We start from the raw sequence: 230,686 nt of genomic DNA, 5'->3' as shown, positions 1-230,686 counted from the left end.
GGACTTATGCCGGCCTTTTTCAGTAGAAGATTTCCCTTAAACAGTTTTAATTAAGCCTAATTGAATTAAGGCTGTAAGACCATCGTCGAGGCCGCGTTCTTCTACTACTTTGCCATCAACAACTTTCAACACTGATGTACCAGTGAAGTGCATTTGTTTTCCGGTAGCGGCAGGTAGGTTACCAATTGAAAAGCCATCATAAGCTTCGCCGGTATGGGTACCGCCGCCTTCCCATTGTCCAACTACATAATCGCCTTCAGCGATCAGGTCGGTTACAGCCCAGAAGCCGAGGTCTGGAAATGCTTTGCGAAAATCAATAATGAAGGATTTGATGTCTTCGCGACCTTGAAGTGGATTATGCAGCGAATACGCGAATGTCATATCAGGCGCAGCGATTTCATCGATGACTGCAAGGTCTGGATTTTTACCCCAATACCCAGCGAACCAGCGGGCAACTACTTCCTTGTTCAGCTCTTCTTTTGTTTTTTGCTTGTCCATTTTTTCAGGTTTTAAATTGTTAGCAATTTTTACTCGTTTGATGAAACAAAAGTAGTCTGCGTTATATCGCTATAAAATCCGATCCTTGCGGTTTAGATTTATTTTATTTTTGTGTTGTGTTTAAAACTGGATGTTGACCTTAATAGAAAAGTTATTGCCTCTGAATTTTGGAGTTCAAAAAGCAAATGTTTCCAGGGAACTATCTATATAAGTGTTAATTTAAAGGAAACCGCAATTTTCGGATTGAATATAGTTTATACCCAAAGTAGTTTTGCGATAAGAAATATTAAAAGCTATGAAAAATAGAACAACTAATTCTCAGCACGCTTTCATTCAAACGGTGATGTTTCCGGAAGATTATAAAACAAATGTCAAGGATAAAAATGAAATGCGCCATCGGCTGCATAACACTCAGCTGACCAAGCCCGATAATATTAAGATTGAGGCCTGGATGCCGGGTGATGAAGATCAGACAATTACCTACGAGCGCGCTGTGTCTTTGTTTGGCGACATTCTTGTTGCGAGTACTTCCAAAGGACTTTGTTATTTAGGATTTGATTTTAGCGATCGCATATCGGCACTCGAGGATCTTAAAAGAAGATTTCCACGAAATCCGCTGATAGAAAAGGCGGCTCCATTTCACGAAGCTGCCTTACAATCAATGAACAATCCTCAGTTACAATTGCCGCTTCAGTTGCATTTAAAAGGAACTAAATTCCAATTGGAGATCTGGGAAAAACTGAGTCACATTCCATTCGGAGGATTCACTACTTATGGCCAAATAGGTGGTTCAAACAAAAATGCGAGAGCTACTGGTACAGCAGTTGGTAGCAATCCCATCAGCTACTTGCTGCCATGCCACAGAGTGATTCATACTGATGGAGGCTTTAACGGATATTTTTGGGGAACGGAGGTGAAAGAGAAAATTCTTGCATGGGAAACCAGTAAAATTACTTTATAGACAAAATAATCGCATTTAAAATGTTGCAGAATCGTGTTTCTCCCAATGGCAGTATTATCAAAACTAAAGCGCGCGGCGCCTGGCTTGGCAATCGTGGCGTTATACATATTGGAACTGAAATAGTAAGAGCATTTAAAATTAAAGCTTGGATTACATGCATGCTTTCGTTCAGGGGCAGGCATCGGGAGATCATGCAACCCAATCGCTGGACAGAACTTTTTTTTCTTGACGAAGCAACGGCGTTTTCTGCAGGGCACAGGCCTTGTTTTCAATGCAGATATAAAGACTATATCCGCTTTAAAGAATATTGGCTAAAAGGTAACCCTCAATACGGTTTTGATATGAAAACATCTGTTAAAGCAATTGATGACATTATTCATATGGAACGAATAGATATGAGCGGTAAGAAAGTAACTTATACGGATCAGATTGGGAAGCTACCTGACGGCGTGATTATTATTGAGGAAGAAGAATGCTATCTCCTCTCTTATGGCAGACTTTACCACTGGACACCATATGGTTATGACAGCAATGAAGAGGCTGTGCCTGGCCGGACTGTTGAGGTGCTTACGCCCCGTTCTGTTGTCAATACATTCATGGCAGGATATAAGCCACAGATCGACAAAAGCGCCGATTGATATAGTTGGCGGAAAAAGGCGCTCGGAAGAGGACCATTTTATTTTCAATTATCTCCACTTTTATTTGAACCCCATTGCTTATTAATTGTTATGGTGGATATCCTACTGGGATTTTTAAAAGATTCATGCTAAAAACAAAAACCACCATAATGGAATCCCCGATTTTGATTGCAATTATTACATCTTTTACCTCTTGTATTGTAGGAGTTGTCAGTTTAATTTCTGCCAGAAGCGCTAGTAAAAACAATGGTAATATGGCGCTTGAATTGGAAAAACTGAAATTTGAGCTGGAACAAAAAAGGAAAATCAGTTCGATTAAATTTGAGTTACAAACAAGGCAGATTGGTATTGTTGAGAAGGTGATTACCAACATTCAGCAAATCAAAGAACTTATTCATCAGGCTGTATCCAGCAAGGCTGACAGAAGCGTGCAAAAGGATCTTCGAATCCGAACATTAGTATTGTCAGAACAAATATTGGAAACGTATAGTAACGAGAGTATTTACCTGGATATGGATACCAGGTGTTTGTTTCACGACCTGAAAGAAAGCATAATTGTTTTTAAAGCCTGTTTTGTAGCGTTCCTGGAAGAAGTAGTTTTTTTATCTGAGGAAGATAAGGAGCTAATTATATTTAATCGGAATAGATTGACTGAATTTCAGAATGGTCTGATTAAAGTGAGGGAAAGGTTGCTGGCGGCAAATATTGAAGCGTAAGGAACTAAATGTCGCATTACTGTATGCAGGCTCAAGTTAGCATTGCGTAGGTGATGTAATGAGACACGTTGCAAAATGGGCGCAAATACATTATTTTAGCCTCGCGTAATTTCTTACAATGACAAAGCGGGAAGATATTTCAGGCTTTTATGAGCGTATCCATTATCTGGCTTCGGAGAAAATAGGGCTAGACAAGCCGCATATTAATGTCTTTGAACGGGCTGCCTGTATTGGAGCTACTCCCTTTTCCAGGAGAGATTATTATAAAGTGATTTTGATATTAGGAACAGGAAAGCTCGATTATGCCAATCAGTCTATTTACATTGATAGGCCGGCGCTGGTCTTCTCCAATCCAATGATTCCTTATAACTGGAATCCAGATTCCTCTGCACAGGGAGGATGGTTTTGTATTTTCAACCAGGCATTTATTCAGCAAAGGGAAGGCTTGCTTACCCATCTACCGATGTTTCAGATTGATACCGACAAGGTTTTTTTCCCTGATGCCAATAGTGTGGAAGAAATAGCGACTTTCTTTAAAGCAATGATGAGAGAGAATTCGGAGGACTATGTCTACAAATCGGATGTTTTACGGAATTACCTTCACCTGATCATTCACCATGCATTGAAGATGCAGCCGGCGCGGGACTATGACCGCGATTTAAATGCGGCTGCCAGGATAACCAGTTTATTCCTGGAGCTTTTAAACAGGCAGTTTCCTGTTGATTCACGGGAGCGTGAACTGAAACTGCGGTCTGCGAAAGACTTTGCCAAACAGCTATCGCTACATACCAACCATTTGAACAGAGTAGTGAAAGACTTTACCGGTAAAACCACGACCGAGCATATCGCCGGAAGGATATTGCTGGAAGCCAATGACCTGCTGCTAAATACAGACTGGCCTATTTCGGAGATTGGGTACCGACTCGGATTCCAGTATCCTGGTTACTTTAACAGCTTCTATAAGAAGCATGCAGGAACAACTCCCAATGAAGTAAGAAAGCAGGTTGTTTGAATTTTAGAAGTATCTGCTTGAATAGTTTTATTTTGATACGGGTCGCCTGGCTATTTTTGTTTCATCATTGTAAATACAAGATTTATGGAAACTACAGGTAACATGACCCAGACAGCAGAGAAACAGTTGATCCTTCTTCCCCTAAACGATTATCTGGAAGGTCGTCCTGTCAAAGACATTGAGAGGCTTCGGCGCGCCTTCCACCCAGAGGCCCTTATCAGGATGGTGGTAGATGGAAAACTGGCCCAGTGGACTGTACCACAATACCTTGATGCAGTTGAAAAAGCGGCCTTAATGGAGTGCCAGACGGAGATCCTTTCCTATACATGGGATGGGGATACCGCATCAGCCCTTGTACAATTGATTTTCCCTACTTTTAAGTTTATTGACCGGTTTAACCTGGTAAAGTTAGAAGGGAAATGGCTGATCATGGATAAAATCTCATATCGTCAAGTGTTGTAAACAATCACATTGGTCATATTTTCCCTGCCGGAGAGCATTCTCCGGCATTTTTGTTAGTATCATTTTACTACTTTACTTAGATTGTAAAAGTATTTGAACTGTAATACAAAAGAGAACCTAACTGAAAAACCTATACGAAATTATAAACCTATGAAAAGAATTACCGCCGCACAATTAAATGACTTTTTATTTGATCAGGAGAGTGGTTTCCTGATAAAGTATCATTTTAATGTCGGATTAGATGTAGCCCAATTGGATCAGTTATATGGAATATTAGTAAGACTGCAATCGGGTTGGAATGCCAGAGAGGATGTGCCCAAGGATATACTTTTTTATCTTATTATCATAGTTCCCACACTTTACAATGATTTACACCTGTATCAAAAGACTGACAAATATTCCCTATATAAAACGCTTATCTATGATTTAAATAAAGAGGTCGGTAATTGCTTGGCTCCTGCACCAGGTAACAGGCCATTACGTGATAGTGCATCACAACTGGAAGACTTTTTGTTCCATCCGGCATCCGGTTTTCTGACTAAATACCATCTGAAGGAAGGGTTGGATTTTACTTTGTTGGATCAGTTATATGAGATATTAGAAGACCAGAAATTAAATTGGAAAGACAAAAAGGAAGTACCCAAAGACCTTGTCTACTACCTGATTACCCTCGTACCTGCACTTTATCTTGACTTAACAATGTATGAAGAGACGGATAATTATGAACTATATCTGGAGCTTATCGGTGATCTTGCAACTGCCACAGAGATGTGTCTAAATCCGGATACCAACAGCAAACATTTTCAAAAACCTTTGAGAAATCCTGGATGAAATGCTCAGGATCTCCTTTCTATTTAGCATGAAACCATCACTTCTTACCATATTTGTTAACTCCCGCAAAAATAATTTATATGCTTTTTTAGTGTATTAAAGCCCCGACTCCTGAATATGTAAATCAATGTTTTTCAACGGTTACGGTTATACGTAACATGTGCATTAAGTGAATTGTATTTTGTTATTATGTATTGAAAATCAGTTGTTTGTGTGAATTTTTACTTGTTTTTTTGATTTTTATTTTAATAAATTTGATCAGACAGAAGATAAGAATAACCGTTGATTGACTTTACCCGACGAATGAATGAGCTGTAAGTAGATTTTCACTGAAAGATGATAATGAAGCACTATTTGTAATTAATAACCATCAGCACTGATCCCTATGATTTAGCAAACCTGGGTTGAAACGCAGACCCTGATCTACCAATAGATAACCAGTTAAAAATCCACATTATGAAGAAAATTTATCACCGGCTAATTGCCGTGGGCATGCTTTCTATTGCATTGTATGCATGTAAAAAGAACTTGTATTCGCCTGATGAAGCCAAAGGTAGCACTACCGCCAGAGCCAATGAGTCGGTCAGCATCTGGATGACCAACGGCGACCAGAGTAAGCTGCTGCAACAACAGAGCAATGTTACCTTCGCAGCAGATGCCGGCACTTCCGGAACAACCATCACAGTTAATGACGGCACTACCTATCAAAGTATCGATGGGTTTGGGTTTACACTTACCCAGGGAAGTGCTAAGCTGATCAGTAACCTGTCTGCAACAGCACAGAATTCATTATTGAACGAATTGTTTAGTCCTTCCAGTGGGATTGGCCTTTCTGTAGTGCGAATCGGGGTAGGCGCTACAGACTTGAGCGATTATTCATTTACTTACCGCGATGGGGCCTCTTTCAGTTTGTCGGGCCCGGATCTCACCTATACTATTCCGATAATTAAGAAAATCCTGGCGATTAATCCGGCAATCAAAATATTGGCAACGCCATGGACTGCGCCGGTATGGATGAAATCGAACGGGTCTTTTGTTGGGGGAACACTGAAGGCTGAAAATTATGAGAGCTATGGCCAATACTGGCTGGATTACATGAATGCCATGAGGGCTCAGGGCATTGAGATATGGGCAGTAACCCCGCAGAATGAGCCGCTGAACCCTTACAATGAGCCTAGCATGACGTTAACCAAGGAAAATGAACTAGGACTGATAAACAGCTATATGGGGCCTAAATTGAGAGGGGCCGGTTTTAATTGTAAGATCATTTGCTATGATCATAATTGTGATAATACAGACTTCCCTATTTATGTAGCCAATAACAGCAGTTATGTGGATGGATCTGCGTTTCACCTGTATGGCGGTAATATCTCCGCTATGACAACAGTGAAGAATGCTACTAATAAAAACGTCTACTTTACAGAGCAGTATACTTCCACAAGCGGCAGCTTCTCCGGCGATCTGTCCTGGCATATTCAAAATGTTGTGATCGGATCTGTCAACAACTGGTCTAAAACAGTGTTGGAATGGAACCTTGCCAGCGATTCCCAGGGAGGCCCTCACACGCCTGGAGGCAGTACTGTATCTATGGGCGCCGTAACTATCGATGGTAGCACCATTACAAGAAGGGTAGGCTACTATATCATTGCACATGTATCGAAGTTTGTGCAGCCAGGAGCGGTACGCATCTCCTCAAATAGTTCTGGAAACATACAAACAACCGCTTTTAAAAACAGCGATGGGTCCAAAGTATTACTAGCATTTAACAACAGTTCTTCCAGTGTTTCATTTAAAGTAAAATGGGGTAATCAATCGTTTACTTATACGATGCCTGGCGGGGCTGCGGCTACCTTTAAATGGTCCGGATCAGGAAGTGGCGGAACAACTGCGCCTATAGGACAAAATATTACACTGAAAGGGTTTAATAATCTTTATGTGAGCAGCGAGAATGGTACCCAGGCAATGAATTGTAACCGGGCAACCGCATCCGGATGGGAGACTTTCACTGTAGTAGACGCAGGTGGCGGAAAAATTGCGCTGCAGGCCATGGGAAAATATGTCTCCTCGGAGAATGGCACACAGGCCATTACTTGCAATCGTACTACAATTGGGGACTGGGAGAAATTTGACTGGGTAGTAAACGCTGATGGCAAAATATCCCTGAAAGGCAGCAATGGGTTATATGTAAGCAGTGAAAATGGAACGCAGCCAATGACATGTAACCGAACCTCCATTTCTGGGTGGGAAGCATTTGGCGTGAATCAGTAATCTTATCATAAATTTCGTTTACCCACTACCGGTATACTATCGTAGTGGGTAAACACAATTATACGCAATGAGGTGTTTGCTTGTCCTTGTTTTATTATTCAGTTATAGTATGCTCTGCGCACAGGATAGCTCGCAAGTAGTAGCGGTGGATTTGGCAGGTGGATACCAGGTGACCAACTTACGATGGTCGATTGCCGGAAGAACAAATGAGCGCGCCATCAATGTATTATCGGAAGTGAAATGGCAAGGTTTAACCGGCCCTTTGGTAAGCGGAAAAATAAGGCTTGAGCCCATCAAACGGATATTTGTAGGAGGAGAGGTATCAAAATGCTTTATCAAAACGGGGAATGCAACAGATACCGACTATGGAGAGAATGATCGCCAGTTGCCGACGTACCATGCCCAATTGGATAGCGATGAAGGTACCACAACCGCCTTTCAGGTTTTTGGAGGCTATACTTTTTTACAACGTAAAAGGGTGAAGATAGCTGCTTTTGCTGGGTATGGAGAGAATACTGCATTTTTATTCCTGTTTAACCGGGCCACTGAGGTGGCGGGGCAGAAGAACCTCCGCTGTACCTATAATGCTACCTGGAAAGGCTTGTTGGGCGGACTCACGGGCATTTACAAGCCTACTTACTGGTGGTGCATAAACGGAGAGTTGAGTTACTGTCAGATGAATTATAATGCAGTGGCAGACTGGAATCTGATCGATGCGTTCCAACATCCGGTCAGTTTTAAGCAGCGTGCCAAAGGGTTTGCTGTGAGGCTGTCATTGAGTAGCGCTTTCCGATTAAACAGGCATTTATCATTATTTATTGCAGGAGCCTACCAGCAGGCAGAAACAGGAACAGGTACAGATGAATTGTTCCTGGAATCAGGAGTTGTTCAGATTTCGCAATTCAATGGCATTTTAACACATGGCGGGAATCTGGCTCTGGGTACCAGGTTTCAATTTTAGCATGAAGAGAAAAGTCCTTTGTCAGACCTTCATGATGAGATCAACCCAGCTGTTCTTTTTATTTCTTTTAGACGAATTTTCCACGGTGTCGAGCAGGTTTTTGATGCGAACGGCATATGCCCAGCAAGTACCTTGTCGCATGCCTGTTTTTTCAGCTATTTGATAAGAGGAGATATTTCCTTTAGTAGTGAACACCAGGTATACGATGTAAAAGGCTTTGTTGATGGGTATCCGGTTGTTTTCAAAAATGGTGTTGTGCATGGGAGATTCCTCGTAAGCACATTTGTTACAGCGCCTGCTGAATGGTCTTCGGCCTTTACTGAAGTTGTTATAATTACATTTTTCGCAGGAGAATCCATTGTTCCATTTTAAATCGGCCAAAAATCGATAACAGTTTTCCTGGTCGGGGTATTTTTGGCTGAATTCTTCGAATGTAAGTTCGGCGGACTTAATCCGGGCATCTGTCATTTTTTCAATATTGGTTTTAAGCTCGGCATTATCCTTTTCCAGTAACTTATTCATACGTTCAATCTCCTGTGCTTGCTGGTATATTTCCAGCGATTGTGCCTCCAGTTGTTTGGTGCGTGCGGCTACTTGTTCTTCTAATTGCTGATTAACGGAGGCTTGCAGCTTCAGATGATGTTGCATATGAAAATAAGCGTCATCCTGTGCCTGTTTCTTTTCCTTCCTGAATAGTCTCACCTGATCGCCGATGGAAAAAGACAGTAATATCATTTCCATGGTGAAACCAAATACCATGCTGTAATGCCCGGCTACTACCAAAGGGCCCGTAATCCATCCAAGCACTGTGATAAGCTTGATGATAGCGCCAATAAAAAGCAAGGCATTCCCCAATACAAAAAAACGAGCCGGCTTAAAGCCCTTATACCAAATAATGATACCAGAAATAAATGCTGTAAAGAGCGGAATGAAGTCAATAAATTTATAGATAAACCATTCTTTCTTCACTAACAGACAAACGATAAAATATAGAGTACGTAAAACGATAATCCAGTTTATCAACTTATAAAGTGTGGGGCTCAGTCTTTTTATACGCAATAAGGACCTGGCAAAAATAAGTGCGAAAATGCTCATACAGTATAAGGAAATGCCGTACATGTATACGTTCAGTCCTGGCGTTTCTGGCCATAAGAACTGGAAGGCAATACCGTCTGTACTCATCTCATAAATCCCGACGCTAACAATGTAGAGCACATAGTAAAGGTAGTGACGCAGGCCAGTGGCGAGCAACATCAGCAGATTGTAAAAACAGAAAACGAGTATCATACCATAGAACAGGCCATAGGAGATGTACTCTACCAGTGCATAATTAATAAATCGCTCTAAGGTGCGATATACCATGATGAAATTGATCTCATTCAAAGACTTTATTCTTACATAATAGAGGTATGATCCCTTTGACATACTGGGAATAAGAAATTCGAAGTTCTTATGCCGGTAAAGTCGGTCTTGAAAGTTCTCTTTTGCACCGGAATGCAATACGGTATATTCGCCGTTTTTGTTAGGTAAATAAACCGTTATATCGTCGATGGTCTGATCAAAGAATTCAATAATACTTTGGTGCTCCTGCAGGGAATCGGAAAGCATCACATTTACCTTGAACCAGTATACAGAGGGCTGGTGAACGTTTTTGGGATAGTAGCTGGTATTGGACTGAAATTTTCCGGCTGCGTCAAGCACTTGGATTTCTTTAAATGATTTTGTGCCGGCTGCATCTTCTAACCAGTTTATCTCATTATTGGTAAAAATATATTCCGCGGTGGTGGGATGGATATACACTTGTTTTTGTGCTTTCAGGGAGGTCGGCAGACAACAACTTAAGATAGTTGTTAAGCAGCATTTGGTGAGGTATTTAAGAAGATTCCTGTTGTGGAAAGACAATGTTTTGGTTGAATGTATCATAAATGGAATATTATGATGCCTTTGAGTGGCATCTCATACGTGGAATAACGGTGACTGGCGTGTTTTAGGGAGAAGATAGTTTACCAGCCTGGCGACTTTCTTTTAGGGAAATTACGATATAAAATGAAAACGCCGGAGGGAGGCTCCGGCGTTTTCATTTTATGCTTCGGCCAATTGCCTTAGTGCATATGCCTCATGAGGTAAATTATAAGCCCTGAATATTTCAATAAGATTGACCAATCCGGGATTTTTAGCTGTTGCATCTGCCGCTGCCAACAAGGCTTTTTTTCTAATCGGCGTTATGTCGTCTAACGAAGTTTCATCGTTAAACAATAAATCCAGAATTGTTCGCAGGTAACTCACCTGTTTCAATGCGTACATATTGGGCAGTTCATCGATGATAGGCGCTATCATCTTTTCCAATATATCTGGTCTGGATTTGCCTAGCACGACTAAAATATATTCGTGTATGTTATCGATGTTGCCAATAAAAGGTGTCATATTAATATAGTCCTCATCCAGGGCTTCCTGATTGGCTAAGGCATGCAAGAGTTCTGCCAGCCATTCCTCCCGGGCAGCTGTATGGGTGAGCAGCACCAACTGTGCGGCCATTACAAAACGTACAAATGGGTCTGTCTCTTGCATGAAGGTGGGAGGAAAAATGGAAAGTATTTGATGACTTTGGTCTCTGATGGCGTAGAAGTCGGCCAATGAAAAAAGAGCATATCCTCTCCTGGTACTGCTGTAATCTGTATTATGCCACTCCTGCAGCAGGTATTGTTCTGTTGCCTCGGTGCCTGTGTATATCAGAATATATTGCGCCATATGGGCAATGTCTATATCCTCGTTGATACCCCATTGCAGTAGTGTAGGTTCCAGCGGTGTAATCGCTTCCGTCAGTTCCTTGTATAAGTGCTCATGATCCCTGATTTCGTATTGGTCAAGGATGGAATACAGGAATCTGCCCAGTCGGATTTGCACTGTAGATAAATGTGAATAATGCGGAACCATGTGCGCCAGAATAACGGCTGTTTTGTAGGTGGATTCAAACACGCTGCCTTGTTGTGTGATCTCTGCCCAGAGCATTTTGAAAGCAATGTTGGCTACAGTGTTGTCCTCCGACAGCATGCCATTGATACCAATGGGTAGCTCGGCGCCGCCGCCGCTGTGGTAGGCATCGATGGTCTCCCAGTCAATACTATCCAATTCCTTCTGCAGATAGGAGGGGATTTCCAGGGAATAGAGTTGCTGTTTCGCATTTAACTCGTCATACTCCTGGTTGAAAAATTTCACTACAGTTTCCCAATCTGTGCTAGTCGTCTTTGCATCATAGCTCCCCCAGGATGGTAGAAAAGCATCCCATCTAATCAATTCATAGTGATCGTCCTCATTTTCGTGAACGGTGAATTGGCGAAGTACATGTCCTTCGGCATTGTATAACCGCCAGGTGCCGGTACCATCGTTGTTATTGGTGAGGTCAATGCATTTGTAGCCTCCAGGGGAATAGTATACAACACTTTCTGGAAACTGGTCATCATCTGCGGAGAGATGTGCTTCGCAAAGGAGTTTGCCGTTATAGTATCTACGTTTATGGACTGGAGACAATTCTTCCCGGCGTACAGCATAAAGCTGCTGGCCCGTTTTATCAAAATAGATGTTGGTTACATCTTTCTTTTTGTGGCGGTATACCATTCGGGTTTTTGGAACAGGCGTGGGCATACCACTGTAGTAGTAAGTATTCTCATAGTCTGTAGGATCATCTTTATCATACAAATAAGAGCTGGTTAGAGCGCCGCTGTCGTAGCGATAATCCTCCAGGACCTTACCAGTATTACTGTAAAGTCTTTTTACTACTGGATTTCCATCCAGGTCCCATTCAAAATATTCGTCTATATAATCTCCTGTACGCGTATCTACAGTGCCCATTATCCAGTTGGTAGCTGAATAGGGTAATCGAACGAAATGTGCGCGCGCAGGTACCTTTTCTGGTCTTGTGGGCAACGGGTCTCCATCTGAACTCACCGCTGTATTATCTATGTCGAAGTAACGTTGTGCGATAAAGGTGAATTCATCCGTATAGTCAAATTCTGCGATCCATACATTATCAGCGTTGTTGGGAGGGAAGTATTCTGGCGTGGGATGAACACTTCGTATTAGTCGCAGTGGCCCAAGATATTTATCGCCGCCATACCATTCGCCTTTCTGGGAAATAGTGCCATCGGGGTGAAAGCGTAGGGTAGGGTAAGGGGGAGTGCCGTCGCCATATTCGATGGTTCCCCAGAGGTAGCCTTCTATATGCCATACTTTCCAGGGGCCAATGCGTTGGTTGTTTTCATTGGTTGCGCCAAACAGCCATTCTTTGTCAGTTTCATTATAGATGGCATTTTCGGGTACAGAAACAGGTCTTTTCATTGCTTTGAGGAGTGGGATTTTGCACCTAAGATATTATATTTTTAATCATTTGGGAGAATGATGCATATAGTCATCTGCGTTAGGGAATTTGATGACAGGCGACTTTACCTATTTTAATTTCAGAAAGTAGCGTATCTCTTCCTCGCTATTATCGGCCAAAGTAATATTACAATATATGATTTCAGGATCAGGCGTATAGAATGTTAATTTGAATTTGTGGTTGTAATCGTTTGCCAACTCCCAGTCGGTATTTTCATCCATGACAATATCTGGGTGTATATAATAAGTTACATCGATAATCTCTTCTAATCCAGTACCATCCAGCCAGATATTGACTTTATACCATTGTTGCTCGGCTATGAATTCATCTTTGGATACGCTAGAGCGTATCTTAAACCTGGAGGTATTGTCAATGGATTTGATCAGTCGGAGTAGCTCAGTAGTATAATTGGAGGAATGATACAGATCGCATATTTGTACTCCTTCTGCGCTCCATAATGGTGCTTTATCATCGATTCTGCAATAGATTAATTTCTTTTCCCCTGCAAGCGATTTGGCTAATGCTTTTTCTCTGTCTACTGCGGGGGAGTGATTGGAGGACTCAGAAAGCATTAGTAAAACATGGTCACAGTCTGACATCCCTTTTTCTTCGCTTTCTACTATGAAATCGCCTGGTAGAATTGACTTAGGATATATCCAGATATCATAATTCCATTGCTGTAAATCTTCGACAATTTTTGCAACGGTATCCTTATCGTTTACTGCGTAGGAGATAAAAAGGCTCTTTTTTTTCATAAAATAATTATTGTATTATTTGAGGTTAGTGGTAATTATTGGTGTGGAATAGGATGAATACTATAACTCTTCGTGAATATAAAACTTATCATGTGGATGTTCTTCGTGCCTAGGGGGAAGATTTAAAGATATATCATATAATAATTCGATGTATATTTATGTTAACCAATAATTATCCCCATGCCTTCAGACCTTATTCTGCAGATGCAGCAAGCATCTGGTGATTTTTCTTGTGAGCAGTTTTCAGGAGTCCCCAGTCCCCAGGCTACTTATATTGCTATTGCATACGCGGATTCCCCGGGCTCGGCGAATATGGCAAATGATTTAAAGAAGGCGCTGATTGGAGCATTATTTCAGTTCGATGCGCATATCCAGCAATCGTTGCCGCCATGTAATCGTAGTTGTGAACCATTTAATCAATGTGCTGCTTTGCGCCAGCAGAACACTCAGAAAATCTTGTTTGTTGTTACGGATGGCGCCTCCAATGTATTTAATGTCCCTGGGTTGTATGGATGGAATTATACTGTTATCCCTGTAATGAAAGATAATCATTTTATTTCACTGTCGAAGCCATTTTCAGGCCCCCAGGTTGCTTTCTGGAAGGTGAGTATAAACGAAGTACTGCCAGTTTTATGGCAGCGGATAAACATGACCCATCGCCGCTCTCGGATTTTTATTAGTTATAAGAAGACAGATTCACAGGAATTGGCTGACCAACTATTTGAAGAGTTAACAAAAGAGCGTTTTGATGTTTTTTTAGACAGGTATTCCATTGATCCGGGAGTGGAGTTTCAGAATCGTCTATTTCAGGAACTGTCAGATAAGGCGATGGTAATAATGTTAGAATCGAAGCATTACCTGGATTCAGATTGGGTGAGACAAGAAATAGCCTTTGCCAAGAAGTACAGGTTAGGAATTATGGCGCTGAATATTGACAATGCTCCTATAGTATTTTCAATAGATGATGAATACCGAGAGCGATTGGATACTTCCACTGATATGGACGCTGGTGGCAGATTGCGGACAACTGTAATGAAAAGGATGATTGCAAGAATTAAACAGGAACATGAGAAGGCAATTTTCCGTAAAAGGAATGTACTTCAGTCGAGTATTTATTCTTGTCTCAAACGAAAGAAACTGCCATTCAAACTGGATGCAAATGGATTTATAGAGACGAGTGATTCGAAGAATCAGAAGGTTTATAAGATCTGGGCGGTACCGAGGCCGCCGGAAGCGGATGATTTCCATTATACGGATAGTAATAATGCAAGGGGCGCAGTTAAAATGATTGTTGGCCCTAAGTTTATTGAAGAACGTCGGGGAATGCTGAATGATTGGATGGCGGTTAAAACGGCGATTCAATATTTTAGAGAAGCGGAGATGATTAAGATGGTGGAATATATTCATAAAAGTAAACCATAATGTATGATGGGACATCCGGAATTTACTGTATTACTTTCAGCAAGTGTACCAACTGTTGAAAGAGCTGAGAAATATGCTCGTATTAAAGATGCTCAGATTAATATTGAAGAAGCCGTGATCAGTATAGCGCGTGCGGTTTTTTCCAATAATGGTCAGCTTATTTTTGGGGGCCATCCATCCATAACGCCCCTTGTAGCGATGGTTGCCACTGAGTTTGAGAAGAGTCGTGGTGCAGAGCAATTGGAAAATTTGTATCCGCTAGTGCGTATATACCAGTCGGAGGCATTTAGGGCTGTCTTGCCAACAGACACGATGAGTTTATTGAAGTTGGATATTGTTGAGGTCATTTGGACGCAGGCTATAGCGGGAGAATCGTTCGAGGTAAATATACCAGGGCTACCGCAATGCGGAAAAAGTTTGAGAAGCTTGCGGGATAAGATGATTCATAAGAGCAATCCTATCCATGCACAAATCTGTATTGGGGGGATGGAAGGAGTAGAAGAGGAGGTGGACTTATTCCAGGAAAGGTTCCCTAATCACCCGGTTTATCTTTTACCTCAGACGGGAGGGGCCACTGATATTTTGAGAAAGCGAAAATTGGATTGGGAGACCAGAAGGGATCTTCCGAAAGGTCCTAATTTTAAAATTATGGAGGTGGACGATTTGGAGATGAAACGAGCATTGGGATTGGAGGATTCTCCGTTTGAGCATTTAGCATATCCGTATGGTTACATTGCTAATTGGATTGTTTCTGAATTGATCGATCGACCTTTCTAAAATTAGTAGAAAAACAATTTAACACTCCTCTTATCCTTGTAGGGGGATTCAATCACTTAATCAATAAAGTAAATGGGATTAGAAGCAAAATTGAAACATCTTGAATTTATACAGGCGATTATTACCAGAATGAATACCAATTCCTTTCTGTTGAAAGGTTGGGCGGTAACATTGGTATCTGCTTTATTTGCACTAGCAGCTAAAGATACAAATGGTAAATATGTAATTGTTACCTATATACCAATTTTGATATTTTGGATTCTTGATGGGTATTATTTATCACAGGAGAGAAAGTTTAGAGCGCTATATAATACCGTAAAAGATCTTCAGGAAGAGAAGATAAAATTTGATTTGGATGTGAGTACTGATAACGAAAAGGAGAATACCTGGAATACATGTATTAGCTCAAAATCCTTACTGTTTTTTTATGGAGCTCTTGTAGTTGTTACTCTTTTGGTGATGTTTCTAATTCAGCCGGGAAGACATTGTTAATTCACTGATTAATTTACTTGTAATGTATAGAGGATTTAATATTAAAGGGTTGCATGAGGGCATTAAAGTGAATCACGTTGATTATTATCATAAGATAGGTATTCAACAGTATGATGGGCAAAAAAAACAAATTGAGAAAACACTCAAATCATTCGTTTCAAAGGAAGGGTTTTTAGATGGATCGAAAATGCAGGATCATTGGTTTCCGCAGGTGGATGCTGATGTTTTTATTTCTCACTCACATAAGAATCTGAAAATGGCCATAGTACTAGCTGGGTGGCTTCATAAAGTATTTAAACTAAAATCATTTATAGACTCTTGTATATGGCAATATGCAGATAATCTACTCAAAATAATTGATAATGAGCAATGTAGGAATGATCATGGCAACAAATATGATTATAAAAAACGTAATGCTTCAACAAGCCATGTTCACATGATGCTATCCTCTGCATTGGGAATGATGATGCATAAGACAGAGTGTATATTCTTTCTGAATACACCTGAGGCTGTTAGCTCGTTTGATAATTTAGAAATGACTTCATCGCCATGGATTTATATGGAAATTGGAATGACGCAGCTCATTGAGAAAAAATCCAAGAATTGGCATCGTAGGATAAAAGATAGAAATTTTTCTGGCACAGAGGATTTGAATGAGAGCATACTCCATAATCTGGATTTATCGCATTTGACGACTATAAATTTGGATAGATTAAATGATTGGAGGTCTAAGTATGAGAGGGGTGGTTATTCTGGGAATGCATTGGATGCGCTCTACGATTTATATCCTCCGAAGGGAAAAACCACGTTACATTCATGATGCCAGGAGGAATCCCTTTAGTAATTAGATATTATATTGTGTCAGACACGTTATAATCATGCCTGCCTCATCTAACTAAATATTCGATTTGATAAAGTGACCTGGTTTATTGCAGGTTTTAGATATAACAAGGGCTTGAAAGTATTACACTTTCAAGCCCTTACTGTTGGGATTAAACTAAAGCATTTAATTCGTGAAGTTCCAACTGACACCCAGGAACCAGGAGCGTACCCAGCTTTTTACGACTGGTACTACACTTACGCCTACAGGAATGAAGGAAGGTCTCATTGTCCCGCTGGCAGCAGGGGTTTCGTGGTAGCCCTCCTGTACCGAGTTACTGAGTCGGTTTACCTTACCCCAGATACATCCGCCGCTCAATACTAGTCTTCTTCTGGAACCAAGCAACAGGCTTCCTCCTGTGGCAAAGTTTATGTCCAGATTGGTGTTGGTACTGATACCAACGGTGATGCCTATATTATAATTGGAACTTAATCTGGGATATACATGCATGTAGATACCGAAATTAACATTCGTGTTGCCATCATTTTCTCTGCGCACGATCTTTCCCGTAGTATCTCTGGGGAGCGTAGTACTGGCGGTATCTGTTTTATATGAAACGGTCGTGTCTTTCAGTATATATGTAAAATCTTTCAGACCATTTATAGAGATACCGGTACTAAAATCAATTTTCATACCTCCGGATAACCGAATTTCTTCGTCCTTCACTATATTCCCTGCCTTGTCCTTGAATTGCAGATCCAGGTAATCTCTGTTTTTAAGCCTAAAGGCGCGGAAACTCTGTATGCGTAGAGAGATGATTTTATTATAATTGTCACGTATGCTTTTCATCGCAAGGTTGAGGTCATCATCCTTGTCCATATTTGTCAGGTATTGGGTCAGTAAGCCGTTTATATTGGTGTTGAATGTTCTTTGAATGCGATCATTTATCTCGAGGATATTGCGTCTATGCAAATCGGAAGTAGCGCTATTAACATAGAATTTTTCGGCGTAGTACAGGAGATCATTGCGGAGCGCAAGGATATTTGCTGCAGTTTCGACTGCCTTATTTGATTGTAGTTCTTTCTGAGGCTCGGCGGTAGCGGACTTGCTCGTATCGGCGACTGGCGTATTGGTTTTATTGCTAAATGCCAGGAATGTTGATTTGAATGTAGCCTCCTCTTCCAGGAAGTTATCCCTGTAACTCGCGGTCATGTTCCAATTGTCCTGTGCATTAAGGTTCATTAATTGAACCTTAAACTGGCTACCCACTGGTGGGGAGAAGAATATAGACTTACGCTGTTTGTAGTATTCAACGTAACTGGTGTTTGAAGGACAATTATCGCTGGCTTTCTTTTTCCTGCGTACTTTTTTTAGCATGTAGTAATCGCCGCCATTATCGCTCATGTCGTATAGAATCATGTATTCCCCCGGCAGTTTGTGGTCTCTTTTGGAGACGCATTGTTGCTGTGCTGAGAAACCCCAACTGGTGGCGGTAGTAAACATATTTTGGTCTATGAATTTATACCTGACAGTAGTATCGCCTACATTCAATTTCTCCAATTCTTCCAGCACATCTTCCCGGTTAGGTAGTTTGGATATTTGCGGATCAGTGGAGGAAGGTGTGTGGGTACCAGTTTCTTGTGGAGGCTTAGCACCTTCTGGATTTTTAAGAGAATCCAGTGTCACTACTATATTTTTGTTTTGCGGCGCATAATAGAAAGACAGGGTTAGAGGAGGAAGCAATTTCATGGAATCTTTAACAGTATTCCAATTAACGGTAACTATGTGATTATCTTTAAATTGTTTTTTTACCTCAGATCCGAGCTTATTCAGATAAGAATCAAGGGGGATGGCCGTTTTCCCCTGGGAGGCAAGGGTGGATTTTTCTATCAGACCGTCATATGCATCCGGAGGAATATTTTCGATCTTAAAATAAGTGCTATTAATAGTTTTGTTATTTACATTAATGAGTGTGTCGTATTTCACACGATCCTCCTGTGCATACAGCATTATCCACGGACATGCGAACAGTAGACAGAAAATAAAAAGCGATTTCATAAATGATATTATATTGGGATGAAAATTTTTGGAACAAATTTATAGGCAGGCATAATGTAGGAATGACTGACATTGTCACCTGCGAATACGAAGCCTACCAGTTTATTATTATTGGTCACCACTACAGCGCCGGAGTCGCCATTGATAGATAGTTTATCTGTATGGATGACATTTTTGAAGTTATGACCTTCAATCTGAATATCGCGCATGGTGTAATTGATGATGGCTTTTCCATCCGGGGTATATGCGCCGCAAGCATAAACCATTTCAGTCCAGAGTGCATCTATTTCTGCTGGAGAGCAGTAGCCAATAATTGGTTTTTCATTGAACTTATTGTCAAATGAAATATTACCGGGAAGTTCTGCTACTGCGTATTCTATCGTGTCATTGAATTCTCCGCCAATAACTGGTAACGTCACTGTTTCCTGCCCATTTTTTAGGGTTACTGAAAGATGGTTCTCTGGGGTAATAGTGGGAGGGTTTGCAGACATTAGCGAAGAGGCCATTACATGATAGCAACTGAGCAAGCATTCTGATCCTTTGTAATATCCCTTTATACAGGCAGTTCCTCCTGCAACTTTATTGCCTGGAAAGAAATGTCCCTGCTGAAATTTAGGAGGATTACTGGTTATCATCTCTATGGGAATCGAAAATCCTTTATGCAGGATATGGTCTGGAGTTACAGTGGTAGCTGCCTGGGGCCGGTCTATGAAAATGGCGATCACGGGTGATTGGATGGTATCGTTTTTGCTTTTTCCAATGCCGCATCCAAGGTAGCCGTCGAATTTATTTCTGTAATAACTGCTATAGTTGTGCAGTATGTCTTCTGTCACCGCTCTTAGTATTGCGTCTGTGACTGTTAAACCAGGAATTTCAAATTCCTGTTCGGTCACGCCGCCGCTCCAATAGTAATAACCAGATTTACTACGATACCAGATAGCATTGCCATCCAATGTTTCTCCCAGTACTACGGCTTCCAAATCAATGTTATCTCCGGGTGAAAGATAGCCGGGATTAGCAGCGCTGGCAGAGGGTTGGCCAGTGCGTATATTGAGGTATTTATTGACAGTAAGTAACATGTTAACCGACTCTTTTTATCGAATTAATGTCTTTTTGAGGTTCTGTCGTATTGGGCGTAGGTGCAGTTGCTGGTTTGGGACCAGTGCTGCGCAATTGTATCAGTTTGTTTAGTAAGTCGAACCAGAAAGGTGCCCCTAGGGAAATCGCTAATGCAGTTAGTAGTCGACCTAACCATTTATTTACATCACTGGATTGATATTTTTCACTTACACTAAACAAGTTTTGCGCTCTGTCTGCGGCCGTTTTCAGGCTATCCAATGTTTGCTTGCGTAAGGAATCGCTGTCGGCCGCCAATTTTCGGGCATTGGCACTGTCTTTCGGCGACATACTCTCTACCATCTGTTTATATTTTCCTGCATCAGCTATAGCTAGTTGCACCATTTGCTCCCGAACAGTTTTATCCCTAGACAAGAGCTTATAGATAGCAATAGTGTCTATATTAAAAGATATTGCTAAAGCTAATCCGATGATGAGCAACATGAGTTGAACCGATCTTTTGTACCATCCGGCTGCGCGATCCATTGTCTCGTTGAACCAGTTTTCCAGTAATATTCTAAACCGTTCAATATCCCGCTGTGAATCCAGGAAAATATGGCGAAGATGTCTTAATGTCTCACTGTCGATCGGAATGATGACGGAACGACCATTTTGGTAAGTCTCGAAGCCGTTTTTGCGGAACAGGACATCTTCAATACGATTGATTTGAGGTTCTGTAGCATCATAGCTTTCCCCTCTCAAGATTTGTATCAGTGTTTGAGAAAACGTTTCTGGATGAATATAGGCGGGCTTTCTTTTCCACTGGCTCTCTCCCAGGTATTTGATGGTGGGATGTTTGTAAAAAGCGTTTGCTAGCGTATTATCGGGAAAGGGTACAAAAAAATGAGTGATCGTATCTTTCTGTGTTTTAAGAAACCTTCCAATAGGCGCCAAGGCAGGATTTTTGAATACAAGTTCTTTACGATCTTCCAGCATTACACGAATGGCGTAGGTTAAGTTATGTGTTCTTAACGACAGCCATCTGGAAAACATTTCCTGTAAAATAGTGGCCAGTAGACTATAGAGCAGATAAATAAAAATGAGGCCGATAAATACATCTAAGACAGTATTATTAAACATTTTGGGGAATTATAATGTCAGTAAATATCAGAAAACTAGGTATAGCAAAAGTAGTTATATAAACTATCGACGAAACATACTATGAATATATTCATATTTTAATAAATCGCATAATTTATTTTTGTTAATTCTCTTGCAGGTTGCGGATCGCTTGGTATGTACTACTTTTGGGGTAATCTGAGAATGTAATGGAGGGGAGGACAGAAAATGAACGTCATATAGGTACTACAACTGTTTATCTGATGCCGCAAACCTTTATCTGTACTTGCAAAGGATGGGTCGTGTTTTTTTGTTTGCTATTATCTGCTAAACAGATCTGGGCCCAACGTATTCCTACTACCAATGGAAGGGTCGTGAACAAATTCACAGAAGAGCCATTACCATTTGCCACTGTTTACTGGAAAATCGCCGGCTACGGCGTAATGACTGATAGTGTGGGCGGTTTTCAACTGGCCAGCAGTTCCCGGAAAGACGATTCATTAATCATTCGTTATGTGGGCTATGAAGTGAAAGCATTATCCTTGGAAGCAACTCGTGTGTCGCCATTGGTAATACAGCTGGAAGCCGCTGTAAAACTAGGGGTGGAAGTAAAGGCCAAGATGGATAAGGGTTTGGTATGGTGGCGGCAAATAGTGGCCCATAAAGAGGAGAATTCCCCGGCACATTATCGTAGTTATTATGCGGAATTATATAATAAACTGGAGATAGATTTATCCAATATCAACCAACAAAGGTGGGAGAAATCCAGACTGATGAAGCCCTATGCCTTTGTAGCTAAGCAGATAGATACTGTATCAGAGCAGCAACCTTTCCTGCCGGTGTTTCTCAGTGAATCGGTTTCCGATTACTATTCCGCTGGCACGCCTCCCAATATCAGGGAAGAGATTCGAGCGCTGAATACCAGCGGTATAAAGAACGAGTCCGTTATGCAATACCTGGGTGGCATCAATCAAAAGATCAATAGTTACCAAAACTCCCTGTTTATCTTTGGCCGCGAGTTTATTAGTCCGATAGGAAGCGTAGGAGATCATTATTATCATTATAAAGGATTGGATACTGTAGTGATGCATGGGGAACAGTATTACCATCTTGCATTTACGCCTAAACGGGAAGGAGAGAACTTATTTGCAGGCGACTGTTGGATACAGGCTTCCACCTGGGCTATTCAGAAAATCAGCATGGCGGTGGCCGGCGCTGTAGATATCAATTTCGTAAAGCGGCTGAGCATTATCCAGGAGTTCAGTAAGTATAAAGAGAAAGAATGGGTGGTGACTAAAGACCGTTTTATTGTGGAACTGGCGCCACTGGGCAAAGACAGGACTACTTTTATTGGGCGGAAAACCACGTTGTATAATCATATTGTTACGGATGAAGATTTTATCACGGAAAAGCTCAATGCCAATCGCAGAAAAGAGGAAGTGGTAATACCTGACAGCGCGCTGGTAATAGGAAAGGAATATCTGGATGGTCATCGCCCCGAAACATTGACGGGAAATGAGATGCGCGCACTAACGTTGGTGGATACACTAAAATCGATGCCTGCGTTTAAGCGGTTGAATAATACGGTTACCTTTTTGTTAGACGGACACATAAAACTGGGGAAATTAGAGATTGGCCCATGGTATAAATGGATTAGTCGTAACAGGGTAGAAGGGCCGAGACTGCGATTTGATTTGGGGACAACGGCCGCTTTCAGTCGCAACTGGCGCCTGAATGGATATCTTGCTTATGGGCTGAAGGACCAGTCGCTCAAAGGTAGTATGGCAGTGACCCATATCTGGCCCGGAGACAACGGCTGGCAGGTGACCGCTCTCTATAAAGATGATCTGGATAATAATCAGCGGGGTTTTAACGGGGAAGAAGTATCCCTGGATAATATCTTCGGACAGCTGGTGCGCCGGCATGGTATTCCGCAGAAGTTTATCCGGGAGGCAGATGCAAGTATTTCAGTGCTTAAACAGTTTCCACAACAGTTCTCATTACAGAGTACAATCGTGCGTAGTTGCTATACTACCTTTGATCCGCTTCCGCCGCATAAATTATTCCTCTCGGAAGAAAAGGGAAAGGTGGTAAACACAGAATTGCAGTTGAAATTCCGTTATGCGCCAGGAGAGAAGGAAGTACGTACTTTCCGGAAGGTCAGGAGGGTGCGTAGCAATTTACCGGTGGCAGAGGTGGCCTATGCATTTGCGCCGACGGCAGTATTCGATAGTAAATACCACTATCAGAAAGTAAGTGTCAGCGTGCGGCAGCAGTTTCCATTACCGGGATGGGGAAAGGTGAACTATATGGTATATGCGGGCCGGATTTTCACGGATCGTTTACCTTTCATGCTATTGCAGATGCATCCGGGAAATGAAACTTATTACTACAATAAGGAGGCTTTCAGCCTGATGAAAAAATATGAATTTTTTAGTGACCGTTATGCAGGTCTGAATATAGAGCACAATTTTAATGGAAAATTATTGAACCTGTTGCCATTCATGCGAAGAACAGGCGTGCGCCAGTTCTGGAATGTAAAATCAGTAATAGGTGATCTGTCCAACAACAACCGCATGTTCAACCATATGGAATTCAGCGGATATGGCATGCGCTCCCTTAAAGGGAATATATATACTGAAGTAGGCACTGGCTTTGATAATATCTTCCGGTTCTTCCGTATAGATGCTGTGTGGAGAATTTATCCGCAGCAGACTAATACCTCCCAGACCGGCGATTTTGGATTGTTTGGTAGTTTCCGATTACAGTTTTGATGAGACACCTTCTTGTCTGACTACAGTTGTCACACTACGATCCAAACTAAATTGATACTGTCAAATTCCCTGTCTCCATAGACGGTAAATTTGACAGTATCAATTTTATGTACTATTATAGCAGCGTGAATATTTTAATCATCACAGCCCCAGAAAATAGAGCATAATAATATACTGTCCTGAAGCTGTTGTAAACATAAAGAGTAGTAAGGTAGCAGGTGTTCTTCCAGCATAGGCTGCACATTAATTCCACTCGATGCAACATTTTTTAATCCCTATATACCTGTATTTATGCAAACAACACGCCCCTTGCTATTTCCGCTACTGCTGGTAGTGGTTGGTATCATTACTTTTAAGTTAGCATTCGATTTTATCCTTAATGGTAAAGATGTAAAGAAACAATTTCATGAGCTGCGCTGGGAGCCACGGGAAGTGCTCTTCACTGTGATCGACAGTGCTCTTCGGGATAAGACAGCCATTCCTGCATTGGTAGCGCAGCGGCAGGATGTAGGACTAATGTCTCCCAATATAAAATCTACAGATAGTCTGTTCGATTTACAGAAAAAGGTATTGATACGTACCCGCGACCATGTAGCTGCCATGAGCAATAGCGAGGTAGAGACATTTGCAGTCAAGTCGATACGACTGGACCCTGCCTTTAGTTTTCGCAGTTTGCCTGAGATTGGAGATAATGATAGTAATTACGCTTATCCACTCAAGGTCATTTATGCTGATTCAGCACTACCTACGAAAACTGTGAGTCACAATATCTTTCTGAGGGTTAAAAACATGGACTCAGACCAGTTCATGCTGAAATATCCCAACTTCGGATTTTGGGCGTTGTTGCTGGTAATTCAGGTAATTCTATATGTATTGCTGATACTGTTTCTATTAACCAAGCTGTTTACCCCGATGAATAATTTTCCACTAAAATGGAAAGTTATTTATGTGGGATTAATCGTGCTGGTATGTATTGCTTTCTATATTTGGTTATTGTCTTCCAATGATGATACTGTGATTGTAAAACCAGTATTATTTATGCGGAGTATGAATAGCGTGTTTGATGTGGTAAATGTACTTGGCTACATTACAGCAGCACTGTGTCTTGCAGGGATGATGTTCTCTTCCAGTGCGGCGGCAAGTATTGGTAAAAGTACTGATATAACAGCGCATAGAGATGAGTTGGTGAATATCAATACTTCCTTCAAAACCTATTTTCTCATCGCGGCCCTTACTATGACGTTGGCGGTGATTACTTCTGGCCAGTTTTATACGGCCCTGAATACATTGGATCTGGTAAAGGCGTATAATGCCAATATCGGGCATGATTATTTCCGAATAGAATTAATATACTTCTATGGTATTCTGCACACTTTTATTCTGATGATATTCTTTATACCCACCCAGTTAAGGCTGAACGATATCAACCAAAAGATGTTGGTGGCCTATCCATCTGATGGCGCTCAGCTCAAAGTTTTGGAGCCGGTACCTATGGTCAAAAAAGTAATGGATCTACTGGTGATGGGAGCTCCTTTGCTGGCTGCTTTTGTGAAGTCTTTGCTGGATATTGTGGCTGGATGAGGATTATAAAACCTCTATTATGCAAGAAGGCCGCTTCATATGTTGAAGCGGCCTTCTTGTATAATAGAATGTGTTACGTTATTTTATCACCTTTACTTCATAGTGTTTATCTCTGTTCGCTATTCTGATCACATACATTCCAGGCAATAAGCTTCCCAGATTATCCAGCTGTATAACATTGTCTCCTTTGTTAACGCTGGCCGTGAGTTGCTTGACTATATTACCTCGCAAGTCGTACATACGTACCAGTACTTTGGCTTCCATGGCAGAATGGTAGTTGACCTTGATTCTGTCTGTAAACGGATTGGTAGCGGTGACGGAATTGTCGCTGGCCGTAGCGGCAGTGAGTGCAAGCGTGCCACTACTGATATTGATATTGTAGTCTTCCACTTCTCCCTGATAGGTATCTACGCCACATGGCACCATATTCTGGCCATATCCCATGCGTACGCGCATCCTGGTGGTACCGCTGATTGCATTGGAAGGTACGGTGATGCTTTGTGTGAATGGTCCTGCACTACGGGTTACATAAACTTTTTCAGTTGTATCATTGAATCGTTTGTCGCCGTTCCAGTCTATCCATACCGCTACTGAAATATCCGGCCAGTATTCTACGCCGCAATTTACGGTAAGGGTATAGGTTTGTCCTTTCGTAACATTGGCGGAGAGGGAAGTGTAATCGCTGTAGCTGGTCCATCCGGAGGAATTATCCAGGTTGGCAAGGCGTACTCTTGTGATACTGTTATAATTGAGCAGGGTACTTGCTGTGCAATAGCTGGAAGGCGTCACAGTAGTATCCGATGGTAATGATTGCTGTCCTGCTTTAATAGCCGTTGACGGCTTGGTATTATAGGCGTAGTCAATCAGCGTATAACCAGTACCGTTAGGTTTTACTTTAAATCTGAACCAACCGTAGTAGGTATCGCCCTGACTGGTGAAGCTGAATCCTGCATAACCGGTTTGACCATTCCAGGTTGTATAGGAAGAGGTACTTAGCATATGCTCGTTAGGGTATGCACCACCTGCCACCCAGCTGGAAGTGTCGCTGATATTGGTGTTGAGCGGCAGCCGTGATATGTTTTTGGTACCTGGCACACAAACCATTGGCTGGGTGTAGGTTTCAAAACGCAATCTGGCACTGTCTATCCAAAGACCATAAGCGGCATCGTTGTTATTATCCATGAGGAAGTAATACCAGTTATTGCTACCGCTAACGGTATAGGTAGTAGTATCTGTCTGGATATAGCGAATGGTGTATGGATTCCTGAAGCTGATACCCAGTTGTTGTGAAGTGGTATCAGGTCTGGGGCTGAAGGCTGCTCCAAGGAAGCTGATCGTAATATTAGTATTATTGGCCACTGCGTGGCTGGCGGCTTTACCGGTGAAAGTAAGTCGGGCAGTGGTGTTGCTGAGCGCGGTGATTTTTACGCTTAATCCGGCTGGCAGCGAAGAAACTTTATACTGAACATTATTGGTGAAATCTCCGGAGCTGATAGCAAATGTATTTCCCAGTAAATCAATATTTACAGTATCGCTGATACCGCCATCGTTTGCCAGCGCTTCGCGTACTGTTGTTTTGGAGAATACGGGCAGGGTACCACCGGGATCTCCCGCTTTGATGCTACCATAAGGGGCCTGACTGTAAGCATAGTCTTTCAGCGTCAGTGTGCTGCCATCGGCGGAAACGTTCATGCGTATCCAGCCATAGCGCGGTTTTCCACCGATAGTGAATTGAATACCTGCGTATGCGGTTTTGCCGGCCCATTTGGTGAAGGAGGTAGTCCAGATGTTATGTTCATTTGGATAGGCGCCTCCTGGTACAAAGGCAGATGCAGTTGAGATCAGGGTATTGACAGCCAGTGGAGAAATATTAAGGGAGCCACTGTCGCATATCGCAGATTTCTGATAGGTTTCCAGGCGTAGTTTTCCGCCATCATACCAGCCACCATAGGCTGCATCACCCGCATTATTGAAAGTAAAATAGTTCCATGTATTGGAGGCATTGATGACAGTATTAGATAAACTGCCGTAAATGATTTTATATGGATCAATGAAATGTATACCCAGTAGGAGGTCTGGCCGGTTCAATACACTCGCGCCTCCCTGTATGGCCGCGCTGAGGAACGTTACCCGAACGCTGTCAGTACTATTGGAAGCGTTATTCTGTGTAGCATTTCCGTTATATGATAATACGGCGGTAGAATCGTTTACAAGCTGTATAACGGCGGTAAGTCCTGCTGGGAGGTTCTGTACTGTATAGTGGGTACCCAGTACCATATTACCGCTGCTCAAGGTGAATTTAGCGCCTCCTGCAAGTCGCAGTGTATCCTTCAACGTTATACTACCATTGTTAGTATCGCTTTCCAGGAAGGTAACATAAGATGGAATGATGCGCTTAACGGAATCAGCAATGAGTGTGGCTGCCAGGTTGGCGTTGGTCCAGAGGTTATTGCGGGAAGCCACGGAGCTGTTCAGCGCCGCCAGCATACGATCTTTCTGGCCGAGGGTAAACATTTTCACGCAGGAAGAATAGTCCATATAATTTTCCACGTTGGCGACCGCGCCGCACCAGTTTGCGTTGAGGTTACATCCGCCGTAGTTGGACTGAGTAGGAGGGGTGTCGTCCACATAATCGCCGGGGGCGTTGCAGCCGTTATCGAAGGTATGCCATAGATTGAGGAAGTGGCCTACTTCGTGGGTGAGTACCCGTTTCATGTTCGGATAGCCATTTTCAGAGGAGCCGATACCAGGCGCTCCCAGATAACGCCAGTTGTATACAACGCCATCCAGATGTGCAGCAGCTACGCCGTCATCTGGGAGGTAAGTCCATCCGGAGTTGTTATAAACGCCTTTCTGTTCTACTTCGCTTACGATCCATATATTCAGGTATTTTTCTCCGGGCCAGTAGGAAACGCTTTTTACGGCGCTACCGGAACCGTCCGGGGAGCGGCCATCCAGATCATTGACGTGATAGGTAACGCCAGTAGTTGGGTTGCCATTAGGGTCGATGTTGGCCAGTTTAAACGTAATATGGAGATTAGCGGCTAGTCCTATGAATCTGGAATCTATTTGAGAATAGTCCTGGTTCAGTAGGTTGTAATCCTGGTTAAGGATATCAATGGCAGAGCGGATTTGCTCCATTGTAACCTTGTATGGATTTACCGGATCATTGATGTGGAATACAACGGGGATAGTGTATTGCACGGGTTGTGTGGCTTGCGCTGATGCACGCATTTGATGGGCATTGGCGATAAATGATTTGGTGAAGGCCTCCATTTTTTCTGCTCTTTTTTTAGCGGCAGGCTGTTTTTTGTACAGTTCCTGCATGGCCTGCGAGGCCGTACAGTGGTCGGCCAGAGGAGGCATAGGCGCGGTTTTCTGTGCCATTGCCGGGAAGGCAATAATAAGGCAAAGGAAAGCCCCTATTATCATTTTTGATAATTGTGACATAACATTTGTTTAAGGTAATTACATGAGGGTGACAATTGGCAGTGATGGACTGCCAGCAAAAATGTGTACAGGTTTTCTAAATCATAAAATTGATTTTGGGTTGATAATAGATATCCTTACGATGGAATTTATATGTCTTCCGGTCTTGATCTTGGTGTTTGCTCTCTCTTTGGTTGATTAGGGCCTGGTATTAAGCAACTGGCATATGTATAGGCAATGCTGCTTAATCTACTCAATAGTCTTTACGTATAACGAATTTACCATACAACCTGTAAAAGTGGTAGGCTGATTTTGATTACTTGTATGCGGATATTAACCTTCCTTGAAAAGTATATTCTTTTGCAGGAAGGAATATAAACCTTACCTATATTATGATGTAGGCTAGCGCTTCTGGGTTATAAGAAGCAGCCTTATTTCGTGAAGTGTGGAATGAACGCCTTTTTTGTTATATTACTTTCTTTCTCAGACCATTTTCCAATTCAAAGAACATGATTTCCGCTATACAATTTTTGGAACCCGATAAGGTCCTGGATGATTATTATTTAGGCGATGAGCCACTGAAAACGCTTCCCTCACTTTCAAAAATCAATTTCTTTGTTGGTGCTAATAATAGCGGTAAAAGCAGGCTATTACGGCGGTTACTATTAAAATTGAAGGACTATCGGAATGGGAACAGTCATTTTTCTACTATAAGCTCCGGCGAATATGATATTATAGCTTTAAATCAGATGAAAAGAGCTGACTTTATCAAAGCTGTAAAAACGGACTTTCAAGAATTAAAATTATGGGGTAAACGTAATAGTTCTGTTGAATTAACAACATTTCTGCCTGAAGATGAAGTCCTACATGAATACCAAATATGGAATTGGTTGAAGATGCAATGTGAAAAATTAGATTTATCTACATCGATGATAATAAGAGGAGAAGAAGTTGAAAGAATGTGTAGAAGGATTAATGATTTAATGGAGGTACCATTAGATGGTAAGATTTGGACCACCTACATTCCGGTGCATCGTAGTGTGAAGCGTTTTATGTCCCCGAAATCAGACGCTAAAAAAAGTACTACTTCTTATAATCCACAGGATTTTGAAGCGATCCCCTATGGGCTCCTACAGGATCGTTGTATTTTGGATTATTTTGTGAGATCTATTGAGAGTTATGATCAACAAGGTTCATCTCATAAAGAGAAAGCGCAAATGCTCTATTACAGTCTTTACCCTAAAGAGAATATCTTTACCGGAGAGCAACTGTTTACACTCATTCAGGAGCTTCGTAACAGTGGAGAGGCCAGGCGGAAAATTCTCCTCGATTATGAGACATTTTTAAGCGTTAATTTCTTTAATGGAGAGCCTGTTGAGATCAATGCTATTAAAACCGGTTACTTTGAAGAATTGCACGTAAAGATTGGAACGCAGCCGGAATTTCCTATCCATGAGCTGGGAGATGGTATTAAGGCCATCATTGTCCTAACTTTCCCCCTTTTTTATTACAGAGGGGAAAGCAGGCATGTAATCGTGTATGAGGAGCCAGAATTGAATTTACATCCTGGATTAGAGCGACTTTTCATCAAAACATTATTGATGTTTGATAATGTCCAGGTATTTATCTCCACGCATAGTAACCACTTATTGGATATTTCTTCAGAAATGCCGGAAGATATATCCATATTTTCTGTGGAAAGAAAGCAGACCGCAGCAGGGACGTCCCGCTTTGAATTGACGAATCTTTCTTCTCCGGATGCGCCATTACTGGATCTGCTTGGGATTCGGAATTCTTCCATCTTTCTGTCTAATTGCAGTATATGGATAGAAGGAATTTCAGACAGGATTTATTTGAGAAAGTTCTTGGAGGTATATGCTAAGTCGTTGCCGGCAGGCTCGCGGAATTTCCTGGAAGATCTCCATTTTTCCTATTTTGAGTTTGGAGGAAATAACATTACGCATTTTACCTTTGATGCCAATTGTATCGATGACCAACGTATCAAGGCTACCAAGCTATCTAATAGAATTTTGCTGGTGCATGATCTAGATATTGGAAAAGAATCCCGCCATCAACTGTTGGCAAAAGAACTGGGTGACAATTACTATTGTTTGGATGTGACAGAGATGGAAAATCTAATATCGCCTATAATTCTACAAGAAGTACTTCAGGATTGCAGAAAGAGTAGAACCAAAGATTTAGATGTTGCAGATCTGAAGCATGCAGACTATTACCAGCAACCATTCTGTCACTACGTTTCCGACCTGCTAAAAGGAGATGTGTCAAATTTGAAAAAGATCTTTTCCAAGCCCTCCAAATCCAGGACTAGCGTACTTTACAATAAAGCAGATTTCGCCAGGATTGTTGTGAGCAAGATTAAATGCTATGATGACTTATCTCAGCCTGCGAAGGCATTAACGGAGAGCATACACGCTTTTATATTGAAGCACAACTCCAATTGATTTGGATTCTACTGAAAACGAAGAATAGCGGATGGAAATTATTATGTAGAGACATGTCTCTACATATAATGTCTGTGTGTCAATGCAATTTTGAAATAAAACCTTTGTTGGCAGATTTATACAATTTTGTTGTGTAGACACGATCTAGTTTTGTCTCAGCAATCAAAATTAATCTGCTATGTTAATTTCAAATTTTACGCGTATGCTTGTATGGCAACTGGCTTGTGTAGTAACCTCGCTGTCAGACGTCAACAGTCATTTAACCGAATGCAATGTGAATGACAGGGCAAATAACAGTGCAGCTGTTACTTGCCGGGAAGTTCCTCCGCCAAAGGATACGATTACTGCAACCGAGAAATTCGTCATTGCGAAACTGTTTATCCGACCTGAATCCATGGCTGCATTTCGGGCGGCGATGGATGAATTGGTAATAGTGACCAGAAAGGAACCCGGTTGTATTGGATATACCTATTATGCGGATTCTTCGGAGAAAGGAGCTTTTACAGTGATTGAACATTATCGTGATGGAGCCGGGCTCCGATATCATTTTCAACAGGACTATCTGGCGGATTTTGTGAAAAAGGTGGAAACCTGGAAATCTAAGGATCCGGAGGTTCATTTCCTGTCGGTAGAGGTGGATGCACTGAAGGATGATAAGTAAAAGTGTAGTTCCTGGCTTGCAGGGGATAAGATCCTGCCTGGTTTGTCGCCAAAGTATCTCCTGCAGGCCCTGATAAAATGGGACTGATCATAGTATCCATAATCAAAGGCTACAGACATATAATCCTTGATCTGGTGAGTAAGAAGGTGCTTTAATGTATTATTGAGGCGGGCAGTTTGTTGGAAAGCTTTAGGTGTGATTCCCATGTGGTTTAGGAAGAGTCGCTCGAACTGGCGGTAGCTGCTTCCCAGACTGGCGCTAAACGCTTTTAGATCCGGAATTTCCTTGTTATAGTATAATTGGCGGACGGCTTCATCTACCAGTATCTGTGGCTGATAATGTTTTTTCAGCAGTCCGATGAGGAAGTCGCTGATATGTTTTACCTGTTGTGATAAGTTTGCAGCTTGGTGCAATTGTGTTGTTAGTTTTTGACTTTCGTCTTCATACAATACATTTAAGTCCCAAAAATGCTCTATCACATCCGCCACTGGGATGGGGCAAAAATGCCGTATCGCCCCAGCTTTGAACCGAATCGCAATAAAACGATGTTCATGATTGATATTAGCCTTGTAATGCCGGGTGCGAATGCAATACAGGGCTTGAGCAGGAGGTGTTAGTATTAGGTTATCTTCAGCAATGATTGTCATAGGAGCTTTCAGCTGAAAAATCATTTCTGCGCCGGTTCCAGCCGCAAATATGGGAGAGGAACAGGAAGCGCTGGCGCCTTCGCAGGTCCAGAAACGGTCTATGAATGGGCGAAGGATTTCCGGTGGCTGGTAGGAGATTTTGATTAATCGTGTTCCCATGCGTTAAAGGTAGAAAATATTTGTAGTTTTTTTTGTCGATGCTTGCCAAATGAGGTATTGACGCATTGCATAATTGACGAATCAACGGAATAAAAGTATATTTATAGACCGGTTCTTTATACGGCCCAACCCATGAGTATTAATTTGTCGCCCGGCCATTATTTTGGAAAGGAGCAACAGGTAAATGAGGATGCCTTCTTCAAGCTGAATATTACGGCTTACCAGCCGAATATGACTATTCATGCGCATTACCATGAAAATGCTTATTTGAGTTTGCTGATAAATGGCAGTTATCGTGAGGAGGGGCGTCATGGGGAGAATATCATTCAGCCAGGTGAAGTATTGTTTCGGCCAGCGGGGTATACACATGCGAACCATTTTCATGAAGCGGCTGGCAGATGTCTGAACATTGAACTTAAGCAGCCAGCACTGGAAGCTGTATTGACAGACGGTCGTCTCCCTAACACATTGGTAAAATATAATACAGGTACCTTTAAATACCTATACCAGTTGTTGTATGCTTTCATACAAGATCCCTCCACTGCTGTTTCGGAAGAATATATACTCAACTGGTTATCGGAAGTGACGGAGGTGAAAATGCCGACACGTTTGCCTTGGTTTTCGGCTGCCAAAGAGATATTGGAACAGGAGTTTGATACCCATCATACCATCAAATCCATTGCAGAAAGAGTATTTGTACATCCGATTTATCTGGCGCGCGCCTTCAAAGAAAGAGAAGGGATGACCATTGGCCGTTATCAGCTGGAGATGCGGATACGGAAAGCGGTTTTGTTGCTTTTCACTACCCAGTTACCCATCACGGACATTGCATTTACGGCGGGATTTACGGATAGTGCCCATCTGGTAAAGGTTTTCCGGTCATATTACCACTGTACGCCCTATCAGTTCAGACGTTGGCTGAATAGTTAATCTGGTACAATTTTTTTCATGGCCCTAGTCGTTACTTTGTAGAAAAGATGCGCCGAGTTATTGCTCTTCTATATTTCCTATCGCCGATATTTCTATATGGACAGCAAAAGCTGGACTATCAACTACATGTACAGGCAGATCCTGCCCGGCAGATCTTTGCAGTGCAGGGGAGTTTGTCTTTTAAATCCGATAAAGCCACTGCAGATGCTGTGACGATTATTCTCAGCAAGGGGAAAGGTCCTGCTAAGTTTCAGCTCCAAGGCGCCAGTGGAACGTTGGATACCAGTGTAAATGCATCAGGAGATATCGCTTACCATTGGCGGTTTAAGCATTCCCTGGCAGTTGGAACACATTTGGCGTTTACCTTTTCATATGACAGAGGCACTGCGCCTGCTTTTCAATTCTACATGGACAGCAGTTTCTGTATGGCAGGCGGATATGGTTCCGCATGGTATCCGCAGGTGATGACCCGCAACGAGCATGGGGAAAATGATAATACAAGAGGTACGGCAACCCTCTGGGTGACCACTCCGCTACAGCAAATGGCTGTTATGGCTGCCAGTACGGTTAAGCTATCAGCGACCGCAACTACCCAAACTTTTGAATTCCATTATGCGCAACCGGATATTTTTTCCGTGTATATCGGAAAGTATTCCCGACAGGAATACCAGGGGCGTTTTCCGTTCTATACTTATAGTTTGAGTAAGGAGGTGCATGGAGATGACATCTCTCGTAAAGCTGCGGCAGTACTGGATTACCTGACATCCGCATTTGGGCGGCTGACAATTCCCAATTTTTCTATTATTGAATTTCCGGATGAGGTGTCTGAGCAGACAGGTATTGGTGGTGCTAGTATTCAGGGTGGGGTGGTGATGCCTACATCGGCACTACGGGAATTTAACTATGCGCTCTTTGGGCATGAGATCGGGCATCAGTGGTGGGGAAACAGGATATTGGCGAAAGGTCGTGCCGGTGCGGATATGCTATCTGAAGGGATGGCGCAATATGGCTCATTACAGGTGGTGGAACATTTTGACAGCGCACATGCCATAGATTACCGTAAGATGGGCTACCCCGGATATCTTCGTGATCAAAGTGGATTGGGGTATCTCAAAAATGCAGCAGCTGGAAACGATGAGCCATTGGTATCTCTAACGGGAGGTAATGGTCATATCCTGGGAGATAGTAAGGGGTTTCTGTCCCTGGAATTATTATCTAATGTTGTTGGGAAAGAGAAGTTTCACCTGACTTTACAGTGGATCGTAGAAAAATATGGGCAGACAGGATTATCCTGGAATGATTTTTTAAATGAAATTTCAACGGCTAATGGAAGTAGTCTACAATGGTTCTATAGTCAATGGTTTGAGCGTACCGGAGCGCCTGCATGGGAAAGTACCTGGCATCAGGCGCAGAATACGCTGGAGTTGAATATGCAGCAAAAGGATAGCATCTACCAACTGCCATTGGAAGTGATGATTACTTATCAGAATGGAACTACCTCTTTGCAGTATATCGCGATTCGTGAACGCAATAGTCATTTTCAGTTACCGGTGAATAGTACCGTGGCAAAGGTGGACATAGATCCCTCTTTTAAGGTACTTCACTGGGAGGATGTATTAACGCCTATTGCTATGGCACAGTCGAAAGTAGTGAAGGTATTGAATCTACGTATACAGCAAAAACCGGAGGAAGCTGCGTCACTCGCGAAATCTTATTTAGCGGAAGGTATAAAGGATGATAATTATGGGGTGGAGTTTACCTTGTATTATCAGTTGGGCCGAATCGCGGCAGCACAACAAAAATCAGAAGAAGCGCTGGGGTATTATCAGCATGCGTTGCAGTGTGCTTCCAGGGCATCTGATTTGTTGGCGTATACCTATTACCGTATTGCGCAATTAGCGTCAGCTAAGAAAGATAAGAGCTTACTAGAATGGGCTTGCAGGAATGCTGTTGCTGCGGATACTGCGAATCAGAAAGCGGACAGTATGGAGGCGAGGGTGAAAGTATTCATGTAATAGTCTCGATTGGGAATATGTTTCTCCTTAAGGATGATCCTTATTTAAGATACTTTAGAACATGATCAAAAGACTCCCTTAAGAAGAACCTTTCTATTTTCTCATTATCCATATTTGCTTTCCACTTAGGTGTATCATATGGCACAAATGGATGCTCCCGAGATCGAAAATTGAAATCGTCATTAACGTATAAATCGATTGTATGGCAACTAATTTTCAATTCAATTTCAGTGCTATCTCTCCAACTATTGATTATTACGTACTCGTTCAATAATAATGGATTCACGGATGCAGATGGCTTGCCTTGAAAATAGATTGAATTACCTTTCTCTCCTTCCTGCATCTCTTGTACCTCTCTAAATACCAAATAGCTAAAATCTATTACACAGGTATTGGATGAGATGGGGTTGTTTTCCATCAATTCTAAATTAATATATGGAATTATCAGGTCATGACCTGAGCGAAAAGTGCCTTTGGAATGAGCATCCCAAGTATTAATATGATCAGTTATGTTTTTGAATATTATCATGTTTTTGTTTCAATAATAGCTTTAATAATTCAAGTTTCTTAATGGAGTAGCAGACCGTGATTAATAAAACAGCTGGAAGACAAAGACAGCAAGCGCTGTGTCGGGACTCATCTACTGTCACATCCGCATTGAATGGGAGCATACCTATTTCAAGTTTCTGTCACACTAGTAACTGCTGGTGTTGCCCTTTCTCCGGATAATGTCCATTGTTTGTTGTAAGGCCCTGTTTGCGGGTACTGCTATATCGGGAACCACGCCATGCCAATCGTTTTCTTCTGCGCCAATATTATCATATAGTGCACTGGAGATCGTCATATCTAAACGAGTATGTGGCAGTTGTACTGGTACTATGTCTCCATAGCTTTTAATCAAGCCTCCTGTTTCTTCGCCAATGATCATTCCTCTGTGATAATGTTTGAAACACTGAGCGAAATCTGCGGCGGAAGAATAAGTTTGTAAATTAACCAGTAGATATACATCCCCATCAAAGCGAAGAGAATTGGGTTTGATGGGGATATCGGCGTACTGTATTGTATCTATGATTCCGTTGGGCTTATTTAATATTGCCAAATCTGCGCTATCCAATGGTTTATCTTTTCTATGTACTTTCAGACGTTCCTTTAAAAGAATACTGTTTTTAACATAAACTTTCTCGTATTGTTTGAAGGGCTGGTTTAAGAGATATTGGAGTAAATCGTCGCCTACATCCGAATCGCCGCCTCCATTATCGATTAGATTAATCACCAGATGTTGTATACCTTTTTGCTTAATTAGGGTAAATGCGGAATCAGCGAAGGTTGTATATCCCTCCCAATCGAAGTTTTTGAAAGCAATGATGGCAGTTTTTTCTTTATCTAAAATTGTCAGGGAATAATTGTTAACAGTATTGACTGAAGAGGTTGTCTTGCCTTTTTCAACATCCTGTTGCCTTACTCCTTTTACGGTTACTGTTTTAGTGGTAGATTGATGAGCATATTTGATTTTATAGGTTCCATTGGCTTTATAAAGGGCCTCCAGATAGAAGTAAAAGCGGCTGCTCCCGTAATCGGCTCTGAAGGCTCGGTTTTCGCCGGTATTTAGGTTGATTACATCATTTACAATTTTCTGAGCAGGAATATCATTTATACTAATTATTGCTGCATCCCTGGGGATTTTTGTTTTGAAAGATGCATAGGGACCTTGGCAGATAAGATAAGGCGCTTTATCAGAAAGCTTAAAGGTATAGGGGAGTACTATTGGATTTATTTCGTCGTAGTCTTCCACAATGTGAAAATCTGTATGTCCGTCATCTAGTTTAGCCAGTAGCTGTTCTGCTAGAAAATAAAAATCTAGAAGTGTTAAATCTTGATGGATGTTGTTTTTAACCGACTGAACATCTTTGTGAAATTGTGCTTTGGAATAGCGGTAGTATGGATTGGGATGCGTGTCTTCAAGAAATTTGACCATGGTATCAAGGTCTTCCTGCATTTGCTGTGGCGTGAATTTTTTGTAAATGCTTTGCGCGAAGGCTACTTGATAAATTGAAATAATGAAGAACAGGATTAGTAATCGTTTCAGCATGGTGGTGAGACTGGGTTATGAATGGAAGTTAGGTGTTTAGATTTGGATAATACGATAATACGTCCGTAATCGGCTATCCCACTGAAACTGAATGCTCAAAAAAGATCCTGCAAGATATATAGGATACTTTGGCAAAGCGGCGCACCATTATGCGCCACTTGTATACTTTACTACTGCACCAGTAACTGCTGATGTTGCAGATCGAATGAAATCTTACTCCCCAGCCAATTTATCCAGATAATACCATCGTAGATTAATCCATCCACAAACTGAGCGCGTACGTTTGCGCGTTGAATAGCTGGCGCTTTCTCGCTGGCGATCTTCTTTACAGCAGCCAGGTAGATATGCGATTTGAATTGTTCATTGAATTCACTCTTCCGTTCAATAGTACGCACATGGGCTGTGTCGCTCGGGTCAATCTGAAGGGCTTTCATATACTTGGAATTCAATCGGTATACGTCCTTTCCAGCGCCGCTATCAAATGAAACCTGTAATGTCAGGGTATCATTAACACGGAAATAAGAGAACAATGCCAGCGATTTGTTACGGGACTGTTCCAGTTGCACCGGAATACTGGTGGCCTTCTCCCTGATTTGTGCAAGCGTTTTAGGCGTTTCCAGGCGCAATACTTTCTTTTCAAAATCAATAGTGAAAGGCTGCGACTCCATATATTTCAATGAAATGATGCCATCTATTCCACCCAAATTGGCATCTACATAACTGATCTCTTCTTCTTCATGAATAAGACTGCCCAACTGAAATTGCTTTACCTTATAGAGATCCAGATCCATTCTTTCGCCAGTAGCTCTGAAGCCAGTGTAGCCGCCATCTTCCCGAACTACATGTTTTAATTTATCAAAAAAAGTCTTGGTAAATGCGGTCAAACCAGCTCCGGTGTCAAAAATGAAATTACCTTCCACTCCATCTACCTTTGCTTTCACCAGTATATGTCCGGACTCCATCAATTGAAAAGGGATCTCGTTGGCCGACTGTGCAAATAGAATAAAGGGAAAACACATCGCCAGGAACAGGGAAAATACAATTCTCATACTACGTACTTATTTCCTACAAATGTAACATTTGTCAGCTTAACAATTAATCGAATCGAATAAACATCTTGTCGAAGTTCATCGTCATTTTCGAAAACTGCCGGATTACATCCTGACCAATATTACCATATACTTTTTCCTGGTTGATATTATTCTGTAACAGATTTACATTTTTTACAGTCACCTTTTTATCCATAATATTGAAGGTCACCTTCACTTTGAAACCCGCTGTTTCTACCTTTCCGCCAGCGCCCCCGAAAGCAATCATCTGCGGACTATAATTCCCATCAATAATACTGCGATTACGTTGATAGAAAGGCGCATACAAGATGCTGTTGCCTGCGCCAGTGTCGAAGGTAAAGTGCATACCGTCAATGCAGATGAGTGGAGTAAGTCCGTCGATGGCCATGTTAGAAGGACCACTGATCTCCGTTTCTGTCTCCGGAACAATGAAATAATTGTCCCTCGTGATCTGAATCTCCCGTAGCGCCGCTATGACAGCATATCCCAGGATGCCATGGATATAATAGTTGATGCTCGGGAAAGAAAGACCCTCATCTTCCAATACCAGAAATACCACATTTTCCAATTGCAAATCTCCCAACATCATTTTATCACACACCGCCAACTGAGCAGTGACGGTCTTCCCAGTAATCGCATTGACAGCGATTTCAGATGGAATGATCCGGAAATGTAATTGCTTGGCAGTGGAGGCTGATACCGTAGATATATTGGCGCCAGTATCAAAAATGAAATCCGCAGTATCCATGCCTACAGTCATTTTCAGATTATTCAACCCGGCGTTATCCTTAAACATTTTTAACTTAACTGCGCCGCGACTAACCCGCTGTGGAGGCACATTTTCCAATGCGGTCCATATTTTCAGATTATTGGAAAGATCATCTCTCTCCTCATCAGAAAGCATCGCTGCGAATTTTTTCAGCATCGTAATAACCTCCACCTTCGCCTCTTTGTATTTATATTGTTTAACTGCGTTGTCTTCTTTCAGCCGATGGAGTTTTAGCAAGAGAGAATCGGGGAGACCCGTTGCTGTCTGTAGTAGTACCGTTACTTTCTGGTCAGAAATAGCAGGCTTGTTGAATGCATTATCCAGTATCGCCTCTGTCAGTTGCTGATGCTGCTGATCCAGATTCGACTTATTCAGGGCATACCAATCTTTTGCCTTAAAAAAGTTCCTGTTAAGAATCAACTGATATACTTCAGGAAATTTATCATTGACAGACTGTGCATGTAAAGGAAAATAACATGCCATCAGTACAGAAACCACGGATATATAGTAAATGCGTAGCACCGGTCGATACTTTTAAATAGTATTATATCAAAGATCAGGCAAAATTTCTTAAGAAGATCACAAAAGGGAATGCCAGCTATTATTTTATCATGTTAAAAAATTAATTGAAATAAGTATTTGCGTTTTTAATAATATTAATATTTGCATATCATTCAAATAGAACGACCATGGGTACAGATTTAGGAATTCACGGAATAAGGCAGGCACAGTTATTGGCAAGGCTGCCTGAATCCTTTAAGGACATAAAGGAAAAGTATACAGAAGGGGCATTACATCTGACTGCAAAAGAATTGGCTAATATATACTATGCTTATTTATGTGAAGTCGCGGACGAACCTGATGGTGGCATAGTAGAGCTATTCCATCAACGGGGTAGTAAATATGGCTATCTGATGATGAATGCAAAAGATTATTTCTTTAGCAATTTTGACTGGCATAACGAGGAAAGTGAGGATAAGTATGAATCTAAGGCTGATTTTGATCAGGATATGGTTTTTACGAAGCAACAACTGTTGGATCTCCTAGATTGGTTTATCTCCCTGTGTTATATTTATACCGCCATTAAGGGGGAGGATACTGAATTCCCAGAGGACTTTAAACCCCGCTATCCGGTGCCAGCCAGGTCATTGATAGACGTGTTTTTGGAGGAAGCAGATTATTTGGGTGACAGTCTTGACCTTTGGTATTGGTTTTCGTACCGATTTTTGACTTTACGGGATACGGTGAAGAATGCAGGGTATGATTATTTTTTCCTTTCTTACTCCTTTTAATTGTTTTCCCAGCTTCACATTAAGCCATGTGGTACAAGTTTTTTTAATCTTAATTACACTTGATTTTTATCTTTCGGGAGACAAAATTCGCTCTGCTCAATTTTCGTTTGTATATTATCATACCATTAGAAAGCCTCATGATATGAAAATTACGTGCACGTATAAACGAATAGGAATTATTTTTTGCGGCTTGCTGTCAGCCATCACACTGCATGCGCAGCAATGGTTGCCACTATACCCTGATACGGTCGTCAATAGCAGGCATACCCCGAATCTGGAAATAGAAACGGCTAAAAATAACAGCGTTTCCTTTGAGAAGGTCACCGTTCCTATGGTGCAATTGTTCCTGCCATCGCCGGAAAAAGCCAATGGCGCCGCCATGGTGATCTGTCCGGGTGGCGGATACGCAAACCTGGCCTATTCCAAAGAGGGGAGCGACTTCGCCCAAAAACTCAACAGCTTTGGTATCACTTGCATCGTCCTCAAATACCGGCTCCCCAATGATACCACCATGTGGAACCGAAATATCGGCCCGTTACAGGATGTACAACAAGCCATCAAACTGGCACGACTACACGCTGCTGACTGGAAATTGGATACCAACCGTATCGGACTAATGGGATCCTCTGCCGGCGGCCACCTCGCAGCCACCGCTGCCACTCATGCGCAGCATAGCTATATTCCCAATCCGGAAGGTGTCCGGCTCCGCCCGGATTTCCTCGTACTGGTATATCCCGTTATCAGCATGGAAGACGGCCTCACGCATCCCGGCTCCAAAAATAAATTGATAGGCGCCGATGCCTCCCCAGCGAAAGTGAAGGAATTCAGTAATGAATGGCAAGTATCAGCTAATACGCCGCCTACTTTCCTCGTGCATGCCACTGATGATAACCTGGTGCCGGTAGCCAACAGCATTGCATTTTATTCCGCCCTCGTAAAGCAACATGTTCCCGCTGAAATCCATATCTATCAAAGAGGCGGGCATGGCTTTGGCATGCGTAATTCCAACCCGGAAGAACACTGGATGGACCGACTCGAACATTGGCTGAAAGATAATAAGTGGCTGGATAAGTAACCCGGATGGCCGGAGCAGCACGCATCTCCCGAAATACTTATTTCAAATTTTCCCGGCAATAATTTGATACCTTGCCTATTAAATCGTGTAGCCGTCCCCTTTACCTGTACTTATGAACAATTATTATCAGGTGCTTGGCGTGAGCCAGCAGGCTTCCCCACAGGAAATCAAAGCCGCATATAGAAGTCTCTCGAAAAAATACCATCCGGACAAAAACGGAGGTGAGCCATACTTTGAAGAAAAATTCAAAGAACTGCAACGGGCATACGAAGTGCTGTCTGATCCCGGTACCCGACAAATATTCGATAACTATTTAAATGAAATGGAGCATCCCGGCTCTCAGGAATGGGCGCCAGCAAGTGTTTTAGCAAAGAAAAGTAGTCGTGTAAAAACAATCTTCATCATCTTGCTCTTTTCCATTATTCCCGGAATCCTGATATGGAGCCAGTTGCATGAGGCACAGGAAAAAGAAGCCATTGAACTGAGGAGAATAAACAAGGCGCTGCTGGAAAGAAAGGAAACCAAAACAGATACCCTGAATCAAGATGTGTTACCCTTCTTACAGAAAGTGGCATCCATGCACCGTAATCAAGAAATGGAGGATACTTCTCCAGCTATTCGACAACTATTATCGGAACAAAGAAGGTTGGATTCAGCGGCCAACCCTGCCGCATTTGCCCAACGTGAACGAACATTAATGCAAAGCTTTTTTAAGATCGGGACTGCTCAGGAGGATGTGCTAAAACTCCAGGGTAGGCCCACTGCTGTTGACCGTAATATGAGTACTGGTGAGCAAACCTGGCATTACGGAGAAGATAACGTTACATTTAAGGATGGCCGGGTAACAAGTTATGATAATGTAGACGGACGCCTAAAAGTAAAATAAAATCCACTCCTCATGGATCCATGAGAAGTGGACTTCTGATCAGAATAGTTTGAACCGTTGGATGGGTAATACCACCCAAATAGAATAACGTAGCAGGTTGTAAAGATTCTTTTTAAGATAACCAGACTGCCGCCCGAGGAAAGCAAAACGCTGATATAACATTTGTAATACGGAAGACGCGAGTACATGCGCACAGATCATATTCTCCTGTTTGGCGTATTCAGGCCGGATAACATCAATAATCAGGATCAGTCTTCTGGTATTGGAATGATTCCAGGCAGTATGTGTATGGGCATCACAAAAAGGGAGCGCTTTCCCATTTTCCCAGGGCCGTATTTCCTTAGATACCTGGAATCCGCAATCAGGCAGTGCTGCGGGTACGGATAATCCCAAATGACAGCGAATAATGGCATCTGTGTCTCCCTGATGGGGATTAATATTAGATCCTGGCTCCAGTACGCTCAGTGAACAGGAGGTCAGGTTGGGGATCTGTTTCATCAACTTCACTGTTTCCGGGCATTTCCGGCAATTATCATGCATGGTGAATTTCCAGAAATACAATCCCATTGTCTTCCACTTTTTAGGAGGGAAGGACATGGATTTGTTGATGAAATAAGGACGAAGTCGGGCAGGCTTTTCCTGCATGAGTTCTGTCACTTCATCCCTGATAGTTTCCCAGTTATTTTCCAGCACCTGTACCCAGGGAAGTTCTTCTCTGTCGTAAAACGGGGGCTGTTCGCCAGTGTAACGGCCTCCAAATACATTATACCAGGGTTTTACTGTATTGCTCATAGTATTTACTTGATGGCTGAAGAAATGATTTTAATGAGATCCTGACTGCGTTGCTGGACGAGGTCGTGGCCGGCTTTCAGGAAGCAGATGGAAAAGTTGTTGGTGGCCAGCTCCATCCAACGGCGTACTTCTTCCGGAGGGGCCAGTTGATCCTCCAATCCGGTTACTACTGTTAGTGGAACGGTAATCGCTGTGCCTTGCGGCTGATAACATTCGAGTACCTGCAAATCCGCCCGTAGCAGTTCGCTGCTATGTTGCAATGCCTGTCGTCTTTCGGCAGCAATACTGGGATCGCCATAGCTTTTCAATACCTCTTCTATAAAAGCTGCTTCATTTAACTGATGTAGAGTGCCGTTGCCTGCTTCCAATGGCGCGCCGCAACCCGATAAGATCATACCTGCCGGCAATTTCCTTCCAGCCAGTTTTAAGGCGGTATAAAATTCATAGGCCATCAAAGCGCCCATACTATGCCCGAAGAAGAAAAACTCTTCTTCTGGATCTGTGTAGTCTTGTAACAAATCCTCAATGAGGGCCGGCAGATCGGTGAAGGCTGGTTCGTGACTACGTTCTTCCCGTCCTCGGGGTTGCACGGCGATTACTTCCAACTGCGCGCCAAAAGCGGCGGCCCATCGGCCATAGGCAGAAGCGCCTGAACCGGCGTAAGGGAAACAGTATAAACGTTGTTTGACAGGATGCTGCTTTTCTTGTAATACCACAAAGGCTTTGGCGGCAGGAATTTCAGGCGTCGGGGATACTGCCGGCGCCGTGACTGTTATTGCCTGTTCTTTGTATACCAATGAGAAAATGAAATCGCTTACGGCCGCTATGGTAGGGTAGTTGTATGCCATGGTGGCCGGCAGCTTGCAATGGAAATATTGTTCCAGTCGCGCTACAAAAGAAATAGCCATGAGGGAATCCATGCCCAGGAAATTGAAGCGCTGCTGGGCATCGATGGTATCCATAGATTCTATTAGCATCACCATCCGTAATTCTGTTCTTACTACTTCTTCAATCTGCGCTCTTGCTGCTTCTGGTGGGCTACTGAGAATGTGATCCAGGTTGCTGGCCACTGTAGATTGGGCAAGATTACCTTTTACTACCTGACTGAATAATGATGGTTGTAATGAAAAGTCAGTAAACAACCGGAATTTCTCCCAATCAATATCAGCAATGAGCAGCAATGGGTCTTTTTTCGCTATAGCGGTTTCCATGCAGGTCAATGCACTGGAAGTGGGGAGTAGTCGGAATCCCAGCTGTTGGAGTACATGTGTTTCATGTTCGCCGGCACTCATGCCTGCCTCTGCCCACGGTCCCCAGTCGATACATGTAGCCGGAAGTCCCATGGCTGCGCGGTATTTGCTCAGCATATCCATATAATAGTTGGCTGCAGTATAATGACTCAGGTCAACAGAGCCCCATAATGCAGATACGGAAGAGAAGAGCAGGAAGCAATCCAGATCCCGGTCTTTTGTCAGTTGATGTAATTGCCAGGAGGCGTCTGTCTTGATTTGCAGGGTATCTGCCAATTGATGGTTGTCCAGCTCCATTACTTTGGCGAACCAGTTTACTCCTGCAGCGTGTAATACGCCACGGATGGGTATTTCCTGTTCGTCCAAATGTGTAAACACCTCTGAGAGTGCGGCACTATCTCTTACGTCTACACGATGCGTTTCTACGTGTACGCCTTCCCGTTGTAAGCGGAGCAACTGTTGGATGGTGGCGTATTCCGGATGGGTGTCTGTAATACTTTCCCAGCTAGTTGAATCAGGCATCGCTCTACGTCCGAGTAATACCAGGCGATTGACGCCTTTGCTTGCCAGCCAGGATGCGCAGGCTAGTCCTAGTCCGCCGAAGCCGCCGGTAATGATATAGGCGCCATCGTTGCGGAGCGTGGCATTGGCAGTACCTACTTCCTTTACTGGTTGCAGCTGTGTGATGTACTGTTGTCCATCCCGCAACACAATGCAATGCTCTTTACCAGGCTGTAATATTTTGTGTAGCAACGTTGGTACGTCTTCTGGTCCGGCAATATCTATCATGCCACCCCGCCATTCCGGATGTTCCAGGAATAATGTTTTCCCAAATCCCCAAAGTGGGGCGGCCGTCAGCTGAAGCGCTGCTGTCACTGCAGGCACGGGTTGTGCATGCCTGGTGAGCAGCCATAGCGGCATCACCAATGCACTCTCTTTAACGGCCTGAAGGAAGGGTATGAGCGTACTAACGCTATCGGATATACGGTGATCAGGGGTGGAGGTTTGGTGGTCCGACAGACTACCATCTCCATAAATAATTTTCCACTCGCGTTCATTTTCTTTGCGTTGTAAGGTTACTACCTTATCCAATGCCCGTCGGAAATCGGCCTTTGCGGCATGAATCGTGAATTGGAAATCCGGCTTATATTTTCCAACGGAAGTATCGCCGCCTGTACAGAACCAGTAAACGCTTTTCTGTACCGCTTTTAAACGCTGTAATAGTTGTGTTGTAACAGTTCCTGCCGGTGCGGCAATAATCCAGTTTGTTTTCTTCCGTAATACCTCATCAGGTATATCCGTGGCAATTGTTCCGGCAGGATTCCAATGAATCTGATAGAAACAATCGCGTAATACCTTCTCATGCCTGGGTGCCTGCTGTGCATGATCGGCGAAAGCTGTTAGTTGTTCCGGACTCAATCCGGCCAGCCAGTAACGTTTATGTTGAAATGCCTGACCAGGAATCATGGTGGGGAAGACATTGCCTTGTAATACCTGCTCCCAGTGGATGTTAGCGCCGGCACAGTACATACGGCATAAAGCTTCCAACAGGAAATAGGCCTCTGTTCTGTCGCCTTTACGGAAATTAAGGGTGCGCAGCAGTTGTGCATTACTACAGTCGATAGTTTCGCTGACAGCCAGCAAGGTATTGCCACCAGGGCCTATCTCCACGAATTCACGGATTTTTTCTGATGACAGTAACGTTAACGCCTGTCTGAAATTCACTGGCTGCCGGGTTTGCCTGATCCAGTAATCGGCGTCCGGAGCCATGGTCATTTCAGTGCCATGCAAAGAGGAAATCCATCTCCTGGCAGGCGGCCGGAAGGTGAACTGTTGCAGGAATTCCCGATACGGCTCCAGGATAGGGTCCATATAGTGACTGTGAAATGCCTGCGCCACTTTTAAAGAGTAGATACCAATTTTTTGCTGGCTGAAGAAAGTGGTGATGGCGTTGATTGCTTCAGGACTGCCGGATACCACTGTTTTAGCAGGACTATTCAACGCTGCGATACAGATCTCTGGTTGTCCTGCGATGGCTGCTGCCACAGTGTCTTTATCCGCGAAAACGGTTAGCATACTGCCTTCGCGGGGAAGTCCTGCTAATAATGCCGCTCTTTTCTTCAGCATAGCAATACCCGTTTCCGGATCGAAACATCCGGCCAGACAAGCTGCCGCATATTCGCCAATACTATGTCCCAGCAATAGTTCAGGAATACAGCCGCTTTCTTCCAGTAATATGCCCAGCGCATATTGTACAGCAAAAAGAACGGGCTGGTAATCATGTCCCAGCAGAAAAGTACCTTCTTCCTTTCCGTTAATCATGCCCACTAATGAGTAACCGGTTTCCGGATCATCTGCGGCAGCAGCGCAGCGATCAAAGGCCCGACGGAATGCAGGAAAATGGAAATACAGTTCCCTGCCCATACTTTTGTATTGATCGCCCTGCCCGGAGAAAATGAAGCATCGTTGTCCTTCAGCACTGGCATCTGCCGATTGCATAACCCCTCCTGTGAAGGCTTTCAGCTTCTGCAATAAAACAGATTTACTATCGGTAAGAAATGCTTGTCTGTATCGTAGGTCCGTGCGCGTTATAGCCTGGCTATAGCACAAATCATGAATACTGATGGCAGGTTCTTTAGAAAGAAAATCGATCCAGTTGGCGGCTTGTTGATGTAAGCCTTCTGGAGTATGGGCAGAAAATATAAAAGGCGTTTGTGTAAACAGCGCATGGTCGGGAGTTTGTGGGGCGGTTACCGGCATTGCCTCCTCCAGTATCGCATGTGCCAGTGCTCCGCCGAAGCCGAAGGAGCTGATGGCTGCTCTCCGCGGCCCATCAGCGCTCCATTCCCGCAGCGTAGTAGGTATTTTCAGCCTGCTGCCTTCCAGGTGTATGCGGGGATTTAATTCCTGTAAATGCGGTTGGGGTGGAATTTTACCATGTTGCAGCATCAGGATGGCCTTCATTAATCCCGCGATGCCTGCGCCGGCTTCCAGATGTCCGATATTCGCTTTTACGGCGCCTACATGGCAATCGTTTGAAGTTCCTTGTCCATATATTTTTACCAGTTGCTCCAGCTCAACGGGGTCTCCTAATGCGGTTCCTGTTCCATGAGCTTCCACAAAAGAAATTGTTTCCGGAGAGATGCCAGCTTCTGCGAGCGTCCGTGAGATCAAGCGGTATTGTGCCGGACCATCCGGAGATGTGATCCCGTTACTTTTACCATCCTGACCCGCTGCGCTGGCAAGTACGGTGGCCAGTATCGGATCTCCATCCCGCAAGGCGGCAGATCTCCGTTTCAGCATTACCATTCCGCAACCTTCCGCCCGTACGTAGCCATCTGCGCTTGCATCGAAGGTTTTACATCTCCCAACCGGCGACATCATCCCAAACTGCGATAAGGTAATAGTAGGGCCAGGAGATAACAATGCATTTACGCCGCCAGCGATCGCCTGTGTACACTCGCCATTACGAATCGCTTTTACTGCCAGGTGAAAGGCTGTGAGCGAAGAGGAACAGGCCGTATCTACGGCCATACTGGGGCCTTTCAAATCGTAGGTATAAGAGATCCTGTTGGCGGTGAGTGAATTCGCATTTCCCAAACCGGAGTAAGCATTGAAGCTTTCCATTCCCGGAATGAGCTTTATTTTCATATATAGATAATCGTTAGTAGACACTCCCAGGAAAACGCCGGTATCAGTGCCTGCCAGCTGCTCTTTTTTCCAGCCGGCATTTTCCAGCAAGCGCCAGGATGTTTCCATTAACAAGCGTTGCTGCGGATCAATTTCCGGGGCTTCATGGGGAGAGATACCAAATAATGCTGGATCGAACTGGTCTATATCCGCTACAAATCCGCCCCAGCGAGTATTTACCTTCCCTGGCATAGCTGGCCGCTCGTCATAGAAAACATCATTGTCCCAACGGGATGCGGGTACTTCTGAAATGGCATCTGTGCCTTGCTGCAGCAGCTCCCAAAAGGCTTCGGGAGAATCGGCGCCCGGAAAACGACAGGCCATGGCCACAATCACCACACCATCTTCTGCTGATATGCCGTCGGTATTTTCATTATTGAGAACAGGCAGCTTTCCTTGTAAATAGCGTGTCAGACAGGCTTTCCGGGAAACCTTATAGCTGGTGGTTCTGGGAATACACCCGGAAGGCACCAGGATAATATTATCCGGCGTAATGCCGTAGCCTTCAGCGAGACTTCCTTTGATACTATTGCAAATACGTTCCTGTGTGGCGATATCTGTATGCCGGTGTACTTCCTGGAATACAAAGAGTTGTTCCCCACCCGCAATATGGGCAATACAAACGGTTCTGTCGTTGGTCTGTATATCCGGCTGATGGTAACGAATGGCGTTCTCCAGGTCGTCAGCAGCATAGTTCACGCCACGAACGATGATAATGTCTTTTGATCTGCCGGTAATATAAAGGCGACCTTCCTGCAAATATCCGGTATCGCCGGTTTTGATAGGTGTGCCTTCGGGAATGGGCACTAGTCCTTTATCTTCCAGGTATCCGCTGGCGTTGCCCGCACCCAGGATATATATTTCTCCTTCTTCGCCATCATGAAGCAGGTTACCCGTTTCCGGTTGCCGGATAAATACCTGTACTTCAGGGTCTGTATAATAGGGGAGAAGCAGGCGTAAAGATTTTCCTGATGGTCGTTTATGCGTATACGTTAATATTTCATCCAGCCCTTTACCGCCTCCTGCAACGAGTAAAGTTGCTTCTGCCAGGCCATACACTGGTTTGAAGGTATGCAGATTAAATCCGGCAGATTCGAATTTTTTGGCAAAGCGTTGTAATATTTCGGGAGATATTGTTTCTGCTCCCACATAGGCATATTTCCAGGAGGAAAGCTGGAAGCCATCTGGAGTATTGATTTTATTGCAGCAGTGATCAAAGGCAAATGGTGGCGCGGCAGCGGCATTAGCCTGGTATTGCCCGATGATCTTCAGCCAGAGGGAGGGGGTCGACATAAAGGATTGCGGACTGATGAAAACGCCGAAACCATGCTCGAAGAGGACGGTGAGCAGATGTCCGATCAATCCCATATCATGATGAAAGGGCAGCCAGCCGGCTACTCTGACTGTTTCCGTGCGTTGAAACATCCGGTACATGAAAGCCAGGTTACGCATGGCATGCTGATGCCGTATTTGTACGCCTTTGGGCGTACCCGTAGAACCGGATGTATACTGGATATAGGCAACATCGGTTTCATGAATTTCTGGGAGTGAGACGGCGGTAATACCTTGATGTTGCAGGCGTTCCATGGGAATCAGCCGAACCTGGGAAAGGTTGGTCTTTTGCAATGTTTCCTGAAATAAGGATACCTGATCATCCGGTAATATGATGGATTGTATATGTTGTTGTTGAAGGATACGTATTATCCGTTCCAGTCCGTTCTTATCGTTGTTGTTTCGCACAGGCGCCATGGGAGCGGGAATAATACCCGCCATCATGCAGCCGAAAAAGATAGTGGTGAAATCTGATTGTTCCGGCGTACATAGCAACGCTATTTCTCCTGGAGGCAGGTGTGCATGCAGGTTTTCGGCAATCGTAATACATTGCTGTTTCAGGGTGCGGTAAGTGAAAACTTGTGACTCATTACCGTTGTGATCCAGGAAAACAAGCGCCTTGTCGTTCGCTTTGCCGATAGGGAACCTGGAGATAAGATCGACGATGGTGGTGTGCTCCATGAAAGAAGATTTGATGATAATTGCTGAAGAAGCTGCGGGTACTTAACCCTGTAAGTGTCCGCAGCGAATACTATTTACCAGGGTTGCTTTCCGAAAGTGGCACATATGCTGTTGGTTTTGTGATCTACACACCAGTAGACCCGGTTAGCTCCTTCAAAACCAAAGAATACATCATACGTGCTGCCATTGGCATCGCAGACGATGGTATCCTTCAGGATATTATTGGCAAATCCCATTGCAGGCCCTAGCTCGCCAGCATTATTCACCTTCCTGCCATTGATGACAAGATTTTTGGTTTCATCCAGCATAGACCAGTTACCATTCCAAGTACCAATGTCTCCCACTATAATCAAAGTATTGCTAGTTCCTTTATTGGCGATGAGGTAATCACAAATCTGTTTCAGATTGAGTTGAGGAGCCGCCGGAAACATGACTGCGTGTCCGCCCACTCTCTTGTTATCAGCGAAGACAGCGGTTAATGACAGGCAACTGTTGATATCAGGATATTTTAATGTATTTGTGCCTGTAACCTGATTTACTTCGCCTTCTTTGATGGATGTTTCTGCCATATGAAATAATTTTTAGTATTTACTAACGGTTTCGGTTATACGAATATCTGAACGAACGATCATCGCTGTTCCGGATAAATATTATTTACAAGGTCCGTACACCTCGTTTACCTTTTTGCCAAACAGGCTGTCTTCCAATGCCCTGTGTACCATGCGCAACACATAGTCTCGCCTGGCGGAATTAGAAGCAGTAGCCAGATTGCCTTGTACACTTACAATCGCAATGGTGGAGTTCCCACTGGTGTTATTGAGTATGATCCGCCAGGTACGGCCTCCACCAGGAAGCACCCCTTGTATAAATAAAGTAATACTGCCGTATGTAATGCTATATTGTGGCTCGTTCCAGAGATCGTTAAATGTCAGTTGACTAATAGCATGCTGGCCATCCACAATACTTTGGCTACCCACTTCAGGAGGGTAATTGGGAATGTCTTCTCCAGGAGTAACGGTAACGGTGCAATTCGGATCGAACGATACTTCTGTTTCCTGGGGTTGGGTTCTCTCTTGCATAGCATGAATTTTTAAGGTGAACGATGAACGACGCTTGAAGGGGTTTACTAACGGTATGGGGTAAACGAAAATCCGGGTCAACGATCGTCGTCAACCCGGATAGATGTTTATTTGCAAGGTCCATTTACGTCGGTAATTTTTTTGGTAGACAAACTGTCTTCCAGTGCTTTGCGTACCATGCGTTGCACATATTGCTGTCTTTCAGTGGTAGAAGCAGTTGCCAGATTGCCTTGCACGAGGGTAGCAGAAATGGTGGAGTTACCGCTCATACCATTGATTTGTACCTGCCAGTTGCGGCCACCGCCAGCAATAGCGCCCTGTACATCCAGGCGTATAGTACCTTCTTCAATTCTCCATGGTGGCATTCTCCATATATCTGCAAATGTCAGTCGGCCAATTGCATTCTGCGCATCTGTGATATTCTTGTTGGACACCGCAGAAGGGTAATTCGGAATATTATTTCCAACTGTAACGGTAATGGTACAATTCGGGTCCACCAGTATTTCTGGTTCAACGGCTTGGGTTTTCTCTGTCATAGCATGTTTTTTAAAAGGTTAAAAATGGATTGTTATTCAAGATTCTACTTACTTGTGTAAGGAACATTCAGAATACTATCAATGGTACTGCCATCCGATGCTTTACCCGTCAGTTTATATTGGGCCGCTTCCAGCTTCAGTGTCTGAGATCCTTTCTGAATCTGGTCTGCCGTGATATTGATGTTGCCAGGATTGAGAATAAGACTGGTGAGATTCGCAGTAATCCAGCTGAGTTTGTACTGATCGCCGCTGTCTTTGGCGTAATCGAAATATTGAATTTGCGGATGCGTATCATTGCTTCCCAGATAGTATACGTCTGACTTACCACCAGGCTGATAGATTGTAAATGTATATGGCTGCTGGGAAGGCATTTTAACGTCAATTGCCGGCCAGTTCTCAGGATTGGTGGCCCATACTACCTGTGTCAGCGCTACATCTTTGAATTTGAAGTAGCCGACGCCCACCGGTTTAAGTTTAAAACTGATGGTTTGGGTAGGGTTCTTATCTTCAAATCCAAATGCAGTGAGCTTGTAATCTGATGTTGCCAGCATCCCGCCGTAATTACCCTGATAGGCCTGTACCAGATCCATACCTGGGGTAACCTGTCGTGGGGTAATCGGATTATTCAGCGGCTTACCAGGAGGCTTCAGCTGCCAGCGGGAAGCATATGTCAGGTACCAGTAGAGCGTGACGGATTGATCTACTGCCAGTGGTTCTGATCCTACTTCATTATGCTGACTCAGATCATCTGTCTTATAAGCCACAAAGGAATTGATCTTGGCATATCCATGATACAATACCACATATGTTTGTACGCTCGGGTCCGAGTTACCGTTGCCGTTATACGCGATCAAAGTGTAAGTGGTGCTGTCTTTGTCGGACGCGATATCTACCACACAGGTTCCTTTATACGGCGGTCTGTCGCCCTGTACGGGGAATGTCCGCTGCTTGTCGCCGGTAGCGAATCCAGTTACAACCACCCTGGTGGCTCCGGTGGAATACCAGGTGAGAGTGGTGGTCTGATCCAGTCCCACTACCTGTTGTTGCAGGTATGCCATGATACTTAAAGACGCCGGTTGCGTTTTCGTGATTTCTTTGCTGCCGGTTGCAGGATCCGCAGATCCGAGATATTCTGTTAGTGCGATAGTTGCTGTACCGGGTGTCGCATTGATAGGTACCTGCAGAAAGATGACATGAATCTGTCCTCCTTTAGGAATAGGTACATTCATGGTTGCGGTAATGACATAATCATCATTACTGGCACTTTTAGCGCAGCTAAAGTATTTTGTTTCAGAATTACTGGTGAAGCCAACATTCACTACCAGGTCTGTAGCGCCAGAACCTGCCGGGAAATTGATATGTATTTCATCACTATCTGGCCCTCCTTCATACTCAATAGTATCATCTGTATTATTGGTAACATAGAGATTCAGGTCCACTACTGAGTTAGTGAAAATTTCGGATGGCTGGAACGAATAGTCAAATGTCAAATTTGCCATAATCCTGATTTAGTTATTTTCTGGTAGTTGATTGTTTGCACCGGACAAGGTGATCCAACCTTCTGTGAGGCGGAGGTTATCCTGGTCTGAGGTGGCGATCGGAGTATACGGTTCGATCGGTTCTTCCGGATTCCAGGTAGTCACATCCTTTCGGGCTACCCATCCCCATCTGCCATGCACTTCTGCAGGCGTAGGCATCTTGATCTTATCCGGATCTAACAGCAGTGGGCCTGTCCGGAATGTGGATTTCAGATTGGACAGCGCATTGGAAACAGGGCCGGTAGGCAGGCTGACACTGAAGGTTGGCTGACTGCCAGGAATAACAGGAATGCCGCCAGAGGTATCTACCAGCATGGTGAGCTTAACGGCGTTTCGTTCAGGCGTCAGCGTTACTGTATGTCCCTGTTGTACATATTTGGAGGCAAATCCCGCTTCAGGAGATTTTTGTGCCGCAAATTCTGCCAGGTTGATCTTACCCCTTGCGTTGCGGGAGAACATCTTCAGGAGCTGGTTGGTCTGGCCATTGGCGCCATATACGGCGTAGAAGGTATCGTAGTTATCCGCTTCAAAATAACCTATAGCGCCATTTCCCGTAAGATAGGAATCCCCGATTCTTACAGAGAAAGGAGTGCCCATATACGGTGGATCTGTAGGTTTGTAATTCTGATTGTTGTCGTAATAAATTCCTGTATCGATCCAGCTTTGATTATACACTGCGGTACCTGCCAGTTCCATATGTATTTCGCCACGTACCACAGCCAGCGGTCTGCCTAACAATACGGACAGGTTGCCCGACTGGCTTTGGAAATTAGTCATTGGCCATAGAGTGACATCAATGACGCTCATCAGGTCATCGTATGCAACAGAACCGTCAAATCCTGTTTTTAGGAGATTGGTGATAAATGCCTGTAAGTGCTCATTTTCCAGTGCTGGTGGCGCTCCTAAAGTGGTATTACTTCCAGGTACCGCATCCCAACGAACCGTGTATTGAAAATCGGCTTCTTCATTGCCATCCTCAATCTGCCTTTGCACTTTAATAATGGCCCCCTGGTTGATGCCATTGGCATCAAATACCATCAGGGAATTATCGATGTGATTAGGCATCACCCATCCGCAGATAGGACTGGTCAGGTCGGAGGAATTGGTACGAATAGTGTCATTATTCTGTTGTAGCAGATTTAAATGTACACTCGCCGGTTGTGTTACTCTCGGTGAAAGCTGCCCGTAATATTTAGTGTCCGGATTTTTATAGTTAGGACTGCTGGTGGTTAAGTTTTCAGACCAGTAGACATTCGGTAATGGGTCCAGTGGTCCGGCAAATCTGTCTTTGGTCGTTAATACCTGTCCGAAAGCATCTACTACCCAGAGGTTTACCAGTTGGAAATGTCCGGAACGAATAGGGAAGAAGGGTTGCGAGTCAACATAATTGACCAGCTTCGGTCTGAAGTTAATTTCGCTGTCGCCCAACAGTTTCACCACATTGGCATCTGTTGGCGCTGTATTAATAGAGATCAGGGAAGTGATCAGTTGTTTGGTAAAGCCACTCATCGACTGAGTCAGTAAATCCAGGTGTCCAACCATACCGGCTACTCTTTGCAAGTCCTCCAGTACATAGGGTGGTAGGTCATCGTATATGGGGTCCTGATGAAAGGATGCCATCTTATTTTTGACCACCTGGGATGATTTCGCATTCATTACAGCACGTCCCAACAGAACAATGTTATTGGAAGGGGGAGTAAGACTATCGCCTTGCCAGTCGAAGTCTATATCTCCCAGTTTCCAATTATTCAGAGAGTTGATGACATCCATGGAAGAAGGAATGTATTGGATTTTCCAATCCATGTAAATAGGAGTCCATGGTTGTTGGGTGATGAATGCCACGGCGAATGGGGAAGGAATCACGCCTTCAATACCGGAAACGGCTTTCAGTGCCTGCGGATGGAATCCCAGCGTGGCGGAATCATTCCATACAGCTGTTTGCTGGGCCTGAATTTGCTGAGTGAGTTGTTGCATCTGGCTGTTGGTAGGGGAGACGCCAGTCTTGCTGAACCAAATCGAAGCAATCAAAGCGGCGCAGGAAGTATCCAGTATCATGGTTTCTACCCAGAGGTCCATGGCCTCTTTCGGGAAGATATTCCAGGTGGGTATTGTCACCTTGTTCAGCAGATCTTCGGCTGCTATCAGCTGGGTAGTTGGATTATTGTTAACGGTGAAGGTAATGTTAATACCAGTGACTGTTTGTCCGGTGAAGCGTACAAACAGCTCTGTAGTATCTGTGTATTGCTCAGGAGAGGTAAGTTTGGTATCCATGTATGCGCCGCCTACCATGATTACCGGATCTACAGGCGCTGCGGCCGGTAACAGATCAACTGCTTTCAGTACAAAGTCGGTCCCCAGTTTGGTAGCAAATGCAGCTGCATCTGTGCTGATTTCTGCCTGTTTCTGATCCCTGGCAGTTGTTTGATCTTGCAATGCCTGGGTGATAGCAGCCATACTGTTATTGACCTGCGTTTTGGTAGCTGCAGGTGTGGATTTTACAAACAATGTCTGTTTTACATGCAGCTGAAACATTTCCTGTCGCAGCGTGAATAAATCCAGGTTCAGCTTATTCAGCTCCTGTTGTTTGTTATTCAGTTGGGTGAGCGTTTCTGTATCTGCGGCGCTGAGGGGGATGGATTGTTGTCCACCGGTACCGAGAATGTCCTCATTGGTACTTTCCGGCCTTACTACTATCCATTCCTGCCCGTTGGTATGTTGTTCGAAGCGATCTGCATGAATCGCCATTTCAACGGCGGTAGGATCGTCGTTTAACTGTGCGAGCATGTCTTTCTGAAAGGCTTCCAGTGCTCTTTCCACAATGGGAATATTGGCCGGATTTTGTTGCTGACCTTCAACGACCATGGTCGCCATATATGCGGAAATCGCTTCCATGGCGTTATTCCCTACAGATATGCTCACACCGCCTTCCGGAGTGGGAACGCCTGTGCCATAAGCAATCGTGTCTCCCTGCCATGCCACAGTAGCCATAGAATGACAAATGCATTGTGTGGGTAGCGGAGGCTGGTCTTCCTTTACGCCATATTGCTGACGCCAGTTGTTCCAGGCAATCATCGCATTTTTAATCTGCGGTGGGAGCTGCAGTTTATTAGGATCAAACGGGCCATCGAGTCCGTGCGATTTTTGCCATGCCAGCCAGTCATCCACAGCTTCCTGTACTTCGGCAGATCCGCCTACAGACCAGCCAAATTGACTCTGCAACATATCCATCCACTCTTCATTGGTGCTGGTGGAGATGTCCTTCATCAAATCATCTCCTGGTTCGTCGTACCAGCCTAGCAAGGAATAAGTATACTGTGCCGCAGTGCTCTCCGCTGCATCATGCAAGGTGAATACATTTTTTACATTATCATAGGCAACAGACCAGGATACATCGCCCGGGCCTACTGCTTTGATCAGCGCTTCGCCTGTTCGTGCTTCTCCTTTCCAACTAGCCAGTGGCATGGGCTGACCAATACCTTTAATGGGAAAGGCGGGATCATCTGGATATGGGTACTGACTGGCCCCGGCAGTGCCGCCATTGTTCGTGGCATCCCGTATATCAAACAGCATATCGCTGCACACGATCGTTGCCTGTAATTGCGGAGGGGTTGGATTAGGGTTGTTTTTATCCTGAACCGGATATCTGAACCGGGTAATCAGCCAGCGATTGGGTACAAATGGAAAGTTCACATTTATATCGGCGCTGTCGTCAGATTGTTGTCCCTGACGCATACTATAAGGGAGCGTCCACATCAGATGTACGCCTACATCCGGGCAGGTACCCTGTCCAAATGGGGTAGGATCAGGGATTTGCTTCATCCACAGGTTGTAATAATTATTTTTATTGGTGGCCCAGATAGTAGTGGAGTTTACATCGGGCTTGCCTATACGAAGTATGTCGATTGGTACCGGCACCATTACAACGGGGCCGGGCCAAACAGGAATATATTGAGCGTTTGCCATGATGAAGGGTTTAAGATTGAGGAATGGAAGGATCACATGCAGGTGAATTCATATCATATGGCTGTTTGCCTGCTCCACGCACCATTTGAATGGCCATGGCGCCTGGCGACAACTTACCATCCGGCAAAGCGCCGGCAGGCATCGCTTTGGTGATATTGGCTTTCAGCCCGGTGATATCAATCACTCCTTTTACGCCACTCCGAAATCCACCGGATGCAGCTACCGGGTCAGGCCCGTTAAAGATTTGCTCACCAGCGGGAAATGGATTGCTGGTAGGGTATCCGAGTCCGCGCAGGTATACTTTAAACGTATCTGCGCCGGGGTCCATGATCACGCCGAAATGTAGTCCTTCAGAAGGTTCAATAAAATTGACCGTATCTGGCATATCTTCCCAGATGCAGAGCATGGTGTTATCAGACAAGCGATCCATCCGCAGAATCTTCAACGGAACGGTGGCTTTAAACGCCTCTATTTCCAGTCCCGGCCATCCGGATACTACTATTGAACGAAAGATAACGCCTGTCATACCGCCACCAGCAGCCGTTACTGCGGGAGGTGTTTCGTTTCGCAGACTGGCGCGAAGTTGCATTTGCCGTATATCTATCTGAGCATAAATTTCTTCATAGAAAGTTTCGTTGAACACCTGCTCCTTGGAAGAAAGGACGCCTACACTGAGCGCTCCGTCTACCAGCCGATCCAGCCAGTTCCGGTCGATGTAAAAGAACCGCATCGACTCCAATGGCAGCATACGATTATCTGCTACCATGTATTCTACCGGTACGCCATACAGCAATGTGAGCTGGGCCAGCCAGTTCGTCAGATTGTCTGGTAAATCCGGAGGCGGATAGTTTCCTTCCTTAGCGGCTAACAACTGCTTGGTTACATTCGCGCAGATGGTTGCTCTGTTTCCCCATGATTTCATAGCTGTTCTCCTTTTATTTTTTTAACAAGCATTAAAAGTGGATCTGCATCGTTTTCCACGATTGCAATTTTCTCTTCCTGACTGAATACGCCTGGTAGCCCTTCCTGCAACACTCTTTCCGTCCTGCTGGTGATTTGTGGCCATTTCACTTTGCTGAAGCCGCCAGCTAGCAGCATCCCTACTGCTGCACGGGCATGGGCAGTCGGCATCAGACGGTGCGATTCTCCGGCAATGACATTGAGCTTTTCTGTGTCCAGTTGTTTGGTCGTACTGACGATGCTGTTGAGATAATTATTTCTCCAGTTGAACATGGCAGCAGAAAAATTGGAATCGGATAATGCCAGCAAACGACCAGTCTGCCATGCGCTACTGTAGGCATGATTAAACAATCCGTTTTCAGGATCATAATGAATGGCATGGTCACTGTAATGATACGGACCATACGAGAAGTCGCGCTTGGTAGGAGATGGCACAAATGGACCCCGATACCAGGAGGTACTTTCCTCTCCCTGCCGCATGTTGTTTTGCATGGGTACAAATCCCATCTGAATAGCTTTCTGCGCATCTTCAGAAATCGTTCCCGTTTCGTCGGAAAGAGGCATCTGGAGCAGTTTCACCCCACCTCTGCCTGGCAGGCAAAGATTTGCCATCAACTGGATGAAACTGCCTTGTGCATCCAGTGCCTTAAATTGCCAGGTACCTAACAGTACCAGTCGTATTTTCGTATAGTCGCCACTGATAGTACTGCCATGAAGATGATCTTGATGTCCTTCATAGGAGACGAGATACATGGTATTTTGCCCAGGCGCCATAGGGAGCCTGTTACTGAATACAAGGGAGAAACAGCCATCATCGTCCATACCCAAGAGCACTTTCCCATCTGTATTTACTTCCCGTGCATGTGCCAGGAAGGGGAGTTCATCAATAGTGGGACAGATAGATTGGAAATAAGGGAGATCCAGATCCACAACTGATACCTGTGTGTCCTCGGCGCCAAACAAATCGCCCAGCACAGGTGGAAGTATCTTACTGTCTTTAGGATGAACCAGTTCAGACACGGTTATTGTTTGAGGCTCTCCTGCTTTTGCAGTACCGTTTGTGGCCACGAGTTCATCGGGATAGATGGTGAGTAGTCCGATCCATGGAATCGGGTTACCATCTTTATCTGTTGCCTTTAGATTACTATTGGTTTTGACAGCAGGGTCAATATCTCTTGCCCAGGGAAGTGCAAAATTGGTGAATACCATATTCGGCATCACGGTATCATAGAGACCTTCCTGGTTAGCAGGCGGGTATACCATGTGAATGTCGGCAGGACTGATATTATACCTGGGGCCATCCACAATGATTTGCTGCGTGGCAATATATGGGGGCGGCGTTTCTCCCGGCAGGTCTTTGACCTGGTGCTCTGCTTTAAGGGTATACTCGCCGGCTTCCAGCGGATTGAGAATAGCGTCGTAGAAGCGTATCATACCCGGGCCGATGGTGCCGGGAGTGGTATCAAAACTGGATGTCATAGCGCCTGTTTTTGGGAGTGAATACTAACAACGGCAGATTTTACAGCGGAGGCGGTAAGATCCAGTCCGGCGTTGCGTAGCTGCATGAAATTGCTGACCGTTTGTTTGTCTGTCGGTAATGATGGCAGGCCATACATACCAAGTACTTTTACTTTATTGTCTTTTGGTATGGCCAGAATCGCATTGTAGCTGTCTGATGGCGTACATGGATAAATCAGCAGGGTGCCTTTTTCTGTTTCGTATACTTGTGCCGGCGCCAGATTGCTGCCCTGCATTGGTATACTGCCTGCCGCAATGGCGACATCGAGTCTCTCTGCACCTGTCTGTTCTTCCAGTAATACGCCGATGTAGTGGATACCGGCAGGGAAGACGGATTGTATCCAACCGCTACGGGTATTTTTGTTTACATCTGTTACCAGGTTGTGTGAGAGCAGGTCGGCGGCATCGATCAGCCCAGTATTGGCGTTGGTACCGCGAACGCGTATACGTTGACTGTTCTGTACCCGTATCATTGCGGCATCGCCGAGTGCCCACACGGTGTTGGTTTTAAACAGCTGTGAATTGATTTCCCAACCGCTGAATCCTTCACCACCGTTTTCATAACCCTGAACGGCTACCTGTGCTGTACCTTCGGCCAAGGTCACATTTTGATCGCCTGCTGCTACGCGAATGCCTGTGAGTCGGCCATGACGGTCGAAACTGACAACCCGCAGCGGGAGATCTCCTTTCAGATGCAGTGTAGTGACTGCCTGATGATCCACTGCCCACAGTATAGACGAACCATCATAGACCATTTTGGTATTGCCTAGTTCATCTGAACCCAATCTGTTAAGGGCCAGTGGTTTCGTTTTCCTGGTGATGTTGTTGATTTCCTGATACTGACTCTTGACAGATTTTTGCTGTTTACCTGATTTGGTGGTATTGTTACGGTTCACTTTATATCGTTTCACCATACCTACCAGTTGCGGCGCTTTCAGTTTATCTCCCGCACTTGCTTTAGCAGCAGGGATGGTAGGTGGCTGGATTGCTTTAGCAGCTTCCAGTACGCCATTATTTTGGAAGACAGCCAGTCGCGCAATAACAGGTAGCGCTTGCAGAATCATGTCTGCGGAAGATGCCATCACACTCAAGTCCGGATTGAGCGGCGCCAGAATATTGCTGGCAGCGATGCCTTCCAGGATGATATTCCGCTGAACGATTACGGGTTCGTTCATGATAGAATGCATGATAACGTGATAGGCATTATTCTGATCGCTTGCAGGATACCTTGCGGCCGGAGGGAATTTGATCACCTGCTTATAAGGCAACATCCGATACGCGCCGATATCATATTTGAGATTTTCTATGTTGAATGCCGGTACATTGCCCAGGTAATTGTATTCATCGCCATCCAGCAGGATACCGAAAGAAGCGCCAGGGATGAGCATTTCATTACTCTGTGGCGGCTTGTTACGATCCAGTGGATCTTGTGACCACATGGCGGAAGGCGCCCCGTTGGTATCGATGACCATTTTAATTTTACGGGCAGACAGGTCCACAGGATTTCCTTTGCTGTCTGTCAGCGTAATAGTCAGCGGCGCATTCAGGTTGTCGATATAGCCCATTGGTCGTACGCCAACGCTCACGCCTTTCTGACTGAAGTTGCTCGCTGTGACAGTGATGTTGGAAGCAGGAATGGACGACTTGGCACTGAGACTGAATGGATACGGTTGAATAGTCCATTGATTATCGTTATCACTCAGCAGACCATAATCCGGATTCAGTTTCAGCACCTGTTGAACGGGCGTTTCATTTGCCACGCTCACTTTACGTTTGGCATTGCCCATAGTGCTGCCTGGTACTGCCGGAGGAGGGAGGAAGGCCTCTGCAAATGCAGCCCAGGTGATATTTTGGTCTTTGGTCGCTGTTTCGCCGGAGCCTACAGGGATAGTGAAGGATATCACGAACCAGTCCACTTTCACATAGCCATGCGTAGGAGGTCCTTGCAGTCGGAGAGTGGCGCCCAGTTCTGCACGCAGGGTGATAGAAACGCCGAGGATAGTAGTTCCGAAAGATGCGCCTACGGTGATACTAATGCCTACGTTGAAATAGAACGGATTCCATTCAATGAGGAAATCTGCGGATGCATTCAGCCATGCTTTCAATGGTCCCAGTTGATAGGCAACATTGAGATAGCCTCCTGCCATGACTGCCGTAGGACATAACGCAAAGTATGCGCCGCCGGAAATACTGATACTGCCTACAGAGATATCCATCTTCCATTGCATACCGAGTCGCGGTACAGAAGGATACCATGCCGGCTTATTGAAGTCAGGATGGTAGCCACCCAATGAGATCACGAAATCACCGGCAGGTATGGTGTAGGTGGATGTTTTGATATTTTTAAACCATAGGTAGAAGGCAAACCCTCCGGTCACTTTCACGTCTTTCGATAATACGAAGGAGTTAGGTGTCAGTTGTGCTTCTGCGGAGATTACTCCTTCTGTTGGTCGGAAGGATATTTTGATGGCCAGCTCAAAGTAGGCCAATGCCATATTTCTAGGAATCTTGGGCGGCAGAGAAGTAAAGCTGAGTCCCAGCAGATTGACTTCCCATTCCTTTCCAAAGCTGAGGAATAAAAGCGCGGAAGTGGTCAGCAGTTCAAAGGAAGTGAATTTCACCCCTGCTGCCAGCCAATACTGTCCTACTTCCGGATATACCACTGAACTTAATTGTTCCAGCGCTTTGCCTGGATCTTCTCCTTCGGCGAAGGTACCATCTACCAGTCCTTTCAACAGTGGAAAATCCTGTACCTGGGAAATATCAGGGATCACCAATCCGCGGTTGAAACTAAATCCAGCCGCAATACCAGTGATGAAGAGGAAAGGAGGGCCTCCCAACGGGGAGTTCAACACAGCGAAAATGAACAGCGACGGCATTTTGGCCGCATCTGGCGCCGGAGACACCGGCACTTCCGCATAGGAGCCCAATGCCATCAGGGAGAAGGTGCCCGCTTTGATCACCGCCACACCATTGTACATGATCACCTTCGCATTGTTGACAATGGATTCCGTTTTTAAGAATCCGCCATTGATGGCAACGGCCCCTCCATTGAAACTGATATCCAATCCCTGAAGGTCTGCCTTATATTGACTGAAATCTGTAGGGTTAGTAACGGGAACGCCTACTGTTAAACCTACTACAGATGCTTTAAGACCAGCCATCGCCACATTACCGGAGAAGAGGAAGTCTAACAGTTTGTTGGTGTCTTCCCAACCTAAGCCCAGACTATCTATGTACAATGGGCCGAAAGAGCGCTCTATTGGTACAATAACCTGTGAGCCATTGCCCGTATTAGATTTTAAGTTCACCCACAATTTATCGGTGTAAGCAGTGCTAACAGAAAATTCGGGGTTTACTGGCGGGTTGCCGGAAGTGCTGCCAGAGCCCAGAATGTTATTGGCAATAGGATTGGTGCCTCCTGAACCGGCCAGTTTATCTGGCGCAAGCGATAAACCAATTTTCGCCAAAGTGACGCCTGCACCGAATTGTAATCCTGGTTTGGCATTACCTTTAAAATCCAGTTCAAAAACAGTTCTTGGCTGTACCGCGCCAATCTTGAACCGAGGCTGATCTACAATAGGTTTACCATTAGTGCCAACGATATCAAAGCCGAGATTATACAGCAATAGATTGAATAGAGAGAAATCTACATTCAGTTCATTGTTGCCTGACTTAGTGATCGGCAGGTAAAAACCTATACCCGGGTCTCCCGTAATCTTATTCGTACTGGATTTATCTATCCATTCGGTATCATCGGCGCCCAGTTGTATGACGAGATTAGGCAGGGCTGTTATTTTAAGGTTGGGGGCAGCCACTCTTACGCCATAATAATCCTGCTTACCCGTCCGCGGACCAACCGTAATTTTACCGCTGTTCTTATCGCCGAATTGCAATAATGTCAATTCTGTTTGCATCAGCGTATAGAACAAGTTGCCGAAGAATCCGGAAGGGGTCAGCTTCGTGAGATTGTCGATGCTGTTCAGTTCATATTTGCCATTGTTCTTCAGTATCAGGGAAGTGGCTTCTAACAGTGTAGCAGGTGTAGGTGCGCCAGCTACGGAAGATACAATAGGAGCTTCCAGCCAGCCTTTAACTTTTTCGATGTTGAGCACCAGGAGGGACACGTATCGCGGTAGCACTACTTTTACTACCTGCAATAACCAATCTGTCACGCTTTCCTGCATTGCGCCAGCCTCCGCAGTTGGTTTGCTGAAGAAATTCGGTAGCAGCTCAATGGCCAGATCTGAATGTTTGGAGAAATCGGTACTATCGCTGGTAGGGTCAAATACCAGATTGAATCCTTTATTCAAATCATATGCAAACGTTAAACCCGGGCCACTGCTGTCATCTACAGGAATCAGTACATCCAGTGCAAAAGAGAAATCAAGGGTGCCATCCAGCTTAACGCCAACGCCTGTCTCGGCGATTTGTATTTTTAATACCTGCGTATCAGGGAGCGAGAAATCGGCCCATAATCCCAGGAACCCTTTGTCGTTCAGCCCTGCAAGGATAGTGATTGGTATCTTACTGTCTGGTGTGAATGCCAGTCGGCCACCTTGAGCAGATACTCCTGGCATTACATCCTTGAGCAGGGTGATTAATCCCTGTACTGTAACAGGCGCGCCTGATGTCGTGAATTTTTCCTGTAACCATGCCAGTGCTACCTGCTCAATTTTCTCCAGCAGATCTTCTTGCGAAGTGGTCGCAAAGGCAGCAGGCGTCAGTACTTTGATGATATTATCTACCAGTTCAGTGGTATTCACTGCGTCGCCAAATGCAATGAGTTTATCAACGAATGCTTTGGCGCCGGTGTTGGATAATTGTTGTAAAACGGTAGGAACCAGGTTCTTCAAAACCGCCGCAGCTGCGAGTCGGGCTGCTTGCTCCGCCAATGTGCCCCATCCGAGGAAAGGAAGTAATTGTAAAGAGATACCGCTTGGCGTGTCAGGCTTACCCTGTGAAATATTCAGGAAGAAATCCTTATCATATCCGGTATTGACAAAAAAGGCAACGGGTATCTTTGAACCGGATGATATAGTGAGTTCTCCGCCAAAAGATGGCTGATAGTTACTATCAACACTGACATTGAATGATAAGAGATTCAAGGTACCCCAGTTATCACTGATGACGAGATCCTTGGTGTCGAATCCGAAAGTGGCCACTTCATTTTCCCCGCTCATGGCAATTTCAAAGCCATAAGGCATACCGCTGATCTTCATTCCTTTGGCATCCGGCGTTACTTTGATACCATTGGAAGCCTGTACTGCGGGCAGATGACTAAGCATTTGTACCAGTTTGGAAATACTGAACCTGCCATTTGTACCTAGTACATCGTCTGAGAGGAGCCATCCCAGCGGGTTCTCCAGGATGCCCATGAGGGCTGGCATCTGCCATTGCTGATCGGCAACGGATGCAGCAATGGCATGCTTACCATTCACGACTTTCTGTACCGCCAGACTTTCTGTCGGCATTTTTTCTCCCAATCCCAGCCCGATGAAGATTTGCTGAATGAGTGGATATTGTTTCAACAACTGTTCTTCAAAAACAGCATTGAGAAGGATATTGAGGGTAAAGGCAGGAGCCAGGTCCGCGACGTTGTTAAGGAAAACATTTGTATTAAACGGTATCAGCTCAAGGGCCTGGGCGGCTGGTTTGCTGCCGTCTCCCCATATTGCAGCAGCTGTGAAAGCAGGTTTTAATATACCTTCTTCCAGCTTCAGCGTAAAGCCGCTTCTCAGTGTAATACCTATATTCTCACAGTAAATATCCAGTGTTCCTTGTAGCTTTTCGTTGCTGAGATCCAATTGTATGCCGCCACTGACAAGGAGGAAGGAGCCTAATTGAAATGCGTCTGCTGGTAAGATGCCAAAGGAAATGACTCCTGTGGAATCGGTGCTGAAGGTCCAACTGCCGGTTTTGTAAGGCCCCAGATTCCTGGACAGATGGGCTGCCAGTTGTTTCAGGTTGTCTGCATTGGCGATATCAAACAGTTGGGTATATAGTTGCTGGAATGTTTTGTATGGATTACTGATTAAGTCCAGTAACGTATACGGATATACGGTATATCCTTCTTCGGCAGGTCCGCAGATGCCCATTCCTTGTAACAGCTGCAACACCGGAAGCGGGAAGTTCGGAATCTGAATACCGAATATTTCTGACAGGAAGTTGTAGAGGAGACTGCGCTGTTCTTTTATGGCCAGCAGACTGTTGAACTGCGATTGTATGTAGGTGTTGAAATTGGCTAGCAGTCCGGTCCAGCCGGCGGTGTTGATACCGAGTAATCCGTTGGTGAGACTGAAGAGCTGGATGTCCTGGAGATCAGTTTCACCATCAGGCGTCATCGTTAGTCCCAACATGGACAACAGCGTATAGGCCTGTTGGAACAGCGGTTGGGCTTTTACCTGGTCAAATGCCTGTTGCAGACCGGCATTCAGCAATACCATAAAGCCATTTTGCAATGCCGCCGTAAAGCCTGGGTCCAGGAAATCCTGTAAGGTCAGCTGCGCTTGTTGCTGTTGCCCTGGTAAGGTAACATTGAACAGCGTAACGATTGGATCGAATTGAAATGCTTTGTTGGTAGTATCATAAGAAAGATTACAGCCTACCATTATTTTCTCTACGCTGCCAAGGGAAGCTGGTAAATTTACCAGCATGCCATCAGGATTATAGAGTATGCCTGTCAGGCTAAACGAAGGTACCTGTCCATCAAACAAGAGGGTACCGCTGGAGAGGTTATATTTCAGCGCGTTTACACGGGCATGCAGGTCGAATCCGAATTTCGTAGTGCCGTTGCCGTTATTGAGCTGGTATTGCCAGGAGTTGGATCTTCCAGCGCCGAGGCCAATAATTTGTCCGGTGCTTTCATACCATGTAATTCCTTCGAAACCTTTTGGCAACGGGAATGTCCATGGATCGTTGAAAGTGCCGCTGCCGCCGGTGGCAGGAGCAGCTTCAATATTTGTATTGACAACGTAGGATAATAGAGAGAGCAGACTTTTCGCATTGGCGGCTGAAGCGAAGGTGGCAGACAGATAATTACGCAGATCTGGCCATGGGTTACTCAGACTGTTGAGTTTGAGTTGCTGGAAGCCGCTCCAGCTTAATCCTGTAGGGAATACCGGCGATTTGGTAATATCCGGGATTAAGCCCAGTGCGCCAATTGCAAAGAGGGCTGCCCTGTTTTCCACCCGCATGAGTAAAGCGCCCAATGCCCCCACCAGGAAAGGACTGAAAGCCGGTACGGCATTCAGTACCAGGTCCTTCAGATTTGTTTGCTGATCGAAATTCAGGTCCTGGCCAAGAATGATATCCTGTCCGTTGATAACCAGTTTAGGGGTTTGTACAAACATGGACCATCCCCATCCATTCAGGCGGTTCCATTCAGCGGATAGCTGTGACTTACTAACGCTAACGACTACACCGCCAAGACTTGGCGTCATGAATCCTTTTGGCAGCTGCAATTGGGCACTGACAGCCAGGAGCCAGGAGGCTTCAATGTCAACGCCATTGGCAGGGAAATGTAGCCCCAGCGCTTCCAGGTTGAGCGAAGGCGCAATCTCCACGTTTCCAACGGTAATGGTAGGTTGGAGAGACAGGCCCAGTATCAGGTCTATGCTGTTGTCTGTATTTACTTGTTTAAAGGCAGTAAGGAAGGCAGGGAGACTACTGCTGCTTAATGCAATACCAGCCATCCATGGATCGTCTTTGGTGCCGCTTCCCGTAACGGTTACATTTAAACCGGAGACGGTCTGTTGCAGCAGGAGTGCCATTTCCTGGATGATATATGCAAAAGCGGCTTTCCCGTCTACAGCAGTGGAATATTGTAATACAGCAAGATAATAATCTGACCAGGCCTTCACAGGATTCAGAATGGAATGCACCATCTGCGTGCCTGAGAATGGAGCTGGCAGGGTAGTTGGCCAGTTCGTCTTTGCACTGACAGGCGTTATCAATCCGATCAACGCGCCAATGTTATCAGCGAAATCGCTGCTACCGATGCCGATGAGCGTACCTAAAGCAGCGCTTAGCGCAGCGGCGCCAGCTTCTGCCAGTTCTCCCGGAGATAGCAGGTTTACTTTATCAAAAGAAGTAGTAGTGGTTACTACCTGGTTCAGTGAAAAATCAGGAACGATCTTGCCATCAGAGCCGAGGATCAGTCCTGCCGTAAGAGAACCAACACTGTTGCCATCGTAGGCGACCAGCGGTTGTCCGGTTGTTTTATTTTTCAGTGCAAACTGGAACTGGAAATTAATTTCCGGAGCGGCGGTAACTGCCTGCGCGCTTAATCCAAACTGTCCCAGTTCCAGGTTGGCCTGGGCGGTGAATACAGCAGGAGAGCTGCCTAGTGGCACATTGCTGCCGGTGAAAGAGAATCCGGGATAAAAGTAGCGGATGCCGCCTTCATCTACGGTGGTGGCCACCGCGAAATCGAGTTGTCCTATACTGCTTACATTCAGTATACCCAAACGGAATGGATCTATGCGTGTACCCGTTCCTGTTATCTGTAGATTGGTATTGCCGAGGAACCCACTGAGAGCGGTAATCCAGCCTTTCAACGCATCTGTATCTGTACACAGTGCATTGAACCAGTTGAAGAACAGCGTTTTCACGCCGTCGGGATATTTGGCTGGATTGGAGGCGACTTCAAACAAGTTATACCATTCCATTACAGGCAGCTTCACATTCGGCAGGTTGGGTATTTGTGAAGAGAGCCCCAGTAAAGGTGTGATATAGTTGAGATATTGCTGTTGATTGGGGAAGACATAACTGAGTGCCCCCATAAACAGGTTGGTAGCTATTTCCAGCATTTCCTGTCCGCTGATAGCCAGCAGGTCTGCGAGCGATTTATTAGCAGGAGGAGCGCTACCCAGTTTCAGCGACAGTACTTCCAGCGATACGCTGAAAGGATCACTGGCGGCAACATCAATCAAAGCGCTGAATTTCACACCATCGAAGGAGATGCCGTTGATATCTACCAGCGGAAGTTTAGTGTCGCCTCCTTCTGCGGCTACGCCTAAGCTGATAGGATAACCCTGATCCGTAAACGTAATTTTAAAGCTGCCATTACCGATAGCAACAAAAGGCATTAAGCCCCAAACATTTACTGTCAGGAGCGGCGTGCCGGGAGGTGGCGGTACTTTCCAGGTATGGAGGACACCCAGGCCCATCACCGTTTCTTTCAGCCCGTTTGTTTCTTTCAGATAACTTACCAGATAGAACCCGGTGGGGTCGTTGCCGTTTTTTATGGGGTACCAGGTACCCAGGAGAGAGGCGTCCTGGATGGGAATGCCTAGAGCATTGCCTCCGATTTTTCCCAGTATGGAAGTAAGTAATTGCTCGAACTGCTCCGGATTATCAGTAATACCTAGTTGGGTATTTGTGATTGGATTGGAAAACCAGTCAGGGTTTAGCTGATAGACATCCTGTGTAGGATCAGGCTTGGTAAGTAGTCCTATCAGTAGTCCCAGGCTGGCAAGCACAGGGTCCAAACCGGAAAAAGTAATACCATTATCACTGATGCCTGCAACCGCCTGTTTATGTCGGGCAGATTTTGCGGCGCTTATTTCGTTAATCATCTTCAATGGTTTGTGAGTCAGGAAAATCGGAGGCCACCTGGCATTATAAACGGGATGTATCCAATAGCTTCATGTAGTTGAGTAGATTGTGATAATCCGGGTCTTCATATTTCAGTTGTCCTTGCATTACCACACCGGTATTAATCGGTTCATAACCGATGGTCATTAACCCGGTGGCCAGATAGTCGTTCGGTCTTCTGATCTGATAGCTCTTGCTACCTAATACTGCATTGAATTTCTGTGCGAAGTCGTAATTGGCCGACATCATGCTGCCAAACGTATATATCGCTTTTACCGCGCGGGTATTACTCATGGCATAATCTGATGCCGCAATATTGGCAATAGCGCCACCAAGACTATGTCCCGTTAAATAGAGATCTCTGGAGCTAAATTGTTGCAGCTCAGTTTTAATGGCGTCAGACATGCCAGCATAGAGCGTATAGGCGCCTATATTGACTTGTGCAGAACCCACAGGACTCCATGGTGGGCAGATGAAACCAGTATAGGCAGTATAGGTATTGAATTCCTGCCAATTGATTTCTCCACGGAATACAATCACAACGGAATTGTTGGTATCTCCCTTAAAGATATATGCCCAGGTACCGCCATTACTATCTATACTTTTAACAAATTGATAGTTGGCTGGCGCATCGCCCCCAATGCTGTCGGGGTGTTGTGCCCAGTGATAGCAAAGCATGGATAGTTTGGATAATGTAAAGGCCATGTCCCTGGAGAATCCTGGAGGAGTATCAATATTTACAGGCTCAGGGTCGTTGGGAATAGGATTACCGCCTAATGTTTGGGTGTAGAAGACAGTGGCTCTTTCCCACCAAGGATCATCTGCTTCCGGATTCAGACTGGCATTCACCGGATTGTAGGTACCCAGCAGGGAGAAACCGGATGGTGAGAGGGGCCATTTATCCACATCATTTCCAGCAGCACTTGCCCTGGTAACTGTTGCAGGAGCCGTGATGGTATTCTTGTAATAGGTGGCCATTTCGCTATTGCCGAAGTCGGCATTAGAGAAAGTATAGCAGGGAGTAGGAGTAGTGGGAGCATTGGGTTTGATACCTGTATGCGGGTCAGCAGGCCCTTGATTGCCAACACGAAGATCCAGTGCGGCTATTTGTGCCAGCGGCGCACCTAATCCATGTCCGCAGATATACAAGGGACGGGAAGGATCTTCTCTTTTAGTGACAGCGTCCCATATAGGTCTGCGAAGAAACTGATAGGCGATGGAATACATGGAGAGTACCTGTGCCGTTGCTGGGATATTTTTTCCCGCAATGTCGGTGGGTAAGGTCTCCATTTTAAAAGCGCCGTCATATTGATACAGTAAGAATTTCAGCCAGGAGATACCTACTGCCAGGACATCCACCTGCACATTATTGTTGTCGTTATCCTGAACGGTTATTTTGACAATGTATCCCTGTGTGGGAATAGGAACAACTTTATCGGTAGCGGGATCATTTTTGAATGGTTGTTTAATAACATCCCATCCGGGAGGTAAACTGGGACCATCATCGAGGAGGTCATAAATGTTTGCCTGTGCAGCAATCATTTCCAGGCTGGCGAGAGGAACATTGATACTGGTAGCCAGCGCAGTTGCTTCGGGAGCGGAATTTGTTTGTTCCATGGTAGAAGACATTTACGTCTGGAGAACAAATTTCCTGTTGTTCCTCAGACAGGTAATTGAAGAATTGATTAGAAACCGGTCCCGGATTGTAATGCGTCGTGAACGGGACCGGACCATGTTGAATTGCTATTGAACGAAAATATTTGCTGGAGTTATTCCTTGCGGATGATGATACTGGAAGGAGCTCCTGGTGTTCCGGGACCGCCGGGACTTCCAGGGCCAAGATTTCCACTGGTGCTGCTACCTGGTAAGCCGGACGTACCAGGCGTACCTGGAGAGCCGTTAAATTCTTTTGCAATGATTTTGCCGTTGGGTCCAAGGTCTGTGTAGTATACCATAAGGGTATCTCCATTTCCGCCGTCGCCACCGCGTCCGCCATTGCCACCCTGGCCACCTAAGCCTTGCGGGCCGTATTGAGCGGGTGTGCAGGTATTTTTACTATCCTGACTACCTGGATATCCACCAGGACCTCCGTCTCCCCCAGTGCCACCAGCACCGCCTGTTTGTCCTGTTCCGCCACCTGCTTCTACCGTACATTCACCGTTAACAACACCCAGATGGATATCATCCAAAGGCATAGGATTACCTTTGGTACCGCCGGTACCAGCGCCGCCCGTAGAGCCGCTAGAGCCTATGGCACCATTAGTGGGAGCAGATTGACAGTAATAAGTACAGTTGGTACTGTTGTAACCGGATACGCCGGCATTCCCCTGATTGCCTCTGTTGCCGACAACCCCGGTAGCTCCAAATTGCGCCGGGTTAGTATAAGGTGCGCCGATAATCAATATTGAAGACATAATTAGTTGCTGTTTTAAGGTACTTGACGAATATTCACCTGCGATGTGCTGCCTTTGCCGCCAGTAGGGCCGGTGTTACCATTGGTGCCAGTAGGATTTCCCTGGCCGCCAGTACCTAAACTACCGGGTGTACCTGGATCTCCAAGGAATACGTCCGGTGTAATAGAACCGCCGGAAAGTTTGGTGTAATTGACAGTTACAGTAGTGCCGTCGCCACCATCTCCAGCTTTGCCGCCATTACCGCCAGTACCTCCTCTGCCTTGCGCTCCTTTGCTGGCAGGATTACATTTTTGCTTTGGATCGATGGTGCCAGGATTGCCGCCAGGTCCACCGGTACCGCCTTTTCCACCATTCCCGCCAGTCTGGCCTGTACCGCCACCAACGCGAACGATGATATTGTCTGTTACTACGCCAAGGTTTAATGTAGTAGGAGGAGCAGGGCGTCCTTTTGCACCAGCAGATCCGTTTACGCCAGTTGTACCCTGACCGCCCTGACCACCTGTGCCGGGAGCCGTCAAACAGTAGTAAGTGCAATTACCAGTGTTATAGCCACTTTGGCCGGGAGTACCCTGACTGCCTTGCGTGCCGGTACTACCATCGCCACCATTTGGAGCGGCGTTTGCATACGGCTCTCCAGTAACTAAAATCGTAGCCATGATTGAATATTTTTGTTTTAAATAGGGTGAAATAAATTGTTTGGTTGAACCGATGTTATTGTGGGGAGACAACCGCATATGAACCTTCCTGGCGTAAAATAATTTCGGAGGGAGCGCCCGGATTCCCCGGATAGCCGGGATTTCCAGGGCCTTGATTACCATAGGAGCTATTCCCTGGTTGGCCTCCGTTGCCCGGAACGCCTGGTGCTCCGTCAAATTCGATCAGATCAATATTTGCATTCGGACCCAGCTCCGTGTAGTATACCATCAGTGTGCAGCCATCGCCTCCATTACCGGAGTTACCACCATTTCCTCCCTGGCCTCCGAGTCCCTGATGCCCGTTCTGTGCAAGGTGGCAGACGTTGTTCCCATCTTCCTGACCCGCTTGTCCGCCAGCGCCACCATCTCCACCCTGACCGCCATTGCCGCCGTTCTGGCCTGTACCTCCTCCTGCTTTGACGGTAACATTTCCGTTTATATAACCGAGATGGAGATCGTCCTGCGGCATGGGGTTACCAGTATCGCCGCTCCAGCCGGTATTGCCTGTACTGCCATTTGTGCCATTGCCTCCATTTTGTGGAGGCCACATGCAGAAGTAGGAATTGGTCATGTTATTAAATCCGCTGTAGCCAGGAGCGCCATTCGTGCCTTTGGCGCCGGTAGCGCCATTGCTGCCATTGCCTGCGGCAGAAGTATATGGGGCGCCGATAACAAGAATGGATGTCATGCCGATGGTATTTATTTTGATTAGGATTCCGGCCGGATGATAATGCTGGATGCAGTTCCGGGATTGCCAGCTGTTCCTGGATTACCAGGACCCAGATTACTGTTACTGCTACTGCCGCCGTTGCCGCCACCGCCAGGATTTCCAGGAGTGCCGTAGAACGTGATAGGCTGAATATTGCCGCCGTTGAGGGAAGTATAGAAAGCCATTATAGTAGCGCCGTCTCCACCATCGCCAGCTTTACCGCCATTACCTCCTTTACCGCCAGGTCCCTGCGCTCCCGCAACAGCTGCCGTGCAAGGGTATACCGGAGGAATATTAAATGGGGGAGGGAAGGTATATGCAGGATTGTTGCCAGCTTTTCCTCCCTGGCCGCCAGTGCCGCCAGTTCCACCTTTGCCGCCATCCTGACCGGTTCCGCCACCTGCTTGAATAGTAACAGTGCCGCTTACTACACCTAAATGAACGGTGCTTGGAGGAGCAGGACGGCCTTTGGCGCCACCAGATCCTAAAGTGCCGGTAGTACCGGTATTGCCGATCTGACCGTTCCCAGGTTTTCTGGAACAAACGATGTTGCTGTTTTCTACTGCAACAGCGCCATCCACGCCATTTGCACCAGTGGTACCTGTATTGCCGGTAGTACCAGGACTGGCAGCACTCGTATATGGTTCTCCTGTGAATAAGAAGGTTGTCATACGAATAGTTTTTGTAATCAGTGATGTGCTTCTTTCGAAGGATATATTTTGGGGCAGTTATTTCGGGGTTTACGGAAACGCCTATACGCAAATAACTGAATGCGCCGTAAAATCAGATGCTCCCATAGCAGTTGCCTGAACGCAAAGGATATGGTGAATAACGCAAGGACTGTCCGGACTACTTTTGAGTGAAGTATTGTGTATGCAGTGAACAATTGGTAGTGATCATGATTTCTGCGTTCTGGCCTTCTGTAATTTCTTCGAAATTCATTACAACAGGATCTTCTCCTTTAATGGTGTAAGTCTCGCCAGAAGGGATGTCCAGATCCTCGCCAGTGAATACGGCGATTCTGCCAGGGAACATCAGGGAATTGATGAGGGGTTCATATTCCTGTACTTTGCGGGAGTCTCCCATTACATAGGCATAAGCAGCTTTTTGCATTTTGTCAAAAAGTTGATCATCCATTCTGGACAGTAGTTCGGCCTTTGAACCTACTGCAGACATCAGTTGACGGTGGTGATCCGCCAGTGGATCCGGATAAGTAACATGACCGTCGTCATTGCCATCAGGTACGCCTACCATTTTTTTGAATTCAGCAATTGAACCAACACTTACATGAATGGGAGGAACATCAGATTCCAGTGGGTCTGAGGAGAAGACCAGGTTCTTTTTTTGCTGTTGGATGCTTTTAATTTGATTGCTAAGGGTGAGATGGGCGTCTGGCGCAAGACCCAGGCGTTGATTTACAGATGCGTGATTGTCTTTTTGTGCTTGTGTGAGCGTGTTCATAAGAGTATTTCATTTATGGAATAAAGAATAAAGAAATATTGCGGCTAAAAAATGCCCTGCCCGAAATAGCTTCAGGCGGAGTAATCAAAGGATAAATCGTTTGAACAACAGAGGTGTCCTGTTATTCAGGGAATGGAATGTGCGGATTAGAGATACCGATACCACTACATCAGGATTTTTTCCGGCAAAAAAATAGGAAGTGTTACTGAGATGAATGGCGAAGGAAAGTTAACACCGGCCGGCCTTTTGAGGGTAATTTCACAACCTTTTGATCACAGTTTTTGAGGTTTAAAGTGATAAAAATGAAGTACGATAACTTTGATGTGATCGAAAATAAATAAAAAAATCATTTCGCCAAGAGGGGTATGCGGATCGATTTTTTAACATAGTGTAAATTTATATGTGTTTAAAAGCTAATTTGATTGTTGGTGGAGATGGTTAGGTGGGCAAACCTATTTTTTAAAACGTTGATAAGGGCGAAAATTATTAAAAAAAGGGTGAAAACACCTATCGCTTTAACGAGTTTAACAGGAAGGATAAAAAACAGCCTGCAACAGTAACTTACATTTACTGTTGCAGGCTGTTTTGGTGGCATAGGTTATTCCGCGTGCAGCGACTTTACAGGATTGGCAAGGGCCGCACTAATAGTTTGGATACTGATGGTAACCAGTGTAATGAGGATGGCCACCGCGCCTGCTGCGCCGAAGACCCACCATGGGAAGGCTATATGATAATGGTACCCATTCAGCCAGTTGCTGGTATAATACCAGGCAATAGGACTGGCAATCGCGATAGCAATTGTTACCAGTTTCAAGAAACTTTTGGAAAGGATAAAACTGAGATTCATTAAGGTAGCGCCCAGTACTTTTCGTATCGCTATTTCCTTTCTCCGGGCTTTAGCCATATAGGATACCATCCCTAATAATCCAATACAGGAAATGCCAATGGCGAGTCCTGCAAAGAGAGAAGATAAAGTCTTTAATACCTGAAGATCCTTGAACTTCATAGAGTACATATCATCTACAAATTGATAATCGTATGGGAAGTCCGGGTTGAATTTTTTGAAAATACTACTGATAGCAGCCATGTTGGTGGCCTTGTTATGTGCCGGATTTAACCGGTAGTGAATGGTATTGAACCAGGAGTTAGGCCCCTGGATGATCATGGGCGTTATTTTATCAAAAGGCGATTCTATGATAAAATCTCTTATAACGCCTACCACATGCCAGTCTTGACCATTATCATGAACTGTAGCCTCCAACGGATTACGCAGATGCATGGCCTTCACCGCCGTTTCCGTCAGCAACATCGCTGCACTATCTGTGGGATATTTGTATACGTCAATATCCCGACCCATTGTCAGCGTCATTTTCATGGTGTTGATGAAATCGGCATCCGAAGAAAAACGGAGAAAATCAGTTTTGTTGTCATCAGCGGTACTGCCTGTCCAGCTGAGTCCCCAGCCATCACTGGATCTCGAAGTGATGGGTGACATATTCTTTGAAACAGCAGTAACGGCGCCGGATCGCAGTAGCTCATCCCGCAAGAGTGGGTAATTCTTTTGCAGATCTCCGACAATGTTCGTGTATGCGAGACCCGACTGGTCATAGCCTCTTTCTCTGCTCTGAGTATGATTAATCTGCCTGGTAACAATGATGGTAGAGATGATCAGCATAATGGCAAAACTGAATTGCAAAATCACTAGTACGGATCTCGGTTGTATCCTTAACTGGTTAATTTTATAAGTCCCTTTCAAGGAGGCCACCGGACGGAAAGAAGAAAGGATGAATGCCGGATAACTTCCTGCGAGTAGTCCTGCAATCACAACAAACGCTAAGGCAAACAGCCAGGTGTTGGTATGTAATATCCTGATCGAGAGATTGCGTTCTATTAAATTATTTAATGCAGGCAGACAACAAACCACGATAACGGCTGCCACCAGGAAAGCAAAGAAACTAATGATCAGACTCTCCGTAATGAATTGCCAGATTAAGCTAAGTTTGCTGGCGCCCATTACTTTTCGGACTCCAATTTCCCGGGCACGTTTTTCACTTCTCGCGGTACTGAGATTCATAAAATTGATACAAGCGATCAGTAAGATAAAAATTCCGATAATAGTGAATAATCGTACTTGTTCAATTCTGCCGGTGGTGTATTCCCCATCTTTACTACCATTATATAGGTAGTAGTTTTTATAGGGATGCGCAAATACTTCCGTGGTTGGTCTGCTATTAGGATTCCCGTGGCTGATAATAATATCTTTTACTTTCTTATTAAATGCCGTGAGGTCCGCATTTTTATTGAGCAGCATATAAGTCTGCACCGAATTATTGGTCCAGTTTGAATCTACATAATGTAAATTTTTTGCCGCGAAATCCCAGGATAACAGGCATTCAAATTTCATCTGCGTATTCTCCGGCAGATCTTTTAGTACAGCCGTTACCGTTACAGGAAATTCCTTATCAAGCGTAAATACCTTACCGATGGGATCTTCTTTCCCGAACAGCGCATGAGCGAATTTTTCCGTAATGATAACGGAAGATACATTATTGAAAGTGGCGGCAGCGTTCCCGCTTACAAATGGAAAACTGAACATCTGGAAGAAGTCTGGGTCCACAAATGCCGTTTTTCCCATGACTTGCTTATCGCCGGATTTGACCAGGAAATCATTTTCATCATCATACCTGGAAACGCCTTCTACACCAGGATATTCTGATTTCAGTACACTTGCCAGAATTTTAGGAGTATAAGGCCATGCCTGGAGTTTTCCACCAAAAGAATCGCGGTCACTCATCACATATAGTTGGTCTATTTTCTCATGGAAGCGGTCCATGGTTAGCATGTTCTGCAACCAGATGGCTATCAGCAATGCGCCGGCCATACCTATGGCCAGACCAGTGATGTTAATTACAGCAAAAGCTTTATCCCGAATAAGTGTACGCCAAGCGGTTTTTAGGTAGTTTTTAATCATGGGCTACGAAAAGTTACAGATAACGTATATCCGTGATCGTAAAAATATGCCAAAAGAATATAATATTCAATATCAGTGAGTTAGGTGCCAATAAATATGCTTTTCTGTTCGGTATCGGACAGTTGCATGTTCAAAAATGAAGTATCGAAAATATTCTTTATCACTAGAAAAGATAGCCACATTTTTTCCCTATTATCCCAGTTTTTTCTCCCTACTTTCGTTTCTCTGGCCCATACAGCCAGGTCTTATTCTCAATCGAAATTATTTGGTAATGAAAATCCTAAAGTTCCTGCTGCTATGGCTGCTGGCATTGCCTGCGGTTGTAAATTCTCAATCGATCGATAAAGTTTATTTCGATACGCGTGACAGCGCGCATAGCTTTTACTATGCCGTGCCGCCATTGTCTGGAAACATTCAGGCAACGTTGGTGGTCTTCACCGGGTATTATCCATTGAAACGATTACTGGTGGAGTCAGGATTGCATAATGCGGCTTCAGGAAACGATATTCTTACAGTCTATGCTTCGCAGGGAGAAAACCTCGTTGCCACTAAGGAATGTGTAGACCGGATGAATGCAATACTGAAACATGTAGCCGCTCATTATAAAACAGATACCAGTCGCTATGTATTGGCGGGTTACGATATTCCTGGAAACGTAGTATTGCGCTATGCGGAGCTGGCCGCAGAAAAGCCGGCTGAAACATTTATTCATCCCAGGGCAGTGATGGGAGTGGGCACTGTAGTGAGTTTGGAAGGACTGTGGAACTGGACAGGCCGTATGATAGAGAAGAATTATAATGAAGAAGATGTAATGACCGCCAAATTTGTAAAAGAAGTATTGACAAAACAAATTGGAACGCTGGAAGCACAAGCGAGTAGTTATGCGCAGTATACGCCTTTCAACAAGGATTTGAAAGGGCAGGGCAATGAAAAATATTTGCGGAATATACCGCTGCGATTATACTATGATACAGACATCAACTGGTATTTGAAGAACGGCAGAAACAGTTTGTTGGATACGCCTATTCCTGATGCTACCGCCATTATCAGCAGCTTGCTGATGGCGGGTAACCCCAAAGCGGAGTTTATACAAACTAAGCAAGGCCTTAACAGCAGCGGTTTCCGGCATCCGGTTAGTTTTTCTATTGTAGATGAAGTGGAATGTATTCAATGGATAAAAGCCGCTACAGGTATTTTTGATCCGGTCACTTATCAGCCTGTGTATAAAATGATTACACCGGACAAGTGGACAGAAGAGCGGTTCGGTATTCCAGCTGATTTTGCCATGGAGATACCGCTGAAAGGAGTGGAAGATATCCGCTTTGCGTCAGGATGGGGAGAACCCGGCAGTGAAGAGCACTGGACCTATGCGTTCCTCTGGTGGTTGGAAGGCAGGCCGCAACTGAATGCGGCCCTGCTCCAAAATTATCTTACGCAGTATTATAAGGGTCTGGTAGGTAGAAATATAGGTAGAAGAAATATTCCTGCCGATAAAGTGATTCCGGTAACAGCCAGAATCCAGGCGGTGAAAACCCTGGCCGGCGATGAGGCTACCTATGAAGGTAGTATTCATATGCTGAACTATATGCAGCCGGGGCCCATCACATTGAATACGCGTATCCATATAAGGAGTTGCCCTTTGCAGCAGCATACTGCTGTGTATATCGAACTATCTCCTAAGCCTTATAAGCATACGCTGTGGCAGCAAATGGACCGTATCGGAAATGAATTCGACTGCCGTAAATAGTCATTATGATTTTCTTTTCAGCAGATTGGTAAAACCGTCATCATAACTCATGGTGATGGTTTTAGCATCTGTGGAGAATTCTAACCGGATGTAATCATAACCTACCAATCGGAATACATGGTCTGTCAATGGCGCCAGGCGAAGGAATTTGCCGGCGGCATTAGAAAAGTAAAGAGTACCGTTTTCCAGTTTCACCTGACGATCCCCATAAGCGCCTACGTATTGTTGTAGGGTGGCGGTATTCACAACAGGCGATTTCGAAGATGCTGCTGCCAGTTCCCGGGCCCACTGCAGCTTATGTTGTAATGCTGGCGCTGGGTTACTTTTCAACTGCGCATCAAAGAAATGCAATACGGCAGTTTGCAAAGCGTCATCAGGAGTGGTGGCTATATCCGGACGTACGCCGGTTCCTTCCCAGTTTTTACCAGTGACAGGATTGATGGCCCGTGCAAAAGGAATCCTGCCTACAAATCCATTACCTAACTGGAACGGCTCTACGGGATGTGCTCCGCCACCGGTATTTTCACCAATGATTAGGGCGCGTTTTCTGGTCTGTAAGTCATAGCTGCATTCCTCGGCGCCGGAATAGGTACGCTGACTGGTCAGTACATACACCGGGATATGCTGGAAATGCTCGCTGCTATCAACTACATAAGTATAGAAGGAATCCGTTTGATTAGTTCTGCGTTCATACAAATCGTTCAGATGCGTTTTAGGAGGGAAGAGATAGCTGCAGATGTACTGTACCATTTCAGGATCTCCGCCGCCATTGTCCCTCAGATCAAGAATCAGCGCATTCGTATGTTGTAAGAATCCGAATGCCGCTTTTACGGTGGCTTTGGCCGGGTCGGTGGCTTCCACGAACAGATTCAGTTGCAGGTAACCTATATTACCATAGAGCACTTCTGCCTTTTTAACGCCATAGTTGGTGAAACTGTCGTCCAGCCTTGCGGGTGGAGGCGCCGGCTTCGTTGAATCTGCCGGGGCGCTGGTTTCGCGGGGATTATAGATGATGGACATATGACCATCATGGTACACATGATGCAGATCTGTGGTAAGGGCCTGAGAAAATTCCTGTGATCCGGTGATCTTATTGTAAGCGCCTGATTGCAGTCGCTCTCCAATATATTTACTCATCTGTTTGGCAGTATCCAGGTAAATGTAGTTCCCTATGAGTAGCTCCTGCAAACGTTTTACTACTTCCTGCTTCGCTGTTGGTGTAATAAGGGCGGACGATTGGGCAAATGTCTTTCCAGTTAAAAACAGGGAAAAACATACAATGAATAGCCGTTTCATGAATGTGTTATTTATGTAAATACGAAAATCTTCGTACAATGTACGAAGATTTTCGTAAAACAAAATTTTTTCAGAAAAAAGGTCTTATTTTTTCTGCAATAGGGGAGCGAAAGCAGGGAGCTTTACCTTGTACCGGCGCAGGTTATCGTTCATAGTATCTTCTTCCTTCAGGCACTCGTGGTTTTTTCTGCTGATCCAGTAGGTCTGTGTGTATTTACCTCCGGAATAGGTGCCTTCTGTATAAAGTTTCCAACAGTCTACCTGTTGATTATCCAAAGTCTGAATCGTTTCTGTACCGATGACGCGATAGGTTACATAAGCAGGCGGCGTCAGGCCGGCATCATAGAACCGGATAAGGAAGGTTTTATTGGCAGCCAGCGGCAGCATTTCGAATGTTTCCAAATCCAGGTGCCAATTGTAATTGGGCATATCAAAGTCGAGGCGGAAATCTTTCGCCTTATTATCACTGAGGGTATCGCCTTTAATAGCTGTCCTGGACCATACATAGGCTTTGGTCTCTTTCGCGGACTTTGACATATGGTATAACGGCCTGAAATCGTCAATGCTGTTGATACTCATAAATTCGCGGTACTTGGTACTGTCTTCACTGTACCAATGCTGCACGGTTTCAAAAACGGGCGTATTGTCAATGATAACCCGGTTGATCTCTCTGTTCCAGATACTCATCCAGAGTTGTTTGTCGTTTCCTTTAGCCTGGAAATAAACGAGATATTGCCGCATACCGGTTTTGAGGTAGCGGGTGTCCAGCGGAATATGAGCAGGACTGATAGTATCAGTTTGTTGGGCCCTGACCTGCGTGAAAGTCAGCAGGAATAAGCAGGACAGGAATACGAATGGTATACGGGTAAGTTGCATATTAAGATCTTGTTTGTTTTTTGCAAAAGTTCTCATTGCTACGGGCACGAACAAACGAATTCAATGATTTGCGGGATATTTTCAGCAGTCGCGGTTTCCAGGAAGTATTGAAAGAAAGGCTGGTTTCATTGAAGTAAAAGCTGGGCTGGTTGAAAAAACAGGATTTCAGCAAATAGGATAAAATTCCTTCGTAATTTGGAGTATGCAATTTCTCAAGGATATCACCACCAGTGCGCGACTACAATGGATTTCATGGTTGGTCATTTTTATGATGCTACTGTTTTCCATGTTACCGGAAGATGGCTTTGGACAGGCATTTGTATATGCTTTAAGTAATACGGTGTATTATGCGCTGGTGATATACGGCAATATGAGTGTGCTGTATCCTGTACTCTTCAAGAAGAAGCGCTATGTATGGTATGCACTGGCAGCACTGGTTTTCCTGACTGGCGCCGCGCTCACCAGGGCCTATTTCCTTAACTGGGTGTACAATAGCTGGTATGCCGCAACGCCGTCTCCCATCAGCGGTAAAATTATTTTCCGCTATATGGCTGGTGTACCATTGATCTTTATGCTGAGTTTTTTCTTTCGCATTGTGTTGGATTACTTCACCTTGAAACGTACTACTGCTGCGCTGTTGCTACAAAATACGCAGGCAGAATTAAATCTGCTTAAATCGCAGGTGCAACCCCATTTTCTATTTAATACCCTCAATAATATTTATTATGAAGCCTATCTGGAAGCACCTCACACGGCGATGCTGATAGAGCGGCTTTCTGAGATCATGCGCTATTTTGTGGATGAGAGCCCAAAGGATCAGGTACTGTTGTCTACCGAAATCAGTTTTCTGGAAAACTATATTGCTTTGGAAAAAATCAGGATACGGCATGCTATCGATCTGGAATTTACCCAACAAACGGCTGAGGATTGCCATCTGCCACCAATGTTACTTATGACTTTCGTGGAGAATATTTTTAAACATGGCGTAGATAAAACCAGTACGGAAAACAAAATTACTATTCAGTTGCAACAGGCCAACAGCCGTCTCTTATTCCGGACCAGTAATAACCAATGTGGTGAAAAATCTATCAACAGTCAGCGTGGCTCTGGTATTGAGAACCTGAGAAAACGTCTTACCTTGCTATACGGCGATAATTTTGTGTTGGAAACAACCAGATCTGCGCAAACATTCACCTCGTATTTATCTATTCCCGTATGAGCCTCAGATGTATTATAGTTGATGATGAACCGAATGCAGTCAATCTCCTGGAACTGCATATACAACAGGCTACCGATTGGACCCTGTTGGCCAAGTGTTATAATGCGCTGGAGGCATTGGCGGTATTGAAGGAGCACCAGGCAGATATTATTTTCCTGGATATCAATATGCCGCGACTGGATGGGATGGAGCTGGCAGGCTTGCTGCCCACGGGTTTGAAGATTATTTTCACTACCGCCTATACTGAGTATGCAGCTGTCAGCTATAACTATGAAACATTAGATTACCTGCTGAAACCTATTACCCTGAAGCGTTTCTTACAGGCAAAGCAAAAAATAGAAGATAGTTTTGGGAAATCGGCTGCGCAGACAAGCGTTCGTAATGACAGCCAGGATTACTTCTTTGTAAAATCCGGGAAAACTATTCAGCAGATCCGCCTGTCTGAACTATGCTATTTTGAAGGCACGAGAGAATATGTGAAAATCGTCACTGTGAAAGGGGAGATTCTCGTTTATAAAAGATTAAAAGACATTGCCGAACAACTGAAAGCCCCTTTTATACGCATTCACAACTCCTATATTGTGAATACTGGTTTTATTGAAAAGATCCAGGATAACCAGGTATTTATCCATGGGAAAGTATTTCCACTCAGTGAAAAGTTCCGCCCTGCCTTTATGGAGCTCATTCAGCAGCGCTTCCTTTGATACTTTATGGGGATTTAATAGCCGGCGGAAATTGGTTATATTAGCTATTTATTCATCTACTCACCCCTAAATCATCAGTTGATGAAGTACCTGCAACTTGTCATGTTCGCGAGCCTTATCGCGGGAGCGACCTATGGGCAAATCACCCCACATCAATCCAAGGAGATCACGCCGTATGTAGGAAGAGATCTCAGTACTGAGCAAAAGAAGTCAAATGTTACGCCTGCGATGGTACCCGCATCTGCGGCCAAACCAGGCTCTCCGCAAAGCCTCCAGTTTTTTGTGCGAAAATGGACCACTGGCGTATCAGACGCTTTCTATGTCAACAACATAGGTGGCGTAAGAACCTTGGTTGTACAGGCAAATGCCCGCACAAAGCCGCTGCACATCAACAGCAATGGGACCTACTACTGGGAAGCATATGGTGAACAGCGGAGCGGTAAATGGGAGGCCACCGGGGATAAAAATTATCCCATCGTGCTCAAGAATGCCATCCAGAACAAAGATTGGTATGTAGCACAGCACAACAACGGGAAAAACGCCATCTACATCTGGGATCATGATGCGATCAGCTATACCGGCGTACCGATGTAATGTATTAACCTGTTAAAGGTGATAGGAGAAGGCTCGCCTTCTCCTTTTTTATTTAAATTGCCGCTTCGGATTAATATTGTTTGCTATGAAGTTATTCGGACCCAATGCGTTGCTGACGGAACATGCACAATGGATTATGCAGGAAAATATCGCCCAATTGGAAATGCTGCTGGAAGGCGACTTTGATATCAATGCGGTGATGCATGTAACCCAGCATGTGGACGTACCTCCAGTCATCCTTGCCCTGGCGGAAAATAAATTGAAAGTACTGGAATGGCTCCTGGCTCACCAGGTGCAGTTGAATCATCCGGAACATCCGGCTATCGTCATCGCAGCCTCCAATTGTAAATCGAAAACAGTACAGCTGTTATTGGATGCAGGCGCGGATGTAAATATCCGGGATAGGGTTGGAAAGACGGCTTTACACGCTGCATTATATGGCAAAAAATATGATACGATTCCGCTGCTGTTGGCCAATGGTTATAACAAAGCGAAAGATGGTAAGGCATTACGACAGGCTGTCTTCAACAGATTATATCCTGCCATCCAAATACTTTTGGATGCCGGTTTTGATGTGAATTTCCATCAGCCGGATATGGTGTTCCCCTATAATCCTTCTGCGGTATGCGTAGCGGCGCAGAACAACGACTTCTCTACGGTGAAGCTGTTGGTGGCCCATGGGGCTGATGTCTCCCTGAAAGATAATTATGGAGAACGGGCTTTTAATGCCGCTGTTGCTGTTAAGAACGAAGAGATGATAGCGTTTATACGTGCACTGGAGCCAGCACAATGGCATAACGAAGAACAACGATTAACTGATCTGAAAAGCTATAAAATGCCGGAAGCACTGATACAGTTGCTAAGAAGCGAAAACAGAAGAATAACCATTCCGGACAATGACAACCTGCAATTTCTCGAATTCCATTCTATCCTCGATGTAAAGGAAGTGAACTGGAAGAAGCATAAATTCCTGGACCTGGTGGCAGTTACAGATAACTACAGCGCGGAAGGATTTTTGGTATGGTATCCCAAAAAGAAATGCCTGGCTTATGCCGATTATGAACACGAGACATTTACAGAAATATGCACTGTTAAGGAATTTCTGCAAGACCCGGGTACACAGATCAATAAAATTTTCCTCTAATATCCATATTGGGATAAAAAAATGGCAACCCGAAGAGTTGCCATTTTTTGTTGGTGTATCATTATAACTTAATGATGGTAAATTCTGTTCTCCTGTTTTGAAGATGTTCTTCCTCCGTACATTTCACGCCGTTGGCACACTTGTTCAGGAGTTTCGTTTCTCCATATCCTTTGGCTGTCAGTCGGGAGGCCGCAATACCTTTTTGTACCAGGTATGCTACGGTGGCGGCTGCACGACGTTGAGAGAGCGCCAGGTTAAAAGCGTCATTGGCTCTGGAGTCGGTATGCGCGCCCAGCTCAATTTCCCAGGTCGGGTTATCCTGTAATAATGTAACCAGTTTATCCAGTTCTTTAGCAGCATCCGGACGTATATCCGATTTGCCCAAATCGAAATAGATGTTATCCAGTTTGAAAGGTACGCGGAGTTGTGTTTTTTCCATCTCCGTTTTCTTCTGGATGGTTACTCCATTGGGATAACCCTTCAGTGATACTGTATCCCGTTTGATGCAGTTGTAATTGGATTTCACATAACTCAGTTCATATTGACCCGCACTGTCGGCAGGGAAGCTATACTGGCCTTTTTCATTGGTTTGTGCTTCCTGTTTAACGCCTGTAATGAGGTTGGTAATAAGCACTGTTACGGCCGGCATTGGCTGGTCGTTATTTTTCTCCGTCACAATACCCTTGATGATAAATGGTAATTTAGGCGTAGCTGCGATGAAGCGGTATATATCATCACTACCTTGACCACCATCTCTGTTGGAAGAGAAATAGAGCGCATTGTCCAGTACTGCCGGCGCAAAATCGTCATGGCTGCTGTTTACCGGGGTTCCCATATGTTTAATCGCCCAGTGATTGTTTTGTTTGTCGGCCTGGAATATATCCAGCCCGCCGAGTCCGGGATGTCCGTCGCTGGCAAAGTAGAAGTGACCTTCCTTATCAAATGCGGGCGTACGTTCATTACCGGCGGTATTGATTTCTTTACCCAGATTTACCGGCGTGCTCCATTTACCATCTGTACGTACTACATAGTAAATATCGGTTCCGCCCTGATGATTCGGACCTTGTGACGATACAAAATACAGCGTATCGCCGCCTGGATTGATCCATGGATCTCCCACTGAATATTGCAGCATGGCATTGAAGGGCAGTTCCGGAGAGCTGATCCATTTATCCTGGCTGTTGCGGGTAACCTCTTTTACCTCAATATTCATAGTGAGGATAGAATCTTTTCCCAGGGCGGAAGAGGACTTCTTTTTGTAATTGGTAACAGCCAGGTACATCGTATTACCGTTGCCGTTATAGGTGGCGTTGGAGCTATGATAATCTCCGTTTATGCTTTTACGTTCGAGTGAACGAATGGCCGCACTGTCGCCCTCATACAAATGGAGGTAGCTATTACCAGTCCAGGTGTACATTTTCTTATTGATTTGCTCCTTCTCGAAGAAGGATGACTTCCTGGAATAATCATAAGGACGATCAGAAGCAAAAATGAATTTGCCGTTATACTTCGTAATGCTCCAGTCGGAGTATGGAGAGTTTAATTCCTCCATATTTTCCAGTTGGCCTTTTACGGGTTCTTTTATACGGGCGGGCGCTGTGGTGCATCCTTCCCGCATATTGCGGGCCAGAGTGCTACCAGGATTCTCCGACAAATAATGATCGAGCAGTATGGCAGCGGAATCATATTTCGCTACGTTCATCATTATAGCCGCATATCTTAGTTCATCTTCGGAGGTGCCTCCTTTGATTTGCCAGAGTTGTGCGTACCAGATGGCTGCATTTGGATAATCTTTTATCAGGCGATAGCAGTCTGCCGCCCCACGGGCAGCCTTTGGCGTAGGGGTTTTATGAAAAGCCTTGATGAATAAAGGCGTTGCTTTTTCAAAATTATAGAGTCGGTAGGCAGCCATGGCTTCGGTATACGCGTATTGCGCAGTGGCCTGATGGCTAAGGCCTGTTGCGAGAAAACTCAGCAACAGACCTGGAATAAATTTTTTCTTTGGTAGGATGGGCATAACTCAAATACTTTAAACTCCGTTAGAAATAGCGTGGCGACATCATTCTGGCGTTTCTTCTTTTGAAGAAGTAACCAATGGACAGCTCATGGGTAGGGTAGTTGGTGGCTACGGTACCATTCAGCGTCATATCGTAGGCATATCCGAGTCGCAGTTTATCGTTTACAAATACCTCTGCCATGAATACCAATGCTGCCGGCTTTTTGAGATTTTCCTGCAGGTTGGATTTACGCAGATAAGTAGAACGATAGGAAGCGCCCAGCCAAAGTTGTTTGCTGATCAGTACAAACGTATTAAGATCGACGCTGGTAGGACCTGCGAGGTCTTCTTTAATGAGAATACTTGGCTTCAGCAGCAGTTGTTCTGATAACGGCAGCAATCCTCCCATAGTAAAGTACAGATGCGGTTTTAACGGCAGGTACTCTTTCAATGCTTCGGATTTCTGGAATGACTGTGTCAGCAGGTTGCTGGCGGAGATCCCGGCGTAAAACTTCTCCCGGTTGTAAAAGATCCCAAAGCGTGCATCCGGCATGGTGCGTTTGTTTTCGCCGTTGAAAATGGCCGGGTCCAGCTGAGAGGAAGAAGTAGTAAGTAGGGAGACATCCAGTCTTTGTTGCAGAAAGCCTCCGCTAATCCCCACGGAGAGTCTGGAAGAGCCGTCTTCGTTTACCGGAATGCGGTATGCATAGGTAGCATATACGGACGTCGTATTGGACGCGCCCAGTTTATCGCTCATAGCCTGTATACCGAGGCCTACGCGGTCGTTGTTGGCAGTACCATCGGCAGCGATGGAAAATGTTTGTGGCGCGCCGGGATAGTTCGTCCATTGATTTCGGTAGAAGGCATGGATATTCCATTGCTCCCGGTAACCTGCATACGCAGGGTTTACATAGATCCCGTTAAACATGTACTGGCTAAACTGTGCATCCTGCTGTGCGGAGACGGAAACTCCGCACAGGATGAAGATCAGAACAGATAGGATTTTATGCATAGGTAATATTTTCAGCTTTTTTTTCAGCATAGTGTTATTGTATTATCGAACTAACTGTACCCATCCTTTCATGGAGATTTTACCATTGTTGCCTGGGCATACCAGTTCATAGTAGTAGGTGCCGGCATTCAACTGAGCGCCATCCCATTCATTTCTGTAATCATTGGAACGGTATACTACGTTACCCCAACGGTTAAAGACGACAAGGGTAGAACCTGGATATTTGTCTATTCCCAGAATTACAAACTTATCATTGATACCATCGCCGTTTGGTGTGAAGGCGGTTGGTATGAATACATCTGCTCCTTTAGGGGAAGTGCTGGCAGTGGCTGAGTTATTGCTCAGATCCGGATCGCTGTTATCGCCTGTTACAGTAGCTGTATTTTGGATATTTCCACCACTGGTTACTTTGGCGGTAATCAGCATCCGAACGGTTTGTCCAGGTGCAAGGGTATCCAGATTCCAACGCATTGTTTTTGTAGCAGGATCATAGCTTTCCTGGCCCATGTCGTAGCTGGTTTTGATTTCCATATCTCCAACATTGTTGGCCAGGATATCGGTAACGACTACACGACTAGCGCCTTTACTACTATTATTGGTGACGGTCAATTCGAATATTACGTTTTTACCTACTGCAATCTCTGCCGGAGGCGTTACGATCACTTTCTTAATCGCCAGATCTACCAGGCGTTTGGTAACATCAACGGTAACAGTAGATACATTAGATGCGAAGCCGGATTGATCCTGTATATAATAGGTGAAGGTATCCGTACCTCCGAATCCAGGTACCGGCGTATAAGTGACGGTTCCATCTGCATTTACAGTGACTGTACCATGTTGCGGTTTATCCTGGATATGAACATCATGGCCGGTATTGCCATAGATATCGTTTTTCAGGACATCGATCACTACAGGATCAGGTTCTTCTGTGCTGGCGTGATCATCATTGGTACGCAATGGTACCGGAACCGGCGTTTTCTGATCGGAGTTATTGCCGATGACGCGATCCGTTTCATTGCCGCTGATAGTAGCCGTATTGGTATAGTTACCTGTTTTATTCACAGTGGCAACAACCGTCATTTGTACCGATGCGCCATTCGCAAGTTGTCCGATGGTCCATATACCAGTGGTGCTATTGTAGGTTCCCACCTTAGGCGTAGCGGATTTCAGCGTATAGCCGGATGGCAGTATATCCGTTACCGTTACACCGGTAGCGTCGCTTGGTCCGTTGTTGCCTGCCACGATGGTGAATGTCACGTCTGAAGTATGCGGAGGGGCCATATTGGAAATGGCTTTCGTTACATACAGATCGGTGATTGGATCTGGTACAATGGTCACATTGCTGGTATTGTTGGTAGTAACCGGATCTTTTTCCGTAGCGGTTACTGTGGCCGTGTTACTGTAAATACCGGTGGTATTGACTTTTACCGTAATGGTCAGGGTAGCAGATTCATTGGCATTCATAGCGCCAATGTTCCAGATACCGGTCGTGTTATCGTAGGTACCTTTATCCGCAGTAGCCTGCTGGAAGGTAAATCCACTTTGTAATTTATCATTAGCTACTACATTGGTGGCGTTGCTCGCTCCATTATTTTTCACCACGATAGTGAAAGTTACCACATCTCCTGTTCCAGGAACCTGTTGACTAATCGTTTTATTGATAGAGATATCTGCAACTGGAACTGGCACTGGTGGCGTAATAGCATCGGTGTTGTTAGTTGGGTCCGTGTCTTTCTCATTACCATCTATTGTTGCCGAGTTGTTATAATCTCCGGCAGGTAATACGGTAGCAACGATCTGTAAGGTAACCGTTTGACCATTGGCGAGATTGCCAATATTCCAGATACCGGTGGTCTGACTATAGCTACCTACAGTAGCGGTGGCCTGTTTGAACTGGTAACCTGACTGGAGTATATCCTTCACCGTTACACTGGTAGCATCAGAAGGCCCGTCGTTGGTAGCCGTGATCGTGAAGGTTACCTGACTACTTACATCTGGTGTCTGATTGCTGATCGTTTTGGAAATACGCAGTTTAGTTACCGGAACAGGTACAGGTGTCACGGTACGGCTGTTATTGGTCAGGTCCGGATCTTTTTCTGTTCCTGTAACAGTAGCTGTGTTGCTGTAATTACCGGTAGCCAGTACGGTAGCAGTAATGGTAAGCGTAGCGGTTTCGCCATCCTGTAAAGTACCGATGTTCCAGGTACTTCCAGTGAGCGCACCGGCAGAAACAACGCTGTTGGTTACCTGATAACCGGAAGGCATCGCATCGGTTACCGCTACGTTCGTAGCAGGACTTGGCCCATGATTGGTAGCCTTGACAACGAAGGTAACAGTGCTACCTACATCTGGCGTATTGTTATCCACCGTTTTGATTACTTCCAGGTCTGTAACCGGAATCGCTGTTACAGTAGCACTTTGTTGGTTATTGGAAGTATTCGGATCATACTCAGTACCACTGATAGTGGCGGTATTGGTATAGTTGCCGGAAGGATTCACGGTGGCAGTGATGACCAGTGTCTCGCTACTACCGCTATTCATTGTTCCAATATTCCAGGTACCTGTAGTGTGGTCATAACCATTACCAGTAACCGTTACAAATGTAAACCCGGTTGGCAGCAGATCCTGTACGCTCACATTGGTAGCGGTACTCGGACCATTATTGGTTGCCTGTAAGGTGAATACTACTGTGCTGCTTACATCTGCGGTAGTTTTGTCGACCACCTTGGTAATCGCCAGATCTGTAACTGGTCTTACCTGCGGCGTAGCAATTGCAGAGGTATTATTGTTGGTGTTTTTATCTTTTACAGGAGAGCTGATGACAGCAGTGTTATCATATACTCCGGTAGGCAATACTTGGGCATCAATGGTGAGCGTGGCTGTTTGGCCATTGGTCATATTACCAATCGTCCATATGCCGGTGGTTTCATCATAAGATCCCAGTGAAGCGGTTTGTGAGAGGTATTTATATCCGCTCAACAGTTGATCCGTTACCGTTACAGTGGTAGCGGTGCTAGGACCATTGTTGGTAGCTGTAATCGTAAAGGTTACGGTGCTACCGGCATCGGGTGCGGCGTTGCTGATGGATTTAATGACAGCCAGATCCGCCACCGGTACAGGTACCGGGTTCGCTTCGTCGGAGTTGTTGCCAGGATTTCTGTCGACCTCAGTACCACTGATAGTCGCCGTATTCCTATAAGGGCCAGTTGCCTTTACAAGGGCGGTAACAATGAGTTTCACTGATTGTCCGGCATTCAGGCTGCCAATATTCCAGGAAGTGCCATCATAGGCGCCTGCATCTGGCGTATTGGTTTGCATGGCGTATCCCAGTGGGAGTACGTCTGCTACTACCACGCCTGTTGCAGTGCTAGGCCCATGGTTGGTGGCAGTGATCGTGAAGGTCACTATGGTGCCCACATCCGGCGTATTATTATCGACTACTTTTTGTACCTCCAGATCCGTTACTGCTATTCTGTTGACAGTCGCTTTATCGCTGTTGTTGGTAGTAACAGGATCGTATTCATTACCGCTGATATTGGCGATGTTAGCATACACCCCAGTTGGATTTACGGTGGCGGTAATGGTAAGAGTGGTGGTGGCATTTGGACTCATATCACCGATTGTCCAGACACCGGTCTTGTCGTCGTAGTCTGCCTGCGGATTAGCACTCACAAAAGTGAAGCCGGTAGGTAATAAGTCATTCACCACTACGCCGGTGGCATCGCTTACGCCTTTGTTGGTAGCTGTTAATGTGAATACTACATCTGATCCTGCATCTGCGGTAGGATTATTTACCGTTTTGGTGATGGCAAGATCAGTTACCTGTCTTACAGCAGGGGTGATTGTTTTACTGTTATTGGTCGGATCAGGATCTTTTTCAGTAGCCTGAATAGTGGCGGTATTGCTGTAATTGCCGCTGATCTTCACTTTTGCCACCATTGTGAGTGTAGCAGAGGCGCCATTATTCAATGTGCCAATGTTCCAGATGCCAGTGCCGGAGTTGTATGTTCCTACGCTTGGAGTAGATGTCTGGAGGGTATAACCATCGTTTAGGAGGTCAGACACGATTACACTGGTAGCAGGACTTGGGCCTGCATTCGTGGCGGTGATGGTGAAGGTAATAATAGTACCTGCATCTGGCGCCATGTTATCGGCCGTTTTGTTGACAGCAATATTTGCCACAGGTACTGGTACCGGAGTTGCCTTATCGGTATTATTGGTAAGGTTCCTGTCTGTTTCATTACCGGTGATAGTGGCAGTATTGGCATATGGGCCGGTTGCTTTTACAACTGCCTGTACAGTTAATTGTTTGGACTGACCGGCGGTCAGGGTACCAATATTCCATGCCGTACCGTTGTAGTCCGGATTGGCTACCAACGTATAACCGGCAGGGAGTACATCGTTTACGGTGACGCCTGTAGCATCGCTAGGACCGGCATTGGTGGCGGTAATAGTGAAAGTTACAGTGCTGCCTACATCTGGTGTTGTATGGTCGACTGTTTTTGTAATCTGAAGGTCAGTGATTGGGATGATGTTTACGATTGCCTGTCCGCTGTTATTACCTGGGGTAGGATCATACTCAGTGCCGCTGATATTAGCCACATTGGTTACGGAACCTACTTTAGTGGCTTGTGCAACAATGGTCAGTTGCTGCGTAGTGTTGGCGCCCATATTATCAATATTCCAGATGCCTGCATTGAATGCAGGTGAGCTAGCGCTTACAAAGGTCAATCCCTGTGGTAATACATCCGTTACCGTTACACCGTTAGCGTCACTTGGACCGTTATTGGTAGCGGTTAGCGTGAATGTTACATAGGAATTGATGTCGGCAGTAGACTTATCCGCTGTTTTTGTAATACTCAGATCTGTAACAGGTCTTACGTTAGGCGTAATGTTGGAACTGTTGTTGCCTGGTACTTTGTCTTTTTCTGTGGATGTGATAGTGGCAGTATTGATATATGGTCCGGAGCCTTTCACTTTCGCGGTGATCGTTAAGGTTTCCGTTTTACCATTATTCATACTTCCAATTGTCCATTTACCATTGGTATCGACATAGGTACCTTTAGTTGCGGTGTAACTCTGGAATGTATATCCAGCACCTAACAGGTCGGTTACCACTGCATTGGCCGCAGTGCTAGGACCGTTATTGGTAGCGGTGATGGTAAATTTGACAATGGAGCCTGCATCAGGATTGCTATTGTCGACCGTTTTAATTACGGCCAGATCTGCAACGGGCACTGGTACTGGCGTAACAGTTTTGCTATTGTTGGTGGTTGTTCTGTCTGTCTCATTTCCACTGATAGTAGCGGTATTGGCATAAGGGCCGCTAGCTTTCACCGTAGCAGTCACCGTCATACTGGTCGACTGACCGGAAAGCAGGCTACCAATCGTCCAGGTGTTACCTGCATAGGTCCCCATTAAAGGTGCTGCATTGACAAAGGTATATCCTGCTGGCAGCGCATCAATCACTTTCACGCCTGTAGCATCGCTAGGACCATTGTTAGTGGCAGTGATGGTGAAAGTGACGTTGGTACCAACGTCTGGTGTGCTGTTATCTACGGTTTTATTGACAGCGAGGTCTGTTATCGGAATAATAGTTACAATCGCCTGATTGCTGTTATTGCCTGGAATAGGATCATATTCATTGCCGCTGACACTGGCCGTATTGGTTACGGTACCAACCGTGGTAGCCTTCGTAACGATGGTCAGTACCTTAGAGGTATTAGCATTCATAGTACCTGCGTCCCAAGTACCTGCGCCAGAGATATAGGTAGCCGGACTGGCGGAAACAAATGTCAGTCCCGCAGGAAGGACATCTGTTAAGGTGACGCCACTAGCTTTACTTGCACCATTATTAGTAACAGTGATGGTAAAGGTTACATTTCCATTGATGTCTACCGTTGATTTATCGGCCACCTTTTTGACTTGCAGGTCTGTGGTCTGCCTTACTGTAGGTTTGACGGTATAACTATCGTTAGAAGGGTTCTTATCTTTTTCATTTGCCTTGATAGTGGCAGTATTATCATAAGAACTTGCATCACCATTTACCATAGCGGTGATTGTCAGTGTTTCTGATTGTCCGGCGAGTAATTTGGTGATGTTCCATTTACCAGTTACTCCGGAATAGATGCCGGAAGTAGGGCTGGCGGCCTGGAAAGTGTACCCGCTGTTCAGCAGATCATTCACCTCCACATTGTTGGCAGTACTTGGACCGTAGTTAGTAGCCACGATGGTGAATTTAACAACAGTGCCTGCATCAGGCGTCATGTTGTCCATACTTTTGCTAACCCCTACATCTGCCAGTTGAACTGGAACCGGATTAACGGAGGAGGTGTTGTTTGCCGGTACTTTGTCTTTCTCGTCCGCGTAGGCATTCACCGAATTCAGGTAGTTGCCATTAGGTTTGACTACCACAGCAGTGATGGTCATACTTTCCGACTGGCCACTAGGCAGGGTTCCTACGCTCCATACATTACCATTGTAAGTACCAATTGATAACATCACGTTGGTAGGACTATAAGTATAACCGCCGGTATTTATGGTCTCATTTACTTTCACATTATGTGCAGTACTAGGTCCGTTGTTGGTTACCACAATGTTGAACTGCACGGTGCTGCCTACTTCTGGGTTCGGATTATTCACTGTTTTGACAACAGAGATATCCGCTACCTGCGCGACAGTAATGACTGCATTATCGTCGTTGTTAGCGAGTGTGATTTCATCTTCATTGCCGGAAACATGCGCATTGAAATTGTAGTCCGCATTTGGTTTTACAATTCCGGTGAGTGTCAGCTTCACGGTTGATCCGGCGGGCAGACTGCCGATGGTCCATACATTGGCGCCTGCATTAAAGCCAGGGTCGCTGGATGGTTGCAGCGTGTAGCCGTTAGCGATATTCAGCAGATCTACTTTTACGCCTGTTGCAACACTAGGGCCGGCATTCTTCACAATAATATCAAAGGTATATGGATCGCCTACATCGGCAGTACTATTACCTTGAATATCTATGGAAAGATCCGTCCTTGGCGTTACAGGTATAGCTGGCGTACTGGCAGTGTTGTTGGAAGGATCTGTATCTCTGTCGGTTGTAACAATAGTAGCGGTGTTAGCGTAGTTACCGGAAGGTTTGATCTGCGCTGTCAGTACCAGCGTTACTACTTCGTCTTTCAGCAACGCGCCAATGGTCCACAGTCCAGTGGTGAGGTTCATGCTCCCTTTACCTGGAGTGGCTGTCCAGCCATAAAAACCGGATGGCAATACATCCGATACATTGGCATCATAACAGTTATTAGGACCGTTATTTTTCACTGTGATAGTGAAGGTGGCCTGGGCATCGGGATAAATTGGGTTACCGATAGTGGTAACTGTTTTTGTGATGGCCAGATCCACTATCTCTTTCGGCACAATGGTAACGTTGGCGGTATTATTGCCCGGTTGTGGATCATGTTCATTCGCCTTAATAGTGGCGGTATTGGTAAAATTACTTCTGTCTATATCCGCAGATACAGTAGTGGCAATAGTTTGGCTTTGTTGTGTGTTGGCCGCCATATTGCCGATCGTCCAGGTAAACTGACGTAGTGCGGGATCATACACAAGCCCTGCTGGATACGGAGAAACGGGTTCCAGTCCGGCCGGCAGCTTATCTGTTACGACTACGCCTGTTGCATCACTGAGTCCTGCATTGGAAGCGGTCAATGTGAAAGTGACTACATCCAGCACATCTGGCGTCATCTTATCAGCAATTTTGGTAATACGGACATCCGCTGATGGTATAGGCGTTACCGTTACTTTTTTGCTGTTGTTACTTGTAACAATATCTTCCGGATGGTCACAACTGGCGGTATTATCGTATACGCCGGCAGGATTCACCTGTACTGTTACGGTCAAAGTTTTGCTTTCGCCCGCTTTCAGGATGCCTATTGCCCATGTACCCGTGGTACTGTTATAAGTGCCCACAGCAGGGGTGGCAGACAGGAATTTGAAACCGGTTAATATCGGATCTTCTACGTTTACCCCAGCAGCGTCTCCACTACCAACGTTGGTGGCAGTAATAGTAAATGTAATATTGTTACCTACATAAGGGCTGCTCTGGTCAACGGTTTTTTGTATAGCAATATCCGGTCTTTGTATAGTCACCGGAGTAGGAGACTGGTCATCAAAGGCAGATCCATTACCATTTGCATCCGGAACGGTTCCATTCACAGAAAGATCTGTTACAACGGAAGTACCGGCAGTACCGGAAGCCTGGCCTTGTGTATTGAAGGTGCCATACTGGCCGGCATTTTTCAGATTGATAACAATGACCGCTGTAACTGTGGAACCTGCTGCCAGCGTAGCATTGCTACCTAGCAGGTTGGTATTGCCTGATCCTGTAAAGCCACTATTGCCTGCAATACCATTGAAGGTTCTGGAAACAATTGTGTAGCTCATCGGGAGGCCAAAAGTGCTACCCAGGTCTGATACTACCTGGACGCCGGTCAGCGGCAATCCGCCGAGGTTCTGAATGGTATAGGTGTATGCAATATTATAACTGCCATCATTCTGGATAACTGGCTGCGCTGCCGCGATAGCCAGTCCAATGGATGGAAATTGAAAGGTAGTATAAGTAATGTCACTCACCGGAGTGGCTCCTGCGGAAGCAGCGGCGTTACCACTTGCTCCCGCGGTATTTTTAAAAGTACCGGTTTGTGCCTGCGTGCCTGCAAAACAGCAGAGCATCAGGACAGCAGTCAACCAGTATTTTATAGCAAGGAATGTTTTCTTCGTCATAAGTTTATAGTTGAGCTGCTAGAAAAATTTAACGTTAATGCTAAGCGTGACAGTGGCAGATGCTCCTGGCGCGAGTGAAGCAGTATTAGGCAAGAGCAGGTTCGTGTTTGTCTTACCGTCAAATGCCGGGTTATACCCTGTAATACCATTTAAACTATGTCCTGTAATCGTATAGGTGACACCGTTAGGAAGGGCGGCAGGGATATAATCGGTCAGTTGCACATTATCAATCGTTACGGAAGTGGCAGGATTACTTAAAGTGAAGGTGAAATCCATGTTATAAGAACCATCTGCTTGCTGTACAGGCGTGCTGGCAGCCTTTACTACTTTAATCCGGCAGTCATCCACATTGGCATTTACACTGGAGGTACTTACAGGACAAACGCCATTGCTGGTCGTCCATTGGAAGGTATAGGTTCCAGGGGCAAGACCATTCACGGTAGCAGCGGGATCATTATTGTCACTGAACCCTGGCGTAGGTACGCCAACAGGAGCGCTTATCAGCGTCCAGGCTCCTTTACCGATAGCTGGTGCATTGGCATTAAGTTGTAATGGAGTATACAGACAAATACCTTTTGTAGTACCGGCATCTGCAGGCGTTGGTTTGTCATACACCGTAATAGGCAGATCGCTGAAACTGCTGCAACTGCCGGAGTTGATGGTCCAGCGGAAAATATAGGAGCCAGCCGGAACATTGGATACGACCGCATTCGGGTCCGCCTCAGTGAAGGTCAGACTAACAGGATTTCCTGTAGCATCTGTGATGCTCCATTTACCGGTTTCTGTCATCTGTGGCGCATTTCCATGTAAGGAAATGTCTGTGCCAGTGCCGTTCAGTATACAAAGTTCGCCTGGAATAATATTGCCTGGATTAGCCACTGCCGGGTTAGGAGGGGTGGAAGTAACGTTTACGTTGACGAGTGCTGATTTAGAAGCACAAACGCCATTGCTTACTGTCCAACGGAAAGTATACTGACCTACTTTCGTATTCAGCACTTTCGTAGAGGGTGCATTGATACCTTCAATCACGGCTGTACTGCCTGCTGGCACGGATTCAAAGGTCCATGTGCCAATTCCAGTCAAAGGAGTTTGTGCATTCAGCAGGATATTATCGATGCAGGCGTTGGTCTGATCCGCGCCTGGTTGTGGATCTGAAGGCTCGGCAGATACTACTATGCGCATGATATCTGAGTTGCTGGTGCAATAACCGTTGGAAACGGTCCAGGCAAATACATAGATACCTGGAACCAGATTTTTTATAGCCGTATTTGTAGCGCCTGGCGTAACAATCTGCGGATCTGTTGTTCCTGCTGGTTTGGTTTCCAGTGTCCAGGTACCGGTGCCGGCAGTTGGCGTGGTCGCTTGTAAGGTGGTGTTTATAGATGGCGTACCTGCAGGCAGACAGAATTGTTGATCTGGTCCGGCATTAGCAGTGGATGGAAGCGCGCTGGTAATAACCGTTGCTTCATCGCTGGAGCTGCTGCAACCAGGAATGGCAGGTAAGGTATAGGTGAATTTATAAGTATTGCCAGGTATTAAATTAGAGACGATCGCGGAGTTGTCGGAGTTCAGCGTGATTACTGCGCCGGCAGGGCCTCCTGTTTGACTCCAGGTTCCTTTACTGCCTTCATTTCCACTCACCACAGCGGATGTAGCATTACACAACTGTTGCATTGCATTCTGCACTTTGGCGTTTTCCCGCACTGTCAGTACCACTTCATCTTTAGTAACCGGACAATCAGGGCCGCTCATAGCCGTCCATAATAATGTATATACACCTGTTTTTAAGTTAGAGATGGTAGTTGCAGGATTAGTAGGATTGGTAAACTTAGGATTGCTTGGGCCACTTACAATACTCCAGGTGCCTATCCCATTAGAGATAGTATTAGCTGCGAGTACTGCTGAGGTAACGCCACAAACGTTTTGATCCGGGCCTGCATTGGCGGTGCCTGGAGGGGCAGTGATATTGTAGGTGACCTCACTGTAGTTAGATGCGCATGCGCCATTGCTGATGGTCCAGCGGAAGATATAACGTCCGTCCGTCAGATTGCTCACAGTGGCATTATTCAGGGTAGTACTGTTAAAGGTAATACCGCCTGGACCTTGTTGCTGGCTCCAGGTACCAGTTCCGGTTGCTGGCGCATTGCCGGCCAGTTGAATAGAAGTGGCGCCGCAAAGATTGCCGCCGGTTCCTGCATCCGCAGTTGTGGCAGGAGCGGAGATGGTATAACGAACGGTATCGCGCGTTGGAGGACAACCATTGCTGGCCAGTGTCCATTCCAGCAAATAATTTCCATCCGTAGCATTGGTAACATTTGCGTTGTTTTTGGAATCATCGGAGAACTGGATGGTGTTGCCACTCACCAGGTTCCATTTACCTACTTCACTGGCAGAAGGCGCATTACCTGCAAGGGTAAACGAAGTTGTACCGGGAGGCAGACATTGATCCGGTCCGGCGTCTGCTTGTTTAGGGCCTGCATTGGAGGAAGTGGTTACCTGTACGCTGGCAGCATCCTGGCCGCAACTGTTTTTGATAGTCCAGGTAAAAGTATAAGTAGTATTTGCTTTCAGGCCATTCACTACCGCATTAGGATCTGATGCATCAGAAATTGTAACGCCGGTAGTAGGGGTGAATGTCCACTGACCGCTTTCATTTAATTTAGGAGCATTCCCCTGTAACTTGTAAGGAGTGTTATTACAAATAGTCACATTCGGGCCTGCCGCTGCGGCGGTAGGATTCCGGTCAGATACCACTACTTGTACGTCGGCTTGCTGATTAGGGCATCCTACGTTACCAGTGATAATCCAGCGGAAGGTATAAGTGCCATTCAGTAATTGATCGATCAGGGTAGTTGGATCGGTTTTATCCTGAATGTTGGCAATGCCAGGACCACTTATCTGTGACCAGCGTCCGGTACCCACGGCAGGGGTATTTCCAGCCAGATGGGTTTCTGTAACATTACAAGCCAGTACTTGTCTGGTACCCGCATTGGCAGCTGTTGGCGCTAATGATAATTGCATATATACATCGGCGTATGCATCCTGACAACCTCCTAAACCATTATTGGTAGTACGTCTGAGACGAACGAGGTAAGTGCCTGGAGTAGTATATTCCGGGAGAATCAGCGGTTGTCCTGCATCCTGGAAGTCGCTGGTAGGCACGCCAGTAGGAGCGCTGATTAACGCCCATTGCGTTTTGTCGCCCCCCGTGAAAGTAAAATTGATGGTCACCAGGGAAGTACCGCATGGCGGAACCACTGGCGACGGAGCAGAGATAGTAGGAGGAGTGGTATAGTTAATCGTATAACTACCCGTGGTATTACAACCGGTATTTGGATTGCTGATGGTGTAATTGAAAACGCTTTTTACACCGGTCAGGTTTTTAATTTCAGTGGTAACGCTGTTGGGCGACTGAATATCTCCAGTGCCGGAAACGCGCGTCCAGGAAATGATTTCGCCTGCATATGCCGGAGAGAGTCCTGTAATTATGGTAGAAGCGCGACCATCGCAGTAAGTAGCGCTGGCATCTTTAGCGACGGTTACAGACTGTGTACCTACCGGAACGGTGAGGGTAACATCTGCTGAGCCATTGGCGCATGGTCCCTGTACAGTCCATCTTAATTTATAAGTGCCTGCTGTCAGGTTGGAAACGGTAGCTTTATTATCATGAATGTTACTGAACTTAGGAACAGTAGGTCCGCTAAGAACAGACCAGGTTCCCTGTTGGCCATTGATATTAGTACCGCCAAAAGAAGCATTCATGGTGGCTGACTGTGTAACCGTATAACAGTTGCCTAATGCCTGATCTGCGCCGGCGCTGACAGGCATTACTCCGCCTGGGTTGGTGATCGTGATATCATCAGAAGATCGGCAGGAATTGGTACTGCTGATGGTCCATTTAAAGGTGGCAGTGCCCGATTTCGTCGGATCTACAGTGATGTTCAGTGCAGGATTATTCTGGTTGGCCAGATTAAAATCAATGCCCGCATCGTTGCTGATCATGGACCATATGCCTGTTTCACCGGAACCTGGCGTGTTGGCATGTAGGACTGTTCCTGGCGCACATACGCTGATGTCTGGTCCTACATTGGCGAGTGTGGCCGGAAAGGTGTTATAGACCACCTCGTCAAAGATCAAAGAGCCATCTGTACATTTTGATGATAACCTGAATTTGTAAGTATTGCCTGGGGCATACCCGGTTACTTCAGTGGTAAGATTTTGAGGATCCTTAATAGTGACTGCCGGTCCCGATACCTGCGTCCAAACTGGATTTACTGCTACCAGTCCACTGCTGGAACCGGAGAGCGTAAACTTGTTGTTAGGGCAGATAGAAGTCGTAACGCCTGCATTAATAGTGCAGTTTTGTGCAAATAAACTCGCTCCCGGCAAGAATAGGAGTGCCAGTGCGATGCTACGTAGTAGGCCGCTCATTAGGTAAGGGATTTTAGTAAATCATCTAACTTATTAGGATAGGACAAAGATATATATGTAATTAAAGATAAAGTATCAATAGGACATATATATTATATTTTAACTAATCAATATATTGTATCTATATTTCATTGATTAATAGTTAATTGGATAAAAAAATACCTGACATGCGATATGTCAGGTATTTAATCAAAGTATAATATTTTCTAAGTGGAAACTATTTACGGGACTTTCTGATGGTAATATCGTCCAGAACGATATCATTTTTACCGTTATTGATGAAGTGGAGCCGAACGGTTTTCATGTTCTGTCCATATTCTTTTCCGGCATGAAAGGACAGTATCTGCTGTCTGAAATTATTCCCTGCGCTGGTATGGGCTGTTGCGGTTTGTATTAGTTCTCCTGTCACCAGTTTCATATCTGCTATTGTCGTATGTACTTCACCGTTACCTTTCTGCCAATAGGAGAGGGTATAATCGGTGTTGTTATTCAGGTAGACATATTGTTCTATTTCTTGTCCCGGTTTCAGTAACAGCGCATGTTTTCCACTACGTACACCCATTTGCGTGAGTGTCCCTGTACCTTCCCAGGGAAGGAGTTGCTCATTTGCTTCGAAGCCGGGATTAGGTAACTCGTTGCCACCTTCCAGTTCCCATTGGTAGCCACGGATGTAGTCTACTTCCATATGAACAGATCCGCCGCCGCCATAGCTTCCCAGGAACATATTCATAAAGTGATTGGGCGAGTAGATCTGATGTTTGTTGGTATAAGCCTTTATTAGTTTACCATTGATATAATGACTGATACTGGTAGGCGTCCAGAGGATGCCATGCGTAACCCATTCGTTGTTATGCTCCACACCAGTAGCAATATGCGTAGCCAGGTTATGCACGAAATTACCAAGACTGTCCACGTTCCCATGCAATACAAATTGTGCATCGAGGTTTTCGAATACGTCAATTTCAAATACCTGTCCTTTAGGTCGCACACCGGTGGTCCCTTGGCGAGTTGTTCCTTCCTGTAAATAATATTTCAGATCAGGACCCGGAGAATCGAACCAGAAGGCCGTATTCAGTCCTTGTGGCTTTCCTGTAAAACTACGTTTGACACGAACTTCAAAGTAACCGCCGCGACTATTATCCAACAGGTTTTCATTGGTCCGCCAGTCGTAGGTTTGGAGAGACGAGATTTTTCTGCCACTGGCAGGATAATATGCTTTAACGGGTAATGAATCGTTCGTGAAAATATCTATAGAATGGCCGGATAAGTGATAGGCCGCTTGTGGAAGACTATCGCCCAGCATAGCATCCATATTCACTTTATTGAGAAAATCGATATTGGAATAATATACTGTATGCCATTTGTTTTTGTCGAGCAGTTCATCGTTGAATTCATCATGCCAGAAGAGTTTCATGCCGGCAGGTACGGCAGCAGAACTGGGGATGTCCAGTTGACGGACCTCCTGGCTGTCGATCGACCATTTTGTTTCAGTGATGACATTCCCTTGTATCGTTTTGCCTTTCATTTCAGGAAAGCACATTTCCACCCAAACGTAATACTTCGTTCCTGGTTGAACATTTTGGATGTAGTACTTGTCTGTATTTGCAGGCAGTATAATACCGGGAGAACTGGGTTGGTGATGGGAGGTAGACCAGTACACCCCATAATTAGCGGCTGCCTGTTTTTTCCATGAAGCTTTAATCCAGCTGCGGGTACCTTTTAATTGTAGCCTGGATGGGTTTGCTGAAGATTGCGCCAAGACAACTTGGTGAATCATCATAAATGATAACAGTAATAAACCAGTATGCCTGATCATTCGAAGGAGGTTGTGATCGGCGCAGAAGGCCGGGAATAGTCTTTTTTTCATTGTTCAAATCATTGTTCTTGCAGCATCTGCGGCTTCAAAAATGGGGCATTTTTGTGAATACTACAAGAATATATGATATGCGGATAATGGATCAGTTTTGAACGGTATTGTTCAAATGGTTAACTTTATAAGATAAGTAACAATCAAGAAACCATGAAAATCCAACAGTTTCCTCTGATGCTGGTAACGGCATTGCTGTTATGCCTGGGCGTCCATGCACAACAAATTGACTTAGGGGTGAGAGCTGGTGTCAGTATCCCCAAATTGTCTGCTGGTGGAAATTCCACCAATCCGCTGAATGAAGGTTATTCTTCCCGTCAGGGACCTGATTTCGGGATATTTGCGGAGTTCCACATCAGCAAGTTGTTCTCTATTCAGCCAATGCTGGAATACTCTTCACAGGGTGGCCAGAAGAAAGGCTTACAGGCATTTCCCACTCCTCCGGAGCTAGCGCCTTTATTTGCGCCGAATCCAACGCCTACTTACCTCTATGGGAATTTTAAAAGCGAGGCAAAGATTAATTACCTGATGTTGCCGATCCTGGCGAAATTCGGTTGGAATCTGGGACCTAAGTCACCGCTCCGCCTGTACGTAGATGCCGGACCATTCCTTGGTCTGTTGTTGTCTGCAAAACAAGTGACCAGCGGTAACAGCATGGTATACCTTGATCCGGCAGGAACGCAGCCCATACAGCAGGCGGGCGTAAAGTCATTTGATGCTACTAACGACATCAAGAATCAGCTGCACAGCTTTAACGTAGGTATTTCCGGTAATATCGGTCTGGCCTATCATTTTGGTAGAAACCAAATCTTCATTGAAGGTGGTGGAAACTATGGTTTCCTGAACATCCAGAAAGGAGATGCCAATGGTAAGAACAACATTGGTGCGGCTACTGCTATGATAGGTTATGCTTATCGTATCAAGCAGTAAGCAATAGCTGTAAGTAATATTAAAAGCGGTCTCTACTCAGTAGCAGACCGCTTTTAATATTTTAGGGAGACACGCGTCTCTCTGTTATTTTGCGTTACCAGCGGCAAAATGGCCGGCCCTTTCCAGTATCGCCACTGTATGCCGGCAAATACAAATCAGGCGTTGTTCCTCATCAGTGATCCTGATTTCCCAGATATGCGTTTTACCTCCGAGGTGGATAGGAGTGGCTGTACCATACACATAGCCTGAGCGCGCACTGCGTATATGATTGGCATTTATCTCCATACCTACACAAATACTTGTTTCCGGATTTATTACCAACGTAGAAGCAATACTGCCCACTGTTTCCGCCAGCGCCAAAGAGGCCCCTCCATGCAGGATTCCATAGGTTTGAACTGTTCTGTGATCCACGGGCATGCGTATACGAAGAAAATTGGGCCCTACTTCTGTAAATTCCATTCCCAAATGTTCATTCATCGTGGATGTTCCTTTCTCATTCAATGCTGCGGCAGTAGTGGATGTATGCCAGATGCTTTCGTTCGCCATATGATAGTTTTGATGTGAAGTGGAAGATAGGGAATTTGGGGGAAGAGGAGAGAATTCGTATGTTTAGAGGAATAATATACAAACCTCAAAGGAATGGATACTGTAGATACTCAACGATATTTTGCACTCATTGATGTTAATATCCCTTATGAAATTGCAGAATTTTACCTCTTGCCTCTGAACGCAGACAAATCTCCATTCCCTATAACGACCAAAGTATTAAAAGATGTAGGTTTTAAATCGGATCTAAACTTAGATCCAATGGTTGAAAAAGCACAGTACACATTAATTGAAAAGTTCATCTTTGTAATTGTTGGTCAGGGCAATATGGTGGATGAAACCCTATTAAATCAGAATATCAGATCTGCATTGATGGGGTTACAGATATTGATTTATAAAAGAAAGATATGGATACCTGCAATTGGTGTAGGAGAGGGGGTGAAAGAGATAGACTGTTACAATTGGCTGTCCGAAGCTATCTGGGGTGCCGCAAGAATGCCAACACCCAATGAATTTTACTTATCCCTACCATCTATTGAGTCCTCTTACCAGTTTAAAAATGAAATGGAAGAGCAATTAAGAAATAAGGCAGATAGGAGATTTTTTATATATAGCTTAAGTTTTACTGAACCACTTAAACCTTCTGGCCGTCATCAGCGAATTCCTACATTGGATGAGATAAGAATATTGGAAAGTGAGTATTTGAATATAGATGATATTATTTTCTGCAATAAAGCTAATGTAGGTCGTTTAGATGGATACGACCCATTTGATATACCTAGAATAATTATAGATGCAATTGGGGTAGTTTACAAACTAGAGAATAAGGCCGCAACCATCCGCTGGACAACATTGTCAACGGAAATATCATTAGGCCATACGAAAAGCTATAATAGAGGTATTAGCCACCTGTCCGACAATGACCTCCAAGCAATCATGCAGCTTCTTGAAGGAAGGATTGAATTGCGCTTAGTAGGTCTAACTAAGGTAGAAGTATCCGCAATAATTGAGCGTACTTCACTCCCTGATATCTCCCATATTCAACCCATTCAGGGGCCATCTTTCAAATTAACCATTCCTGGCCTACTCAATGATACAGATACATCCACCGATCATCTGAACATCTCCAATGATGTGAAAGCTTTCGCCCGCATCATTGCATCTGGCACTTTTGAACCGCCGTTGGCCATTGCCTTGTTTGGCAAATGGGGAGCGGGAAAGAGTTTCTTTATGCGCCAGCTACAACAGGAAATAAATGCACTGAAGCAGCGTGATAGTATGCATCTGGTGAATGGGAAGACGGAAAGGGCTTATAAAAAAGGGATTGTAGATATTCATTTTAACGCCTGGTCCTACATGGATGCCAACCTATGGGCTAGTTTGATTTCCAGGATATTTGAGGTATTGGATACCTACATTACCCAAGAGCATAAAAATGAGTTGGCCTTACAAAAGGTGAAAGCATTGCTCTCCAGCCAATTGGTGACACTCAGTGATAAAGGGAAACAACTGCAAGACGCCAAAGACGAGCTGGATAACGAACTAGATGCGCTAGGGAAGGAAAAGGATGCTTTGGAAAAGTCACTTAAAGACCAGAAAATAGCTGCCCTTAAAAATACGTTTCAGGAAATTATCAAAAACATAGATGCTCAGTTCGACGTCAAGGCCAGGATAAGAAAAGATCTGGAGAATAATAAAAGCTTCCAGTACTCTGTAAAACAAATTCAATCTATTGTTCCCGAAGAGGATTGGAAGAATCCAGAGGCTGCCTACGAGGAAGCTAAATCGGGTTTTGCCTGGTTACAGGCATTTTTTACTCGAGGTAAAATCTGGAAGAACATGCTGTGGATGATAGGAATTGTAGCACTGATAATAGCCATTCCTATTGGATTGGAATTTTTATCTCGTCAAATATCTAATACACCCTTTTATATTCCCCCCGTTCTGTTGCAACTATTTGCTGTGATCGTTCCTGTTTTATGGAATGCCAGACAAACAATCAGAGAGTGGAAGCCCGTGATTGCTTCTTTCTGGAAGATCAAAGAGGAGTATGAGGCAAAGGTAGACACAGCAAAAGCTGAAGCGGCAGAGAAACAAATCGCATTGGAATTGAAGATTGCAGAAGACAGTGCCAAACTGTTACGGGTAAACGAAGAGATCGCCGGAGTAAATACTAGGATAAAATCGCTGGATGCACAGTTGACACATGCACTCAGCACTACCGCTTTACATAACTTCATCAGCCAAAGATGGGCAAGTGATGATTACTCCAAACATTTGGGTATTATCTCTGTGATTCGTAAAGACCTGGAAACGCTGAATGTACTTTTTGCCGGACATCAAGCAGAAGTGAAGAATGGGCTTGATTTACCCGACCTGTCTGAAAGTCTGAAAACGCCATTGGAAAGAATAATCCTCTACATTGATGACCTGGATCGTTGCCCGGAAGAAACAGTGGTGCAGGTACTGGAAGCAGTAAATCTACTGATGGCATTCCCGCTTTTTGTAGTGGTGGTAGGTGTGGATGCCAGTTGGGTTAAAAGGGCGCTGGAACGTAAACATAAACAAATGCCTGATGGAGGAACATGCCAGGATCCTGCTGCCTATCTGGAGAAGATTTTCCAGATTCCATTCCACCTGAAATCGCCGGATGACACAGTGGTGAAAGATATGATTGCAAAACTGGCAGGCGAACCGCAGCAAGAGAAAGAAAAAGCGAATTTAATTGTAATGTCCCAAGGGCGACATGAGGAATTACATCAACAAACAAGCGTGCGTACTGAATCAACGGAGGAAACGCTTTCATCTTATGTTGATAGCATTCCGGCAGAAGATACCACACCACATCATGAAGAGGAGGTGGCAGTAGCAGTAAAGGAAAGAATTGAAATACTTTCCTTTACTGCAACGGAAATTGAAATTATGCAGCAGATGTCGGTTATTATCGGAAATAACCCTCGTACCATCAAACGGTTCGTGAATATTTTCCGGGTGATAAAAGCGCATGAGGATTATACCTGCCTGGATGGAAAAAGTTGGGATTTGTCGGTTGTAATATTCATGGTGGCACTCTCTGTTGGGCCTTATAGGGACAAGGCCATGGAATTGGAGAACCTATTCAGTCAACCGGAAAGCAATATCAAAAATGTTTTCAGGGTATTTGTCGATTCCTATGAAACATTCCAACAAGTATTGAGCCTGGATGATATTTCATACCTCGAATCTGATATGCTCAAAAAACATTATGCATTTATTCGTCGTTTTTCCTTCAAAGGAATATAACCGATAAAATGGGTAAATTGGTGAAGGTTAAAATGCTTATGAAAATGGAACAAATTATTATTCGTGATGCCAATTTAAAAGACCTGTCCACATTACAGACAGTAGCCAGGCAAGTTTTCTTCGAAACCTTTGCGCCATACAATACGGCGGAGAATATGCAAAAATACCTGGAGGAAAGCTTCAGTGAAGAAAAGCTAGCCGCAGAATTGAATCATCCAGATTCGTTCTTTTACCTGGCCTGGGATGGGGATGCCGCTGTGGGCTACCTGAAACTGAATACCGGAAAAGCGCAAACTGAACCTCAGGAAGCCGCGGCGTTGGAAATAGAACGTATATATGTGAAAAGTGAATATCAGGGCAAAAAAGTAGGTCAGTTGCTCTACAATAAAGCACTGGAAATTGCCAAGGAAAGAAACAATTCCTTTCTTTGGTTAGGCGTTTGGGAAGAAAATCAAAGAGCAATAAATTTTTATACGAAGAACGGATTTGTTCCTTTCGATACGCACCAATTTAAGTTCGGTGATGAAATACAGACAGATATCATGATGAAGAAAAGGTTATAATAGAAAAATGAGCTGTAAGTGGCTGTGAGACCGCTTCTCCCGTTTTTCCGTGATTTTTGTGAACGGTAATAACACTATGAAAGATACTTGGTAATTTGGAGTACAGACATTTTTTTATTACCCTAAAATCACACAAAAATGAAACCTGTAAATTCAAAAAAAATCCAGCTGGGTGTAATCAAAATTGCACAACTGTCTAACGCTCAAAGTGGCAATAACAATGCAGCTGCAAGCAATTCCAGCTGTAATCACATTTGCCCTACCATTTGTTCTCAGAATTGCCCAACAGGAATATTTATTTGTACCCTGTAATTGCAAAGAGGATCAGAAAATTCGAACGCCGCGACCTGCGGCGTTTATTTATTACAAACATCTATTACTTTAAAATCTCACAACGATGAAACCTGCAAGTTCAAAAAAAATTAAACTGGGCGTAATTAAAATTTCCCAATTGTCAAATGTACAAAGTGGTAACAATCTACAGGTAAGCAACTCTACCTGTGGCCACATGTGTCCAACAATTTGTTCTTTTAACTGCGATTTGTAAACCACCCGCTGGTTCAGGAAAATAAAACAGCAAAGGTGTCTCGGAAGAGACACCTTTGCTGTTCTTAGAAACTGAGATTTGTTAGCAATCGATGTGCGAAGGCGCATTTAATCAGCATCGCGGTATTACGGGCATTCAGTTTTCCCATAAGATTACGTCTGTGACTGTCGACCGTATCGGAGCTGATGAATAATTTTTCAGCAATTTCATGATTGGTATGTCCATCTGCGATGAGGGAAAGCACTTCTTTTTCCCTTTTGGTGATATGCAGAGAGGATTTGCCGAATCTGCTGTCGGCAGCAAGTTCTGGAGACAAGAAGGTACGTCCTTCCAGGATGGTGTGAATGGCTGTCAGCAGTTCTTGTTTGTCTGCATTTTTGATCAGGCATCCGCTGGCATGGTTCTCCATCATTCGTTCAATGTTACTGTCATGTTTGCTGTAGCTGAGTGCGAGGATACTGGTGGATGGATACTGTCTTTTGATAGTGGCGCATAATTCTGCCGAATCCATATCGGGTAAGGCAGTATCAAGCATGACGAGGTCCACAGGATTACTGGCCAGGAACTGCAGGCAGGTGCGGCCGGTTCTTGCTTCTCCTTTTATTTCCATACCAGGTTCCTGGTACAACAGCGCTCTTAATCCTTCCAGGATCAATGGATGATCATCTGCAAAAAAGAGTTGGGCCATGGTTTTTCTTATTTGTTGCGTTGAGGGCTGCGGTTTTACGTGGCATAGCCGAGTCCGGGTTATCTTTAAATAGGTTTCATTTGCTGTATTCTCTAAGATAGAAAAAAAATCGTTGCAAGATAAATTTATCCGATGAGCATAGCAGATGCCCAGGTAGGCTTGATATCCGGTTCGAGGAAATGAATGAGGGACAGCCCGATACCACTAATGCCTTCCAACACGTTATGGCTGCTCACATAATTAGGATAATGATAAAATTTATATCCGGCGGGGCCATCTGTCCAGGTATTCTGACTGGCAACAGTCTGATACCAGTAGGCGGCATTCTGCAGCAAGCGGTTATCTTGTAACCGGATACCAGCCTGCTGCATCATTAATGCTATCCCTGCGCTTCCGTGACAGAGACAGGCATCATGTACTGCGCCATTTTTGATGTCGCGGGTGGTGGCAATTTGTGTGAACATTTCTGCAGAATAATGTAGCCAGTCGGATTTTTGCATACGCTCGCCCGCATCCAGTAGCGCCTGCGCTATACCAAGATCTCCATAGCACCATCCCAGCCGACTATTCACATCTCCCGCTGTTTCCCCATTATCATCTATCAATACCGGGAAAAGGGAGGTGCCCGGAGCAGATGTCGCTTTACGGGTAGTGAGCAGCCAGTCTACCGCCGGACCAATCAGCCCCGGAATGATATCTTGCGCAATACCTTTCTCGTATATGCGTGACAGTACGGAAATAATGGCCGGGTTACCATGTGCCAGGCCCAGGTTAAACATGTTCCGGTCCTCGTTTTCCAGGCTCATGGTAGAGAACTGATCTCTCCAGGCAATACCTGCCGGCATTTTATGTGCATGTTGTGCCAAAGCAGCCACCAGTTGTTCCAACTGCTGCCGGGCAGCAGGAGAGGGGAGCCGCGCTAAAAAGTAAAGTGCCACGCCTAATCCCTGATGGAGGAAGTCCATTTTATCAATCTGTATTTCGTCCTGCATAAATTTGGCTAATGTGGTATCCAGGTCGCCAAAGGTTTCATCCAGGTCCACGGGGTCTATGTAGCCCATTTCTGCCAGGTGCAGAAAATGCCAGGCAATGCCGGAAAGTCCGCTGCAGTGCCCACCGCTGAGAGACATGGTGGAAATGGCATCAAGACTGCGTTGGATAACGGTATACGTCAGGTCGAGATGCGATTCCTTTCCGGTCAACTGGTAATAATTGGCAAAGAAGAGGGCGGTACCGGAATAACCTCCCAGTAGGCCCGGATATTCTCCTTCAGCGGCGAACTGGGTCAGTTCTGTGCTGATATCTTCCAATATTGCTGCTGCCAATTTTTTATCATCCATATGTATGTAATTTATGACTAAAAAAGGCAAAACATGTACTGCATGCGTACATGTTTTGCCAATAGATTAATTGCGATTACAGGTGGCAAATGCCAATATAGGTAGATGCCGGTCTGCGAATTCGCCGGCAGCCGTTAAAGCAACCGGATGGGGATTAGAATCTGCAGGAGTCAATGCTGCAAATAGGGGCGCCCATGCTGGTATTAGCAGCAGCGTTACCACCATCTACACACCTGAGTGTGCAGGTTGCAACAGTAATTGCATTAGCAATGGCCTGAGGTTGAGCAGACAAGCTAGCTAATTTAATTCTTCCCAGTTGAAGTTTTTTCTGAGATGGCTGTTTCATAAAACGGAATTTTTATGCGAATGAAAAATCGACGTTTTAGTGTCTGCAGGAATCTACACTACAGATAGGCGCACCCTGGCTTGGGCAAGCAATTTTTATAGAAGAAAAGCCTTCTCCCATATTTGCGATGCTAGGTCTTTGACCCAGATCAGCTACCTTAATTTTGCCTAAGTTCAGTTTTTTAACTACAGCTTTTTTCATACGAGGTGTTGTTTAACGGTTAATTCAGAGTAATTAGAAACAAGTGTCCTTAGATACTGGCGGAGTGCATTTTGCCATCAGGCTGCAGCCAGTGTAAGTAGGCGCTTTTGCATTTACTTCACGACCATTTGTGTCCAGTTTGGCAACTCTGATTTTGTTCAATGTGAGCTTTTTAGCTGTTGTTTTTCTCATAACCAATTTTTATGGATTTAGTGATAAATGTGCAAGCGGTTTATTCGAGGATAATATTTTTGTTTCCTTAGTTTCGTACAGGTTGTTTCATAAAAGTAGGAACAAACTGCATTGCATATCATCACGGAAAAGCGTGATTTTTAATTAGATGTTTAAACTTGAAATATCCCGGTTTTACGTGATGTTCCGCCAAGGCATTAACATTTACCTTCATTCCTATACGTAGAAAAGATAACCATGACCCGCTCCGCCAATTTTTATGCAGTAAGAACGCCTTTACTGCCCGTTGAATACCTGGATCGCCTCAGCCACCTTACGCCGGAAAACCTCGCCGCTGCTATGAAGGAGCTATTCGCTGATCCCATCCTGCAGGATGCCATTTATATCGCCTCCCCAGAACTGTTTCAGGAAATGAAACGCTGGATGGAATCGGATTCCCTCAGCGAAAAAGATACCGCCAAACTGTCCATGTCGCTCTACCGATACCTGCTGCGAATGGTGGCCAGATGTACCCCATACGGACTTTTCGCAGGCTGCGCTACTGGTAACGTGGCCGACTATACGTCGGTACAACTGGGAGCGCCGGAAGAACACCTGCGGCATTGCCGCTTGGATATGAACTATGTGGCGGAACTGGCGGCATCTATTACCGCCATACCGGAAATAAAGGAGCAGCTGCTGTTCTATCCCAATAATTCCATCTACGCTTCGGGTAGCCGCTTCCGTTATGCGGCTTATACCATCCGCAATAAGTACAGAAACTACTTCCTGACGGCCGTAAATAAAAGCGATTACCTGGAAACCATTCTCCGCCAGGCGGCCAATGGCGCCACACTGGAAACCATACGGCAGTCTATCGTCAGCGAAGAAAATGATATCACCTGGTATGATGCAGCCGAGTTTACAGAGGAATTGATGGCCAATCAGCTGCTGGTCAGCGAATTGGAAGCTACCGTAACCGGCCAGGAGTTTTTTACCCGCCTCTGTAACCGCCTGGCCACCATGCCGGAAGCTGCTGAAATAACCCACAAACTATCGGCTATCAGAGACCTACTGCGGCAACCTAACATTCATGCATATACGCAAATAAATCAGATAGTGAAGGAACTGCTGCCCACCACCAGCAACAAGGACCTGTTGCAAACAGATCTCATCCTCCATACCCACCAGAACCAGCTCTCCACGAAAGTGACAGATGAACTGACAGCAGAGGTCTCCTCCCTGCTGCAACTAGCCCGCCCCGGTATTACACCGGATCTGGATCAATTCATTAACGCATTTTCCTCGCGGTATGAAAGCCAGGAAGTACCGCTCCAACTGGCCCTGGATACAGAAGCTGGTATCGGCTACGGAAGCAACAGCGGACCGGGATCGGATCATACGCCGCTGCTGGATGACCTGGTATTACCTGCCTCCGAAAACAATGACCCTATTCAACGTTCCCGCATGCTGTATTTCCAGTTGCAACGACTACAGGAATCAAGGGCTAAAGGAGCACAAAACATCACGCTTACAACAGAAGATATCACCTCCCTCATTGAACCTGGCACCAAGAAATATCCGGCCAGCATGTATACCATGGGTAAACTACTGGCAAAGGATGCCGCAGCAATGGATGCAGGCGATTACCTGTTTGATATGAGCGGTTGCAGCGGCCCCTCCGCAGCCAATCTCCTGGGACGCTTCTGTCATGGCGATGCGGCACTACTGGAACATGTAAGGTCTGTATTGAAACAGGAAGAAGCGCAGCAACCAGATGCCATCTTCGCGGAAATAGCGCATCTGCCGGAATCCAGAACCGGTAATATCCTCATGCGCCCGCAACTGAGAGACTATGAAATTGTATATCTCGCTGCCAGCGAAATGCCCGCAGAGCAGCAGATTCATGTAGACGACCTGCTGGTAAGCATACAGAGCGGAAAGGTTCGGCTGCGCTCCAAACGCTTGAATAAATGGGTAATACCAAGGTTAAGTACTGCCCATAACTACCGCAATGGCCTGCCTGTCTATAAATTCCTCTGCGATATCCAGCACCAGGACTATCACCCCGCCTTCAGTTGGCAATGGCTGGTTCCGGACGACTGGTCCGCACTGCCAAGGGTCACCTATGGCAAGTGTATCCTCAGCAAAAGAATGTGGATGTGGCGCAAAAAAGAAACGACGTATAAGGCTGGCAGTTATATGCCGCTGATCGACCAATTCTGCAAAGAATGGGAGCTGCCCCGTTTTGTGCTGGTGACAGAAGGAGACAATGAACTGGTGATAGACCTGAATTGTATAGCGGCCCGTCATCTCCTGGGTAAAATTATGGATAAATCTACCCAGGTCATGCTCCAGGAATTCCTCCAAACCCCAGATCAATGTTGGGTGACCGGACCAGGCGGCCACTATACAAATGAGATCATCCTGCCGCTGATGAATGAGGAAGGCGCTATTGGACTACCAGTTGTCTCCCCCAATAAACCCGATATACAACGTTCATTCCTGACCGGCGGCGAATGGCTTTATGTTAAACTATACTGTGGTTCCAGAACAGCAGAAGATATGCTGCGGGAAATTCTGCAGCCACTGGTCCAGTCTTTACAGGAAGATGAGATAATTGAAAAATGGTTCTTCATCCGCTACACAGACCCGGATCATCATTTGCGCATCCGGTTTTATAATAGTAGTAGGCCCGACTTCTGGCAGATCGTACTGCAACGGCTATACGCCGCATTGCAGGAAGCAGAAAATGCTCTGCTGATCCACAAAGTACAAACAGATACTTACGTTAGGGAAATTGAACGTTATGGCGTACAAACAATGGATTTCAGCGAATCTGTTTTTCATATAGACAGCGATTTTGTACTAGCCATCACTCAGTTGCTGGATGAAGAAGCAGGAGAAGATTACCGCTGGAAACTTGGAGTAGTAGGAACCGATCAGCTACTGGATATCTTCGGATTCACCATGGAAGAAAAATCCAAATACATGCAGCAATTGCAACAGGGATTTTTTCTGGAATTCAAAGGCAATAAAGCTTTACAACAGCTGTTAAATGATAAATACAGGAAGGAGTCTGCCGAATTGCATACGATGCTCTCGGGAGAACTTCCCGAAGAAGTACTGGCATTGATGGAACAACGGAAAGTACGTATGCAGTCGGCTATTGCGGCACAAGGTAATATAGAAAAATATGAACTGTTGTCCAGTTATATCCATATGTTCCTGAATCGTTTCCTGCTCGCTGGCCAGCGTAAACATGAACTGGTCATTTATCATTTCCTGGACCGGTATTATCAATCCCAACAGGCCAGGATGAAAAAGCAGGAGAAAATAAAAGAGATTTCCTGAACAGGCTTCATTGGATACTAAAATGGCTAATAAAACAGGGGCCTGACTTTCACAAGCCAGGCCCCTGTTATGATTAAAGATATTTATTAAGGATTGGCTTGCACTGCGGCATTCACCAGATCATTTACATACATTCTTAATTTCGTTTGATCTTCAGGATCTAGTTTAGCAGCTGCTTCTTTCTTTTCGAAATCCACTTTTAAGGCGTCTATTTTGTCCATGTATTGTTTAGCCTTTACGCCGCTATTGGTATTGATTAAATCGGCTAAATACTTATGAAATTCCAATGCCAGGGATTTCGCATTTTCTTTTTTAAAGCTGGGTACATTTACCTTAGCCATCGCCGCATCGATATTGGCCTGAACGGCAGCGTCTGCAGCATTGACGGCACTGGCGTCGCTAGCAGCCTGAGACGCAGCGGCATTCTCTGCTGCCTGAGCGGCCTCATTGGATTTCTGTACGGCCTCTCGTTCATCGTGTTTTTGTGGATTCTGACATGCCACCGCAACGGTAGCAGACAGAACCAGTAAATATCCTGCAAATTTCATAATGCATGTTTTTGTTGGTGTACGGAATATTTGTCCATATTCCCAAACACAAATGAGGGATATTTGGTTTAATAGATATGACCGTACAACAACCGCGTGAAACGTCCAACGAAACCAAATTCTGGAGAGCTTTCCGTATTTTCCTGGAACGCAGATTCAGCCTGCAAACAGAGAAAGCAGACGAACAAGAAGTAGTATCCTCCATGCGCAAAAATGCAGAATTCAGAGGCGCTAATCTATGGACATTGATCTTTGCCATTTTCATTGCTTCTATTGGACTGAATGTGAATGCTACTGCCGTTATCATCGGCGCTATGCTGATCTCGCCTTTAATGGGGCCGATTATGGGCATTGGAATGGGCCTCGCCATCATTGACCTGGAACTGCTGAAGAAAGGAGGAAGAAATTTATTGATTGCTACCGCTATCTCTATCGCTACATCTACCGTCTATTTTTGGCTTACGCCCCTGCATGAGGCGCAATCGGAACTCCTGGCCCGCACTACGCCCACTGTTTGGGATGTCTTTATCGCCTTTTTCGGCGGACTCGCAGGTATAGTGGCTTCCACCCGAAAAGAAAAGACAAATGTGATTCCCGGCGTAGCCATTGCTACCGCTTTGATGCCACCACTCTGCACTGCAGGCTATGGCCTCTCTTCCGGTAATTACTATTACTTCTTAGGCGCACTGTATCTCTATTTTATCAATAGCGTTTTTATTTGTCTGAGTACCTATCTGGGACTACGTTTCCTGAGATTTAAACAATTGCGGTATGAGAATAGTAACTACTCCTCCAAAGTACGTCGTTACATGTGGCTCATTATCATCATTACCGTGGTGCCCAGTATTTATCTTACCTACAGAATTGTACAGAAAAGTATTTTTGAAAGCAATGCCCAACGCTTTGTAGACGAGAATTTCAATTTTGCCAATTCTCAGGTCGTGCAACGTTCTTTTGTATTTAATGAGAAAGGCAGTAAAATAAGTCTCCTCCTGGTAGGCGCACATCTGAACGATTCTACGTTGGAGGCTATACGAAATAAATTACCGGTATACCGACTAACAAACGCCACCCTGGCGGTTAGACAAGGATTGAATGCCGAGAATAAGATCGATATTTCGCAGATCAGATCCAGTATTCTCGCGGAAATAGTATCCACTGCAGAAAGGGAGCCGGCGCCAACCGAAGCCACTGTACCAGACATCGGAGCGGAGCTGAAAGCGCTCTATAACGGCGTGCAATATTATTCCGCTGCTGAAATGCCTTTTCATCATGCCGGAACGGCTGCGAAAGATTCCCTGATGGTAGTGATCGTAGGGATGTCCGGTAAAGTGACCAGTACCGATAAAGTCAGAATGTACGCCTGGTTGAAACAGCGGCTGAGAAAGGATTCTATTAGTCTTGTTATACAACCCGTTGCTATAAAGAAATGATAAAAAAAGCCGGTGATGAACCGGCCATTTTTATATAATATTAATTTTAGAGAGACACTTTCCATCCTTGTTTCTTCCAGTAATCGATGATTGGTTGATAAGGACCATACTTATGTTGAGCTACGCTGAATGTATCCGGAAAAGGGCCATGGTCGTAGTCGATCGCCTTTTCCCTGATGTTCGGATAATCAAAGCTTTTAGGGTTTGGACGGGCATGGAGGGCATCGTTGTTCACAAACGCCGCTATATCTAATGCTTCTGCATCTGTGAGTACTACGCCGTTCTGTACTTTATCATGCGGCATATTATTTTTCAGCCATTCCGCTTGTTTTACTACCCGATGCATGCTGGACCCTGGCTGATAGGACTCCGGTCCCCACAGTGGAGGATAAGTATAGGCGGTTTGCTCCGGCGTTAACTGGCCTGCGCCATCTTTTCCGTGACAGCGGGCACAATTCTGTTCAAAGAGTATGCGTCCGTTTTCGGGATTAGCCGCAGTAGTGGGGAGGTCCAGCTTGCGGTTTTTTTCGCCATAATAAGATTTCCCTTTAGGCGCATAAGTGTTAATCCATTTCAGGTAGGAGAGGAAGGCCACCATCTCTTTACTATCCAGCGGCAATGGTTTCCCATTATGCGGCCGTGTGACGCAGTTATTGATACGTTCTGCTAAAGTCAGTACTTTCCCTTCCCTGGCCCGATATTGCGGGTAATGCTCATGTGAGGCGATAAGATTGAAGGAAAATGGTTTGGTACCCGCATCCTGATGGCAGTTGGTACAACTCATCAGGTTACCGGTATACTTTCCTGCACTGCCTTTAGGTCCGATAAATTGCGCGGTATGAAGCATTAGCTCCCGACCGTAACGTACTGACTCCCCAAACTGATCATCAGGGATATTTTTCAGGTCGATAACGATATGCGCCTCTTCTTCTTTTGCAGCAACAGGCTTGTTGTCCGATTTACCTTCGGCTTCCGGACCACAGGAAGATATGGCCATGACGCCTGTTATGCCTAATATAGCTATCACAATGATGATACGTTTCATCGCGCATGTTTTAAAGTTAAAAAATTAGTGTTCATAGCCAGGCCGGTTGATATAAGGCGCAACACTTGCTGCCGGTATGAAAGAGGCCCTGTAGGAAGACATCCCTGTTTTCAGCAACCACTGGAAACGCCCTTCCAGATTGGTGAGTACCACCGTATTGCGCTTGGTAGCACATACCAGCAAAGAATGATCTCCTATGCTAAAACTGCTGCCCATACGCTCGTTGTAATACTCCGGCGGTAATTTGGTGTCTGTAACGGAAACGGCTGTACGTTTATTTTCGTCCAACCTGAATACCAGTGTACGGGATGTTTTCTTACTAACGCCGTTATCAAAGAACATCAGGTTGCCCTGGTGATTGATATGCACAGCATGTGCCTGATCAAAATAGGCCGTATCGGGAATTTGGAAATCGCCGTTTTTGCCGAATGTCCAGATATGCTTGCCACTATGGGCATCAATTTTCCAGATCTGGCCATTGTTGTAGAAAGAGATCATGTAATTTCCGTCCTGATCAATAGCAATACAGTTGGCATGCATCCAGTCGTGCTTGTCTTTCAGTATATTTTTGTCCTGCAATGGATCTATGGCATCAAAGGCCGTCCATTTCCATACCTGGCGTCCATTCCGATCGAGCACAAGAATGCCGTCTCCCTTTACAGTGTCGCTAACGCTACCGCCTATACGACGCAGATCCATTACTTTTTCTTCCACGCAAAGGGTGATTAGCTGACCGGCTTCATTTTCCAGGATTTCATGATGGATGGTTTGTTTGAAATCGTTTTGGCCTTTCTTCAGGTTCAGGAGCGTATCGCCGGTGAGGGAAACTTCCAGGATCTGATCGCCGTAGCTGGTTTCATATCCGGGGCCACCGAGTAATCCTAATACCGTGTGGTTTTTGGTGAAACGTGCCACTTTATACCCTGTTCCCTGTACCTGGTGATACCAGACGATTTCCCCTTTGGCATTGACCATACAAACCATTCCGGGATCATCTCTTTTGGTAAGCATCACATAGCCTTTTTTGAATTCGGCTGGCAAAATGGAGCTATCCGGGCATATCACCTGGAAGATATCTTTCAGCCAGATAGGCATGCTGTTGGTGGTGAAATCATATATTTTACTTTCCCGGAGACGCGTGCCATGGCCGGTCAATATCCTGTATTCATAGGCGGTGGCAGGCGCCAGTCCTGTCATGATGATCTCATGCCGGAGCTGATGGTTGGATAAGGGCGTCTGTGATTTTTTAGCTGCTTGTCCTTTAGGCCAGTATACTACTGCGGCATCTGTGGTATCTGTACATTGTACGGCTACCATTACTTTCAGTGCATTTTCTCCGGCTGGTCGGAGCACAATTTCTGTTACGTCGTTACTGCGCTGTTGGAAGCAAGCGGTCAAAGTCAGCAGCAACGAGGCTGCCACTGAAAAAAGTGGCAGCCTGCGCTGTGTGTTATGCAATAGATTCATGAGCATCGTGTCTCCCTTAGTTACGTCTGTCGCCATTGTTCAGACTATGGTTCATATCTACTTGTGCCTGTGGATAAGAGAAATATTTATCTCTGGGCATACTGATGGTTTGGGTCAGATTCACCGTCTTCAGATATTTATTCACTACCGTTTCATACTTACCCATGCGGATCAGGTCCTGACGGCGTTTGCATTCGAAGAAAAACTCCCAGCCGCGTTCCTGCAGAATGGCATCCCGCAATGCGTCCTTGGTGAACGTAGTGGCATCTCCCAGTAACGGCGCATGTGAGCGGCCTTTCACACGGTTGATCAGGTTGATGGCTTCTGCTGTAGGGCCACTCAGTTCATTGATCATTTCCGCTCTGCTCAACAGGATATCTGCATAACGGAGAATCGGAAATACGTGTCCATCATAGTAAGTAGTGGAGCCGTTAGGATCTGCAAACTTCTTGGTGGCCACATCCGGCATGTAATAGTAGCCGGTAGGCGGTTTTGTGGAACCATCCGGCGACTGCATATAATGTAATCCATCTGTACCGATGTAATCATAGTAGAACATCTGTTTCCGATCATCCTGGTCGCTGAAGGTGTTCCAGAAGTACCAGGTAACCGCGAAATACTGCCATCTGTCTGTTACCTGCGGGTTGTTCAGCGGCCCGAAGTGGTTCATGATTTCCACGGCATCTGTCAATGGATCTGCCAGTGCATAGAAAATACTTTCCTGGCACCATTTGTTTTTTTCTGCAAACAGTCCGGAGTAGGACGGATACAGGTCATACCCCAATGTCATCACTTGTGTGGTCAGGTCCAGTGCTTTCTGATATTCATGTTCCCGCATGTACAGTTTGCAGAGCAGAGCCAGGGCAGCGCCTTTGGACGCGCGTCCGATATCGTTGGTGCTATAAATGGGGTTGCTGACATAATTGACAGGCAGATGTGCTGCTGCATATTCCAGATCGCTGATGATGAGTTTATTGACATCTGCTACCGGACTAGGCGCAATAGATGCAGTATAATCCGGACTGCTTTCATTCTTGGCAACGGTTTCTTCTGTCACCAGTATCACTGGTCCGAAAGCATCGGTCAGATCTACATATCCAAGGGCGCGCAGAAAGCGTAATTCGGCCGTAAATTGTGTCTTCTGATCATCCGTCAGTGCGGTCATTTTAGGAATATGATACAGCGCAATATTAGCGTCTGTTACCAGTTTATACTGATGCTGCCAGGCGAAAGCCAGGTAAGTATTGGCAGGGGCCCACTGGCATTCGGACATCAAACCTACATCGCCACCGGAGCTGGCATGCCCGATATCGGTGGTAAGATCGGAAATAGTGACCTGGAAGCCGGCATAGTACATCCAAGCATCAGAACGGCCGCTTGGCTGTTTCAGACGGGAGTAGACGCCATTGACAGCCGCTTTGGCATCACTCAGCGTGATAAAGGCATTATCGCCGGTCAGGTAACTGTATACCTTGGGTTCTACTGTTTTCTCACAGGCGGTAGCTCCTGCCAGGAGGGCCGCCAGTGCGATATATTTCAATTTCATGTTTCTCATCGTTACAGGTTAAAAATTCACTTTAAGGCCCAGTGTATAAGTGCGATAAGCAGGGAATGCGGTGTAATCCAGACCTGAGTTCATATTGGCATTAGATCCGCTGCTGTTCAGGTTTGTATTCACTTCCGGATCAGATCCCGAATATTTTGTAATAGTGAACAGGTTCTGAACGGAGCCGTATACACGAATTCCTCTGAGCGATTTCAGGAATGATTTGGCCAATGGAATATTGTATCCCAGCGTGATCATCTTACAACGCAGATAAGAAGCATTCTCCACAAAGCGGGAATTCACCATGCCGCCATAAGCGGTGGAGTAACCATCTCTTGGAATGTCTGTATGCTCGTTGGCGGTAGTCCAGCGATTCAACGCATCTGTACCCGGACCGGATTCAAGTACCAGTCTGGTAGCGTTATACAGACTATAATCCAGCGCTCCCTGCAGGAATATGCTGAGATCGAAGTTGCCAAAGGTGAAATCGTTGCTGATACCATAGATGTAATGCGGATTGGCATGACCGAGATAAGTGCGGTCGTTGGCATCAATTTTACCATCTGGTTTACCATCCGGACCACTCAGATCTTTGTATTTAGGATCGCCTGGTTTAGCATTTGGTTGTGCCGGATGCGCTTCGCCGGATTTGATTACGCCATCATAAACGTAGCCGTAGAACGTACTCAGTTCCTGGCCGGGAGCCAGGCGTGTGAAATCCAGGCCACGACCGCCATAGAAATTGGCTGTCTGTGTAATGATGTATGGCAGTCCGCCTAAATCTAAACAGGTTTGTTTGTTATAGGCAATATTCAGCGTGGTATTCCAGGTGAAGTTTTTGGTACGGAAGTTTTCGGTGTTGATAACGAGTTCCACACCTTTATTTTCAATAGCGCCGGCATTCACTGTTTGTGTCTGGAATCCATTCCAGTCGCCGATAGGAATATCGAAGATCAGGTCGTTGGTTTTCTTGCGATAGAAATCGATCGTCGCATTGAGCTTATTGTTGAAGAAGCCCATATCGATACCCAGATCCACTTGTGCGGTGCTTTCCCAATGCAGGTTTGGATTAGGCAAACGGGTAGCCACGGTACCGCCATAGCTGTCGCTGCCCTCTCCAAGAGAAACGTTGGTAGGACCAAACAGTGGGAGGTAGGTATAATAACCGATACGGTCATTACCTGTTTGTCCGTAACCGCCTCTGATCTTCAGGTTGGAAAAGATGTTGAGATCCTTGATGAACTGTTCATCAGAAGCTCTCCATGCTAGCGAGAAGGAAGGGAAGAGGCCATAGCGCTTGTTCAAACCAAATGCACTGGAACCATCGCGACGGAAAGTGGCTGTCAGCAGATACTTATCAAATAGGGAATAGTTCAGACGGCCGTAAGTGGAAGCCATTTTTCCAGGCAGCGTCTGACTGCTGCTGGTAAGTCTTTCCGTACCTGCGTCGAGGTTATGATAGAGGTAGGCGTCTGTACTGAATTTCTGAACAAGTGAATAGTGTTTGTCGTATTGATCATACTGATAAGATGCTCCCAGTACGAAGTTTACCGAATGGATTTTGTTGAAGATTTTCTTGTAAGTGAAATAACCTTCAATCAAACTTCTGGAGGTAGCGAGGTCATTTACGCTCGCTTTACCGCCTACTTTTTCGCCATCTACGAGGTCGCGTGGGAGGTAGGTTCCTTCTTTGGTGGTCGTATTTTCCACACCGCCATTTACGCGGAAGTTCAGTCCTTCTATGATCTGATAATCCAGGTAGGCATTGAAGTTTATTTTGTTTTCAAAACGATCATTAGTAGGGGCCATCAGCCATGCCAGCGGGTTATCTTTACCACGGAAGCGGGCAAATGTACCGTTGTCATTGTATACCGGTAACGCGGGAGATGCGGTTAATACGCCATACATCACGTTTGACGGAACGATATTGCCATCATAGGTTTTAAAGTTCGTATAGGCGTGAGAGAGATAGACGTTTGCACCGGTTTTGAAGCGTTCGCTGAACTGACGGTCGTAGTTGAGTCGCACAGAATAGCGGGTATAGCTGGTATTTTTCAGTGCGCCTTCCTGGTTGAAATAGTTTCCGGAAAGGGATACTCTGTCTGGTCCGCTGCCGCCGCTGATGCTGAGGTTGTGGCTTTGCACCAGGCCCGGACGGGTGGCGAGTTTGAACCAGTCGTTATCTCTGCCGCTGGCCAGATCTGCGGAGGTGTAGAAGTCGGGCAGCCCCTTTTCATTTGCCTTCGCATTCGTCACCTTCATATTATCCAGCCCATTCATTTTGCTGTATTCCTTGGAGATGCGTTGCGTACCCATGTAGCCATCGTACTGGATATTCGCTTTGCCGGATTTACCTCTTTTGGTAGTGATCATTACCACGCCGTTAGCGCCTCTGGAACCGTAAATAGCAGTGGAGGAGGCATCTTTCAGAATCTGGATATCATCAATATCATTCGGGTTGATATCTTTACCGGTTTCGGATGGAAATCCATCAACGATATACAGCGGTTCGTTGGTGGATTTGATAGAGTTACCTCCGCGGATACGTACGATGGTCTGGCCGCCAGGAGCGGAGTTACTCTGACTCACCTGTACGCCTGCAGCGCGTCCCTGAATAGCCTGGGCGGCGTTGCTGACTACCCCGCCGTTGTTCATCTGATCGCTGGAGATGGAGCTGATGGAGCCGGTGAGGTCTTTCTTTTTAGCGGTACCATAACCTACCACCACTACATCGGAGAGATGAGATACATCTGCTTCCAGTACGACTTTCAGCGAAGTGTTTTTTCCTTCGAATTTTATGGAAGATGTTCTGAAGCCCACCATGGAGAGCTCGATGGTTTCGCCTGGTTCTGCGTGGATGACGAAACTACCGTCTGGTTTAGAAATGGTTCCCTGTTTGGTTCCTTTCACGGTAACGGTTACACCGGGAAGCGCTTCTCCTTTGTCGTTCGTCACGACCCCACGGATTTCCGCTGGCGGAGGAGGAGTAGCGGCCGGTTGTGCCAGCGTTTTTGTTTTAACGATAATAGCCCCGTTTTCGATGGAATAAGTCAGTGGTTGATTGCGCATCAGGAGGTTGAGGGCTTCTGATACGGGCATCTTGTTCACAACGAGGTTGGAGCGGTTGCTTTTTTCGAGCAAACTTTCATCTGCCAGGATATTGAGTCCTGTTTGTTTGCTGATTTCCCGGAAAGCCTCTTTAGTAGTGGCATCGTGGAGGGACAGGCTTACCAGCTGCTCCTGGGCGCCGGCATGTGCCTGCATGCCTGTGGCGAGGCATAGCAGGGCCAGTAGCTTGCTGACCCTTGAACGATTCATGAAACGCCGGTCATTTGCATGCCGGGTACTGGCAATAGTGCTTAACTGCATACTTCTGCAAGTTTTGATTTAGATATGTGGTTAGGTTGCAATTCTCTTGTCTGCTGGCTGTTTTGGCTGATATGATTGTTCACTGTTAATCGCCCTGAACTATAAGTCGCTTTCCTTCCAATCTGAATGAAATATCGTTGGCATTGAGCATTTTCAGTACGTTCATCAGGGAGCTGTTGCGGTTGATCATACCGAAAAACTTCCTGGGTTTGATATGGCCTTCATAGACAATCTCCACATTATACCAATGGGCAAATTGTCTTAGAACGGTATGTAGATCTGTGTTTTCAAACTGGAAAAATCCTTCCTTCCATGCAATCACTTCTGCGGTATTGATATGGTCCAGTTTCCGCATTTTGCCATCCATGTCTATCTGCGACTGCTGCCCGGGAGAGAGTAGCATGCTTTCCTGTTCATGGTTCACTTTCACTGCGCCTTGAAGAAGTGTGGTGCGTATGGGTTGTCCGTCTGCATAGGCATTAATATTCAGACTGGTGCCGAGTACGTCTATGGTGGTCTGTTGTACGGTGATACGAAAAGGTTGTTCAGGATGGGGCGCTACTTCGAAGTAGGCTTCTCCTTCGAGGGTAATGGATCGTTCTTTACCGGAGAAGGTGGCAGGGAAACGGATGGAGGATGCGGCATTGAGCCATACGCGGCTACCGTCGGCGAGTGAAAGCGTATAGGTTTCACCGGGAGCAGTGGTCAGCGTATTGTATACAGGAGTAGTATTGCCGGCAGACGCAGTGTACACCAGTTGGCCATTGGCATTGGATATAGCGCTGTTGCCTTGTTGTCCTACTATCTGTTTGCCTGCGCTGTCCAGTATGATTTTTTCTCCATTGGCGAGGGTTAATACAGCCCTGTTTTTACCCGGCGCAATATCCTGGGTGGCTGTAATGACCGGTGGTTGCTGAAGAAAGGAGTGTTGCCGGTAATAGCGTATAGTCGGGATCGTGATCAGGGAGACGACAGCCGCTGCTGCCAGATATTTCCATCTGTAGATACGCCTGGAATTCCCTGGTTGATCGCTGGAGTCGATATGTTGGAGTAATGCCTTTCTGACCCGGTTGCCCGGTTCTCCGGCATCGGCATCGCTGTTGTCGGCCATTTGGCGGAAAGCGGCGTGGATAGCAGCCAGTACCGTACGGTCGGATTCGGGGCGCCGGATGTAGTCCAGCAGCTCCATTGCTTCTGTAGGACTGCATTTCCGTTGTTGCCATCGCTCCAGTAGCAGGTAATAATATTCACTGTTCTTTTCTGTCGGCATATATATACTATCCCAAAAAATGAAAGGAGGGTGGGTCGGGCCGAAAAAAAATTTAGATTAATGCTGGTTGATCAATACATCTGTAAACAGGAGGAGCAGCAAAGTGCCGTCTGCATGCTCATAAAAGAAGGATTGAATACTTTTCAGTGCCAGTACCATATGTTCTTTAACTGTATTCCTGGAAATGCCCAGTTCAGCGGCGACCTCCTCATAAGATTTGCTTTCTTCTCTGCAGAGGCGGAATACACGTTGTCTTTGTGGTGGCAACTGTGTTACGGCCTCCCGCAGCAATGCTTCATATTGTTTCCATAACAGTCGGGTATCCGGATCTTCCGTTTGCCGATGCAGTTCTATCATAGCGCTGTTGCGTAGTTCTTCATCGGCGGCAATTTTCTTCAGTAATTTAAAGACATGATTGCGGGTAATCCGATACATATACCCCGTGAAAGAGCGCTCAGGATCTATCCGCTCCCTTATCTCCCATACCTTGATGAATACTTCCTGTAAAGCATCTTCGGCCAGCTGGGGGATAGCGATAAAGTGCAGGATATAGGAGTAAAGCGATCGGTAATGTTGGTTGTATAAGGCGATGAAAGCCGTTTTACTGCCCTTTCGCAACTCCTCTAACAGAATAGCCTCTTCATTGCTCACTGAATCACGATTTGAAAACTAAAATACAATTTTGAAGTTAATTTTACTGCCTCATTTTAAATTTATACAAATTAATACCGGCCAGAACAGTAGGAAATGGAAAATTTTTTATTTTCGCCTTATGAGAAAAACCAAATGGCTGATCGCAGCAGATAAGATTCAGCTTTATCCATTCAGAGTTTACAGACCCATCGCCGTTGTATTAGGCATTATCTTTATTGTAACATGGACGTTCTGTGTCCGCGACTCCCCAAGGCTGCAAGAGGGAGCCGGTATGATCAACGGCTACGCCGTAGTAGTTCTCTTCACCGCATTATTGTTTGCCTATGGCAATACCGCCGTCATCTTTGATGCAGGTCAGAGACGTTTTTTCAGGAAACTAGGCGGATTGGTATCCACTTCCGGAATGAGCTTCGATAATATCGCGGCTATCCAGGGTGTGACCTCCAATACCAGCGTTGTTTTCAGAGTGTTCACCAAACAAAATCGCCACGGTAAGGGGCATACGATTTCCTCTTACTACAGCGGCTGGAAAGACAAGGACCTGCTTGCTTTCCAGGAGGAGGTACTTCCCCCGCTGGATATGATGGTTTTCGGTCCTGCCGAATCCAGACCAGTAGCGACTTATGTACCAATTACTGAATTCAGCTTCTATGAACAGAAAGACGGAGGCTATGTACTGAAACAAAGAAGAATCGGCCTGATCATCTTTGTACTGGCACTCCTGGCCTGGTGGATTTACGGACTTACCCATCCGGAATTTGCCAACAAAGGAAACAGCACTGCCCGTAACATTGCCGTATGGTTCCCGTTTGTATTGCTAGTCATCTTTGGCTATGCTTATGGCTCCTGCATGTTCGACAAACAAAATGGGAAAATGGTACGTACCTATCTTTTCGGCCTCATCAAAAAAGAATACAAGTTCGATGAGTTCATTCGCTTCCACATCGTGAGGAAAACTACCAACTTCACTTATTCCGGGACGGAGATAAGAGCGGAATTCTCTAAAGGTCGGATGCTCTCCCTGCGGAACTTCAATGGCACCAAGCAAATTGACAGATTCCTGGAAGAAACTTCCGATATCATGGGCGTTAGAAATTAAATTTATTCAATCATATCCTTAACAGCAGGTACTTCATGTACCTGCTTTTTTGTTGCTCCACTTTTTTATTCCATTGGCATTTGGTAATTTTTGGAAGCAAATGCATTTCCGATGCTCACCTTTGAAACCAAATGTTATGAAAACGACTGGGAGTTTGTACTGCATTCCAACAGAATGCGGCAGATCCTCGATCGCTGCGGACATACCTTTCAGGAGAAAACAGTCTTCATCAATAACGTCAGCAGCCCTTCAAAAGTAAAACGCCAGGCGGATAAGCTTATCCGGGCAGGCTTGCTGGACCGATGGATTCATGTAGAAGACCATGCCGCTTCCATCCTGGATTTTTTCCAACTGGAGAAACCTGATTTCAATGGCGGCTACTATTATTCCATTGCAGAACTGGCAGGTATCTATTTCTGCAATACGCCTTTTCTTTTGCATTTTTCCAGCGATAGCATCCCCGATAGTTCCGACCATAACTGGATTCCCGCAGCCATGCAATTAATGGACACGAGGAAAGATATACTGGTAGCCAATGCTACCTGGGATTACCGGTATGAACACGCCGCAGAGGAATCCTTCACTTCCCTGGATGGTTTTTACCTGGGCTATGGATTCTCGGATCAGTGTTATCTTATTCGCACAGCTGATTTCCGGCAAGCCATCTATGGGGAACAGCATGCCTTATCAGCGCGGTATCCAATCTATGGCGGAGAGCTATTTGAAAAGCGGGTAGACAGCTATATGCGGAATCATCAGTTATTTCGAATTACGAGTATGCAATCCAGTTATATACACCGGAATTACCCTGTACAGGCCAATTTGAGAAGAAAAATAAAATGGCGATTGCTATTTAACCGGCCCATTGAATAATGAAATGCGCAGGTTGGGTATATTTCTGTACAATTACCCGGCGCCTCTTTTGGGTATGGTAAAGAATTTTATCAGAATGCACCTTGTAAGATATTGATAATCAGATGATTTTATTTTGAAGATTTGGAGGCATTCCACGGGTACAATTGTTGTTGTCGGATTGAAAAACAACGACGCGTAAGTCGGGTGTGTTGATTAAAAACTGTTCATACATGGTACCAGACCGATCCACAAAGAAGTCATTACCTGTAAACTCCGAATCTCCAGCAACCCAACCTGATATTGATGTTACTGCTGAGCATAACAGGGAACAAACAGGAGTGAAGCTTGTCCAGGCACTTCCAGCCGACCAGGAAGCATCCCGTTATCATAAGATGATTGAACAGGTGGAAGATTATGCCATCCTGATGTTGGATGTAAATGGGATTGTCCTGAATTGGAATAAAGGAGCACAAAAAATTAAAGGATATACAGAGCAGGAAATTGTAGGGAAGCATTTTCGTATTTTTTATCCGAAGGAAGATCAGCGCCATCATTTACCGGAACAGTTGATTGCCGAGGCGGTGACTAAAGGGAAGGCTATACACGAAGGCTGGAGAATCCGCAAAGATGGAACCAGTTTCTGGGGGAGCGTTGTGATCACTTGTTTGCATGATGAGGAAGATAAGATCATCGGCTTCTCTAAAGTTACCCGCGATCTGACGGAAAGAAGGAATGCAGAGCAAAAAATATTGGATTATACCCAGCAACTGGAAACGCAGAACAGAGAATTGCAGAAATTCGCTTTTGCAGCGGCGCATGATATGAAAGAACCCCTGCGTAAAATTCAGCTTTATAATTCGATTGTATTGGAAGCAGAGGGACTTCGCCTGAATCACCGGCAGAAAGGTTACCTGCTGCGTGCGGCAGAAGCTGCAAGTCGCATGCAACAGCTGATTGATGATATGCTGGCTTTTACAAGGATCACGGAACAATCTAAGCCATTTGAAAAAGTGGATCTGCAACAAACGCTCCGGGAGCTGGAGACCTTCTTCAAAGATTCATTGGATCAGGTGCAAGGGCAAATGCAGGTGAATGGCTTGCCTGTGGTGCAGGGTATTCCATTCCAACTGCGCCAGTTATTTGAGAATCTAATCAGTAACTCCTTAAAATACTGCCAGGCGAACGTGCCGGTCAGAATTGTGATTGAATCTACATTAGAGACACAACCCCATTGGATGGCGGGCCAACCCGGAAAGGTATATCATATTAGGTTCTGTGATAATGGAATTGGGTTTGAACAACATTATGCGGAGAAAATTTTTGAAATGTTTGAGCGCTTGCATACGGGCGAACAGTTTCCCGGTACGGGCATAGGGCTGGCTATTTGCCGGAAAATAGCAGAAAGCCATCGGGGCTGCATATATGCATCCGGCAAAACAGGAGAGGGCGCGTCTTTCGATATCTATCTTCCTGTATAATCATTTGATTTTTGCTGCATATCCTGGTGGATGCCTGCTGGCGGACATAATTCCAGGATACGTAGCGCAATCTCTGAAAGTTCGGCGGCTGTCACCGGTTTGGAAAAATAGGCAATGGCGCCTGATGCCATACACCTGGAAACATGTTCCGGCGCAGAAGACGTACTCCATACCACTTTGGGAATATGAGGGAATAACTGCTCCTCCAGCAGCTGTTCGAGGACCTCCGCCGCATTCATCAACGGCATACTGTAGTCCAGCACAATAATGTCCGGCAAAGTGGCTGCCGTACATTTGCTTAAATACCCAAAAATCTCCTGACCTGTTTGTAAACAGACAATCTCCGCTGATTGGTCGAAATGCTCCAGCATTTCCCGGATCAATTCCCGGTCGTCCCGGTCATCATCTGCCAGCAATATCTTTTTGTGATTCATAGTATTCTAATAACAGTTAAATATGAGGGTTGGTTGAGCGTGCTTGAAATATGATGCCATATTGAGTTTGAATATAGGTAGACTAAATCTGATCTGGTCAATATTAATAAAACTGAATCTGTTTTGATGTTGTTGAAATCAGCATTTTTGCAGTGTAAAAAAATATCCGCTATGCAAATTATCAACAGCACCATGGAAGATATCGATACGATATTTGATCTGTATGACGCCGGAACCGCTTATCAAAAGCGCAACGCCACCCGTCATTGGAAAGGTTTTGATCGGGAAATGGTTGCCCGGGAAATAGCAGGCCTGCGTCAATGGAAAATCCTGGAAGAGGGCGTAATAGTATGCGTCTTTGCCACCACCTTTCAGGATCCTAATATATGGCAGGAAAAAGACCTGGACCCTTCCCTGTATATCCACCGGATAGCCACCCATCCTGATTATCGTGGAAAAGGCTATGTCAAACAAATTGTAGCATGGGCCAAAGCCTTTGCAAAGACAAACAACAGGGAATACCTGCGACTGGATACCGGAAGCGGAAATGAAAAGTTGAATGCTTATTACATCAGCTGTGGTTTCAACTACCTGGGTATAGTCCGTACAGATTCTCCCGAGCTACCGGCACATTATCAGAATGCTACTTTCAGCCTATTTGAGATAAAGTTGTAAGGATATTCATCTGCAGCGGCAGTCCGGAATGCCGCCAGCAAAACTGCTATCCTAAGACCATCTCCAGCATGATCATATGTTTACAAGGTATTCCGTTCTCCACTATGGGCATATCATAATGATCCAGGAAAAAATTCTTCCTGATAGCTGTTATTTCAAAACCTACTTTCTGATAGAGATATAATTGCCCTACAGAAGCATTCGCAGTACCTATCATCAGTTTCGCCACCTTATTTAGCTTCGCCTCTGCAATGACATGCTGCAAAAGCTGCTGCCCTAAACCCTGCCCCTGAAAATGGCTGGCTACAGCGAGGTTCCGTATCTCCCAAACATTTTCTTCTTCCATTGATACCACACAAATACCAATCGTTTCCTTTTCTTTTAAGGCTGCGTATATGCGAGACCGGTAGATGTATGATTGAATCATTTCTTCTGAAGGATCTGCCAGCAGTAATAATTCCATAGGAAAGTCAGCTGTGGCTTCCATCCGCTTGATGACAATATCCGGCTCATTCAGTTTCATACTGCCAAAGGTAATGTATCCTTACTGTAATTTTTGGAGGATTTCGGAGATTGAAAAGTTGGCGGCACAGACATACTCATCTGCAGCGCCATAATAAATCAGCAGTTCGTCTCCATCAACAATATGTCCGTTTGTGAAAACGACCTTGCCAAAAAAGCCATTGATCTCGTAGCTTTCCAGGGGCTCCATGATGGGGTCTGCTGTGCGTGCCAGCACTTTTGAAGGGTCCTGTAAGTCCAGCAATATAGCGCCCAGGCAATATCTATGTGTAGCATCTGCTCCATGATAAATAGCCAGCCAACCTGCTGCGGTACGTATTGGTGCTGCGCCGGCGCCCACCCGCTCACTATCCCAATAACCAGGACGGGTACGTATTAAACAGGTATGATGACCCCAATGTATGCTATCCGGTGAAGACGCGAGCCATATGTAATTGCCACCCAGCGCTACGCTACTCGGCCTGTGAAAGGCATAATAGCAGCCATTGACCTGCTCTTCGAAAATAGCGCAGTCCTTGTTATGCGGGGGGATAATCATGCCGTGCGACAGATATCGCTGCCAGTCGCGCGTTGTTTTTAATCCCACACCCACGCCATTTTCAGAAACGGCAGTGTAAGTCAGGTAATAGACACCGTCTATCTCCGCGACCCGTACATCCTCTATGCCAAAGGTTTCCAGGTTCCCTTCTCCGAAAATCGGCGGATAGGAAGGGTCTTCCTGGAAATGAATATGATCGGTGCTGGATAACAATCGTAAATGGGAGAGGGTGGTGAGATAGTCCGATCCTTTATAAGTAATCACCCGGGGATCTGTGGCTATCAGGTCCGGATCATTGGCAGGAATATCTTTGATAAGCATTCTTCTGCCTGGTTGGAGGATAGGAAAGGAAATGATGTCCGGCAACTGCGGCGGGCGTTCCGCCACCCGGATGGCCAGCCAGGTTTTGCCCTGGTAGCGGAATACGCCGGGATTCAATAAACATACTACTTCCAGGCCAGGCTGACTGGGTACAATATCAGCCGGACGTAACAATGGATTCTGCGGAAAACGGCGGGCGATATCTGTCATAGTACTATATTTTTACTGTGAAAAAATCTATAACCCTTATGACTATACGTAAAAAAAGCAGCCGTTGGGCTGCTTTGGTGTAAGTTATTTTATTTCGCCGATAGTGAGTGTTGTAAGCTCTCTTATCCAGCGGGCAGGTCTTTTCTCATCTTTAACTACCAGTCGGTATGGCCCCTGGCCTGCTGGCAGCGGTTTTCCATCCATCAGCGTGGTCAACAGAAATACCCTGTTGTTGAAAGTGGTATCTATTTCTGGCAATGCGAATACTACTTTGTATCCGTCGCTGGCTTGTGCCAGTAAGTATTTAGCCAGATTATTACCATGTAGCTCTTTCCCGGAAGGCACGCCAGCCGCTTTCAGAATCTCAAAAAGCGGAACGCCGGAATACTGATGTGTTTTACCATCTTTATCAGCGGCGGTAATGGTTTGCTGTGGCATCTTACTGAGGTCTGCGGCAGTTAACTGCAATGGTTTATTCACAAGTCCGTTTACAGTCAACGTTTGTGCCCGCAGAGTAATACCTGCCGCCAGCAATATCACAGACAATAATATTTTTTTCATTAATAGTAACAGGATTGATTCTATAGTAAAGATAATATGGGCAATTCCCGAATTGAAAAATATTTTTCCCGATACGAGTTATATGCTTCACTATCAATGGGTTAATATTGCATTGTCAAACGGTAGAATGTGATGTAATACGTTACTATCCTAAGAAAACCCATTTTCCATCAGACCCCAAATCCATGTACAAGTATTTCATTCAACTGCTTGGAGACCTCAAAAATGCAGATGGTTCCGCTGTCATAAAGATAGCGGAACCATATTTTTTTACGGCTTGAGAAAATCTGGTGCAGTCGTCGTTTTTTCCACCCAGCAACCGGTATTGGGTTTCATCACAAATTCGCTCATACCTACTTTGGTAGCGCCAGGAGCCCAATCATAGGTATATCCCAGTCTTGTCCATGGATAGTGGAAATCGGTATTGGATGTCAGCGGATGATAGTACGCATAAATAATATAGTTATTGAACCAGGTCAGGAAATCATTGCTGACCGTAGGCAAAGGTACCGGGCCAGTAGTACTGGTGGTAATGTCAGGATTGCCTGCAGGGCGATATAACTGAGAGGTAGGCACCCACATTTGGGCGATATGGGTATTGGTTTTGGCATTGCGGGGAGGTAATCCCAGCAGCTGGCATATACGCAGAATGGTGTCTGCGCCGGCTGGAAGTCCTGCCAGTTTTGCTTTCATCTGTGATGGCGCGAAGAGCCAGGCTTCGCCCCAGGTAGTGGTGATACTGTCGCCCTGCGGATAGCTGGTAGGGAAACGCATAAAGGTGGCCATCAGTACATATTGGTTACCGTTGATGGTTTTCCATTGCAGTCGTGTGTTCGTTGACGTTATTGGCCATAAGGTGTCAATGATTTCCGAGCTGTCTGAGGTCATCGCATCCCGGATAGCGCTGGCATACCGCAGACTGTCGGTCGATAACGGGGAAGGGGTGGAGTCGTCTTTTTTGCTACAAGACACAGCAGCAATCAGCATAAAGACGCAAAGCAGTCGCAATAGCAGGTCACTCTGACGGATGTTTTTCATAGAAATTTTGGTTTATTAAAAGGGTAATGGTTTTCTGGTTAGTAAGGGTGGCTAAAGGTCAGGAGTGATAACTAATTGATATAGTGCTGCAATTAATAAAAATCTGTTCATATCTCCAAAATCTTTCCTGCGCTTATTTGGCATGGAAAAATATTTTGAGAAGAGATAGTACTAACTGACCATTAATCCGACTCCCCACCAGCAGTGTAACCCAGAATTTGTGCATATCGCCAAAACCCTTGTCAACCAATAATCTGAAATAAACCATTCACCGGTCGGGCACTATCTAACGTGAGGCATTAACCTATAGAACTGCTCTATTTATTTTTCAACCATTATCTCTAAACTATCTGTATGACCACCAATTCTATCCGTTTCGGCGCATGGGGGCGTTTATTTTCCCTGTGTTGCTTCCTTTTGTTATCCTGGGGACTACAAGCACAGGTGAGTCCTCCTGTTCCGGCCACCACAGCGCAGCACAACAAGCAAGTGATTGGCTACATCACCCAATGGGATGCCTGGAAGAATGTTTCCGGCGTCGTTCCCGCGGGAGGCTATAACCAGCTGAACGTGGATTATTCGCAGTATACCATCCTTAATTTCTCCTTCTTCGGAGTGGCGCAGGATGGCTCCTTACACAGCGGCGACTATCGCAACAAAAACATTTACCAGGCCAGCGCTGTACAGGCCCCAGCGCCATTGGTGGATGAAGACATCTACAGCAGCTGGGATATGTACCTGCTGTATGGTGAACTGGAAATTTTGTACTATGTCAGCGATGGCAGTAATGCCTACAATCAAGGTTACCGCAATAGCGGTAGTGGGTGGACTAACGTCAACACGGGAAAAAGTGGCAGCTTCCCTTTGTCTATCCACAAAGCGGGCGGCGCTCCTGGCGTCATCGAGCTCGCACATCAGAAAGGAGTGAAAGTACTTGCCTCCATCGGCGGTTGGAGCATGTGCAAACACTATCCTGAAATGGCAGCAGATTCCGTTAAACGTAATCGTTTCATCGCGAGTGTGCAAACGTTGATCAGTATGGGTTTTGACGGCGTTGATTTCGATTGGGAATACCCCAATGATCCTGGTATGAATATCATTAACTATAGCAGTGCCGACTATACGAACTTTGCTATACTCGTGGAAAAAGTAAGGGCAGCTATTGGTCCCAACAAGCTTATTACCGCCTGTTTCTCTGCATCTCCCTCCAAATTGCAGGGCTTCAACTGGTCCCGTCTGAATAATTCTATGGATTATTTCGATATGATGACCTATGATTATAATGGTGGTTGGTCTAATAAAGCCGGCCATAATGCTCCGTTGTACGACTATCCGGGAGCAGAGTATAGTAACTTCTCCCTGCATGCTACTACCACCGCCTTGCGTGCTTTAGGGGTAAACATGAGTAAAGTAACCCTCGGCGCTCCATTCTATGGTCGTGGCGTTATCACCAATGGTAATGCCGCTTTGAATGCCCCTACTGTAAAGCGTGCAGAAACCGTTCAGCCGGATGGGCCTATTCAAACCTGTGCTGACTATACCAACTGGGCCAGGGATCTGTATGACGGTACGCCTACCTACAGCTATATTTTGCAGCAAACTGCCAGTGGTTGGACCGATAACTGGGATAGTGTGGCGCAGGTGCCATACATGACCAAAGGCAATTTCTTCCTGAGTTATGATAACCCGCGTTCCATTGCTGCCAAAGCCCAGTATATCAAGGATAATAACCTGGCCGGCGTTATTGTATGGCAGGTATATGGAGATATGCTGAATATGACCAGTAGTACAACTGCAAAGGGGAAACTCATTTACTGCCCTAATACTACGAGTCCGTTGGTGAACAAGATCAATGAAGTATTCGCCTCCGGCGCTGTGCCCAACAAGCCGCCAGTGGTGCAGATTACGTCTCCCGCAAACAACAGCACTTTTGCTGGCCCACTCAATATTACGATCACTGCTAATGCATCAGATTCTGATGGCGTGGTATCCAGTGTTGCATTCTATAATGGCAGTACCTTGCTGGGTACCGTTACCACAGCGCCTTATTCCTTCACCTGGAATGGTGTATCAGCAGGTAGCTATAGCCTGAAAGCTATTGCCACTGACAACAAAAATGCCAGTACTACTTCCGCAGCAGTGAATATTACTGTTACCGGTACAGCCAATAAACCGCCACAGGTAAGTATTACAGCCCCTGCTAATAATGCTATATACACGGCCCCAGCGAGTATCAGCATTACTGCGTCAGCATCCGACAGCGATGGCGTCGTAAAACAGGTAGCATTCTATAATGGTAATACTTTATTGGCAGTAGACACCACAGCGCCTTATTCCTATAACTGGACGGCTGTTGCGGCGGGTGGCTATACCCTCAGTGCAAAGGCTACGGATAATCTTGGCGCTGTAACTACCAGCGATACCATTCATGTTACTGTAAAACCGGCTAATCAACCACCAACAGTAAGTATCACGGCGCCTGCTAATAATGCCGTGTATACAGCGCCTGCCAGCATTACCATTACTGCCAGCGCTGCTGATGCAGATGGTACTGTCAGCCAGGTGGCCTTCTATAATGGTAGTACGCTGCTGGGAACTGTTACTGCTGCGCCTTATTCCTATACCTGGAGTAATGTGAGCGCCGGTAGTTATGTACTCACCGCGAAAGCAACAGATAACGGTAACGCCACTACGACGAGCGTGGCTGTCAACATCACCGTGAATGGAAGTGGCAGTAACACTTGTAATGGCATTCCATTATGGGACCCTGCGAAGGCTTACTGGGGTGGCGATTCTGCTGTGTATAACGGCAATTTGTATAAAGCCAAATGGTGGACGCAAAACAATCGCCCTGATATCAGCACCGGCGACGGACAACCATGGTTACTGGTACGCGCTTGTACAGGTAGTCTGGCCGCCATCACAGGAGCCGCTACCATGGCCAAAGAGCCTGCTGCTGAAATCGGACCTTCCAATACGGCGCTGATATATCCGAATCCGGTAGCCGCTTCTGAAGCGCAACTGCGTTTCCCTGCGCATATCGGCGATCAGGTATTGATTGAAGTAACGGCATTGAACAGCGCTTCACCCATCATTCGTCAGGTGTTTACCCCCGGCGCTACTGGTGAACAACTGGTACGCCTTGATCTCAGCAAAGTGCCTACCGGTACCTGGTTTGTACGGATTGTTAGTCGCAATACGGCAAAAGTAAGTACCGTGAAATTAATTAAACTATAGGCTGCTTTTTATAACAAGAAAACCTGTTGTCGGTTAAGACAACAGGTTTTTTGTTGGTGCATACGTACGTTTAATAACGCTGTTGCTGATTGAGTTTTCTTGCTGTAAGCAAAATACCAATGCCTGCAAGTATATTAATGCCACCAACCAATTGGAGAGAGAGGTTGCCACATTGTGGACAGCCGCCAGGTCTTGGTATATGACCAGGTATAATGATGATAATGATACCACCAATAATAATGATGATGACGGCAAACAGATATAGCCATCTTTGAAGCGGATTGCTCATGATAAAAGGGTTTGGCGCCTACTCTTGGATGCGGGATTTTCGGCATACTCCATAGAAGGACAGATCCTTGCTGATGAGAAAGGGGATATAACAGTGGTACAGTGCCGGGATAATACAGTTGTATAACGTTATTGCATAGCTAACGCTTTAGGATAAACGAATCACATACGTTGTAATAAATGTAAACTTATGATATTCCCATGCTATGGGTTTTCAGCTTATTTCGGAAATTTCTCCAATGCCTTTACAATGCCTGTACCGGCAGTTTCATAGAAAGCAGGGCCTGCAAGCAGTATGATTTTTTTCAGCATCGGCGTATTGGAATATCCTTTCTGGCGCAGATAAGCTTGGGTTTTCCATGCCTGTAATGCGCCGGTGGCAATGTTTTCAGCTACCTGGGCGGTAGGACTATCGATGCCCGCATCTTTTAAATCGCTCGCAATAGCCACAGTGGAGGCATTCAACCGGAGGGCTTCTCTTAATGCAATGGTGCCAATCCCTTTCATAATACCCGCATCAAACTGGTTCCTGTTGCCAAGGCCAATGAGGAGAAGCCTTTTGGCTTTAATAGAACCGGGAGCGGGATCGAGGAGAATAGTCTCATAAGTATGCCCTTCAAACTGACCGGTTTTTCGTATATCCGTGATGATGCCATGCAGCGCTTTGTCCAAATGCTGCATGCCATTAGCTGCCGGCGGAAGGGCAGGAGGCGAGTTATAAATATCACCTTCCGTATATTCAAAAACACAGGCTACCTGGAGATCAGCGGTTGCTGTGGCCGGACCTTCCACCAACCCTACTACCTGAAGTCCCATCCGGGTACCCCATATTTTAAAATCTCCCTCTTTGACTTGTGCGGAGAGAGGATGAAAACTGTAAAGGCAGAGTAGGAGGACTAATATATTTTTCATAAGATGGTTTGTCTGATGGTTAGTACTATTAAGTTAAGTTTTTTCAGTGAGATTAATAAATCATTAAGCTATTGCCGTTTGTCATAAAAAAGTGAGATGCAAAAATATCTTTGCTACTTTTTAAGAATCATCAGCTAAACCATGAAAGATACCAGAAGGGATTTTCTCAAGAAATCCGCCCTCCTCTCCGGAGCAGCAGGACTATCCGGGCTACTGCCAGCCTCCGTTCAAAAAGCGTTTGCCATCAACCCGGCTCCGGGCAGTACTTTCCTCGATGCAGAGCATATTGTTATTCTCATGCAGGAGAACCGCTCTTTTGATCATTGTTTTGGCGCCTTACAAGGGGTACGCGGATTCAATGATCCCCGTGCAGTCATATTGCCAGATGGTAAACCTGTATGGTGCCAGACGGATGAGCAGGGAAAAACCTATTCGCCTTTCCGTATGGATATGAAAGACTCTAAAATTACCTGGATGGGTTCACTCCCGCATTCCAGGGCCAGTCAGGTGGATGCTTTCAATGAAGGGAAATATGATAAATGGCTGCTGGCGAAGAAATCGGGCAACAAAGAATACGCCGCCATGCCGCTGACTTTAGGCTTTTTTAATCGCAAAGATATTCCGTTTAATTACGCCATGGCAGATGCTTTCACCGTATGTGATCAGCATTTCTGTTCTGGTATGACGAGTACCACGCCGAATCGTTCTTTCTTCTGGACAGGAACTATCATGCAAGAGGAAAATGGCGATATGAAAGCGCATATTCGTAATGATGATTACAGCTATGGGAAATTAAACTGGAAAACATTTCCGGAAATGTTGTCGGAGAATGGCGTTTCCTGGAAGTTCTATCAGAATGAACTCAGCTGTGGCGGCGGATTTAAAGGAGAGGAGAGAGCATGGTTATCCAATTTTGGTTGTAATCTGCTGGAGTTTTTTGCTGCCTACAATGTAAAGTTCTCTGAGCGCTATGTACAGAACCTGATCAAGCAGGTGGAAACACTGCCTGGCGAAATCAATAAATTACAGGAAGCCAGTCCCTCTTCTGAGGAAGCGGCACGTAAAAACCGGGAAGCCCTTGCGAAGAAACTGGAGGCGCTGGATAATGCCGCTACCGAGTTGAAGAAATGGAACCAGGAATGTTATGAGAAACTGACGCCAGCACAAAAGGATTTGTACCAACGTGCATTTGTGATAAATAAGGGAGACACGGACTTCCGGAAAATTACTTCTTTTAAGTACATGGATGGGAATACGCAAAGAGAAGGCACCATGCCTGCAGGAGATATCTTCCATCAGTTCCGCAGCGATGTGAAATCAGGTAAACTACCTACTGTTTCCTGGCTGGCGAGTCCGCAGAATTTCAGCGATCATCCCAGCGCACCCTGGTATGGCGCATGGTATGTATCTGAAGTGCTGGATATCCTCACCCATAATGAAGAAGTATGGAAGAAAACCATCTTCATTCTCACCTATGATGAGAACGATGGTTACTATGATCACGTAGTACCTTTTTCTATTGCAGATAGTAAGAAGCCGGGAACAGGGGCGGTGTCTGCAGGTATTGAAACGGAGATAGAGCATGTGCGACTGGAGGCGGAACTTCGTCAGGGCGTGCCCCGGAAGCAGGCGAGGGAAGCCCCTGTAGGATTAGGGTTCAGAGTGCCAATGATTATCGCGAGTCCATGGAGCCGCGGGGGTAAAGTATGTTCTGAAGTATATGATCATACCTCCATGATACAGTTCCTGGAACATTTCGTGAACCGGAAATATAACAAGCAGGTATATACGCCGTTGATCAGCGAGTGGAGACGCACCATTTGCGGTAACCTGACCGCGGCTTTCAGTCCTTATGATGCGGCAGTGCCATCCCAGTTGCCTTTCCTTGACCAACAACGTACCGTGGAAGGTATCAATAATGCAAAATTCAGGGATCTTCCTGGCGGCTTTAAGTTGATGGAAGAAGCAGATATCCGCCAGGTGGCATCAACGGGGCTTCGTTTACAGGAGCCTGGTATCCGTCCTTCCAGTGCATTGCCATATGAATTATATGCTGATGCGCAGTGGAATGACCGTAACCAGTTGGAAATAGAATTGACAGCAGGTTCCCGGTTTTTTGGAAAATCGGCTGCTGGTGCGCCATTTACGGTATATACTACCGGTACCTTTGAAGGGGATAAAGGTCGGAACTGGTCTTTCGCGGTGAAAGCGGGCGATAAACTCACATATCAATGGCCCATGGAAAGTTTTAAGGAGTCGCGGTACGATTTGCATGTACATGGCCCTAACGGCTTTTTCAGGCGGTTTTCCGGCGATAAGAAGCATCCGCACCTAAGTGTGCGCCTGGCGATGGAAACGGTCGGAATCACGTCGAAACCTACCGGAAACGCCCTGGTGAAGCTGGTGAATACAGCCACTGCACCCAGAACAATTGTAATCACAGATAATGCATACGGCAACAAACAGGTGAAAAGAACGCTGGACGCCAATGCCAGCATTGAAGTAGTACTGCCGCTGGGTAAGAGTTATGGTTGGTATGATTTTACAGTAGTAATGGAAGACGACAAGGCCTTTTCCCAACGATTTGCCGGCAGGGTAGAAACGGGGAATCCTTCTTTCACAGATCCGTTCATGGGTAAAGTCGCCATAAATGGGTAGCGCATAAATTGCTATAGGAATAGCAAATGGGGGACCAGCTGTACAATGAAGACTATGGAGTTTGGTAAACAATGAACGGTCTTCATCAGGTATCTTAAGATAACTAATAGTTGGTCCTCCTGAATAACTAAGTGAAAAGCCCATATGCGGGATACGAACATTGGGATGACCATTGATCGTTATAAAAAGAGAACGTTCCTTTTGTACTGGAACGTTCTCTATTATTGAGATTTACTTCAGGCTCACTTCTTTGGAAGTGCTGAATTGTTTCAGCGTACTGGCTATCTCACCAGATAGTGCGGTGCCTTTTAATTCCTGCTTGAATGCTTTTTGTTCCAGTGTACTCATTGCTTTATACAATGGTTCATTGTTTACAACAGATTGTAGCTGGATGAGATTTTGGTTATTGTATAACTTATCCCATTCTTTGCGTACTACTGCCCAGAACTGCTGGTGTTTTTCCCACCACTCTTTTGCTTTCTCACATTTGCTGTCATCTGTTCTGTTATAAGTATTGAGGCCTTTTTCTGCAACGATTTTTCTATCCTGACCATTCTCCCGTTGGATCTTCAGGTTTTCCTGTTCATGTACAGAACCGGTGGCAGTCAGTTCATGGTGATTGATGCGATGGAGTACATTATAATCCTTGCGGGTAGTGTACTCTCTGCGTGGCAATGGGGCATCGCTGGCGGATTCCCAGTAGTGGCGGCCATCTGCATGAATCCATGTGGCGGTGCCTTCATAGCGGGGCTCATCATCTACGCCATATACTTTTTGTGTCCATTGTCCTTGCACTTGTGTAGCTGGCAACTGGATTTTTTTCCATTGATTATCCTTGTTGTATGCCAGGAGGTTGCGGTTTTCGTACTGCCAGTCTTCCGTCCAGTGTTTGATTACCTCGCCGCCAGCTACCAACAAGTGTTGCAATACGATGCGTTTATCATTTTCTTCTGCTACGGTTACAAATTCCACTGCATCGGTAATTTTATGGTAGCCTTTAGGTTTGTAACTGGTGTCGAAGGGAAAGGTTTCGGTATATTCAAAAGTTACTTCCTGGCAGCCACACATCGCTTTGATGGCGGCTTTATCTTGTGCTAGTTTTTCTTTTGACTGCTGTTGTGCGTTTGCCTGAAATGATATCAGGGTTCCCGCCAGGATGGCGAAGGTGAATTTATTCATGTGAAAAGTAGATTAAAGGTTATTTGAAATTGCGAGTGCCATCAGCCTGTAATACGTATCTGAAATGATAATACCTGCTTACAGAAGTAGCTACAGGAGGAACCGGTGCGTCTTTATAGTAGCTGGTAACTTCCAGTTTGGCATATTTTCCGGCTGCTGTTTTCAGTACGATGAATTTTCCGGCGGTAGGACTGATAATATGTGTATCCATGTTATAAGTATACCAGGCGCCAATGGCTTTGGTGGCCGCAGCATCTGCTATATAGCCGGTTTCCGGCGCTACTGTCAGGTCATTATAAACGCCGCTCATGACTTGTGCAGTGGCGTTCCCGGGTCCGCTTACACCGCCATTCACAATGATGGTAGTAGCACGGAATCCAATATCCCATTTGGAGGTGGCAGAGTCGCTGTTAGGAACTACTTTGTTATCAGCCAGGCTATACAGCGTAAAAGATCCTTTATTGGCAACATCTGCATCGATATTTACGGCAGTAGTGGAAACAATAGTAGGTTTTTGTGGCGCTGCCTGGTCATCCTTTTTGCTGCAGGAAGTAAGCAGGGCAGCCACTGTCAGGGCTGCGATGCCCATAGGTAAATGTAATTTTCTCATATGTATTGCTGATTTTATTTATTTCCGTGTTGAAAGAACCAACCCAATGTCAGGGCGTAAAGTCGGCCTGGCATAGTGGGGATATGTTGATAATCTGAATAGTTAAACAGATTGTCTGCAGTCACCTGAACGCGTAAACGTTTTTCCAGTAAATATTTCGCAATGGATAAATTCACGGTGGCGTAGCCTGGTACAAATTCACTCTTCAAATCAGGTGTGTTGTTGCCATTCTCGTCTGTGAAGCCATATTTACTGCGATACAATACCCTGGCATACGTTTCGATACCATAACGGGGTTGTATATATGAAACTTTGAAATTGGCAGTGTGATGGGAGCGGTTAAACAGTCCGAAATATTCACTGCGTTTCAGCGCTCTTGTTTCCCGGGTAGAGGGATCGGTCGTATATACTTGCCCTTTTTTTACCTGGTCAGACAGTTCATTGTCGCGGGTGCGGAGATATTGATAACCGCCTGCCAGCTGAAAGTATTTACCGAGGTTTTGAGAGATCTCCGCTTCTGCGCCGCAAGTAGTAATGCTCTTTACATTGATATAGCTGTAAACTCGTTGTCCGTTGGTTTTTTCGGCAATGGCGCGCGTGTCAATCAGGTTGTTGACGCGATTGTAAAAGAAATTGACGCGTACATTCGTGCCAGTCCAGGGATTACCTTGGATACCGGTATTATAGGACCAGGAACTTTCTGCATCCAGTTCGCGCATTTGTGCCAGAGAGATGTCCAGTTGTTTGATCTGCCCTTGTGCCTGCATTTCAGGGATGACAGTACTCAATAGTTTGGTGCCTAGTACTGTGTAGCCTACTGCCGCATTGTTGAAGTGCAGATATAACTGGCGGAAGTCGGGCGCCCGGTAACCCCGGCCTACAGAGCCCATAACGCGCCACTGTGGCAGGAATTGATAGGATAGGGATAGCTTCGGACTCAATTGAGAAGGGTATTGATTATGCATATCAAAACGACCTCCCACCAGAATGTTCCATTTATCAGTAGGCTTCCAGTTTTCCTGCAGGAAGATATAACCGGTATTGAATGCCATTTTATCGTCATAGCGTGTAGCCGATACCGTTTCATGGATGTATCCTGTTCCGGCCGTCAGCTGGTGTTTTGGAGTAATCTGCCAGTCGGCCTGATACTCTGGCTTTAAGTATTGCTGCGTGAAAAACGATGCATCGTAAGTGGACTTGTCGTCTCTGTACAACATATCTTCTTTGGTGGCATAACGGGAATAATATAATCGGAATACCTGTGTGAAATTAGCGCTGGGACTATGTTTTACGTTCCATGATACATTGGCGTCCTGTTCTCTGCCTTTATCATCCACAGGGCCTTTTGTATCCTGGAAGTAGCTGGTATAGCGTTGTTGATAGAACCTGCCAGAGAGTGTGCTTTGCCATTTGCTGTTCCACTGCTGTTGCCAGCGGGATTGTAAGGTGATGGCATTGTAAGGCGCTACGGTAGGACTTCCCTGGTTTTCTCCCAGCGTATATCCTTCGCTGTTCAGATAATTGGCCCCGAAAGAGAGAAGTCCTTTCTGTACAGGTATTTTCGTTTGTGCGTCCAGGTTATAGGTGCGATTAGAACCATATCTGCCGGTGATACTGGTACTCCCTTTGTCGGAGCGGTTGGAGGTGATAATATTAATAACGCCTGCCAGCGCATCACTGCCATAAAGTGAGGATACCGGCCCTTTTATGATTTCTATACGCTCAATATTACTGACGGTGATCCTGGAAAGATCCAGGGTGCCGGCAGTTCGGCCGATTAAAGGCTCGCCATCCAACAGGATGAGCGTATATTCGGCTTCCAGGCCTTGCATTTGCACGCCGGTACCATGATTGGATGTGATAAATAACCCAGTCTGCTCTGCCAGGATCTGCTGTAGCAGCAAGGCCCCGGAAGATTGCAGCTGTTGTTTGGTAATAACGGTAACGGGTATAGGTACTTTATTAATTTGTTGCTCGTTCCTGGTAGCAGTTACCACTATTTCCTGCAACGATTGCTGCTTGGTACAGGTGTCGGTTTGTGCAAATAGGATTCCTGCCCGCATGATGCAGGCTAATGTCAGTAAATATTTATTCATTTTACTTGGGTCTGAATTGCCCGGCAAATGTAATTACTGACAAATTAGGTATGCTTACGCTATCGGGAAATTGATTTACGGAAAAGGGAAAATGTAAAAAATGAATGGATACACCCAAAATCTTCATTGTTGATATACACTTAAGCCTAATCGGAATTTTCGATGGTTCTTGCATGAATAGATAATAATTGTTACATTGACAATTATTCCACGTTGATACATGAAAGAGCTATTTATTACTTTGCTGTACATTCTTCCTTTGCAGGGAATGGCGCAATCTCTTCCACTGCAAACATTTGGCGCTGGGGAAGTCCGTTTGTTACCGGGTTTGTTTCAGCAGGCACAACATACCGATGAAGAATATATTCTTGCGCTGGATGCAGACAGGCTTCTGGCGCCCTTTCAGAAAGATGCAGGCATTCCTGTGAAGAAGGATAATTACGGTAACTGGGAAAGTGCGGGACTGGATGGTCATATTGGAGGCCATTATCTCTCTGCACTTTCGTTGATGTATGCTGCCACCGGTAAGCAGGTGTACCGGCAACGGTTACAATATATGCTGGATCAGTTGGAAAAGTGTCAGTTAAAGAATGGAGATGGATATTTGGGCGGCATCCCGGAAGGGAAAATATTGTGGCGGCAAGTGATGGAGGGAAGGGGAGATGCGGTTACTAAAAGGTGGGTACCATGGTATAACCTACACAAAACGTTTAACGGATTGTTGGATGCCTGGTCGCTTACAGGGAGTACGCAAGCCCGCGATATGTTGCTAAACCTCTGCTATTGGAGCAAACAGGTAACCGCAAACCTCAGCGATGAACAGATGCAGCTGATGTTACAAACGGAATTCGGAGGTATGAATGAAATTTATGCGGCAGTAGCAGCGGCTACCCACGATACTTCCTGGCTTTATATGGCAAGGAGGTTTACTCATCGGCGATTACTGGATCCGCTTATCGCGCATAGGGATTCGCTTACAGGGTTACACGCCAATACACAGATACCCAAGGTGGTTGGCTTTATGCGAACCGGTATGGTAGGGCAGGATACTACCCTGGAGAATGCTGCCGCCTTCTTCTGGAATACGGTCGTATCCCATCGTAGTATAGCCATAGGCGGTAACAGTGTAAGGGAACATTTTAATGCCGTGGATAATTTCCAGGCTATGCTTGAAAGTCCTGAGGGACCGGAAACCTGCAATAGCTATAATATGCTGAAGCTGACCAGGCTACTTTTTCTCCAACACCCTGATAGGAAATACATGGATTATTATGAGCGTACGCTTTATAACCATATTCTTTCTTCCCAACATCCCAATGGTGGTTTTGTCTACTTCACGCCTATACATCCTATGCATTACAGGGTATATTCCACGCCGCAGCAGGCTTTATGGTGCTGTGTTGGAACCGGTCTGGAAAACCATGGTAAATACGCAGAGGTGATTTATGCGCATGCAGCGGATGCGCTCTATGTGAATCTTTTTATACCGTCCGTATTGCACTGGAAAAGCAAATCACTGACGCTGACACAGGAAACCAGTTTTCCGGAAGAAGACATCTCTCGTGTTACACTCCATTTAAAAAAGGCGTCATTATTAACGATCGCCATACGTAAGCCAGCATGGGTTAAGGAGAGCATGACCGTTACCGTGAACGGACAACGAGTGAAGCAGGTGCCCGCTACATCTGGTTATATATATGTTCGCCGTATCTGGAGGAATGGCGATATAGTGAAAATTCATTTGCCTATGACTACATCCACGGAAGGTTTGCCAGACAGTACGCATTGGGCTGCCTTCCTATATGGTCCAATTGTCCTTGCTGCCGCTATGGATACGCTTCAGATGCCCGGGCTACATGCCGATAGCAGTCGCTGGGGACAAATTGCGCGGGGAGACCTGCGTCCAATGTCTATGGCGCCGGTGCTGGATCTGGATAGCCCTGGTGCGGTTACGCTGCAACGTATTGGCAGGTCATTGGAATTTAGTGCAGGGCATCTTATCGCCGATCCTGCCTTTCGTAAACTCAGGCTGGCGCCCTTTTATCAACTACACGACACCCGCTATATGCTTTACTGGCCCTATGTCGGGAAAGCTGCGCATGGATCATCCCCGTCATCAGAGCGCCATGAACAGCAACAACTTGACAGTTTAACAGCAGATCGGGTATATGCCGGCGAACAACAACCGGAAGCCGACCATCAGTTGGAGGACGAAGGCAGTAACGGAGGAACCATAGGGGATCAGCATTACCGGTGGACGCGCTATTCGTTTTCCTATACGCTGAAGACGAAAACAGCTGGCGCTTATAAAATGTATATCCGTTATCGTTATACGAATGCAGATGAATGTGCAGGTGTTGAAATTGGAGGACAACAGCTTTTAACATTATGTAGTCAGCCGGATCGGGTGAGTAAAGACCAGGTGGCGGTGGTAGATATAGGCCATCTTTCAGCCCCTGGAGCTGCAGTGAAAATAGTTTTCAGGGCATTAGCAGGCAAAGCTTCTCCCTGGATAATGGAGGTTCGGTTAATAAAAGTCAGGTAGTCTCTTTTGACATTGGTGGCCAAAAAGAAAGGCTGACCAAAAAACACTTTTTGGTCAGCCTATATAACGCCTTGCGGCTATATGAAAATGATTACTGTGCGTTGGCAGTATTGGTAATGGCAGTTACCGGTTTACCCACACAACCATTTGGCATTTGTATATGCAGCATAGCAGCGAGTGTAGCGGCGATATCTGTCATATGAGTGATGTCATTGGTAGAACCGTGTTTGATGTTCCAGCCCATGAATACCAATGGGATATGGATGTCGTAAGGGTTCCAGTTACCGTGGGTGGTACCTTTTGAAGGACCGGAGAACCATCCTGGTTCAGGAATGATCATTACCTGTCCGCAGCGCTTAGGATTGTAACCGTTTACCACCATCGCTTTGATAGGTTCAGGAATGGCGCTGGAGCCGATATTGTCGATGTCCGCAGCAAACTGAATACCTGGTTGTTTCACCAGCCATTCTACGGTTACTTTCTTGATAGCATCGAAAGATACGTTGGTAGCGGCTTCTATTTTCTTCAGATCATAGTTTACATGATAGTTCATGAAAGATTTCACCAGGCCGTCCAAACCAAATTTTGCTTGTAACAGGGCGTTCAGGTCCTGGATCATTTTTTTGTCCTGGTTCAGACCTGCCGGAATATTATGCGCTTTCATGAAGTCGATCGCATGTGCTGCGCCATGGTCTGCGGTAAGGAATACGAGGTAGTTCCCTTTTCCAACACGTTTGTCCAGGAAGCTGAAGAATGCAGAGAGATCTTTGTCGAGACGCAGATAGGTATCTTCCACTTCAATGGAGTTCGGACCAAACTGGTGCCCTACATAGTCTGTAGAGGCGCAGTTGATGGTGAGGAAATCCGTTACCTGGTTATTACCGAGGTCATAACCTTCTACGGCCGCTTTAGCGAAATCCAGGGTCAGGGTATTACCGAAAGGAGTAGTACGCAGACTTCCAGGATCTTGCTTGTAAATTGCCGGGAGGTTATGCGGGAATACCGGAGACGTTTCGCCTTTGAAAGAACCTTCCCATGGGCTGTTATCTTCTGCGCTTTGCGCATAGGTGCCGATAGGATACATGGTATTCCATGGCTGCGACATCAGTTGCTGTGGCTCTTTGCGTTCGTTGAATTTTTTCACCCATTCCGGCAGCTCCTTCATATAGTAAGTACTGGTGATGAAGCTGGCATTGGCATCATCCAGCCAGAATGCGCCATTAGGCGTATGGCCGGCAGGGAGGATGGACGCGCGATCTTTCAAAGACACGCCTACTACGCGGGAACGGAAGTTGGTAGCGATTTTCAGCTCGTCGGTGATGGTAGACGCCAGCAGATTGCGAGGCGACATTTTTCCGGCGCTGCTGTTGCTGCCTACAGCTGTTACCGTGGTATCTTCTGTGCAATACCATCTTCTTCCGGTAACCTGGTCGGTCCAGTCGTTGCCGGTAATACCATGAATAGCAGGTACAGAACCGGTATAAACGGTACTATGACCTACTGCTGTAAAGGAGGGGAGGTGACTGATATAAGTGTTCTCGCAGGAGAAACCTTCTCCCAGCATGCGTTTGAATCCACCTGCTTCGTAACGGTCATAATACCGGTACAGGTAGTCCCATCTCATCTGATCTACCACAATTCCTACAATTAGTTTGGGCTTAGCGTTAACCTGTGCTGATGCGGATAAACCCTGCATTACTGCAATCGCAGCCAGCATCAGTGTGCTCACCATTCTTTTTGTTACAGTCATAACGTTAATTATATTGATAAATTTAATTACGTGTTAAAAAGAAGCGCCAAACTTATTGAATTATAGCCTGAATCCGGAATTTTTTTATGCGAGTGGTAAACTAGCTTTATAAACCTGCCTCCTGGAATCGGTTGGGATAGTCGCTGATAATGCCATCCACGCCCAGTTTGCGGAGTTCCTGCATTTTGGAAACTTCCTGTACTGTCCAGGGTACTATCACCATATTTTGTGCATGTACCTTGTTGACCAGTTCCGGCGTTACCAGGTCGTAAGAGGGATTATAGAAGTAGGGGGTGAATCCCAGTTCTTTCATATTATCCTCGAAGGTGGCTTTTTTATCTCCTGTAAGGAATCCTAATTTTATTTGCGGGTATCGGCGGTGCATTACCTGCAGCGGGCGCATGTCGAAAGATTGTACATACAGTCTGTTGCCCAGTTTCTTCAACTGCTTAACGGTCATCATCTTGGTGATGTACTCCTCTGGCGCTGGTTGTTCCACGCCATCTGTTTTTGCGGAGGATTTAATCTCCAGCAGATAGTAAGGGGCTGGCAGATGATGCTTTTTCGTATAGGCTTCTACGGAGTCGATCATTTCTGAGAGGAGGGGTGCATAGCTGCGCATGCGTTGTTGCTCCGGGAAGGCTGGATAAGGCTTTTCACCGATGATGAAAGGACGGATGTCGCTGTAGTTCATCTGGTAGAAAGTGTATTTCGACCTGTCGGCAGCCGGAATATCGCTGCCATCGGGCATGGTGGTATAGGAGGGCGTGAAGGAAGCGTCGTGGTATACGACTACCTGTCCGTCTTTTGTGATATGAATATCGAATTCAATGGTATTGGCGCCGAGGTCCAGGCCTTTGTACATAGCAGGAATGGTATTTTCGGGCATGAGGCCGCGGGTACCGCGGTGGCCTACTTTAAATACTTTCGGGTCCTGACCTTTGCCAGGAGCTGGTTTGGCGACAGTGAATGCTGCCAGAGAAGCGGCTGCAAGTGTAAGTGCTGCCATAGATAGTCTGGTATTGCTTTTCATTGTAAATATAAGTTTCCGTTGTGAATATAAAAGGTGGTCTCCGGTTAGGGGGACCACCTTTCTGTAATATTTGATAATTATTTAAGTGCAGTATAGCAGATAGCAGCGAGTGCCGCGCCTGCGATAGGACCGAGTACAGGTACCCAGGCATAAGGCCAGTCGCTGTCAGATTTTCCTTTGATGGGCAGCAACTGATGCATGATGCGAGGGCCCAGGTCTCTTGCCGGGTTGATCGCATAGCCGGTAGTACCGCCGAGCGACAAGCCAATGGCCCAAACCAGGAATGCTACTGGAATAGCGCCAAGAGAGCCCATGCCGATAGGGGCCTTCGTGTCTGACATTTCACCACCGGTAAAATAAAATACCGTGAACACCAACACAAATGTGCCGGTAATTTCACAGAGTACATTCCTTGGAATATTCACTATGGCAGGCGTGGTACAGAAGGTGGCACGTTGTAATCCCGTATCAGCGGTATTTTCATAGTGATCCTTGTAGTTCAGCCATACGAGGGTAGTTCCGGCCATTGCTCCCAGCATTTGCGCCAGTATAAAGACAGGCACCTGGGACCAGGCAAACTTATTGGCCATGGCCAGTCCTATGGTTACGGCAGGATTCAGGTGTGCGCCGCTGACAGGTCCGGCGATGACAACGCCTACATACACAGCCAGTGCCCAGCCGGTAGTAATAACGATCCAGCCGCCGCTGTTACCTTTTGTTTTGTTGAGTACCACATTGGCAACAACGCCGTTACCCAGAAGGATAAGAACAGCCGTGCCAATAAATTCTGCAAGAAAGGGTGTCATAACGTAGTATTGATTGATAAAATTACAGTTGTGCCCAAGTTTTGGCGGTAGCAACGGCCTTATTCCAGCCAGCGATCCATTTCGTACAGTCGTCTGCGTTACCGGCAGGAGAGAAGCATTTCTCCATATTCCACTGGCTGCGGATCTCTTCCAGATCGCGCCAGTAGCCGGTTGCCAGTCCTGCAAGATAAGCAGCTCCGAGCGCGGTCGTTTCAGTGATGCCTGGTCTTACCACCTGCGTTTGCAGGATATCGGCCTGAAACTGCATCAGCAGATTATTTGCGGTGGCGCCGCCATCTACGCGGAGTTCCTGGATAGAAAGTTGGGAATCCGCTTCCATGGCTTTCAGTACGTCCATTGTCTGGTAGGCAATGCCTTCCAGTGCCGCGCGGGCAATATGTCCGGCGTTGGTGCCGCGGGTCATACCTACCAAAGTACCGCGTGCATGCTGGTCCCAGTGCGGAGCGCCCAGGCCTGCGAATGCGGGCACCAGGTAAACGCCGTCATTCTGAGAAACGGTGGCAGCAAGGGCCTCCACTTCTCCCGAAGACCTGATAATACCTAATCCATCACGCAGCCATTGTACGATGGCGCCTGCAATAAAGATACTACCTTCCAGTGCATAGTTCACCTTTCCGTTTACCTTCCAGGCAACCGTAGTGAGGAGATTATTGTTACTGAGGATAGGCTTCTCCCCGATATTCATTAACATAAAACATCCCGTGCCATAGGTATTTTTCACCATTCCTGGCTCGGTACACATTTGTCCAAAGAGGGCCGACTGCTGATCGCCGGCGATGCCCGCAATTGGTATTTCCGCCGCAAAAACGCCGGTAGCCGTTTGGCCGATTACCTCGCTGGATTCTTTTACTTCCGGCAGTACAGATGCAGGAATGTCCAGTAATGCCAATAGTTCCGTATCCCATTGTTGGGTATGGATATTAAACAGCATGGTACGACTCGCATTCGTAATATCAGTGGCATGTACAGCGCCTTTGGTGAGGTTCCATACGAGCCAGCTGTCGATAGTGCCAAATGCCAGTTGGCCTTTTGCAGCCAGTTCCCGGGCGCCGGCAACATTGTCCAGTATCCATTTTATTTTAGTGCCGGAGAAGTAGGCATCGATTACCAGTCCGGTTTTTTCACGAATCAGTGCTGTTTTTCCTGCGGCTTTCAGACTGTCGCAATAAGCGGCAGTACGCCTGTCTTGCCACACAATAGCGTTGTATATTGGATTACCTGTATTGCGGTCCCATACGACGGTTGTTTCGCGTTGGTTGGTGATCCCAATTGCCGCAATATTGGCGCCTGTGAGTCCTGCTTTGGCAATGGCTTCAGTGGCTACTCCTATCTGGCTGCTCCAGATTTCCATTGGATCATGCTCTACCCATCCTGGTTGCGGGAAGATCTGGGTAAATTCTTTCTGCGCCACAGCGTGAATGCTGCCCGCTTTGTCGAAGATGATGGCCCTTGAGCTGGTAGTGCCCTGGTCGAGTGCCATTACGTACATGTTCATGTTTTTCTTTTTATCGTGGATGATAGGTTTTACTATTTTGGATAGTTGATTACAGGGAGACCGCCAACGCTCCAACCGGCTTTGGTTCCTGGAGGAGATAATTTGCGGCCAGGGCGGTAAAGCGCTGTACTTCTGTTGCTATCCATTCCTCATTTTTACCGGTGGCATTGGCCATGATGGCGGCTACCTGTGGGGCCATCTGCACTGCTGCCGCTGCATCCAGGAATAATGCCCGGAGTCGTCTGGCCAGCACATCTTCCACTGTGTGGGCCATTTCATGCTCTACAGCCCATATTACTTGTGCGCCAATATAAGGGAAAGCAGGATGCAGTTGTTTGCCCATTTCTGGGTTTCTGGATACATAGGAGCGTATATTGGCCGCTTCGCTGCCATAAACGTCCAGTGGCGCCGCTTCGGTATTGCGTTGCTGATAACCGTGAATACGCAGACTTTTCGTCTTACAGGCCACAGGTGTCAGGCCGCCTTGTTTGATCGCCAGTTCTACGGTATCTTCTGCCATTCTGCGGAAGGTCGTCCATTTTCCGCCGGTAATGGTGATCAACCCTGCGTCGGAAACGATGAGTTTATGACTACGACTGATTTCCTTGGTACTGCCAGTATCCTTTTGTGGCGCTGCCAGTGGCCGCAGTCCTGCGAATACGCTTTTTACATCTTTACGAGTAGGTATACGCGTTAGATATTGCGCTGCCGTATTCAAGATAAAATTTATTTCTTGTTCCAGTGCTACCGGTTCCAGACTATGTTCGTCCAGTGGCGTATCGGTGGTGCCCAGCAATACTTTATTATGCCAGGGGACTGCAAACAGTACGCGTCCGTCGGAGGTTTTAGGAATCATGATGGCGCTGTCGCTGTCCAGGAAGGAGCTGTCCAGCACCAGGTGTACACCCTGACTGGGGCGCACCATGTTGGGTGCTTGTGGATTATCCATTTGCATCACTTCATCTACGAAAACGCCTGTAGCATTGATGACTACTTTTGCACGGATATGGAAAGTTTCATTTGTTTCCAGGTCTTGTGCCATCGCGCCGGATATTTTGTTATTCAATTTATCCAGTGAGATCACCTTGCAATAGTTCAGGAGTGCGGCGCCATGAGCGGCGGCGGTTTGTGCTATGTTTACTGCGAGTCGTGCATCATCGAACTGACCATCGTGGTAAACGACGCCTCCTTTGAGTCCTGATGTCTGGATATTCGGGAGTCGTGCAGCTACGGCCGATTTACTGATATGATGTGATTTTCCCAGGCTTAATTTCCCGGAGAGGAGGTCGTATACTTTTAATCCGATGGTATAGAAGGGGCCTTGCCACCAGCTATAATTAGGAATGACGAATTGTTGGTTATGGGCCAGATGCGGGGCGTTGGCGAGGAGGAGGCCTCTTTCATAGAGGGCTTCTCTAACCAGGGCTACATCTCCCTGGGCGAGGTATCTTACGCCGCCATGTACGAGTTTGGTGCTTCTGCTGGAGGTCCCTTTGGCGAAGTCGGCCTGTTCCAGGAGCAGTGTTTTATAACCTCTGGAGGCGGCATCCATGGCAATACCGAGGCCGGTGGCGCCTCCGCCTATAATTAGCAGATCCCAGGCATTTTCGCCCATCTGTCTTATTTGTTGAATTGCATCTAACCGCTTCATGGTCCTATTTGCTTTTGTTTTGTTTCAGTTGCTTCTGATTCCTTTCGTGAAATAAAGAAACGAAACATTTCGAAACTAAAGTAAACAAATAAATGAAAAGAAAGAAAATAATTGGATATTTGGAAGAATTCCGTTTTCAAACCGTTAATTTTACGGTATGTCTATGATAAACATTGCAGAACGCCATAAATATATTTTGGATAAACTCCAGGAAAAGGGATCAGTTAGCGTACTGGACCTTTGTAAGGAGCTGGATGTTTCCGCTGTTACAATTCGAAAGGATTTGAAACTGCTGGAGGATAAGTCGCTTTTATTTCGTTCACATGGTGGCGCCACAACGGCCAATCCATATACGAACGATAAACCGGTGAATGAAAAGGAACATATCCGCCGCGAGGAAAAGCAGGCTATTGGGCAGGCAGCAGCGGCATTGATAGACGCCAATGATGCGATTATTATTGCTTCTGGTACCACGGTGCAGGCATTGGCCAGGCATATCCATCCACGGGGGCAGTTAATGGTGATTACAGGGGCATTGAATGTATCCCTGGAGTTATTGCGGCACCCGGAAATAGAGGTGATACAATTGGGCGGACATCTGCGTAATAGTTCTTCTTCTGTTACGGGGCCTTATGCAGAGCGGGTATTGGCAGATTTCTCCTGTAGCAAGTTATTCCTGGGAGTAGATGGCATTGACCTGGAATTTGGGTTCACCACCACCAATATCATGGAGGCGCATCTGAATCAGAAAATGATGTCCACTGCGCAGAAAACCATTGTCCTGGCAGATTCCAGTAAGTTTGGCAAGCGAGGCTTTGGCAGGATTTGCGGCCTGGAAGAGGTAGATGAAATTATTACAGATAAAGGCATACCGGAACATGTGGTGAAACAATTGGAAGAAGCAGGGGTGAAGGTGACGTTGGTATAACGAATCGTTTATTACTAAAACTTATGAAAATCAATATAGCCTATCTTTTAATGCTCCTGTTGTTACTAATGGGAGTAAGTAGTTGCGATTTCCAGAACGCTCCACAAACTGCCGCAACGAGTAATGGCAGCCCACCTGCAGACACGCGTCTCCCTGAAAACGACCAACTGATACCTGCACTTAATACAGGGGTGATTACCTTAAAACCAGATTCCAACAGGACATTCCTTCTGCTGAATGCGGATGGTAGCACCTGGAAAGAAATCACCTTTGATGATGCATTTGCAGATACCTCCCTTTCACCTTATGCCGCTAAGTCAGAAAACTGGCTCCTGATGTTCAGATGTACAGCCGTAGAAAAGGACAAGTATAAAGTAATTGTGAATGAAAGCACCGGAGAAGAAAAATACATTAGCACTAATGACTATAATTTCATGAAGAAAACCTGGGAAGAGAATATTACTGAGGCGGTATTTGTAGACTTCAATGAAACAAACAATCCGCTCAGAGCAAGTAAAAGTGATACTGCTAAGGTAATACACGTACCCGATAATGTGGAGGAGGACGTCTTTTACAGGCCGGAGAAGATTGAAGGTGATTGGTTACATGTGCAGACAAACGATGAAAAATATGAGGGGTGGATCAAGTGGAAGAATAAGCAAGGGCGAATTATTGTTGGTATTTTTTATGATGCCTGAGCGGGGAAATTTTCCTTTGAAATCGCTGATGGCTTGTTAGAATACAATAAAGGCCTGCTTAATAATTTTTATTTGGCACTTAAAATGGATATTACATTCTTGAAAGACTGTATTGTTTTTGATACAGCCTTTCAAGAAAACAAATAATAAATCCCTATGCAACTACTTTGTGGCAGCCCTACGGGTAACCAAATAATACTTGTGATATTTATCTTTATCGTTATATTTTTAGCGATTGTATTTGTGCCGGGTATATTTATTCTGAAACTACTTTTTAAGCATAGTAGCAAACAGAAGAAGTGGGTGGTAATGCTTATCTGGTTGATGGTTGTAACGCTGTTTACCTATTTCCAGATCCTTGGACGCAGGTAAAAGATACTCAAACAGAACGATTAGTTAACGCGATCCTGCTCCGCATCCGCTCCGCCATTATTATGGTTACGCTTACGGCTAAACGCATCTTTACCAAATTTGTAGTTGAACGACAATCCTACTCGCCGGTTATCCGTTTCTCCGGTATGATAAGCGGTGGTTTGCAAGATAGAAATGGTTTCATCTCTGTAAATAAATGTTTGGAAGATATCATTGAAACTGAGCTTCACATTTCCTTTCCCTTTTAAGAACGTTTTTTGTACACCTGCATCCTGGTACCAGAAAGAATGGCTATATGACTGACCAGCATTGGTTTTCCCTCTGAAATAAGAGAACAATTCCAGGCTCCAGGTTTTATTTAATTTGAACTGGTTGATGAGGGTAACTCCTCCGGTATTAATATGGCCATCTATTGGTTGCTCCAGAGTCGCGCCACCGGAGTAAGTCAACCGAAGGAGGAGTACATTTGCATTCAGGTTCCACCAGGGGAGAGGCGTTAATGACACATTATTAATGAGTCCTATGCCATATCCGTTTAAGAGATTTTCGGGTCTGCTGATAAAGGCGTTGCCTTCTCTTATTGTTCCCTGGAATACAAGTGCTTCTACATGATCATAGACAAGGGTGAAGTTAAACCGGCCCCGATGGGAGTACTTCAATTCTATCCGGTTATTATAGGTTGGCTTCAAACCTGGATTTCCACCTGTAAAAGAATATTGATCCCTCATCAGCGTGAATGGATTCAGTTGCTGGTAATTGGGTCTACGTATTCTTCTGCCATAGGATAATGTCAGTGTATTTTTTCCTGAGCTATCCAGTTTATACTGGAAATAGGCTGTAGGAAAGAGGTTCAGGTAATTATTGGTGAAGGCGGAATCTTTGTTGGCAGATAAGGTTTCCAGTTCTCCTTTCGTATAAGCATGCTCCAGTCGTAAACCCGCTTGCAGGGAGAAACGGTTCCAACTGTTATTCAGACTTATATAGGCGGCATTGATCATTTCCCGGTAGATGAAATGATTGCTTTTACTGTCGTCCGCTAACATATCATTCCCACTCGCATAATAGAACTGGTTATCATTATCTGTATCGACGATACTTGATTTTATACCGGCATCCAATCTGCCGCGTTTCAGGAAAGGCTGTGTGTAGTCGCTTTTGAAAGCATAGATATTGATCGTAAGGGGCTGTTGAAATAATTGGCTGTAACTATTGATGGGCGTATTATCCGGCCAGAAGGAAGTACCAGCTATCTGTTGTGTTCCGTAGGAATAATAGCGGATATAGTCCATATCAGCGGATAGTTCTTTCCCGGTTTTTTTGAATTGGTGATTAAAGTTCAGATTCACACCGGTATTCCTCCATTTATATTGACCATTCGTATAGCCCTCGCCGATAGAATCTATTTCGGATTTGGCATTCCTTTGCATATTGGAGGAATGGAGGTATTCTTCTCTGGGTCTCGTACCAATGCTGAGAACGGCGCCCAGCGTGGTTTTGGGGGTGAGAAAGAAGTCGGTCCCAAACCTTCCGTTATAGCCATTGGCACGGGAAAGGGACTGATTATTCAAATGGGTGGATGACAGCGGTTGTCCCTGTACTGTACTTAACTGTCTGTCGTAAGTATCCAGAGAATAGTAATTATCCCGACTATAACTCAGGTTACTGAAGAGGTTCATTTTAGGCGTTCGGTAATTCAGATTAAGCCCGGAGTTACTACGGTCGTAGCGGCCCTGGTTATAGCCGAGAGAGAGGTTTCCGTTGAAACCGGCCGTCTGGTTTTTTTTCAAACGGATGTTTATTACTGCTGCACCGGCGGCATCATATTTGGCAGGAGGATTCGACATTAATTCCAGTTTGTCTACGTTTACAGCGGGGATGGCTCTCAGGTATCCGGCGAGGTCCTGCGCTGATAGGTAGGTTGGTTTATTGTCAATCAGTACCAGTACACTTTTCCCATTCAGGGTAATATCGCCTCCTGTTGTAATGGCTACTCCTGGCGATTTTGTCAATATGTCTTGCAGATTGCCTCCCGCGGCTGTAATCATACTGGCAGGATTGACAACTGTACGGTCAATTTGCTCTTCAATCATTGGTTTCTGGGAAGTAACCGTTACTCCTTGCAGTTGTTTTGTGCCTGATAAGGATATCATCATTGGCGGCAGTTTAACATCCGGATGCAGCTTGTCGACCGTAATAACGGTACTGAAGATTTGATGATGTCCTTTATAAGAAGTGCTGAGTATATAGTTATTTTCCGGGAGATCACTGAACAGGAAGTCACCATTGTCACTTGTTACCTCGCTTTTTACCAGCGATGAATCCTTTTGATGCAGCAGTGCAACAGCTACACCCGGGATGGGTTTGTGCTGTGCATCATGGATAACGCCGGTAATCTTTTTGCTGATAGGTTGGGATTGTCCGAACATGATTTGGGACTGCCACAATAGAAGGAGAAGCGTTGTTAAAAATAATTTCATTTTAAGGGCTTTGAAAGGCGGATAAGAGTTTGTTAATTGCAGTCTAAATGTAGCCCGGAACCGACCCTGGTGAAAGGTTTTGTGACGAATTACCGTTAAAATGGGACGAAATGGAAATATAACATGCAGACCTGTTTTGATACATGAAAACTTTAAAGATTATTGAATTTTTGGCCTATGTACGAACAGCAATTTTTAGCTTATATATTATACAGTACTTTGGTACAGTTCAGGGCCCAGGGATTAGAAACGAATGATAAGCCCTTGTTTTGGATCTCTGATTTATTGCACAATATTCCATTACAACTACTGGATGAGGATAAGTCGAAAGCAGCCTTTGAAAGACTTGAGGCGAATGTCAGGACCTATGAGATAGATAAATGGTTGGAGGATCACAGGAAAGGTTTTCTGATGAGCTTTCCTGAATACAGACCAGAAAATGCGGCTGGAGAGGATAACGAAGTGGTTTCATGAACCAAGAATTGGAATGTCCGGAGGAGATCATCAGGACGGAAAGAGTGGATACCATAATTGAAAATACTGTGATACATGAAACATGTCCCTGTTGCGGTCACAGGACTTTACCTGAATTCGGAGAGTATGTTACCTGTCCCAATTGTTATTGGGAGGATGATGGTATTCGTAATCCGGAATACTATAGTTCTCCGAATCATATGACCTTACAGGAAGGGATCAACAACTTTCTGGAATATGGGGCTTGTTCCAGGGAGTTTGTGCAATATGCGTCCGCTAGTGGGATTAACTATTTGCGGTAATCTATTTCCCTATATTAATCGCCACTCGTTTCTTATAATTGGTGGGGGATTCTCCTGTTACCTGCCGGAATAGCCTTGCGAAATAATTGGGTGATTGAAAATTCAATTCAAAGGCCACACTGGAAATGTCTCTGCTACCATCCTGGAGAAGGATCTGGCTATGGAGGATGTTTACCTCGTTAATCCATTGTTTGGGAGGCTTACCAGTAGCCTGTTTGACGACCTTGTTCAGGTAGTTCTCTGTAATGTTCAGCTTTTCCGCATAGTAGGAAACCTGCCTTTGTTTCAGGTGATGCTGTTGTACCAGCTCGCGGAAGTGAAGGGATATTTCTGTGGCCCTGGTCATATTGCCGTGGCCTTCCGCAGCGGAGGCGATGATCTTCTGCAGGAAAGGCCGGAATACGCCGATGGCTACTTCCAGGGAAGTATTTTTAGAGGCCAGTTCTTCTTCCATTAACTGCACCAACTGGGATAGCCATTTAACGGCAGGGGTGGGTAATTTAACGAAGGGAGAGGTAAAGAAGAAGTTGAATAATTGTCGGTTAAGTGCAAGAGATTCAGTTACTTCGTTTTCAAAAACCACAAAGAATCCTTCTGCATCTCTGGAGATTTCCAGCGTAGCGGTAATGTTCCCCTGGCGGATGAGTAGTATAGCATTGGCATTTAGCCGGTGAGACCCAGTTTCAAGTTGCTGCACAATCTGTCCTTTCGTCACGAAGATCAAAAAGTTAAATGAGGTACGATAGGGGAGCACGGGTATTACAATATCCCGGAGGTAATCCTCAATCCTGTATACCTGCAGCTGTGCATCGTTCAGGAGTACCTTGCTGGAAACACCCGGCAGGAACTGCTTTTTATATTCGAAGTTGGAAAAAATTTTAACGGAAGATCTCATAAGTACAAAATTACCGGTTTTTGGATATAATAGTCATGATTTGTGCTAGTCTGATTTTTCATTTCGACGTAATTTGCATGTCCGGAATATGAAATTGTATTTTAGATACATATTATTACTTCTCTTCCTGACAGGCTTTTCGTTCACAGGAAAAAATCAGGGGCCATTGCTGCACAGCGGTGGTAGCAGAACAGCATTATCCGCTACCAATGCGGATATGACTCAGCTTCAGACGGGGCAGGAATGTCTTCATCTGGAACAGCTAATTTACATCAACGACAACGATAATGATGAAGATGTGAGCCGTTTATTTAACGAGCATTCGCATCTCCTCCTCAATAATCTCTCTGTATATTATCTCTCTCTCCTGGAAAGACAGGAGACAATTCCGGAGTATTATACCGGATTTGTGCACGCGGAACGACCCGTCCCCGCTGTCCCCAGATTTATTCAGCATCATCAATTACTGATTCCTTTTCAATCTTAATTTCCTGCACCATAGCGGTTTTTAGTCTGCTTTGTAAAAAGTAACTGCAACTAATTGCCGTTGTGTTAGCCCTCCGCATGCCGGCTATTCTGGCCGAACTTTACTTCGTGCGGATTTGTATATTCGTAAGCCTTGGTCTTCCGAAAAGGGCACTTCATTGCTATCTTCTAAAATTTTACTCATATGCATCTGACTCCCAGAGAAACAGAGAAACTGTTGCTCCATCTGGCCGGAGAACTGGCTGCCAAGCGTAAAGCAAGGGGCCTGAAACTCAATTATCCTGAATCTATTGCCTATATCAGCAGTCTCTTGCTGGAGGCGGCCCGCGACGGGCGCTCTGTGGCTGAACTCATGCAATACGGAGCCACCGTCCTGACGCGTGAAGATGTCATGGAAGGCATCCCGGAAATGATTCACGACGTACAGATCGAGGCAACTTTCCCCGACGGTACTAAACTGGTTACCGTTCATAACCCTATCAGATAAAATCTAAACTCATCTCACATGATTCCCGGAGAATACTTTATCCAGGCAGGAGATATCACCTGTAATGAAGGTCGCGCCACTGTTAAAGTGAAAGTGGTAAATACTGCTGACCGTCCGGTGCAAATCGGCTCCCATTTCCATTTCTTTGAAGTGAACCGCAAAATGGACTTTGATCGTGAAAAAGCATTCGGTATGCGCCTCAACATCGCTGCAGGTACCGCCGTACGCTTTGAACCAGGTGAAGAAAAGGAAGTGGAACTGGTCACTATCGGCGGTACCAGAAAAGCCTTCGGCCATAACAACCTCGTAGACGGCGATACGACCACCGATGCCGCCAAAGCTGCGGCCATGGCTAAACTCGAACCCAATCACTTTAAAAACAAACAGTCATGAGCCTGAAGATAAATAAAACCAAATATGCAAATTTGTATGGCCCTACCGTTGGCGATAAAGTTCGCCTGGGCGATACAAATCTGATTATAGAAATCGAAAAAGATTTCAATACCTACGGTGAGGAAAACAAATTCGGCGGCGGTAAAACGGTGCGTGATGGTATGTCCCAATCCAGCACTGCGAAACGTGATGAAGGTGTCCTCGATTTTGTGATCACCAACGTAATCGTACTGGATCACTGGGGTATCATGAAAGGTGACCTCGGTATTAAAGATGGTCGTATTGTTGGTTTTGGTAAAGCAGGTAACCCTGATACCATGGATAATATATCGCCCAACATGATCATCGGCGCTTCTACCGAAGTACATGGCGGCGAAGGCCTCATCGCTACTGCCGGCGGTATCGATACCCATATTCACTATATCTCTCCGCAACAAATTGAAACAGCGCTGTTCAGCGGCGTAACCACCATGATTGGCGGCGGTACCGGCCCAGCAGATGGTACAAACGCTACTACCGTTACGCCAGGTAAATGGTTCATCGGTCGTATGTTGCAATCTGCCGAAGCATTCCCTATGAACCTGGGCTTCTTCGGTAAAGGTAACTGTGCTACAGAAGCGCCAATTGCTGAGCAAATCGAAGCGGGTGCACTGGGGGTGAAAATTCATGAAGACTGGGGCGCTACTCCTGCTACCATCGATGCTTCTCTGAAAGTGGCAGATAAATACGATGTACAGGTAGCCATCCATACAGATACGCTCAATGAGGCGGGCTTCCTGGAAGATACCATGAATGCCATCAATGGCCGCGTTATCCATACCTTCCACACGGAAGGCGCTGGTGGCGGTCACGCTCCTGATATTATCAAAGCGGCCATGTATCCAAATGTATTGCCGGCTTCTACAAATCCTACCCGTCCGTTCACCAAAAATACGATTGATGAACACCTGGATATGCTGATGGTATGCCATCACCTGAGCAAAAGCATTCCGGAAGATGTGGCATTCGCCGACTCCCGTATCCGTCCGGAAACAATTGCTGCGGAAGATATCCTGCACGATCTGGGCGTATTCAGCATCATGAGCTCCGACTCTCAGGCAATGGGTCGTGTAGGCGAGGTCGTTATACGTACCTGGCAGACAGCCGACAAAATGAAGCTGCAACGCGGCGCATTACCAGAAGATCAATCCGGCACGAATGACAACTTCCGCGCAAAACGCTACGTGGCTAAGTATACCATCAACCCGGCTATTGCACATGGTATCTCCCAGCATGTGGGTTCTATCGAGCCCGGAAAATTTGCAGATATCGTATTGTGGAAACCAGCTTTGTTTGGCGCTAAACCAGAAATGATTGTGAAAGGCGGTATGATCATCGCCAGCAAAATGGGCGACCCGAATGCGAGTATTCCTACACCGCAGCCGGTTATCCTCCGCAAAATGTTCGGCGCTTACGGTAAAGCTTTGCAGAAATCCTGCATCACTTTCGTTTCACAGGCGTCGCTGGATAAAGGTATTGTGAAAGAATATGGCCTGGAGAAAGTAGTACTGCCAGTAAAAGGTTGTCGAAATATCGGAAAGAAAGATCTGATCCATAACGATAAAACGCCGGAAATCACGGTGAATCCGGAAACCTACGAGGTACGCGTGGATGGTCAGGTGATTACCTGCGAACCCGTAGCTGTTGTGCCTTTGGCTCAACGTTATTTCCTGTTCTAAGAAAAATAAAAGGTATGATAATAGAATCAGTGCTGGGCAATACGGCTGAAATGTCGGTGGCGAATCTGGAAATAGACCTGCTGCCGTTGGAGTGGTTTGAAACAACGAAACGTATCCAACGGAAGAAAACAGCGGCAGGTCGCGAGATAGCTATCCGGTTTCTCCGGGAAGGCCAGCGCCTTCGCCAGGGTGATATCCTGATGATGGATGAGCAGCATGCAGTAGTGGTGGATATTATTCCCAGCGATGCGATTGTAGTCACTCCCCGTAACCTGTTGGAAATGGGGAGTGTCTGCTACGAAATCGGGAACAAGCATCTCCCCGTATTCATACAAAACGATCAGGTATTACTGCCTTTCGAGGAACCAATATTCCGCTGGCTACTGGCCAGCGGATACGCTACCGAAAAGCAACATACCCGACTGACGAATTTGCTGAATGCCAACGTACAGCCGCATAGTCACGGTAGTGGCGGCGGAAGCTCACTGTTCTCCAAAATTATGGGCCTAACATCGAGATAAATGATGATGAACCGCTTTTTTCTCGGCAGTCTGCTGCATTTAAGTGATCCCACACTTCCCATTGGCGGTTATACGCATTCCAATGGACTGGAAACGTATGTGCAGCAAGGGATCGTTCACAATACGCCCACTGCTGAACAATTTGTACGGCAAATGCTGACGGCGAACCTGCACTTCAATGATGCGGCCTTCGTTTGCCTGGCTTACCAGGCGGCAGCGGAGAACAATCTGCCAGCGCTACTCCTGCTGGACGCGGAACTGAGCGCGCTTAAACTGCCCACAGAAATCCGCAATGCCAGCCAGAAACTGGGCCTGCGCCTGATCAAAATTTTCCGTCGGCAGAAAGAATTCGCTTTTGCTTCGGCATACGAAAATGCCATCGCTGCGAAACAAACAGACGGTCATTATGCCATCGCATTTGGCGTATATGCATCCCTGTTAGAGATTCCTTTGCCGGAAGCATTGTATGCCTTCTTCTATAATGCTGCTGCCGGAATGGTCACCAACGCGGTGAAGCTGGTGCCTCTCAGTCAGTTGGACGGTCAGGATATCCTGTTCCGGATGCAAACAGTCATCGGTGAGCTGGTAGATAAAACCATTCACCTCGACAGAGACCTGGTCGGCGTATGTAACACGGGGTTTGACATCCGATGCATGCAACATGAACGCCTGTACTCCAGGCTCTATATGTCTTAAACTTTTAAAAATTATTCCCGGTCATGAGTAATAGAAAATATGTAAAAATTGGCGTAGCCGGACCTGTAGGTTCCGGTAAAACAGCTCTCATTGAAAGGCTGTCTCGTCACCTGATGAATCAATACAGTCTTGGTGTTATTACCAACGATATTTATACGAAAGAAGATGCGGAGTTCCTGACAAAAAACAGTCTGCTCCCTAAAGAACGCATTATCGGCGTGGAAACCGGCGGATGCCCGCACACTGCTATCCGCGAGGATGCCAGTATGAACCTGGAAGCTGTGGATGAAATGGCGGCCCGTTTCCCGGATGTGGAACTTATTCTGATAGAAAGCGGCGGCGATAATCTGAGTGCTACTTTCAGCCCGGATCTGGCGGATGTTACCATTTTTGTTATTGATGTGGCAGAGGGAGACAAGATTCCGCGTAAAGGCGGCCCTGGTATTACCCGCTCCGATCTGTTAGTCATTAACAAAATTGACCTGGCGCCTTATGTACATGCCGATCTGGGTGTGATGGAAAGAGATGCCCGCAAAATGCGTAACGGTAAACCTTTCGTATTCACTAACCTGATGTCTCTCCAGGGACTGGATACCGTGATTGGATGGATACAGAAATATGCATTGCTGGAAGAAAGAGAAGAACCAGCTTTGGTGAGATAAAAAACGAGCATGAAGAACAGGCTAACGATAACGAGCGGCTTTAAAAACCAGCGATCATACCTGAAAGATACCTTTTTTACGCCACCTTTCCGGGTGGCGGACATCAGCGAACATCGCAGCGATCCTGCGGTATACCTGATGATTATGAGCTCATCACCGGGAATGCTGGACGGAGACGACTATGATATAGATATTGTGGTGGAGGAAGGAAGTCGTCTCCAGCTCCAGTCCCAGTCGTACCAGCGGCTGTTCAATATGAAACACGGCGCTACGCAGCATCAGAAGATACAACTTCATCCTGGCGCCGCTTTCAGCTATGTGCAACATCCCGTGGTGCCACATGAGAATGCCATTTTTAAAGGAAAGAACCGTATTGATGTGGCAGACAACTGCCTGCTGACATTCGGGGAAATACTTACCTGTGGCAGAAAGCATTCCGGCGAGGTATTTAGATACCGCTCTTTTCATAACATCACTGAGATCTTTCATAACGGTCGCCTGCTGATTAAAGATAATCTCCTCCTGCAGCCGACCCTGGTGGATATGGCGGCAATAGGACAAATGGAAGGATTCACACATCAGGCAACATTGCTGCATGTAAATACCCGAACGGGAATAGAGGAAGACAGCGTAAATATGCTGTATGAGATGCTGGGAGAGGAGAAGGAAATTGCGATAGGTATGAGCAGTCCTTCTTCACAGGTGCTGGCAGTACGTATTCTAGGCAATGGCGGAGAGCAATTGTTTTCCTGCCTGCAAAGGATAGCTGCCTATTTCTGGACAATTGAAAAACAGGTACAGGTTTCATGAATGTAGGATTAACAACACTCGTAGTTTCGGCAGTTACCATCAGCTGTTTGCATACTGCTACCGGCCCGGATCACTATTTGCCGTTCATCGTTTTATCGCGCTCCCGTAAATGGAAGATGTCTAAAACGGTGTTGTGGACAGTGCTCTGTGGCTTCGGGCATATCTTCAGTTCGGTGTTGATCGGACTGTTGGGCGTACTGCTGGGCTGGCAGCTGTCGAGGCTGACCTGGTTCCAGGATGTAAGAGGCAATCTTTCCGGATGGTGCCTGTTGGGATTCGGGGTGATCTATCTGCTCTGGGGATTGCGTCAGGCGTGGCTGAATAAGCCGCACAAGCATTTTGACGTATATGGCGATGGAGATATTTATGTGTATGAACATAAACATGGAGAAGTCGTATATCCGCAGAACCGTGTGAAAGTCACGCCCTGGATATTATTTGCCATCTTCGTGATGGGCCCCAGCGAACCATTGGTTCCTTTGCTTTTCTACTCAGGCTCTCATCGCTCAGCGCTGGAAGTGATAGTATTGATAACTGTATTTGCCATCACCACCGTACTCACCATGCTGGCCATGGTATTGGTGGGATGTTATGGCTATTCCATTATAAAAACCGATAAACTGGAACGCTATGTACATGCCATTGGGGGAGCAGTAGTTACCCTTTGCGGCATTGGAATGGTATTCCTCGGCTGGTAAATATTCATACACATGCAAGAACAAAAGTTGTTACCTGTCGCCCGTATCTTTAGGGGCGTAGGGCAGATCATGCTGCAAGCGAACGCCTGGACAGGCGTACTTTTCCTGGTAGGGATCTTTTATGATTCCTATGTAATGGGTATTGGCGCCTTGCTGGCAGTTTGTATTGGTACCTTAACCGCCAAACTCCTGCACTACCCGGAGGAGGAAATTAACCAGGGACTATACGGCTTTAGCGCCACCTTGGTAGGCGTAGCTCTGACCTTCTATTTCGAACCAGTACCTGTTATCTGGGTAGCATTGATTGTTGGTTCAGCGCTGGCTGCTATTATCCAGCACGCAATGATCCGGCGCAAGCTTCCTGGATTTACTTTTCCGTTTATCATAATCACCTGGATATTATTGTATGTTTTCAAGCATCTTTACGTAGTAGGACCTTCGCCAGAGGTCAGCAGTGTTGCACAGGCATATGATGACTTTACGGTGTCTACGCATGGTTTTGGAGAAGTGATTTTTCAAGGTAGTGTACTGGCAGGGATAATATTTTTCCTTGGCGTGTTTGTAGGATCGCCCATTGCAGCGTTGTATGGCGCGGCGGCATCAGTGCTGGGAGCCTATATCTCCACACAGTTCAGAGAACCGGCACAGGAGATCCATATGGGACTCTTTAGCTTTAATGCGGTGTTATGCGCTATTGCTTTCGCCGGACCTAAAAGATCAGATGGGATTTGGGTATTGATATCCGTGTTCCTGGCAGTATTTATTGATTTTGGAATGTTGGAATTCAACCTGGCAGTTCTCACTTTCCCATTTGTGCTGGCATCCTGGATAACACTGGGATTGAAAGCAGGAGTAACAAAGATTAGTAAGAAGAATGAATAGACGAATGATGATTGCCGCTCTGATGGCGGTCGGAAACCATGCTTTTGCAGGTGAACCACAAGATTCCATACCGATGAAGGAATCTCACCTTTCACAAATCGAAGTGACAGCGCCCAGAGTAGAACGCTCCATGCTGAAAGTGGATCTCAAAATGACCCCGGTAAATACTGCACAGGATTTGCTGCGCAAAGTACCCGGATTATTTATCGCACAACATGCGGGTGGTGGTAAGGCAGAACAGATATTCCTGAGGGGGTTTGACAACGACCATGGTACAGATATTAATATCAGCGCAGATGGTATTCCTGTAAATATGGTATCGCATGCGCATGGCCAGGGGTATGCTGATCTGCATTTCCTTATCCCGGAAACCATTGAGGGGATTGACTTTGGTAAAGGCGCTTACTATCCTTCCAAAGGCGATCTGAATACTTCCGGTTATGTCAGCTTTCATACATTTGATAGTCTCTCATCCAGTATGGTGAAGCTGGAAGGCGGTTCCTTCAATACGATCCGCGGAACAGGCTTGTTTAATCTCCTCCATAAAAGTGGCGAGCGTGCAGAGAATGCCTATATCGCGGCAGACTATGGCTATACGGATGGTCCATTTGACGTGCCGCAGCATTTCAATCGCCTCAACCTTTTTGGGAAATATAATAAATGGCTGAACAACCGCAACTACATCAGCTTCCTGGCATCTACTTTTCATAGCAGTTGGAATGCATCCGGACAAATTCCTGAAAGGGCAGTAGAGGAAGGGCTTATCAGTCGCTGGGGTTCTATTGATCCTACAGAAGGTGGCAGCACACAGCGTACTAATGCGGCGTTTACGTGGCGTCATATTTTTAACAACAATGCGGAAACGGAATCTTTTTTCTATTACACGCATTATGAATTTAATCTCTTTTCCAACTTCACTTTCTTCCTGAAAGATCCTGTAAACGGGGATGAAATCCAGCAGCGCGATGATCGTAACATGTTTGGCTTCCAGCAGAAATACACCCAAAACTTTGGAAATTTCCGCTGGGAATCAGGTGTTGGCTTCCGCATGGATGATATCACAGACCTGGAACTGAATCATGTATATCGCCGGGATTCCTTGCTGGGCAGAGAGTCCTGGGGAAATGGTACGGAAACTAACCTCTATGCCTATACGGGCCTGGAATGGCGTAAGAATGGATGGAGCATCGCTCCTGGATTGCGTTTCGATGAGATCCTGTTTAAGTATCATGATAAGTTGTTGTCTTCCACAGGAAGAGATCAGGCGGCAAGGGTAAGTCCAAAACTGAATTTCAGTTATTCCCCGAATCCGCATATTCAGTGGTATCTGAAGACAGGCTTGGGTTTCCATTCCAACGATATGCGTGTGGTGATACAGGAACAGGGAAGACAAATTATGCCGATGTCTGCTGGCGCTGATTTGGGAGCTGTCTGGAAACCGATACATAATTTACTGATACAGCCGGCCATCTGGTACACTTATCTGCAGCAGGAATTCGTATATGTAGGCGACGACGCAGTAGTAGAACCGAGCGGCAAAACGCGGAGATTGGGTGTGGACTTGAGTGTGCGCTATCAGCCGGTTAAATGGTTATACCTGGATGCGGATGTAAACTATGCCCATGGCCGATTCATTGATGAGCCTAAAGGGGAGAATTATATTCCGTTGGCGCCGGTACTGACCAGCACTGGTGGCGCGGCCGTACAATTTGGTAAAGGGTTCTCTGCGAATATGCGTTACCGTTATATGAAGGCGAGACCTGCCAATGAAGATAACAGTGTGACTGCTCATGGCTATTTTGTAAACGATCTGGCCTTGGCTTATACCCGTGGAAAGCTGGATTTTACGCTGGGCGTACAAAATTTATTCAATGTAAACTGGAACGAAGCCCAGTTTGAAACAGAAACCAGATTACGGAATGAGCCGAACCCTGTAACGGAACTTTGCTTTACGCCAGGTACGCCATTTGCGCTCAAAGCAGGGATTGCCGTGAGGTTTTAATCCAAAATCCCTTAGCTTTGCGGTCTTTTAGACCAATAGTCATTATAATGCGCGGTAGCTTTTTTATGTTGCTGACCTGCATGGCGTCTAGTGCCGCAGCGCAGCAGCAGCCGGATACAACCGGCAAAATCCGTAGCCTGGATGAAGTCATAGTACAAGAAAACAGGTTGTCGGCTCCTTTAAAACAATCGAACAGGAATATAACTATTATCAGCCGCCGGCAGATTGATGCCATGGCGGCTGTTAGTATTAATGAGGTACTGGCATTTGTGCCAGGCCTGGACGTGCGTCAGCGCGGTCCTGGCGGCGTTCAGGCAGATATAGGCCTGGATGGCGGTACATTCGATCAGACGCTGGTACTGGTAAATGGTATTAAAATTACCGATCCGCAGACAGGCCACAACATTATGAACCTCCCGGTTTCGCTGAATGATGTAGACCATATCGAGGTACTACGCGGAGCTGCGGCACGTATTTACGGTATCAATGCCCTGAATGGCGCGATTAATATCATCACCCGCAAAGCCGCTGCCAGTGGGGCAGAGGTGAACGGAAACCTGGGAAGCAGCTTCCACAGAGATGATAACAACAAATTATATAATAGCTATAGCCTCGGTGCTTCCGGCGCAGTAGTGAAAGATAAAAGCAACCAGTCTCTCTCCGCCAGTATGAATGCTGGTAATGGTTATCGCTACAATACGGCCTATCAGAATACGAAGGCGCTGTACCAGGGCGATTTCCGGATGAACAGAGACAATAGTGTCAGTGTGCTGGCAGGTTACGTGGATAATCAGTATGGCGCAAATGCTTACTATGCCGCACCTGGAGATATTGAATCCAAGGAATATGTGAAAACTGCGCTGGCAGCTGTTAGCAGCAGTCATAAGATAACCAGCAACTGGTTGATGACGCCAAGAATCAGCTATCGTTTTGCAGAAGATGATTATCGTTATATCAAAACGACCATTGCAAAGGCCAGGAACCTGCATAACACCAACATCGTGGATGCAGAGCTGAACAATACCTTCGATACGAAGATTGGTTTGTTTGGCGCTGGCGTGGAAGCTCGTTATGAGCATATCAACAGTTCCAACCTGGGAAATCATGAGCGTACCAACCTGGGTGCGTTTGCGGAGTACAAAACCCGTGGCGATAAGCGACTGAACTTCTCTCTCGGAGGCTATCTGAATTATAACACCATGTACGGCTGGCAGTTTTTCCCTGGCGCCGACGTAGGGTTCAATATCACACCGGATCTGAAAGTATATGCTACTGCCGGGACAGCACAGCGTCTTCCTACCTATACAGACCTTTACTATAAAAGTGCCAGCATTATCGGGAACGACCAGCTGGGACCGGAGAAAGCCGTTTATACAGAACTGGGCATCCGTAAATATGCCGGTAAATTCAATTTCGCTGCAAGCGGATTCTATCGCCAGATCTCCGACTTCATTGACTATGTGAAAGACAGTCTGCCACAACCATGGCAGCCACAGAATTTCCAGCGTGCAGATACGAAAGGACTGACTGGTAGCGTAGGTTATAATACCATCCTCCAGGAAAAAGGATTCTTTAATAGCCTGGGGCTGAATGTTGGGTATAATTATCTCTCGCCTGATTTTAAGGGAGACGACACTCATAATAAAATCAGCAGATACGTTATTGAGAGCCTGAGGCATCAGTTTATCGCAGGTGCGAGAACCAATATTGCCGGGCATTTCAGCGTTTCTGCCAATATGAGATACTGTAAGCGTATTAACTATAAGGACTATACGTTAATTGATGCTAGGATTGCCTATCATCAACCACGATTTAAGATTTATGCAGATGCGACCAATCTGTTGGATGTAACCTACATCGAAGCAGGAGCGGTGCCGATGCCGGGGCGTTGGATGACGCTAGGCGCATCTTTTAAACTCAAATAACTGAATCCCGCCACCATGGCGGGATTTTTTATTGCCATTGCCTGCATTTTAACAAGCCATTAACCGTTAGAGGGTAAACAGGACAACTTGCGTAATAGAGATATACCAAATATTCTGTACTGTGAGAACTGGAGTTGTGACCAATCAGTGGCGGCTGCCTGTCCCTGCATCCGCCGGGGTGTTCAAAACCTTACCAACTGTACGCGAAAAGCGATTTAGTATCCTGATAGCCAGCATATTTCTGCTGGGAACCCTTATTCTGTACTGTCAGGCATTGGTGACGGAGCGATTCAATAATTTTATCATCTTCCGTACATCCTGGACGCATCTGGTGGAGCATCTGCCTTTGTATGATCTATACCCGACGGCCTATTTCGATTATTATCTCTATCATCCCAGTTTTCCGGTCCTGTTTCTCCCTTTTGCTTTATTACCTGTACAGGTAGGACTGCTGCTATGGATGCTTTTCAATAGCGGACTGGTATTATATGCAGTGCATCAATTGCCTGCTACGCCTAAGCAAAAGAATATTATTGGCGCACTGGTGATGCTCGAAGTCCTGAATGCAGTGCAGTCATCGCAGGTGAATCCTGCCATGGTAGCGTTGATGCTGCTAACGGTGGTGAATTTCGAAAGAAGAAATGTCCGACTCGCAGCACTATTTACTTGTCTCTGCTTTTTTATCAAAGGGTATGGCGCTATTGTGGGAATTTTATTTCTCTTTTATGATCAGAAGCAGGAGTACCTGAAGTATTGTCTGATATATGGGCTCATAGGCACTTTGCTGCCGTTGATGGTGATTACGCCAACGGAATTATTACAAACCTATCATGATTGGTTTCAGTTGATTAGTAGTCCTGAAATAAAAGAAGATGGCTCCTTATTCGCTACCATAGACGCTTTCCGGCATCTGCCATATACGGCATCTACAGTCGTGGATAAAATTGTAATGGGAATTGCGTTTGCAGGTTTAATCCTCGCCTTGTTCAATACCGCCAGGGCAAAGGATTCCAGGAGTCGCTGGCTGATGGCTGCCTACTTATTGATATGGGCGGTGATCTTTAATCAGGCCACCGAACCGCCTACATATGTGATCGCGGTAACGGGGGCAGTGGCCATTCTCGTGATGTTTTCACACAAATGTGTGACAATTCTTTTGTTGACAATACTGATATTTGTTACATCGTTATGTCCAACAGATTTAGTACCCAAGTTTATTAACCTAATCGCTGTTGAATATCACCTAAAGTCTTTACCCTGCTTATTTGTATTACTATATATACAGTCAAGTCTCTTTTTTCAAAGCGGCAAGGTCAAGATTGACTAACTTGATTTTGCAAACAAATGTGGGTGTCTGCTATTGCGGGCGCCCCTTTTGTTTTTACGTAGGTGCGTAAGCGTTAGCATATAAAAAAACTGACCTGGAAGTCGGCATACCGTACTATCCTTTCAGACAATACAATTATACGTACTTCCAGGTCAGCTGACAATCGTATGGGCGCTTACTTAGCGTTCGCTACAAGTGTTACTTCCAGTTCAAACTCATCGTAGATGGCTTTATCGCCGATGCCAGCGAAGAAGTTTTTAGAACCGTATTTAATATTGTATTTGGTACGATCCACGGTGATATTGGCTTTTGCTACCAGGTTATTACCATTTACGGTAACGTTTGCAGGGAAGGTAATAGGATTGGTAATGCCTTTGATGGTGAGATTACCGGTAACATCATAAGCGCCATTACCTTTAGCTTTCAGGCTGGTGATGACGAAGTCTGAAGTAGGATATTTTTCAACGGAGAAGAAATCGTCTGCTTTCAGATGGCCTACCAGTTTGGCATTGCCGTCGGCATCTTTAATATCTGTAACTGCAATGCTGCGGGTATCCAGAGAGAAATTACCGCTCTTCAGTACATTATTTTCCAGTGCCAGTGAGCCGGAAGCGATGTTTATGGTACCGCTATGCTGACCGGTTACTTTTTTACCTACCCAATTCAGTTTACTTTGTTTGGCATCTACCTGGAAGGTAGCGGCTTTGGCAACAACGGTATGAGTAGTTGCTTTTTTCTTACCATCTTTTGCTACAGCAGGCAGCGTATGAGACACCATCAGGATGGCGCCGCCGATAAATAAAAGGGATGCTAATTTTTGCATGTTATTTCTGGTTTGTATATAAATAGTTGCGTCTGAAATGTTTCTGACGCCATTTTTTTATCAATAGTACCACCAACAGGAATAGCATAAAAAGCGGTTTAGACGTTAACTTCCTGGCTCCTCCATGCTGGCGGGGAGCAAAAATACAGTTGTTGCGGATAACGGCAAAGGATATACGGAGAATGAAATTCTCCTGTAAGTGCAGCATTCCAGCGGCTTTATCCGTGGTGGTATACCAAAGATAGGTGGAGCCCGCATGATTTCCAAATAAAGTCTACTAATTTAGTAGGATAATTGTGAAAATAGCCCCCATAAAGGGTTTTAACTGAATTTTTATTCGCCGCCGGGTTGTCGTACCTTTGCGGCTTAAAATACCTGGTTTGAGCAAGACAGTTTATTTAATTACACCACCATTTACACAGCTGAACACGCCGTATCCGGCCACCGCATACCTGAAAGGCTTCCTGAACACAAAAGGGATCAGTTCCTTTCAGTCGGACCTCGGTATAGAAGTGACGCTGTCCTTATTCTCAAAACAGGGATTAACTGATCTGTTTTCTTATATCCACCATCACCCTGTAGGCGCAGTATCGGAGAATATTGCCCGCATCCTTGCATTACAGGAGGATTATATTCATACTGTTGATGCCGTAATATCCTTCCTGCAGGGGAAGAACCCTACTATTGCCCATCTCATCGTAAAAAGGGATTACCTGCCGGAAGCCTCCCGTTTTGCGCAACTGGATGATCTGAACTGGGCTTTTGGCTCCATGGGAAACCAGGATAAAGCCAAACACCTGGCCACCATGTACCTGGAGGATCTTTCTGATCTGATCATGGAATGTGTGGACAGTCACTTCGGCTTCAGCAGATATGCCGAGAAGCTGAGCCGTTCTGCTAATAGCTTCGATGAGCTCCACCTTGCCTTACAGCAGCCATTTACCTATATCGACGAGTTGCTGATAAAGCTTCTGCAACAACGTATGGAGGAGGTGCAGCCGCAGATGGTGGCCATATCTGTCCCTTTCCCTGGTAATCTCTACGCCGCTTTCCGTTGCGGACAGTGGATCAAAGCGCATTATCCTAATGTGAAAATAGCCATGGGAGGAGGATTCCCTAATACGGAACTGCGTTCCCTTTCAGATGCACGCGTTTTTGAATATATTGATTTTATCACCCTGGATGATGGAGAAGCGCCGGTAGAGAATTTGCTGGGTTATGTATTGGGAGATAAAAGTCAGTCTGACCTCAAGCGTACCTTCCTGCTGGAAGAGGGCGCTGTGAAATATTACAACAACTCTTCCTGCCAGGATTACAAGCAGCATCAGGTAGGAACCCCTGATTACAGCGATTTCCTGCTGAACGACTATATCTCCGCTATTGAAGTGGTGAACCCTATGCACAGTCTCTGGAGCGATGGACGCTGGAATAAGCTGACCATGGCCCACGGCTGTTACTGGGGCAAATGTACTTTCTGCGATATTTCGCTGGATTATATCCGCATATACGAGCCCATTGCCGCTTCGCTACTCTGCGACCGCATGGAAACGATCATCGCCCAAACGGGGCAGACAGGCTTCCATTTTGTGGATGAGGCCGCTCCGCCTGCTTTGATGCGGGCGCTGGCATTGGAAATCATTAAGCGAAAGCTGAATGTGAGCTGGTGGACGAACATCCGTTTTGAGAAGAGCTTTACCCGCGACCTTTGCCTGCTGCTGAAAGCTTCCGGCTGTATTGCGGTGAGTGGCGGTCTGGAAGTGGCGTCCGACAGATTACTGGGCCTTATTCAGAAGGGAATTACCGTTGCCCAGGTGGCAAGGGTAAACCGACACTTTACAGAAGCCGGCATCATGGTGCATGCTTACCTGATGTATGGTTTTCCTACCCAAACCGCACAGGAGACCATCGATGCCCTGGAAATGGTGCGTCAGATGTTCCAGGCAGGGATTCTGCAATCCGCTTACTGGCATCAGTTCACCATGACAGCTCACAGTCCTGTTGGAATGGACCCCGCGAAGTTTAAAGTGCAAAAGGAAACCGAAGAAATAGGCACTTTTGCTAACAATGATATTATGCACATCGATCCTACAGGGGCCGATCATGAAAGTTTCAGCTATGGACTTAAGAAATCGTTGCTGAACTTTATGCATGGCGCCTGCCTGGATTATCCGTTGAATAAATGGTTTGAGTTCAAGGTGCCTAAAACGTCCATATCGCCGGATTATATCATGAATGCGTTGATGGAAGAGGAGCCGGGAACGATCAAACCTACTTCTAAAGTGGTTTTCCTGGGTAGGCAACCGGCCCTGGAGATTGTCACCAAATCGAAGAAAGGCAATACCTGGGAGATGGCTTCCCTGACCTTCCAAAGCAGGAAAGAAGCGGTGAACATCCGTGTAGATCCGCCACAGGGTAACTGGCTGGCAGGTATGCTCCGGGAGCTGGATGTTAATAACGCTAAGACCTATACGTTGCAGGAGGTAAAGCAAAGTTATGAGTTGGCCGGACTGGAAGATTTCGAGCTTTTCTGGGATAACAAACCGGTGAACACTTTACATAAGCTGGGTTTATTAAAGCTTTAAAATAAAAAGCGGGGCGTTAAGCCCCGCTGCTATTACTTCTTCAGGTATTTCCAATTCCTGATTTTCCCTTCGGCCATCCATTCTACGGCAGTGGCTATACGTGATTGACGGGTCGCTTCCGTTTTGGCTTCTGTAATCCAGGAAGTATATTCTTTTTTATTGGAGTAACTGAACTCCTCGAAAGTCTTCGCAGCAGCTTTATTCTTTTTCAATGCAGCCACTAAATCTGCTGGTATTTCCAGTTCTTTTTTCTCGGTTGTTTTCGGCTTTTGTGGAACTTTCGCGCCTTCGTCTATCAGTTTGGCGGCCTGTTTCAGATACTTGATCAGTATTTTATCGGCAGGCAGTTCTTTCAGGCTGGTAATCTTCCCAAGGTGTCCCATGGCGGTTTCGCCGGTGGCAGTCAGGATTTTGTCCGGATCATCCATGATGGCGGCTTTCCAGAAGTTCACGGCGCAATGTTGTTTGAAACCCGCGATGCTGGTGAGGATACTGCCATTGTAATCGAAATGTGGGAAGCCCCATTTTATGGTTTCGGTTACATCGGGGCATGCCTGGTGTACCAGTTGCCTGAAATGCTGTAATATTGGCTGGGCGAAGGCTGCGGCCTTTTCTATATAAGCGTCTATACGTGGATCACTCTTTGTTCCTGTTTTTGAGGAAGAGCGGGAAGTTGTAGTCTTCATAAAATTTTATGTGGTCACCTGTTAAATCCATAATGGGCCCTTTATCGTTATCTGGCCTAGGGTAGAGCTGTACATCGCTCATATTGCTCAATACCTTCCAGCCGTCGGGCGTTTCCTGCACGTTGATGATGTGCAGTGTTTTAAATTTAGGATTGTAATATGTTCTAATTTCTGTTATTTCCCAAACATTCATCCGTTGGGGTCTTTTATATAGAAAACTTCTTTTCGCCTGATGGAAGGCAGAAGTATTGGGCATGGTATTTACGGCCATGAACATATCTTCCAGCCGGCGTTCCAGGAGTTGGACCATTTCATCTGTAATGGGTCTTGGAATTTTAGGGCTGGTAGAAGTGCCGAGCAGATACAGCGCTTCTCTGTAGAAGTCTTTACAGGCGCGGATTCTGTCTTGGTCTCTTGAGTCGATCGCATCCCCTAACAATAAGAGGGCGCCTTCCGGAGTAGTAAGATTATGTTCAAAATGATCATGGCCGTTGTCTATTTCGTAGGGGAGCTGGTCGAGGATATTTTTTCTGTAATAGCGTTCGATATTTTTCATACCTATGCGGATGGAATAGCCGCCCAGGAGGAAACCGTCTTCCACCATCATCCAGTCGATGATACAGGATTCTGGCAATGTTATTTCAGTACCAGGTTTATATTTTTTAGAGAGACATTTGGTACTGATGATGCCATTGATCGTGCCATTTTCGAAAAAAGGGTAGGTGATCCAGGGCTCGATGGTGCGCTGTTGGTCTGTAAGGCGTACCCTTACTGCAAAGCTATGCTGTTGGAGCCGGGGTTGCTTAAGAGAGCATTTAAAATAACCGATGGTATGAAGCGCCTTGTATAATAAGGGTTCATAGTTTTCTGGTTTCAACGGGGGAGTGGGCAGTCCTGCTTTAATTTCAGACCAGGATTGATCAATCGGGTTAAACGGTCTTGCTAACAGGAAATTTAAGGTCCTGTTGTAGTGTCTTTTGAGGTTTGTAACAAATTTGTAGAGCATGTGAATGAATTTACTAATGTATTCGATGTAAACAGGCTGGCTACGGGGGATGCAATTTTATATACGACGGAAAGCAGTATCCGGACTTTTACCGGTAAAAATAGTTGGTTCCGGTTTTACCGAGAGAAATATTGTTTTAACCGACGACTCAAACGTATTTACCTTTTTTGATATGTACAGCAATGCATTACAGCATACCTTTGTCTCACCATAAAAATCAATCTACAACGCATGAGTAACACATTGGAACAACTCCCTATACTGAATGTTGACCGGATAAGCGTATTCTACGGTCAGTTTCAGGCGGTAAAAGAGGTGTCGCTGGAAGTAAGACCTGGAGAGATCTTTGGACTGCTGGGGCCTAACGGTGCAGGAAAGACCAGCACATTGAGCGCTATTGAAGGATTAATTCGCCCGGCAACGGGGCAGATAAAAGTAGTGGGGTTTGATATTGTGGGGCAGCCATTATATGCCAAAGCGAATATGGGCGTGCAATTGCAGGCCACTAGTTTTCAACCGGAGTTAACGATTGCGGATATACTAAAACTGTATGCAGGCGTTTATGGCGTTAAGCTGACGAAAGAAGATGTGTTTAACAGATTGCAGGAAATCAAGCTGGAAGATGCGGCCGAAAAGAAATACGGTCAATTATCCGGCGGACAACAACAACGAGTTTCCTTGCTAATAGCAACTATACATAATCCCGCACTGGTATTGCTGGACGAGCCGACCACTGGTTTGGATCCGCAGTCCAGACGCCAGTTGTGGGATAGAATTGAAGCCATTCGGGCCAAAGGACATGGCGTCTTACTAACCACTCATTCCATGGAAGAAGCAGAAGCAGTGTGCGACAGAATCGCTATTATCGACCATGGTCGAATCATTGCCATCGATACGCCGGAGCGATTGATAGCGCTGCATCGGGAAGATCCCGAAGTGATCAGCGTATCCCGTAAAGGACGTATCACCCTGGAAGATGTATTTATTGGTTTAACCGGACGCGCCGTTCGTTCATAATATTTTGCCCTTATGGAAACAAGAATACCCGCAACAAAAAATGTACTGACCACCCTGCTGCAAGCAGATTTCACTACGTTATGGCGTAACCGTCGTTCCCTGCGACTAGTACTGCTGGTGCCTATTATCATTCTCATATCCTGGAAAGGATTGGTAGACAAATTAGGGCCCGTAATGGTATTATCCAGTGTTATCACGATTGGATTAACAAGTATTGGTTTAATGGGTTATTCCAATACAATGGCCAGAGACCGCGACAGAGGCGTGTTTCAGCGACTAAGAGTAGCCCCGGTACCTACCTGGACGATCATGTTAAGTCGTTTATCCATCCAGATAGGATTGATTGCCCTGATGGTGCTACTTGTATTTATAGTAGGTTTTGCAGTGGATAAGATCAGTATTTCCGCACTGGGATATATTACCGGTTTGTTGATGACCATCGTTGCCGGTTGGTTGTATCTGGGATTGGGTCAATTGATTGTGGGACTTATTAAAAATCCGGATACGGTGAACTCTACAACAAGGCTGGTATATTTCGCCTTCATTATGGTAGGGATGTTTGGTCAGTTTGGCGCGTTGGGAGAAACCATGAAAGAAGTGGTGCAATGGTCGCCATATGGGGTGGTACAGAAAGCTCTGGCAGGAAGTTTGCAACCATTATTATGGACGAATGATCATACGATGGCATTACTGGCCACCATTGGATATACGTTGGTATTTGTGGGATTGGGAATCAAGTATTTCAAATGGGATAACAAATAAAATATCGCTCTTTTCATAATCAGAGTCCGCAGGGGTTTATTCTTCCTGCGGACTTTTCTGTTTATTTAGACATTTTACTATTCAGGAATTCCCATTCATTGATATGTGCGTTACGGTGTTCTTTGAGCACAATAGCATCAAAGGTAGGGAGCATATCTTGGTGTTCGCTGGCAACATCCTGTTTTTCATTAGGATCTGTTTCCAGGTTATACAGTTGCCATGGCGCTTGTTTATTTTTTTTCATATTGGTTTTGATAGCTTTCCATTTCCCTTTTCTGATGGCTACGGCGCCGCCATTTTCCGGATATTCGAAATAGATATAAGTCCGTTGTTGCAGGGATTTCTCATTGCCTTTTAACGCTGGCAGTAGGGAGACGCCATCATTCGCGGGTGCATTGGTTCCAGCAATTTCTGCGAAAGTAGCCATGAGATCATATTGTACGGCAGCCGCTGCGGCGGTGCTGCCAGCGGGGATTTTTCCAGGCCATCTGGCAATCAGTGGTTCCCGGATGCCTCCTTCATAGAGGTCCATTTTAAGTCCTTTTAATCCGCTTACACTGTTGAAGAAGACAGGATCAACGCCACCATTGAAGGTAGTCCCATTATCGCTGGAGAACATAATAATGGTATTCTCATCCAGTCCCAGTTTCTTCACGAGATCCATTACGATGCCTACTTGTGTATCGAGGTAGGTGATCATAGCAGCGTAGGTGGATAGTGGATATTTGCTGGGCGTATATCCCTGGTTGCCGAGATAGGGCTTTTCATCGAAGAGGCCAACGTATTTTCGTATAGCCGAGTCCGGAGCCTGGAGGGAAACGTGTGGGATGGTATAGGGGAGATACAGGAAGAATGGCTGCTGGCGGTTTTCTTCGATAAACTGTATTGCCTTTTTCGTCATTTCATCTACTGCATAGTCATTGCCTTTGTAGTAATTGAAGGCGCTGTCGGTGGCCTGGTCTGCGCGCAGCGGTTTATGTACATCGATGAAATGATTGTTCAGCGGATCTTTTTTCCCGTTTTCCCAGAGATGGGTAGGGTAGTAGTTATGGGCTTGTTTTTGGTCCAGGTATCCATAGAAGTAATCGAATCCTTGTTTGTTGGGATCGCCGGTAGTGAATGGCATACCGAGTCCCCATTTACCGATAGCGGCTGTCTTATAGCCTGCTTTCTGGAGCATATGGCCGATGGTCACGGTACCTTCCGGGAGTGGCATTTGGCCGCCTTCCAGGGAATCGGCGAAGGTGCCCATTTCATAGTTCCCACGGATATAGCTATGGCCTCCATGTCGGCCAGTGAGTAGCATACATCTGGCGGGAGCGCATACTGGCGTGCTGGTATAGAACTGCGTAAAGTGAATACCTTCCCGGGAGAGTTGATCTAAGCGAGGCGTTTTAATTTTTTGTTGACCATAGGCGCCTACTTCGCCTACGCCCAAATCATCTGCATAGATAAAGATGATGTTTGGTTTTTGCTTTTTTGGTTGCTGGGCCTGACTCTGAAGGGCCCCGACAGATAGCAGCAGTAACAAGGTACTGGTTTTGATTTTCATGTTCCTGTTGTTTATACTGGTCAAGATACGACCTGCTAAACGATTGCAGTAAAATAATTTACGCAAGCGTTTGAGTAAAAGGATAAGATATTTTTGGAATATTGAAATGACTGATTATCTTTGCAACCCTGAAACACAAAATCAGTTGCCCAGATGGCGAAATTGGTAGACGCACTGTGTTCAGGTCGCAGCGCTCGCAAGGGTGTGCTGGTTCGAATCCAGTTCTGGGCACGGAAAAAGGTTGTAAGTTTTGTACTTGCAACCTTTTTTGTTTGTGTCAATGTCGTTTTTGTCCGGTTTTTTCCGCTTTTATTCACCAATCACGACACAAAATTGACACACCACATAACACACGCTTCATTTCTCCAAAGCTACTGCCCACCGGCATTTTGGCAGTATGTCAACACGACACTCAAGCCTTCAAAAAATTCTTTCCTCCGCTTTTTTTCACTTTCGTTCGATTTTAAAATGGCCTCAAATCCTTACTGACACGGCATACTATTAGTGCCAATGGTTTCACTCTCAAAATCATTGGATCATGAATTTTCTGAAACGTAAGAACACTAAAGGCGATAAAACATACTACTATTACGACTTTGGCCGTGAGAAAGGACAGCGTCCGGTCACTGGCATTTTCGTATATACAAAGCCGAAAGACGCGATACAGAAGCAGCATAGCATACATGCATTGGCTTAATTGGAGGTAAAGAAGAGTCAGGCCATTATTGAGCAGCAATCTATCGGTACAGCGTTTATACCAGCGCATAAGTTCAAAGAGAACTTTTTCGATTATTACAAAGAGTATGTAAATAATAATAAGCGGGATGGCAACCGTCATCTGGAAAGTAGTCATTGATGGAACGCTGAAATTTTACGTCACGTGCTACAGAATGACTCTCCCAAGAGAGAACTGCAAGGCGCTGTTTGAACCGTATCAGACACAGGAAAGGGAAAGCAGGCGTTAGGCTTAGGCTGTATATAGACAAAAGTACGCAGACTTGCTGTATGGAATTATCTCCGTCTTTAGTAGAAATGGTATAACGAAGTTTAACGTATCCCTTCCCGTAACTATGAAAAACCAGTGACCATCATGCGCAATAATTTATTGAATGAACTTCAGGAATTGTTAGCCTCAACGCCAATTTTATTAAGGAATCGTGTATGTGAAGAGTGTGATTGGAGTCTTTCCTCCTATTACCGAAAGTCCAAACCATTTAACGATTTGAAGGATGGACCAGCCCTACATCTCGAAATAAGTAATGCAGAAAAGGAATTGATTAAACGAATGGCGAAGGAATAAAGGATGCCATTAACTGCGACCTTGATAAAATTTTGATGTATTGAATTTGGATTAGATAGCCCTGAAATCGGATCATTTCTGATCAACTTTCAGGGCCGTATATTTTATTTTCTCCAACAAAAAGACGCGAGTTTCGAGTGGCTTTTTTCATCTAAAGCGGCCGACTGTGGGGGCTGCTTTCAAGTTAATTGTGTAACAATGATACAACTTGCTGGCTGCGCGGATAACAGCCTCTACCTGTACATTTGTGTAACAATTACCTCTAAATTATGATAGGGATACATCCTGTGCTTCTTGAGCAATTTGGCCTTTTTGATCTACAAGGATGTCAGCCCCTTTTGTAGGATCAAGTAAAATATTTAGTTGTACGATTTCCTTGATACCATCAACTTTGAAGTGCCGATGGGCATTTCTTAGCATACAAAATGCTTTAACATAGATTTGAGGTATTGAATTATCCGAGTTGATTTTTTCTTCAATCACTTCAATCACTTCTGGACTATGAATAGTCCAATCAGTTATGCTTCCATTATTATCCTGATATTTAATTCTCCAGTAGAAATTCGGATTTAACTCAAGAATACTTTGTTTACTAATTTTTATTACATTAAATAATCCATTAGACAAAGGAATGAACTTAGGAAGTTTAGCCAATGAAAATTCCTGCTCTTTAAAAGTATCATTATTCCCATTTAGAAGATACTCAGCACTTTTTCCGGTAAGAAAGTTAAATCCCTCTATATAATACAAACCACTCCTATAATTTATTATATTGGGCTTAATAAGCACCTCTGGCACATCAGGCGTCATAGATGTTAGCCTAAGGCACTTGTTTCCCAAAATCGCCCCATTGATGCAATCAATCTTAGACTCATCAACTGACTGGATTATCTCAATCGATTCTAATGGCAAAATAATTTCACAAAATTTATTGCTGTTGATATCAAAATATTTACACTTCAACTGGATCTTAGATTCTTCTCTCCACTTTTTCCTTGGTTTTTCATTTGTAAGCTGTTTGTTATTACTTTCAATAATGGCAATTACTTGAAGAACAGGAGCGACAAAATACAATAGGCTACTAATAGATCTATTACTCGAATTTGAACTACCACTAAAATCAATTGAGCTTTTCTTCTTGCCTAATTCAATTCCGGTGGTTTTGAATCTGACCATAGTTCCTATTTCAGGGGAAATTTCTGGATCATTAACTTCCTTCTCTTTTGAAGGAAGTTCAAACAACAGATGTACTAAAAACCACTCTGATTCAAACGTATGAGTTTTATGAGAATACCAGCTACATCTGCATTGCTTTACTTCGGAACTATTCTCAAGGACTTCGAATTCCAATAAGGTTTCGACAACAACCATCAATGGTGGAATACTTTGCGCATCTCCACCAATCACAAGGTTTTCCTGGGAGAAGTCTAATCTTAGTGGATGTGATTTCAGTCCAACGATGGATCCAATCTTAAACATAGAATAATATTTATATATTTAGTTGTGGATTAAAAATATACATGATTTTGCGAAATCAAGTATATTTGTTGATAGACCTTGTTGCATGGGCTACCAACGTTTGGTTAGGACTATATGATTCTCATGTGGCCTTTAAGAGTTTTTGAGATTAAACCTATTGTAATAGGGATTTGCATTGCAGATGAATCTGTTTACAGCCTCCCGGATAAGGGTGTCCGCTGACAGGATCGTCTCAGTCAAAGATAGCGTAATCTTGCTAATTACCGTAAGCATGTGAATAATGTGTTTAAGGGCGATGGTGTAAGTACACGAAAGATTGAACCTAATGTGACTCAAGAAATTGGGTACTGGTCCGGCTCCATTTCAATATGGAGTGTTATGTTGGTAGATATATTAACCGTACAAATGCACAAGGTCTTTTTTCTATGTTATGGAAAACAGCAAACCAGAATGGCTTAAAGCCAAAGGATATCTACATTTAACTGCGCAAATAGACGTTAATAAGGGTGCAAAAAAAATTATTGACAGAATACAGGCCCCAAGCTTTATTAAGAAATACTCCTTCTATCCCCTTATACACACCGTTATTAAGGAAAGACGCTATAAAAAGGACAATAACGGAAAACGTTGCCATAAGTATAAAAAAGGGAATGTGGTAAAACGTACCGCTAAAAGCCGTCCGTTGCACTATGCAACTCATATGGATGCAATTATTTTTGGGTATTACGCTTCTCTTATTCAAGAAAAGTATGAATTAAGTTTAAGTAAAAGCACGGAACTAAATTCGTCAGTAACAGCCTATAGGAAAATTCCCACTGAGGTGCCAGGAAAATACAAAGGCACAATTCACTTTGCTAAGGAGGTATTCGATGAAGTTAGAATAAAAACAAAAGAGTGGGGTGAATGTGCCGTACTAGCTTTTGATATCGAAAGTTTTTTCTCAACACTAAATCATGATAGGCTGGAGAAGGCATGGAAAGACTTATTTCATTTTGAAGAATTACGCGCTGATCATAAAAAAGTTTTTCAGGCAACTACTAAATTTTCGTACGTTTTACTAAAGGATTTAAAAAAAATCCAAAATAAGAGTAGTTCTAATCCAAAAACATTTAATGAAAAAAGATTAGCAAAAATCAGAAATCATTTTGGGAAATTTTCTTTTTTTGAATCCAATAAAGAATTTCGCGAGGCGATAAAAACTAGATTACTTCCGATTTACAAAAATAATTTTCGTGATAAAGGAACGAAAGAGGTGATTGGAATACCACAAGGATTACCTATCAGTGCAGTTCTTGCAAACTTATACCTTTTAGAATTTGATAAAAGAATAGTTGAGGAGGCGGTAATGGGGCTAGGGGCCTTTTATAGAAGATATTCTGATGATATAATAGTTATTTGTCCAGTTGAAACTATTGAGAAAATAAAGGATCTAGTTAAGAAGTCATTGTCTGAGTGTCTAGTTAACTTAAGCCTCCCAAAGACCGAAGTCTTTAAGTATACGCTGTTTAGTACCAACGAATTGAAGAATAATATTTTATGCAGTAAAATTAAAGATGGACAAGTCACCCCTAATAGTCGACTCACCTATCTAGGATTTGAATTTGATGGTAATAGAACATTTATCAAATCTGCTAATTTATCGCGCTTTTATAGAAGAATGATGCGTGCTGTCCGCTCAAAAGCGCGACTAGCTATAAAACTAGCCGAACCAGGCGTAAAACCAGTTATTTTTATTCGTCAGTTATATGACCTATATTCAAAGTATCCATTAACACAAAAAGTTCGTGAAAAGAAATATAAGAAGTTAGTACGAAATGGTTTAGGTGAATATAGAATGGTAGTAGAGAAGCGTAAAAGGGATAGAATCCCAGAAGATACTAAGGATACTTTAAATACTTACGAGAGTAGAAAGGATAATAAAAGGATGGCGAAAAGTAATTATTGGACATATGTTGATAGAGCTAGTGAAATTATGCAAGAACCAGCGATTTCTAAACAATTAAAAAATCAAACCAAAATTCTTACGAAAGCAATTGCGTTCAGGCTAAAATTAAAATAATTTTTTAATTTTTTGAGCTCGATCAATTCAAAGTATTTAAAAAAGAGTTAAATTAAATTCAATTTCGACACTCCAATGACACAAATACCTCACAAACCATCACCTGGTCTATCTCTTACTATAAATGGCTTTCCTCTTTCTGCCACTAACATATTTATAGAAATCGGCAAACTTGCCAACTACATCCCAACTATTGACATTATTTGAAAAATGATATATTATCAAAGAATCCAGAAATACTACGTTTGTTGTTGTTAGTTTTTGGCAGAAGCCACAAATATCTTTGTCATGGACTGTTGGGGTGACCAAATTTTACTTTTGGGTCAGCCCCTTTAATATCACTTTTGTTTTTTCTCATAATGAGGCATGAAATCTTGTGTATAACAAGCCTTACCCGTTTTAAATATACCTTTCATTAATGCTTCTTTATGTAATGCTGGTAGCTTCTTAAATTTCTTCATTCGAAGTCTATCTGCCTTTTTGTGTGATATAAAGTCATAAGTACCGCTTAATATCATTACAACCTCTACTTCATTACATGTATCTACAAGCTCTATAATCGCTGGTTCAAGTCCAACAGACCTGAATAATATTTTTTTCGCAGAAGCTGGGATGTCTATTCGAAAAAAACCATTTAAATCTGTTCTGCCAATTTCAACTGTGTCATTAATCATTATTGATGCTAACGGTACAATTTCAAAATCATCAGAAATAACTCGCCCTTTGATGGTTTTATTCTGAGAATAAAGACTACAGTGTGAAACACATAGTACAATAAAAATGATTGCTAGTTTCTTCATGTAATTATTATTTTTTTAGGGTATATAGTCATGTGTATAATCGTAGGTGGAGGCATGAAGTGCTCCTTTTCATATACTACAAACAGCATTAGTTAATGCGTACAATAATAAAAATAATCTGATGTTAAACCTGTTTATTATTTTAATCTGCTGGTTAACTGAATGGAGATTTAGCTATTTACATTGGTTATCAAATGATTGATTTTGCAAGGCTTAGCCTTGGATATTCCCGTGGATAGGATGGGTGATTTTATCTAGAGAGATTAATTAAGGAGGATCACACCTAATTAATATGAAAGTTATATCTGGAACGGCAAAATTATTGTATTCCTCCTTTGGCTTGTATCATTACTGTTGATTGAAATACTTTCTCTGGTTTGTACAATTTTACCAATGGCCTCACTAACGGCCTTGGCGGTATTTCCAGTAGCTTGTCCACAAAGGATATTGCCAGCAAGGTGGAAGATAACAACTGATTCCTCTCTTTCGTATGACTTTCTTAACTGTGCTAGAATCACTTGAAAAGTTGAAACTCAATCTCTGAAACATTATTCCGACAGATTATTGAATGCGAAATAATGGATGCAGTTTAACTTACACTGTATAATTTCTTTATTCTATATTGCTGTCCTTTTAAAACGAACCTTATTCTATGAAAAAAGCAATGTACCTATGTCTAGTACTTGCCGCCTGCAAGACAGACAAAGGACATGATAGGAAATTGGAGATCGCGACCCAGATCGTTAACAATGATTTTATCTGTCACTTTAGCGTAAAAACGCCGCCAGGCCACCCTTCCCGGATTTCCGAGATCATTTACAATGAATACCCAGGCACAAATAGACCTAACGACACCGTAAAAAGGGAATACCTGTTTGGGCAGGACTTGCTGACGCAGGTAAATGTGCAGCAATCTGGATCGAATTACACTATCTTGTTCCGGTATGATTCACTGGGCAGACTAACCTCCTTGGACAATATCAGTAAGCAAGTATCCTATAATAAGGACACTTTTACCTATGACCATTCGGGCTACCGCGAGGGGAAGTTCAATTATATTTCCGGCAAGCTAGATGAGATTACCACATACATTTTCTATCCTAGCAGTGATAGTATTGCAATCATGTCCAGTCCAGACAGTAAAGAAAAGTTATACTTTTCTGAATCAGGCGATTCTGTAATTGTAACCCGCAAATGGCAGGATCAGGGCATATTGTTATCTCATAAAATCGAAACTTATAACAAACAGAATCTGTTGACCTCTGTCACTTTCCTGCAGGATGGCAAAGTTGATAGACGCATTTTGTATACCTACGATACCCATGGCAATGGGCTTTCGCGCGTGGACAAGGACGATAACAACAGTGTGGGCGGGAACGGCATCATGGCAGTATCAAAGCCATCAACGTACAGCACCAGTTATGAATACGATAGTCTGGGAAACTGGACAAAGAAGCTTGAGCGAGAGGAAAGTGGAAGCTGGAAGGCAGTTACAGAGCGACAGATTACTTATGGGAAATAAAAAGATCCGTCCATTGCGGCAGTCATAATTATTTCCATTAAACCATTATGATTAGCGTTAAAAGGAATTTTAAAAGATTAAACACGGAATTCACCGGCAAATAGAAACTGAATAAATATGAAATATTTAATTTCACTTTTCACAATAGTAGTTGGTGTATTGCTCCTTTTAGATTTATTTTTTTGCGTAATTGCACATGGTAGTGGCCACAGAATACCCCCTAAAACAGATTATACAATAGCATTGGTAGGCATAGGTCTATTAGCAATGCTGGGAGTACTGTTGCGTATGAAGCGTAAAAATTAGGCCGCCTCCAAATAAACTTAATTAGCCTGTTAATTTTCAGTATTGAGTACAAATAAGAAAAGGTCGGAAAAAATGCTGACCTTTTCTTATTCAGGAAAAACGCAGTTTAGGTTATGGTAATGATAACCTGTTTTACAGATCCATTAGATCCTGTTCAATCTATTTAGAAGGCAATATTTACCCTTTTTTTGCCTGCTAATTCTTTTTCTAGACCTGTCTACTTCGAATAGGTTAGTAAGGAACTTTGTTCTCCTGGTTCGTTTCTTGTAAATCTCCAAAGGTCGCTGTTTTATGCCTATTTGTTTGTTAAATAACTGTAGATCAGTTATTTATCACGTATTTGATTAATGGAATTATTTCCGCTAATATTCATCCCACTTAATAAATTGATAACATACCTGCGCTATTCCTGTTACCGAAACTATTATACATTTGTTTTACTATCAGCTTATGAAATCGCCAGCAACACACGATTTATTTAAGGATATTTATCTGACGTACTGGGATACGCTTTTCGGGATTGCCAATAAAAAAATAGGTTATACGCAGGATGCAATGGACATCGTCCAGGATACCTTCACCTATGTATGGCAGCAGTTTCCGTCGCTACAACTGGAAACGGAAAAGGCAAAACCTTTCCTGATCACCTGCCTCTATTACCGGATATTCAATCATTTGCGTGCGAGAGGCGTAAATGAGAAACACCTGTTGCATTTTCAGGCCTATCTTGAAACGGAGCAAAGCATTGATGCTCGTTACACTGCAGATGAAATAGAAGAAGAGTTGGAAGCCGTCAACATTGCCATCATGGCAGAGTTGGACCGTATGCCCGAACGAATGAAACATATATTTATCCTTAGTCGCTATGAAAATAAATCCATAGAAGAAATAGCGACACTCTATGATATTGCCCCCAAAACCGTCAGGAACCAACTCAGCGATGCCATGCGCCGCCTGAAAGATTTTGCAGATTCTTACCCCGCAACAGCCCTGCTGCCACTTATTCTACTCTTCCTCGAAGATTAATGGGGATTTGGTAACAATTCGTTAACCTGACCCACCCGGGATTTTTTTCGCTCCCCGATCTAACTATATGTATGGAGCCAAATCAGCATCAGCTAAACTTATTACTCGATCGCATCTACAGCGGTACGGCGAACGAACAGGAAAAGGAAATTATCCGTAACTGGATCATCTCCATGGATATGCCTGATACCAGCGTTACTGCCGAAACACTACAGGCAGCGAAACTGGAAATGTTCGACCGTATACTCACTACAAATCCTGTTGTAACGACGCCGACTATACGTAGTAATGGTTTCCAGAAAGTACTGCGCTCCTGGAAAGCCGCTGCAGCGGTGCTGGTGCTGGCAGTTGCATCCTGGTTCCTGCTTAATAGAAATAAACCATCCAAAGATCTGGTATACACCACCATCGCTGCCACCCAAAGAAATATCAAGCACATCGAACTGCCCGATGGCTCACAGGTATGGCTAAACGCGGGGTCCAGACTGGAATATATACAGGACCAGTTTAATAAAGATAAACGCTGTGTAAAACTGACGGGGGAAGGTTTTTTTTCCATTACGCCGGATAAAACCAGACCTTTTATCGTATCATCAGATCATATAGAGACACAGGTATTAGGCACCACCTTTAACATAGAAACCTATCCGGGAGAAACGGAAATCCGTATTGCACTGGTACAGGGGTCGGTGGCGGTGAAAGATATGCATACCAATAGCTATACGGTGCTGCATCCTAATGAAATGCTGCGCTATTCCAGAGTGAGCGGACAATCAGGTATAGTCGGATTTTCGAATAAAATGGGCGACTGGGTAAATGGACATATGATATTCGAAGAACTACCACTGGGAGATGTACTGGACCGTGTTGCATACCGGTTTGGTATTTCCATACAATATGACAAGGCACTGGTCAGGAATAAAAGAGTAACTGGAAATATGAGTCCGGATAAATGGCAGACAGTACTGGATGATATTCTATTTATACATAAACTCAGGTACACTACCCAAAACGGCATTGTATATATAAGCAAGCGGTAACTACATCCCTTATTTAACAAACTTAAAAAATGAATCATAAGATTAACAGGAAACTGGTGCAACACCGGTTCCTAAAGGCTATGCTATTGAGCTTACTTTTCCTGCAGCTGGGAATGGCAGCGCGGGCACAGCTTGGCAGCCTTCATCAAAAGGTGGACGTCAGGATGGATAACTCCAGTGCACTGGCTATCATCACCATTCTCAGCAAACAATCAGGATGCTCCTTCTTCTATACCGCTGCTGAGCTAAGTGTTATTAAAGTAACAGCCTTCCGGGCCAACGGTACACTCGGCGCCGCATTACAACAACTGAAAACACAGGCGCCGCTCGACTTTAAGGTTAATGGAAATAATATATCCGTGCAGGTTACTAACGTGGCCACACCTACGAAAACAGATTCGCTAAAAAGACATCTTTTCAAAGGGAAAATTACGGATGCAAAAACGGGTAAGCCGGTAGCGCTGGCAGAGATATATGCACAGGAAAACCACGTCAGCACTACCACTAATTTCAATGGCGAATTTGAAGTGCAGCTATCTACCGCACATGACCTGTTCATCTTTACCAAAGCAGGCTATACCAGCCAGGTAATTAACGGCAACGTACAAACGTTACATACAGTTGCCATGGTGCCTGACAACAGAACACTGCTTGGTGTCACTGTCTCCTCGAGAAAACGCATGAATAACGAAGCTGCGGTACTGGATGAAAGAAAGAATGCTGCCACAGTATCTGACGGTATTTCTGCAGAGAACATTGAAAAAACCGCCAGTATCACCACCGCACAGGCTTTACAGCGGGTATCGGGCGTAACGATTACGGATGATAAGTATGTAGCAGTGCGCGGCCTCGGCGACCGTAGCGTGATCGGAGAACTGAACGGCATACGCCTGGCCTCTTCGGACCCTGACAGAAGCACCATCCCCCTGGATCTCGTACCGGCAAACCTGCTCGATAATATCGTGGTATACAAAACCATGACCCCTGATAAACCTGCGGATGCTTCCGGTGGTATCGTGGAATTGAAAACACTGTCTATCCCTACCAGGAAAACGCTTGCCATCACTGCGGAAGCAGGTACCAACTCCAATATCGGTCCGGGTGGAAAAGTAAATAGCTTTTATAATAGTGATATGGGGTTTTTAGGAGAGAAGATAAAATCGCATGACCTGCCGCAAAATTATCTTAACCTGGATAAGCAATACCCTGGCGGACTATCGCAGATACAGCAACTGGCGTCGACAGCAAAGAATGATCCCACACTTTTGTCTGAAATAGACAGGATCAACGGCATCATGCATCATTTTGATCCCGTGCTGACCACCCGATATAAAAAGGCTCCGCTAAATGGTATTTACAATATTACTTTCGGTAACGCCTACTCGCTGTTTAAACATCATCAACTGGGATTGATCCTCAGTGGAAGCTATTACAGCCGTTCTACAGATGTTAATAACGGACAGCTGAATCAGTACAGCATATACCAGGGCGTAATGACAGGTAACCCTGCTATAGACGAGTCCAGGAATATCCCTGCCTACATCACACCGAATACGCCCAATCTGGGAAAGTATGTCGGATATAAAGAAAATACAGGCACGCAAACATTGAACTATGGCCTCTTGGGAGGACTCGCATATCGCTTCAACCCCAACAATGAAATCAGCTTTCAATATATGGGCAACTGGGGTGGTGAAACACAGGCTACCAGTCTTACCGGTCAGTATGCTTATGTAACAGGCCTCACAGGGCCGGTGTATAGCAATATATATTCGCTGAAGCAAACCTATCGTACCTTCCGCACCTACAATCTGCAGGGAGAACATAAACTCAGCGATGGGAAATACGCGCCACGTCTGAGCTATAATGCTGCCTCGTCAAGGGCTACACAGGATGATCCAGACTATCGGTTTATCAACTTGGCAGATTACCGCCCCGCCGGCGGCGGCTATATTTCGGTGCCCATCCCTGACGGGACCGGCTACCATTTTCAGGGTGTCACAGACTACTATGCACTGGTATCAGGTTATGTAAATGGCTTCGGTCCATACGGGAAGATACAGGCCGATCCTAATGGACGCCGCTTCCGCAATATGACAGAAACCAACTATAACTATAAAGCGGATGTAACCTTTCCTTTCGGGATTCATGGACTGGACCAGGCCTTCAAAACAGGGGTGAACTATCTCTACCGCGAAAGAGATTTTACAGAAAATGTATTATCGCTGCCCGGCTCCAACTTCTCTACACTCAAGCAATATCCGCTGTACCAGGTATACGGTAACCTCGACAGGCTGGTAGGATATGATCAGATAGGCATACATCTACCAACAGCCACTTCTCCGGAAGGCATGCCGCTAACAAACGGCTTTCTGTATAACATCAGGAAATCTCCCAACAACTATATCGGTTTCTATGAAACAAGTGCCTTCTATGGTATGCTGGACCTGCACCTGCAAAAGAATCTTCGTTTAGCTGGCGGCGTACGACTGGAAAAAACAAATATCCAGAGCAAAATCGATACGGCAGGCGTTTATATAGATCCATCGCTTTCTGATGGCGGCATCAATCTGTTAAATACTAACCCGGTATCTAAATACGTCACAGATTATAAACCTTACTATTCAGCCAACCTCACCTGGACGCTTCAGGAATCCATGAACCTGCGACTGGCTTATGGTACATCCTTGGCACGCCCTGAAATCAGAGAGATGACCAACGTGTTCGAGTTTGATCCTTTTCAGCAGGCCTTAGTAGTGGGAAATCCTAAGTTGGTGAATCAGCAGGCCGGGAGTTACGATTTCAGGTGGGAATGGTTCCCGCATAAAGGGGAAGTACTGGCAGCATCTTTCTTTGCCAAAGAAATAAGTAACCAGTTAGAAAAAGTATTTATACAGAATTCAGACGGTGTGAACGCCAAATTTCCGGAATTCCCTACAGTGGCCTATCAGAACAACCCCAATACTGGTCATGTATGGGGAATAGAACTGGAAGTGGTAAAAGACCTGGGGCTGCTCTGGAAACCACTGCAAAACTTCTTTATTGGCTCTAACCTAATGGTGGCTTCCAGCAGTGTGCGTAAAAATAAAGAGCGCCTGAACGCCGCCAGGATCATCGATCGCCAGTCGCCGGAAAGCAGCCCGCTATTTGAGCAGGCCCCTTATTCTATCAACGGTTTTCTGAATTATACCAATAAAAAATCCGGTACGGATATCACGGCCACTTTCAATATGGTAGGAGAGCGGCTGATACAGGTGAATATGGACGGATCACCGGATCTGTACAGCAGACCTATGCCGGTGCTGGACTTCGTTTTTAGTCAGCAGCTAGCGAAAAGACTGGTGTTTAAAGGCTATGCTAAAAATATCCTCAACAGCCCATATGAAGAAGTATACAGCAACCCGCAAACGAACGGAAAATACTACGGTACCAGGTATTTAAGAAGAAGCTATAAGCGTGGAACTGAATTTATGCTTGGACTTACTTATAACCTGTTCTAAAAAAGTGAATATGAGTATGACTACTACAAAATATATTTTTCATGGGGTGATGGCGGGGATGCTGTTGCTGGGAGTGGCCTGCAATAAGAACAAAACGGATGTCAGGCCGGGGAATGAGCCAGACTACAGCAATATGGCTAAATCTACGGTCAGGCTGATTACGTTCAATAAAACAGACCTTATTGTAAACAACAAGCGTGTTACTAACTGGTATGTACCAACGGCAGCAAATCCTGTAGATCTTCCATACCCTACGCCTTATTTTCCTGCAAGTGGAAAGTTTAGTGGCAGCTGGTATCTGCCGCAGCAATTCCTTGACAGCAAAGGGCAGGCAACGATACAATCCGGTCTCGCACCCAATTTTATCACTGATTCCTTCCAGGTACAGGAAGATTATTACAAGCCCTCCGATTATTACCTGGCTACCAGCGCGGTGGCACATACAGGTGGGATCTACACAGTTTCTGCCGTACCTCGCTCTACTGCCATACCAGCGGATCCCAGGCATATACGTATCCGCCTGGTAAATATAGGAATGGCTTCCGGCAATGGTAGCGGCACTTTGTCGCTGGCTTACGCAAACGGAACACCGGTAAGCGCTGCCACCTCCGGTATCGCCAATCACCGCTGGTCCGACTATATAGAAATTCCTTACGGTACCTACCAGTTTAAAGTACTGATAGATGGTTCAGGGCTGCAAATTCCTGGCAGGCCCGCATTGCTGACCGATGCTGCCACACTGGAGAATTTCTCCCTGGGAGGGACACAGGTCTATTATTCATCCCTGCAAACCTTTCAACCCGGTGGCGTATATACGATTGTAGTAGCGCAGATGCCAGGCGTTTATCAATATAAGGAGTACCCGCTGTATCCTAACTGTTTTGCCGTTGTTACTGATGTAGATCCTGCTGTAAATATTACCTATGGCCGGTTACAGCTGGTGAATGCTTTCGATGAATCAGAGAAAGGACTGACGATACAGGTAGATGGTACATCGCTGCCAGCAGTTACCTATGGTAACGCCGGCGACTATACGATACTGGTAGCAGGCGCCCATCATATCAAAGCAACAGATGCCGCTGGCAAAACGATTATTGAAAAAGATGTCACCCTGAGGGGAGGAGATAACCTCACCCTATGGGCATATCCCAATAAGGATAATAGTATAGGCATGACTGTTATACCAAATAATATGGGGGGAATACGCAATACAGGTACCAATGCCGATGGCGGTGATGGCGCCAATAATAGCTATGATCCGCTGAAATATAAGGTGCTGGTACAAACGCGCTTCCTCAATTTCTGTCCTGACCTGCCCTACGTCACCTTCACCAACACGAATGGTACACTGTTCAGGGAAGGGATTTTTTCTGCCGCGCCGGCGGCACAGCAGCTGCAGCCAGGGCTGGCTCCTTCGCCTGTTGCGGTCCCTTACCCTTATATCGATCTGGGCGTGGTAACAGGAGGCGCCGTAGAGGCGTATCAGTCGCTACCGGGCGTATTGCCGGGTAACAGGTTGATAGATGTACCCGCGCTTACAAAAATGGATTTTGTGAAGATGCCAGCCATGTATTTCCTGAATGGCAATGCCGGCGCAGAATCCGGTGTATATACCGTGGCCCTGATAGGCAGAAACAGTGGTAGCCAGCACCCCAGGATGATAGTAGTAAAACATAACCAGTAAAAGAAAGCGACCATGACGCATTTTAATAATACTATGTCGTATAGCCGTAAGCGTTGGCACAGCCTGTTGGCATACTGTTGCTTGCTGCTGACAGTGGCGGGTTGCCGTAAAACAGAATATAACATTATTCCTGATGCGGCTTACCTACGTGTGTTTAATAGTTTAAACTATGATGTAAACGTTACCACAAAAGACCAGCCACCGCCCTTTGTAACGATGATTATCGACCCCGAGTTCAGCGCTGCCGGTGTGGTAACAGGAGGGAAGATCGTGGGCGACCGCCTCGATCAGCGTAGCGCTTATGCAGGGCCGTATCCCGCTAATGCCGGTAATACCTCTTTCCGTAATACCGAATATCCGGGCTCAGAAAAAGTATTGGTAGGCCCTGTCATCAATGGCATCAATCTTTCCAGCTGGGCGCAGGTGCCATCAGGGAAGCACAGGGTACTTTTTTATAGTCGCCCTATCAGTGCCATGAACTTTTTTGACCTCCAGGAAAGAGAACGTCAAAGTCTGCTGGTAGATAGCACCGTAGATTTTAAACCTGGTGAGATATATACCATGGAAATATTGCAGAAGACCGTTTCCCAGCAATATCCGCTGCCGGTAACCTTATACCTTCGTCAGGAACAGTTTACAAAAATGCCTTTTGCTGATACGCTGTTGTATGCTAATTTTTACAACCTGAGTGCAGAAGGATATGCGGCCGCCAATCCCGGTTCCAGAACTGCTATCTCTTATTACAATGCCAACAACAAATGCACGGCCTTTGGAGATACGATGAATCTCTACTATACGCTTTATAAAGATGATTGCTCTTATCCATATGTGGAGGGATCACCGATTGGTACAACTGTCATTCCGGGTTTCAATAATATCTGGCTGGGGACAGTGATACGCTCCCATAATGCAGGTGTGATGCCGTACTATGCGGTGCCTATGTTTGCTGCGCCGGATACCACGCATGGTATTCTTAGCAGACAATGGGAATCATTCATATTTATGAAGCCAGGATTGTTTCCTGTGCCTGGTGTGCTGCCCGTTATAGCGACATCTGGTATGGCCACTGCATCGCCTAAATACGGCGCTATCGGTTGCAGCAATGGCAGCGATGACGGAAAAGGCACTACTTCTACCGCAGCCAGGAAAAGTATTCCTAGGATCTCCAACAGGGATTACGTGGTGAGCTGCTGGCTGCCTAACCTTATCCGCTATACGGCCTCTGGTACCTACGCCCAGCGCTCCTTTGCTACGATCAGTACCATAGAGATCATCAATAACCAGGTGTATATGATGAGCGTTCAACGCACATACGCCCCACCCGCTAAATGATATCATTGTTAATGGTTGCATATTTCAATTAAATACGAATGAAGAAACTTACATATTGTGGTTGGTTACTGATGGCCGTGCTGATGGTTGTTTCCTGCAAAAAGCCTGACTTTGAGGCGGAACAGCAGGCAATGGCTGCAGGTACTATCACCGACTACCTGAAAAATAATTTCGACTTCTCCCTGTTTGCAGCAGCTGTAAATAAAGCAGGTTTCAGTGATAGTCTGGATAAAGGCAGCAGCGCTTTTACCGTAATGGCGCCCACCAATACCGCCCTTAATAAAGATGGGATATTAAGTGCCGCAGATTTTGACAAGTGGCCTGCAGACAGCTTGCAGTATTTTGTGAGAACGCATATACTGCCGGCAAGGGTGTTTTATAGTGATATTCCGTTGTCGTCAGACAACAGGTATACTAACCTGAACGGCATACGGCTATACGTTTCCCGCTCAAATGCCTACAATGCCAGTTTGGCTGTTAACGGGGTGAGTGTACAGAGCCAGCCATCACTGAGTACTTCCGTAGCGGCCACTTTCGGTGCCTCGCTCCTGAATGGTGTTGTTTATCCTTTGCAGACCACCCTGAAGGTTTTACCTGTTACAGTACAGCAATTTCTAGCCGCGAGACCTACCTTGTCACACCTGGTGGCCGGATTGAAAAAATTTGGTTACTGGGATAAGCTGGGCGCTGACGGCCCCTATACGGTTTATGCCCCGATGGACTCCAGCTTTGAACGCCGAGGTATCACACTGGACAGCATCAGCCGTATGGACCTGAACCGCTATGATCCGGTTGTTTTTGGTGGGTATTTCCTCACGCCCAATCACCTCTTTGTATTAGACATATTGCAGCTGCCACCGCCTTCAGGCATTAACTTCCTGGCATTCCAGCTGCAGGCAATAAATTATAAACTGGTGATGGGGCAGCAGCCTTTTGGTATGGGAGTAGGCGTAGTAACAGCCGCTTCAGCGCAGACAACCACGCTGGTGCCAGTAGGCCCTTACTGGAACCAGCCCTATGGCAACCAGGGAACGCCGTTCCTTGGCGAAGTACAGACAGGCTTGTCGCTGGTAAACCTGAAAGGCGCCTACATTAATTATACCTGCTCAAACGGTGTGGTACATCTCCTGTCAGATATACTGGTAATGCCGGATAAAGTAGTTAAGTAAGACGATTATGTTATTACACAAGCATCTCTCTTTATGAAAAAAAATAACAACTTTTTTATACTAAGTTTTTGCCTGCTACTGGTTTTTATCAGTGCCTGCACAAAAACAGAAGAACCTCCGAAACCAATAGGAGGCAAGTTGCCTTTTGACAGCACGGTCAACAAAAGTTTGGCGCAGCTGGTGGATTCCATCCCGGAAGCTTCTATTTTCAGCGCCGCTATCAAACGCACCAGCATTCGACGTTATATGGATAGTCTGGCTGGAAAGAACCCCAGCGGACCTTATACAATGTTTGTACCTACCAATAAGGCCTGGCAGGATGCAGGGTTTACAGCCGATAATATCGGCGCCGTACCTGTAGCCACGCTGGATACCATGATCCGGTACCTGACCATACCTGGCGGGATACCGGCAAATACAGCCAATCTCTTTGGGGAAACGAACTATTACCCGATCACCTACCGCGACAGAACAATCACGCGTTCGCAGGTACCATCTCCGTTCCTGAGTTGGACTACCATGTATTACTACTATCGGATTATTGTGGGAATGACAGATGGCGTATTAAGACTGAATGGCAAGGCCGTGAGTAAACAGGCGGGTATTTCCGCTACCAACGGCACACTTTATTTGCTCGACAGCATGGTAAATAAGCCCTATTATGAAAGTTACCAGGTACTTCGCTATGATACCGCTTTCAGCTTCTATATGGCAGCTTTAAAGAAGAGCAACGCCTTGTATGTTGCCAAAGGAATTATCGGTCAGTTCAACGATACGGCTACTTTGGTACTGACCGTAGGGTCGGATCAACCAGGGAAAGAACCCTTCGCCATCACCTTTGCACCAGATAATAATGCATTCAGAAAAGCAGGTTTTAATGCTATTGCAGATATAAATAGTTATATAGATAAGTCTGCATTGGCATCAGCACCCAACTACACGCAGATGCGTACGAACATGGATTCTATCCTTGTTAACCATCAGCTGCTGAGTAATTATAATACGGTGAATCCGGCGCTCACCTATCTCTATAGTACAGATTTCAGACTGGGTTTGTATTCGGTAAATTTAAGCAATGCGCCGCAACCGGGAGCAGTGTTTGTGACCAATATTAACGGACAGGCGGTATTGCATCGTCAGGACTATCCGCAGGGCCGCGGTGCGGCCATCATAGCGCCGTCTGATATTACTACACTTACTGGCGTAATACATCGTGTTGACAATCTTTTATTGCCTACTCCGTAAACAAGTTATGATGGAACTTAAGAAAATTATTACACGGCTGACCATGGGCGTGATGCTGTTTTCGGCCTGCACTAAAGATAAAGTACAGCCTGAAAACATATATGCTAAAACTGGTATTGCTGCGGTGGTGAACAGTAATTTTAGTTTGTCGCTTTGCAAATATGCACTGGTAGCAACACACTACAATGATACTTTGAGTAAGCCTGGTCCCTATACCTTATTGGGCCCGTCCAATGATGCGTTCACGGCTGCTGGCTGGCCGTCCGGCGCTGCTGTCATCCACGCTACAGATTCATTGCAGTCCATGATGCCTTACAATTTTATACGTGCAGCTATTAAACTAGATTCTTTGCCACTGGCCTTCAATCAGCCGCTCATAGCAGGAAATGGCCAGCCATTGTATGTAACACATTGGGTGAATAGTCGCGATACGGCAGTTGTTGTAAATGGTGTTAGAGTGAGTACACTGGATAAACCTGCGGCGAACGGCCTGGTAAATATTACCGATGGCATACTGACCCCCATCGTTTATAACGATGTGCAGCAGGCAGTTTCAGGAGACCCTGCTTTGTCTATGTTCAATGCTGCCATCATTAAAAGCGGACTTGCGGCAGACTATAATAACGGCGGCCCCTATACGGTGTTTGCTCCGGTGAACACCGCCTTCAACGCTATCGGCATTATGACGGTAGATAGTATCTACAAAATGGATGCAGCAACACTGCAAAAAATCGTGAAAGCACATATTGCCGCAGGAATGAATTTTATTTATGATTATATCCTGAAAGCAGATGTAACCGCCAATACTTACCAGGAGCATATGCTCAGTGGCGCTATTTCTACTATTACGCTCGTGGCTGATCCAGTGCGCCAGGGGCGCTTTTCCGGTATCACCCTGCAAGCCGCTTCAGGAGCAGGTGTAAGCATCTCCCGAAAAAATATACTGGCAGGTAATGGCGTAGTACACAGCATTTCCTGGCTTTTAAATCAATAAACGATTATTATGTTTTCACTGATATATAAAAGATTAAACGCGCTATTAATTACGCTGGTCGTTTTTCTATGCAGCCTCACTATCGCCACTGCACAGCAAACGGATGGGAGTCTTATCGGTAAGGTGACTGACAGCACCGGCCTTGCGCTGGCTGATGCTACGGTGATCGCAAAACACCAGCCTTCAGGTACGGTATACAGTACGCGCACGGATAAGCTGGGAAGTTTTTATTTACCCGGACTTCGTATAGGCGGCCCGTATACCATTACTGTTACTATGGTAGGCAGAAAAACCATTCGCCAGGAACAGGTAACTGTTCGCCTGGGAGAGCCAGAGCAGCTGAATTTCTTCTTAACAGAAGAACAAAAACAACTGAACGAGGTGGTGATAACTTCTGCCAATACAAAGAATAGAGCGAATACCTATGGCGCCGGACAAAACATCACACGTTCGCAGATCAGTAGTCTGCCCAGCGTCAGCCGTAGTTTGCAGGACATGACCCGGCTGGTGCCACAGGGCTCAAAGGATAACGCTTTCGCAGGTACGAATTTCCGGTACAACAACATCACCATTGATGGTGCGGTAAATAACGATGCGATAGGCTTCAGTCCTTCCGCAGGTGGCATTACCGGCACTTCCGGCGCTCCGGGGTCAAGTACCCGCACCAATACCATTTCACTGGACGCCATTGAAGATATGCAGGTATACCTGGCGCCCTTCGATGTGAAGATCGGTAACTTCACAGGCGGCAGCATCAATGCGGTAACGCGTAGTGGCACCAATGCTGTAACTGGTTCTGCTTATGTTTTCGGCCGCAATGCAGCCATCACAGGAAAAGATAAAATAGGTTCCCTGGGGAAGATGAACAGTGATTTTTATGATTATCAGGTAGGGGTGCGACTGGGATTCCCAATTATTAAAAATAAACTGTTCTTCTTTACCAATGAAGAAATCACCCGCAGACAGGACCCGGTGCAGCTCATGGCCGGACAAACAGAAACATCACAGATACTCAGTGCCAAGGATGCCAACGATATCCGTGACTATACGATGAACCATTACGGCAATATCTTTGATCCGGGTACAGCCGGCGCATACACCAGTTATTCGAGATCGGAGAAGTATTTCAACCGCCTCGACTGGAATATCAATGCCAACAACCAGCTGGCTATACGAAATAATACTATCCTTTCCCGCGCCGTGAATATGGACCGTGACCAGATGGATTTCCGATTCAGCTCCATGGCCTATCAGCAAACTAATAATACCAGTGCCACCGTTGCGGAACTCAAATCTTCCTTAAAAGGGAATTTCTCCAATAGCCTGATCGTCGGATATACGACTATTCACGACTATCGTGATCCTTTGTCAGACCCGGCTTTGCCACAGATTCAGATCATGGGACGCACGCCGGGAACCACCATCTACCTGGGCACCGACAGAGAAGCGGCTATTTTTAATATGAAGCAGCGCACCTGGGAAATCACCGATAACCTTACCTGGCACCGAGGTAAACATACCCTGCTGCTGGGTACACATAATGAAATGTACCATGTAAGTTATGGCTTTGTCAATTCATGGAATGGTAGGGTAGATTATTTAAGTATAGATGATTATCTGAAGAATAATCCTTACAGGGTAAGAGGCAGCTATAACTACAACAATAACTCCAGGGATTATATCCTGGCACACCCCGAAGCGGTGTTTGATGTAAATATGCTCAGTGCGTATTTTCAGGATGAGATCAGGGTGACGGACAGGTTTCGTATTACACCGGGTCTACGTGCAGACTATTCCTTCCTGCCACGTACGCAGCCGCTGAGTGATGCGGTGAAAACAGCCTATACAGATTCGTACTTTGGTAACAGTTACACCTATACGCCGTTGAACCAGATCAGTAATCATTACCTGGACAAGGTGCAGTTATCGCCAAGGATTGGTTTCAGGTATGAGATGACCAAAGATGGGCAGCTGGTGTTGCGTGGTGGCGCTGGATTATTCACTGGCCGTATCCCGCTGGCCTGGCTGGGCTATGCCTTCTATAATACCGGCATTAACTATGGAGCTTATGATCAGAAGGCAGATCAGCAGCCGTTCGCTGCTGGAACAGATCCTGTGAAGCCCGGCAAGAATGGTATCGCTGATTTCATTGCTGCCAACGGAACAGATGTAAACAGCGCCAAAGCTGGCAAAACGCAGGTGGATGTAGTGGATAATCATTTCGTGATGCCGAAAGTGTTGAGGGTAAATCTGGCCCTGGATTATACTTCAGCCAGTGGTTATAAATTCGGGATAGAAGGGTTGTATACCAAAACGATCCATGACGTTTATTTCCAGCAGGTAAATATAAAAGACAACCCACGTTATTATGGCTTTGATTCTTCGCATCAGTTCCCGGTATATAGCGGCAGTGTGGACCCCCGCTTTTCCAATGCTTATGAATTGAGTAATACAAATCTTGGGTATCGTTATTCACTGACTGGTACGGTGAGTCGCCGCTTTAACGGTGGCTTCAATGCCTCTGTTGCCTATACCTATGGAGGCTCCAAAGATGCATTCAATGGTATCCGTAATTCCATGGAAAGCAACTGGCAGCTGAATCAGGCGCTGAGTCCAAATAACGCAGGACTGGCATGGTCTAACTTTGATATCCGTCATCGTATACTCGTAAACGTTGGCTACCAGCGTGCCTGGAACGACCGTTGGACAAGCCGTATCAATCTGCTGGTAAGTGCACAGTCTGGCAGTCCCTTTACCTATGGTATCGTGAACAACAGTATGCAGGGCTTGCCGCAGCAGGTGAGCGTGGCGTATATTCCAAGGGAAAGTGAGGCGATACGTTTCTTCCAGGATTATACAACCGCCACCGGCACTGTCGTTACTGCCGCTCAACAAGCTGCGGACTTCAATGCCTATATCGACGGGAACAAATACCTGAGCGGTCGGCGAGGCGCCTTTACAGAGCGCAATGCTGGCCGAACGCCCTGGAATACTACAGCCGATCTGCATTTTGCACAGGAGTTTTATTTCTCTAAGAGCACCAGGTTCATTACGCTTACCATTGATATCATGAACCTGACCAACCTCGTCAACAGCAGCTGGGGCAGGGTGTATTTCTCACCAAATACCTTTAACTCTACTGCCAGCGTAGGCCTGGCGCCTACCTTATTCCCTGTAAAACAGAATGATGGTAATTACCCAGTATATACGTTTATTAATCCGGGTAATCCTTATGCTATCGACTACCTGAACTCCAGGGTACAGGGGCAGTTGGGAGTACGCTATTCTTTCTAGTAAATAAATATCTGAGATTATCTCCAACAAAATGGGATGCCACCAGCGTTCCATTTTGTTGGAGATAAGTTATTGAAAGGCACACAGCATGCCTCCATTTTCTTAGAAGACTCGACAAGGATTGAGACTTATTGTTTTAGTCTTGGGAAAAGAAGGTATCTGACAATCCTTATTTCGCGAATTATAGAAACTATACCTTTCTTATTACAGAACACCTGCATTCCTGATCCTGTCTGCAATTTGCATCCCAAGGTAATCCTGCAGTTTGTGGAACCTTCCCCATCGATAATAGACATCCCAATAGCTGACCATTCTATCTTCTGTTCGTTGCCAAAATTTGGGATTCTCTTTCGTTAATCGACTGAAGTTTTTAATATTTTTCTCAGTTATAACTTTATCCAATACCTCCAGAATTTCAAAAACATATTCCCCCAGGAGTTGTAATAAATAAGGCACTGTCCAGTATTCATTTCTTTCACCCAATGCTTCCAAATGTTTTTGCCTTACGAAACCATCATAATGTCGGAGATAAATACAATTTAATATTGTCTTTTGAATCCCAGTAAGTCTTGCTACAATCATTGAAGCTGGTTCGTCAAAGTAAACCCGGTATGGAATGAACAACTCTTCTTCATCCAATCTGATTGCCTGTATTGGATCTGAAACCATATTACAATCGTCAATAGGATAGACGGAGTTTAATGGCAATATCTCCAGAACAGCCATAACATCACTTTGTAATGTTTTGGGAAAAGCATTAAGGAGAGTTTCTTTATTCATAGATATCTTTTTTTCCAAGACTTGGATGGAAGTCCAATAAAAATAGCAAGGGATTTAAATGAACCAATTTTCTAAAGATAGGCATTCGAAATGATGGGAAAATAATTGATGATGACGCTCCGCGCCCTGACGATCCTAAATTAAGAGACTTAATAAATAAGTACTTATGAGCATTGTCAGTCATTGAGACAAGGAAGTCGCAACTAGATTAGCGGTATCAGATCGACTTTGTAAAGGAAGGCAAATTGCTTATAAGAATGCAGATCTTTCATGTGTTGAGGGTGTTTTTATTCCGTCCCACATAAATTATTCCTGTAATACCCAATTTATTAGCCTACCTTTAGCAAGGTTGCATTTGGCTTCTATTGATTTACTTTTGGCTTTTTTTGTTCTAAGTCCTTGTTTTTCAGTAGTATACATTTTAATTAAAATTATATTTGTGAATATTTTTGTAGGTAATATCAGTGACAAAACAACTGAAGATGAGATTTGGTCTTTATTTGACCCATACGGAGTTGTTTATAGTATTAATGTGGCTTATGATAAGTACAGTGGCCGTTCTAAAGGTTTTGCATTTGTTGAAATGCCAGACGATTCCAACGCAGCACAGGCAATTAAGGAATTGAATAATTCAGTAGTTGCTGGGCAGACAATAGTAGTGTATGAGGCTCGTCCAAAACCAGAAAGACCAGAAAATAATCGTTTCTCCAGATCCGGCCCAAGGCCTGGATTCAGACCCAGATACTAATAGTTTGATGTTCTAAAACGTCGATTACTTATATCTGTTAAGAGAGCAGAAGAGCAAAGCCGCAGAATACGTTCAGTAGTTTGTAGCTTTGCTATTACTTTTCTATGTACCGTATAGCAGTAACCCACGCCGAATTTCCCACCTAATTTTCTAATTATACCCTTAATGAACAACCCGAGATGGGATATGTTGACAAGAACTGCCAGCAGGGATAGCAAAACAAAAAAGCGGGAAAAAATGGAAAAAGGGTAGGGTATGGTAAATACAAACCGCGCCTCTTTTCTGTTAGTTGGATGTTGTTTAACGGTGTTTACCGCTTTCTCACGGTATTATTGACACGTCAAATTCCCCTCCTTTCAGCTCACACAAAAGAGCAATAATGACCATTGTTGTAACGTCAATAACTATACGAAATAATAAGAAAATTATTATGCTGAAATGAAGAAAGGAACTGTAGCGCGTCGTGCGACAGGAATATATCTGTATGGATGCATGTGACATAAATAAGTATTTCCAGTATCAAAGTCATCCTTTTATAGCAAAAAATAATTCTGCACTATTCAATTTAATAGCATACCTTCAATAGAATTACATTAGGCATCTGCCTCTGCTTCTTCTGATTTAGTCTGGGTAACCTCTCTTCTTCCTCAGTTTTCGCTTTCACAGCCGCCCATATTTCTAATCATCTAAAATTGAATTTTATGAACATTTTTGTTGGTAATTTAAGTGACCAGACAAATGAACAACAATTGTCTGACCTGTTTTCTCCATTTGGTATTGTACGTAATATTAAAGTGATTTATGACAATTATACTGGACGTTCCAGAGGGTTTGCTTTCATTGAGATGCCGGATGATGCTCAAGCGGAAAAAGCTATCAGAAATCTGAATGACTCCTTCTTTGACAGAAAAGCAATTGTAGTCAATGAAGCTAAGCCCAGAACAGACAGAGATAGATCCTCCAGGTCAAGATACTGAGAAATCAGTGCCAGTTATTTGTAGATATGACAAGCTGTTAAGCTGATATCGAATTATCACATTATACCGTCCATTTTTAATAGCAATGCGTCTTCTTTGAAAAAAGAATAAGTGCTGATGGCTAATAAAATCGGAATACTAATGCATTGGAATACGTCGTATTTCAATGCTATCTCCTTTTATATCACAAAAGTTATTATCTGGATACTATTTTAAATGCATTTATGGAACGTCAATAAAATCAGAACTTATGGGGGAAACTTCTTCGAAGAAAGAAAACAGAAGTAAGAAAGCTAAATCAAAAGAGGATAAAGCACAAAGAGCCAAGGATCGGAAGATCAATAATAATAAAGGTAAAGGCCTTGAGGATATGCTGGCATATGTTGATGAAAATGGTAACCTCAGCCCAGTACCACCAAAAGAATCCAGAAAGGTTGAAATTGACTCAAATGATATTCGGATTGGTGCAACACCCAGAGAAACAGAGGATGTAACGAGAAAAGGAAGAGTTACTTTTTTCAACCAGGCCAAAGGATTTGGATTTATTACGGATGACAAATCAAAGCAGAGTATTTTCTTCCATATAAATGATTTGTTGGAATCTGTGAAAGAGCGGGATACAGTAGTATATATCCAGGATAAGAATGCAAAAGGTTTTTTTGCAACATCTGTAAGGAAAGATGATAAAAAAGGAAGGCATCCAAATTATTAATATCCTACATCGGAATAAGTAAACTTATCCGATTTAAATTTCCGGTAAAATGGTATTTTGATAAATACTATTTTACCGGAAATTTTTTGCCTTTTATGAAATGGCTGGTTGCCTTTTAGGGAAATTAACAATTGTTATTACCTTGATAAAAGAAAGCGTTTTAATGATATAATATACCGGATCTATTTCGAACCAACGCTTTCCAAAATTGATAGAAGAAGGATGTTTATGATGGTTATTGTGATAAGATTCTCCAAGCATCAAAACATCTACAAATAAAAGATTCATTGCTGTGTTTCTTAACCTGAAGTTTATATAACCATATTTATGCGCAAACCAGTTGACAATTGCCCCATGAAACGCTCCCATTGAAATAACGATTGGTAACAACAAATACTGATATGGACTGGTTGCGAAAGCAACAAAGAAAAGTGTATACCCCACAACCCACATCAGCCTGGATATAGCACTATTGGCAAATTTGTCAAACGATTTCCATACAGGAAGGTTTTTGGTGTACCGAGGTTCTACAGGTATCCTATTATGGAGTATCTGTTGATAAACCGTTCTGGTATCCCACATCATAGAAAATATGTTCGAACTATTGGATGGTGAATGCGGATCCAGTTCTGTATCTGTATGTGCATGGTGTAATCTGTGCATTATTGCATACGTTGCCGGACTCATATATGAGGAACCTTGAGTGATGTATGTAAATATGAAAAAGAATCTTTCCCAACCTTTGCTCATTGTAAAAGCACCGTGTGCGGCATAGCGATGTTGAAAAAATGTTTGAGAAAATAAAGACAAATACCAGGTGGCGGCAAAGAAAATGAAAATAACCATATTTGAAATTTTAAAGAAGCGAGGAATAAATCTCAAATATGCTAGAAGGATAAATGAAAGTATAAAGCGCTATCTGATTAGAGAGAATTGTATTTCTCTAAATGTAGTTCTTTTATTGTTAAGAAAATGGTAAACCATTTTCTTCCAGCATCTGCATCTTTGACAGATGGGAAGATAGATGGACGTGGAGTTACATAACTATATGTGATATATTCTTTTTTTAGATGATAATTAGCATTCATCAAATGGTTTCTAAGAAATGGTCGGCGGTTGCTACTGCCGGCTGTTTCTATTTTATCTGTCATCACCCGTCCTCGGGCTTTTCACAACACTCAAAAATATTGTCTAATATTGTCAGTATGGCTACAATCTGAACGAAGCCAGATTTAATTGTATTCTTGAAAAATTAATCTATGTACGATATTAAAGTCCAATCTCCGTTTTCACGTAACCCTGTTACCCATGCTGGTTGCAATAGTGAAAAGGCGCTTGCCTTATATCAGGAAATCAATTGGGAAGACCTTTACGACCAAATCGAGGCTAGCGGTGATAGCCCCGAGAATCCATTTTATTTTTTTGAAATAAACCGCCGAAACAGTTTGGGGGAACAGGAAACACTTTGTATTTCCGGTTGTTTGCGGGGGCGTGTCGGTATTGGATATATGCGGCCAAAGATGGAAATGAAAGGATTTTTTAAGAAAAAGGAAGTACTCAACCCAAAGTTTGCTACGCAAATGGATGGTATGGATTCGCCATTTGCATTAACTTGCGTGGAGGCCTTCCTGAAAGGAGATAGCGGCTTCCTGGAGGAAAATGTAATTAATCAGGAGGAAGGGTTTGAACAATAGTGGAATAAAAACGGGATAGTAGGAAATTACTATCCTGTTTTTATTCTATTTTGATGCTATCGCTTAGTGATAAACATCCCTATTGTAGCATCCTGCTACTTTCCAAATGGATCTGCATATTTCGGATCTGTAACCAGTGACTGATCTGTAAGCGTATGCAGGAATGCAATAATATCTTTTTGCTCCTGATCCGTTAAATTTATCGGACCGTTTTTGATCTGGGTGCCCGTATTCGGCCCTGGTTTAATTCCGTGGGAGTAATGATTGAGGACATCCTCCAGTGTAGCAAACCTACCATCATGCATGTAAGGCGCCGTCAAAGCGATATTCTTCAAAGTCGGTATTTTAAAGGTGCCCTGGTCCTGTGGAAGTCCGGTGATCTCCCCAATACCCTTGTCTGTATAATTCTCTTCCAGTCCATTGTTAGAGCCGAAGCCCGTGTTACGGCCAGAATTCTCTACTATCAGCATGGTAGGGAACTGATTGAATCCTGAATGTTGCAGGTCGTTATGACACTCTGCACAGAATTTATGCTGGAATAAGGATAATCCACTTTTCTCCTGTGGTGTGAAGTTTGCAAAATTATTTTTCAACCCCTGGTCATACCTGGAGTTAAAGGAAACAATAGAACGTACAAACTGTGATAAAGCCCTTGATATTCTATCAGAGTTAATTTCCTCATTGCCGAAAGCCGCTTTAAATAACGGTGCATAATAATCCACTTGCTTCAGTTTGGCCTCCAGCGCTGCGAGCGAAGGCATTCCCATTTCAATATGATCCTGTATCGGCATTAATGTTTGCGCTTCGAGACTCCCGGCGCGCATATCCCAGAACATGGCTTTGTCTGCAAAAAACCTCACATTGACCAGCGCCATAGAATTGCGACGGGTGGTTTTACCATCAAAGCCCTTTGAAAGTGCCGCCGGATCGGAGAATGCATTTTTTTGCAGGTGACAGGATGCACAAGCGATCGTATTATTGACGGAAAGTTGCTTGTCGTAGAATAAGACTCGTCCCAGGGTGGCTCCGGCATTGGTGATAGGATTATCTTTCGGGGTATTATCCACCGAAGGAACACTGTTCACATAGTCACGGATATACGAAGGCATACTATTGATGGCATTAACATAGTCGAATAATTGGGGCGGTAACACGGGAGAGCCTGTGCCATTACCGCCTGGGGAAGTGCCTGGCTGTTCTTTTGGAAGGGCCGGCGTGTCTTTCTTGCTACAGGAAAAGAGGGTGAAAATGGTGGGTGCCATCAATGTACCCAATAGCATGCGTGTCTTGTGATTCATAGTGCTGTTCTTTATAATGGTACACTTCAGATGCCCCTTTACCCTTACAGGAGGAAAAGAAAATTTTTTTGGGAAGGGTATAAGGGTTTTTGCAAACTGGGGTGTATTATTTGTATAACTTGCGAGTTAATAACAGTAACCAGGCTTAGAAATTGGATCTACATAAAGCTGCAAAACAGGAACAAACCCATGATGGTGGCGTAGTTGTGCAATATTTTCACGCTTATTTTGAAGTGTTGCACCGTTATGCCTATACGATATTGAGGGATAATGATGAAGCGAAGGATGCTGTACAGGCGGTTTTTCTCAAATTATGGGAGAAAAGAGAAGCGTTGAATGAGGAGCAGTCGGTAAAATCGTATCTGTATACGGCCGTTTATCATCAATGTCTGAATATGAAAAGACATCAGAAGATAAAAGAGAAGTACGTTGCAGAGAATGATAAGCCAATTTATGATCCTGGTAATGATTTGATCAGTAAAGAAAGAAGTAATCAGATATTACGGGAAATTGAGAATCTGCCTCCGCAATGCAGACTCATTTTTTCAAAAAGCAGATTCGAAGGGAAGAAATATGCGGAAATAGCTGCGGAGTTGAGTTTGTCGGTGAAAACGGTGGAAGTGCAGATAGGGAAGGCATTGAGAACCCTGCGTCAGAAATTGTTGGGAATAATGATGATAATAACCAGCTTTTTTATCGTTAAGTTTTAATATGGATATAATTTTACATACTAATGAGCATCAGTAGCGATCAGCCAATGGATATGGAGTTATTGGGCAAATATTTGTCGGGCGAAGCTTCTCCGGAAGAGGCTATGGCTATCGATGAATGGCTGGCTGCTGATCCTGAAAACCGCCGTCAGTTCCAGGAAATAACCGCTTTATGGGAAAATATGACCCCTGGAAAGGGACATCAACTTCCGGATAAAACGGAAGCCGTACAGGAATTCAAACGCCTGCTAACCAAGAAGGGTATAGCCACTGTGCATCCCATCAGGAAGGTATTTCCATATAAAAGTATTGCTGCAGGGTTGTTGCTATTGGTTTGCGCGACATCTGCCTATTTCCTTCTTTATAAAAAGCCGGCTGATACCCTCATCAGCAAGGTGGTGAAGCAAACCAATGCAGATGTCCTGAGAGATACCTTGCCCGACCACTCTGTGGTAGTGCTGAACAGTTTCTCTCAGCTGAAATATGCACCCAATTTCAATGAAAAGAAACGGGAGCTCCTCCTCCAGGGACAAGCCTGGTTTGATGTAACCGCTGATCCGCAAAAGCCTTTTGTAGTCCAGGTGGGCGACATCCACATCAAAGTATTGGGTACTTCTTTTAATGTTATCCAGGATACCAATCATATTGCCGTTTCTGTAAAAACCGGCGCTATCCTGATGTATAGAGGAGCAGATAACATTACCGTGAAAGCCGGACAGAAAGGTGTTTACAATGTTGGTTCCCAACATTTCTCTCTTTCTGATGCTGTTAATATCAATAGTATGGGCTATGCCACCCGCGTGTTCAATTTTGAGAATGCCACTTTGAAAGAAGTGACCACCGAACTAAGTAAGGCCTACAACGTAAAATTCATATTCGGAAATCAAGCACTCGAGAACAACACTATCAGTAGTTCCTTTGAGGATAAGCCACTGGAATATATATTAGAAGTTATTTCAATTACGCTAAATGTTGAATGCAGGAAGGAGCAGAACATCGTATACATCAGTGAAATGGGAAAAAAATAAGAAAAGAGTAGCAGGAATTATATGGATCATTTTCCTGGTACTTTTCCAGCATGCGGCTGCACAGCATGCAGCGGTTAACTTGCAAAAGAAGATCGTGGTGCCAGTTGGAAATATCCGGTTCGATTCATTATTCCAGCAGATTACCCGCCAAACAGGCGTCCGGTTTTCCCTGAATACGCGGAAGTTCCCGCCATCAAGAACGCTTCATATACAAACAGGGGTGTTGTCGCTGGGAAATCTTCTTGGAGCTATCCGTGAGAAAACAGGTATCTATTATAGTGTGTTGGGAGGGCATGTTATATTCATAGATAACCCTCCCCATCATGCGTCATCTTCCCCTGCCCCTGTAGCCGCATTAAAGAAATCGCCTGCTATTAAGCTACTGGCGAATAAGTCCCTGCCTCCAAAAAAGCGAGCCACGGTAAAACCATTAGCAAACCCCAAAGACAGTGGAGTACTTAGCAAACCGCTCATCTTAACCGATACTGCTGAAAGTCGTGTACCACCTACATCTGATACTATACAAGCATCACTCAAAATGAAAATTGATACACTATTCCATAAACCTGATAGCGTAAGATCCCGAAACTTATTGTCAGCGAAACGCAATCAGGATACCGCTGAATACATCGACGCTTCTTTTCTCTCCTTTAGAAATATACGTTTCCCGGAATTTCATCTAAACGGTATTATTTCGGACTCCACCTATCGCAGGTTAACGTATATGGATATACGCCCGGCTTTCTCCCTCCAGTGGCCCGAATGGCATGGATTATCCTTCTCCTTTGGCGGCCACCAGGAGGATACTACGAAGGATCATGTGAAAGAGGAGGGAACTCCGCCAGCGTCCACTTCGCAGACGACTACCATCACCTTATCAAAAGCAACTGGCGTTACAACGTCAACGGATACACGAAAGCGTATCTCCTTTATTCAATCTACCTGGAATGGCCTTTCGAATATACATCTTCCTACCATTCGGTTGTCAGGCTTACAGCGTAATGGAATAAGCAAGGAGGGCGGTTCCAGACCATTATTTAGTCCTGTAATTAAGGCAGGCGTATCTGCAGATGAAACTTTTTATTTCAACCCAACCATTCAGGGCGGTTTCCGTTTCCTGTATGGGATTGTATCCTGGAGCACAAATATGAAAGCGTCTGGCCTTCGATATGGGGCAGGTATTTCCGTGGGTTTATCGGATGACTGGCGTATGCATCTTACAGGAACCACTGGTGGCTTGGAAAAGACCTATGATACGGCAGGAGTACAAAAGCGGGCAACAGCAAAAATTTCCAGAATCGGACTCGCCGCAGAAAAGCAACTGAATGATAAATGGAGTCTGCAGTTCGGAATTGCTTATTGCCTGATGCGTACTACCTATTATGTTGATGGCAATGTGCATCCTCCCGGTATGAGCGATGAGGCTTTAAAACAATACCTGCGTCCCATCCAACCGCCATATGTCATTGGAAATAATTATGACCTCGGCGGCGCCCAGCATAATCAATACTGGATAGGTTTTCAGCTAGGCGTATACTATAACATAAATTTTTTAAAACGACGATAAGGGTATTTATTTTATTAAGTGTAGTAGTAAGGTAATTGACCTAATTCCTTTACTATTATTCTACTTAATAATGATCGCATTACTGAAAACCGCAGAACGGACCAACAACTCCTCCTTCATTAATAATTATGTTTTTCAACGTCATGTGTTTGCCTATAAACATATACTTGTAAACCGACTAACCGGATTGAATATCCTGGAACTTGGCTGTGGAGAAGGCTATGGCATGGAAATGATTGCGCCGTATGCGCAACAATACCTGGCTGTAGATAAGAAAAGACCGGCAGATCACGTCTTTGCCGACAACGCCTCTTTCCTTCAATGCAATCTGCCCGATTTATCAGGGATCGCTGATAATTCATTTGATACGGTGATCTGTTTTCAGGTGATAGAGCATATCAAAAATGACGGTGGTTTACTGGATGAAATTAAGAGGGTACTGAAGCCTGGTGGTAAATTATTTATGACCACACCCAATAAGCGTACATCCCTTACCAGGAATCCATTTCATGAAAGAGAATATTTGCCTCATGAAATGTGCGCATTAGTGGCCAGTCGATTTGATCACTATACGGTACAAGGAATTCACGGAAATCAGATGGTGATGGATTACTACCATGAAAATAAAAAAAGTGTGGAATCCTTCACCAAATATGACATCTTCAACCTGCAACATAGATTACCCGCCTTTATGTTAAGGGTACCCTATACATTATTGAATAACCTGAATCGGTTACTGTTATTGAAGAAGATAGAAGATACCACCGCCAACATCCGTTTCAATGATTTTCATATCCAGGAACTCCAGGAGGATTGTCTTGACTATTTTGTAACAGCCTGTAAGTCTTTATAACCGGGTCTGAAAGTATAGTGCAACAGCCCTTCCGTAAAAAGAAGGGCTGTTTTTTATTGCAAGAGTTCATTTTTCGTATAGCTAATACCTGATTTGGTGTAAAGGAATTGTACATGATAGCCCCTCGCATTAGTTTAGACCTTCAATTAAACTGAAGTATGCGTAAACTATTTTTCTGTGCACTGCTTTTTATGAGTAGCTCCGCCTTATATGCACAAAAGGCATTGTTTGATTCTGTATTCACACTGGTAAAAGAGAAATCCATCTTTGCCGCTAATGTCAACTGGGATACGATCACTCCCAAGGTATACGCCCAATTCAATGCCGCTCCGGCAGACAGTATATCATCCATTTTCCCTGCTTTTGCCTTGTTAATGCAAGAAATGAAAGATGTGCATAGTGGCATGTCCTATAAAGGGAAAGGCTATGGTAATCCGGATACTTACGCATTGGTAAGAAGTAAAGTCACCAAAGAAATGAAGGAGGCTTATCAGAAGGGGTATGGCGACTTACACACCGCCATACTGGATGGAGGATATGGATATATTGCCGTTCCGGAGGCTTTGATTCAACACACAGAAGACATGCAACAGGTATTTAAAGAGATCACCCTGTTGGCCCAACGTCTTTCCGACTCGCTATACAAGCTCCAAAATATGCATCCGAAAGGTATCATCATAGATTTACGCCTGAACACTGGCGGCAGTACGCCGGCCATCATCGGGGGGCTGGCCTCCTTATTCCAGGATGGAATGTGCTTTTCCTTTGTTAAAGGAGATAAATCCAGGGAGAATATTGTCTTCAAAAAAGGAAACTTGTTCTATGATACCACACAGATTACCCGTATGAATCTGGGCAAAGTACCCAAAGGTAAGGTGAAGGTAGCAGTGCTGATCAGCGGTTTTACCACCAGCGCCGGCGAGCATACTGCCATAGCGCTTAAAAGTCTCCCCAATACCCGTTTCTTTGGAAGCCCGACCAGAGGCCAGATAACAGGTAACGAAACTATTTTTTTAAGAAAAGATCTTGTCATAAGTTTGTCGACCGCCTGGGCAGAAGATGGAATAGGAAGGAGGTATATGACAGATGTAGTCCCGGATGAGACGATTGGAGAAGGGGCCGATTTTGAACAACTGAATAATGATAAAAGTGTGCAAGCCGCCATCAAGTGGTTGGCAGCTAAGAAATAAATAATGAGTACGTATGCCAGAGAAAGAAGCAAATTATTCTTTAAAAATGCTGTTCAGGCCACAACGAATTCCATATTGGAAACTGGCTGCCTGCATGGCGGTATTGCTGGCAATACTCAACGTTAAAACATATTACAGGAATATGAATATTGAGAATCCGGAGCTGCGGCTTCGGTTTCTCAATTGGCTGTTCAGCTGGGAGTATATTCTACAGCAGTTTATATCGCTTTTTACAGTAGCATTCCTGTGCTATGTGACCTTCAACCTATACTATCAGCTATCTATTCGCAAAGCAAAATTACTTACCTATTTCATCGCTTTGCTGCCGCTGTTGACATTATACCTGATCATCGATCAGGGAATCAATTATTTTTTCTATCCTGAATCCTATTATCTGCTGTTTAAGAACCCCACTGCATTTTTATCAGATGCCTTACTGGGACTGGGAATCCTCGCTGTCCTGACAGTATTGGTAGTTAAAGTAGCGGTGTCAAATGATGTGAAGGAAAAAAACAAAAAATTAGAGCTGGAGAATACCAAACTGGAGCTGGGTAAAAAAGATGCAGAGTTTGAATTATTAAAGTCCCAGGTCAATCCTCATTTTTTATTCAACTCCCTGAACTATTTATATTCTAAATCGCTTCCTCATTCAAATGAGCTGTCAGAGGGTATTCTGACACTTTCTGAAATAATGAAGTATGCCTTCGACAGATCTCACGAATTCGGAGATGGCATGGTATTGCTGCAGGATGAAGTAGCATATATAGAGAAATTCCTGCAAATGAATTCCCTCCGTTTCGGGAATCGCTTTTATACCAGTTTTGAAAAGTCCGGAAGAGCAGATGGCGCAAGGATTATGCCTTTTGCTTTAATCACAGTGGTGGAGAATGCAGTAAAACATGGCGATGCCACTAATCCGCATCAACCCATTCGTATCAAATTACAGCTGACATCGGAGCAACTGAATTTTAGCTGCGAAAACCAGAAGAAGCTCCGTAATACGGGCATTCCGTCTACAAAATTAGGTATTTCAAATATGAAGGGCAGACTGCAAATGACTTACGATAGTAACTATCAACTGCTTATTGAAGATACTGCGGACACTTATCTTATTAAACTTACAATTCCCATAAAATAATGGCGATTAAAGTGATTGTTATTGATGATGAACCTGCTGCCATTGACGTCCTGAAATATTATATAGCCATGACGCCATCACTCCAGTTACTTGCCACTTTTTCTGATAGTCGGGAAGCGATTCAATATTGTATGCAGCAGGAGATTGACTTAATCCTGAGTGATATAGAAATGCCATCGCTGACAGGAATGGAAATTGCCGCCTTTAGTAAAGGAAAGACAGCCATCATTTTTACCACTGCCTACACCCACTATGCGGTAGATGCTTTTAATCTGAATGTGGTAGACTATCTGGTGAAGCCCATCCGCTACGAGCGTTTCCAGCAGGCCATACAAAAATTGCAGGAACAGAATAATCCACAGGATGCTGACCATTTTTTTGTGAAGACAGGCATGAAAGGGCACCTGGAAAAAATAAATATCGCGGATATCATTCAGATCGAGGGCGCCAAGAATTATGTGACCATCTATCATGGCAATGTGAAAACACTGACGCTCCTGAACCTGAAAGACCTGGAGTCTCGCCTGGCATGCAGAGATTTCTGCCGTATTCAGAAATCCAGTATCGTATCCATTAAGCATATCACCGGCCTGAAAGGAGGCGCTGTGGTATTATCCAACGGTAACCTGGTACCCATCGGGCCCACCTACAAAGAACAGGTGATTAGCCTGATCAATAGCAAGCTTATTAATTAGATAAGAATGGGGGCGCAAAGGCCCCCAAATTTCCGGGTGCTGTTGTGTACAACCCAGCTCTCCGGGAGTTGGCATTAATAATTTGTTGTTAACAAAAACGTTCGGGGTTGAAAGGCCGCAGATCCATTGATGTAGGTACATTCGTCACGAGTTCTGCTACCAGCTTTCCGGTAGCTGCACCCAGACTGATACCCAGCATAGAATGACCTGTAGCAACGGTGACGTTAGTATAACGAGACACGTTACCTATATACGGCAATCCATCCGCGCTGCATGGACGATAACCATACCATACTTTTTCTGCTGGCGGTAAAGGAATATCATACGTGGGGAAATACTGTTTCACCGATTCTACAATTCCCTGTACTCTTTGCATACGTGGGGGCGTATTCAATGGGGTTATTTCCATTGTGCCACCAAAGCGGATTTTATTACCATTCATTGGGGAGATAGCCACTCTCGCTTCACTGAGAATAACCGAATGATGCAATTTATAAGGCGTGTCTTCAAACGTGATCGAATAGCCTCGTCCGCCAACCATAGGTATATTGATTCCAAACTGCCGCGCAAGGGGCGTACTCCATACGCCAGCGGCCAATACCACATGATCCGCATCTATCACGCTGCCAGATGCTTTTACGCCTGTTATTTTATTGCCTGTTTTTATAAAATCAGTTATCTCACGGTGACGGATAAACTGAACGCCTTTTATCTCCAGGTAAGTCAATAGATTTTGCATCAGCTGATTGGGATACAGCTGTGAATCGCCTGGAAAGAAAACGGCGCCTGCTGCATCAATGGTAACGCCGGGTTCCATCTGCTGTAGTTCCTCTTTTCCGAGTATCCTGGCTTCAATGCCTAATGCGGTGGCTTCCGCTACTGTTTGTACGGCATGATGCGCATTCTCTTCTGTTTTGAAAAGCTCCATCATACCAATCGGTTCATAGGAAAAGTCCATGCCTGGTAATTTTGCCCATTCCTCATACAGTTGTTTACTGAGTAAGGCAATATCTCTCAAGGGGAGGGCGGAGCGCTCTACATGGCTGCGGGTGGCGCTTTTCATGAATGTCCAGCCCCATTTCAGCAGGTCCTTGTTGAGCGAAGGCTTCACGTAGAATGGACTTTTGGCATTCATCATCCATTTCAGTCCCTGTCGAACAATGCCAGGCGTCGCCAGTGGCACAAAGTGACTGGGGCAGATATATCCTGCATTGCCGTAGGAACAGCCCTGTAGCATATCTGAACGGTCTACTACTGTAACCTGGCAGCCTGCCTGTTGCAGATAGATCGCGCTACTAAGTCCAATGATACCGCCTCCAATAATGATTACTTTCATAGTCAGTTTATATTACCTGTAATCCATAAGCATATGGATCATCTTCCGGATCAATTGAAATGGTGTTGTATCCATATACTCTGGCCCATCCTTCAATGCTTGGACGGATAGCGGGTATACCGCCTACAGTAGTTTCTTCTTCAATTCTGCCGATAAAGCGGGAACCGATGATGCTTTCGTGAATGAATTCATCTCCTTTTTTCAGTTTCCCTTTCGCATACCATTGCGCCATACGGGCAGAAGTACCAGTGCCGCATGGAGAGCGATCTATCGCTTTATCGCCGTAGAATACCGCATTACGGGCAGTGGACGTTTTATCCAATACGGCGCCTGTCCATAATACATGGGAACAACCATTGATATGCGGATTATCAGGATGCACGAAAGTGTTTTTTTCGTTGATGCGTTTCCGTAATTCCCTGGCCCATCCGATGAGTTGAGATGCTGTAAAGTGTTCCATGCCAGGGAAATTTTCCTGTACATCCACGATGGCATAAAAATTACCACCGTAAGACACGTCTACTTTTAACATGCCCAGCTCCGGACACTCCACCTCAATATCGGTGGCAGCCAGGTAGGAAGCGACATTGGTCAGTTTCACGCTTTTTACTTTATTCCCTTCCTGCTTATAGCTGATTTCTACCAGGCCAGCCGGGGCTTCCATTCTTACGATGCCCGGCGTTTTAGGTTGTATAAGGCCTTCTTCAATAGCGATGGTAATAGTGCCTATGGTACCATGACCACACATCGGCAGGCAGCCGCTGGTTTCAATGAACAATACGGCTACATCGTTGGCGGGATCATGAGGAGGGTATAGCATGCTGCCACTCATCATATCATGGCCTCGGGGCTCAAACATCAGCCCCTTGCGAATCCAGTCGTAGTGGTGGAGAAAATAGTTACGCTTTTCGCTCATATTATTTCCTTCCAGAGCAGGAGCACCTCCTGCTACTACTCTTACCGGATTGCCGCAGGTATGTGCATCTATACAAAAAAAAGTGTTTTTCACTGGGTCTGTTTTTCAGTCATTAAAACATGGAATGAGATGGGTGGATCTGGTATTGCATACCAGCTATCTGGAAAACGTATTATCTACTAAACGCCATATGCCACAAGGATTATCTTGTTTTAATTCATCCGGCAATAAGGTATCATCGAAGTTTTGAAAGCATACAGGTCTAACCCAGCGACGAATCGCCCCTGTACCAACGGAAGTATAACGTGCATCCGTAGTAGCGGGATAGGGACCGCCATGTATCATTGCTGCGCATACTTCTACGCCTGTGGGCGGATTGTTCAGGATGATACGGCCAGCGAGGGATATCTGCAATTCCACTACTTCCTGCCAGGAAGCCAGATCTGCCGGAGTCGCCATTATACTGGTGGTAAGTTGGCCTTTCACACTTTTCAGTACTTGCAATAACTCTGCTTTGTCTTTACAAGCTACGAGTAAAGCATATGGACCAAACACTTCTTCTTTCAATGCCGGATTCGCCAGAAATGCCGCTCCTGTGGTATTCGCGAGGGAAGGTCCTACCAATGCTTCATCCGCTATCATGGCAGGATGTTCCAGTAAGGTCACTTCTTCCTGGGCCAGCATGGCGCTGCGCCCTTTCAGAAAGGACTGGTGTATACCCGGATGCAACATGCGCTGTGGCGATGTTTGCTCCAGGGCAGCGCCCAGCAACTCCTGGAATTGCGTAAACGCCTCACTTTGCAAGCCAATCAGTAATCCTGGGTTGGTACAAAATTGACCTGCCCCCAGTGTGATAGAGGTAGCGAAGGTGGCTGCGAGTTCGGTTGCTCTTGTCTGCAACGCTTCCGGCAGAAATACTACCGGGTTTACGCTGCCCATTTCAGCAAATACAGGAATAGGGGTTTCGCGTTGAGCGGCGTAAGCAACCAGCGCTTTGCCTCCTTGAAAAGAACCGGTAAAGCCTACGCTGGTGGTGCATGGGTGCATCACCAGTTCCTGCCCGATTTGATAGTCGCCGGTTACATGCTGCACGGTGAAGGGAGGCATGCCCGTTTGAGCGATCGCTGCCTGGATAGCCTCAAATACCAGCATGGAGGTCCGCGGATGCGCAGGATGCCCTTTAATCACTACTGTAGCGCCGGCAGCAAGCGCACTGGCTGTATCCCCGCCGGCAGTAGAGAAGGCAAACGGAAAATTGCTCGCTCCAAAAACCACTACCGGACCTACCGGCATCAACATGCGGCGGATATTGGGCTTAGTGTCTATAACTGCTTCTACCCAGCTGCCTTCTTTGATTAACTGAGCAAACAAGGACAATTGATGGGTAGTACGACCAACTTCGCCGTTCAGGCGCGCTGCCGGGAGATTGGTTTCTTCTCCCGCTATCTGTACCAGTATCTCTTTCCTTGCCGCTATTTCTGTGGCGATAGTTTCGAGGAAAGCAGCTCGCTGTACGGGTTTTATCCGTTTGTATGCTTCGAAGGCCTGTGATGCCTGCTGCATTATTTGATTTACATTCATGCGGCTGTTATTTTGAATTGATTACAAAGAGAGATAATCCGGTAAGGCAGGACGCTGGGCCAGCGCCGTATGAATTACATGTAATACTTTCTCTCTTTCAGCGCCTGTCAGCGTTAACCGTGGCGCTCTCACATGTTCGCTACCAAGGCCGGTGGCGGCTTCTGCGAGTTTGATATATTGTACCAACTTTGGATGTAGGTCCAGTTCCAGCAATGGGAGGAACCAACGATAAATTTCCAGTGCCTCTTTCATCCTGCCGGCTTTTGCCAGTCGGTATACCGCTACTGTTTCTGCAGGGAAAGCCGCTACCAAACCGCCTACCCAGCCATGAGCGCCGAGCATCAGTTCTTCCAGTGCCAGGGTATCTACGCCACAGAGGATCTTAAAGCGATCACCGAAACGGTTGACCAAACGGGTTACGTTGGAAACGTCGCGGGTGGATTCTTTCACTGCCTGTATGTTTGGAAATTCCTGGAGTTGTGCGAAGATATCAAGGGTTACTTCGATTTTGTAATCAACAGGGTTGTTATACACCATGATTGGCAAACTGGTGGCGGCGGCGATGGTCTTGAACCAGATAGCCGTTTCCTGTTCATCTGTTTTGTAACGCATAGGAGGGAGCAGCATCAATCCCTGAGCGCCCCATTCCTGGGCCAGATTCGCCTGTTTGATCGCCTCCTTGGTGGAGCCTTCCGCGATATTCAAAACGACAGGTATTTTACCTGCTACTTTTTCTACGGTGAATTTTGTCAGTGTTTCTTTTTCCGCTGTGGTGAGCGTGCTGGCTTCCCCCAGAGATCCGCCGAGGACGATACCATCAATCCCTGCTGCCAGTTGCGCTTGCAGATTACGCTCAAACAATGGCAGATCCAGCTCATCTGCAGCAGTAAATTTCGTTGTGATAGCAGGAAATATCCCTTTCCATTCAATAGACGACATTGGCAATATGTTTTTTTTCAAAAGTATTCCAATCACCTTCAGTCCACCTACCAGATAGTAATCAATTGTAACCTGATATTAACCAGTTTTGCCATTATGAGATAAAATTTGCCGGAAGTAGCCATTTATTAACCTGTTTATTACGATATTACTTCAAATTCTGTCAAAATTTGTAATAAATGTAGGCAGTGCATCCGTGTCTCCCTACACGCATAACCATTGAAATTATGAAAGTTCTACAGTTTACCGTACCTGTACCGATAGATAAATCCATAGTTGTACAGAAAGATGTACTGCCTTACTTTTATCCGCATCTGCACCGGCATCAGGAAGTGCAGCTCACCTGGATTCAACAGGGGGAAGGCACACTGGTGGCAGATAATAATATGCATACCTTTCGCTCTAATGAAATTTTCTGGCTAGGAGCCAATCAGCCACATATCTTTAAAAGTGATCCGTCCTATTTTCTACCGAGAAGCCGCAAAAAGATTATAGCCCTGGTGATCTTCTTTAATCCGGAAGGCGCCCTGTCTGCCTTTTTCAATCTCCCGGAAATCAAGCAGTTAAAGAATTTTGTGCAGCAAAGGCAAACCGGCTTCAAAGTGCCGGCGATACTAAATACGGTAATATCCGGACAAATGCTGCGTATCAGTAGCAGTGCAGGAGTGGAACAGCTAATGCATTTCGTGGAATTGCTACGGTTATTATCAGGCTGCCCGGATATTACCCCACTCGCTTCCGGCAACAGAAAAGCTACCGTGAGCGATCATGATGGAATCCGTATCGGAAATATCTATAATTATATCATGCAACATTATGACAAGGCCATCACCCTGGAAGATGCAGCCAGTCAGGTACACATGACGCCGCATGCTTTCTGCCGCTTCTTTAAGAAACATACCTTACACACTTTTGTATCTTTTCTGAACGAGGTGAGAATCAATGAAGCCTGTAAAAAACTTACAGATGGGAATTATGATAATATTGCTACTGTTGCCTATACCTGTGGATTCAATAGCATCACCAATTTTAACCGAGTGTTTAAAACGGTCACTGGCAAATCGCCCAGCCAATATTTAAACAGCTATTTTCATAACGTGGAAACAAACTAAACATTTGCCTGAGGGATACTTCTTTGTTGATGGATGATGCCGTTATCAGCTAAGTGCATCATGAAAAATGATACCAAGGCTATGTCTGTTGCCATCGTGGAGGGGACTAACGCCATGCTTCATGTTTACGCGGTAGTATCCTTTTGTTCCTTTCTCCGGGCGGAAATTAGTAGTGAAGATGACCATGTCGCCACGATTGGGCTTTAATACATTGGCCTTAGATTGCGCACGAGGAATTTGTTCTGTTAATACAAACTCGCCGCCAGTATAATCTTCATCTATCTGATCCAGCATAAATACCATCTGCATCGGGAAGTAAATTTCGCCATATAAATCCTGATGTAAGGTATTAAAGCCTCCTTCGCCATATTTTAGAATAAGCACTGTTGGCTTTTCCTGTCCGTTATCCCAGCAAAGTTGTTTCATCTCGTTGTGCGTTGCCGGGAATTGATGGTTGATGTTCAACTCCTGCATCCACTGATTTGCTACTGGCGCTATTTTCGTATATACGTTCTGCCGCAAGGTGGTAATAATTTCCGGTAAGGGATAACGGAAATACTTATATTCTCCCTGACCAAAACGATATCGTTCCATACGAATAGTTTTGCGGTAGGTATTATCTGCATTGTATGCGCTGATTAGTTCATCGCATTCCTCTTTGGTTAATACATCTCTGACAATGACAAAGCCTTTATCATGTAATTCCTTTGTAATAGCCTGCCAGTCTTTATCCGCTAATCGTGTGACTAAATTTTCCATAAAAAATGATATTTACTGCTGTAAAGGTAGCTGCATGTGTTGGGGTGGAAAATCCGAAAATTGCGGTTTATATAAATGTGGCGCTTGGTAGGTAAGTATTGTTACGGGAGACGCGTGTCTCACTAAACAAAACTATTTCTCAAAAAACCGATTGTTATGCGATGCTTCAGAACGGCCATGGGCGAGGTAAAATATTTTTTTAAAAAACTGCCAGTTAAAGTGAACTAATACGGCACTTAATAAAAAAAGTAAAGGCTTGTAGGTTTTGACTTACAAGCCTTTACTGTATTATGTAAGAGATGTTATACCGCTTTCTTACTGTTCGCAGTGGCTTATCTTACTTTAGCGTTAGCCCAAACTATCCGTTTCCGCTTTTCTCACAATTCTTAACCCAAACCCCTATTTATGAGCAAATACATCATCTACTCGTTTCTGTTGAGCGCTTTGATATTTTCTGCCTGCAAGAAAGACCAACGCAGCACAGCCGATAATACAGTGACACCTGCCACCAGCCAGCAAACAATTGATCACAAAGGACAGGCATTAACGCCTGTAGGCTGGGTACCCCAGTCGCAAGTACATCATATCGAAACAGGCGAATACCTGAGTGGAGAAGGTAACCGCCTTCGCAGGTACGATCGCAATGGTAAGGTGCTGGAGGATTATGGCGCGCTTGAACAAAATGCAAGACAAACGCCATTCTATCCAGACAATGCTAAAGGTAAAGGCGTTCTCCCGCTGGGTTCCGGCTGGATTACCTACACCTACTGGAGTAACAGTACCTCTTCCGCCATCAATTATTTCAATACTAACTGGACCGTACCTCCTGCACCAGCAGTGAATTCCGGACAGACGATCTTCCTCTTCAACGGTATACAAAACTCCGATCACATTCTGCAGCCAGTACTGCAATGGGGCCCTTCCGCTGCCGGTGGTGGCGCTTATTGGGCTATTGCTAACTGGTATGTTGGTAACAATGCCGTTTATAGCAGCTTGATACCTGTGAGTCCTGGTACCAATTTACAAGGTGTGATGACGCTGCTCAGTCTTAATAGCACCGGTACTAAAGGTAACTACACATCCGCTTTTAACGGTTATCCTTCCATTACGCTTACCGTAAATAACATCCCTACTTTATATTGGGCTGCGGAATCGCTGGAAGCATATGGGGTGCAAACCTGCTCCAATTATCCTAATACCACCAGTACAAGACTCAGTGGTATTGACCTGAGAGTAGGCGGCTCACAGGCGCCGTTATCATGGACAGTAGCCAATGCTGTTACCGATTGTGGCCAACATGCCAACGTGGTAACGCCAGGTACGCCTAATGGTATCGTAGATATTTATTATTGATAGCGCAGGAAACGGATTCGGGCAATAAAGCCTTGCAGCATGGCTGCAAGGCTTTATGTGCTTAATAGCCACCAGAAAAGGATATCGGGAGATACGTGCCAGTCGGTGATACAAGGAGCCTTTCATTTTATTGAATCCTCGTCTCCCTAAATACCGCTTTTGCTATACTGCTTTGGTTTCATGCCAATATGTTCCATAAACACCCTGGAGAAATGACTAAGATTGATGAAACCTAATCTATATCCTACATCCGATACCGTTAGGTTTTCTTCTTTCAACAAACGGGCGGCTTCTTTCATTCTGAAGGCCTGGTAATAACTAAATATACTGTCGCCGAATACCTGCTTGAATAAGCGTTTCAGTTTAGTGGGACTCATATTGGCCACTGCTGCTAAATCGTTGATGACCGGTGGAGTATCCAACTGTAGCAGGATGCTTTCCTTAATTTTGTAAATACTTTTGATATCGTGCGTGTTTACAGGATATAACTGTTGCTCCTCGCGCTTTTCCAGTTCTATTAATAATCTGCATACCAACTCTTCTGCCTTTACTCTTAAGAAGAAAAGCTGGAAGACATCTTCTACCGGCACGTTTATTATTTCATCTACAATCTGTTGCATCGCAGGGTATATCATCTGTTCAAAAAACAGTGGCTGCATATTCTCCAGGAGTCCTTGCACGACAGATGATGGCCCGGAAGGTGTCAGTATGGCTTTCAGGTAATCTGCATCCATTTCAATATTGATGGCGGCAGTACTGGTACCTATTGGTATTACTGCATCTGTCTTTACTCTGCTGGTGCCTATTAGCACAGAGGGCATTCGCTGAAAGGGATGTTGGGTACTCGTATGGTGAGGAAAAACGTGTTGAAATTTAAACAGAATCATCCTGCTGGCATCCTGCTCGAATTCCGGATTTTCAATGGTGATGCTTTTGTGCAATTGATAGTTGAACAACATCATGCGGATGCTGGGATTAAAAATGAATCCGGCAAAGTATCCCTGACCGTATTTTTTGGGGATGGTCAGTTTGCCTGCTTTCACTTTAGTGCCCATCAGTTTGGCCAGATGGGTCAGTATGCGTGGTGTAGTAGATTGCATGAAATGTCTTTTACGACTATTTTCAGGGCTAATGTAGGTATTTTGTCTCAGAATTGTGTTGGAATTTTGTGATGTACTCAAATACGAAATCATGTTACTACACAATAAGAAAGTTGCCATTATTGGAGGAGGTCCTGTAGGCCTGACGATGGGACGATTACTACAGCAGCACGGCGTTGATGTGACCATCTATGAAAGAGACCAGGACCCTGCAGCGAGGATCTGGGGCGGCACGCTCGATTTATATAAAGACTCCGGGCAGCAGGCCATGCAGCGGGCAGGATTGCTGGAGCGTTATTATGCGCTCGCCAAGCCAATGGGAAGGCGCTTCGCCGATCAGGAGGGCGCCATTCATTTAACGAGAAAACCTACCTCTGCCAATCAGTATGATAATCCAGAAATTAGCAGGAACAACCTGCGTAAAATGCTGCTGGAAAGTTTAGCAAAGGACACCGTGATCTGGGATCATAAATTTACCGGACTGGAACAAGATGGCCACCAATGGGTACTCCATTTTGAAGGACAACCCGATGTTACGGCCGATTTCATCGTCGGCGCTAACGGGGGCATGTCCAGGGTAAGACCTTATGTGACAGATGCTGCGGTAACCACAACAGGTAGCTTTATCATTCAGGGCGAAGTCTATGATCCTGTTAATACCTGCCCTGCTTTCCTCCAACTCTGTGACGGCGATATACTCATGGCCGCATACGGAGGTAATTTGTTCGTGGCTAACCCAGATAATAACGGCGCCTTAGCCTATGGAATCATTTTTCAGCGGCCTGCAGAATGGATGGATGACGTGCCGGTCGATTTCTGGCAACCAGCAGCTGTAGCGTCCTATTTGTCCGAACGAATGGCCGAATGGCATCCAGCATATAAAGCGCTGTTTCATGGAACTGATTTTTTTGTGGGACTACCCATCCGGAAAGTTTCCATGGATGAACCCTGGAAAACCAATCGTCCATTGCCTATTACATTGATTGGGGATGCCGCACATCTTATGCCGCCTTTTGCTGGTCAGGGTGTTAATACGGGATTGAAGGATGCGCTGATATTATCGGAGAATCTTACCAGTGGAAGGTTCCAAACGCTGGAAGCTGCCATTGCCGATTATGAGCAACAGATGTTCCGCTACGCTACTGCGGCGCAGCAAGCTTCTTGTGAAAATGAACTGGAAATGCGCTCCTCAGATTTCTCCTTCCTGAAGTTCATGCAATAACTTCAGGCTGAATAGACAAACGCTGACAAAATGTGCCCGTTTTGGGACAAAAGGGGGTTAGGATACCTGATATTTTGACATGATTTTCTGGTAAAAACCGATCGGTATATTTTTCGTGCATCCATATAGATGTGGCAATAATGTCAATAGCTGACAGAACAAGTATTTATTATTAAAACGGCCATCCGCCTACCTACATCACATTCATCGCATTTACGGAATATTACAGATATGACTGGAAGCTATTGTTCCAGGTATGTGACTGTCCTATTCAGTAAGCGCGTAGAATAGATAAGCGGAGGTACTAAAACGATATATCAGGTATTGACATTTTTAGGCTGCAATTATTAACCATAATAAGGAGCTGAATTATGACTGATTTATTTTCGGAAACAATAATGGGAGCGATTGACAAAGTCAAAAGTTCCGTCGTTAAGATTGAACGGGTAGGAGCAGTAAATGGGAAGGAAGGCGTTACAGGTACTGGCTCCGGGTTTTTATTTTCATCAGATGGATACCTGTTCACCAATAGTCATGTAGTACACGGTGCGAAGCGACTTCGGGTAGCCTTGCATGACGGCGAATTACATGAAGCCGCTTTGATAGGAGAGGACCCCTCCAATGATCTGGCCATCCTGAAAATATCTGCAAACGACTTCACCCCGGCCATTTTGGGCGATTCCGCTCAATTAAAGATCGGTGAATTAGTGATCGCTATCGGTAACCCTATGGGATTTCAACATACGGTGACGCATGGCATTGTCAGCGCACTCGGACGTTCCCTCCGAAGTGAAGCCGGAAATTTGATGGATAGCATGATACAAACAGATGCGGCACTGAATCCTGGTAACTCCGGAGGTCCGTTGATAAATGCCGCTGGAGAAGTAATTGGCGTGAATACTGCCATGATTCAAGGGGCACAGAATTTATGCTTCGCGATCAGTATTAACACCGCCAAAGAAATTGCTTACCAGTTAATGAAGTTTGGGAAAGTCAGAAGAGCTTATCTGGGCCTGGTTTTACAGCAAATAGAACTGGTACCCAAACTCAGATCCATCCACCATCTGGCCAATAAAAGCGCTCTCTTTGTAACGCAAGTAGAAAAAGGTAGTCCGGCAGATAAAGCAGGACTTCAATCCGGCGACATCCTTTTATCATTCAGTGATAAAATGGTACAGACTTCCGACGAGCTTTTTAAAATGCTGACGGAAGATAAAATCGGATCTTTCTATTTTACGCAAATCATCAGAGGCAACCAAAAGCAGGAATTAAGAATCACACCATCTGAGAAATAAGATCCGCAGATCATAGCGGGTAGGAAAGGTCGGAGCGTACTCCGGCCTTTTCCTGTTTTTAATGGGAGGTCAGTACCGTATTACTGCTGGCAGGGAACAGGTTCCTCCAAATATTGAGTATGCATTGCTTCCAGTGTTGTAAGCGCTTGCTGCAACTGAGCTAGCAGCTTATCTTTGGCGGTGGTGATTATGTCCGCCTGTTGCTGATAATAGCGGATACCATCCTGTAGGTTTTGGAAGAAAGCAGTAAAATATTTCATCCTTTTTGATAATTGTCCTGTCAGAAAGTCGAGTTCCAGTTGCTCTTTCAGGTAGGCTACATACAAGCGCAGTTCCGCGATAAATACATGTGGCCTGTTGTCATACGGAAGAATATTAGTGCGGCCGTAAATATGATCCGTCATGGTTTGCAGCGATACCACTTTGGAAAAATGCACAATGTTAGGTCCGGGACAAACCGTAACGGTATGCATTGTTTTCACGAATGGCTGATCATATAGTATGGCGGCGGCGTTGCTGAGACCTACGCATAAACATTC

At 45.1% G+C, this 230,686-nt stretch carries 170 protein-coding genes and 1 tRNA gene (1 of these 171 running past the window's edge); 88 read left to right on the top strand and 83 right to left on the bottom strand.

Annotated features, from left to right (window positions below; all coding sequences use genetic code 11):
• Nucleotides 1-36 precede the first annotated feature (36 nt).
• Nucleotides 37-498, bottom strand: a complete 462-nt coding sequence (locus tag CLV59_RS17740; RefSeq protein WP_111593390.1) for an ester cyclase — start codon at nt 496-498, stop codon at nt 37-39.
• A gap of 295 nt (nt 499-793) precedes the next feature.
• On the opposite strand from CLV59_RS17740, the gene CLV59_RS17735 reads away from it, so the two are divergent.
• The 8 genes from CLV59_RS17735 to CLV59_RS17700 all read left to right on the top strand — a co-directional run bounded on the left by CLV59_RS17735 (nt 794) and on the right by CLV59_RS17700 (nt 8,347).
• Nucleotides 794-1,459, top strand: a complete 666-nt coding sequence (locus tag CLV59_RS17735; protein ID WP_111593389.1) for a methylated-DNA--[protein]-cysteine S-methyltransferase — start codon at nt 794-796, stop codon at nt 1,457-1,459.
• A gap of 20 nt (nt 1,460-1,479) precedes the next feature.
• Nucleotides 1,480-2,097: a hypothetical protein gene (locus tag CLV59_RS17730; protein WP_111593388.1), complete on the top strand. Its 618-nt coding sequence runs from the start codon at nt 1,480-1,482 to the stop codon at nt 2,095-2,097.
• A gap of 149 nt (nt 2,098-2,246) precedes the next feature.
• Entirely contained in the window at nt 2,247-2,813 is a 567-nt protein-coding gene (locus tag CLV59_RS17725) for a hypothetical protein (protein ID WP_146616228.1), read from the top strand.
• Nucleotides 2,814-2,931: 118 nt separating this feature from the next.
• Nucleotides 2,932-3,825, top strand: a complete 894-nt coding sequence (locus tag CLV59_RS17720; protein ID WP_111593386.1) for a helix-turn-helix domain-containing protein — start codon at nt 2,932-2,934, stop codon at nt 3,823-3,825.
• 84 nt (nt 3,826-3,909) lie between these two features.
• Nucleotides 3,910-4,287 (top strand): nuclear transport factor 2 family protein, encoded by a 378-nt coding sequence (locus CLV59_RS17715; RefSeq protein WP_111593385.1) that lies wholly within the window; start codon nt 3,910-3,912, stop codon nt 4,285-4,287.
• A gap of 150 nt (nt 4,288-4,437) precedes the next feature.
• The gene (locus tag CLV59_RS17710; protein WP_111593384.1) at nt 4,438-5,118 is read left to right on the top strand and encodes a hypothetical protein; all 681 of its coding nucleotides are present in this window, start codon (nt 4,438-4,440) and stop codon (nt 5,116-5,118) included.
• A 456-nt stretch (nt 5,119-5,574) separates the two neighbouring features.
• Nucleotides 5,575-7,386: a glycoside hydrolase family 30 beta sandwich domain-containing protein gene (locus CLV59_RS17705; protein WP_111593383.1), complete on the top strand. Its 1,812-nt coding sequence runs from the start codon at nt 5,575-5,577 to the stop codon at nt 7,384-7,386.
• A gap of 109 nt (nt 7,387-7,495) precedes the next feature.
• On the top strand, nt 7,496-8,347 hold the full coding sequence (locus tag CLV59_RS17700; RefSeq protein ID WP_170137798.1) for an omptin family outer membrane protease: 852 nt from the start codon (nt 7,496-7,498) through the stop codon (nt 8,345-8,347).
• A 21-nt stretch (nt 8,348-8,368) separates the two neighbouring features.
• Here the strand turns inward: CLV59_RS17700 and CLV59_RS17695 are convergent, their stop codons facing one another.
• The 3 genes from CLV59_RS17695 to CLV59_RS17685 all read right to left on the bottom strand — a co-directional run bounded on the left by CLV59_RS17695 (nt 8,369) and on the right by CLV59_RS17685 (nt 13,477).
• A complete protein-coding gene (locus CLV59_RS17695; RefSeq protein WP_111593381.1) occupies nt 8,369-10,270 on the bottom strand; it encodes a 7TM diverse intracellular signaling domain-containing protein in 1,902 nt (633 codons plus the stop codon).
• Nucleotides 10,271-10,429: 159 nt separating this feature from the next.
• Nucleotides 10,430-12,682 carry a toxin-antitoxin system YwqK family antitoxin gene (locus CLV59_RS17690; RefSeq protein ID WP_111593380.1) on the bottom strand — a complete coding sequence of 751 codons (2,253 nt, stop codon included), beginning with the start codon at nt 12,680-12,682 and terminating at the stop codon, nt 10,430-10,432.
• A gap of 108 nt (nt 12,683-12,790) precedes the next feature.
• Nucleotides 12,791-13,477 carry a toll/interleukin-1 receptor domain-containing protein gene (locus CLV59_RS17685; protein ID WP_111593379.1) on the bottom strand — a complete coding sequence of 229 codons (687 nt, stop codon included), beginning with the start codon at nt 13,475-13,477 and terminating at the stop codon, nt 12,791-12,793.
• 180 nt (nt 13,478-13,657) lie between these two features.
• On the opposite strand from CLV59_RS17685, the gene CLV59_RS17680 reads away from it, so the two are divergent.
• The 4 genes from CLV59_RS17680 to CLV59_RS17665 all read left to right on the top strand — a co-directional run bounded on the left by CLV59_RS17680 (nt 13,658) and on the right by CLV59_RS17665 (nt 16,988).
• The gene (locus tag CLV59_RS17680) at nt 13,658-14,899 is read left to right on the top strand and encodes a toll/interleukin-1 receptor domain-containing protein (protein WP_111593378.1); all 1,242 of its coding nucleotides are present in this window, start codon (nt 13,658-13,660) and stop codon (nt 14,897-14,899) included.
• A gap of 3 nt (nt 14,900-14,902) precedes the next feature.
• Complete coding sequence (locus tag CLV59_RS17675) at nt 14,903-15,676, top strand: SLOG domain-containing protein (RefSeq protein WP_111593377.1); 774 nt, start codon at nt 14,903-14,905, stop codon at nt 15,674-15,676.
• A gap of 72 nt (nt 15,677-15,748) precedes the next feature.
• Entirely contained in the window at nt 15,749-16,168 is a 420-nt protein-coding gene (locus CLV59_RS17670) for a hypothetical protein (protein WP_111593376.1), read from the top strand.
• Between the two features lie 22 nt (nt 16,169-16,190).
• Complete coding sequence (locus CLV59_RS17665) at nt 16,191-16,988, top strand: hypothetical protein (RefSeq protein ID WP_111593375.1); 798 nt, start codon at nt 16,191-16,193, stop codon at nt 16,986-16,988.
• A 186-nt stretch (nt 16,989-17,174) separates the two neighbouring features.
• Here the strand turns inward: CLV59_RS17665 and CLV59_RS17660 are convergent, their stop codons facing one another.
• The 3 genes from CLV59_RS17660 to CLV59_RS17650 are packed head-to-tail and all read right to left on the bottom strand — an operon-like array spanning nt 17,175 to nt 21,242.
• Nucleotides 17,175-19,046 carry a hypothetical protein gene (locus tag CLV59_RS17660; RefSeq protein ID WP_111593374.1) on the bottom strand — a complete coding sequence of 624 codons (1,872 nt, stop codon included), beginning with the start codon at nt 19,044-19,046 and terminating at the stop codon, nt 17,175-17,177.
• 8 nt (nt 19,047-19,054) lie between these two features.
• Nucleotides 19,055-20,125, bottom strand: coding sequence for a hypothetical protein (locus CLV59_RS17655; protein ID WP_111593373.1), 1,071 nt, complete (start codon nt 20,123-20,125; stop codon nt 19,055-19,057).
• Nucleotide 20,126: 1 nt separating this feature from the next.
• Nucleotides 20,127-21,242, bottom strand: coding sequence for a hypothetical protein (locus tag CLV59_RS17650; RefSeq protein ID WP_111593372.1), 1,116 nt, complete (start codon nt 21,240-21,242; stop codon nt 20,127-20,129).
• A 188-nt stretch (nt 21,243-21,430) separates the two neighbouring features.
• On the opposite strand from CLV59_RS17650, the gene CLV59_RS17645 reads away from it, so the two are divergent.
• Nucleotides 21,431-23,995 carry a DUF5686 family protein gene (locus CLV59_RS17645; protein WP_111593371.1) on the top strand — a complete coding sequence of 855 codons (2,565 nt, stop codon included), beginning with the start codon at nt 21,431-21,433 and terminating at the stop codon, nt 23,993-23,995.
• 291 nt (nt 23,996-24,286) lie between these two features.
• Entirely contained in the window at nt 24,287-25,576 is a 1,290-nt protein-coding gene (locus CLV59_RS17640; protein ID WP_146616227.1) for a hypothetical protein, read from the top strand.
• Nucleotides 25,577-25,654: 78 nt separating this feature from the next.
• Here CLV59_RS17640 and CLV59_RS17635 read toward each other — a convergent pair whose 3' ends face one another.
• Complete coding sequence (locus CLV59_RS17635; RefSeq protein ID WP_111593369.1) at nt 25,655-29,026, bottom strand: M43 family zinc metalloprotease; 3,372 nt, start codon at nt 29,024-29,026, stop codon at nt 25,655-25,657.
• 488 nt (nt 29,027-29,514) lie between these two features.
• Here CLV59_RS17635 and CLV59_RS17630 point away from each other — a divergent pair, with 488 nt between their 5' ends.
• Both CLV59_RS17630 and CLV59_RS17625 read left to right on the top strand, forming a co-directional pair.
• Nucleotides 29,515-31,467, top strand: a complete 1,953-nt coding sequence (locus CLV59_RS17630) for an AAA family ATPase (protein ID WP_111593368.1) — start codon at nt 29,515-29,517, stop codon at nt 31,465-31,467.
• 202 nt (nt 31,468-31,669) lie between these two features.
• Nucleotides 31,670-32,128 carry a putative quinol monooxygenase gene (locus CLV59_RS17625; protein WP_170137797.1) on the top strand — a complete coding sequence of 153 codons (459 nt, stop codon included), beginning with the start codon at nt 31,670-31,672 and terminating at the stop codon, nt 32,126-32,128.
• Here the strand turns inward: CLV59_RS17625 and CLV59_RS17620 are convergent.
• The gene (locus CLV59_RS17620; protein WP_111593366.1) at nt 32,083-32,934 is read right to left on the bottom strand and encodes a helix-turn-helix domain-containing protein; all 852 of its coding nucleotides are present in this window, start codon (nt 32,932-32,934) and stop codon (nt 32,083-32,085) included. The two genes, CLV59_RS17625 and CLV59_RS17620, sit on opposite strands and share 46 nt — an antisense overlap.
• Before the next feature lie 132 nt (nt 32,935-33,066).
• Between CLV59_RS17620 and CLV59_RS17615 the strand changes: the two genes are divergently transcribed.
• Both CLV59_RS17615 and CLV59_RS17610 read left to right on the top strand, forming a co-directional pair.
• On the top strand, nt 33,067-33,864 hold the full coding sequence (locus CLV59_RS17615) for a helix-turn-helix domain-containing protein (RefSeq protein ID WP_111593365.1): 798 nt from the start codon (nt 33,067-33,069) through the stop codon (nt 33,862-33,864).
• Between the two features lie 47 nt (nt 33,865-33,911).
• Nucleotides 33,912-35,879 (top strand): M1 family aminopeptidase, encoded by a 1,968-nt coding sequence (locus CLV59_RS17610; RefSeq protein WP_111593364.1) that lies wholly within the window; start codon nt 33,912-33,914, stop codon nt 35,877-35,879.
• A 694-nt stretch (nt 35,880-36,573) separates the two neighbouring features.
• Here CLV59_RS17610 and CLV59_RS17600 read toward each other — a convergent pair.
• The 3 genes from CLV59_RS17600 to CLV59_RS17590 all read right to left on the bottom strand — a co-directional run bounded on the left by CLV59_RS17600 (nt 36,574) and on the right by CLV59_RS17590 (nt 40,329).
• Nucleotides 36,574-37,968 (bottom strand): S41 family peptidase, encoded by a 1,395-nt coding sequence (locus CLV59_RS17600; protein WP_111593362.1) that lies wholly within the window; start codon nt 37,966-37,968, stop codon nt 36,574-36,576.
• A 170-nt stretch (nt 37,969-38,138) separates the two neighbouring features.
• Nucleotides 38,139-39,017, bottom strand: coding sequence for a retropepsin-like aspartic protease (locus CLV59_RS17595; RefSeq protein WP_111593361.1), 879 nt, complete (start codon nt 39,015-39,017; stop codon nt 38,139-38,141).
• A 46-nt stretch (nt 39,018-39,063) separates the two neighbouring features.
• Nucleotides 39,064-40,329: a retropepsin-like aspartic protease gene (locus CLV59_RS17590; protein WP_111593360.1), complete on the bottom strand. Its 1,266-nt coding sequence runs from the start codon at nt 40,327-40,329 to the stop codon at nt 39,064-39,066.
• Between the two features lie 167 nt (nt 40,330-40,496).
• Between CLV59_RS17590 and CLV59_RS17585 the strand changes: the two genes are divergently transcribed.
• The 3 genes from CLV59_RS17585 to CLV59_RS29325 all read left to right on the top strand — a co-directional run bounded on the left by CLV59_RS17585 (nt 40,497) and on the right by CLV59_RS29325 (nt 43,060).
• Entirely contained in the window at nt 40,497-41,099 is a 603-nt protein-coding gene (locus tag CLV59_RS17585; protein ID WP_111593359.1) for a hypothetical protein, read from the top strand.
• Between the two features lie 142 nt (nt 41,100-41,241).
• The gene (locus CLV59_RS17580) at nt 41,242-42,174 is read left to right on the top strand and encodes an alpha/beta hydrolase (protein WP_111593358.1); all 933 of its coding nucleotides are present in this window, start codon (nt 41,242-41,244) and stop codon (nt 42,172-42,174) included.
• A gap of 112 nt (nt 42,175-42,286) precedes the next feature.
• On the top strand, nt 42,287-43,060 hold the full coding sequence (locus CLV59_RS29325) for a J domain-containing protein (protein WP_111593357.1): 774 nt from the start codon (nt 42,287-42,289) through the stop codon (nt 43,058-43,060).
• 39 nt (nt 43,061-43,099) lie between these two features.
• On the opposite strand, the gene CLV59_RS17570 is transcribed toward CLV59_RS29325, so the two are convergent.
• The 17 genes from CLV59_RS17570 to CLV59_RS17490 form a co-directional block, all read right to left on the bottom strand.
• Entirely contained in the window at nt 43,100-43,852 is a 753-nt protein-coding gene (locus CLV59_RS17570; RefSeq protein ID WP_111593356.1) for an aspartyl/asparaginyl beta-hydroxylase domain-containing protein, read from the bottom strand.
• Nucleotides 43,853-43,857: 5 nt separating this feature from the next.
• Nucleotides 43,858-50,805, bottom strand: coding sequence for a type I polyketide synthase (locus tag CLV59_RS17565; protein ID WP_111593355.1), 6,948 nt, complete (start codon nt 50,803-50,805; stop codon nt 43,858-43,860).
• A gap of 74 nt (nt 50,806-50,879) precedes the next feature.
• Nucleotides 50,880-51,374 (bottom strand): hypothetical protein, encoded by a 495-nt coding sequence (locus CLV59_RS17560; protein ID WP_111593354.1) that lies wholly within the window; start codon nt 51,372-51,374, stop codon nt 50,880-50,882.
• A gap of 81 nt (nt 51,375-51,455) precedes the next feature.
• Nucleotides 51,456-51,884, bottom strand: coding sequence for a hypothetical protein (locus tag CLV59_RS17555; protein ID WP_111593353.1), 429 nt, complete (start codon nt 51,882-51,884; stop codon nt 51,456-51,458).
• A gap of 107 nt (nt 51,885-51,991) precedes the next feature.
• The gene (locus tag CLV59_RS17550; protein ID WP_111593352.1) at nt 51,992-52,420 is read right to left on the bottom strand and encodes a hypothetical protein; all 429 of its coding nucleotides are present in this window, start codon (nt 52,418-52,420) and stop codon (nt 51,992-51,994) included.
• A gap of 44 nt (nt 52,421-52,464) precedes the next feature.
• The gene (locus tag CLV59_RS17545) at nt 52,465-53,919 is read right to left on the bottom strand and encodes a hypothetical protein (protein ID WP_111593351.1); all 1,455 of its coding nucleotides are present in this window, start codon (nt 53,917-53,919) and stop codon (nt 52,465-52,467) included.
• A gap of 9 nt (nt 53,920-53,928) precedes the next feature.
• Nucleotides 53,929-57,921 carry a hypothetical protein gene (locus tag CLV59_RS17540; protein ID WP_111593350.1) on the bottom strand — a complete coding sequence of 1,331 codons (3,993 nt, stop codon included), beginning with the start codon at nt 57,919-57,921 and terminating at the stop codon, nt 53,929-53,931.
• A gap of 10 nt (nt 57,922-57,931) precedes the next feature.
• Nucleotides 57,932-58,843 carry a hypothetical protein gene (locus tag CLV59_RS17535; protein ID WP_111593349.1) on the bottom strand — a complete coding sequence of 304 codons (912 nt, stop codon included), beginning with the start codon at nt 58,841-58,843 and terminating at the stop codon, nt 57,932-57,934.
• Nucleotides 58,840-60,360, bottom strand: a complete 1,521-nt coding sequence (locus CLV59_RS17530; protein ID WP_111593348.1) for a hypothetical protein — start codon at nt 60,358-60,360, stop codon at nt 58,840-58,842. The genes CLV59_RS17535 and CLV59_RS17530 overlap by 4 nt, the downstream gene beginning before the upstream one ends.
• Nucleotides 60,357-69,977, bottom strand: coding sequence for a DUF6603 domain-containing protein (locus CLV59_RS17525; RefSeq protein WP_111593347.1), 9,621 nt, complete (start codon nt 69,975-69,977; stop codon nt 60,357-60,359). Before CLV59_RS17525 ends, CLV59_RS17530 begins: the two co-directional genes overlap by 4 nt.
• A 43-nt stretch (nt 69,978-70,020) precedes the next feature.
• Entirely contained in the window at nt 70,021-71,613 is a 1,593-nt protein-coding gene (locus CLV59_RS17520) for a lipase family protein (RefSeq protein ID WP_170137796.1), read from the bottom strand.
• 152 nt (nt 71,614-71,765) lie between these two features.
• The gene (locus CLV59_RS28950; protein ID WP_111593345.1) at nt 71,766-72,410 is read right to left on the bottom strand and encodes a hypothetical protein; all 645 of its coding nucleotides are present in this window, start codon (nt 72,408-72,410) and stop codon (nt 71,766-71,768) included.
• A 14-nt stretch (nt 72,411-72,424) separates the two neighbouring features.
• Entirely contained in the window at nt 72,425-73,066 is a 642-nt protein-coding gene (locus CLV59_RS29320; protein ID WP_170137795.1) for a hypothetical protein, read from the bottom strand.
• Nucleotides 73,067-73,121: 55 nt separating this feature from the next.
• A complete protein-coding gene (locus CLV59_RS17505) occupies nt 73,122-73,793 on the bottom strand; it encodes a hypothetical protein (protein ID WP_111593343.1) in 672 nt (223 codons plus the stop codon).
• Between the two features lie 20 nt (nt 73,794-73,813).
• Nucleotides 73,814-74,485: a hypothetical protein gene (locus tag CLV59_RS17500; RefSeq protein ID WP_111593342.1), complete on the bottom strand. Its 672-nt coding sequence runs from the start codon at nt 74,483-74,485 to the stop codon at nt 73,814-73,816.
• A gap of 178 nt (nt 74,486-74,663) precedes the next feature.
• Nucleotides 74,664-75,275, bottom strand: a complete 612-nt coding sequence (locus CLV59_RS17495) for a hypothetical protein (RefSeq protein WP_111593341.1) — start codon at nt 75,273-75,275, stop codon at nt 74,664-74,666.
• A 598-nt stretch (nt 75,276-75,873) separates the two neighbouring features.
• Entirely contained in the window at nt 75,874-78,246 is a 2,373-nt protein-coding gene (locus CLV59_RS17490) for an ABC transporter permease (protein WP_111593340.1), read from the bottom strand.
• Between the two features lie 271 nt (nt 78,247-78,517).
• Here CLV59_RS17490 and CLV59_RS17485 point away from each other — a divergent pair, with 271 nt between their 5' ends.
• Nucleotides 78,518-79,993 (top strand): hypothetical protein, encoded by a 1,476-nt coding sequence (locus CLV59_RS17485; RefSeq protein ID WP_111593339.1) that lies wholly within the window; start codon nt 78,518-78,520, stop codon nt 79,991-79,993.
• 3 nt (nt 79,994-79,996) lie between these two features.
• Here the strand turns inward: CLV59_RS17485 and CLV59_RS17480 are convergent, their stop codons facing one another.
• Entirely contained in the window at nt 79,997-81,289 is a 1,293-nt protein-coding gene (locus tag CLV59_RS17480) for a S41 family peptidase (RefSeq protein ID WP_111593338.1), read from the bottom strand.
• Nucleotides 81,290-81,373: 84 nt separating this feature from the next.
• Nucleotides 81,374-82,165: a hypothetical protein gene (locus CLV59_RS17475; RefSeq protein ID WP_146616225.1), complete on the bottom strand. Its 792-nt coding sequence runs from the start codon at nt 82,163-82,165 to the stop codon at nt 81,374-81,376.
• A gap of 202 nt (nt 82,166-82,367) precedes the next feature.
• Between CLV59_RS17475 and CLV59_RS17470 the strand changes: the two genes are divergently transcribed.
• From CLV59_RS17470 to CLV59_RS17455, 4 genes are all read left to right on the top strand, one after another.
• On the top strand, nt 82,368-83,384 hold the full coding sequence (locus tag CLV59_RS17470; RefSeq protein WP_111593336.1) for a sensor histidine kinase: 1,017 nt from the start codon (nt 82,368-82,370) through the stop codon (nt 83,382-83,384).
• The gene (locus CLV59_RS17465; RefSeq protein ID WP_111593335.1) at nt 83,381-84,088 is read left to right on the top strand and encodes a LytR/AlgR family response regulator transcription factor; all 708 of its coding nucleotides are present in this window, start codon (nt 83,381-83,383) and stop codon (nt 84,086-84,088) included. Before CLV59_RS17470 ends, CLV59_RS17465 begins: the two co-directional genes overlap by 4 nt.
• Before the next feature lie 81 nt (nt 84,089-84,169).
• On the top strand, nt 84,170-84,682 hold the full coding sequence (locus CLV59_RS17460) for a hypothetical protein (protein ID WP_111593334.1): 513 nt from the start codon (nt 84,170-84,172) through the stop codon (nt 84,680-84,682).
• An 85-nt stretch (nt 84,683-84,767) separates the two neighbouring features.
• Nucleotides 84,768-85,826: an ankyrin repeat domain-containing protein gene (locus CLV59_RS17455; protein WP_111593333.1), complete on the top strand. Its 1,059-nt coding sequence runs from the start codon at nt 84,768-84,770 to the stop codon at nt 85,824-85,826.
• A gap of 61 nt (nt 85,827-85,887) precedes the next feature.
• Here CLV59_RS17455 and CLV59_RS17450 read toward each other — a convergent pair whose 3' ends face one another.
• From CLV59_RS17450 to CLV59_RS17430, 5 genes are all read right to left on the bottom strand, one after another.
• Nucleotides 85,888-87,843, bottom strand: a complete 1,956-nt coding sequence (locus CLV59_RS17450) for an OmpA family protein (protein ID WP_111593332.1) — start codon at nt 87,841-87,843, stop codon at nt 85,888-85,890.
• A gap of 22 nt (nt 87,844-87,865) precedes the next feature.
• A complete protein-coding gene (locus CLV59_RS17445) occupies nt 87,866-88,834 on the bottom strand; it encodes a PorP/SprF family type IX secretion system membrane protein (RefSeq protein WP_111593426.1) in 969 nt (322 codons plus the stop codon).
• Between the two features lie 42 nt (nt 88,835-88,876).
• Nucleotides 88,877-97,603, bottom strand: a complete 8,727-nt coding sequence (locus CLV59_RS17440; protein WP_111593331.1) for a T9SS type B sorting domain-containing protein — start codon at nt 97,601-97,603, stop codon at nt 88,877-88,879.
• 18 nt (nt 97,604-97,621) lie between these two features.
• Complete coding sequence (locus tag CLV59_RS17435) at nt 97,622-102,034, bottom strand: hypothetical protein (protein ID WP_111593330.1); 4,413 nt, start codon at nt 102,032-102,034, stop codon at nt 97,622-97,624.
• Between the two features lie 217 nt (nt 102,035-102,251).
• The gene (locus tag CLV59_RS17430; RefSeq protein WP_211323928.1) at nt 102,252-103,901 is read right to left on the bottom strand and encodes a family 16 glycosylhydrolase; all 1,650 of its coding nucleotides are present in this window, start codon (nt 103,899-103,901) and stop codon (nt 102,252-102,254) included.
• A 153-nt stretch (nt 103,902-104,054) separates the two neighbouring features.
• Here CLV59_RS17430 and CLV59_RS17425 point away from each other — a divergent pair, with 153 nt between their 5' ends.
• The gene (locus CLV59_RS17425; protein ID WP_111593329.1) at nt 104,055-104,831 is read left to right on the top strand and encodes a porin family protein; all 777 of its coding nucleotides are present in this window, start codon (nt 104,055-104,057) and stop codon (nt 104,829-104,831) included.
• Nucleotides 104,832-104,915: 84 nt separating this feature from the next.
• Here the strand turns inward: CLV59_RS17425 and CLV59_RS17420 are convergent, their stop codons facing one another.
• A complete protein-coding gene (locus CLV59_RS17420) occupies nt 104,916-105,377 on the bottom strand; it encodes a hotdog fold thioesterase (RefSeq protein WP_111593328.1) in 462 nt (153 codons plus the stop codon).
• Between the two features lie 93 nt (nt 105,378-105,470).
• On the opposite strand from CLV59_RS17420, the gene CLV59_RS17415 reads away from it, so the two are divergent.
• The gene (locus CLV59_RS17415) at nt 105,471-108,659 is read left to right on the top strand and encodes a P-loop NTPase fold protein (protein WP_111593327.1); all 3,189 of its coding nucleotides are present in this window, start codon (nt 105,471-105,473) and stop codon (nt 108,657-108,659) included.
• A 44-nt stretch (nt 108,660-108,703) separates the two neighbouring features.
• Complete coding sequence (locus CLV59_RS17410; protein ID WP_111593424.1) at nt 108,704-109,222, top strand: GNAT family N-acetyltransferase; 519 nt, start codon at nt 108,704-108,706, stop codon at nt 109,220-109,222.
• Nucleotides 109,223-109,833: 611 nt separating this feature from the next.
• On the opposite strand, the gene CLV59_RS17405 is transcribed toward CLV59_RS17410, so the two are convergent.
• From CLV59_RS17405 to CLV59_RS28935, 5 genes are all read right to left on the bottom strand, one after another.
• Complete coding sequence (locus CLV59_RS17405) at nt 109,834-110,457, bottom strand: response regulator (RefSeq protein ID WP_111593326.1); 624 nt, start codon at nt 110,455-110,457, stop codon at nt 109,834-109,836.
• Nucleotides 110,458-110,582: 125 nt separating this feature from the next.
• A complete protein-coding gene (locus CLV59_RS17400; protein ID WP_111593325.1) occupies nt 110,583-111,797 on the bottom strand; it encodes a lanthionine synthetase C family protein in 1,215 nt (404 codons plus the stop codon).
• Between the two features lie 154 nt (nt 111,798-111,951).
• On the bottom strand, nt 111,952-112,143 hold the full coding sequence (locus CLV59_RS17395) for a hypothetical protein (RefSeq protein WP_111593324.1): 192 nt from the start codon (nt 112,141-112,143) through the stop codon (nt 111,952-111,954).
• Between the two features lie 36 nt (nt 112,144-112,179).
• On the bottom strand, nt 112,180-112,344 hold the full coding sequence (locus CLV59_RS28940) for a hypothetical protein (protein WP_170137794.1): 165 nt from the start codon (nt 112,342-112,344) through the stop codon (nt 112,180-112,182).
• Nucleotides 112,345-112,377: 33 nt separating this feature from the next.
• Nucleotides 112,378-112,536 carry a hypothetical protein gene (locus tag CLV59_RS28935; RefSeq protein ID WP_170137793.1) on the bottom strand — a complete coding sequence of 53 codons (159 nt, stop codon included), beginning with the start codon at nt 112,534-112,536 and terminating at the stop codon, nt 112,378-112,380.
• Nucleotides 112,537-112,773: 237 nt separating this feature from the next.
• Between CLV59_RS28935 and CLV59_RS17390 the strand changes: the two genes are divergently transcribed.
• Nucleotides 112,774-115,869: a lantibiotic dehydratase gene (locus tag CLV59_RS17390; RefSeq protein WP_111593323.1), complete on the top strand. Its 3,096-nt coding sequence runs from the start codon at nt 112,774-112,776 to the stop codon at nt 115,867-115,869.
• An 86-nt stretch (nt 115,870-115,955) separates the two neighbouring features.
• Here CLV59_RS17390 and CLV59_RS17385 read toward each other — a convergent pair whose 3' ends face one another.
• Nucleotides 115,956-116,417: a hypothetical protein gene (locus CLV59_RS17385; RefSeq protein ID WP_111593322.1), complete on the bottom strand. Its 462-nt coding sequence runs from the start codon at nt 116,415-116,417 to the stop codon at nt 115,956-115,958.
• A 77-nt stretch (nt 116,418-116,494) separates the two neighbouring features.
• Here CLV59_RS17385 and CLV59_RS17380 point away from each other — a divergent pair, with 77 nt between their 5' ends.
• The gene (locus tag CLV59_RS17380) at nt 116,495-117,850 is read left to right on the top strand and encodes a TIGR00341 family protein (RefSeq protein WP_111593321.1); all 1,356 of its coding nucleotides are present in this window, start codon (nt 116,495-116,497) and stop codon (nt 117,848-117,850) included.
• A 46-nt stretch (nt 117,851-117,896) separates the two neighbouring features.
• On the opposite strand, the gene CLV59_RS17375 is transcribed toward CLV59_RS17380, so the two are convergent.
• The 6 genes from CLV59_RS17375 to CLV59_RS17350 form a co-directional block, all read right to left on the bottom strand.
• Nucleotides 117,897-118,895 (bottom strand): c-type cytochrome, encoded by a 999-nt coding sequence (locus tag CLV59_RS17375; RefSeq protein ID WP_211323924.1) that lies wholly within the window; start codon nt 118,893-118,895, stop codon nt 117,897-117,899.
• Nucleotides 118,896-118,919: 24 nt separating this feature from the next.
• Nucleotides 118,920-120,398 carry an aryl-sulfate sulfotransferase gene (locus CLV59_RS17370; RefSeq protein ID WP_111593320.1) on the bottom strand — a complete coding sequence of 493 codons (1,479 nt, stop codon included), beginning with the start codon at nt 120,396-120,398 and terminating at the stop codon, nt 118,920-118,922.
• On the bottom strand, nt 120,379-121,917 hold the full coding sequence (locus CLV59_RS17365; protein WP_111593319.1) for a RagB/SusD family nutrient uptake outer membrane protein: 1,539 nt from the start codon (nt 121,915-121,917) through the stop codon (nt 120,379-120,381). Before CLV59_RS17365 ends, CLV59_RS17370 begins: the two co-directional genes overlap by 20 nt.
• A gap of 9 nt (nt 121,918-121,926) precedes the next feature.
• Nucleotides 121,927-125,277, bottom strand: a complete 3,351-nt coding sequence (locus CLV59_RS17360; RefSeq protein ID WP_111593318.1) for a TonB-dependent receptor — start codon at nt 125,275-125,277, stop codon at nt 121,927-121,929.
• Nucleotides 125,278-125,362: 85 nt separating this feature from the next.
• The gene (locus tag CLV59_RS17355) at nt 125,363-126,547 is read right to left on the bottom strand and encodes a FecR family protein (RefSeq protein WP_111593317.1); all 1,185 of its coding nucleotides are present in this window, start codon (nt 126,545-126,547) and stop codon (nt 125,363-125,365) included.
• A 57-nt stretch (nt 126,548-126,604) separates the two neighbouring features.
• Nucleotides 126,605-127,198 (bottom strand): RNA polymerase sigma factor, encoded by a 594-nt coding sequence (locus CLV59_RS17350; protein ID WP_111593316.1) that lies wholly within the window; start codon nt 127,196-127,198, stop codon nt 126,605-126,607.
• A gap of 121 nt (nt 127,199-127,319) precedes the next feature.
• On the opposite strand from CLV59_RS17350, the gene CLV59_RS17345 reads away from it, so the two are divergent.
• The 3 genes from CLV59_RS17345 (at nt 127,320) to CLV59_RS17335 (ending at nt 130,633) form a co-directional block, all read left to right on the top strand.
• On the top strand, nt 127,320-128,300 hold the full coding sequence (locus CLV59_RS17345; RefSeq protein ID WP_146616224.1) for a hypothetical protein: 981 nt from the start codon (nt 127,320-127,322) through the stop codon (nt 128,298-128,300).
• Between the two features lie 111 nt (nt 128,301-128,411).
• The gene (locus tag CLV59_RS17340; RefSeq protein WP_211323923.1) at nt 128,412-129,173 is read left to right on the top strand and encodes a hypothetical protein; all 762 of its coding nucleotides are present in this window, start codon (nt 128,412-128,414) and stop codon (nt 129,171-129,173) included.
• A gap of 212 nt (nt 129,174-129,385) precedes the next feature.
• A complete protein-coding gene (locus CLV59_RS17335; protein WP_111593314.1) occupies nt 129,386-130,633 on the top strand; it encodes a sensor histidine kinase in 1,248 nt (415 codons plus the stop codon).
• Here CLV59_RS17335 and CLV59_RS17330 read toward each other — a convergent pair.
• A complete protein-coding gene (locus CLV59_RS17330) occupies nt 130,618-131,067 on the bottom strand; it encodes a response regulator (protein WP_111593313.1) in 450 nt (149 codons plus the stop codon). The two genes, CLV59_RS17335 and CLV59_RS17330, sit on opposite strands and share 16 nt — an antisense overlap.
• A gap of 171 nt (nt 131,068-131,238) precedes the next feature.
• Between CLV59_RS17330 and CLV59_RS17325 the strand changes: the two genes are divergently transcribed.
• Complete coding sequence (locus CLV59_RS17325) at nt 131,239-131,742, top strand: GNAT family N-acetyltransferase (RefSeq protein ID WP_111593312.1); 504 nt, start codon at nt 131,239-131,241, stop codon at nt 131,740-131,742.
• Nucleotides 131,743-131,788: 46 nt separating this feature from the next.
• Here CLV59_RS17325 and CLV59_RS17320 read toward each other — a convergent pair whose 3' ends face one another.
• The 4 genes from CLV59_RS17320 to CLV59_RS17305 form a co-directional block, all read right to left on the bottom strand.
• Complete coding sequence (locus tag CLV59_RS17320) at nt 131,789-132,265, bottom strand: GNAT family N-acetyltransferase (RefSeq protein WP_211323922.1); 477 nt, start codon at nt 132,263-132,265, stop codon at nt 131,789-131,791.
• Between the two features lie 21 nt (nt 132,266-132,286).
• The gene (locus CLV59_RS17315) at nt 132,287-133,333 is read right to left on the bottom strand and encodes a glycoside hydrolase family 130 protein (protein WP_111593311.1); all 1,047 of its coding nucleotides are present in this window, start codon (nt 133,331-133,333) and stop codon (nt 132,287-132,289) included.
• A gap of 84 nt (nt 133,334-133,417) precedes the next feature.
• Complete coding sequence (locus CLV59_RS17310) at nt 133,418-133,894, bottom strand: molybdopterin-dependent oxidoreductase (protein ID WP_111593310.1); 477 nt, start codon at nt 133,892-133,894, stop codon at nt 133,418-133,420.
• A 270-nt stretch (nt 133,895-134,164) separates the two neighbouring features.
• Nucleotides 134,165-134,932: a hypothetical protein gene (locus CLV59_RS17305; RefSeq protein WP_211323921.1), complete on the bottom strand. Its 768-nt coding sequence runs from the start codon at nt 134,930-134,932 to the stop codon at nt 134,165-134,167.
• 354 nt (nt 134,933-135,286) lie between these two features.
• Between CLV59_RS17305 and CLV59_RS17300 the strand changes: the two genes are divergently transcribed.
• A complete protein-coding gene (locus CLV59_RS17300) occupies nt 135,287-138,169 on the top strand; it encodes a glycosyl hydrolase family 18 protein (RefSeq protein ID WP_111593308.1) in 2,883 nt (960 codons plus the stop codon).
• A gap of 70 nt (nt 138,170-138,239) precedes the next feature.
• On the opposite strand, the gene CLV59_RS28795 is transcribed toward CLV59_RS17300, so the two are convergent.
• Nucleotides 138,240-138,458, bottom strand: coding sequence for a hypothetical protein (locus CLV59_RS28795; RefSeq protein WP_146616223.1), 219 nt, complete (start codon nt 138,456-138,458; stop codon nt 138,240-138,242).
• Between the two features lie 218 nt (nt 138,459-138,676).
• The gene (locus CLV59_RS17290; protein ID WP_111593306.1) at nt 138,677-139,369 is read right to left on the bottom strand and encodes a M17 family peptidase N-terminal domain-containing protein; all 693 of its coding nucleotides are present in this window, start codon (nt 139,367-139,369) and stop codon (nt 138,677-138,679) included.
• 141 nt (nt 139,370-139,510) lie between these two features.
• On the opposite strand from CLV59_RS17290, the gene CLV59_RS17285 reads away from it, so the two are divergent.
• A complete protein-coding gene (locus CLV59_RS17285) occupies nt 139,511-142,027 on the top strand; it encodes a phosphocholine-specific phospholipase C (protein WP_111593305.1) in 2,517 nt (838 codons plus the stop codon).
• A 231-nt stretch (nt 142,028-142,258) separates the two neighbouring features.
• Here the strand turns inward: CLV59_RS17285 and CLV59_RS17280 are convergent, their stop codons facing one another.
• From CLV59_RS17280 to CLV59_RS17270, 3 genes are read right to left on the bottom strand one after another with little or no spacing between them, the layout of a single operon-like run.
• Nucleotides 142,259-143,206, bottom strand: a complete 948-nt coding sequence (locus tag CLV59_RS17280) for a DUF6607 family protein (protein WP_111593304.1) — start codon at nt 143,204-143,206, stop codon at nt 142,259-142,261.
• A gap of 19 nt (nt 143,207-143,225) precedes the next feature.
• Nucleotides 143,226-143,816, bottom strand: a complete 591-nt coding sequence (locus CLV59_RS17275; RefSeq protein WP_111593303.1) for an HmuY family protein — start codon at nt 143,814-143,816, stop codon at nt 143,226-143,228.
• A gap of 14 nt (nt 143,817-143,830) precedes the next feature.
• Nucleotides 143,831-145,912: a TonB-dependent receptor plug domain-containing protein gene (locus CLV59_RS17270; protein ID WP_111593302.1), complete on the bottom strand. Its 2,082-nt coding sequence runs from the start codon at nt 145,910-145,912 to the stop codon at nt 143,831-143,833.
• A gap of 220 nt (nt 145,913-146,132) precedes the next feature.
• Here CLV59_RS17270 and CLV59_RS17265 point away from each other — a divergent pair, with 220 nt between their 5' ends.
• Entirely contained in the window at nt 146,133-148,457 is a 2,325-nt protein-coding gene (locus tag CLV59_RS17265; protein WP_111593301.1) for a beta-L-arabinofuranosidase domain-containing protein, read from the top strand.
• Between the two features lie 91 nt (nt 148,458-148,548).
• Here the strand turns inward: CLV59_RS17265 and pafA are convergent, their stop codons facing one another.
• The 5 genes from pafA to CLV59_RS17240 form a co-directional block, all read right to left on the bottom strand.
• Nucleotides 148,549-150,207 carry an alkaline phosphatase PafA gene (pafA, locus tag CLV59_RS17260; protein ID WP_245950888.1) on the bottom strand — a complete coding sequence of 553 codons (1,659 nt, stop codon included), beginning with the start codon at nt 150,205-150,207 and terminating at the stop codon, nt 148,549-148,551.
• 106 nt (nt 150,208-150,313) lie between these two features.
• A complete protein-coding gene (locus CLV59_RS17255) occupies nt 150,314-151,240 on the bottom strand; it encodes a glycerophosphodiester phosphodiesterase family protein (RefSeq protein ID WP_211323920.1) in 927 nt (308 codons plus the stop codon).
• 77 nt (nt 151,241-151,317) lie between these two features.
• Nucleotides 151,318-152,046 (bottom strand): MIP/aquaporin family protein, encoded by a 729-nt coding sequence (locus CLV59_RS17250; RefSeq protein ID WP_111593300.1) that lies wholly within the window; start codon nt 152,044-152,046, stop codon nt 151,318-151,320.
• A gap of 22 nt (nt 152,047-152,068) precedes the next feature.
• On the bottom strand, nt 152,069-153,562 hold the full coding sequence (gene glpK / locus CLV59_RS17245) for a glycerol kinase GlpK (RefSeq protein WP_111593299.1): 1,494 nt from the start codon (nt 153,560-153,562) through the stop codon (nt 152,069-152,071).
• Nucleotides 153,563-153,611: 49 nt separating this feature from the next.
• Nucleotides 153,612-155,213 (bottom strand): glycerol-3-phosphate dehydrogenase/oxidase, encoded by a 1,602-nt coding sequence (locus tag CLV59_RS17240; RefSeq protein WP_111593298.1) that lies wholly within the window; start codon nt 155,211-155,213, stop codon nt 153,612-153,614.
• A gap of 157 nt (nt 155,214-155,370) precedes the next feature.
• Between CLV59_RS17240 and CLV59_RS17235 the strand changes: the two genes are divergently transcribed.
• Nucleotides 155,371-156,141 carry a DeoR/GlpR family DNA-binding transcription regulator gene (locus tag CLV59_RS17235; RefSeq protein WP_317048649.1) on the top strand — a complete coding sequence of 257 codons (771 nt, stop codon included), beginning with the start codon at nt 155,371-155,373 and terminating at the stop codon, nt 156,139-156,141.
• A gap of 23 nt (nt 156,142-156,164) precedes the next feature.
• The gene (locus tag CLV59_RS17230; RefSeq protein ID WP_111593297.1) at nt 156,165-156,839 is read left to right on the top strand and encodes a hypothetical protein; all 675 of its coding nucleotides are present in this window, start codon (nt 156,165-156,167) and stop codon (nt 156,837-156,839) included.
• A gap of 392 nt (nt 156,840-157,231) precedes the next feature.
• On the opposite strand, the gene CLV59_RS17220 is transcribed toward CLV59_RS17230, so the two are convergent.
• Nucleotides 157,232-159,688, bottom strand: a complete 2,457-nt coding sequence (locus CLV59_RS17220) for a TonB-dependent receptor (RefSeq protein WP_111593295.1) — start codon at nt 159,686-159,688, stop codon at nt 157,232-157,234.
• Nucleotides 159,689-159,865: 177 nt separating this feature from the next.
• Here CLV59_RS17220 and CLV59_RS17215 point away from each other — a divergent pair, with 177 nt between their 5' ends.
• Both CLV59_RS17215 and CLV59_RS17210 read left to right on the top strand, forming a co-directional pair.
• Nucleotides 159,866-160,162, top strand: coding sequence for a hypothetical protein (locus CLV59_RS17215; RefSeq protein ID WP_111593294.1), 297 nt, complete (start codon nt 159,866-159,868; stop codon nt 160,160-160,162).
• Nucleotides 160,159-160,464: a CPCC family cysteine-rich protein gene (locus CLV59_RS17210; protein WP_111593293.1), complete on the top strand. Its 306-nt coding sequence runs from the start codon at nt 160,159-160,161 to the stop codon at nt 160,462-160,464. Before CLV59_RS17215 ends, CLV59_RS17210 begins: the two co-directional genes overlap by 4 nt.
• A gap of 1 nt (nt 160,465) precedes the next feature.
• Here the strand turns inward: CLV59_RS17210 and CLV59_RS17205 are convergent, their stop codons facing one another.
• The gene (locus tag CLV59_RS17205; protein ID WP_111593292.1) at nt 160,466-161,359 is read right to left on the bottom strand and encodes a helix-turn-helix domain-containing protein; all 894 of its coding nucleotides are present in this window, start codon (nt 161,357-161,359) and stop codon (nt 160,466-160,468) included.
• An 88-nt stretch (nt 161,360-161,447) separates the two neighbouring features.
• Here CLV59_RS17205 and CLV59_RS17200 point away from each other — a divergent pair, with 88 nt between their 5' ends.
• From CLV59_RS17200 to CLV59_RS17140, 13 genes are all read left to right on the top strand, one after another.
• Nucleotides 161,448-161,846, top strand: coding sequence for a hypothetical protein (locus CLV59_RS17200; RefSeq protein WP_111593291.1), 399 nt, complete (start codon nt 161,448-161,450; stop codon nt 161,844-161,846).
• Between the two features lie 183 nt (nt 161,847-162,029).
• The gene (gene ureA / locus CLV59_RS17195; RefSeq protein ID WP_111593290.1) at nt 162,030-162,332 is read left to right on the top strand and encodes an urease subunit gamma; all 303 of its coding nucleotides are present in this window, start codon (nt 162,030-162,032) and stop codon (nt 162,330-162,332) included.
• Between the two features lie 18 nt (nt 162,333-162,350).
• Nucleotides 162,351-162,725, top strand: coding sequence for an urease subunit beta (ureB, locus tag CLV59_RS17190; protein ID WP_111593289.1), 375 nt, complete (start codon nt 162,351-162,353; stop codon nt 162,723-162,725).
• Nucleotides 162,722-164,443: an urease subunit alpha gene (gene ureC, locus CLV59_RS17185; protein ID WP_111593288.1), complete on the top strand. Its 1,722-nt coding sequence runs from the start codon at nt 162,722-162,724 to the stop codon at nt 164,441-164,443. The genes ureB and ureC overlap by 4 nt, the downstream gene beginning before the upstream one ends.
• A 14-nt stretch (nt 164,444-164,457) precedes the next feature.
• Nucleotides 164,458-164,964 carry an urease accessory protein UreE gene (gene ureE, locus CLV59_RS17180; protein ID WP_111593287.1) on the top strand — a complete coding sequence of 169 codons (507 nt, stop codon included), beginning with the start codon at nt 164,458-164,460 and terminating at the stop codon, nt 164,962-164,964.
• Complete coding sequence (locus CLV59_RS17175; protein WP_245950887.1) at nt 164,965-165,660, top strand: urease accessory protein UreF; 696 nt, start codon at nt 164,965-164,967, stop codon at nt 165,658-165,660.
• 23 nt (nt 165,661-165,683) lie between these two features.
• Complete coding sequence (ureG, locus tag CLV59_RS17170; protein ID WP_111593286.1) at nt 165,684-166,322, top strand: urease accessory protein UreG; 639 nt, start codon at nt 165,684-165,686, stop codon at nt 166,320-166,322.
• A gap of 9 nt (nt 166,323-166,331) precedes the next feature.
• Nucleotides 166,332-167,132, top strand: a complete 801-nt coding sequence (locus tag CLV59_RS17165; protein WP_111593285.1) for an urease accessory protein UreD — start codon at nt 166,332-166,334, stop codon at nt 167,130-167,132.
• Nucleotides 167,129-167,830: a hypothetical protein gene (locus CLV59_RS17160; protein ID WP_111593284.1), complete on the top strand. Its 702-nt coding sequence runs from the start codon at nt 167,129-167,131 to the stop codon at nt 167,828-167,830. Before CLV59_RS17165 ends, CLV59_RS17160 begins: the two co-directional genes overlap by 4 nt.
• A 12-nt stretch (nt 167,831-167,842) precedes the next feature.
• On the top strand, nt 167,843-168,712 hold the full coding sequence (locus CLV59_RS17155; protein ID WP_111593283.1) for an urea transporter: 870 nt from the start codon (nt 167,843-167,845) through the stop codon (nt 168,710-168,712).
• Nucleotides 168,705-170,714 carry a TonB-dependent receptor gene (locus CLV59_RS17150; RefSeq protein WP_111593282.1) on the top strand — a complete coding sequence of 670 codons (2,010 nt, stop codon included), beginning with the start codon at nt 168,705-168,707 and terminating at the stop codon, nt 170,712-170,714. Before CLV59_RS17155 ends, CLV59_RS17150 begins: the two co-directional genes overlap by 8 nt.
• Before the next feature lie 47 nt (nt 170,715-170,761).
• The gene (locus CLV59_RS17145; RefSeq protein WP_111593281.1) at nt 170,762-172,639 is read left to right on the top strand and encodes a TonB-dependent receptor plug domain-containing protein; all 1,878 of its coding nucleotides are present in this window, start codon (nt 170,762-170,764) and stop codon (nt 172,637-172,639) included.
• 121 nt (nt 172,640-172,760) lie between these two features.
• A complete protein-coding gene (locus tag CLV59_RS17140) occupies nt 172,761-173,966 on the top strand; it encodes a glycosyltransferase family 87 protein (RefSeq protein ID WP_170137792.1) in 1,206 nt (401 codons plus the stop codon).
• A gap of 175 nt (nt 173,967-174,141) precedes the next feature.
• On the opposite strand, the gene CLV59_RS17135 is transcribed toward CLV59_RS17140, so the two are convergent.
• On the bottom strand, nt 174,142-174,789 hold the full coding sequence (locus CLV59_RS17135; protein ID WP_111593279.1) for a YceI family protein: 648 nt from the start codon (nt 174,787-174,789) through the stop codon (nt 174,142-174,144).
• 1 nt (nt 174,790) lies between these two features.
• Nucleotides 174,791-174,997, bottom strand: coding sequence for a hypothetical protein (locus CLV59_RS17130; protein WP_111593278.1), 207 nt, complete (start codon nt 174,995-174,997; stop codon nt 174,791-174,793).
• 172 nt (nt 174,998-175,169) lie between these two features.
• Here CLV59_RS17130 and CLV59_RS17125 point away from each other — a divergent pair, with 172 nt between their 5' ends.
• Complete coding sequence (locus CLV59_RS17125) at nt 175,170-177,371, top strand: B12-binding domain-containing radical SAM protein (protein WP_111593277.1); 2,202 nt, start codon at nt 175,170-175,172, stop codon at nt 177,369-177,371.
• Nucleotides 177,372-177,403: 32 nt separating this feature from the next.
• Here CLV59_RS17125 and CLV59_RS17120 read toward each other — a convergent pair whose 3' ends face one another.
• Together CLV59_RS17120 and CLV59_RS17115 are read right to left on the bottom strand one after the other, a co-directional pair.
• Nucleotides 177,404-178,057, bottom strand: a complete 654-nt coding sequence (locus tag CLV59_RS17120; protein ID WP_111593276.1) for a YdeI/OmpD-associated family protein — start codon at nt 178,055-178,057, stop codon at nt 177,404-177,406.
• Entirely contained in the window at nt 178,008-179,063 is a 1,056-nt protein-coding gene (locus tag CLV59_RS17115) for a DUF2314 domain-containing protein (RefSeq protein WP_111593275.1), read from the bottom strand. Before CLV59_RS17115 ends, CLV59_RS17120 begins: the two co-directional genes overlap by 50 nt.
• A 231-nt stretch (nt 179,064-179,294) precedes the next feature.
• Here CLV59_RS17115 and CLV59_RS17110 point away from each other — a divergent pair, with 231 nt between their 5' ends.
• Nucleotides 179,295-180,080, top strand: coding sequence for an ABC transporter ATP-binding protein (locus CLV59_RS17110; RefSeq protein WP_111593274.1), 786 nt, complete (start codon nt 179,295-179,297; stop codon nt 180,078-180,080).
• A gap of 12 nt (nt 180,081-180,092) precedes the next feature.
• Nucleotides 180,093-180,842 (top strand): ABC transporter permease, encoded by a 750-nt coding sequence (locus CLV59_RS17105; protein ID WP_111593273.1) that lies wholly within the window; start codon nt 180,093-180,095, stop codon nt 180,840-180,842.
• A gap of 61 nt (nt 180,843-180,903) precedes the next feature.
• On the opposite strand, the gene CLV59_RS17100 is transcribed toward CLV59_RS17105, so the two are convergent.
• On the bottom strand, nt 180,904-182,394 hold the full coding sequence (locus tag CLV59_RS17100) for an arylsulfatase (RefSeq protein ID WP_111593272.1): 1,491 nt from the start codon (nt 182,392-182,394) through the stop codon (nt 180,904-180,906).
• A 147-nt stretch (nt 182,395-182,541) separates the two neighbouring features.
• On the opposite strand from CLV59_RS17100, the gene CLV59_RS17095 reads away from it, so the two are divergent.
• The 3 genes from CLV59_RS17095 to CLV59_RS29120 all read left to right on the top strand — a co-directional run bounded on the left by CLV59_RS17095 (nt 182,542) and on the right by CLV59_RS29120 (nt 183,250).
• A tRNA-Leu gene (locus tag CLV59_RS17095) sits at nt 182,542-182,625 on the top strand.
• Between the two features lie 307 nt (nt 182,626-182,932).
• On the top strand, nt 182,933-183,091 hold the full coding sequence (locus CLV59_RS28930; protein WP_170137791.1) for a hypothetical protein: 159 nt from the start codon (nt 182,933-182,935) through the stop codon (nt 183,089-183,091).
• Nucleotides 183,092-183,250 (top strand): hypothetical protein, encoded by a 159-nt coding sequence (locus CLV59_RS29120; RefSeq protein WP_211323919.1) that lies wholly within the window; start codon nt 183,092-183,094, stop codon nt 183,248-183,250.
• Between the two features lie 711 nt (nt 183,251-183,961).
• Here the strand turns inward: CLV59_RS29120 and CLV59_RS17085 are convergent.
• On the bottom strand, nt 183,962-185,173 hold the full coding sequence (locus CLV59_RS17085) for a hypothetical protein (RefSeq protein ID WP_111593270.1): 1,212 nt from the start codon (nt 185,171-185,173) through the stop codon (nt 183,962-183,964).
• 430 nt (nt 185,174-185,603) lie between these two features.
• Between CLV59_RS17085 and CLV59_RS17080 the strand changes: the two genes are divergently transcribed.
• Nucleotides 185,604-187,232 carry a reverse transcriptase domain-containing protein gene (locus CLV59_RS17080; protein ID WP_111593269.1) on the top strand — a complete coding sequence of 543 codons (1,629 nt, stop codon included), beginning with the start codon at nt 185,604-185,606 and terminating at the stop codon, nt 187,230-187,232.
• Between the two features lie 338 nt (nt 187,233-187,570).
• Here CLV59_RS17080 and CLV59_RS17075 read toward each other — a convergent pair whose 3' ends face one another.
• Complete coding sequence (locus CLV59_RS17075) at nt 187,571-188,032, bottom strand: peptidase associated/transthyretin-like domain-containing protein (protein ID WP_111593268.1); 462 nt, start codon at nt 188,030-188,032, stop codon at nt 187,571-187,573.
• 652 nt (nt 188,033-188,684) lie between these two features.
• Here CLV59_RS17075 and CLV59_RS17070 point away from each other — a divergent pair.
• From CLV59_RS17070 to CLV59_RS17020, 11 genes are all read left to right on the top strand, one after another.
• On the top strand, nt 188,685-189,554 hold the full coding sequence (locus CLV59_RS17070) for a hypothetical protein (protein WP_111593267.1): 870 nt from the start codon (nt 188,685-188,687) through the stop codon (nt 189,552-189,554).
• Nucleotides 189,555-189,671: 117 nt separating this feature from the next.
• Nucleotides 189,672-189,860, top strand: a complete 189-nt coding sequence (locus CLV59_RS29470) for an LPXTG cell wall anchor domain-containing protein (RefSeq protein WP_111593266.1) — start codon at nt 189,672-189,674, stop codon at nt 189,858-189,860.
• Between the two features lie 450 nt (nt 189,861-190,310).
• Nucleotides 190,311-190,886, top strand: a complete 576-nt coding sequence (locus tag CLV59_RS17060; protein ID WP_111593265.1) for a sigma-70 family RNA polymerase sigma factor — start codon at nt 190,311-190,313, stop codon at nt 190,884-190,886.
• A 71-nt stretch (nt 190,887-190,957) separates the two neighbouring features.
• A complete protein-coding gene (locus tag CLV59_RS17055; RefSeq protein WP_111593264.1) occupies nt 190,958-191,926 on the top strand; it encodes a FecR family protein in 969 nt (322 codons plus the stop codon).
• Nucleotides 191,927-191,955: 29 nt separating this feature from the next.
• Nucleotides 191,956-195,426, top strand: a complete 3,471-nt coding sequence (locus CLV59_RS17050) for a TonB-dependent receptor plug domain-containing protein (protein WP_111593263.1) — start codon at nt 191,956-191,958, stop codon at nt 195,424-195,426.
• Nucleotides 195,427-195,442: 16 nt separating this feature from the next.
• Complete coding sequence (locus tag CLV59_RS17045; protein WP_146616222.1) at nt 195,443-197,110, top strand: DUF4397 domain-containing protein; 1,668 nt, start codon at nt 195,443-195,445, stop codon at nt 197,108-197,110.
• Nucleotides 197,111-197,122: 12 nt separating this feature from the next.
• On the top strand, nt 197,123-198,442 hold the full coding sequence (locus tag CLV59_RS17040; RefSeq protein ID WP_111593261.1) for a hypothetical protein: 1,320 nt from the start codon (nt 197,123-197,125) through the stop codon (nt 198,440-198,442).
• Nucleotides 198,443-198,480: 38 nt separating this feature from the next.
• Entirely contained in the window at nt 198,481-199,611 is a 1,131-nt protein-coding gene (locus CLV59_RS17035; RefSeq protein WP_111593260.1) for a fasciclin domain-containing protein, read from the top strand.
• 33 nt (nt 199,612-199,644) lie between these two features.
• Entirely contained in the window at nt 199,645-200,856 is a 1,212-nt protein-coding gene (locus CLV59_RS17030) for a fasciclin domain-containing protein (protein WP_111593259.1), read from the top strand.
• Between the two features lie 10 nt (nt 200,857-200,866).
• Nucleotides 200,867-201,850 (top strand): fasciclin domain-containing protein, encoded by a 984-nt coding sequence (locus CLV59_RS17025; RefSeq protein WP_170137790.1) that lies wholly within the window; start codon nt 200,867-200,869, stop codon nt 201,848-201,850.
• Nucleotides 201,851-201,859: 9 nt separating this feature from the next.
• On the top strand, nt 201,860-205,144 hold the full coding sequence (locus tag CLV59_RS17020) for a TonB-dependent receptor (protein ID WP_111593257.1): 3,285 nt from the start codon (nt 201,860-201,862) through the stop codon (nt 205,142-205,144).
• A 204-nt stretch (nt 205,145-205,348) separates the two neighbouring features.
• Here the strand turns inward: CLV59_RS17020 and CLV59_RS17015 are convergent, their stop codons facing one another.
• Entirely contained in the window at nt 205,349-205,924 is a 576-nt protein-coding gene (locus tag CLV59_RS17015) for a hypothetical protein (protein WP_111593256.1), read from the bottom strand.
• Between the two features lie 439 nt (nt 205,925-206,363).
• Between CLV59_RS17015 and CLV59_RS17010 the strand changes: the two genes are divergently transcribed.
• The 3 genes from CLV59_RS17010 (at nt 206,364) to CLV59_RS17000 (ending at nt 208,361) form a co-directional block, all read left to right on the top strand.
• Nucleotides 206,364-206,672 (top strand): RNA recognition motif domain-containing protein, encoded by a 309-nt coding sequence (locus tag CLV59_RS17010; RefSeq protein ID WP_111593255.1) that lies wholly within the window; start codon nt 206,364-206,366, stop codon nt 206,670-206,672.
• Between the two features lie 701 nt (nt 206,673-207,373).
• Nucleotides 207,374-207,649: an RNA recognition motif domain-containing protein gene (locus CLV59_RS17005; RefSeq protein ID WP_111593254.1), complete on the top strand. Its 276-nt coding sequence runs from the start codon at nt 207,374-207,376 to the stop codon at nt 207,647-207,649.
• Between the two features lie 250 nt (nt 207,650-207,899).
• On the top strand, nt 207,900-208,361 hold the full coding sequence (locus tag CLV59_RS17000; protein ID WP_111593253.1) for a cold shock domain-containing protein: 462 nt from the start codon (nt 207,900-207,902) through the stop codon (nt 208,359-208,361).
• Nucleotides 208,362-208,454: 93 nt separating this feature from the next.
• Here CLV59_RS17000 and CLV59_RS16995 read toward each other — a convergent pair whose 3' ends face one another.
• Nucleotides 208,455-209,207: an acyl-CoA desaturase gene (locus CLV59_RS16995; protein WP_111593252.1), complete on the bottom strand. Its 753-nt coding sequence runs from the start codon at nt 209,205-209,207 to the stop codon at nt 208,455-208,457.
• A 413-nt stretch (nt 209,208-209,620) separates the two neighbouring features.
• Here CLV59_RS16995 and CLV59_RS16985 point away from each other — a divergent pair, with 413 nt between their 5' ends.
• A complete protein-coding gene (locus tag CLV59_RS16985; protein WP_111593250.1) occupies nt 209,621-210,055 on the top strand; it encodes a hypothetical protein in 435 nt (144 codons plus the stop codon).
• A gap of 95 nt (nt 210,056-210,150) precedes the next feature.
• On the opposite strand, the gene CLV59_RS16980 is transcribed toward CLV59_RS16985, so the two are convergent.
• The gene (locus CLV59_RS16980; RefSeq protein WP_211323917.1) at nt 210,151-211,353 is read right to left on the bottom strand and encodes a cytochrome-c peroxidase; all 1,203 of its coding nucleotides are present in this window, start codon (nt 211,351-211,353) and stop codon (nt 210,151-210,153) included.
• 152 nt (nt 211,354-211,505) lie between these two features.
• On the opposite strand from CLV59_RS16980, the gene CLV59_RS16975 reads away from it, so the two are divergent.
• The 7 genes from CLV59_RS16975 to CLV59_RS16945 all read left to right on the top strand — a co-directional run bounded on the left by CLV59_RS16975 (nt 211,506) and on the right by CLV59_RS16945 (nt 218,534).
• Nucleotides 211,506-212,063: an RNA polymerase sigma-70 factor gene (locus CLV59_RS16975; RefSeq protein WP_111593249.1), complete on the top strand. Its 558-nt coding sequence runs from the start codon at nt 211,506-211,508 to the stop codon at nt 212,061-212,063.
• A 23-nt stretch (nt 212,064-212,086) separates the two neighbouring features.
• On the top strand, nt 212,087-213,091 hold the full coding sequence (locus CLV59_RS16970; RefSeq protein WP_111593248.1) for a FecR family protein: 1,005 nt from the start codon (nt 212,087-212,089) through the stop codon (nt 213,089-213,091).
• Complete coding sequence (locus CLV59_RS16965) at nt 213,072-214,658, top strand: hypothetical protein (protein WP_111593247.1); 1,587 nt, start codon at nt 213,072-213,074, stop codon at nt 214,656-214,658. The genes CLV59_RS16970 and CLV59_RS16965 overlap by 20 nt, the downstream gene beginning before the upstream one ends.
• A 70-nt stretch (nt 214,659-214,728) precedes the next feature.
• Nucleotides 214,729-215,511 carry a class I SAM-dependent methyltransferase gene (locus tag CLV59_RS16960; RefSeq protein WP_111593246.1) on the top strand — a complete coding sequence of 261 codons (783 nt, stop codon included), beginning with the start codon at nt 214,729-214,731 and terminating at the stop codon, nt 215,509-215,511.
• Between the two features lie 158 nt (nt 215,512-215,669).
• Nucleotides 215,670-216,701, top strand: coding sequence for a S41 family peptidase (locus CLV59_RS16955; RefSeq protein WP_111593245.1), 1,032 nt, complete (start codon nt 215,670-215,672; stop codon nt 216,699-216,701).
• Nucleotides 216,702-216,714: 13 nt separating this feature from the next.
• The gene (locus CLV59_RS16950; protein WP_111593244.1) at nt 216,715-217,839 is read left to right on the top strand and encodes a sensor histidine kinase; all 1,125 of its coding nucleotides are present in this window, start codon (nt 216,715-216,717) and stop codon (nt 217,837-217,839) included.
• Nucleotides 217,839-218,534, top strand: coding sequence for a LytR/AlgR family response regulator transcription factor (locus CLV59_RS16945; protein ID WP_111593243.1), 696 nt, complete (start codon nt 217,839-217,841; stop codon nt 218,532-218,534). The genes CLV59_RS16950 and CLV59_RS16945 overlap by 1 nt, the downstream gene beginning before the upstream one ends.
• A gap of 88 nt (nt 218,535-218,622) precedes the next feature.
• Here the strand turns inward: CLV59_RS16945 and CLV59_RS16940 are convergent, their stop codons facing one another.
• From CLV59_RS16940 to CLV59_RS16925, 4 genes are all read right to left on the bottom strand, one after another.
• A complete protein-coding gene (locus tag CLV59_RS16940) occupies nt 218,623-219,870 on the bottom strand; it encodes an NAD(P)/FAD-dependent oxidoreductase (RefSeq protein ID WP_111593242.1) in 1,248 nt (415 codons plus the stop codon).
• 7 nt (nt 219,871-219,877) lie between these two features.
• A complete protein-coding gene (locus CLV59_RS16935; protein WP_111593241.1) occupies nt 219,878-220,879 on the bottom strand; it encodes a 4-hydroxyproline epimerase in 1,002 nt (333 codons plus the stop codon).
• Between the two features lie 63 nt (nt 220,880-220,942).
• Nucleotides 220,943-222,385 (bottom strand): aldehyde dehydrogenase (NADP(+)), encoded by a 1,443-nt coding sequence (locus CLV59_RS16930; RefSeq protein WP_262511902.1) that lies wholly within the window; start codon nt 222,383-222,385, stop codon nt 220,943-220,945.
• 3 nt (nt 222,386-222,388) lie between these two features.
• On the bottom strand, nt 222,389-223,306 hold the full coding sequence (locus CLV59_RS16925) for a dihydrodipicolinate synthase family protein (protein WP_111593239.1): 918 nt from the start codon (nt 223,304-223,306) through the stop codon (nt 222,389-222,391).
• Between the two features lie 227 nt (nt 223,307-223,533).
• Between CLV59_RS16925 and CLV59_RS16920 the strand changes: the two genes are divergently transcribed.
• On the top strand, nt 223,534-224,418 hold the full coding sequence (locus CLV59_RS16920; RefSeq protein ID WP_111593238.1) for an AraC family transcriptional regulator: 885 nt from the start codon (nt 223,534-223,536) through the stop codon (nt 224,416-224,418).
• Between the two features lie 45 nt (nt 224,419-224,463).
• Here the strand turns inward: CLV59_RS16920 and CLV59_RS16915 are convergent, their stop codons facing one another.
• Entirely contained in the window at nt 224,464-225,177 is a 714-nt protein-coding gene (locus tag CLV59_RS16915) for a 2OG-Fe(II) oxygenase (protein WP_111593237.1), read from the bottom strand.
• 405 nt (nt 225,178-225,582) lie between these two features.
• Between CLV59_RS16915 and CLV59_RS16910 the strand changes: the two genes are divergently transcribed.
• The gene (locus tag CLV59_RS16910; RefSeq protein WP_111593236.1) at nt 225,583-226,530 is read left to right on the top strand and encodes a hypothetical protein; all 948 of its coding nucleotides are present in this window, start codon (nt 225,583-225,585) and stop codon (nt 226,528-226,530) included.
• Nucleotides 226,531-226,676: 146 nt separating this feature from the next.
• Here CLV59_RS16910 and CLV59_RS16905 read toward each other — a convergent pair whose 3' ends face one another.
• On the bottom strand, nt 226,677-227,630 hold the full coding sequence (locus CLV59_RS16905) for a helix-turn-helix transcriptional regulator (protein WP_111593235.1): 954 nt from the start codon (nt 227,628-227,630) through the stop codon (nt 226,677-226,679).
• A 91-nt stretch (nt 227,631-227,721) separates the two neighbouring features.
• Here CLV59_RS16905 and CLV59_RS16900 point away from each other — a divergent pair, with 91 nt between their 5' ends.
• A complete protein-coding gene (locus CLV59_RS16900; protein ID WP_111593234.1) occupies nt 227,722-228,852 on the top strand; it encodes an FAD-dependent oxidoreductase in 1,131 nt (376 codons plus the stop codon).
• A gap of 371 nt (nt 228,853-229,223) precedes the next feature.
• Entirely contained in the window at nt 229,224-230,147 is a 924-nt protein-coding gene (locus CLV59_RS16895; RefSeq protein ID WP_111593233.1) for a S1C family serine protease, read from the top strand.
• Nucleotides 230,148-230,227: 80 nt separating this feature from the next.
• Here the strand turns inward: CLV59_RS16895 and CLV59_RS16890 are convergent, their stop codons facing one another.
• Nucleotides 230,228-230,686 carry the 3' end of a hypothetical protein gene (locus tag CLV59_RS16890; RefSeq protein WP_111593232.1) on the bottom strand. Its footprint extends 1,302 nt past the window's final position, so 459 of the gene's 1,761 nt are visible here — the last part of the coding sequence; its start codon lies off the right edge, out of view — the gene reads right to left on this strand; it ends in the stop codon at nt 230,228-230,230.

The sequence above is a fragment of the Chitinophaga dinghuensis genome (assembly GCF_003259435.1).
Taxonomy (GTDB): Bacteria; Bacteroidota; Bacteroidia; order Chitinophagales; family Chitinophagaceae; genus Chitinophaga; species Chitinophaga dinghuensis.
This window is presented reverse-complemented; position numbering and strand designations above follow the sequence as displayed.

Coding starts and splice junctions, on each gene's coding strand:
- CLV59_RS17740 (WP_111593390.1), bottom strand. CDS start 498: ATGGACAAGCAAAAAACAAAAGAAGAGCTGAACAAGGAAGTAGTTGCC.
- CLV59_RS17735 (WP_111593389.1), top strand. CDS start 794: ATGAAAAATAGAACAACTAATTCTCAGCACGCTTTCATTCAAACGGTG.
- CLV59_RS17730 (WP_111593388.1), top strand. CDS start 1,480: ATGTTGCAGAATCGTGTTTCTCCCAATGGCAGTATTATCAAAACTAAA.
- CLV59_RS17725 (WP_146616228.1), top strand. CDS start 2,247: ATGGAATCCCCGATTTTGATTGCAATTATTACATCTTTTACCTCTTGT.
- CLV59_RS17720 (WP_111593386.1), top strand. CDS start 2,932: ATGACAAAGCGGGAAGATATTTCAGGCTTTTATGAGCGTATCCATTAT.
- CLV59_RS17715 (WP_111593385.1), top strand. CDS start 3,910: ATGGAAACTACAGGTAACATGACCCAGACAGCAGAGAAACAGTTGATC.
- CLV59_RS17710 (WP_111593384.1), top strand. CDS start 4,438: ATGAAAAGAATTACCGCCGCACAATTAAATGACTTTTTATTTGATCAG.
- CLV59_RS17705 (WP_111593383.1), top strand. CDS start 5,575: ATGAAGAAAATTTATCACCGGCTAATTGCCGTGGGCATGCTTTCTATT.
- CLV59_RS17700 (WP_170137798.1), top strand. CDS start 7,496: ATGCTCTGCGCACAGGATAGCTCGCAAGTAGTAGCGGTGGATTTGGCA.
- CLV59_RS17695 (WP_111593381.1), bottom strand. CDS start 10,270: ATGATACATTCAACCAAAACATTGTCTTTCCACAACAGGAATCTTCTT.
- CLV59_RS17690 (WP_111593380.1), bottom strand. CDS start 12,682: ATGAAAAGACCTGTTTCTGTACCCGAAAATGCCATCTATAATGAAACT.
- CLV59_RS17685 (WP_111593379.1), bottom strand. CDS start 13,477: ATGAAAAAAAAGAGCCTTTTTATCTCCTACGCAGTAAACGATAAGGAT.
- CLV59_RS17680 (WP_111593378.1), top strand. CDS start 13,658: ATGCCTTCAGACCTTATTCTGCAGATGCAGCAAGCATCTGGTGATTTT.
- CLV59_RS17675 (WP_111593377.1), top strand. CDS start 14,903: ATGATGGGACATCCGGAATTTACTGTATTACTTTCAGCAAGTGTACCA.
- CLV59_RS17670 (WP_111593376.1), top strand. CDS start 15,749: ATGGGATTAGAAGCAAAATTGAAACATCTTGAATTTATACAGGCGATT.
- CLV59_RS17665 (WP_111593375.1), top strand. CDS start 16,191: ATGTATAGAGGATTTAATATTAAAGGGTTGCATGAGGGCATTAAAGTG.
- CLV59_RS17660 (WP_111593374.1), bottom strand. CDS start 19,046: ATGAAATCGCTTTTTATTTTCTGTCTACTGTTCGCATGTCCGTGGATA.
- CLV59_RS17655 (WP_111593373.1), bottom strand. CDS start 20,125: ATGTTACTTACTGTCAATAAATACCTCAATATACGCACTGGCCAACCC.
- CLV59_RS17650 (WP_111593372.1), bottom strand. CDS start 21,242: ATGTTTAATAATACTGTCTTAGATGTATTTATCGGCCTCATTTTTATT.
- CLV59_RS17645 (WP_111593371.1), top strand. CDS start 21,431: ATGGAGGGGAGGACAGAAAATGAACGTCATATAGGTACTACAACTGTT.
- CLV59_RS17640 (WP_146616227.1), top strand. CDS start 24,287: ATGCAAACAACACGCCCCTTGCTATTTCCGCTACTGCTGGTAGTGGTT.
- CLV59_RS17635 (WP_111593369.1), bottom strand. CDS start 29,026: ATGTCACAATTATCAAAAATGATAATAGGGGCTTTCCTTTGCCTTATT.
- CLV59_RS17630 (WP_111593368.1), top strand. CDS start 29,515: ATGATTTCCGCTATACAATTTTTGGAACCCGATAAGGTCCTGGATGAT.
- CLV59_RS17625 (WP_170137797.1), top strand. CDS start 31,670: ATGCTTGTATGGCAACTGGCTTGTGTAGTAACCTCGCTGTCAGACGTC.
- CLV59_RS17620 (WP_111593366.1), bottom strand. CDS start 32,934: ATGGGAACACGATTAATCAAAATCTCCTACCAGCCACCGGAAATCCTT.
- CLV59_RS17615 (WP_111593365.1), top strand. CDS start 33,067: ATGAGTATTAATTTGTCGCCCGGCCATTATTTTGGAAAGGAGCAACAG.
- CLV59_RS17610 (WP_111593364.1), top strand. CDS start 33,912: ATGCGCCGAGTTATTGCTCTTCTATATTTCCTATCGCCGATATTTCTA.
- CLV59_RS17600 (WP_111593362.1), bottom strand. CDS start 37,968: ATGCTGAAACGATTACTAATCCTGTTCTTCATTATTTCAATTTATCAA.
- CLV59_RS17595 (WP_111593361.1), bottom strand. CDS start 39,017: ATGAGAATTGTATTTTCCCTGTTCCTGGCGATGTGTTTTCCCTTTATT.
- CLV59_RS17585 (WP_111593359.1), top strand. CDS start 40,497: ATGGGTACAGATTTAGGAATTCACGGAATAAGGCAGGCACAGTTATTG.
- CLV59_RS17580 (WP_111593358.1), top strand. CDS start 41,242: ATGAAAATTACGTGCACGTATAAACGAATAGGAATTATTTTTTGCGGC.
- CLV59_RS29325 (WP_111593357.1), top strand. CDS start 42,287: ATGAACAATTATTATCAGGTGCTTGGCGTGAGCCAGCAGGCTTCCCCA.
- CLV59_RS17570 (WP_111593356.1), bottom strand. CDS start 43,852: ATGAGCAATACAGTAAAACCCTGGTATAATGTATTTGGAGGCCGTTAC.
- CLV59_RS17565 (WP_111593355.1), bottom strand. CDS start 50,805: ATGGAGCACACCACCATCGTCGATCTTATCTCCAGGTTCCCTATCGGC.
- CLV59_RS17560 (WP_111593354.1), bottom strand. CDS start 51,374: ATGGCAGAAACATCCATCAAAGAAGGCGAAGTAAATCAGGTTACAGGC.
- CLV59_RS17555 (WP_111593353.1), bottom strand. CDS start 51,884: ATGCAAGAGAGAACCCAACCCCAGGAAACAGAAGTATCGTTCGATCCG.
- CLV59_RS17550 (WP_111593352.1), bottom strand. CDS start 52,420: ATGACAGAGAAAACCCAAGCCGTTGAACCAGAAATACTGGTGGACCCG.
- CLV59_RS17545 (WP_111593351.1), bottom strand. CDS start 53,919: ATGGCAAATTTGACATTTGACTATTCGTTCCAGCCATCCGAAATTTTC.
- CLV59_RS17540 (WP_111593350.1), bottom strand. CDS start 57,921: ATGGCAAACGCTCAATATATTCCTGTTTGGCCCGGCCCCGTTGTAATG.
- CLV59_RS17535 (WP_111593349.1), bottom strand. CDS start 58,843: ATGAAATCATGGGGAAACAGAGCAACCATCTGCGCGAATGTAACCAAG.
- CLV59_RS17530 (WP_111593348.1), bottom strand. CDS start 60,360: ATGACATCCAGTTTTGATACCACTCCCGGCACCATCGGCCCGGGTATG.
- CLV59_RS17525 (WP_111593347.1), bottom strand. CDS start 69,977: ATGATTAACGAAATAAGCGCCGCAAAATCTGCCCGACATAAACAGGCG.
- CLV59_RS17520 (WP_170137796.1), bottom strand. CDS start 71,613: ATGGAACAAACAAATTCCGCTCCCGAAGCAACTGCGCTGGCTACCAGT.
- CLV59_RS28950 (WP_111593345.1), bottom strand. CDS start 72,410: ATGTCTTCAATATTGATTATCGGCGCACCTTATACTAACCCGGCGCAA.
- CLV59_RS29320 (WP_170137795.1), bottom strand. CDS start 73,066: ATGGCTACGATTTTAGTTACTGGAGAGCCGTATGCAAACGCCGCTCCA.
- CLV59_RS17505 (WP_111593343.1), bottom strand. CDS start 73,793: ATGACATCCATTCTTGTTATCGGCGCCCCATATACTTCTGCCGCAGGC.
- CLV59_RS17500 (WP_111593342.1), bottom strand. CDS start 74,485: ATGACAACCTTCTTATTCACAGGAGAACCATATACGAGTGCTGCCAGT.
- CLV59_RS17495 (WP_111593341.1), bottom strand. CDS start 75,275: ATGAACACGCTCACACAAGCACAAAAAGACAATCACGCATCTGTAAAT.
- CLV59_RS17490 (WP_111593340.1), bottom strand. CDS start 78,246: ATGATTAAAAACTACCTAAAAACCGCTTGGCGTACACTTATTCGGGAT.
- CLV59_RS17485 (WP_111593339.1), top strand. CDS start 78,518: ATGAAAATCCTAAAGTTCCTGCTGCTATGGCTGCTGGCATTGCCTGCG.
- CLV59_RS17480 (WP_111593338.1), bottom strand. CDS start 81,289: ATGAAACGGCTATTCATTGTATGTTTTTCCCTGTTTTTAACTGGAAAG.
- CLV59_RS17475 (WP_146616225.1), bottom strand. CDS start 82,165: ATGCAACTTACCCGTATACCATTCGTATTCCTGTCCTGCTTATTCCTG.
- CLV59_RS17470 (WP_111593336.1), top strand. CDS start 82,368: ATGCAATTTCTCAAGGATATCACCACCAGTGCGCGACTACAATGGATT.
- CLV59_RS17465 (WP_111593335.1), top strand. CDS start 83,381: ATGAGCCTCAGATGTATTATAGTTGATGATGAACCGAATGCAGTCAAT.
- CLV59_RS17460 (WP_111593334.1), top strand. CDS start 84,170: ATGAAGTACCTGCAACTTGTCATGTTCGCGAGCCTTATCGCGGGAGCG.
- CLV59_RS17455 (WP_111593333.1), top strand. CDS start 84,768: ATGAAGTTATTCGGACCCAATGCGTTGCTGACGGAACATGCACAATGG.
- CLV59_RS17450 (WP_111593332.1), bottom strand. CDS start 87,843: ATGCCCATCCTACCAAAGAAAAAATTTATTCCAGGTCTGTTGCTGAGT.
- CLV59_RS17445 (WP_111593426.1), bottom strand. CDS start 88,834: ATGCATAAAATCCTATCTGTTCTGATCTTCATCCTGTGCGGAGTTTCC.
- CLV59_RS17440 (WP_111593331.1), bottom strand. CDS start 97,603: ATGACGAAGAAAACATTCCTTGCTATAAAATACTGGTTGACTGCTGTC.
- CLV59_RS17435 (WP_111593330.1), bottom strand. CDS start 102,034: ATGAGCGGCCTACTACGTAGCATCGCACTGGCACTCCTATTCTTGCCG.
- CLV59_RS17430 (WP_211323928.1), bottom strand. CDS start 103,901: ATGAAAAAAAGACTATTCCCGGCCTTCTGCGCCGATCACAACCTCCTT.
- CLV59_RS17425 (WP_111593329.1), top strand. CDS start 104,055: ATGAAAATCCAACAGTTTCCTCTGATGCTGGTAACGGCATTGCTGTTA.
- CLV59_RS17420 (WP_111593328.1), bottom strand. CDS start 105,377: ATGGCGAACGAAAGCATCTGGCATACATCCACTACTGCCGCAGCATTG.
- CLV59_RS17415 (WP_111593327.1), top strand. CDS start 105,471: ATGGATACTGTAGATACTCAACGATATTTTGCACTCATTGATGTTAAT.
- CLV59_RS17410 (WP_111593424.1), top strand. CDS start 108,704: ATGGAACAAATTATTATTCGTGATGCCAATTTAAAAGACCTGTCCACA.
- CLV59_RS17405 (WP_111593326.1), bottom strand. CDS start 110,457: ATGGCCCAACTCTTTTTTGCAGATGATCATCCATTGATCCTGGAAGGA.
- CLV59_RS17400 (WP_111593325.1), bottom strand. CDS start 111,797: ATGGATGATAAAAAATTGGCAGCAGCAATATTGGAAGATATCAGCACA.
- CLV59_RS17395 (WP_111593324.1), bottom strand. CDS start 112,143: ATGAAACAGCCATCTCAGAAAAAACTTCAACTGGGAAGAATTAAATTA.
- CLV59_RS28940 (WP_170137794.1), bottom strand. CDS start 112,344: ATGAAAAAAGCTGTAGTTAAAAAACTGAACTTAGGCAAAATTAAGGTA.
- CLV59_RS28935 (WP_170137793.1), bottom strand. CDS start 112,536: ATGAGAAAAACAACAGCTAAAAAGCTCACATTGAACAAAATCAGAGTT.
- CLV59_RS17390 (WP_111593323.1), top strand. CDS start 112,774: ATGACCCGCTCCGCCAATTTTTATGCAGTAAGAACGCCTTTACTGCCC.
- CLV59_RS17385 (WP_111593322.1), bottom strand. CDS start 116,417: ATGAAATTTGCAGGATATTTACTGGTTCTGTCTGCTACCGTTGCGGTG.
- CLV59_RS17380 (WP_111593321.1), top strand. CDS start 116,495: ATGACCGTACAACAACCGCGTGAAACGTCCAACGAAACCAAATTCTGG.
- CLV59_RS17375 (WP_211323924.1), bottom strand. CDS start 118,895: ATGAAACGTATCATCATTGTGATAGCTATATTAGGCATAACAGGCGTC.
- CLV59_RS17370 (WP_111593320.1), bottom strand. CDS start 120,398: ATGGCGACAGACGTAACTAAGGGAGACACGATGCTCATGAATCTATTG.
- CLV59_RS17365 (WP_111593319.1), bottom strand. CDS start 121,917: ATGAGAAACATGAAATTGAAATATATCGCACTGGCGGCCCTCCTGGCA.
- CLV59_RS17360 (WP_111593318.1), bottom strand. CDS start 125,277: ATGCAGTTAAGCACTATTGCCAGTACCCGGCATGCAAATGACCGGCGT.
- CLV59_RS17355 (WP_111593317.1), bottom strand. CDS start 126,547: ATGCCGACAGAAAAGAACAGTGAATATTATTACCTGCTACTGGAGCGA.
- CLV59_RS17345 (WP_146616224.1), top strand. CDS start 127,320: ATGAGAAAAACCAAATGGCTGATCGCAGCAGATAAGATTCAGCTTTAT.
- CLV59_RS17340 (WP_211323923.1), top strand. CDS start 128,412: ATGCTCACCTTTGAAACCAAATGTTATGAAAACGACTGGGAGTTTGTA.
- CLV59_RS17335 (WP_111593314.1), top strand. CDS start 129,386: ATGGTACCAGACCGATCCACAAAGAAGTCATTACCTGTAAACTCCGAA.
- CLV59_RS17330 (WP_111593313.1), bottom strand. CDS start 131,067: ATGAATCACAAAAAGATATTGCTGGCAGATGATGACCGGGACGACCGG.
- CLV59_RS17325 (WP_111593312.1), top strand. CDS start 131,239: ATGCAAATTATCAACAGCACCATGGAAGATATCGATACGATATTTGAT.
- CLV59_RS17320 (WP_211323922.1), bottom strand. CDS start 132,265: ATGAAACTGAATGAGCCGGATATTGTCATCAAGCGGATGGAAGCCACA.
- CLV59_RS17315 (WP_111593311.1), bottom strand. CDS start 133,333: ATGACAGATATCGCCCGCCGTTTTCCGCAGAATCCATTGTTACGTCCG.
- CLV59_RS17310 (WP_111593310.1), bottom strand. CDS start 133,894: ATGAAAAAAATATTATTGTCTGTGATATTGCTGGCGGCAGGTATTACT.
- CLV59_RS17305 (WP_211323921.1), bottom strand. CDS start 134,932: ATGAAAAACATCCGTCAGAGTGACCTGCTATTGCGACTGCTTTGCGTC.
- CLV59_RS17300 (WP_111593308.1), top strand. CDS start 135,287: ATGACCACCAATTCTATCCGTTTCGGCGCATGGGGGCGTTTATTTTCC.
- CLV59_RS28795 (WP_146616223.1), bottom strand. CDS start 138,458: ATGAGCAATCCGCTTCAAAGATGGCTATATCTGTTTGCCGTCATCATC.
- CLV59_RS17290 (WP_111593306.1), bottom strand. CDS start 139,369: ATGAAAAATATATTAGTCCTCCTACTCTGCCTTTACAGTTTTCATCCT.
- CLV59_RS17285 (WP_111593305.1), top strand. CDS start 139,511: ATGAAAGATACCAGAAGGGATTTTCTCAAGAAATCCGCCCTCCTCTCC.
- CLV59_RS17280 (WP_111593304.1), bottom strand. CDS start 143,206: ATGAATAAATTCACCTTCGCCATCCTGGCGGGAACCCTGATATCATTT.
- CLV59_RS17275 (WP_111593303.1), bottom strand. CDS start 143,816: ATGAGAAAATTACATTTACCTATGGGCATCGCAGCCCTGACAGTGGCT.
- CLV59_RS17270 (WP_111593302.1), bottom strand. CDS start 145,912: ATGAATAAATATTTACTGACATTAGCCTGCATCATGCGGGCAGGAATC.
- CLV59_RS17265 (WP_111593301.1), top strand. CDS start 146,133: ATGAAAGAGCTATTTATTACTTTGCTGTACATTCTTCCTTTGCAGGGA.
- pafA (WP_245950888.1), bottom strand. CDS start 150,207: ATGACTGTAACAAAAAGAATGGTGAGCACACTGATGCTGGCTGCGATT.
- CLV59_RS17255 (WP_211323920.1), bottom strand. CDS start 151,240: ATGAAAAGCAATACCAGACTATCTATGGCAGCACTTACACTTGCAGCC.
- CLV59_RS17250 (WP_111593300.1), bottom strand. CDS start 152,046: ATGACACCCTTTCTTGCAGAATTTATTGGCACGGCTGTTCTTATCCTT.
- glpK (WP_111593299.1), bottom strand. CDS start 153,562: ATGAACATGTACGTAATGGCACTCGACCAGGGCACTACCAGCTCAAGG.
- CLV59_RS17240 (WP_111593298.1), bottom strand. CDS start 155,213: ATGAAGCGGTTAGATGCAATTCAACAAATAAGACAGATGGGCGAAAAT.
- CLV59_RS17235 (WP_317048649.1), top strand. CDS start 155,371: ATGTCTATGATAAACATTGCAGAACGCCATAAATATATTTTGGATAAA.
- CLV59_RS17230 (WP_111593297.1), top strand. CDS start 156,165: ATGAAAATCAATATAGCCTATCTTTTAATGCTCCTGTTGTTACTAATG.
- CLV59_RS17220 (WP_111593295.1), bottom strand. CDS start 159,688: ATGAAATTATTTTTAACAACGCTTCTCCTTCTATTGTGGCAGTCCCAA.
- CLV59_RS17215 (WP_111593294.1), top strand. CDS start 159,866: ATGTACGAACAGCAATTTTTAGCTTATATATTATACAGTACTTTGGTA.
- CLV59_RS17210 (WP_111593293.1), top strand. CDS start 160,159: ATGAACCAAGAATTGGAATGTCCGGAGGAGATCATCAGGACGGAAAGA.
- CLV59_RS17205 (WP_111593292.1), bottom strand. CDS start 161,359: ATGAGATCTTCCGTTAAAATTTTTTCCAACTTCGAATATAAAAAGCAG.
- CLV59_RS17200 (WP_111593291.1), top strand. CDS start 161,448: ATGAAATTGTATTTTAGATACATATTATTACTTCTCTTCCTGACAGGC.
- ureA (WP_111593290.1), top strand. CDS start 162,030: ATGCATCTGACTCCCAGAGAAACAGAGAAACTGTTGCTCCATCTGGCC.
- ureB (WP_111593289.1), top strand. CDS start 162,351: ATGATTCCCGGAGAATACTTTATCCAGGCAGGAGATATCACCTGTAAT.
- ureC (WP_111593288.1), top strand. CDS start 162,722: ATGAGCCTGAAGATAAATAAAACCAAATATGCAAATTTGTATGGCCCT.
- ureE (WP_111593287.1), top strand. CDS start 164,458: ATGATAATAGAATCAGTGCTGGGCAATACGGCTGAAATGTCGGTGGCG.
- CLV59_RS17175 (WP_245950887.1), top strand. CDS start 164,965: ATGATGATGAACCGCTTTTTTCTCGGCAGTCTGCTGCATTTAAGTGAT.
- ureG (WP_111593286.1), top strand. CDS start 165,684: ATGAGTAATAGAAAATATGTAAAAATTGGCGTAGCCGGACCTGTAGGT.
- CLV59_RS17165 (WP_111593285.1), top strand. CDS start 166,332: ATGAAGAACAGGCTAACGATAACGAGCGGCTTTAAAAACCAGCGATCA.
- CLV59_RS17160 (WP_111593284.1), top strand. CDS start 167,129: ATGAATGTAGGATTAACAACACTCGTAGTTTCGGCAGTTACCATCAGC.
- CLV59_RS17155 (WP_111593283.1), top strand. CDS start 167,843: ATGCAAGAACAAAAGTTGTTACCTGTCGCCCGTATCTTTAGGGGCGTA.
- CLV59_RS17150 (WP_111593282.1), top strand. CDS start 168,705: ATGAATAGACGAATGATGATTGCCGCTCTGATGGCGGTCGGAAACCAT.
- CLV59_RS17145 (WP_111593281.1), top strand. CDS start 170,762: ATGCGCGGTAGCTTTTTTATGTTGCTGACCTGCATGGCGTCTAGTGCC.
- CLV59_RS17135 (WP_111593279.1), bottom strand. CDS start 174,789: ATGCAAAAATTAGCATCCCTTTTATTTATCGGCGGCGCCATCCTGATG.
- CLV59_RS17130 (WP_111593278.1), bottom strand. CDS start 174,997: ATGCTGCACTTACAGGAGAATTTCATTCTCCGTATATCCTTTGCCGTT.
- CLV59_RS17120 (WP_111593276.1), bottom strand. CDS start 178,057: ATGAAGACTACAACTTCCCGCTCTTCCTCAAAAACAGGAACAAAGAGT.
- CLV59_RS17115 (WP_111593275.1), bottom strand. CDS start 179,063: ATGCTCTACAAATTTGTTACAAACCTCAAAAGACACTACAACAGGACC.
- CLV59_RS17110 (WP_111593274.1), top strand. CDS start 179,295: ATGAGTAACACATTGGAACAACTCCCTATACTGAATGTTGACCGGATA.
- CLV59_RS17105 (WP_111593273.1), top strand. CDS start 180,093: ATGGAAACAAGAATACCCGCAACAAAAAATGTACTGACCACCCTGCTG.
- CLV59_RS17100 (WP_111593272.1), bottom strand. CDS start 182,394: ATGAAAATCAAAACCAGTACCTTGTTACTGCTGCTATCTGTCGGGGCC.
- CLV59_RS28930 (WP_170137791.1), top strand. CDS start 182,933: ATGAATTTTCTGAAACGTAAGAACACTAAAGGCGATAAAACATACTAC.
- CLV59_RS17085 (WP_111593270.1), bottom strand. CDS start 185,173: ATGTTTAAGATTGGATCCATCGTTGGACTGAAATCACATCCACTAAGA.
- CLV59_RS17080 (WP_111593269.1), top strand. CDS start 185,604: ATGGAAAACAGCAAACCAGAATGGCTTAAAGCCAAAGGATATCTACAT.
- CLV59_RS17075 (WP_111593268.1), bottom strand. CDS start 188,032: ATGAAGAAACTAGCAATCATTTTTATTGTACTATGTGTTTCACACTGT.
- CLV59_RS17070 (WP_111593267.1), top strand. CDS start 188,685: ATGAAAAAAGCAATGTACCTATGTCTAGTACTTGCCGCCTGCAAGACA.
- CLV59_RS29470 (WP_111593266.1), top strand. CDS start 189,672: ATGAAATATTTAATTTCACTTTTCACAATAGTAGTTGGTGTATTGCTC.
- CLV59_RS17060 (WP_111593265.1), top strand. CDS start 190,311: ATGAAATCGCCAGCAACACACGATTTATTTAAGGATATTTATCTGACG.
- CLV59_RS17055 (WP_111593264.1), top strand. CDS start 190,958: ATGGAGCCAAATCAGCATCAGCTAAACTTATTACTCGATCGCATCTAC.
- CLV59_RS17050 (WP_111593263.1), top strand. CDS start 191,956: ATGAATCATAAGATTAACAGGAAACTGGTGCAACACCGGTTCCTAAAG.
- CLV59_RS17045 (WP_146616222.1), top strand. CDS start 195,443: ATGACTACTACAAAATATATTTTTCATGGGGTGATGGCGGGGATGCTG.
- CLV59_RS17040 (WP_111593261.1), top strand. CDS start 197,123: ATGACGCATTTTAATAATACTATGTCGTATAGCCGTAAGCGTTGGCAC.
- CLV59_RS17035 (WP_111593260.1), top strand. CDS start 198,481: ATGAAGAAACTTACATATTGTGGTTGGTTACTGATGGCCGTGCTGATG.
- CLV59_RS17030 (WP_111593259.1), top strand. CDS start 199,645: ATGAAAAAAAATAACAACTTTTTTATACTAAGTTTTTGCCTGCTACTG.
- CLV59_RS17025 (WP_170137790.1), top strand. CDS start 200,867: ATGGAACTTAAGAAAATTATTACACGGCTGACCATGGGCGTGATGCTG.
- CLV59_RS17020 (WP_111593257.1), top strand. CDS start 201,860: ATGTTTTCACTGATATATAAAAGATTAAACGCGCTATTAATTACGCTG.
- CLV59_RS17015 (WP_111593256.1), bottom strand. CDS start 205,924: ATGAATAAAGAAACTCTCCTTAATGCTTTTCCCAAAACATTACAAAGT.
- CLV59_RS17005 (WP_111593254.1), top strand. CDS start 207,374: ATGAACATTTTTGTTGGTAATTTAAGTGACCAGACAAATGAACAACAA.
- CLV59_RS17000 (WP_111593253.1), top strand. CDS start 207,900: ATGGGGGAAACTTCTTCGAAGAAAGAAAACAGAAGTAAGAAAGCTAAA.
- CLV59_RS16995 (WP_111593252.1), bottom strand. CDS start 209,207: ATGGTTATTTTCATTTTCTTTGCCGCCACCTGGTATTTGTCTTTATTT.
- CLV59_RS16985 (WP_111593250.1), top strand. CDS start 209,621: ATGTACGATATTAAAGTCCAATCTCCGTTTTCACGTAACCCTGTTACC.
- CLV59_RS16980 (WP_211323917.1), bottom strand. CDS start 211,353: ATGAATCACAAGACACGCATGCTATTGGGTACATTGATGGCACCCACC.
- CLV59_RS16970 (WP_111593248.1), top strand. CDS start 212,087: ATGAGCATCAGTAGCGATCAGCCAATGGATATGGAGTTATTGGGCAAA.
- CLV59_RS16960 (WP_111593246.1), top strand. CDS start 214,729: ATGATCGCATTACTGAAAACCGCAGAACGGACCAACAACTCCTCCTTC.
- CLV59_RS16955 (WP_111593245.1), top strand. CDS start 215,670: ATGCGTAAACTATTTTTCTGTGCACTGCTTTTTATGAGTAGCTCCGCC.
- CLV59_RS16950 (WP_111593244.1), top strand. CDS start 216,715: ATGCCAGAGAAAGAAGCAAATTATTCTTTAAAAATGCTGTTCAGGCCA.
- CLV59_RS16945 (WP_111593243.1), top strand. CDS start 217,839: ATGGCGATTAAAGTGATTGTTATTGATGATGAACCTGCTGCCATTGAC.
- CLV59_RS16940 (WP_111593242.1), bottom strand. CDS start 219,870: ATGAAAGTAATCATTATTGGAGGCGGTATCATTGGACTTAGTAGCGCG.
- CLV59_RS16925 (WP_111593239.1), bottom strand. CDS start 223,306: ATGTCGTCTATTGAATGGAAAGGGATATTTCCTGCTATCACAACGAAA.
- CLV59_RS16920 (WP_111593238.1), top strand. CDS start 223,534: ATGAAAGTTCTACAGTTTACCGTACCTGTACCGATAGATAAATCCATA.
- CLV59_RS16915 (WP_111593237.1), bottom strand. CDS start 225,177: ATGGAAAATTTAGTCACACGATTAGCGGATAAAGACTGGCAGGCTATT.
- CLV59_RS16910 (WP_111593236.1), top strand. CDS start 225,583: ATGAGCAAATACATCATCTACTCGTTTCTGTTGAGCGCTTTGATATTT.
- CLV59_RS16905 (WP_111593235.1), bottom strand. CDS start 227,630: ATGCAATCTACTACACCACGCATACTGACCCATCTGGCCAAACTGATG.
- CLV59_RS16900 (WP_111593234.1), top strand. CDS start 227,722: ATGTTACTACACAATAAGAAAGTTGCCATTATTGGAGGAGGTCCTGTA.
- CLV59_RS16895 (WP_111593233.1), top strand. CDS start 229,224: ATGACTGATTTATTTTCGGAAACAATAATGGGAGCGATTGACAAAGTC.